Origin of the sequence: Streptosporangium sp. NPDC002544, assembly GCF_040295965.1 — a bacterium.
Lineage (GTDB): Bacteria > Actinomycetota > Actinomycetes > Streptosporangiales > Streptosporangiaceae > Streptosporangium.
The window spans coordinates 1-230,686 of the sequence record NZ_JBEOWJ010000011.1; the positions used below are offsets into that span (position 1 = coordinate 1).

Consider the following 230,686-nt stretch of genomic DNA (forward strand, 5'->3'; position numbering starts at 1 on the left):
GTACTGCACCGGGGACGGTGTGGGAGAGTAGGTCGCCGCCGGACAATCTTTCATGAGGGCCCTCACCTTTGGTGGGGGCCTTCGTGCTTTCCGGGGAGCTTCCGGGAAGGGGCTTGCGGGGTTTTTCTGGGGTTTTCAGTGGGCTTCCGGGTAAGGGGGGCCGGCCTCGACTCTTACCGGTTCGTAATGGTTTCCGGGGAGCCTCCGATCAAGGGGCTGTACCTGTACTCCCGCCGGTCGGTGGGCGTTCTTGGTGTTTCCACGCACTGGAATCCGAACCGTCGGCCAGTGTTTCTCGTGCTTTCCAAGGAGAGTCCCGAAAGGTGCTTCTGGGAGATGCGGAAATCATCCCAGGAGTAGGGGCTTGATGGAAAAGCCAGCCGCTCGTGTTCCGGTTAAGGCCTCCACGGGCCGCTGGAGTTCTTTCGCCATCGGGGAGAGCCTCAGCTGAGCGACCCTCTGCTCTGCCGAACCTGCGGTGGCAGGCGGGGACCGGACACTCCGCAGCGCTCTGAAATCCGGCAATGGACTGCGCCACGACGTTCGTGATCATTTACGGGTACCGGAGAAGGGCGTATGGAGTTTCGATGGCTTGCTAGGCTGGAGAGGCCGGGCCACCCCACCAGCGGGTGGCCTTCGTCGCGCCAGACCACGATAGGGCGGGGCAGCGATAGCGAACGGGGCGCACCCCGCGGCCGGAGACCGCCCGCACAGCGAACCGTCCCATCCGATCGAGGAGATGGGATGCGCTCGCAGAGTGAGCCAACGAATGGACCAGAAGTGAACAGTGACAACCGGCCTGAAGGCGCGGGTCGACGCGAAGAGGGCGAGAACCGCGGATCTGGCGGTCAGGGAGGTCACCGCGGCGATCGCGCAGGTGGCTACAGGGGACGTCCGGGAGACGGCCCCCGATATGGTGAGCGCCGAGAGTGGCGCCCGGGCGGTTCTTCCGGCTCTCGTGACCGCGGCGACAGGCCGTCCTACAACCGTGACGACCGTGGTTCCGGTCGTCCTCCTTTCAACCGAGACGACCGGCCGGGCGGTGGGCAGAGGTCTTCGGGACCGCGTGGTGACAACCAGCGTTCCTATGGTGATCGCGACCAGCCCCGAGGCGGTTCCTACGGAGCCCGTGACCGCGGGGACAGGCCGTCGTTCAACCGTGACGATCGTGGTGAGCGTAGGCCGTTCAACCGTGACGACCGTTCGGGTGGGGAGCGTCGTTCGTACGGTGACCGCGATCAGTCGCGTGGTCAGTATGGTTCGCGTCCCGATCGTGGTGAGCGCAGGCCGTTCGACCGAGATGATCGTCCGGGTGGTGGTTACCGGGGAGATCGTCCGTCGTTCAACCGTGACGATCGTGGTGAGCGCAGGCCGTTCAACCGCGATGACCGTTCGGGTGGTGGTTACCGGGGAGATCGTCCGTCGTTCAACCGTGACGATCGTGGTGAGCGCAGGCCGTTCAACCGCGATGACCGTTCGGGTGGGGAGCGTCCGTCGTTCAACCGCGATGATCGTGGTGAGCGTAGGCCGTTCAACCGTGACGATCGTTCGGGTGGGGAGCGTCCGTCGTTCAACCGTGATGATCGTCCGGGTGGGGAGCGTCGTTCGTACGGTGACCGTGACCAGGCTCGTAGCCGTTACGGTTCGCGTCCCGACAGCGGTGAGCGCAGGCCGTTCAACCGCGATGATCGTGGTGAGCGCAGGCCCTTCAACCGCGATGACCGTTCGGGTGGGGAGCGTCCGTCGTTCAACCGCGATGATCGTGGTGAGCGTAGGCCGTTCAACCGTGACGACCGCTCGGGTGGGGAGCGTCGTTCGTACGGTGACCGCGATCAGTCGCGTGGCCAGTATGGTTCGCGTCCCGATCGTGGTGAGCGCAGGCCGTTCGACCGAGATGATCGTCCGGGTGGTGGTTACCGGGGAGATCGTCCGTCGTTCAACCGTGACGATCGTGGTGAGCGCAGGCCGTTCAACCGCGATGACCGTCCGGGTGGGGAGCGTCCGTCGTTCAACCGCGATGATCGTCCGGGTGGGGAGCGTCGTTCGTACGGTGACCGTGACCAGGCTCGTAGCCGTTACGGTTCGCGTCCCGACAGCGGCGAGCGCAGGCCGTTCAACCGCGATGATCGTGGTGAGCGCAGGCCGTTCAACCGTGACGATCGTCCGGGTGGGGAGCGTCCGTCGTTCAACCGTGATGATCGTCCGGGTGGGGAGCGTCGTTCGTACGGTGACCGTGACCAGGCTCGTAGCCGTTACGGTTCGCGTCCCGACAGCGGTGAGCGCAGGCCGTTCAACCGCGATGACCGTGGTGAGCGCAGGCCCTTCAACCGTGACGACCGTCCCGCCGGCGGCTACCGGGGAGACCGCGATGGTGAGGGGTCACGCACCCGTTATGGCCGGGATGACCGGCCCGGTGGCCGTGACGAGGCTCCCAGCCGCCAGCGTGAGGAATTGCCCGAGCTTGCCCCGGACATCACCGCGGAGGAGCTCGACAAGGAGATTCGCGAGGAGCTCCGTTCCCTCCCGCTCGACCTCGCGGAGCTGATCTCTCGCCACCTCGTGGCAGCCGAGAGGGCTCTGGGCGAGGACGACGCGGAGCGGGCGTACGAGCACACCAAGGTCGCCCGCCGCTTCGCGGCCAGGATCGGAGTGATCCGCGAGGCGGTCGGCATCGCGGCCTACCATGCCGGCCACTTCTCCGAAGCACTCAGTGACCTGCGTGCGGCCCGCCGGATGACGGGTTCTGACTCGTTCCTGCCGATCATGGCGGACTGCGAGCGTGGCCTCGGCCGCCCCGAGCGCGCCCTCGACCTGGTCCGCTCCAAGGAGGCCGAGCGGCTCGACCGCGCCGGCAAGATCGAGCTCGCCATCGTGGAATCCGGCGCCCGGCGTGATCTCGGCCAGAACGATGCCGCGGTCATCACCCTCCAGCGCCTTCCCGAGTTGCGCGACACGCGTCCTCAGCCCTGGTCGGCCCGTCTCGCCTTCGCCTACGCCGACGCGTTGTTCGAGGCGGGTCACGAGGGGCCCGCCACCGAGTGGTTCGGCCGGGCGATGGCTTTCGACGAGGAGGGCGAGACCGATGCGGCCGAGCGTTACGCGGAGCTGACCGGGGCCGTCATCGAGGATCTCGAAGAGGACGACGAGTTCCAGGACGAGGAAGCCGTCGACGACGACCGCTTCCTGGACGACGCCGATGACGACGCCGATGACGAGATCGACGCCGACGACGTCATCGACGAGGTCGACATCGACGACGTGGCGACTCTGGACGCGGACATCGAGGACGAAGACGATCTCTACGAGGAGGCGTTCGGCACGGGAAAGCCCGTGATCGGTGACGCCCTGGACAACGGCGCTCCCGACGCGAACGGAACGGCGGGTATCGAGCGGAAGGTCCAGGAGAAGGAGGGAAAGGCCGACCTGGCTGTCGAGCCGGCCTTCATCGAACCTGACTTCGGCGATATTCTCCGCGATGCCCCCGATATCCACGACGATCGGGACGAGGCCGACGAGCAGGGCCAGAATCGCCGGAGCAAGCCCGAGGAGAAGTAGCTCCCCGGGGGACTTCGCCGTATTTCGGGTGAACGGGCGAACGGCCCGTTCACCCGAAATGGCGATTCCAGTGCGGCCCTGGGTCCGGGGGACGCCTCCTTACGGCTCTGTCCGGTCCAGCCAGTGCAGGATTCCAGCCACGTTGGACGGGGCGCCGCTCAGCAGTTCGAACTGCTCGGCGGTGGCCTCGTCCGCCTTCAGCGCCGCATAGCGGTCACGGGTCCGCTCCCTGACCATGGCCACCGCGTGGTCCAGGTCCATGGCCTGCGCGCGGGCCTGACGGGTCAGGTCGACCCAGACGCGCAACTCCTCGGCGGAGCGTCCCAGAATCTCTTCCACGTCCGTGACCGGCCCGTAGTGGCTGAAGAGCAGCCGTTGCGGGCCCAGCGCCTTGAACAGGGCGATCGAGTCCAGTGCGGTCCGCAGGTCGAAGTCCGGCGGGGGCGTGGCGGGGCGTAGGTCGCCCGTCTCCGGAAGGTAGACCCCGGCCGCGTCGCCGACGTAGAGGTCACCGGTGCCGGAGTCGATGAGCCCCACGTGATGTTTGGCGTGTCCCGGGGAGTAGTGGCTGCTCAGCGTGCGTCCGTTGCCGAGGTCGATGGTGCCTGTGTCGCCTAACGCGCGAATTCGTGAGGCTTCGGTGGGGGAGAGCTCGCCGAACAGGATGTCCAGCTTGTCGCCCCAGACCATTCGCGCGCTGGCCATCAGTTTGGCCGGGTCGGCGAGATGCCGGGCGCCTTTCTCGTGAACCACGACCTCCGCGTCCGGGTAGAAACCGGCAAGGTCCCCGACTCCGCCCGCGTGGTCCAGGTGGATGTGCGTGACAACGATCGTGGCGAGATCCGCCGGGCCGACGCCCAGCGAGGTCAGGGCGTCGCGTACCACGGGAGCCGAGGTGGAGGTACCCGTCTCCACCAGGCAGGGCCGATCTCCGAGAATCAGGTATCCGGCCGTGATACTGGAGTATCCGGCCATCCTCGTGTCGATCTCATAGACGTCTCCGCCGAGGGCGGTGATGTTGTCCACAGGTCACCTCATAACTGGAACCGGCGTCCCCAGAACGGTATTCGGCCATTCCGGTGCAGCTCACATCGTAGAGAGTCGTCCTCGGTCGCTCGCTTCCGTACGCGAAGAAAGATGTCGCGGGCAAGCGACCCGGTGCCGCTTGTGCGGGCCGCTGAGCTGTCGTCTCCGGGGTGACCGTGTGATCTCGGTCACTGTTCGGACCTCCGGGAGCCAGAGACCTCGGAGTCGCTCAAAGCCCCGGCTTCCTGGGGGGCCGGACCGCTCGTGGGCGGGCTCTGGGCCGAAGTGCTGAGCAGACGCAGGACCAGGCCTGTGCGGGGCTTGGGGCCGAAGGAGGTGGACTTGCGGGGCACCCGTTCTCCCCGGGCCGCGATCGCGAGCACGTCCTCGACCGCCAGCGGGCGCAGCAGCACCGCCGTCCCGCCGGAGGCCCGCGCGAGCTGTGTGGCGGCCTCCGGATCGTGGTGGACGACGCGCACCGAACGCTCGTCGTCCCGCATCCCCCACACCTTCGGCAGGAGGAACTCCGCGAGGATGGAGGTGTTCAGCGCCCGCCATCCGGCCGAGCGGTCGGTCGGCATGGCGTGCGCGAGCCGGTCGGGGTCGGGGTCGGTGAGCAGGTAGGTGGGGCCCCCGCCGGACAACAGGTAGGCCGGTCCGGTGCTCTCCTCCAGCGCGGCCAGCCCCTCGGCCAGGCCCGCGTGCTCCTGTACCTGCCAGGAGCCCCTGGCCTTGGCCAGCGCCTCCCCGAGCGGCAGCTCGGGAATGACCCGATGGATGGCCTTCAGATGCGGGGGGTAGGCGCCGGAGTCCACCAGGAGTGCGAGACCGAAATCCCAGGGCCCGGGCTCCGCGGGCCTTGAGGCGTGGTGTTCCCGCTGGAGTTCGAGGTAGGTGGCGTAGCGGTGGTGCCCGTCGGCGATCAGGGCCTGGCGAGGGCGGAGATCGGCGTTGATGGAGGCGAGCTCACCGGTGTCGGTGACGGCCCACAGCCGGTGTCTGACCCCGTCGCCGGTCACCGCCTCCGCCAGCGGAGGCCGGGATGTGGCGGTCCGGTCGACGAGGCGGGTGGCGGCGCCGCCCGCGCCGTCGTAGAGCAGGAAGATCGGCTCCAGGTTGGCCTCCGTGGTGCGCATCAGCGCCAGCCGGTTGGCGACCGGTCCGGGCATCACGTTCTCGTGCGGCAGGACGATGTGCTGGTCCGGCCCCGCCAGGCCCACGTCGCCGATGAGTCCGCGCTGCAGGATCCCGGGCCCGGACTGCTCGTAGACGTAGATCGCGGGTGTCTCGTCGGCGGCCAGCACTCCGGAGGAGAGCCACTCCTGAAGCCTCTCCCGCGCCTCGGCGTACCTGGGCTGGTCGATGCCGGGAAGGATCAAACGCACCACGTTGTTGGGGTGGGTGTCGAGCAACTCCCGTACGCCCGCCTCGTCGATGAGATCGTAAGGCGGTGAGGTGACCCCGGCCAGATCGTCGACCGTGAACCGTACGCCGCGGAACGGGCGTAGCACCAGCCCGCCGGGCACCGGCAGTTCAGGATTCGCCATAGAGGGCATGCTGCCATAAAGGCCTGAAACGGCCGGGCGCCGTCTCGAGGCTGCGGTGGTGCCCGGTCCCGTCAGGGAGTCGGCCAGATCTGTCGTCTGTCGATGAAGGAGGCCTCACACAATGGTCCAAGGACGTAGCGGTCCGTCTGATTCCCCCAACCCCGAGACGGGCGCTCCGGTCGGGGACGTCTACGAATGGTTTCAACGAGGGATGAGGTTGCTGGCCGAGGGGAGCCCGGCGGCGGCTGCCGCGCTGCTGGAGCGGGCGGCCTACGCGGAGCCGGAGTCCCGGAGCATCCGTGAGGCCCTCGCCCGGGCGCAGTTCAACTCCCGGCAGTACGCCGACGCGGTCGACAGCTTTCGCTGGATCATCGATGCGAATCCAGCCGAGGACTACGCGTATTTCGGTCTCGGGCTCGCCCTGTGGCGGACCGGGGACATGGAGGGAGCCCAGGAGCCGCTGGCCATCGCCGTCGCGATGCGGCCCGACCAGCGGCACTACGTCTCCGCTTTGAAAAGCGTGCGCGCCACGTTACGGGCCCGCCGGATGTGATCCATATGTGATCTGTGCGAGCAATGGAACGTGGGTGATGAAATAGGTCAGTGGACACGAATGCGCTGATCGACCTGTACGACACCCTCCTCCTTGATCTCGATGGGGTGGTGTATCTCGGGCGCGACGCCGTACCCGGGGCGCCCGAGGCGCTACGCCGGGCGGCGGAGCGTGGCGTGCGCCTCGCCTATGTCACCAACAACGCCTCACGCACCCCCGGCGCCATCGCCCAGCACCTGAGCGCGCTGGGCGCTCCGGCGACCCCCGACGACGTCGTCACCTCCGCCCAGGCCGCCGCACGGCTCGTGGCCGAGCGGGTCGAACCGGGTGCCGCGGTGCTGGTGGTCGGCGGGATGGGACTGCGCACCGCGTTGCGCGCCCATGGTCTGCGTCCGGTCAGCACCGCGCTGGACAGCCCGGTCGCGGTCGTCCAGGGCATAGCCCCCGACCTCTCCTACGGCCTGCTGGCCGAGGGGACACTCGCGGTGCGGGAGGGGGCGCTCTTCGTGGCCGCGAACGCCGACTCGACCATGCCGACCGGCAGAGGCGAGTTTCCCGGCAACGGCGCGATGGTCAGGGTCATCGCCACGGCGACCGGGGTGGAGCCGATCGTCGCGGGCAAGCCCGAGCCGCCCCTGCACCGGGAGTCGATGCTCCGTACCGGATCGCGGCGGCCCCTGGTGGTCGGCGACCGGCTCGACACCGACATCGAGGGGGCGACCAACGCCGGAGTCGACAGCCTGCTGGTTCTGACGGGGGTGGCGAGCGCGCTCGACGTACTGACCGCCGCCCCCCGGCACCGGCCGACCTATGTCGCCGGCGATCTGTCCGCACTGCACCGGCCCTATCCCGAGGTACGGCGGGCCGGGGACGGGTGGACCTGCGACGGGTGGACGGCCCGCTGGGAGGGGGGTGCCCTCACCCTTGAGGGTGGAGGTGAGCCGCTCGACGGCCTCCGCGCCGCCTCAGCCGCGACCTGGGAGGCCGCAGGGGAGGGCCGGGCGGACGAGGACGCGGTGAAGGCGGCACTCGACTCCGCGCTCTCGCCCGCCGGCTGAGAGGGCCACCTTCGTCCAGGCGGCCTCTCCCCTCAGGTGATCCCGCCCTCGGGCGGGATCCTCAGAGAAGCTTGCGCAGGCGGAGAAGGTCTCCGAAACTGGCGTCGACCCTGACCCGGCCGCCGAACACGGCCCGTCCCATGTCGAGTTCCCCGTTGACCAGGGCGACGAGATCATCGCTGCCGATGGTCAGCTTCACCTCGGCCTCCCTGCCGTCGTCCGAGGGCTGATCCTCGAAGGGGCCGAGGCCGCCGTGGTGGATGCGACCGTAAAAGGTCACGCCGAGATCCTTGATGTGGCAGCTGATACTGCGCTCGACCACGTGCTTGGCGCGGCTTGCCTGGTCAACCTCGTCGAACTGCTCGGCGAGTTTGCGCAGTGCCGCCCGGCACTCGTCGACGGTCGCCATCGCGTGGCGCTCCCTTCTCTTCCGGACCGGCCTGAATCCCTTTCAGGTACGGACGGTAGCGTTCCACATGGGTACGGCATGCAATCCGGCGCGGGGTGTGCCGGGAAAGAGGCATACACCGCGGCGTACGAAACCCCGAGGAGGGTGCGCTTGGGCGGCCGCCGACCTTAACGAGATGACAACGCGCGAGACCCTCGCGATAGTTCGCGCTTTACCCAGCTTTGAAGAATCCGCTCTCCTGGCCCACGCCGGGGCGGAGGGAGGCGGGAGGCGACGGAACCGAGGAGGCCCGCCGGGGCGACGGGGGACGCGGGTTCCGATACGGTCGGGGAATTCACGGGCACGGGGCCGGTGAGCGTCGCGTCCGTGCGGCGGCAAGGGGTGCCGAGACGGCCACGACGGCCGAGACGACCAGGAGAGGATTCGGAGGGGGCGTATGACGGACCTGCTTGAGGAGACGGGCGACGAGCGGGCGGACGCCGCGCTGGGCGGGCTCGCCCGGCTCGGCGCCCTGCCCGTCTCCGCGCACGCGGACGTCTTCGAGGAGGTGCTCACCGGACTGGAGCAGACGCTCGCCTCGGTGAACGACGTCCCGGACCGGCACCCGTGAGCCGGCGGGCACGCCTCGACAGCGAACTCGTCCGCAGGAGGCTGGCGCGGTCCAGGGAACAGGCGGCCCAGCTCATCGAGGCCGGCAGGGTCAGCGTCGGCGGCCGGGTGGCGGCCAAGGCGGCGACCCAGGTCGACACCGCCTCGGCCATCGTGGTGGTGGAGGCGGCCGAGGGCCCGGACTACGTCTCGCGAGGGGCGCACAAGCTCCTCGGCGCGCTGGAGGCATTCGGTCCCCTCGGCCTCACAGTCGCCGGGCGCCGCTGCCTGGACGCCGGTGCCTCCACCGGAGGCTTCACGGACGTGCTGCTGCGCGGCGGTGCGGCCCACGTGCTGGCCGTCGACGTCGGCTACGGCCAGCTCGCGTGGTCACTGCGGACCGACGACAGGGTCACGGTCATGGAGCGCGTCAACGTCAGGGACCTGACGCCGGACATGGTCGGCGAGGCGCCCACCCTGGTCGTCGGAGACCTCTCCTTCATCTCGCTGCGCCTGGTGCTGCCCGCCCTGGTGCGCTGCGCCGCCGAGCGGGCCGATTTCGCGATGCTGGTCAAGCCCCAGTTCGAGGTTGGCCGGGAGCGGGTCGGCGCGGGCGGCGTCGTCCGCGACCCCGCGCTCCGCGCGGAGGCCGTGCAGGACGTGGCCGAAGCCGCGCGGGCGCTCGGCCTGACCGTGCGAGGGGTCACCGCCAGCCCGCTGCCCGGCCCGTCGGGCAACGTCGAGTACGTCATCTGGCTGGGTAAGGGGGAGGGGGCTCCGCCGGTCGCCGACCTCGGCGCCGAGATCGAGCGAGCGGTGGCGGAGGGGCCCCGGTAGCGGGCGACCCGGGAGAGCGCGACCTGACATCCTGCCCGGAGCCGAAACTCGGGGCACCCACACTGGAAGAGCTGAGTTGGACTTCCTCCCCAGAGCCAGAGCTCGGGGTCTCCACGCTCGAGGAGATGAGATGACTGCCAAGCGCGTCGTGCTGGTCACCGCGCACACCGGCCGGCCGGCGGCCGTCGACAGCGCCCGGATGGTGATCCAGCGGTTCCTGGACGCCGGGTTGACCGTGCGCGTCCTCAGCGCCGAGGCCGACGAGATCGCCTGCGCCGGGGCCGACGTGGTGCCCGCCGGTTCGGCGGCGGTCGACGACGCCGAGATGATGATCGTGCTCGGCGGCGACGGGAGCCTCCTGCGGGCGGCCGAGTTCGCCCGCCCGGCCGGCGTGCCGCTGCTGGGGGTGAACCTCGGACACGTGGGCTTCCTGGCGGAGGCCGAGGTGGAGAACCTGGCGGTCGCGGTCGACAGCGTGGTGGAAGGTCGCTACGACGTCGAGGAGCGGATGACCATCGAGGTCACCGCCCGCCTCAACGGCAAGTTGCTGGCCGACAGCTGGGCGCTGAACGAGGCCACCGTCGAGAAGAGCGAGAGAATGCTCGAGGTGGTCGCCGAGATCGACGGGCGCCCGTTGTCGCGCTGGGGGTGTGACGGGGTGATCTGCGCCACGCCGACCGGTTCCACCGCGTACGCCTTTTCCGCGGGAGGGCCGGTCGTCTGGCCCGAGGTGGAGGCGCTGCTGCTGGTGCCGATCAGCGCCCATGCGTTGTTCTCCCGGCCCCTGGTGGTCTCGCCCCGCTCCAGGCTCGCGCTGGAGGTCCAGACGGAGACCGCGGGAGCGGTGCTGTGGTGCGACGGGCGCCGCAGGTTCGACCTGCCCGCCGGGGCGAGGGTGGAACTGCGGCGGGCCGAGCTACCGGTACGACTGGCTCGGCTGCACGGTCTGGAGGACACGGGCGCGCCGTTCACCGACAGGTTGGTCGCCAAGTTCGATCTCCCTGTACAGGGGTGGCGCGGACGGGTGAGGCCCTAGTACGGCAGGGCGGGTGACGTCTCAAGCGCGTAGGATCGTGCCCGCGCACCGCACTGATGTTCGGTGAATTCGATGTGACGGGAGGGACCAGTGCGACCTAGGGTCGAGGAGGTCCGCATCCAGGGGCTCGGCGTGATCGACGAGGCCGTCCTGGTGCTATCGCCGGGATTCACCGTGGTCACGGGCGAGACGGGTGCGGGCAAGACCATGGTGGTGACCGGTCTGGGGCTGCTGTTCGGCGGCCGGGCCGATCCCGCCCGGGTCCGTCCCGGCTCCGAGCGGGCCACCATCGAGGGCACACTGATCGTCGACCCGGCGGGACGGGTCGCGCAGCAGGTGCAGGACGTGGGCGGCGAGGTCGAGGACGGCGAGTTGATCATCTCTCGGACCGTCTCCGTCGAGGGGCGCAGCCGTGCCTGGCTGGGGGGGCGCACCGTCCCCGTCGGCACGCTCACCTACCTGGCCGAGGACCTGGTGGCCGTGCACGGCCAGATGGACCAGCAGCGGCTGCTGCAGCCCGGCCGCCAGCGCGCCGCTCTCGACCGCTACGCGGGCGAGGAACTGGTCAAGCCGCTGCGCGCCTACGAGCAGGCGTACAAGCGGCACAGGAAGATCGCGGAGCAGCTGGCCGAGCTGACCACCAGAGCCAGGGAGCGCGCCCAGGAGGCCGACCAGCTCAGGTTCGGGCTCGGTGAGATCGAGAGGGCCGACCCCAAGGCCGGCGAGGAGACCGAGCTGCGCGAGGAGGAGGAACGGCTCTCCCACGCGGACTCCCTCCGGAGTGCCGCCGAGACGGCGCACCGGGCGCTGCTCGGTGACCCGATGTCCGGTGAGCAGGCCATGCCGGACGCCATCGCGCTGGTCGGCGAGGCCCGCACGGCGGTCGAGGCGGTGCGCGACTTCGACCCGGCGCTCGCCGGGATCGCCGAAAGGCTCGCCGAGGCGGGCTACCTGATCTCCGACGTCGCCACCGAGCTGGCCGCGTACGCCGAGTCGATCGACGCGGATCCGGGTCGGCTCGCGGCGGTGCAGGAGCGGCGGGCCGCGCTCATCCATGTCATCCGCAGGTACGGCCAGGACACCGCAGAGGTGCTCGCCTGGGCCGCTCGGGCCGCCGCACGCGTCGCGGAGCTCGACGGTGACGACGACCGCATCGGTGAGCTCACCCGCGAGCACGAGGAGCTCACCGGGCGCCTCACCGAGCTGGCCGCCGACCTGACCCGGGTCAGGTCGGTGGCCGCGGAGCGCTTCGGGCAGGCCGTGACCGAGGAGCTCACCGCGCTGGCCATGCCGCACGCCAGGGTGGTGGTCACCATCGTCGCCGCCCCCGAGTTCGGCCCGCACGGTGTCGACGAGGTCGAGCTGCGGCTGTCGCCGCACCCCGCCTCGCCGCCCCTGCCGCTGAACAAGGGCGCCTCGGGCGGCGAGCTGAGCCGGGTGATGCTCGCCATCGAGGTGGTGTTCGCCGGCGCCGACCCGGTCCCGACGTTCGTCTTCGACGAGGTCGACGCAGGCGTGGGCGGCAAGGCCGCGGTGGAGATCGGCCGCAGGCTGGCGCGGCTGGCCAGGACCTCCCAGGTGATCGTCGTCACCCACCTTCCGCAGGTCGCGGCCTTCGCCGACCAGCATCTCGTCGTGGAGAAGGCCGATGACGGGAGCGTGGTGCGGAGCGGCGTGATCGCCCTCGACAAGGACGGCAGGGCGCGGGAGCTGTCCCGCATGCTCGCCGGGCTCGAGAACTCCGAGCTGGGCCGCGCGCACGCGGAGGAGCTCCTGTCGATCGCGGCCGCGGACAAGGCGTGACCGGACGCCTCCGGAAGGAGAGACGAGGGAGTAAGTAGCGGTTTGAAAGAGTAATCCGTATGTTCCGGGGGAGCAGGTGGCGGGGGTCACGGGTGACGTATCTGACACGCTGCCGACTGTTTGGCTCTCCTGGTCGTTCACTCTGGCAGGATGGTCGTGATGAAGGTGCCGATTGACGGGCTTCAAGACAGGCTCACCGGGTACCTCCGCCGCAGGAAGGTCACGGACCTTCCCGGGGTGACGGCAGTGGCGAGAATCGATCGGCGGACCAAGAGGCTGACCAAGCGCCTCAGGGCCGGGGAAATCGCGATTATCGATCACGTTGACGTTGACCGGGTTAGCGCGGAGGCGCTTGTCGCGTGCGGTGCGGCAGGCGTCGTCAACGTCGCCGCGGGCATCAGCGGCCGTTACCCCAACCTGGGCCCGCAGATCATCGTTGACGCCGGAGTGCCGTTCGTGGACAACGCCACCTCCGAGCTGTTCGAGCGGATCAAGGACGGGGACCTGGTCCGGCTGCACGAGGGCGTCGTCTACCTCGACGAGGAGGCGGTCGGCAAGGGCGACGTGCAGACCCCCGAGTCCGTCGAGGCCGCGATGACCGAGGCGCGGGCCGGGCTGACCGTGCAGATCGAGGCGTTCGCGGCCAACACCATGGAGTACGTCCGCCGCGAGCGTGATCTCCTCATCGACGGGATCGGCGTTCCCGACATCCGGACCGTCATGGAGGGCAGGCACGTCCTCATCGTGGTGCGCGGCTACCACTACAAGGAGGACATCGCCGCCCTCCGTCCCTACATCCGTGAATACCGCCCGGTCATGATCGGGGTGGACGGCGGGGCCGACGCGCTGCTGGAGGCCGGTTACCTGCCGGACATCATCGTCGGCGACTTCGACTCGGTCTCCACCAAGGCGCTCACCACCGGTGCCGAGCTGGTCGTGCACGCCTACCGCGACGGCAGGGCGCCGGGGCTGGAACGGGTCCAGCAGCTCGGTCGCAGCGCGGTGATCTTCCCGGCGATCGGCACCAGCGAGGACATCGCCATGCTGCTCGCCGACGACAAGGGCGCCGACCTCATCGTCGCCGTCGGCACCCACGCGACGCTGGTGGAGTTCCTCGACAAGGGGCGCTCCGGCATGGCCAGCACCTTTCTCACCCGCCTGCGGGTGGGCAGCAAGCTCGTCGACGCAAAGGGCGTCAGCCGGCTCTACCGCAGCCGGATCTCCACCCCGTCCCTGCTCCTGCTCGTCGCCACCACGCTGATCACCATGGGAGTGGCGATCGTCGTCTCTCCGGTGGGCAAGATCTGGCTGGACAGCGTCCGCGACGTCTGGAGCGGCTTCATCTTCTGGCTGGTCGGACTCTTCTCGTGATCGATTTCCGCTATCACCTCGTCTCCATCGTCGCGATCTTCCTCGCGCTGTCGGTGGGCATCGTGCTGGGCACCACCCTCCTCGAAGACCCCGTCATCAAGGCGAGCGAGGGCCTGGCCAACCAGCTCCGCGAGGGCAACAACGAGCTCCGCACCCAGGTGGAGGCCCTGCAGCGGCGGGAGGCGGGCAACGACGCCTTCGTGGCCGCCGACACCCCCCGGCTGGTCCAGGACGCGCTCGTGGGCAAGCGTGTCGTGGTCGTCGAGGCACCGGGCGCCACGGTGAGCGTGCGTGAGTCGGCGCAGCAGGTGATCGAGGAGGCCGGGGCGATCGTGACCGGCCGGATCACCCTCACCGAGAGGTACATCGATCCCACCCAGACGGGTTTCGTCGACAAGCTGGCCGTCGGGGCCAAGGCCGCCGAGACCGTCTTCCCCGTCGAGGGCACGGCATACGACAAGGCGGCCCAGGTGCTCGCCGACGCGATCGTGACCAGCGACCCCGTCCAGGCGGGCAAGGAGCATCCGGCCGGCGTGGGCATCCTCGACGCCTTCCAGCGCGCCGGCCTGCTCACCATCACCGACGACCCCGCCAAGCGCGCGGAACTGGCCCTGATGATCGCCCCTGCGGAGGCGTACACCGGAGAGACCGCCGCCGGGCGGGCGAGCGCGCTCGTGGCACTGGCGCTGGGCCTCGACGAGGTGGGCCAGGGCACGGTACTGGCCGGTACGCAGACCTCCGCCGCGGCCGGTGGGATCATCACCGCGCTCCGTGAGGAGACCTCCTTCACGGAGAAGGTCTCCAGTGTCGACACCGCGGATATGCCCTCGGGGCGGGTCGTGGTGGTCTACGCTCTCCGAGAGCAACTGGCCGGGCTCGCCGGCCAGTACGGCATAGGCTCCGGCGTCTCTGGTATCAAGCCCAGCGCGACGCCCACCCCCACGGCCGTCACGGCCACCTCCGGAGGATGACCCGATGGCTCGTCGTGCTTTTCTCGGTGCCCTCACCGGTGCGCTCCTCGGCGCGGTCGCCGCGCGTGCCGCGTACGCGGCCTTCACCCGCAGGCCTCCGGTCGGCGATGTGGAGACCTGGGCGCGCACGAACCACAGGGGCGAACCGATCACCCTGCTCGAGGGCCCGGCGTTCGTCGCCGGCGCCGGTGCCGCGGCGGCCGTGATCCCCGGCCTGACCGGCAGGGCCCGGGTGGCGGCGCTGCTGGCCGCGGTGGGGGCCGGCGGCCTCGGTGCCTACGACGACCTGTACGGCGCGACCTCCTCCAAGGGATTCAAGGGGCATCTGAGCGCCCTGGCCAAGGGGGAGGTCACCAGCGGGGCCGTGAAGATCCTCGGTATCGGCGCGACCGGCCTGGCCGCCGCGGCCGCCACCTCCCGTGCGCCCCTCGACGTCGCCGTCAACGGCGCGTTGATCGCCGGGAGCGCCAACCTGGCCAACCTCTTCGACCTGCGTCCCGGGCGTGCCGTCAAGGTGGGCCTGCTCGCCGGCGCACCCCTGCTCGCCGCGGCTCTGCTCAGGGACGACCCGGTCCCGGCCACCCTGGCCGCGCTTCCCATGGGCGCCGCCGCCGCGCTGCTGCCCGAGGACCTCGGCGAGCGGGCCATGCTCGGCGACGCGGGGGCCAACGCGCTGGGCGCGCTTGTCGGCCTGGCCGCCGCCGTCACCCTGGGCCGTCCGGGACGCCTGGCCGTGCTCGGCACAGTGGTCGCGCTGACCGCCGCCTCGGAGAAGGTCAGTTTCACCAAGGTGATCGCGGGCAACCCCGTCCTGCACCGCTTCGACATGCTGGGCCGTCGTCCCGTGGAGCAGGCACCCGCCACCCGATGAGCAGCAGGATCGCCCAGGGGGTCGCGGGAGCGGCACTTCTCATCGGGATCGTGACCGTCCTGGCCCGGCTCGTCGGGTTCGGCCGCTATCTCGTCCAGTCGCAGACCGTCGGCAACCTCTGCCTGAGCACCGCCTACAACACCGCCAACTACGTGCCCAACATCGTCTTCGAGCTGGTGGCGGGCGGCGCGCTGGCCGGGATGGTGGTGCCGGTGCTGGCCTCGGCGGCCTCCAGGGCCGACGACGACCCCGAGGCCAGGGCGGAGGCCGGCCAGATCACCTCGGCGCTGCTCACCTGGGTGATGCTCGTCATGGTGCCGCTGGCACTGCTCATCGTGGCGTTCGCCGGGCCGATCGTCGCGCTGCTGGTGGGCGGTCCGAGCGGCTGCGACCTGACGGAGGTCGTCGAGGTCGGCACCGGCATGCTCGTCGTCTTCGCCCCCCGGATGATCTTCTTCGGACTGGCCGTCGTCCTGTACGGCGTGCTCCAGGCACACCGGCGGTTCATGGGCCCGGCCCTGGCGCCGCTGGTCTCCAGCCTGCTCATCGTCGGCTCCATGCTGCTGTTCGAGGCGCTCAACGGGACGGCCGCCAGGGACCTGGCGGACCTGACCGCCGCGGGGCAGCTCTCGCTCTCCCTCGGCGCGACCGTCGCCGCCGCCGCGATGGTGCTCACCGTGGTCGTCCCGGTGGCCAGGCTCAAGCTCCGGCTGCGGCCCTCGCTGTCGTTCCCGCCCGGGGTCGCGGCCCGGGCGCGCCGGCTCGCCACCGCCGGTATCGCCGTGCTGATCGCGCAGCAGGTCGCGCTGCTCGTCGTCATCCTTCTGGCCAACGACCTGGGCGGCAAGGGCGCGATCGGTGTCTACACCTACGCCTGGGCGCTGTACCAGCTGCCGTACGCGGTGCTCGTGATGCCGATCGCCACCAGCTCCTTCCCGGTGCTGTCCACCCGCGCCGAAGAGGGGGACCTGCCCGGGTTCAACGCTTTGACCTCCTCCACCACGCGGATCGTGCTGCTGGTGACGGGGCTCGCGGCCGGAGTGATGGCGGCGGTCGCGCTGCCGGTGTCGCGGGTCTTCCTGGAGGAAACCCCGGGCGGGGAGCCCGCCGAGATGGCCAGGGCCGTCGCGCTGTTCGCGCCCGGCCTGGCCGGGTACGCGCTCATGCTGCACCTGGCCCGCATCCTGTACGCCTGCGGTCTGGGGCGGTCGGCGGCGGTCGCCTCGGTGGCCGGGTGGGCCGTCGCGCTGGCGGCCCAGGTCGTGCTCGCCCACGCCGCGGCGGGTCCGGCCGACGTGGTCGGGCAACTGGCACTGGGCAGCACGATCGGCATGACCGTCGGCGGGCTGCTGCTGGCCCTCGCGGTGCTTCGGGCCAGGGGGGCGGCCGCGTTGGAGGGAACGCCGCGCACCTTCCTGGCCGCCCTGGTCGGCGGCGTCGCGGCCTGGGTGGCGGGGTTGTCCCTGGTCGACGCCTTCGGAGCGGTGTCCAGGTGGGAGTCCGTGGCGGTCGGACTGGCCGCCGCGACGGCCGGGGTGGCCGCGTTCGCGGCCGTGGCGATGATGGTCGACAGGCGAGACGCCCGGGCGCTGCTGGCACGACTGCGCGGGGGACAGGTGAAGGAGGGGAGCGGTTTTGACGGTTGATCAGGGGACGCGCGTGGCGTTCGTGCTGGGAACGAGCGAGGGAGGGGTCGGCAGGCACGTCGCCATGCTGGCCGGAGGGCTGGTGCGCGGCGGCCACCGGGTGGTCGTGGCGGGCCCCCCGAGCACGGAGCGGGCCTTCGGGTTCGCCGCACTCGGCGCGCGCTTCGTGCCGGTGCCGATCTCCGACCGGCCCCGCCCACTCGACGATCTACGGGCGGTCATGGCGCTCAGGACGCTGCGCGGGGCGCATGCCGTGCACGCCCACGGGCTGAGAGCCGGGGCGCTGGCGGCGATCGCGCTGGCCGGAACCGGAACCGGCCTGGTGGTGACCCTGCACAACGCCGCGACCGCGGGCGGCGTGGTCGGCGCGGTCTACGGCCTCCTGGAACGGATCGTGGCCCGCCGCGCCGACCGGATCCTGGTCGTCTCCCCCGATCTGGGGGAGCGGATGGCCCACCTGGGGGCCAGGGGGGTCGAGGCCGCCGTGGTCCCGGCGCCCGCGCTGCCTCCTTCCGGGCGCGCGGCCGGGGACATCCGGCGGGAGCTCGGTACGGGAGAGCGGGTGATCTTCCTGACGGTCGCCAGGCTCGCCCAGCAGAAGGGCCTGGAGACCCTGCTCGATGTGGCGAAGGCCCTGCCGGAGGTTCGCCGGGACGCGGAGCACGCGTCGGGGCCGGTGTTCCTGGTGGCGGGGGAGGGGCCGCTGCGAGCGGAGTTGCAGGAGCGGATCGACCGGGAGAACCTGCCGGTACGGCTGCTCGGTGCCCGTACCGACGTGGGGGACCTGCTCGGGGTGGCCAGGGCACTGCTGGTGCCGAGCCGCTGGGAGGGGCAGCCGCTCACCGTGCAGGAGGCCCTGCGGGCGGGGACGGCGGTCATCGCCACCGCGGTGGGGGGCATCCCGGCGATGGTGGGTGAGGCGGGGCTGCTGGTGCCGTACGGGGACGTCGCGGCGATGCGCGACGCGGTCGCGAGGGTGCTCGCCGACGACGGTCTCGCGGAGGAGCTGGCCGCTGCCGCCGCCGGGCGAGGCCGTGGGATGCCGGGTGAGCCGGAGGCGCTGGAGGCGGTGCTCGCGGTCTACGCCGGGCTTTCTCCAAGAGGCTGAAAGGACCCGTTCGCGGTCCGCGCCAGATTCCCGGAGGGGGTTTGGGGCCTGGCGGCGGGCGAGGCCGGAAGCCCGATGGAACAGGCGGAGAGGTCGTGATGTTGGATTAGGCGCCACCATGCCGGAGACCTATACTGGCGTGTTTAGGGGGGGAGTATCCCTTCGCGGCAGTCTCGTCATCACGGTGTTGCCTCGCTCCACGAGGCCCCCGGGGCTGTCGGTCCGCGCTTCGACATATCTCAGTCGATGCCTCATGCGGGCGGGAGAGACCTCCGGCAGTCTGTCGTGCGCGCCGCCGGAGGTTTATCAGTTGTGATTGTTCCTGTCTGGGCATGGTTGGCCGTTATCGGCGGTTTGCTCATCGTTCTCGCCTTCGATCTGTGGATCGTCGACCGGGGCGAGCCGCGGGAGTTCTCCCTCAAGCAGGCCGGGTTCTGGGTCGGCTTCTACGTCACCCTCGCGGTGATTTTCGGTATCGTATTGTGGATCTTCGCGGGCCCCACCTCCGCGGGACAGTTCTTCGCCGGCTACATCACCGAGTACAGCCTGAGCGTCGACAACCTTTTCGTCTTCTACATCATCATGACCCGCTTCGCGGTGCCGAAGATCTATCAGCACAAGGTGCTGCTGATCGGCATCCTGATGGCGCTGGTCATGCGCAGCGTCTTCATCGCCCTCGGCGCCGCCGCCCTGTCCAGCTTCGGCTGGCTGTTCTACGTCTTCGGCCTGTTCCTGATCTACACCGCGGTCCAGCTCGTCCGCCAGTTCGGCCAGGAGGAGGACCTTCAGGAGAACGCGGTCCTGCGCTGGGCCCGGCGTGTGCTGCCGCACACCGACGACTACGTGGGTTCCAAGGTCGTCGTCAAGGTCAACGGCAGGCGCATGGTCACCCCGCTGCTGATCGTCATGATCGCCATCGGCACCACCGACCTGCTGTTCGCGCTCGACTCGATTCCGGCGATTTTCGGCCTGACCACCGACGCCTTCATCGTCTTCACCGCGAACGCGTTCGCGCTGATGGGGCTGCGCCAGCTCTACTTCCTGCTGGGAGGCCTGCTTCAGCGGCTGGTCTACCTCAGCTTCGGTCTCGCGTTCATCCTCGGTTTCATCGGGGTTAAGCTGATCCTTGAGGCGCTGCACTCCAGTGGCGTTTCCTGGGCTCCCGAAGTGCCGATCTGGGTGTCACTGTCGGTTATCGTCGTCACGATGGTCGTCACCACCGCGATCAGCCTGGCGAAGGTCCGGCGTGATGCTCGTGCAGGCAAGGAAAACACCACCCCGGCGAGTGTCGAGCAGGGCTAGCGAATCGGCGTGTGAGGCGCTTTGCTTGTCTCATTGCGCCTTATAAGGGCTAAGAGATGGGTAACATCCTGCCCCAGAGCGGGTAGACATACCGGTCTAATGCCGCAAGACATCACAAAAGGTTCCCTGTGTCCCACGATTCAGTAAGCCACCGGCCAGGTCCGCTGGGCCTGGCACGTGGCGTCTCCCCGTGGTTGCTCCCGACCGTGGCCGCCGCCACCGTGACCGCCCTGCTCAGCCGCCGTGACCGGCGCTGGGCGCTGGCGGCGGTTCCGCTGACCGCGCTCACCGGTGGGATGCTCTGGTTCTTCCGCGATCCGGATCGGACTCCGGGCACCGGGCGGATCCTGTCGCCCGCGGACGGTGTGGTGCAGAGCATCGATCCATGGCCGGACGGCCGGACCAGGGTGGCGATCTTCATGAGCCCACTCGACGTGCATGTCAACCGGGCGCCACTGGCCGGCACGGTCACCTCGGTGGAGCACGTTTCCGGGGGGTACCTGCCCGCGTTCAACAAGGACAGCGACACCAACGAGCGGGTCGTCTGGCACCTGGACACCGCGCTCGGCGACATCGAGTTCGTCCAGATCGCCGGCGCGGTCGCTCGCCGCATCGTGCCCTACGTGGCCGAGGGGGCGAAGGTCGCCAGAGCCGAGCGGATCGGCCTGATCAGGCTTGGCTCGCGGGTCGACGTCTACCTCCCCGAGGGGATCGCCCCGGCCGTCTCGGTGGGCCAACGGACCGTCGCGGGGGTGACCGGTCTTGACCACGGCTGACGCGAGCTGGCCGATGGACGAGACGGACGACGAGCCGCGAGGGCCCGTGGGCAAGGCGTTCCGCCTGTCGGCCGCCGACTCCCTCTCGCTTGGCAACGCCCTCTGCGGCTTCCTGGCGGTCTGTGTGCTCTCCTGGTCGGCCATCAACGCGCTGCAGGAGGGCAAGCCCTTCGCGGCCGACCCCCGGTTCTTCGGCACCGCCGTGGTGCTCCTGCTGATCGGTGCCACCTGTGACCTGTTCGACGGGCTGGTGGCCAGGAAGTTCCGCGCCTCGGCCATGGGCGCCGAGCTGGACAACCTCGCCGACGTGATCAGCTTCGGCTTCGCCCCCGCCTTCATGGTGGTCATCTGGGCGGGGTTCAATCAACAGATCCCGTTCCTGCTGGTGATGACCGCGGCGGCGTCCGTGCTGCTGGCCGGGGTCATCCGGCTGGCGCGTTTCGCCTGTGTGAAGACCAAGAGCGGCGACTTCATGGGCCTGCCCATCCCGATGGGCGCCATGACCGTGGTCTCGGTCGTACTGCTGTTCCCCCCGTCGACCTGGACGATCCTGCCCATCTTCGGTGTGGCGTATCTCATGGTGAGCCGGATCGAGTACCCCAAGCCCAAGGGCAACGTGGCCGCCGGGGTGCTCGCCTGGATGATGATCAATGTTGCCTGCCTGACCATCTGGGTCGCGGGCCTGGCCGGTGGCGACACGCTGATCAAGGTCGGGGCCGTCATGCAGATGACGATCGTGGCGGCCATCCCGCTGCGTGTCCTGATGTTCAAGCGGGAGAAGCGCAAGGAGCAGCGCAGGGCGTCCGCCGAAGTCGGCTGACCGCCGGAACCGCCCGCCGGGACCGGCGGTCCCCGCGGGCGGAGGATCCCCGGCGGCGCGGGCGGTGAGACCTCCGCGCCGCGAGCGTCACCAGCCCCGCTCGCGCCACTCGGGCAGGCAGGGGCGCTCGGCGCCGAGCGTGGTGTCCTTGCCGTGGCCCGGATAGACCCAGGTGTCGTCCGGCAGCCGGTCGAAGATCCGCTCTGACACGTCGGCGAAGAGCTGGGCGAACCGCTCGGGATCCTTGTTGGTGTTGCCGACGCCGCCGGGGAAGAGCGAGTCGCCGGTGAACAGGTGGCCGGGGTGGTACAGGGCGATCGAACCCGGGGTGTGCCCGCGCAGGTGGATCACCTCCAGGCCGACCTCGCCGACGGTGATCTCCTCGCCGTGCCCCACCTCCAGGTCCACCGGCACCGGCAGCCCCGGCGCGTCGAGCGGGTGGGCGATCACCGAGGCGCCGGTCGCCCGGGCGACCTCCTCCAGGGCCTGCCAGTGGTCGCCGTGCTGGTGGGTGGTGATGATCTTGCTGATCGGCCGGTCACCGATGAGCTCCAGCAGCCGGTCGGGCTCGGCGGCCGCGTCGATGAGCGCGCCGTCACCGGTCCGGGTGCAGCGGAGCAGGTAGGCGTTGTTGTCGAACGGGCCGACGGCCAGCTTGGCGATCGTCAGGCCGGGCAGCTCACGCAGGTCTGCGGGGCCGCCGACCTGCACATCACCGGTGTACGTCACGGGTTCTCCTCGGATGGTGTCACGGCGGGGCGGGGCACGGGCGGTGCCCGCCCCCACCCTCATCATCGCCGCCCGGCGGGTGGTGCGGGGCATAAGGGGGGTGTTCCCACTGTTGAAACCGGGGACGACCTGCCACATCCAAGAGAAGACCGTAGTCTGGAGAGGGCGGGGAACCCCTGAGCTCCGGACGCCGGCCCGGAAAATTGTCGGTCCCTCTCGCTAGTCTTCCCGCGACCGCTTCCAACCCTCTAAATCGACGTCGGGACTACCGTGGCTGACCGCCTCATCGTGCGTGGTGCACGTGAACACAACCTCAAGGACGTCTCGCTGGACCTCCCGCGAGACTCTCTGATCGTCTTCACCGGGCTGTCCGGCTCGGGAAAGTCCAGTCTGGCCTTCGACACGATCTTCGCCGAAGGCCAGCGCCGCTATGTCGAGTCACTGTCGGCCTACGCGCGGCAGTTCCTCGGGCAGATGGACAAGCCCGACGTCGACTTCATCGAGGGTCTCTCACCCGCGGTGTCGATCGACCAGAAGTCGACGAGCCGCAACCCGCGCTCCACGGTCGGCACGATCACCGAGGTCTACGACTACCTGCGCCTGCTCTGGGCGCGCATCGGCAAGCCGCACTGCCCCCAGTGCGGGCGGGCGATCGCCAGGCAGAGTCCCGAGCAGATCGTCGACCGGGTGATGGAGCTCCCCGAGGGCACCCGCTTCCAGGTGCTCGCCCCGGTGGTCCGCGGCCGCAAGGGCGAGTATGCCGAGCTTTTCAGCCAGTTGCAGGCCAAGGGCTTCGCCCGTGCCCGCGTCGACGGCACGGTGGTCCGGCTGGATGAGCCGCCGACGCTGAAGAAGCAGGAGAAGCACGACATCGAGGTGATCGTCGACCGCCTGGCGGTGAAGGAGGGCGCGAGCAGCCGCCTGACCGGCTCGGTGGAGACCGCCCTGCAGCTGTCGGGCGGGACGATCACCCTGGAGTTCGTCGACCTGCCCGAGGACGACCCGAACCGTGAGCGCTTCTACTCGGAGCACCTCTACTGCCCTTACGACGACCTGTCGTTCGAGGAGCTGGAGCCCCGCTCGTTCTCGTTCAACTCGCCCTTCGGCGCCTGTCCCGAGTGCACGGGCCTGGGCGTCCGCATGGAGGTCGACCCCGACCTGATCGTGCCCGACCCGGAGAAGCCGCTGGGCGAGGGCGCGATCTCCCCGTGGGCCGGGGGGCACACCAGCGACTACTTCGTCCGCCTCGTCGAGGCGCTCGGCCTGAACATGGGGTTCAGCCTCGACACCCCGTGGGAGCGACTGCCGAAGAAGGCGCAGAAGGCCCTGCTCTACGGTCACGACGAGCAGGTCCACGTCCGCTACAGCAACCGCTACGGCCGGGAGCGCTCCTACTACACCACCTTCGAGGGAGCCATCCCCTGGGTGCAGCGTCGCCACGGTGAGTCCGACAGCGACGGCATGCGCGAGAAGTACGAAGGCTATATGCGGGAGATCCCGTGCCCGGCCTGCGAGGGGGCCAGGCTCAAGCCGGTCTCGCTGGCCGTCACGGTCGACGGCCGCTCGATCGCCGAGGTCTCGGCGATGTCGATCGGCGACTGCGCGACGTTCCTGGCGGGACTGACGCTGTCGGACCGTGACATGCACATCGCCGAGCGGGTGGTCAAGGAGATCAACGCCCGGATGGGTTTCCTGCTCGACGTGGGCCTCGACTACCTGACCATGGACCGGGCCTCAGGTACCCTCGCGGGTGGTGAGGCACAGCGCATCCGGCTCGCCACCCAGATCGGCTCCGGCCTGGTCGGTGTGCTGTACGTGCTGGACGAGCCCTCCATCGGCCTGCACCAGCGCGACAACCAGCGGCTGCTGGAGACCCTGATCAGGCTGCGCGACATGGGCAACACGCTCATCGTGGTCGAGCACGACGAGGACACCATCGCCGCCGCCGACTGGGTGGTCGACATCGGCCCGGGGGCGGGCGAGCACGGCGGCCAGGTCGTCGTCTCCGGCACCGTGGCCGACCTGCTGGCCTCGGAGGAGTCGATGACCGGCGCCTACCTGTCCGGCCGCAAGACCATCGCCATCCCTCCCGTACGCCGCAAGCGCGACAGGAAGCGGCAGCTCACCGTGAAGGGCGCCCGCGAGCACAACCTCAAGGGCGTCGACGTGGAGTTCCCCCTCGGGCTGCTGACCGCGGTCACCGGGGTCTCGGGGTCCGGCAAGTCCACCCTGGTCAACGACATCCTCTACAACGCGCTGGCCAAGGAGCTGAACGGCGCGCGTACCGTCCCCGGCCGGCACGCGCGGGTCAACGGGATGGACCTGGTCGACAAGGTCGTGCATGTGGACCAGTCGCCGATCGGCCGCACGCCCCGTTCCAACCCGGCGACCTACACCGGCGTCTTCGACAAGGTCCGTGACCTGTTCGCGCAGACCACGGAGGCCAAGGTCCGCGGCTACCAGAAGGGGCGCTTCAGCTTCAACGTCAAGGGCGGCCGGTGCGAGGCGTGCTCGGGAGACGGCACCCTCAAGATCGAGATGAACTTCCTGCCGGACGTCTACGTGCCCTGTGAGGTCTGCCACGGGGCGCGCTACAACCGGGAGACCCTGGAGGTCCACTACAAGGGCAAGACGATCTCCGAGGTGCTCGACATGCCGATCGAGGAGGCCCTGGGCTTCTTCGACTCCATCCCGTCCATCAAGCGCTACCTGCAGACGCTTTACGACGTCGGCCTGGGGTACGTCAGGCTCGGCCAGCCCGCCACGACCCTGTCCGGCGGTGAGGCCCAACGCGTCAAGCTCGCCTCCGAACTGCAGCGCCGCTCCACCGGTCGGACGATCTATGTGCTCGACGAGCCCACCACCGGCCTGCACTTCGAGGACATCCGCAGGCTGCTGGGTGTGCTGGGCAAGCTCGTCGACGGCGGAAACACGGTCATCGTCATCGAGCACAACCTCGACGTGATCAAGACCGCCGACTGGCTGATCGACATGGGCCCCGAGGGCGGCTCCAGGGGAGGCAGCGTGCTCGCCGTCGGCACGCCCGAGGACGTCGCCCTGGTCGACGAGAGCCACACCGGCCGCTTCCTGCGCAAGATCCTCGGCACCTGAAGGCCGGATTCAGGGCCGGGCTCCCCCGTCAATACCCTTGACGCGGGAGCCCGGTTCTGACGGGGATGACGTTGCGAGAAGGGCCGCAATGAGCATGCAGGAAACCTTCGCCATGCCTGCGCGCAGGCAGGTGATCGCCGCCGCGGGGGCCGTGGCGTGCGGGGCGGCGCTGGCCGGGTGCGGCAGCGGGGAGCCCGCCGCCGCCATCGTGCCGCCGGGGATCAAGGGGAAGGTCATCGCGAGGACCGCCGACATCCCGGTGGGCGGCGGCAAGGTGATCACCAAGTGGAAGATCGTGATCACCCAGCCGACCTCTGGGGTGTTCAGGGCGTTCACGGCGAGCTGCCCGCACCGGGGGTGCGCGGTCGGGGGGATCGGGGACGGCGTCATCCGCTGCCCCTGCCACGGCAGCGAGTTCGCCGTCGACTCCGGCAAATGCCTCAAGGGCCCGGCGGAGGCGCCGCTGGTCCAGTACGCGCTGAAGGTCGAGGGTGACGGGATCATCGTGGTCTGACGGTTCGCGACGCCTTCTCCTCCAGGGGGCGGATTTGTCGAGCTCGTCGGGCTCATCGGGGCCGAAGTCCGCGATGAGGGTTTCCAGGGGGATTCTCCGGATGATCCAGAAAGAGCGCCAAGGAGGTAATTCTTCACAGTCTCCTGACACGGCGTACGGCATGCTGAACCGTCATCGGGGTGCCGGCCGTACCTGAAGATGACGATCCTGGAGGAGATACATGACTGAGACGACACGTCGTACGGTGATATTGGGTGCCGGAGGGGCCGGGGTGGCCGCGGTGCTGACCGCGTGCGGGAGCTCGGAAGAGCCCGCGGCGAGCGGCGGTGACGCCTCGTCGACCGCGTCCTCGCAGGCGCCGGAGGCCGGCGCGGGCGACTCAGTGGCGAACGCCCTGGCCAAGACCGCGGACATCCCCGAGGGGGGTGGCAAGGTCTTCAAGGACCAGAAGATCGTGATCACCCAGCCGGCCGCGGGCCAGTTCAAGGCGTTCAGCTCCGTCTGCACCCACCAGGGATGCGACGTGGACAAGGTCGTGGACGGCACCATCGACTGCCCGTGCCACGGCAGCAAGTTCAAGATCGCTGATGGTTCCGTGGCGGACGGCCCGGCCTCGAAGCCGCTGGAGGAGAAGGCGATCAAGGTGGACGGCGACTCCATCAGCCTCGCCTGAATCCGGTCATGGCTCCGCCGCCGGAAGGTTCGCCCCGGCGGAGAGGCCGCGCGTCACAGGTTCCTCGGGCGGGCTAGGACGTGCCGTGTGCGCGGGGGAGGGATCGGGGCTGCCCGGCCCGCGCACACGGCGGGCCCGACCGGCGGGCCGGGCGCGGGGATCCCCGGCTTTCGAGCTTCGCGACCTCTGCGTCCCGTGTCGGATGACGACATCGGACACCGACCGGCGGCGATGGGCCGCCAGGGTCTTTTGAGCCTGGCGGACGGCAGGTGGTGATCCGTCCGCGAGTCCGCGGGCGGAACCGTGCCGGGAAAAGCGTAAGGAAACCTGTCGGTCCGGGCCGATAGGCTTTCTGTGTGGCGAGATCTGTGGGTGGTCCGGCGAGCTTCCGGCCGAAGCCGGGGTCGATCCCCGAGTCCCCCGGCGTCTACCGGTTCAAGGACGCCGGAGGCCGGGTCGTCTACGTCGGCAAGGCCAAGAGCCTGCGCCAGCGGCTCAACTCCTACTTCGCCGACTTCGCGAGCCTGCATCCGCGCACCCAGACCATGCTCACGACCGCCGTGGACGTCGACTGGACCGTCGTCGGCACCGAGGTCGAGGCGCTCCAGCTCGAATACTCCTGGATCAAGGAGTACGACCCGCGGTTCAACGTCAAGTACCGCGACGACAAGTCCTATCCCTACCTCGCGGTCACCATGGGGGAGGAGTTTCCCCGGGTCCAGGTGCTGCGCGGGGCCAAGCGCAAGGGCATCCGCTACTTCGGCCCCTACTCCCACGCCTGGGCGATCAGGGAGACCGTCGACCTGCTGCTCCGGGTGTTCCCGATCAGGAGCTGCTCGACGGGGGTGTTCCGGCGGGCCGCGCAGGTCGGGCGCCCCTGCCTGCTGGGTTACATCGACAAGTGCTCCGCCCCCTGCGTCGGCCGGGTCACCGCCGAGGAGCACCGGAAGCTGGCCGACGACTTCTGCGAGTTCATGGCCGGCAACACCGGCCGGTTCGTCAAGCGGCTGGAGCGCGAGATGCGCGAGGCCGCCGCCGAGCAGGAGTACGAGCGGGCGGCCAGGCTGCGCGACGACATCGGAGCCCTGCAGCGGGCGATGGAGAAGCAGGCGGTGGTCCTCGGCGACAACACCGACTGCGACGTGATCGCCCTTGCGGAGGATCCGCTGGAGGCCGCCGTCCAGGTCTTCTACGTCCGTGACGGGCGCATCAGGGGCCAGCGCGGCTGGGTGGTGGACAAGGTCGAGGAGGCCACGCCCGGCGAGCTGGTCGAGCAGTTCCTCCTGCAGATGTACGGTGACGCGGCCGCCGAGGCGCTGCCCAGAGAGGTGCTGGTCCCGGTCCTGCCGCCCGATACGGAGGCGGTTTCCGAGCTGCTCGGCGAGCACCGCGGGGCCAGGGTGGAGATCAGGGTTCCGCAGCGGGGCGACAAGAGGTCGCTGATGGAGACCGTCGAGCGCAACGCCGTGGAGTCCCTGAAACAGCACAAGCTCAGGCGGGCCAGCGACCTGACCGCGCGGAGCAGGGCGCTGCAGGAGGTCGCCGACGCCCTCGGCCTGGACCAGGTGCCGCTCCGCATCGAGTGCTACGACGTCTCCCACATGCAGGGCACCGACGTGGTGGCCTCCATGGTGGTGTTCGAGGACGGCCTGGCCCGCAAGAGCGAGTACCGCAGGTTCTCGGTGCGCTCCACCGAGGGCGACGTCGCCTCCATCTACGAGGTGATCTCCCGACGCTTCAAGCGCTACCTGGAGGAGCGCTCGGCCACCGGGGATCTCGACGCCGACGCCATGGCAGAGCCCGGTGAGGGGCCCGGCGAGGGGCAGGGCGAGGGGCAGGGCGAGGGGTTGCGGACGCCGGGCATCGACCCGGAGACCGGCAAGCCGCGCAAGTTCGCCTACCCGCCCAACCTGGTCGTCGTCGACGGCGGTCCCGCGCAGGCCGCGGCGGCCCGCAGGGCGCTCGACGAACTGGGCGTCGACGACGTGGCGGTGTGCGGCCTGGCCAAACGGCTGGAGGAGGTCTGGCTGCCCGGTGAGGACCTGCCGGTGATCCTCGCCCGCTCCAGCGAGGCCCTTTACCTTCTTCAGCGGGTGCGCGACGAGGCTCACCGCTTCGCCATCACCTACCATCGATCCAAGCGGTCGAAGAGCGTCAAGGAAAGCGCTCTGGACGAGGTTCCCGGACTCGGCCCGGCCCGCAGGCAGGCGTTGATCAAGCATTTCGGATCGGTGAAACGGCTGCGGGAGGCGACCGCGGCGCAGATCTGCGAGGTTCCCGGGATCGGCCCCTCGACGGCCGAGACGATCGTGTCGGTCTTGAAGGGGCAGAACCCATGAGCGAAAGAGAGTCCGCGTTCGTCCTCGTCACCGGAATGTCGGGGGCGGGGCGGAGCACCGCCGCCAAGGCTCTGGAGGATCTGGGGTGGTTCGTCATCGACAACCTGCCGCCGGGGCTGCTGTTCGCCATGGCCGAGGAGGCGGGGCGGGTCAAGCTGGCCGCCGACAAGGTGGCCGCGGTGGTCGACGTGCGCAGCCTGGCCTTCACCAGCGACCTCAACAGTGCCATCGAGGAGCTGGAGGGGCGCGGCGTCGGCGTGCGGGTGGTGTTCCTTGAGGCCAGTGACGAGGAGCTGGTCCGCAGGTTCGAGAACGTCCGCCGCCCGCACCCGCTGCAGAGCGACGGCCGGCTGGTCGACGGGATCGCCCGCGAGCGCGGCATCCTGCGTGAGGTCCGGGCCAACGCCGACCTGGTGATCGACACCTCCAACCTCAACGTCCACGAGCTCAGGGGGAAGATCGTCGCCTTCTTCGGTGGCGAGGACCGTCCGGGCCTGCGGGTCAACGTCGTCTCCTTCGGCTACAAGTACGGCCTGCCGGTCGACGCGGACATGGTCGTCGACTGCCGGTTCCTGCCCAATCCCCACTGGGTTCCCGAACTTCGCCCCATGAACGGTCTGGACGCCCCCGTACGGGAGTACGTTCTCAACCAGGCGGGTGCGAAGGAACTTCTGGACGCCTACGACGAGGTGTTCGCCATCATCGCCTCCGGCTACACCCGCGAGGGCAAGAGCTACGCCACGCTCGCCGTCGGCTGCACCGGGGGCAAGCACCGCAGTGTCGCCATGGCCGAGCAGATCGGCGGCCGGCTGCGGGATCGGGGTGGCATGGAGGTGCAGGTAAGCCATCGGGATGTGGGCCGGGAGTGAATGAAGGTCTCAAGGTCGTCGCGCTGGGTGGAGGACACGGGCTGTACGCCTCGCTGTCGGCACTGCGGAGGGTCACCTCCCGGCTGACGGCGGTGGTCACCGTGGCCGACGACGGAGGCTCCAGCGGCCGTCTCCGCCGCGAGTTCGGCGTGCTGCCCCCGGGAGACCTGAGGATGGCGCTGGCCGCCCTGTGCGGTGACGACGAGTGGGGCCACACCTGGAGCGAGGTCGTCCAGCATCGCTTCCGCAGCGATGGTGACCTGAACGGCCACGCGATCGGCAACCTGCTGATCGTGGCGCTCTGGGAGCGCCTGGGCGACACGGTCGCCGGACTCGACTGGCTCGGGCGGCTGCTCGGCGCGCACGGGCGGGTGCTGCCGATGTCCTCGGTGCCACTCGACATCGCCGCCGAGGTGGAGCTGGACGGCCTGGTGAGCACGGTGCGCGGCCAGGTGGCCTGCGCGCTCACCCCGGGCCGGGTCCGGGCCATCTCGCTGGTCCCCGAGGACCCGCCGGCGTGCCCCGAGGCCGTCGAGGCGGTCCTCGACGCCGACTGGGTGGTGTTCGGCCCCGGCTCGTGGTTCACCAGCGTGCTGCCCCACCTGAAGGTGCCCGAGCTGGCCGAGGCGTTGCACACCACCCGCGCGCGGCGCCTGGTCGCGCTGAACCTCGCCCCCCAGGCGGGGGAGACCGACGGTTTCTCCCCCCAGAAACACCTGGAGGTGCTGCGCCAGCACGCGCCCTCCCTGGAGGTGGACGTGGTCGTCGCGGACACCGGCGTGGCCGACGACGGTGAGGAGCTGGAGAAGGCCGCGGCCGGTCTCGGCGGGAGGCTGGTCCTGGCCTCCGTGGCGGATGAGGACGGCTCGCCGCGACACGATGCACAACGTCTTGCCTCCGTCCTGGACGAGATTTTCCGTGCGAAGCGTTGATCCTGGTCAGCGGTGCCCAGGAGTGCGAGAAACTGCTGTGAGCCCGATTCATCTCGAGCCGCATGGGGTCTGTATGGGGGAGGACGAACGCGCATGGCGATGACAGGTGTGGTCAAGGACGAGCTGAGCAGGCTGACGGTCCTGAAGCCTTGCTGCCGTAAGGCCGAGGTGTCGACGCTGCTGCGGTTCGCGAGCGGGTTGCACCTGGTGAGCGGCCGGATCGTGATCGAGGCCGAGCTGGACACCAACGTCACCGCCCGGCGGCTCATCAAAGACATCGGTGAAGTTTTCGGGCACAAGGCGGAGGTGCTCGTGCTGGCCCCGGCAGGGTTGCGCAAGGGATCGCGCTACCTCGTGCGGGTCTACCGCGACGGGGAGGCGCTGGCCCGCCAGACCGGCCTGATCGACAACCACGGGCGCCCGGTCCGTGGCCTGCCCCGCCAGGTCGTCGCCGGGGCGGCCTGCGATGCCGAGGCGGCCTGGCGGGGGGCGTTCCTGGCGCACGGCTCGCTCACCGAGCCCGGGCGCTCGATGTCGCTGGAGGTCACCTGCCCGGGGCCCGAGGCGGCGCTCGCGCTGGTCGGGTCGGCGCGGCGGCTGAAGATCCATGCCAAGGCCCGCGAGGTGCGCGGCGTCGACCGGGTGGTGGTCCGTGACGGCGACGCCATCGGCGCGCTGCTGACCAGGCTGGGCGCCCACGACAGCGTGCTGGCCTGGGAGGAGCGGCGGATGCGCCGCGAGGTCCGGGCGACGGCCAACCGGCTGGCCAACTTCGACGACGCCAACCTGCGCCGCTCGGCCCGCGCCGCGGTCGCCGCCGGAGCCAGGGTCCAGCGGGCACTGGAGATCCTCGGGGAGGAGGCCCCGGAGCACCTGGTGATCGCCGGCCGCCTGCGGGTGGAGCACAAGCAGGCGTCCCTGGAGGAGCTCGGCCAGCTCGCCGACCCGCCCCTGACCAAGGACGCCATCGCCGGTCGCATCCGCCGCCTGCTGGCCATGGCCGACAAGCGCGCTCAGGACATCGGCATCCCCAACACCGAGGCCAATCTCACCGTCGACATGCTGGCCCCCTGACGCGCTCCCCGATCCGAAAGGGCGGCGCCGCGCTCCCGGTGACCGCACCGGGAGCGCGGCGGGCCCGGTGCGGCCGCGGCTCCGGTACGTGCCGTCAAGGCCCGCTCAGGGCTGCTTCCTGGGAGCGAAGTAGTCCACCTGGTCGGCCTCGTCCGGCTGCGGGACGGACGAGGCGGCGTGGGCTTCGCGGGCGGCCTTGACTCTTCTGCTCACGAAGCCGAAGCCCGCGTAGGCGGCGATCGCCCAGAACAGCAGTGACTTGGGATCGCGCCTGAGATCCTCGGGGAAGGTGTTGAGAACCTGGGTCAGCGCCGAGCCGTAGTCGTCGCCGGAGGCACGTACCCAGATGATCACGTATCCGGCGACCTGGCCGAGCGCGGCGCCGATCAGGGAGAAGAGGGCGGCCAGCGGCGGCAGCACCGGGCTCGTCGGCCTGACCGCCATCATGGCGAGGCCGACGAGGAGACCGACGCCGATGGCGGCGAAGCCGATCTCGTACCCGCTGAAGCCGATGAGCGCGCCGTAGGCCGCGGCGCCGACCACGGTGGCACCGAGACCGGTAAAAATACCTGGTAGAAGCCCGTTTGCCAGATGTGGATCGTTGTCCGTCATGACAGCTCCTCGTGAGGTCTAAGGGATTTCCGGTGACGGGTCGGGCACTCTACTTGAATGGGGCGATACCTGTTCATGGGTTAAGGGATAACGGACCTCCCCCCTCCAGTGGTCTACACCAATTTGGGTCCGATAAGGTTCGTGGTTGAGGTTTCAGCCCGCCCCAAGTCGCCGGTCCTCACGACTGGCGCACCGACGTACGAGGAGATCGGCATCGTGACCATCCGCGTAGGCGTCAATGGATTCGGCCGCATCGGCCGCAACTTCTGGCGCGCGGTCGCTGCCAGCGGCAAGGACATCGAGATCGTGGCGGTCAACGACCTGACCGACAACGCCACGCTCGCCCACCTGCTGAAGTACGACAGCATTCTTGGCCGCCTGCCGTACGAGGTGAAGAGCACCGCCGACGAGATCATCGTCGACGGCAAGACCATCAAGGCCTTCGCCGAGCGCGACCCCGCCAAGCTGCCCTGGGGTGACCTGGGTGTGGACGTCGTGGTGGAGTCGACCGGCTTCTTCACCGACGCGAACAAGGCCCGAGTGCACGCCGAGAACGGCGCCAAGAAGGTCATCATCTCGGCTCCGGCCAAGAACGAGGACGTCACCGTCGTGATGGGCGTCAACCACGACAAGTACGACCCGGCCAAGCACACGGTCATCTCCAACGCCTCCTGCACCACCAACTGCCTGGCGCCGATGGCCAAGGTCCTCAACGACACCTTCGGTATCGAGAAGGGTCTGATGACCACCATCCACGCCTACACGCAGGACCAGAACCTGCAGGACGCCCCGCACAGCGACCTGCGCCGCGCCCGCGCCGCCGCGATCAACATCGTGCCGACCTCGACCGGTGCGGCCAAGGCCATCGGCCTGGTGCTGCCCGAGCTCAAGGGCAAGCTCGACGGTTACGCGCTGCGGGTGCCGATCCCCACCGGCTCGGCCACCGACCTCACCGTCGAGGTCGGCCGCGAGACCACGGTCGAGGAGGTCAACGCCGCACTCAAGGCCGCGGCCGAGGGCGAGCTCAAGGGCTACCTCACCTACACCGAGGACCCGATCGTCTCCTCCGACATCGTCACCGACCCCTCGTCCTGCATCTTCGACTCCGCCCTCACCAAGGTGATCGGCAACCAGGTCAAGGTCGTCGGCTGGTACGACAACGAGTGGGGCTACTCCAACCGTCTCGCCGACCTCATCGAGCTGGTCGGCGCCGACCTCTGATGAAGGACATCTCCGAGTTCGACGTGGACGGTCGGCGCGTCCTGGTACGCGCCGACCTCAACGTCCCCCTGGAGGGGGACGTCATCACCGACGACGGCCGCATCCGCGCCTCGGTGCCGACGATCGAGGAACTCGCCCGCAGGGGCGCCCGCGTGATCGTCGTCGCGCACCTGGGGCGCCCCAAGGGCAAGCCGAACCCGGAATACTCCCTGGCCCCCGTCGCCAAGCGGCTGGGTGAGCTCCTGGGCACGGACGTCGCCTTCGCGACCGACGTGGTCGGGAAGTCGGCCCAGGAGGTCGTGGAGGCGCTTCAGGACGGCCAGGTGGCCCTGCTGGAGAACCTGCGCTTCGAGCCCGGCGAGGAGTCCAAGGACGACGCCGAGCGGGCCGAGTTCGCAGCCGGGCTGGCCGCTCTCGCCGACCTCTACGTGGGCGACGGCTTCGGCGCGGTGCACCGCAAGCACGCCAGCGTCTACGACGTGCCCGCCCTGCTGCCGCACGCCGCGGGCCGGCTGGTCCTGGCCGAGGTCGAGGTGCTCAAAAGGCTGACCGAGACCACCGAACGGCCGTACGTCGTGGTGCTGGGCGGCGCGAAGGTCTCCGACAAGCTCGGGGTCATCGGCAACCTGCTCACCAAGGTCGACAGGCTCCTCATCGGCGGCGGCATGGCCTACACCTTCCTGAAGGCACAGGGGTACGAGGTGGGCGGGTCGCTGCTCCAGGAGGACCAGCTCGACCAGGTGCGGGGCTTCCTGGACGAGGCGGCCAAGCGCGGCGTGCAGCTCGTCCTGCCGGTCGACGTGCTGGCGGCCACCGAGTTCGCCGAGGACGCCGAGTACGAGGTGGTCGACGCCACCGCGATCCCGGCCGACCGCCAGGGCCTCGACATCGGCCCGCGCACCCGCGAGCTGTTCGCGAGCAAGCTGGCCGACGCCGAGACCGTGTTCTGGAACGGCCCGATGGGCGTCTTCGAGTTCGAGGCGTTCTCCGGCGGAACCCGCGCGGTCGCCGAGTCGTTGATCGGCTCGAAGGCCTTCACGGTCGTCGGCGGGGGAGACTCGGCCGCCGCCGTGCGCAGACTCGGCCTGCCCGAGGACGGGTTCTCGCACATCTCCACCGGTGGCGGGGCCAGCCTGGAATACCTGGAGGGCAAGACCCTCCCCGGACTTGTGGCGCTGGAGAGGTAGAGGTCAAATGAGCACCGCTCGCAAGCCGCTCATAGCCGGCAACTGGAAGATGAACCTCAACCACCTTGAGGCCATCGCCCACACCCAGAAGCTCGCCTTCGCGCTGGGCGACAAGGACTTCGACCGGGCCGACGTGGCCGTGCTGCCGCCCTTCACCGATCTGCGCAGCGTGCAGACCCTGGTGGACGGCGACAAGTTGCGGATCCTCTACGGTGCCCAGGACCTGTCGCAGCACGACGGCGGCGCCTACACCGGTGAGATCTCCGGGGCCATGCTCGCCAAGCTCGGCTGCACCTTCGCCACGATCGGGCACTCCGAGCGCCGCCAGTACCACCACGAGGACGACGACGTCGTCAACGCCAAGGTGCAGGCGGCCTACCGGCACTCGCTCACCCCCATCCTGTGTGTGGGGGAGGGGCTGCCGGTGCGCCAGGCGGGCGGCCAGGTGGCCTACAGCCTCGCGCAGCTCGAAGGGGCGCTTCGCAAGGTCACCGCCGAGCAGGTCGCCTCAATCGTGCTCGCCTACGAGCCCGTTTGGGCGATCGGCACCGGCGAGGTGGCCACCCCCGACGACGCGCAGGAGGTCTGCGGGGCCCTCCGGGAGCGACTCGCCGAGCTGTACGACACCGATGTGGCCGCGGGTGTCCGTATCCTTTACGGTGGGTCGGTCAAGTCTGACAACATCGCGGGCATCATGGCACAGCCCGATGTCGACGGTGCCCTGGTCGGTGGCGCGAGCCTCGATGCCGGGGAATTCGTCAAAATTTGCCGTCTTGGCGAATTGTCGAGTTGACTGGTCCATTTGGGGGGTGCGATTTGACAGCACGTCATACCCTCTTAGAGCAGGTTTGAATCGTCACGCCTCTGGCGTACACAAGGGTCGTGCCCGGACGCGGGACACGCGCACATAGGGAACAGGTCAACGGTGACAATCGGAATCTCCATCGCCCTCATCCTGTCGAGCTTGCTGATGATGCTGCTCGTCCTGCTCCACAAGGGCAAGGGCGGTGGTCTCTCGGATCTGTTCGGTGGCGGTTTCTCGTCGTCGTTCGGAGGCTCCTCCGTGGTGGAGCGCAACCTTGACAGGCTCACCGTCATCACCGGTGTGGTCTGGTTCGTCTGCATCATCGCGCTGGGCCTGCTCCTGAGGCCCTGACCCGGCTTTGACAGGCGTGACAGTGGTTCAGTCCCCGCATCCCCAAGCGGCGGGGCCATCGAGCAAGGAGTTCATCCGTGGGTAGTGGCAACGCGATCCGTGGCAGCCGTGTCGGTGCCGGCCCGATGGGGGAGGCGGAGCGTGGCGAGGCGGCCCCCCGTGTGCGGGTCCCTTTCTGGTGCGCGAACATGCATGAGACGCGCCCCAGTTTCGCCAGCGACGCGGCCGTTCCCGAGTTCTGGGACTGCCCCCGGTGTGGTCTCCCCGCAGGTCAGGACGAGGCCAACCCGCCCGCGCCGCCGCGTAACGAGCCTTACAAGACGCACCTCGCGTATGTGAAGGAACGTCGCAGCGACAAGGACGGCGCACAGATCCTGGCCGAGGCCCTGGAGCGGCTGCGCTCCTCCTCGCGCCCGATCTACTAGCCGTACGAGATCCGCCAGTACGCACGTGAAAGACCCCCGTGGATGATCCCATGGGGGTCTTTCACGTCTCGCGGGCCCGAAGGCCATCGGCTGGGACTCCGCAGGCGGGCCGTACGTCTACTGAGACCCGCCTCCGCGCCGGTCATCCGTACCGGCGCGAAGGCACGCGGGTCAACCTGCGGACTCGAAGAACAGGGCGATCGCGACGGCTCCGGGGTCGGGTGCTCCCAGGGCGGCCTCGCCGACATAGCTGGCCCGGCCCCGGCGGGCGGTGATCGAGGAGGTGGAGTCGGCTCCGGCGCGGGCCGCCTCCGCCGCCGACCGCAGTGCCTCCACCGCGGGGACGTCGTTCCCCGCGGCCTCGGCCAGGGAGTCCGCCGCCGGGGCCATGGCGTCGACCATCGTCCTGTCGCCCACGGAGGCGGAGCCCAGCCTGCGGACCGTGGCCACCCCGTTCCTGGCGGCGTCGGCGAGCAGGGCCGTGGTGAAGGCCGGACTGCCCTGCCCGGCCAGCGCGAACTCGCGGAACCACATGCCGAACAGCGGCCCGCTGGTGCCGCCGGAGTGTTCGAGGAAGGCCGTCGAGAGGCTGGAGAACGGCGCCCCGGCGTCGGCGGGGGCGGGGGAGAGCTTCGCCTTGGCCCTGGTGAGCGCGGTGACCATGTTGGTGCCGAAGTCGCCGTCCCCGCTGCGGCGGTCCAGCTCGGTCAACTCCTGGACCCGGTCGTCGATCCGGATGATGAACCGCTCGATCCACGACAGTACGGCCTGGGGTTCGAGGTCGTTCATGGGTTTCTCCTTCGAGTACCGGGACGGGACGCGAGGCCGGTCGATTCGCTCTCACAGGGTGGCTGACCTGTGACGATGATCCATATGCGGAGAACCGGGCCGGGGCGGGCCGGTCAGCTGACCATCGTCGACCGCCGGAGCCGTGGGCGGGTCACCAGGTGAGGGCCGCGGTGCGCACCGGGTCGTCCCACAGGCCGACGAGCTCCTCGTCCGCGCGGATCAGGGTGACCGAGCAGCCCGCCATGTCCAGAGCGGTGACATAGGAGCCCACGAGCTGCCGGGCGATGGTGACACCTCGTGCGTCGAGGAGCCGGGTCACCTGCCGGTAGGCGGTCAGGAGCTCCAGCTGGTGGGTGGCGCCGAGGCCGTTGACGATCACGAAGACCGCGTCCCCCCTGCTCAGCCCGAGGTCGTCGGCGACCGGCTCGGTCAGCGCGGCCACCAGCTCGTCGGCGGGGGCGACGGGGATCTTCCGGACTCCCCGCTCGCCGTGGATGCCGACGCCGAACTCGACCTGGCCCGCTTCCAGGTCGAACGAGGGTACGGACTGGCCGGGGTGGGTGCAGGCCCGCAGGGCCAGGGACATGGTCCGGGCGTTGCCCGCGACGCGGCGGCCGAGCGCGGCCACCGTCGACAGGTCGGCGCCCCGCTCGGCGGCGGCGCCGCAGATCTTCTCGACGGCGACGACGGCGGCGGTGCCCCGCCGCCCCGGGCCGCCCTCGACGGAGGTGTCGGTGGCCAGGTCGTCGTCGACGAGCACGGTCTCGGTCCGGATGGCGCCGGATATCTCGGCGGCGATGGTGAAGTTCAGCACGTCACCGGTGTAGTTCTTGACCACGTGGACGACGCCCCGGCCGTCGTCGACCGCCTCGGTGGCCGCCTGGATCTGGATCGCGGTGGGGCTGGCGAAGACGGCTCCCGGCACCGCGGCGTCCAGCATCCCGTACCCCACGAAACCGGTGTGCAGGGGCTCGTGCCCGGAGCCGCCGCCGGACAGCACGCCCACCTTGTACGGCCGCCGGTCATCGGCCCTGATGACGAAGCTGGGGTCGCGGTTCCAGCGCAGCCGCCCCCGCCGGCTGAGCTCCAGCCCTTCGAGCGCCTCGGCGACGAGCTCCTGCGGGTCGTTGACCAGCTGATGTGCGGCCACCTGGCCCCTCCTTGCGTCGCGAACGCTGTTTTCCTACCCGGCTTCACCTCCTTGACGCGAAGGCTTCGTCGTCGGCATGACCCCATGGGTGATCCGGGATGTCCTGGGTAAGGGCTGGGAGATGCCCCCTTGCACAGGTATGGGCAGGTGGGGAGATCGATATTGCCCCGGAGGTGGTCTCATGAAGGAGCAGCCGGGAACGCATGACCATCCGAAGAGCGCGCTGAACCTGCGACTCGCTCTGGCGATCTTCGGGCTGGTGGTCTGTACGGCTCTGGCGGTCTTCGCGACACAGGCCGGGATCACCGCGCTCGCCGTGGCCCTGGCCGTGCTGGCGGCCATCGCCGTCGTGGACATCGTGGTGGTCGGGATTCGGATCGTACGGAGACGTCGGCGCGGTGAGCGGCACACTCTCTTCGAGTAGGTCATCCGTCCTGGCCGCGCTCGGCTGTGTCAGCGGGGTCCGTGAGTTGGGGACGGACTGAACGGCGGCCCAGGCGCAACAGCGGCGGGCAGGTCAGGCGGATGCCGGACCGGGTCGGCAGGGCGAAGGCGATGGCCTTGGCCGGTGCTTCGGTGGCGAAGGTCGTCGTGGCGTAGGCGCGGCAGTGCCCCGGGAGAGTTCGCGGACCAGGACCAGTCCGCGGCCGCTCTCGGCGAACAGGTCCAGGGCGGTCTGCGGCCGGGAATGGTCGAGGGCGGCGGGGATCCAGCCCAGGCCGGGGTCGCTGTCGACGACCTCGCACCAGATGGGGACGCCGGCCAGGTGGAAGACGCGGAGCGCGTACGGCGGGCGGGCGTGTTTTTCGCAGTTGTAGGGCGCCACCGACCGAGATCCGGCCTGGGTCGCCTGGTTCGAGCCAACGGAACCCGTCGCCGAGGCGGGCATCTGCTGGTCGCTCATCGGCGATCATCGGCGGTCCGCCGCCTGCGTGGAGGCCGTTCTCCGTGAGTACGGTGAGCGTCGCTTCCGGCTCGGCCCAGCTCAGCCGGGTCAGCGCCGCCGATGCCTGTCTGGGGTTGGGTGAGCTGGAACAGGCCATCGACTCGGCGCGGACGGCCATCCCGATGGCCAGATCACTGACCTCGCCTCGGTTGGTCGGGCGCATCCGGAAATTCTCCGACCGGCTGGAGCCGTACAGCGCGACCATCCAGGTCAGGGAGTTTCGTGCCTACCTGGACCGTGAGCTCGTCTCCTGACCCCCGCCGGGTCGAAGATGACGGAAGCCCGGTCGGGGCCGGGCTCATCTGGATACGGCACCGCTACCGCTGTCCCCGGCCAGGCTGGGCCGCTGTCGCGGTGAGGTCGTTTCCCTGGCGGGACTCGGATAGATGCCGCCGCTTTGGACTGTGCACCCCCGCCGCCCCTCGTGGAGGCGGTCAGAACGGGGGCGGCTTGAAGGCGGAGGTCCCGTACAGCATCGGCGGGGCGGTCCTTCGCCGCCGCACCGATGCCACATCCACCTATGGCCTGTTGGGGAAGTCCGGCCGGTTGGGCATGTCCGGCCTGCTGGGCATGTCTGTCCTGTGTGGCATGTCTCCTCGGTGGGACATGTCTCCCTTGTGTCCCATGCCGGGCATTCTCTTGGAGCCCACCGCCACCGCTCCCAGCCCGAGCAGGAAGATGATGACGCCGGTGACGACGTTGTTCCAGATGTTCGCCGTCGTCGCCGAGCCGGTGACCCAGGGAGAGATGATGGTCCAGATTCCGATGATCGGCACGACCCAGCTGATCCCGTACGTCCGGCCGTAGGCGGACGCGAGTCCCAGGGCCAGGGCGGCGACCACGAGGCCGGTGACGAGATTGCTGACGGTGAGCCTGGACAGGCCGTTGAAACCGACCACCCATGGAGAGATCGCCAGATACAGCCCGGCCAGGAGGCCCAGTCCGTCGATGACCTGCGCCACCGAACTGGAGCCCGCCCGTTCGTACCTCGCCCGCATCTCGATGAGATCGGGGTGTTGCTCCAGGCTTGCGGGTCTCATCATGACCCATGCCCCCTTCCGGTTTTCATGCGAAATTCGATTTCATGCGAAAGCGAATTTCTACCGGTATACCCGACATAAGCTCCAAACAGCCCAAAGAATGACAAATCTAACTAATGAAATCCTTTGGATAGGGGCGATCCAGTGGCCGCCCCCGTCCAGCGCACCCCGCCGCCACCGAGACACGGCGCCCCAGGACGTTCATCATGCGCTACAACCCGGTCACCGCCAGGCTGAGCGACTACCGCAGTCCGCCTACCGCCCAGAACGGGCACAGCGCGCTCATCCGCACGTCGTGCCCAACCCCTGGTCACCGCGTCGGGGATAGCAACTTGGTGGCTTGGTATCCAGGTGGCGGAGGTGGAGGTCAGGTACCAGAGGCGGCGATCACCTCGGAGACCAGGCGCGGCGAGGTGATCAGGCGGCTGTACTCGGGCTGGCGCAGTTCCCCGCCCATGAACGGGTGGGGGTTGCGGTGGACGGCGGGGCTGGGCGCGTCGACCAGGGCGGCGAAGTGGATCTCGGTGGCTCCCGTCGCCTCGACCACGCGGTGCACGTTGCGGGGTGTGATGCCGCCACCGGGCATGACGATCAGGCTGTCGCCTGCCCGCTCGACCAAGGACGCGATCAGTGGCGCGCCCTCCAGGGCGGTGACGTCCTGGCCGGAGGTGAGAACCCGGTCGACGCCCAGGGCGGCGAGGGTGTCCAGGGCGGCGAACGGGTCGGCGGTCATGTCGAAGGCCCGGTGGAAGGTGATCGAGAGGCCCTCGGCCGCATCGATGAGGCGCTTGGCCACCTCGACGTTCACCTCGCCTGACGGCGTCAGCACCCCGATCACCACGCCCTGCGCGCCCGCGTCCCTGACCGTGGCCACGTCGCGCTCCATGGCCGCGACCTCGTACTCGTCGTAGATGAAGTCGCCGCCCCGGGGGCGGATGATCACGTGGACCCGGATCGTCGAGACCGCCGCGAGGGTCGCCTCGACGGTGCCGAGGGTCGGGGTCAGGCCCCCTTCGAAGAGGGCCGAGCACAGCTCGACGCGGTGCGCCCCGGCCTGCTCGGCCGCGAGCGCGCCGGCGGTGCTGTCAATGCAGATTTCATAGGTAAGACTCATTTTTCCTCCAAAGCATGGATTTCACCGACTGGTAGGCCCCCGCCCAGTACCGGAACACTCGTGAAGCCGGCCGCCGGCGCGACGTCCCCGCCGGCCGCCCTGAGCGCGGCCAGCGCGATCGCGCTTGTGGCCCGCGGGCTCCCGTCGATGACCTTGACGGCCGCCGCGTGCCCGGTGGCGAGCGCGACGACGAGAACCCCCTCGGCCCCGCCCTTGGCCACCGCCCCCGGCAGCGCCCGCATCAGCGAGGTGTTCACGTGCCCGGTCCCGCCGACGTACTCGGGGTGCTCGCGCATCGCGTCGGCGACCGCCCGCGGCGCGGTCCCCGGCTCGGCGACGACCAGGGCCCGTACGGCCCGGGCCAGCCCGGTCAGCGACAGCCCGAACAGCGGGGCGCCGCACCCGTCGACGGCGACATGGGCCGCCCTCTCCCCAGACAGCTCCTCGGTCACGGCACGCACCCGCCGCTGCAAGGGATGGTCGGCGTCCAGATAGGAGGTGGTCTCCCAGCCGGAGGCGGCGGACGCGGCGAGCATCGCGGCGTGCTTGCCCGAGCAGTTCATCCGCTCGCGCGAGGCCGTCAGGCCCGCCCGGATCAGCATGTGCCGGGTGGCCTCGTCCTCCGGCCAGTCCACGGGGCAGCCGAGGGCCTCGAAGCCGAGCCCGGCCCCGGCGAGTATCTCGGCGACCAGTCGCACGTGGAAGTCCTGACCGGTGTGGCTGCCCGCGGCGATGGCCAGGCCGGGGCCGTGCAGGTCCGCCCCGGACAGCAGGCAGGCCAGTGCCTGGAACGGCTTGGCCGAGGAGCGCGGCAGCACCGGCGCGCCGACCGCTCCCCTGGCGACGGCCACGGTGCCGTCGGGCGCGAGGGCGACGGCGCTGCCGAAGTGCACGCTCTCCACGAATCCGGAGCGCACCACCTCCGCGAGCGGGACGAGTTCAGGCACGGGCGGGTCTCCTTCTGAGCCGACGGGCCCCCGGGGTGTCACGGGCGTCGAGGGTACGGGCGAGCTTGGACAGCGACGCGTTGACCACCAGGTAGATCAGCGCGACGACGATGTAGGTCTGAATGAGCAGGCCGTTGTAGGTCGCCAGGACCTTGCCGCTGTAGAGCAGTTCGGCGTAGCTGACCACGAAGCCCAGCGAGGTGTCCTTCAGCAGGCCGACCGACTGGCTGACGATCGAGGGCAGCACCCGCCGGGCCGCCTGCGGCAGCACGATCAGGCGCATGGTCTGGCCCTGGGTGAGCCCGACCGCGAGCCCGGCCTCGCCCTGGCCGCGCTCCACGGACAGCACCCCGGCGCGGAAGATCTCCGCGAACGCCGCGGCGTTCGAGACCGCCAGCGGCACCACGAGTTTCCAGAACAGCGGCAGGTCCAGCCCGTAGCGGGGCAGCGCGAACAGCACGACGTATACCAGCAGCAGCGCCGGGATGGTCCGCACGACCTCCACGTACGCCGCGGCGGGCACGCGTACCCACCTGCGCCGCGACAACCGCCCGAGGGCCAGCGCCAGCCCGGCGGCCATCGCCAGCGCGGCCGAGACGACGGCGGCGAGCGCGGTGGCCCACAGCCCGTTCAGCAGATAGCGCCACATCGGCCAGGTCGCGTACGGCGACCAGCGGTCGGCGTCGAGCTGGCCGTTGGCGGCGAACTGGCGCACCGCCAGCACCAGCAGGGCCAGCACCGCGACCGCCCCCACCACGGTCGCGATCCGTATCCTGCGGCGGGCGCGCGGCCCCGGCTGGTCGAAGAGCAGGTTGCTCACCGGACCACCGCCGGTTCGCCCGAGCCCGCGGCCTGAGCGGCGACCGGCTCGCCGGGGGCCCGGACACTCACCGCTCCGTCGGGAGACAGCACGCTCATCGGACCACCACCAGCCGTCGTTCGAGCCGCCCGGTGACGAACCCGGCGCAGGCGGCGATCAGCGCGTAGGCCAGGCCGGCCCCGACGAAGATCGGGATGGGCTGCGCCTCCGTGAGGTTCACCCGGTTGGCCGCGGCGGTCAGGTCGACCACGCCGACCGCGGCGGCGAGCGAGGTGTTCATCGTCAGCGCGATGAAGATGTTGCCGACCGGCTGGATCACCGTGCGCAGCGCCTGCGGCAGGACCACGTGGCGCAGGGACTGGCCGAAGGTCAGCCCGAGCGCGCGGGCCGCCTCGCCCTGCCCCGCGGAGACCGCGTTGACGCCGGAGCGCAGGGCCTCGGCGATGTAGGCGGCCTCGTAGAGCGCGATGACGATCATGGCCGTCACCAGCAGGTCGGCCTTGAGGCCGATCTCGGGCAGGCCGAAGACGGCGAGCACCAGCAGCACCAGCAGTGGCAGGTTCTGGAAGGTCTCCACGTAGGCCGTGCCGATCCCGCGCAGGACGCCGACCGGGCTGACCCGCATGGCGGTGATCATGAGCCCCACCACCGCGGCGCCGACGAAGGACGCCGCGGTCAGCTGGAGGGTCACGACCAGCCCCTGCCAGAACTCGGGCAGGTGATCCAGGAGGGCGGACATCAGGACCCCGGCACCGATCCGATCTGCGGCGGGGTGGGAGCCTCGCCCTGCACGACCGTGCCGAGAGACTGCTTCCAGGTCTTCTGCCAGAGGCCGTCGGCCTGGATCTTCTTCAGCCAGTCGTTGACGAACTTCTTGAACTGGTCGTCACCGTGCTTGAGGCCGATGCCGTACGGGTCGGTGGTGAACGGGCTGCCGACGACCTGGATCGAGGAGTCCTTCTGCGCGTTGGCGACCAGGAGCGTCTCATCCTGGACGTAGGCGTCGCCGCGTTCCTGCTTGAGGGCCTGCACGCACTCGGGGTCGCTGCCGAACGTCACGATCTTGGCCTGCGGGGCGAGCTTCTTGATCGCCGGGATGGCCGGGGTGTTGGCTCCGGCGATGACGGTCTTGCCGTTCAGGTCCTCGGGCTTGGTGATGCCCGTGGTGCCCTTCCTGACCGCGAGGCTCAGCCCGGAGGAGTAGTACGGTCCGGCGAAGGAGACCTGCTCGGCCCGCTCCGGGGTGATCGTGTAGGTCTGGAAGACGACGTCCACGGTGCCGTTGCCGAGCAGCGCCTCGCGAGTCTCCGAGGCGGAGTTGACGATCTTCACCTTGGGCTCGCCGATGATGTACTTGGCGAGAGCCTTGCCCATGTCCGCGTCGAACCCCTCGACCTCGCCGGTCGTCGGGTTCTGCTGCGACAGCAGCGGCGCGTCGAGCGACCCGCCGACGATCAGCTCGCCGCGCTGCTTGATCTTCTCCATCGTGGAGCCGGGCAGGATGTCCGCGGCGGCCGCGACCGGCGCCGAGGCGATCAGGTCGCCGCCCTTGGCCTCACCTGGTACGGCCGGGCTTCCCGAGTCCGTACCGGCACAGGCCGAGAGGCCGAGCATGGACACAGCGGCGACAGCGGCCAGCCGCTTCATGGACACCATCGGGCCCACCATCCTTTTTGATCGTTTTCGATCAGTGAGTGAGAACTTTGGCCAGGAAGTCCCTGGCCCTGTCTGTCTGAGGAGCCTCGAAGAAGGCGCCGGGCTCGCCCGTCTCGACGATCTGGCCGGCGTCCATGAAGACCACGCGGTCGGCGGCCCTGCGGGCGAAGCCCATCTCGTGGGTGACGACGACCATGGTCATGCCGTCGGCGGCGAGCTGGACCATCACGTCCAGTACCTCACCGACCATCTCCGGGTCGAGTGCGGAGGTGGGCTCGTCGAAGAGCATCACCTTGGGCCGCATGGCCAGCGCGCGGGCGATGGCGGCCCGCTGTTGCTGCCCACCGGACAGCCGCGCCGGCAGCTTTCCCGCCTGCTCGGCGATGCCGACGCGCGCCAGCAGATCCCGCGCCGACGCCTCGGCCTCGGCGCGGGAGTCGCCCCGGACCTTCATCGGCGCGAGCACGATGTTCTCCAGCACGGTCTTGTGCTGGAAGAGGTTGAACGACTGGAACACCATGCCGACGTCGGCCCGGAGCCTGGCCAGTTCCCGGCCCTCCACGGGGGCGGGTACGCCGTCGACGAGGATGTCTCCGGACCCGGCGGGCTCCAGCCGGTTGAGGCAGCGGCACAGCGTGGACTTGCCCGACCCGGAGGGGCCGACCACCACGACGACCTCGCCTCGCGCCACATCAAGGTCGATGTCGCGCAGCACGTGATGATCGCCGAACCACTTGTTCAACCCTTTGACCTGAATCATTGCCATCTTCCTTCGAAATCGAAGACAAAGCGGAAGGTAATAGATGATTCTTATGGAAGTCAACATGTTGCCGTAGTAAGTACAGACGTGGTATTCCTCTAGTCCATGTCAGGCAAAGAGCGGCTGCTGGTGCGGGGAGCGCAGGGCGACCTTCTGCGTCTTGTCGCCACCGGCCACGCCGAGTCGCGTGCCCAGCTGGCCCGCATCTCCGGCCTGGCGGCGTCGAGCGTCTCCCTGCGCGTCGAGGAGCTGATCGACACCGGGCTCCTCGTCGAGGAGGGCTCGGGCGCCTCCAGGGGCGGGCGGCGGCCCCGGCGGCTGCGGGTCAGCCCGACCGCCGGCCTGCTCGCGGTGGCCGACCTCGGGGCGCACCACGCCCGCTTCGGCCTGCTCGACCTCAGCGGCGCCCCCCTCGTCGTCGAGGAGCGCACCTGCGACATAGCACTCGGCCCCGAGGCGACCCTCGACTGGATGGCCGCCTCGTTCGACGAGCTGCTGCTGACCCACGGCCCGCCCGGCGCCCCCCTGCGAGGCGTCGGCACCGGCATACCCGGCCCCGTCGACCCCGCCAGCGGCCGGGTGGTGTCTCCCTCGCGCATGCCCGGCTGGCACAACTTCCCCGTCGCCGAGCATCTCGGCGCGCACTACGACCTGCCGGTGCTCGTGGAGAACGACGCCAACCTCCTGGCCGTCGGCGAGGCCCGCTCATGGCCCGGGTGCGACAACCTCATGGTGCTCAAGGCCGGCAGTGGCATAGGGTGCGGCGTGATCGTCGACGGCCGCCTGCACCGGGGCAGGGGTGCGGCCGGCGACATCAGCCACGTCCGGGTCAGGACCGACTCCTCCACCATGTGCTCGTGCGGCCACCCCGACTGCCTGGAGGCCTACGCGAGCGGCGCCGCGCTCATGGGCGCCCTGTCCGAGCTCGGCATCGCGACGCGACGCCCGGGCGACGTCGTCGCCCTGGTCGAGGACGGCGTGCCCGAGGCCACCGCCCTGGTCAGGAACGCGGGCCGCCTCATCGGCGAGGTGCTCACCGTCCTGGTCAACTTCCTCAATCCCGACGCCATCGTCGTCGGCGGCAGCCTCTCCACCGCCGAGCCGCTGATCTCCTCCATCCGCGCCGCCGTCTACGAGCGCTGCCTCCCGCTGGCCACCCGCGACCTGGAGATCGCCGTCACCCGTGGCGGTCCCGATGCCGCCCTCCTCGGCGCGGGTTCCCTCCTGCTGGACGCCGTCCTCGGTTGAGGGGCGGAACGGACGGCGCTCCCACTTTCAGCCAGGAGCTTCGGACCGGACGGGGAGACGGGTCATCGGCGGCCGATCCCGGCCAGCAGGTTCCTGACGAGGGCCTCGGCGAACTCGTCGGTGAGGGGCTGGTCGGGGATGAGGAGGCGGTGATAGCAGGCGCCCCAGAGCTGGTCGACGACCACCTCGGGGTCGACGTCCTCGCGTAGCTGCCCGCGCTGCTTGGCGCGCTCCAGTGCCTCGACGGCGAGTGCCCTGCGCGGTGCCGAGTAGCGCTCGCGAAGGAGCGCCGACAGCTCGGGGTCGGTCTGGGCGTGGCCGACGAGCTCCGGCATCACGCGCCCGGCCCGGGTGTCGCGCATCAGGTGGACGAAGGCCCGCAGTTGCGCGGTGAGGTCGGCGGCGATGTCGCCGGTGTCGGGGAAGGCCAGGGTGGGGCCGACGGCGTCGAAGTAGCCGTCGAGCGCCAGCGCCCCCTTGGAGGGCCACCACTTGTAGAGCGTCACCCTGCTCGCCCCCGCCAGCGCCGCGACCTTCTCGATGGTGAAGGCGGCCATCCCCTCGGTGAGCAGGAGTTCGCCGGCCGCACGCAGGATCTCACGTCGCACCTCGGCGGCCGGCCGGCGTCCGCGTCCGCGCCGGATGGGTTCGGGGGACTGCGTCACCGGCTACCTCCAGGAAATATATGGACATTATGTCTACAGTCATATATATACATAGTGTACACAAATTCCTGGGGGAGTGAACGATCATGAGCAGCACGGCAGCCCGCGTCGCCATCGTCACCGGAGGCTCACGCGGCATCGGACGCCAGGTCGTGGACCGGCTCGTCGCCGACGGATACGCCGTCGTGGTCAACTACGTGAGCAACGACGCCGAGGGGCAGGCCGCGGTCCAGGAGGTCGTCGGCAAGGGCGGCCAGGCACTCGCCGTCCGCGCCGACGTCGGCGACACCGAGGCGGTCGCCGCGCTCTTCGACGTCGCAGAACAGACCTTCGGCGGTGTCGACGTGGTGGTCCACGCCGCCGGGATCATGAACCCGCCCACCCCGCTCGCCGAGCTCGACCTGGACGTGCTGGACCGCATACTGCGCGTCAACGTACGCGGCACCTTCGCCGTCGCCCAGCAGGCCGCACGGCGGCTGCGCCGAGGGGGCGCCCTGATCACCTTCTCCACCTCGGTCATCGGGCTGGCCCTTCCCGGGTACGGCGCCTACGTCGCGTCCAAGGGGGCCGTCGAGGGCCTGACCCTCATCCTGGCCCGCGAACTACGTGGCAGGGACATCACCGTCAACACCGTCGCCCCCGGGCCCACCGCCACCGACCTCTTCCTGAAGGGCAAGGACGAGGAGACCGTCGCCAGGATGGCCGCCCAGCCGCCACTGGAGCGGCTGGGCCGGCCCGCCGACATCGCCGAGGCCGTGGCCTTCCTGGCGGGCCCCGCCCGCTGGGTCAACGGCCAGGTGCTCCGGGTCAACGGCGGAATCATCTGAACTCGGCATTCGGGCAGCATTCGGATAGAGGAAGGGGCGGCCGACGACGGCGCCGAGGTGGTCAACGCCGTCGGTGACCGGGTTCGCGCCGGGTTCTACCGCAGGATCGGCCTGGAGGACCTGCTCGGCCCCCGCTGGTGCGATGGCGGAATCCCCTCACCGGCCCGAGGTCCTCGCTGCGGAGCCCTGCTGCCGGGCCCGGTGAACGTGAGCCGGTGGGAGAGACGGGGCGGGGTGCCCGGAACAGGTCAGCGGATCTGCCGCCTGCCGTACAGCTTCACCGCGGTCACCACGCCGCCGGCGGCCACCGCGACCTGGAGGCCCAGCTCGATCCAGTCGATTCCCCGGGTGTCGGCCACCCCCAGCACCGTGGCGATGGCGGTGCCGATGAACGCGGCGACGATGCCGATCACGATGGTCAGCCAGATCGGGATGGACTGGCGTCCCGGGACCACCAGACGACCGAGTGCTCCGATCACGATGCCGACGATGAGGGCGGAGATGATGCCGGTCACTGCCATGTCGCACTCCCAAGGGGGGCCGCCGGCCGTATCGGCCGAAGACGATGAGTCGATCACCTCGTCCAACGATCCCGCTCCTCCCGTGGTTCCCCTGGCCCGTGACGCGGAGTGGAACTCCAAGGGTTCGGTCTCCGGATCCATCTACGTCACCGACACCTGGGGGGAACGGCCGGGGGTCAAGGTTCGGCCGCAGGGGCACAGGGCCGGCACCTACGGGGAGAACGGCAACGCGGTGGTTCGCCGATTCTCACCGACGAACATCGGGAATCAGCGAACGGCTGACAGCTCAAACCGGCGGCGGTCAGGTCAGGCGGGGGCCCACGCGGGTGGGCGGGGCCTCGTCACGGGGGCACGCAGGTGAGGTCGATGACATTCTCACGCCTGGCCCCCCGCTCGAAGGCCGCGGTATAGGCGCGTGTACCGAGTGCATGCCGTACCAGGTGGTCGGCCTCGGCGTGGGCGTCGTGAAACGGCCGCAGCCCGATGAGCGCCACCCCGGTCGTGCGCCGCAGCCGGTGCGCGGCGCCGAGCAGTTCGGCGGCGTGGTCGTGCCGGCCGGCGGCGGCGATGGTCCAGGCGAGCGTCTCAAGGCCCCACACGGGCCCCCAGCGGTCGTCGATGTCGTGCTGGCGGCGCAGCGAGTCGCGGAAAAGCGCGGCGGCCCGTACCAGGTCGCCGTGCCGCAACTCCGCGAGACCGAGGCCCCACAGCCCCCAGGAGTAGGCCCAGGCCCCGCCGTGCGCCTCGGCGTCGGCCAGGTAGGCGTCACCGGCGGCGACGGCGGTATCCCGGTCCCCGAGGAAGGCGCAGGCCATGGCCCAGAGCATCGTCGCCATGTGGGCGTCACCGGTCGCGCCGTCCGCCAGGAACCGGTCCCTCGCCTTCGCCAGCAGCGGGATGGACCGCGGATCGCCGTGGATGAGCAGCGCGTGGGCGCCCTCGACGTAGGTGACGGCGGCGGGGGCGTCACCATCGGGGAACCGCGAGGTCAGGCGGCGGCAGCGGGTCAGGAACTCCTCGGCGCCCCGCTTGTCGCCCTGGCAGAGGGCGATCCAGGCGGCCAGGGCCACCGCGCCGATCTGGAGCGGGTCCGGCGGGCGCGGAGAGAGCGCGAGCCCGCGCTCCAGCCAGTGGCGGCCCTCGCCGATGGTGCTGCTGAAGAACCAGAACCGGGTCCGGGTGAGGTTGGCGGTGATCTCCAGCCCGCTCCGGGCCTCGCCGGGCTCGGTGGCGCAGAAGTCCAGTGCCGTCCGGAGGTTCGGCAGTTCCTGCCGCAGCCGCGACAACCACTCGACCTCGCGGGGACCGCACCAGTCGGCCGCGGCCCGTGCGACGGTGCTCCGGTAGTGGTCACGGTGGCGTCGCCGCACCGCGGTCTCCTGACCGAGGTCGACCAGACGCTGCCTGCCGTACTGGCGGATGGTCTCCAGCAGGCTGTAACGCGTCCTGCCGCCCCGGGTGCTCACGACCAGGATCGACTTGTGCGCCAGGGCCGCCAGAACGTCGATGACGTCGTGGCGGTCGATGCCCGCACCGGAGCACACCGCCTCGGCCGCCTCCAGGCCGAACCCGCCGGAGAAGACCGACAGCCGTGCCCAGAGCAGCCGCTCGTGCTCGGTGCACAGGTCGTGGCTCCAGCCGACGACGCCTCCCAGAGTCCGGTGATGGCGGGGCGCGTTCCCGGCGTCGTTGTCGGCCAGCAGCCGGAACCGGTCGTCGAGCCGGTCGAGGATCTCCTCTGCCGAGAGCGTCCCCAGCCGGACCGCCGCCAGCTCGATGGCCAGCGGGACACCGTCCAGCCGCCCGCACAGCTGCGCGATGACACCGCGGTTGTGTCGCGTGATCCGGAAGTCCGGGGCCGAGGCCGCGGCGCGGTCGGCCAGCAGCGTCACCGCCTCGTAGCGGGTCAGCGGTGGCTCGACGTCCTCACTCACCGGCGTCATGGGGGGTACGGCGAGGGGTGGCACCGGCAGGACGTGCTCGCCCTGAACGCCGAGCCGCTGCCGGCTGGTGGCCAGCACCCGCAGACCGGGCACCGCGCGCAGGAGCACGGTCACCAACGTCGCCGCCGCCCTCACCATGTGCTCGCAGTTGTCCAGCACCAGCAACGTCCTGCTGTCACGCAGATGCTCGATCAGGATGTCCACGCAGGGGCGCGCGGACTGGTCGCGGATTCCGAGAGCCTGCGCCACCGTCCGGTCGAGCAGTTCGGGCTCGGCCAGCGGGGCGAGGTCGGCGACCCACACCCCGTCCGGGAAGGCGGGCGACACCTGTGCGGCCAGCCGCAGCGCCAGCCGGGTCTTGCCCACCCCGCCCACCCCGGTCAGCGTGACCAGGCGGCTGGTCTCCAGTAGCCGCCCGGCGTCGGTGAGCTGCCGTTCCCTGCCCACGAAGGTCGTCATCTCGCTGGGGAGATTGCCGGAGGGGCCCTTGGCGGTGAGTGCGGGATCGTTGTTGAGAATCCGCTGGTGCAGCTCCCGCAGTTCCGCGCCGGGATCGACGCCGAGTTCCTCGGCGAGGATCTCCCTGACGGAGTGGTGGCAGCGCAGGGCCTCGGCCTGGCGTCCCGACCGGTACAGCGCCAGCATCCGCTGTGCCCAGAACCGCTCCCGGAGCGGATGTGCGACGGTCAGCCTTCGCAGCTCGGGGAGCACCTCCTCGTGGCGGTCCAGCGCCAGGTCGGCCTCGATGCGGGACTGGAGCGCGTCCAGCCTGCGCTCGGCCAGCACGGGCGCGACATCCCGTCGCAGCGTCTCCGACGGGATGTCCTGTAGCGGTTCCCCGCGCCACGATCGCAGTGCCTCTCCCAGTAGCGCCGACGCCGCCACCATGGAGCCGGCCGCGGCCGCGGCCCTGGCGCGGCTGGTCAAGGTGTCGAAGCGGTGCAGGTCGAGCCGGTCACCGTCCACCCTGAGCAGGTAGCCGCGCGGGCAGGTCAGCAGGGGACCGTCATCCCCGGCGCACCCCAGCAGGTGCCGGCAGCGCAGCACGTAGTTCTGCAGGGTGTTCCTGGCACCGCCGGGCGGGGCCTCTCCCCACAGGTGGTCCATCAGCGTCTCGACAGGGACCGTCTTGTTGGCGTCGAGCAGCAGTGACACGAGCAACGTCCGCAGCTTGGCCGCCCGGATCGGCACGGGAACGCCGTCCCGCAGCACCTCGAACGGCCCCAGAACCCTGAACTCGAAACCTGATCCCGCCGTTTCCACTACCTAATGTAAGCACAATATTTCTCTCTGTGATCAGACGTGCGCGTCAAGTGCGCCCCGGATACGTGGCGAGCGCCTGGTGTGACGACAGGTCCTGAGGGGTGACCGTGAGGTGACCGGCGAGTGAGTGGCCCGCGGCACGGTGTGCGGTGACGGCGGGGCGTACCTGCCCGGCTGATCTTCACACCACAGGAAGGGCACTTCATGTTCAAACGTGTAACCGGGATCGTGGCGGCGGTGATCGCGGCGGCGGTGATGGTCACCGCCGCCCCCGCTCCCGCCGGCGCGGCCTCGTTCTCCCGGGAACTCGCGGCCACGGCGCAGGCCGCGGGCGTCTCGGAGGCGACCGTCTACTCCATGGCGATGTCGCTGGTGAACAGCGACCCGGAGGACGAGTACCGCTTCCCCGACGAGGAGTTCCAGGACGCCCCCCGCTCCTGGAGCGCGGTCGTGGCGTTCGTCAAGAGGTTCTGGCGTCAGATCGTCGACGCGGCCAAGGCCGCCGGTGAGTGGGCGTGGTGGAAGGCGGGCAAGTGCGCCACCGGCGCCGTGACCGAGGTCTGGAACAAGTTCGGCGGAGACCTGAGCGATCCGGAGGCGGTGCTGGCCGTGGCCGTCTACGGCTGCCTGAAGGGCCTGCGAGGCTGATCGCCCCGCTTGGCGGGCGGCATCCCCCGATCACCGGGAGGTGCCGCCCGCGTGGCTGTTCTTGCCCGACCTCACGGCTCCAGCAGCAGGCGGGCCGAGTGGCGGCCCAGGCCCAGCAGGGGTGGGCAGGTCAGGCGGATACCGGTACGGGTGGGCAGGGCGAAGGCGACGGCCTTGGCGGGGGCGTCGGTGGTGAAGGTCGTGGTGCGGTAGGCGCGGCAGTGGCCCCGCGACAGCTCGCGGACCAGCGCCAGGCCTCGGCCGTTCTCGGCGAACAGGTCCAGGGTGGTCTGCGGGCGGGAGTGGTCGAGGGTGGCCGGGATCCAGCCCAGGTCGGGGTCGCCGTCGACGATCTCGCACCAGGTGGGGACGGCGCCCAGGTTGAAGATCCGGACCTCGTACGGCGGGCGGGCGTGCCGCTCGCCGTTGGCGGCGAGTTCGGCCACCGCGATCTCGGCGTCGGTGATGTCGTCGTCGGGTACGCCTTCGGCCCGCAGCACCTCGCGTACGACGGCGCGGGCACGGCGCGAGGCGGAACCGGGGCGGAGAATCCTGACCAGCATCCGGACGTCGCCGTGGGCTCTTCCGAATTCGGTGGCCGCGCGCCGGCCGAGATCGGCCGGACCTTCGATGTGGACGCCCTCGAAGAGGTTCGGGGGATCGCATGGGGGTGGCCACATGTGCGTGCTCCATCGCGCTCGGTGACTGTGTCGAGTAGGAGATGTCATCGCGTGGGCGGGGCGGGAGGTCCCGTGCCGAGCGTCGTCTCTCGCCGTGAGGGCCGCAGGACGGAGGTGGCCGTCGCCGTCCGCCTTGTGGATCATCGTGTCGGCTGGTCGTTTCCTGGTCGTTTCCGCTGGCGGATGGGAATGGAGGACACGCGTGTTGACAATGAGTAATTGGAAAGTTGCCCAGAGTGGTAAGGGGTGAACATGGGTGGGGCGAGTCAGGGTGAGGGGCGTCCGGAGCTGGTGCGGGCCCGTAAGCGGATGGGGATGAGCCAGGATCAGATCTCGGAGGCGCTCTGGGTGTCGGCGACGACCTGGAGTCGCTGGGAGCGGGGCCGCCAGGAGATCCGGCCGGTGTATCGGGCGCGGATGGCCGAGGTGTTCGGGGTGGACCCGGCCGAGGTCGAACGGTGGATCGAGGGCACCACCCCGGTCGATACGGAAGCCTGGCTGCTGCCGGACTTCAGCGACCTGTCCCTGGCCGCTACCGTCGAGGCGGTCGGACGCCTGTGGAGGTGCGACGTGGACCCGGATCGCCGTCATGTGCTGGCCGCACTGCCGTTCGTACCCGCCGCACTGGGCGGCTGGCTGTCAGAGTGGAGCTACGGCACCCCGATCGCCTCGGCGGCATACCAGGGATCCGGCTTGGCCGTGGGGCTCTCCGATGTTCGGCGGATTGAGGAGACTCGGCAGGTGTTCAGCCAGATGGACCACCGGTTCGGGGCCGGGGTAGTCCGTCCGGCGGTGGTGGACTATCTGCACAGCACGGTAGAGCCGCTGCTGCGTGGCCGTTACGACGACCAGGTCGGGGCCGCGCTGATGACGGCCGCGGCGGGGATGACCCTTCAGGCGGGCTGGACCGCCTTTGATCTGGGGCGCCACGGGCAGGCCCAGCACTATTTCGGCCAGGCACTCAAGCTGGCCAAGGCCGGCAACGATTCACTGACAGGCGCCTGGGTGCTGACCACCATGACGATCCAGGCGATCTACCTGGAGCAGCCAGCCTGGGCGGTACGACTGGCCCGGGCCACCGTGGACACCGCCCGACAGGCCCAGGCCCCACCACGTGTCATGGCCCAGTTGCTGAGCAGGGAAGCCTGGGCGACAGCCCTCCAGGCGAAGATGAGCGAGACAGGCGACGGCCACGGTGTCAAACGGGTCGAGCAACTCCTCGCCGAGGTCGAGCGGCTCTACGCCCAGGGCACCACCGACCGCGATCCGTCCTGGACCGCCTGGTTCGAGCCGACGGAACCCGTCGCCGAGGCGGGTATCTGCTGGTCTCTCATCGGCGAACATCGACGGTCCGTCGACTGCGTGGAGGCGGTCCTGCGCGAGTACGGCGAACGCCGCTTCCGCTCGGCCCAGCTCAGCAGGGTCAGCGCCGCCGACGCCTACCTGGGGCTGGGCGAGGTGGAAGCAGCAGTCGACTCGGTGCGGACCGCCATCCCGATGGCCAGATCGCTGACCTCACCCCGGCTGGTCGGGCGCATCCGCAAGTTCTCCGACCGCCTGGAACCGTACGCCACGACCATCCAGGTCAGGGAGTTTCGCGCCTACCTGGGCCGCGAACTCATCTCCTGACCTGGTGCTGTCCGATCGCGGACGCGCGGTCTCCTCGTGATGGGCACCCGCCTTGCAGGTGTAAATATGCCTGGATCGCGGGAAATGTCGGCGCCTGTGGCTAAGGTCTTGATTCCTAAGTGAAGTCTCGCGTCACCGCTCGGGAAAGTTCTGCCGAGCCATAGGATTCGAGGTCGCGGACGTGCCGGTGGCGCGGGTCGTGAGACATACGCACAGGAGCGAGGGACAGCACATATGGAGCAGGTCGGCTTGGATATCGGTGAGGCCGACGAGGCCGTCTCATCCCCGGAGAGCGCGCTGGATTCGCTCGCCGAGGATGAGACCATCGACTTCATCACCGGTAAGCCGATCAAGCTGAAGGGCAGCGAGCCCGTCCGGCAGCGGATCGCTCGCGTGCTCTTCCACGAGTACGGCATCTCCGTCGACGACATGGCACGGGACTTCCCGATCCCGATCCAGATCGACGGCAAGCGCAAGACCACCAAGAAGGCGGACATCGCGGTCTTCGCGCACGGCGCCCCGAAGACGCTGGCCAACCTGCGCCGGGTCGTGGTCTGCAAGCCCGAGCCCAAGGCCGGCCGGACGGTCACGAAGATCCGCATGTTCAGCCAGGCCCAGGAAGACCTGGCCGAGCTGGAGACCCTGCTGGGCACCGAGTCCACCCCGCTGGCCCAGTACGGCATGTGGACCAACGGTCTCGACTTCTTCTTCCTCTACAAGGAGTCGACCCGGTTCGGCGCCAAGTTCGAGCCCCGGGCCGACTGGCCGCTCGCCGACGAGAGCGTGGGCAGCGGAAGCGTTGCCTCGGTCGCGCGGCTCCGGCGCGGCGAGGCCGGCATGCTCAAGACGGCGTTCCGACGGTGTCACAACTACATTCACGGCAACGAGGGCCTGCCCAAGGACGCCGCCTTCTGGCAGTTCCTCTACCTGCTCTTCACCAAGATGCACGACGAGCGTCTGAGCCGTAAGCACCGCAGACCCCCCGAGTTCTACGCGCTGCCCGGTGAGCCCTTCGACGAGGAGGGGCGCAAGGCCATCGAGGCCAGGGTGATGGCCCTGTTCCGCGAGGTGAAGAAGGAGTATCCGCTCTTCGGCGCCCGAGACGAGATCACCCTGTCGCCCCGGGCGCTCGCCTTCATCGTCGGCGAGCTCGCGCCCTACGACCTGACCGGCACGGACATGGACGTCAAGGGCATCGCCTACCAGGAGTTGGTCGGCACCAACCTGCGAGGTGACCGGGGGCAGTACTTCACGCCGAGGAGCGCGGTCGCGCTCATGGTGGAGATGCTCGACCCCAAGGAGGACGAGAGGGTGCTGGACCCGGCCTGCGGGACCGGCGGCTTCCTCCGCGAGACCCTGTGGCACCTGCTCAACAAGTGGCGCGAGGAGGAGGGCACCCCCGGACTTCCCGACACCGAGGAACAACTGGTCGACCACCAGGATCGGCTCGCCGCTTACGCGGAGAAACACCTGTTCGGGGCGGACTTCGATCCGTTCCTCGTCCGCGCCACGAGCATGAGCATCATGACCCTCACCGGGGGCGAGGGAAACATCTACAACATGGACTCCCTCGCCTTTCCCGGAGGCCACCTTCCCGGTCTCACGGAGGCAAGGGGGCGGATTCCCCGCGGCAGCATCGACGTGCTGATGGCGAATCCGCCGTTCGGAACCGATATCAAGATCGAAGACAAGGACGTCCTCAACCAGTACCGGGACGGGGTCGCCCAGTCGTGGTCACGGGACCGGGAGACCGGCCGCCTGGTGATGGGGGACAAGCCTGTGCTGTCGATGGCTCCGGAGCAGTTGTTCATCCAGCGCGCGGTCTGGTGGGTGAGAGAAGGGGGAAGGATCGGCATCGTGCTGCCCAACGGCATCCTCTCCAACCCCGGCCCCACCGACGAGGCCATCCGGCGCTGGATCCTGGAGAACTGCTGGGTGCTCGCCAGCGTGGAGTTGCCCGTCGAGACGTTCGTCGCGGAAGCCGACGTCAGCATTCTCACCACCCTGCTCTTCCTGAAGAAGAAGACCGATCAGGAGAAGATGGCCGCCACCATGGGGGCGGAGCAGGACTATCCGGTCTTCATGGCCATCGCGGAGAAGGTCGGCGTCGACCGGCGGAACAACCCGGTCTACAAGCGGCATCCGGACGGCGAGGCCATCCTGGAGGAGCAGGAGGAGGTCGAGCGCATCCGCATCAACGGGGAGAACGTCGTCCGTACGCTGGTCAGGAAGCGGAAGGCGATCGACAACGACCTCCCGGAGATCGCCAAGGCGTACAAGCGGTTCAGGGAGAGGCACCCGGAGCCGGGGGTGACCAAGTGATCACCCGGATGGAGGCGTACGGCTACCGCTGCTTCCCGGCGCTCGGCGTCGACCTCGACCGCTACCACGTGCTGGCCGGAACCAACGGCGCGGGAAAGACGACGCTGCTCGACATCCCGGTCCTCCTCGGTGACCTGCTCGGGCAGCAGCGGGCGGTCGCGGCCTTTCTGGAACGGAGGGGAGCCACCGCACCGGCCAGGGCAAACAGCCTGGTCGAGTTGCTGCACAAGGGCGAGGGCGACGCGATCGCGTTCGCGATCGAGGCGCGCCTACCCGACGATGTCGTGGAGGTGCTGGCCGACACCACCTTCGCCGAGCTCGCCCAGCGGGTTCCCACCCATCTCCGCTACGAGCTGCGCCTGAACGTCGGCCCGCGCGAGCTCGGCATCGCCGACGAATACCTCTTCCTCTACTCCGAGGAGGGCACGCGGCCCCGGCCCGGCGAGTTCGGGCAGGGGCGCACGGTGAGCGGCACCACCCTCAGCCATCCGGAGTGGCAGCCGGTCATCCTGCGGGAGGGGCGATCTCCGACCCGCTTCATCCACGAGACGACGACGCAGGAGAGCGACCTGCCGCCACTGCGGGTCCCGCAGGGGCAGCTCGCCCTGGGTACGGTCCCCGCCGACCCGACCCTGTTCCCGGCGGCGCTCTGGTTCGCCCAGCTGCTGCGCGAGGGTGTGGTCTTCTTCGACCCTGACTGGGAGTCGCTCCGCAGGCCGGCGCCTCCGGGCGACGCCCTTCGGCTGTTGCCCTCCGGCGTCAACACGCCGTGGCTGGCCCTCGACCTTCACGACAGAGATCCCGACCGGTTCGCCTCGTGGGTCGACCACGTCCGCACCGCGCTCCCGCAGGTCGCCGACATCGCGGTGATCGAACGCGAGGAGGATCACCACGCCTACTTCGCGGTCGAGTACACCGGTGGTTACCGCGTCACCTCCTCGGGTCTGTCCGAGGGAACCCTGCGAATCCTCGTACTGACACTTCTCCCCTACCTGGACGGCACGGTGCTCCCCACCCTCCTGGTCACCGAAGAGCCGGAGAACGGCATCCATCCCCGCGCGATCGAGACGGTCGTGCAGTCGCTCGGCTCGCTCCACGACTCACAGGTCTGGGTCTCCACCCACTCGCCGATCGTGCTCGCGCACACCGACCTCGCCGACGTGCTGGCCGCCCGCCTCGACGGCGACGGCGGGGTGGAGGTGATCTCCGGCGACCGGCATCCCCGGCTCCGCGACTGGCAGGGTTCGCTCGACATCGGGACCCTGTTCGCGGCGGGGGTGCTGTCATGACCAAGCGAGATGTGGTCTTCCTGGTCGCCGACGCGGGGATGGAGCAGATGCTCCGGGGGTTCCTCGGCCGCCCGGGAGTCCACCGGAGTGTGCGCTGCGGGCCGTTCGGATTCGACCCGCGTGAGGACCTGTTCGTCGCCCAGACCAAGGACCCGGGGGTGTACGGGACGGCCCGCGAGCTCTTACGGCCCTTCGAGTCACTCCACCGGCGCGCGGTCGTGATGCTGGACGCCGACTGGGACGGCAGCCCCGGCGCGCAGGCCATCCGCGACCACGTCGAAAAAAGCCTTGATGGTGTGTGGGAGCAGTCCGCCGTCGTGGTGATCGATCCGGAGTTGGAAGCCTGGGTCTGGCAGGACAACCCCAATGTCGCCGAAGCCCTCAAATGCGACACCGACTTCCGGACGATTCTCGCCGACAGCGGCCACTGGCCGTATGACCGCCTCAAGCCGCCCGACCCGAAGGCGGCTCTCAAATATCTGCAGCGCCGCCATCGGGCCGACGGGTCCAAGGCCGCCTTCCGCCGCCTCGCCGAGAAGATCTCGGTAAAGCACTGCCAAGACGCCGCTTTCAACCACCTGTGCGATCACCTGCGCGCCTGGTTCCCGGAGAACTCGTGAAGCTTGCCGACCTCGACAACCCCGTCCGCGCAAGCTGGCTGGCTGACCAGAGCTTCCGTCTTGATCCCGGTCCCTACATCTCGGACTCCTACGCGGCGCACATGTTCTTGAAGCGAGTGCCACAGGCCGATCCGCTGGGAGAGGTCACCGAGGGAATCTTCAACGCGGGAAGGTTCAAGAGGCAATGGACCACCGACCCCGAGCACGGTGTTCCGTTTCTTTCCAGCGCGGATATCTTTCAAGCCGACCTGTCCACGCTTTCGATGATCACCAAGAAGTGTTTCCGGGCCAATGCCAGGCTCGGGCTCGAACCTGGGTGGACCCTTATTACCTGTTCGGGAATGACGGCGGGACGAGTCACCTATGCGCGCCTCGATATGGATGGGTACGCGTGCAGCCAGGACGTGCTCCGGGTAGTTCCTGACTTGGACAAGATCCCCGCAGGATATCTCTATACGTTCCTCGCCAGCCCTTTCGGCATCCCGATGATCAAGGGGGGAATCTATGGTACGAGCGTCAAGCATATTGAACCCTCGCACATCATGGACCTCCCCGTTCCTCGGGTCGGTGCCGATGTCGAGCGGCGAATCGACTCCCTGATTCGCGAGGCGATGGTGCTTCGGGCGCGGTTCCAGACTGGAATCACCGATGCCACGCACGATCTCTTCAAGAGCGCTGGCCTCCCCGAGCTCATCGACTTCAACTGGCACGACCAGCCCCGGGACCTGGACTTCTCCGTCTCCGGCCTCACGCCCACATCGCTCCGCGCGCTCAACTTCTCCCCCCGTGCCCAACGCATCATAGACACTCTTCGCTCTGTCCCATACCGTACTCTCGGCGAGATTTGTTCAGGCGGACAGCTAAGTCGCGGAAACCGTTTCAAGCGTATTGATAGCGATCGTGAACATGGAGTGAAGCTTATCGGCCAGCGGCAAGGCTTCTGGCTTCGGCCTGAAGGTCGATGGATCGCGCTGAGTTCGGCTGATCTCCAGATGGTGCGAGCTGATGACGAAACAATTCTCGTGGCGGCGAGAGGCACCCTGGGCGACAGTGAAGTTTATTCGAGAGCTCTTTTTGTGACTGGAAGCTGGCTCAGTCATGGATATTCCGAAGATTTCCTTCGGGTGGTATCGGCGGACAGAGATTTCTCTGGAGCCTATCTTTTTGCCTTTCTGCGGTCGGAGGCGGCTTTCCGTGTTATTCGGTCAATGAGTACCGGCGGGAAGCAGCAGGACATCCATGAGGGGCTTCGTCGTCAGATTCCCATCCCCGAGTGCACCCCGGCGGATAGGGAGCGGATCGCCGAGACGGTGAGACAGGCATACCAGTGGCGGGACGAGGCCGATGTGAAAGAGGATCAGGCTCTTGCCCTGCTGGATAAGGCAGTGAGAGAGGCGGCGCGGTAGCGGATGGCTCAGATCGTCGGTGGCGGCCCCCCGGTCAACGACGCGGAGCGGATGACGATCGCGCACCTGCGTGATCACGCTCCTGACGACTGGCTCGTGTTGCACAACATCGAGATCCCGGTCCACGGCGGCAAGTACGAGGTGGACCTCGTCGTGGTGGCCGGCCACTCGGTGTGCCTGATCGATGTGAAGGGCACCCGGGGCCGGATCGAGGTGGCGGGCCGCAAGTGGTACCCGTCGCGGCGGGAACCGTACGGCTCGCCGGTGGCCAAGCTGCGGGGCCACGCCCGCGCGCTCAAGGGGCAGCTGGAACGTGCCCGGCCCGCGCTCTCCCGGATCTACGTGGACGCGCTGGTGGTGCTCACCGCCGACGACGCCAGGCTGATCGATCCCAGCGACCGGCAGGACGCGGACGCCAACGACGTCACGACCCTGCCCCAGCTGGTGCGGACGCTGAGCGACGTCTCCCGGGTGCGGACCGGCCTGACCCGCGACATCGGGCCGTACCGGCGAGACATCGTCGAGGCGCTTGAGGGGACCGTACGCAGGCCGACCGGACCGCAGCGGTTCGGCAACTGGGTGGTACGGGAGCGGCTCGGCGGCACCGACGAGGTGACCGAGTACCGGGCCGGCAACGCCACCGTCGTCTCCCCGGAGACCGTGCTGCTCCGCGTCTACCGGGCGGATCCGTTCCAGCCGGAGCATGTCCGGGCCGCGGAACGGGTCGCGATCGCCAACGCCTACGAGGTGCTGACGAAGATGCCCGCGAGTGAGCACATCGTCGGGTCGCGTGACTTCTTCGCCGGTGAGGACGAGAGCCAGTTCGTACTGGTGCTGAACGACGTGCACGGGCAGGCGCTGCATCTGCGGCTGAACGACCCCCGGCAGCCGCTCAGCGCGGACGCCAAGCTCCGGGTGATCCGCGACATGCTGCGCGGACTGGCGCACGCGCATCGGTTCCGGGTGCTCCACCGGGCGCTCTCCCCGGCCGCGGTGCTGGTGACCGGGGGAGGGAAGGCGCTGCTGACCGGGTTCGACTACGCCAGGCCGGAGGACCCGCGTACCCACACCGTGCTCCCGAGGCTCGCCGACGCGCTCGATCCGGCCTACGTGGCGCCCGAGTGCCAGTCGCGGGCCCAGGCGATGAGCCGCGCGTCGGATGTCTACGCGGCCGGGGTGATCGCCTTCCAGCTTCTCACCGGGGAGTTACCATTCGCCACGACGGCGGACCAGTTCGCGAAGGGCAGCGTGCTGCCCTCCCAGGTGATGACCTCCGCCGGGGTGCCGGAGCCGGTGGCCGAGCTGCTCAGGCGGCTCTGCGCGGCGGCGCCCTCCGCGCGCCCGTCCGCGGCCGAGGCCTTCGACCTGCTCCGGCGCGCGACGGGGGGTGGAGCGACAGGCGGTGGAGCGGCAGGGAGCGACGCTGCGGGGGCCGAGCCGGTGACGAGCGGCGGGGCGACGCCGGACTACAAGAACCTCCCCGACGGATACCAGCTCACCCGTACGCACACCATACGGCGCAAACTGGGGTCGGGCACCTTCGGGGTGGTCTACCAGGTCTACGACAACCTGGCCTCCACCGACCGAGTCGTCAAGCTGGTGCTCAAGGACCGTCACTCGCTGACCGAGCGGCTCAAGCAGGAGTATGACGTCCTGCGAGGGCTGTCGCATCCCAACGTGGTCAAGGTGGAGTACGCCGACTACCTCGGCAGCACCGACATCCCGTATCTCGTCTTCGAGTACGTCGACGGGCAGGACGTCCACGAGCTGATCAAGGGAAGGCCACTCGGCCCGGCCGACGCCGTCAAGCTCGCCATCGACGTCGCCGAGGGTCTCGTCTACCTGCACGCCAACGGGATCTACCACTGCGATATCAAGCCGAGAAACCTGCTGCGGACCGACGGCGGTTGCAAGATCATCGATTTCAACGTCTCGGTCACCGCCGATTCCAGCCTGTCCAGGGCCGGCGGCACCGGCCGGTACGCGCCCCCGGACACGGGCGGTGGATTGCCCACGGTGGCCGATCTCGCGGACCGCGATGTGTACGGCCTCGGGCTGACCCTGTATGAGCTGGTCACCGGCGAATGGCCGTTCGCGCACCCGCGCCGGCAATTCGGCGAGCAGCCGATCGTGCCCTCCACGCTGCCGGGTCTCGGTGATCTGTCCGATGCCCTGGTCGCGACCCTGACGAAGGCGATCGCCCCGCTCAGGGGCGATCGTTACGCCGATGCCACCGATTTCCTCGCCGCGCTGCGGACGGTCAGAAACGGCGTGCACAGGCCACGGCCGATGCCCGAACCAGAGCCGCTTCCCCGGGACCCACAGGGGGAAGCCAATTCGTTCGTGGCGCACCTGCGGACCCTCTACAGCCAGAGCACGAGTAGCAACGCGGGAACCCGGGGTCACGACCCGTTCAAGCTCTATGTGCCGACGGCGCTCGACGACCGCTTGATCCCGGACGTGCTCCGGGGCCGGTACGCCCTCGTGGTGATCACCGGGAACGCGGGAGACGGCAAGACCGCGTTCCTGGAGCATCTGGTCATCCGCGCGGAAAAGCACGGGGCCACACCGGGGGAGCCGAGGGAGAACGGGGCGGATGTCCGGCTGCCCAATGGAAGATGGCTGCGTACCAACCACGACGGCAGCCAGGACGAGGGCGACAGGGTCAACGACGACGTCCTGCTCGATTTCTTCGCGCCGTTCGCCGGGAGCGTTCCGGTCGCGGACCCCGGGGAGACGCGCCTCATCGCGATCAACGAGGGCCGCCTGGTCGACTTCCTCGCCACGCACGAGGAGCGGTTCGGCTGGCTGGCCGCGACCGTCCTCGCGGGCCTCGACGGCGCGGAGACGGCCGGCGACGTGGCCGTGGTCAACCTCAACAGGCGCAGTGTGGTCGCCGGAGACGACGAATCGATCTTCAACCGGGTGCTCGGCCGGATGACCCACGAACGCCTCTGGGAGGCCTGCGACTCCTGCGAGCTGGTGAAGGTCTGCTACGCCCCGCACAACGCGCGGACCTTCGCGCACTCCAGCGCGGGTCCCAAGGTGACCAGACGGCTGAGGGACCTGTACACGCTGGCGCACCTGCGAGGCCACCTGCACACGACGCTGCGGGATCTCCGTTCGGGGCTGGCGTTCATGCTCACCTCGGGCCGGAGCTGCGAGCAGATCCGCGAGCTCTACCGGGACGGCGACGCCGAGGCGATCCTGGACGGCTTCTACTTCAACAGCTGGGCGGGCGTTCCGGGGACCAGGGACAGGTTGCTCGCCTTCCTGCGGGAGGTGGACGTGGCCGCCGTACCCGATCCGGCCCTGGACCGTCAGATCGACTACGTCGGCCCCGACGCGGGACAGGCGGTGATGACCGTCGACCAGCGCGAGAACCACGACGTCCGGTTGCTGGGCGAGCTCTTCGAACGGCTGCCCCGCAGCGCCGCGCCGTCGGCCCGGCAGGTCACCGCGCATCTGGGGTATGTCGCCTCCGCGCGCCGGCGCTTCTACTTCGAGTGCGTCGACGACAGGCGCTCACGGCGGCTGCTGCCGTACCGGTCGGCCGAGCGGTTCCTGGGAGCGCTGAGTCACCCGGAACGGATCGCCGAGCACCTGCCTGAGATCGTCAACGCGATCAACAGGGGGGAGGGGCTGCCCGACCCCGGCCGGTTGGGGGATGTCCTCGCGTTGCAGATCCGGCAGGTCCCGGGTGGGAGCATTCGCAGCTACCACCTGTTCCCCCTGGAGAGACTGTCGTTGACGACCACGGCGCATCCGCCCTCCCCCTACCTTGAGGAGCAGCCGGACGCGCTGATCCTGAGCTACCACGAGGACGCGCGGCGCCCGCCACGGCTGCGTATCCGGCTTGACCTCTACGAGCTGCTGTTCCGCTTGTGGGAGGGCTATCTTCCCGGGGTGGCCGAGCAGCAGGGGCTCTATCTCGGATTGACGATCTTTAAGAACGAGCTGTCCGCGGCGCCGTACCAGGAGGTGCTGCTCACCACGGGAGGAAGAGACCTGTACCGGATCCGGCGTGCTCCCGGTGGTCGGCTTCTCATGCGGCCCCTGGCCGAGGGGAGTGAGTGATGACCCTGCACAAGGGGGACAGGGAGTTTCGCCATCCCGGCGTGACCCATGTCGACTACAAGCAGGTGGAGATGGACCGGGTGCTGACCGCGTTCCTGCCCCGGCTGTGGTGGCAGGGGTGGCCGAGCGTGCTGGCGAGGTCCGCCGATCTCTCCGTTGACGACTTCGTCGACACCGTGCACGAACATCCTCAGCTGTTCGACGGGTTCGAGCGGGACATCACCCACCGGTGGATGGAGACCCATCTGCTGGACCTCGTCAACCGTGGCAGGTCCAACCAGCTGGTCGCGGGTCTGCGCCCGCTGCACGGGTTCACCTACCGGTTCCGCAACTCCCGCCGTTCCCGGCCCTCCGGGGTGGACGAGCAGCTCTACGCGATGATCCAGCACGCTTCGGACGGTCGCGGGGGCCATGCCCTCCTCTACCTCAAGGACTTCTTCTTCGCCGGGGTCGACGCGAGCACCGAGACTCCCAGGCTCGGGGCGGAGATCGACGTGGAGACCCAGGCGCTCATCAACCTGTCCGAGGCCGTCCGGAAGGACATCACCGATCGGCCGGCCGGAGGCAGGGACCGAGGTGCGTACCTGTCCAGCCCGCCGCTGTATCCCGGCGCGTCCGACCTGCTGGTGGAGGACATCGTCCGGTTGCTCTTCCACAAGCATCTGATCCCCAGATCCGTGCTGGTCGACTACCTGAAGATTCTTTTCGCCTTCCACCTGGCCCTTTACCACCTGCAGATCATGAAACTGCTGCCTGCTCGGCTGAAAGGTGGGCAGCCGAGCCAGGGCGGAGGCTTCTTTCTCGACGTCGGTGGGATTCCCAGTACGCCCGCGGCACGGCTCGCCGAACGAGGCGCGGCCGTGTGGTACGGGCGCATCCCCGAATTCGTGCGCGCCACCTTCTGCGTGAAGAAGCTCGACGACTTCGCGCAGCACCTGGTCAGGCTCAACAAGCTGGGTAAGCCGCCGAACGGAATCTTCAAGGTCGAGGATCTGGTGACGCTGCTCGGTTCCGGCTACTCCGACGAACGTGCCCAGTTCGCCGGGGCCAGGCTGAGCCGGGTGCTGGAGAGCTCCCGATCCACCGGGGAGGAGCTTGACTCCACGATCGCCCAGATCCTGGAGCTGGACCTCGATCCGTTCAGCACGTACATCGACGTCATCACCGCCTTCCGGGTCCGTTTCCACCGCCAGTACATCACCGAGTGCCTGGACTCGCTCCTGCTCAAGAACCGTCCCGGGGCGATGATCGCTCAGCCACGCAGGGGAGAGCGACGCTTCGTCCTGGACAGCCGCCTACTGGAGGTGCTCCTGCAGATCGCGCTGCTCCAGCCGGGCGGATCCCAGGGGTTCCACACCGAGCCGCTGCGGGTGGACCAGTTCCTGGCGATTCTGCGAGAACGCTACGGGCTCCACATCGATCGCCTTCCCACGGGCGATGGCTTCGGCCAGGCCGGCATCACCGATCAGGCCGCGCTCCGGGAGAACACGCGGGCCTTCACCGCGCGGCTCCGGGAGATCGGGTTCTACTCTGACATGTCGGATGCCTACCTCACCCAGACCATCACCCCACGTTACGTCGTACCGGCCTGACAGGACCCCGATGAGCGCAGGACTACGCGAACTACTCGACCAGGACCTCGACGAAGCGCTGGAGCGGGTGCTCACCCCCAGGCTGTCCGCGCTGCTGGAGGCCCGCGAACCTGGGCACTGCGCCCGGGTCACCGACATCGGTGCCGCCCTCGCGGAGCGGCTCTGCCACAGGGTGCGCACCGCTGTTAGCAACGACGCCCAGGTCCATGTCCTGGGCGGCCCACCCGAGGTTTCCCCGGAGGTGGCGGTCAGCAGCACCAAGCTGATCGAGCTGCGCAACCCGGTCGGCGACCGGCAGCGACCGCCACTGCTGGTCTTCGTTCCCCCTGGAACCCGGGCCAGCGCCGAGGACTCCTTCGACGTGGCCACCTTCGAGGAACTCGTACTGGGTGACGTCTACGCCGGTCTGGCCGAGCGGCTGTTCGCCGAGCTTCCCGAGCGGCTACGCCGCGGTGTGGGCGATCTCTTCGACGTCCTGATCGAGGAAGAGTGGCCGTACGGCGACTCACTGGCCAGGGCCCGTTACCTTCTGACGGTCCAGCTCAACGAATTCGACCCGCTCGCCGCCGGGGCGGCCGTCTTCGAACTGGGACTGGTGCCCGACTTCGAACTCTTCACGGATGCCGCGCAGATCCGGACCCGCACGGTTCGTAACCTCCAGCAGATGCGCATCCTGTCTCGTACGGAGCGGCCGGAGCGGCAACGCGTCATCGAACTGAACCTGGCCGACCCCGCGTTCCGGGCACGTCTCGCCGCGTTCGTGGTCCAGACGGGCCTGGAGAGCACGAGAACCTGGACACGCCGGATCGTGGTCGACCGGGCCAACTGGAAACTCGCCTTCCAGCACTGGCCGCTGCGTGAGGAACGCCCCGTCGAGGCGGTTCACATCACGGTTGGCGACCTCGAACTTCCGCGTGCGGGAGAGCGGCCCGAGCACGCGAGCAACTCCGTCCTGGCCAACTTCACCGGACAGTTGTTTCTCTCCGCCGGTAGACAAGGACTGACACAGCTTCCCGTCACCTTCGAGGTCAGCCCCGACCCACGCCGGATCGCGGGCCTGACCAGGTTCACCGTTCAACTGGTGTCGGAGGAGGCGGGACCGACCGGCGTGGCGGCCTCCGTACGCGTCAGCACAACGGCGAAGACCGCCTACAAGGCGATCCTGAAAAAGCTGCGCGGGGCCGATCTGGAGCAGGGCTGGCATTACATCCGGGTTCTTCCACAGGACGAGGAGGGCATCCCGCTGCCGGTGGCATCTTCCCGCGACGGTGTGTACGGCCTCAACGAAAGTGACCGATTCCTCGTGGTCACCGACGATGAGATCGACGAGGCTCTGCCTCAGCAGCGGGTCACGAAGGAGATCAGCCTCACCCATGCCCTCCGGCGCCTGGAGTTCAAGGCGCGGGAAGAGGGCAGGGAGTGGCGGGACGTGGCGTGCCGTACGGTCGGCTGGAAGAGCGCGCACGGCGCCGGACGCCATGTCATCCAGGCCGCCTTTGGAGCCCACGCCCAGATCGAGATCCCGCTCGCACCCACGCTCTTCGATCTGGAACACCAGATCCTCGCCGACGCCGATCGTTTGGGGCGTCCGCGCCTCCCCGTTCACACCGACCAGCCGGGGGCGATCACCTGGGAGGATCCGGATTGGTCCAGCGGTGGAGGTGACGCGTTCGAGGAGTTCGCCCAGGCGCGCCGTGCGCTCTTCGAAGCGATCCGCGGTACGGACGCGATGGTCGTCGAGGGCTGTGATCTGACCGGTATCCGCGTTCTCGCACAGACCTACGCCGAAGCATACGGCGAACTGCTCGGCCATCACCTGCATCGCACCGGGCGGGCCGACGAGAGTCAGGTTCCGGGTCTGCTGCGTGAGCTCACGGCGATGCTGCAGATCGACTGCGTCGCCGTGGACTACACCGATCCGCGCGGTGCGAGAAGCGAACTGACCCTTGTCGCGCCGACGCATCCGCTCCGCCTGCTCTGGCTCGTCACCTGGGCCGAGCTGGGACACCGGTGGCTCGCCGACGCCGCCGAGAACGAGGCCGCGGTGGTCGCCGCCGCGGGACGCTCGCTGGCCGGGATGACCCCGCTAGGGTTTCCCCTCGTCGTTCCCCGATCCGGTGGCAGGCTCACCGTCGCCAGTGGCGACCTCAACCCCTACTGGGGTGTCTGCCTGCCCACCGACACGAAGGACCCCCAGGGCGTGCTCGCGGCCCTCACCTCCGCGCTCCACCTGCCGGAGCGCTGGGCGAGCGATACCTCGATCTCCGGAAAGCGGCTCGCGGACCGGGTCGAGCGATACCTGCGCCTGCATCCCTACGTCGCCACCTTGGTGATCAGCGTGGTCAACGCGGGCAGGGCAGAGCAGATCGCGGACATGCTCGTCGAAATTCAGCGCCGGAAAGGGCTGAAGGAGATCACTTATGATGTCCGGCTTTTCGCCGCGGACCCCGGGGCGCCCGGAAACGGAGACGCGCTGGCTCAACTGCTCCGGGGGGAGTGGAGTTCGATCGCGGACGCCGAACCGTTCCACACCCGCACAGCCTCGGGGATCACTCCCAAACTGTCGGTGGCGGTGCGGCCCCTGGGCGAGTTCCGCTCCGCGGCCGGCGAACATTCCGCGCACATCACCCTGCTCCTCGACGCCTTCAGCGGTGAGCGGTTCGACGCCGCTCCCGTCGGGAGTCACGGGCTGTCCCAGGTCCATGGACTCCAGCAGGACATGATCGTCACCTATGTCGAGGACGAGGACGTTGTCGCCTGGCACAAACAGCCCCGTCACGGCCGGGCTCATCCGATCAGGGGAGCGGAGGAGCTCTCCGATCTGCTCTCCTCCCTGCCGCAGGCCATCTCCGCCGCCGCCTCGGCCGTGACCACCGGGCAGGCGGGGACACGTCTCGCACCGAGGATCACTCTCAGCCTCGACGTGGAGGACGGAACCCTTCTGCACCAGGCTCACCGTTCCAGTGACTGGGTGATCACCGCCGACAGGACGCTGGGGGTGGAGTACTTCGACAGCCCCGGCAGTGAGCGACGTCCCGACTACATCATCGACTTCGACGCCGATGCCTCGGAGGGCCTGGGTCACCATATAGTGATCAGTTCTCGATCGGTCGACGAACTGCGCTCCCTGCTCTTCCCGGTGATCGCACAGCACGGCTTCGAGAGGATCGACTCCCGGCACACCGCCACTTTCTTCGATCAGTTGCGGCTGCTGTCCGGCCGGCTGGCGTTCAAACTCGCCTCTGCGGTCCCCACGGAGCGCACCGAGGTTCTCGGCCTGGCGCTGGCTCGCCTCTACCTTGACTACCAGGGTGTTCTCGCCGATCAGATTCTCGTTCCGCTGGACGCGCATCTGGAGCTGTACCGGGAGGCCCGTAAACGTGCCGACGAGGTCGGGGAGGCGGTGGGACTGCAGCGCACCGATCTGGCACTGTTCGGCCTGGACGCCCGGCGACGTACGATCACCTGCCGTCTGGTCGAGGTCAAGTGCTACAGCTCGCTGGGCGGCCTGTCCGCCTATGAAGAGCTCAAGAACCGCATGACGGTTCAGCTGGACCAGAGCGCGAAGGTCCTGGCCGATCACTTCGATCCGCACCGCACCCAGCCCGACCGCCCGGACCGAGTGGTACGGAATGCCGATCTGGCGGGGTTGCTGCGCTTCTATCTCGGTCGAGCCATCCGCTATCAGACCATGCGGGCAGACGCCGCAAACGAGGCCGAGTGGCTGCTGTCCCAGCTCGATCGCGGCTACCGGCTGGAGTTCACCCGTACCGGGCTCGTCTTCGATCTCGGCGGGCAGGGCGTGTCGAGTGAATCCGAGGGAGGCATCGAGTTTCATCGGATCGGCCGTGATCTCGCGGAGGAACTCATCGAGGCCATTCCGACAGACGCGGTCCTCGCCGCGAGTCCCACCTCCGAGTCCCTGGAGCAGCTCGATCTCACTCTTCCGAGGCTCGCGGACGCCGTCTTCCGGGCACCGGCTCGCACCCATGCGGTGCCCGAGGAAGAGGATGCCGATGAAGACACCGATGACGGGCATGAAGAACGGGGACAGCCGGAGGAGGAGGCACCTGTACCCCCGGTGGAGCCCGGTGTTCCCGATGCCGAGATCCCTGCGGGAAAGGTACAGGCCAGGCAGGTCGAACTCTCTCCTGCCGGGTCGGTCTTGGCTCCCGACATCTACCTGGGGTCGGCCAGACCATCGCCGCAGTACGGAATCCTCGGTGAGGCCACCGGCCGGCGGATCGCGCTCGACCTCAACGAAACACACACGATCAGCCTGTTCGGGGTTCAGGGCGGCGGCAAGAGCTACACGCTCGGCACGATCATCGAGGCAGCCTCGTTGTCGGCACCTCCTGTCAACGAGTTGCCGAATCCCCTGGCCACGATCGTCTTCCATTACAGCCCGACGCTGGATTACGCCCCGGAGTTCACCAGCATGGTGCTGCCGAACGATGAGGCCGCTCAGGTCGAAGTGCTCCGCCGGCGCTACGGGGTCGAACCGGCGGCGCTGACCGATGTGGTGATGCTCGTGCCCGAGGATCAGCTGGAGCAGCGACGAGCGGAGTACCCGAGCGTCCGGGTCCTTCCTTTGAAGTTCGGCTCCGGCGAACTACGTGCCGAGCACTGGCGTTTTCTCATGGGAGCGGTCGGCAACCAGTCCACTTACATCCGTCAGCTTCAGCGGATCATGAAGGCGAACCGCAGGGATCTGAGGCTTGACGCCATTCGTGAGGGCGTTGAGCAGTCCTCGCTCTCGGAGAATCTCAAGCAGCTCGCCCAGGAGCGGCTCAACCTGGCCGCCGAGTACATCGACGACAGCGCGCAGGTGAAGCAGCTCGTCCAGCCCGGACGAATGATCATTGTTGATCTGCGAGACGAGTTCATCGAGAAGGATGAGGCGCTTGGTCTTTTCGTGGTTCTCATGCAGTTGTTCGCCGAGGCGCAGAGCGAGGGAAAGCGGTTCAACAAGCTGGTCGTGTTCGATGAGGCCCACAAGTACATGGAGAGCCACAATCTGGTCGTGGGCCTGGTGGAGAGCGTCCGCGAGATGCGACACAAAGGCATGAACGTTTTGGTCGCCAGCCAGGATCCGCCCTCCGTTCCCATCCCATTGATCGAACTCTCCAACCATGTGATCTTGCACAAGTTCACATCGCCCGCCTGGCTCAAGCACCTTCAGAAGGCGAACGCCTCGCTGGCCGATCTCACTTCCACCAAAATGGCGAACCTGACCCCGGGGGAAGCGTATGTCTGGTCCAGTAAGGCAACAGACGCAGCATTCACCCGAAGCGCCGTCAAAGTGCGACTGCGTCCGCGAGTGACACGCCATGGGGGAGGAACCAAGACGGCGGTCGACTAGTCAGGTAGAGCGTAGGACGCCTCTATTTCGACTGCGATGGAAAACAGGTCGTCTACGGTGATCAGGCCGACTGCAACAAGCGCTTGGATATGCTCTGCCAGGGAGTCGCGCACTGTGTTGTGAATTATGACGTGGTTCACGTTGTCAGTGTGATTGACTTGGGCGAGGCTCGTATGCGACCGAGCTGTTTCCCGGCCGTAGTACGCGGCCAGCATGTCGTCGAACTCTTTGGCCTCAGGAGTCATACGCGTTTCGAGTCTCCTGAGCAAGGCGCGCACAGGCTCCAGTTGGTAGATGTTCGCCTTGCCGGCGGTAGGGGTTTTATACTGCTTCAGAATTTCCTTGATTGCATTAAGGCTGCCTTGGATCGAGCCGAGAACCACTGGTTGAAAATGATTTTCGACAGCCTTTTGAGCCACTTGAAGTGCGACAGCTTTCATCTGTGATTCATCCGCTATGGTGCGAAGGCGGACGTCGCCACCCACGCCTTCCTGGATGAAAACATTGAGGCGTTGCATGGCTCTCTATGATTCCTCTCACAGCCAGTTGACGGCGCGCAGGGTGGGAACCACTCGTGAGATCACATAGAGCGCCACTGGAGCCGCTTCCGCGCCAGAGCCGAACGTTCCACACAACTCGTTTCTGCTCCGCCCGGTCTCGCCGAGAAGCTCCTCCTTGGAGGCGATGCCCATGATGCCGAGACTGTGTGCCGCTTCGATCAGTTCGGAACCCACCGTGAGATGAAAATCGTCGAGTGTGAGCTTCTTTTGTAGTTTCGGCCAGCCTTGCTCGCTGGGCTGGACCAGATAGACGCTCATGAACGTTTTTTGTCGCTGCTCGATGCCGGCTCTTCGTTTGTTGAGCAGCGTTGACAGTGCTTCCGGCATCGGTGGCACGTTGGAAGGTCGTCCCAGCACGACATCGCTTTCGCCTGTGTTCCACTCCCGCAGCCAGACGGGGAGAGTGTGGTGGCCTTCAACCCTGAGATTCCAGGTCGTTTGACGACCGGAGGTCCTCTTACCTGAGCAACTCTCCCCCTGGACGGACTCGGTGGCCCCTTTGAAAATTGTCAGAAAACGACCGATTTGGGCCGATATGGGGCTTGCTACTTTCTGCACATATGGAAGGTTAATTAAGTAAGTTGACACTTTGTCGCTGGGTGACCAACCTGTGATCTTCCAGAGGGGTCGATCGCCAGCCGCCGAGGTGGAAACCCGATGGATTCAGCTCGGGAGTGTCACGGGAGGGAGCCGTTCGCGTCAGGAACAGCTTGTTCGGGGGTGGGGCGGCGGATGGGGGTGAAGAGCGCGGTCGTTGCGATCAACAGGCAGGCGGTGCCGGCCAGGAGGCAGATCACGGTGACGCCGTAGCCGCCCGCACCCCAGGTCAGGACGGCCGCGCCCACCGGGCCGAGGGAGAAGTGGATCGTCCAGAACGCTGAGGTGACGCGGCCGAGCAGATGGTCCGGGGTCACCTGCTGGCGCAGGGACATCGAGCAGATCCCGGCCACGCTGACGCCGCAGAGGTAGACGGCCATCAGGGCGGCGATCACCGGGACGCGGCCGGAGAGGCCGACGCCCGCCATGGCGAGCCCGCTGGTCGCGAGGGCGCCGATCCAGGTGACGCCAAAATCGAACCTGCGGCGGACGGCGGCACCGGCCACGCCCGTCAGCAGGCCCATCTGCGCGACCGACCCGGTCACTTGCAGCACCAGCAGCGGATGGCTGATCACGATGGCGTCGATCCCGCCGAGCTCGCCGACCTGCCTGATCAGCTGTTCAGGAATGGTATGGCGTCCCCTTGTGACAGTCCGTCCAGGAGGAGACGGCCGCTGAGGTGATCTCGGTGACTTTCACGTCAGGTAGCCGTGTTCGAAACGAGGGGGAGCGAGCGAGGCTTCATCGACCATCGGTCACCATTTCGCCTGAGTGTTCAGGAACGCTTGCCAGGAGGCGTCGGTGGTGCGGGGAGCCGGACCGGACCGCGGGGACCGCGGGATCCGCCGTACGGTCGCCTCGCTCACTCGGTGTCCGGGCCGGATGAGCTCACCGCGCACCCTGCGGTGTCCCAGGCGCGCCACCGGGTCCCGGATCTCGACGTGTGGTGTTCGAGCCGCCGAGATCTAGCTCGATATGTGTCGAAATTGTAGTGATCGAGACAGGGTGCCCATCCATAGACATTTCGTACTTCCTGCCCATAACATCAAGCCTTCTTGGGACAGCCTTTACTGTCCCTTGAACCTTGGTTGGGGCCTTTTCCCGCCCCGCACTGATTGTTCGGGAAGGTTTGTCGATGTCTATAACACGCCTGGTGACGGGTCTTGGGGCACCAACCGCCCCCCGTAGCCCGGGGACGGCACGCCGCGGCGCCGCGGCGCTGGGTCTCGCCGCCACCATGACCTTCGCCGGGGTCGCGGCGACCTCGGCCCCCGTCAGCGCGGCCGCCGACCCCTCCGTCGGACCGGTCTTCACGGACGGCATGGCCCAGCCGGTGTTCTCGACGAACCGCAACGACTGGATCCGCGAGGAGGTGTGGGTCGAGACCCCGATCGACAGCGACGGCGACGGACGCAACGACCGGGTGCACGCCGAGGTCACCCGGCTCCGGGAGACGGAGACGGCCGGCTTGAAGTCGCCCGTCGTGTACGAGGTCAGCCCCTACTACGCCGGCGGCAACCCGGTCACGAACCACAACGTCGATCACGAGCTCCACGAGGCACTCCGTCCGGGCAAGGGCTGGATGAACCGCGGTGGTTCGGTGAAGGATCCGGCGACCGACGAGCGGCTGGCCGCCGCCGGCGTGGCAGGCGTGGCCGACGGTGACGAGGCCGTCACGGGCACCGGCCCGCAGCCCGCCATCAGCACCAGTCACGAGTCCAACTGGCTGCCTCGCGGTTTCGCGGTGGTCCATGCCGAGTCGCTGGGCAGTGGTAAGTCCGACGGCTGTCCGACCACCGGTGGGCGCAACGAGACCATCGGCGCGAAAGCGGTCGTCGACTGGTTGAACGGGCGCGCGAAGGCCTACGACGCCACCGGCAGGGAGGTCAATGCCACGTGGACGACCGGCAAGGTCGGCATGATCGGCACGTCGTACAACGGCACCCTGCCCAACGCGGTCGCGAGCACCGGTGTCGAGGGTCTTGAGGCCATCGTGCCGATCTCGGCGATCTCGAGCTGGTACGACTACTACCGCGCGAACGGCGCCGTCGTCGCCCCGGGCGGCTACCAGGGTGAGGACGCCGACGTGCTCGCGGAGTACGTCTACACCCGCGCGAACAAGCAGATCTGCCGAAGCGTCATCGAGGAGCTCGCCAAGGCGCAGGACCGGGTCACCGGCGACTACAGCGCCTTCTGGGACGAGCGTAACTACATGAACGACGTCGACAAGGTCCGCGCCGCGACGCTGGTCGCGCACGGGCTCAACGACTGGAACGTCAAGACCAAGCACGCCGCGCAGTGGTACGAGGCGCTCAAGGCGCGCGGGGTGCCGCACAAGATCTATCTGCACCAGGGCGGGCATGGCGGTTCCCCGAGCGTCAACGTGCTCAACCGCTGGTTCACCCGCTACCTGTGGGACCAGCAGAACGGCGTGGAGAACGACCAGCGGGCACTGATCCAGCGCGAGGACAGGACGCTGGTGGAATACCCCGAGTGGCCCGAACCGGCCGCGGCCGCCACCGAGCTCAACCTGGCGCCCGGCACGGACGGCACCGCCGGTGTCCTCACCGGCGACAAGACCCGCCTGGGCCAGCCGGTGACCGAGACGATCGTCGACGACGCGTCGAAGCGGGCGCTGACCCTCGCCGACGCCGTGACGTCTCCCAACCGCCTGGCCTACAAGTCGGGGGCGCTGACCGGTGCGGTCCGGCTCAGCGGCACGCCGCAGGTATCACTGCGGATGTCCTTCGGCCAGCCGGCCGCGAACGTCACGGCGCTGCTCGTCGACTACGACCAGAACGGTAAGGCGAAGATCATCACCCGAGGCTGGGTGGATCCGCAGAACCGTAAGTCGATCTCGAAGACCGAACCGGTCAAGCCGGGCAGCCCGTACCGCCTCGACTTCGACATGCAGCCGCATGACTACGTGTTCGCGGCGGGACACCGCATCGGCATCGTGCTGCTGTCGAGCGACTACGAGTACACCATCCGGCCCACCCCCGGCGCGACGCTGCACCTCGACACGACGAAGAGCAAGGTCATGCTGCCGCTCGTCGGCGGGGCGGCCGCGTTCACCGCGGCGAACAGCTGACCCCGGGTCCCCGCCGGCTGAGCGGGCCGCCAGGCGGCGGCCCGCTCAGCCGGCGGGCGCCGGAAACCATGGATCAGCCGCCGAGGCGACCATACCGAACGACCTTTCACCGCCGGATGCTCGGGCCTCATGAGGTGGTGGGCGCGGAGTGCTCGGGGGCGGGGCGGCGGATGGGGGTGAAGAGCGCGGTCGTCGCGATCAGCAGGCAGGCGGTGCCGGCCAGGAGGCAGATCACGGTGACGCCGTAGCCGCCCGCACCCCAGGTCAGGACGGCCGCGCCCACCGGGCCGAGGGAGAAGTGGATCGTCCAGAACGCCGAGGTGACGCGGCCGAGCAGATGATCCGGGGTCACCTGCTGACGCAGGGACATCGAGCAGATCCCGGCCACGCTGACGCCGCAGAGGTAGACGGCCATCAGGGCGGCGATCACCGGGACACGGCCGGAGAGGCCGACGCCCGCCATGGCGAGCCCGCTGGTCGCGAGGGCGCCGATCCAGGTGACGCCGAAACCGAGCCTGCGGCGGACGGGCGCCACGAGCACGGCTCCGGCGATCGTGCCGGCCGCGGCGACCGCGAGGACCGTGCCGACGGTGCCGTCGGAGTGGCCCAGATCGTGCTTGAGGTGGTAGATCAGGACGTCGGTCATGCCGAGCGTGAAGAAGATGAAGAAGGAGAGCAGGATCGTCAGGGAGCGCAGCACCGGGTGCCGCCAGAGGAACCGGGCACCGGCCAGCAACTCCTGCCAGGGCCGCTGGCGCGGCGGCGCGGGCGCGCCGGCCTCGGGTCGCTTGAACCGGACGAAGTACAGGCCCGCCGCCGACAGCGCGAAGCTCGCCGCGTTGATGGCGATCGCCGCGGTCGGGCCGAACTGCCCGGAGACCACCCCGGCGAGCAGCGGGCCGCCGACACCGGCCGCCGCGGCGGTCGCGTAGAGCCGGCCGTTGGCCTCGGTGATGCGGTCGCCGTCGACCAGGTTGCGCACCGCGGTCACGTAGGTGACCTGGAAGACCATCCCGATCGCCTCGCTGAGCGGCAGCACCACGTACAGCAGCCAGACCTGGGGGCCGAACGCCCAGACGAGCGGGATGAGCCCGTACAGCACCAGGCGGGCGAGGTCGCAGCAGATCAGCAGGGTCCGCCGGTCGAGCCGGTCGGCCAGGATCCCGGCGAAGATCCCGGCACCGACCGACGCGGCACCGGCCACGCCCGTCAGCAGGCCCATCTGCGCGACAGACCCGGTCACGTTCAGCACCAGCAGCGGGATGGCGATGTAGGCGAACGAGTCCCCGGCGACGGAGAGCGTCTGGGAGACCCAGAAGACGTTGAAGTTCCGGTCCCGCCACAGCGGGCGCGCGTTCTCTGCTTCCTCTGATCCCGGCACCAGGGGACTATCCCTCACCTTGGCGATCTTTTCCAGTGGTTAATCGTCCAGAACAAAGGCCAGGTAGCGGTCGGCGGAGCGGCGGACGGCCTCGGCGCCGTCGGTGTGCACGATCCGCTTCCACCAGCCGCCGTAGACGCGGTCGAAGGCGTACGGCTCCAGGAGCGACAGGGCGCGGCGGATCGTGGCGGGGCGTTCGGGGATCAGGTTGGGGTAGCTGTACATGAAGCCGACCCAGCGGCGGTCGGCCACCACCTGGAGGATGTCGCCGGAGAACAGCGCGCCCCGGCCGTCCTCGGCGTCGCGCCAGTGCATGACCTGGCCGCCGTCGAAGTGCACGCCCGCGTTGACCAGCGTCACTCCTTCGAGGATCTCGTGGGTGTCGCCCTCCCAGAAGAGCACCGACTCGTCGGGGCGGGCCACCCAGGCGCGGTCGGCCGCGTGCAGGTGGATCGGCGCGTCGAAGGCGTGCGCCCATTCGACCATCGAGCCGTAGAAGTGCGGGTGGCTGATCGCGATGGCGTCGATCCCGCCGAGCTCGCCGACCTGCCTGATCAGCTCGTCGTCGAGGTGGGTGACCATGTCCCACAGCACGTTGCCGGCGGGGGTGCGGACCAGCAGGGCGCGTTGCCCGATGGCGGTGGCGGGGTCGGTGCCGATGCCGACGACCCCGGTTCCCTCCTCGGCGAGGTGCGCCCTGTGCCCGCTCTCGCGGAGCTCGTTGAGGGAGGTCCAGCGCTGGCCCTCCCAGCCGACGTACTGCCGCTCGTCCTCGCAGATCGGGCAGTCATCCCGCACTGCGGCGTACTGGACCCCGCAGGTGACGCAGATGGGCAGATCGTTCACTTCGGAACTCCTTCGACCGGGTCAGCGCCGGTAGACCTGCTCGCCGCCGACGAAGGTCATCGCGACCCTCGTCCGCCAGATCTCGGTCTGCGGCTCGGTGAACGGGTCGCGGTCCAGGACGGCCAGGTCGGCGCGGTTGCCGGGGACGATGGTGCCGGCGTCGTCGTCGTGGTTGATCCGGGCGGAGCCGGCAGTGTAGGCGGTCAGCGCGGTGGCCAGGTCCAGGCGCTGGCCGGGCAGGAACGGAGTCTGCGCCGTCGGGTAGTCCGCGTGCAGTGAGCCGCCGGGCTCGGTGCGGTTGACGGCCACGTGCATGCCCTGGAACGGGTCGGCGACCGAGACCGGCCAGTCGCTGCCCGCGCAGAAGCGGGTGCCCGAGCGCAGCAGGTCGGCGAAGGGGTACTGCCAGCCGGAGCGCTCCTCGCCCAGGAACGGCAGGGTCAGCTCGTCCATCTGGGCGTGGTGGGTGGCCCAGAGCGGCTGCAGGTTGGCGGTCACGCCGAGCTCGGCGAAGCGCGGCACGTCGGAGGGCTCGACGATCTGCAGGTGCGCGATGTGGTGCCGGTTGGCCGGGTCGGTCCCCTCGAAGCTGTCCAGCGCCTCGCGGACCGCCCGCTCGCCGATGGCGTGGAAGTGGACCTGGAAGCCGTGCCGGTCCAGTTCGGCGACGCACTCCTTCAGCAGCGCCGGCTCCACGTACGACAGGCCGGTGCCGCCGCAGCGGCAGTAGGGCTCGATCACCGCGGCGGTGAAGTTCTCGGTGATGCCGTCCTGCATGATCTTCACCGAGGTGGCGTGGAACCGCTCCAGGCCCGTGGCCGACTCGCGCCGCTCCAGCAGCTCGGGGATCTGCTCGGCGCCGCGCGTCCGGTCCCACCACAGCGCGCCCACGACGCGGGCCCGCAGCGCGCCGGAGGCCGCCGCCGAGACGTACGTGGACAGCTGGTCGTCGTAGCCCGCGTAGGAGCCGACGATGGCGTCCTGCCAGCCGGTGATGCCGAGGGAGAACAGGTGGTCCTGGGCCGCCAGCAGCGCCTCGTGCATGTCCCGGGCGCTGGGACGGGGGGTGAGCAAGCCGACCAGGTCCATCGCGCCCTCGTGCAGTACGCCGCTCGGCGTGCCGTCGGCGTCGCGCTCGATCCTGCCGTCGGCCGGGTCGGGGGTGTCGCGGGTGATCCCGGCCAGCTCCAGCGCCCGGCTGTTGACCCAGGCGGCGTGGTGGTCGCGCTGGATCAGATAGACCGGGCGGTCGACGACGTCGAGCTGGGAGCGGTGCGGGAGGCCGCCGGGAAAGGCCGACATGTCCCAGCCGCCGCCGTCGATCCACTCGTGGCCGGGGTGGGAGTCCGCGTAGGCGACGATCTTCTCCAGGTACTCCGGCAGGCCGTAGACCTCGGACAGGTCGCACCTGGCCCGCTCCAGGCCCGCCTGCACCGGGTGGATGTGCGCGTCGGTGAACCCGGGGGTCAGCAGGCGGCCGTCCAGGTCGACGACCTCGTGGCCGGGGGCGGCCAGCCGTACGACGTCGGACTCCGCGCCTACAGCGGCGATCCGGCCGTCACGGACCAGCACCGCCTCGGCGAAGGCGTCGGTGGCGAGGAAGACCCGGCCACCCCGGAAGAGCAGGTCGCTCACTGTTGCACCATCCTTCTGTCGGTGGCCCGGAGGCCGCTGACGCCCCCGGGATGCCGCTTGATCACCTACACTGCACGCTCGATCGGCCGAGGTCCAGGGTGAGTTTCTCCGGGCGCCCGCCGCCGTCCGGCGTCCGGGGCCGTCTTCCCCGGCGCTCAGCGTCCGGTGATGGAGTCGGCGACGCGGGCCAGCACCGAGGTGCGGCCGAGTCCCGCCTTCTCCCTGGCGTCGGCCCGCCGGTAGAGGTCGTACATGGTGTGCACGCCGATCCACCGCAGCGGTTCCACCTCCCAGCCCCGCACCTTGCGGTCCACCCAGGGCAGGGAGGCGAGCTCGGTGTCCTCGCGCAGGATCAGGTCGCGCAGGGTACGGCCGGCGAGGTTGGTCGTGGTCACCCCGTGGCCGGTGTAGCCGCCCGCCCAGCCGATGCCGGTGGCGTGGTCGACGTGCACGGTGGCGCACCAGTCGCGCGGCACGCCGAGCACCCCGGACCAGGCATGCGCCACCTTCGAGGCCCTGACCGCGGGGAACATCCCGGTCAGCAACTCCCAGAGCGCCTCGATCGTCCACTCGTGGGTGCGGCCCCGCTCGTCCAGCCGGGAGCCGTAGAGATAGGGCTTGCCGCGACCGCCGAACGCGATCCGGCCGTCGGCGGTGCGCTGGGCGTACATGTAGTAGTGCGCCATGTCGCCGAGCAGCTCGTGGCCCTCCCAGCCGATCTCGTCCCACAGCCCGCCCAGCGGCTCGGTGACGATCATCGAGCTGTTCATCGGCAGCCAGGCGCGGTGGTACTGCTTCAGCTCGGCGGTGAAGCCCTCGGTGGCGCGGATGACGTAGTCGGCGCGGACCGTGCCGTGCGGTGTGCGGGCCTCGCGCGGGGCGATCTCGGTGACCGGGGTGCGCTCGAAGATCTTCACCCCGAGGTCCCGCACGGTCTGGGCCAGGCCGCGGGCCAGCTTGGCGGGCTGGATCCTGGCGCAGTGCGGGCTCCAGATCGCGCTGACCGCGCCGGCCACCCGCAGGCGCTCCTCCCGCTCCGCCGGATCGAGCAGCCGCACGTCATCCTCGGTCCAGCCCCAGTGGCGCTCGTGGGCGAGCAACCGGTGCAGCCGCCGGTCCTGGGCGGCGTTGGTGGCGACCGTGGTGACGCCGCCCTTGACGATGTCCGCGTCGATGTTCTCGTCCTTGGCGATCGTGATGACCTCGTCGATCGCCTCGAACATCACTCGCTGCAGCCGCTTGGCCGCGTCCGCGCCGTGCGTCCTGGCGTAGCGCTCGGGGGTGCCCGCCAGCTCGCCGACCAGCCAGCCGCCGTTGCGCCCTGAGGCGCCGTAGCCGGCGAACTCCTTCTCCAGCACCACGACCCGCAGGGTGGGGCTGGCCTTCTTCAGGTAGTAGGCGGTCCACAGGCCGGTGTAGCCGGCGCCGACGATGGCCACGTCGGCGTCGAGGTCGCCGCCGAGGGGAGTGCCGGCCATGGGGATGCCGAGGGAGCGGTACCAGAAGGAGACGTCTCCGTTGACGAAATCCCCAGCCAGGGGAACACGCGTGCTCATGGCCTCATATCCTGCTATATCCGTCTATTGTGATGCGCCCGTCAACGGAAACCGTTGCAGAAAAGCAGTCCTGCCACGTAATGAGTGATCCGCTAGATGTAACGGCAGGCTCACTCATGTGTAGCAGTCCCGTAACAGGGTCAGGTAAGGCTATCCCTCGACAGAGGGAGCATTCTGATGGGGTTTCTGAGGATTCGTACTACCGTTGACGAGCGGCCGGGGCGTCTCGCCTCGCTGGCCGCCGCGCTCGCCGCCAAGGGCGGCAACATCCTGGGCCTGAGCGTCCAGACCGACGCGGACGGCACGGTCGACGAGTTCGTCACGGACATCCCCGCCGGTGCCGAGGCGGTGCGCGAGGCCCTGGAGGCGGCCGGTGGACGCGAGGTCCTGGTCGTCCCCGCCACCGCGCACGAGTTGACGGACGAGCCCACCCGCGTGCTCCTGCTCGCCTCCCGGCTGCGTACGACACCCTGGCGCCTGCCCGAGCTGCTCGGGGAGCTGCTGCGCGCCGACGACTCCCGCTGGGTCTACGGTGCCGAGATGAGCGATCTCCCGGACCCCACGCTGCTCACCGTGCCCGTGGCCCCGCGCCGCGCGATCAGGGTGCGCCGGGCCGAGCTGCCCTTCACCCTGACCGAGGCCGCCCGCGCGGCCTCCTTCGTGCGGCTGGCGCAGCCCCCCGTCGAGCAGTCCGGCACCGACCGCGACATCACGCTCTCCGACGGCGTCGAGGTCCAGGTCCGCCCGCTCACCCGGCTCTACCGTGAGGCCGTACGCGACCTGCACGACCGCTGCTCGCCCGAGGCCCGCAGGTTCCGCTACTTCACCGCGATGCCCCTGCTGCCGCCGAAGGTCTTCGACCGGCTCTGCGACCGCACGAAGGGTCACTCCATCGTCGCCGGGCACGACGGCCAGGTCGTCGGCCTCGCCAACCTGATGTTCACCCCCGACCCCGGCATCGCCGAGATGGCCTTCCTGATCGAGGACCGCTGGCAGGGCAGGGGGCTGGGCGCGTCCCTGGCCCAGATGCTCGTCGACCGGGCCCGGGACCTGGGCTTCGCCGAGGTCAGAGCCACCCTGCTCGCCGACAACGTGCGCATGCGCAGGCTCCTGGTCTCGCTTGGCGCGACCCTGAGTTACACCGAGGATCCCGGCGTGGTGGAAGCCAGGCTGGCCGTGGGAGTGATGGCGACGGCATCCCCGAGTTGACCCCATCATTCGGCCTCCCCGTTTCGGGATCGCTCAGGGCTCCCGAAACGGGGAGGGCCCACTCCATGCCCTCTCACGAGGGCGGGTGCGGGCGGTTCCCTCTCTGACCCCGCCTCGCGGGCGTGTGCCCTGCCCGGTTCTGCGGGAGGGTTCTCAAGGAGCCTGCTCCTTTGGTGGGCCGGGCTCGCGGGGCGCGTCAGTGGCGTCGATGGCGTCCAGCCTGCGCTCGATCCGGTCCAGGCTCTCCTGGATGCGCTCCAGTCTGGCCGAGAGTGACGCGCCCATCACCGGAAAGCCCTCCTCGGCGGTCACCACGCGGTCGGGGCCGCGCTGCCCGAGCAGCGTGATCACCTGGGCGCGTACGGCGTCCAGGCGCGCCCCCTGCCCGGCCAGTACCCGGGCGGCCACGCCCTCGCCCTCGCGGATCAGACCGAGCAGGATGTGCTCGGTGCCGATGTAGGTGTGGTGCAGGCCGAGTGCCTCCCGCAGCGACAGTTCGAGCACCTTCTTGGCGTGCGGGGTGAAGGGGATGTGACTGCCGGGGGTCTCGTCACCCCTGCCGATGATCTCCTCCACGTCGTTCCTGACCCGCTCGCCGTCGATGTCCAGGGCCCGCAGGGCGCGGCCGGCGACGCCGTCCTGCTCAAGGACCAGGCCAAGCAGGATGTGCTCGGTGCCGATGTGGTCGTGGCCGAGTCTCCGGGCCTCCTCCTGGGCCAGGACCACGACGCGGCGGGCACGGTCGGTGAAGCGCTCGAACACTGGGAGCCTCCGTGAGGGGTGTCGAGGTGCTTGCCCCCACTATGCGCCAGACGTCCGGTGAGCGGGAGGAGAAGCTCCGGTGAAATTCTCGCGCCGCCCGGTATTCGCCGCGATAATCGTACATTTTACTGTTAGATTCAGGGTAAATGACTTTTAAACCCGGGTGTGGCGTGCGTAGGGTCGCCCGCATGACGATCGACACGTTCATCGACGCCCTCCCCAAGGTCGAGCTCCACGTCCACCTGATCGGCTCCGCCTCGCCCGCCACCGTGCTGGAACTCGCCCGCCGCCACCCCGGCGGGGGCGTTCCCACGACCGAGGAGGAGCTGCTCGCCTTCTACAAATTCCGCGACTTCCCGCACTTCGCCGAGATCTACCAGGCGATCAACGCCCTGGTCCGGGAGCCCGAGGACGTGGCGACCCTGGTGCTCGGCCTGGCCGCGGACCTGGCCCGGCAGAACGGGCGCTACGTCGAGCTGACCGTCACCCCGTACGCGCACCACGTCATGGGCATGCCGATGCGGGAGGTCACCGAGGCACTCGACCTGGCCGCCCGGCGTGCCGGCGAGGAGCACGGCGTGCGGATGGCGTACGTCTTCGACATCCCCGGCGAGTACGGCGTCGAGGCGGCCCGGGTCACCCTGGACCACGCGCTCGGAGAACCTCCCCAGGCACTGGTAGGTTTCGGGCTGGCCGGGATCGAACAGGAGCGTCCGAAATATCGCGACGCCTTCCGGGACGCCTTCCGCGCCGCCACCGCCGCCGGGCTGCGCAGCCTGCCGCACGCGGGCGAGATGAGCGGCCCGGAGACCATCTGGGAGGTCCTCGACCACCTGGGTGCCGAGCGGATCGGCCATGGCATCGCCTGTGTGCAGGACCCCCGCCTGGTCACCCACCTGCGCGAGACACAGATCCCGCTGGAGGTCTGTCCCACCTCCAACGTCTGCACCGGCCAGGTCGCCCGCATCGAGGAGCACCCGCTGCCCCGCATGATCGAGGAGGGCCTGTTCGTCACCCTCAACAGCGACGACCCGCCCATGTTCGCCACCACTCTGAGCGGCGAGTACCGCGTCGCCGCCGAACACCTGGGCCTGGACCGCGCCACCCTCGCCACCCTGGCCCGCAACGCCGTCGAGGCCTCGTCCATGGACCCGGCGGGCAAGAAGGAGATCCTCGACGAGATCGACGCTCTCACCGCCCAGCCCTCCGGGACGGCACCCTGACCGCTCATGGCGGCCATCTCGAAGGTCGCGATCGTCAGGTCATGTCGATTCGCGACAGGCGCGCCGTCGCCGCGCGGCCTCGCGGAGCACGGGCGCCTCGTCCGGCTCGTCGAGCGAGGCGGCCAACTCGTCGAACTGCTCGGCGGGCATCGGCGTGACGTCGGACGGTTCGGCCACCATCCCCTCCATTCCGCGGTGTTCATGCGGCCCCGTCGCGGACCGAAAGCCACCGTAACGGTGATCAGTGAATCGCACACCGTGACCACGATGGTCGACGCGGGCCGGACCACGGCGAAAGCGAGGGGCCGGGCTCAGGGAGAGGAGATCCGGCTCAGTGAGGAGGGGATCTTGGAGGCGGCGGCTCGGTCCAGCAGGAAGAGGGTTCGCCGGCTGCCTCGGGCACCGGCCGCGGGGACCTGCATCGTTCCCGAGTCCGACAGGGCCAGCCGCACCGCTCTCGCCTTCTCCTCACCGGCGGCGATCACCCACACGTCGCGGGAGCCCTGGATGACCGGCATCGTCAGCGAGATGCGGGTGGGCGGCGGCTTGGGCGAGCCGTGCACCGCCACCACCGGGCGGGTGTCGTACAGAGCGGGCATGCCGGGAAAGAGCGAGGCCACATGACCGTCCGGGCCCATGCCGAGCATCATGAGGTCGAACGACGGCGCCGGGCCGTGGTCCTCGGGGCGCGAGGCCCGGCGGAGCTCCTCGGCGTAGGCGTCGGCCGACTCCTCGGCGGTCATGCCCGAGTCGGGGCCGCGCATCACGTGCACCCGCTCGGGGTCGAGGTCTATGTGGTCCAGCAGGGCCTTGCGGGCACCGGTCTCGTTGCGCTCGGCGTCACCGGACGGCAGGAAACGCTCGTCGCCCCACCAGATGTCCACCTTGCGCCAGTCGACGGCGTCCCTGGCCGGGGAGGCGGCGATCTCGGCGAGGGTGGCGAGGCCGACGGTGCCGCCGGTCAGGACCAGCTGGGCCGAGCCCTTGGCCGCCTGGGCGTCGATGGCTCGGATGATCACCCGGGCGGCGACGGCCTTGGCGAGCACGTCGGCGTCGCGATGGATGATCACAGTGGGAACGCTCACGGACTTCTCTTTCGAGGAAAGGCGCCCCGCGGCAGGCCGCGGGGCGCTCACGACTCATGACTTGCGGGTCCGGGCGAGCCGCTGGATCGCGGCCGCGTAGATCTCGTCGGGGTCCAGCCGCCGCAGCTCCTCGGCGAGCAGGTCCGACGTCGGGCGCCGGGCCAGCGCGACCCGGCGGTCCGGCTGGCCGGGACGCGAGAGCATGGCCAGGCGGCCGTCGCCCCGGGTGATGGTGATGTCGCCGTCGCCCGAGACCAGCTTGACGGCGGTCAGGCCGGGGCCGGGAGAGTCGGAGACCTTCACCGGCGCGCCGAGGCGCTCACCGAGCCAGGCCGCCAGCAGCAGGGCGCTGGCATGGCCGGCCACGGCCTCCACGGTGCCCCGCTTGACCTTGGCCACCGGCTGGTCGAACGCGGCGGCCAGCAGACTCCGCCACGTCGTCAGCCGGGTCCAGGCCAGGTCGGTGTCGCCGGGCACGTACCCGCGGGCCCGGCCGGCGATCGCCTTGACCGAGTCGGGTGCGGACCGCGCGTCGACGATGCGGCGCTGGGCCAGCATGCCGATCGGATCCGCGGCCGGGACCTCGGGGCAGTCGCTGGGCCACCAGGCGACCACCGGGGTGTCGGTGAGCAGCAGCGGGCTGACCACCGAGTCGGCGTGCCTGGTCAGCTCCCCGTACAGCCGGAGCAGTATCACCTCGCCCGGGGTCGACTCGCCGAACCGGATCTCGGCGTCGAGCCGGTTGGGCTCGTGCGGGTCGCGGGGAATGACGACCAGTATCCGGGAGGGATGCTCCCTGGCCGCCTCGGTCGCCGCCCGGACCGCGTCGTACTGGTCGCTCTCGCCGCAGACCACCACCAGGGTCAGCACCATGCCGACGGCCGGGGTGCCCATCTGGTGGCGCAGGTGGGTGAGCTGGGAGGAGATCTTCGAGGCGGTCGTGCCGCTGAGCATGAAGCTGGTCATCTAAAGCCGCCTCCAGACGCGCCCGTCACGGGCCATCATCTCGTCGGCCGAGGCCGGCCCCCAGGTGCCCGCGGGATACTCCTCCGGCGGGCCCTGGGTGCTCCAGAAGTCCTCGATCGGGTCGAGGATCTTCCAGGACAGCTCGACCTCGCGCTGGTGCGGGAAGAGCGGCGGGTCGCCGATCAGCACGTCGAGCAGCAGCCGCTCGTAGGCCTCGGGGGAGGACTCCATGAACGACTCGCCGTAGGCGAAGTCCATCGAGACGTCCCTGACCTCCATGGCGGTGCCCGGAACCTTGGAGCCGAACCGCACAGTGATGCCCTCGTCCGGCTGCACCCGGATGACCAGGGCGTTCTGCCCGAGTATCTCGGTGTCGTCCTTGCTGAACGGAAGGTGTGGCGCGCGCTGGAACACCACGGCCACCTCGGTGACCCGGCGGCTGAGCCTTTTGCCGGTGCGCAGGTAGAACGGCACCCCCGCCCAACGCCGGTTGGCGATCTCCAGCTTGATGGCGGCGTAGGTCTCGGTGATCGAGTCGGGCGGGATGCCCTCCTCCTGCGTGTAGCCGATGACCGGCTCGCCGCCCTGCCAGCCGGCCCCGTAACGGCCGCGCGCGGTGGTCAGCGACAGGTCCGACGGCAGCCGCACCGCCTTGAGGACCTTCTCCTTCTCCCTGCGCAGCGAGTCGGCCCCGAACGACGTCGGATCCTCCATGCCGACCAGGGCCAGCAGCTGCAGCAGGTGGTTCTGGATCACGTCGCGCGCCGCGCCGATGCCGTCGTAGTAGCCGGCCCGGCCGCCGATGCCGATGTCCTCGGCCATCGTGATCTGCACGTGGTCGACATAACCCCGGTTCCAGATCGGCTCGAACAGGTTGTTGGCGAACCGCAGCGCCAGGATGTTCTGGACGGTCTCCTTGCCCAGGTAGTGGTCTATGCGGAACACCGAGCTCTCCGGGAAGACCGCGCTGGTGATCGCGTTGAGCTCCTGGGCGCTCCGCAGGTCGTGCCCGAACGGCTTCTCGATCACCACCCGGCGCCAGGAGCCCTTGGGGCCGTCCGCCAGGTCGGTCCGCTTCAGCTGCTGGACCACGACGGGGAAGAACTTCGGCGGCACCGACAGGTAGAAGCCGTAGTTGCCGCCGGTGCCCCGGGTCTCGTCGATCTCCTTGAGCATCATCGCCAGCGCGTCGAAGGCGCCGTCGTCGGTGAACTCACCGCGGCAGAAGAAGATGCCCTCCGACAGCTGCTTCCAGACCTCCTCGCGGAACGGCGTGCGCGCGTGTTCCTTGACGGCGTCGTGGGTCAGCTGCGCGAAGTCCTGGTCCTCCCAGTCCCGGCGGGCGAAGCCGACCAGGGAGAAGCCCGGGGGCAGCAGCCCCCGGTTCGCCAGGTCGTAGATCGCCGGTAGCAGCTTCTTGCGTGCCAGGTCGCCGGTCACGCCGAACAGCACCAGCACGCACGGCCCCGCCACGCGCGGCAGGCGCTTGTCGCGCGGGTCGCGCAGCGGGTTGGACTCGATCAGGGCCTCGGTGATGCCGGCGGTCGAGGCGGCGGTGGCCGTGGTGACCGCCCCCTCGTGCGCGGTGCCCGTGGTGGTGAGCTCCTCGGCCCGAGGCCGGTCGGCCTGGGGCGGGGAGTTCTCCTTGCTCATTCGAACCTCCGGCGACCCATCAGACCTCCCGTGAGGCGGCGAGCAGGTGCGCGACACCGGCGGCACGGTCGGTCAGGTGCAGTCGCACGGCGGGGCGCCCCCGGCTGGCCAGGGCGCCCAGGTCGCCCAGCGCCTGGGCGAGCTGGAGGCGGCCCAGGGTGTAGGGCTTGCCGGGAACCTCCAGGTCGTTCTCGACGGCCCCGGTGATCTGCAGGAACACCCCGTTCTGCGGGCCGCCCTTGTGGTACTGGCCGGTGGAGTGCAGGAAGCGGGGTCCCCACCCGAAGGTGACCGGCCGCTCGGTGCGGACCGCGAGCATCCCGCGGAGCGTGGCCGGGTCGGCCGCGCTCCACACGTCCGTCATCTCCTCGAACGAGGCGCCCTCGGGGTACGGGGCGTCGAAGGCCGCCTCCCTGTCGAGGTAGGCCATCACCGCGAGGTAGCCGTCGGCGGGAATCGCCTCCAACAGCCCGGTGAGCACGTCGGACAGGCTCTTGGGGGCCTCCACGCCCGGCGGCAGCTCGCCGTAGACCTCCACCGGGCCGTCGACGAGGATCGGGGTGCCGACCGGCAGCTCGCTCTGGTCGAGCAGCTTGGCGGTGTTCTCCTTGGACTCGGCCACGTTCGGCTGGTTGAACGGGTCGATGCCCAGGACACGCCCGGCGACGGCCGTGGCGTACTCCCAGATGAGGAACTGCGCGCCCAGCGGGCCGGCGACGGTCACCACGCCGTCGGTGTCGATCCCGGCGAGCAGCTCGTCGTCGGCGTCGCCGGGGTCGGCGCCCACGACGGGCAGGATGCCCTTGCCGGACTTGCCGGTGGACTCGGCGACCAGCTGCTCGATCCAGTCGGGCAGGCCGTTGATCTCCGAAAGGCCGTCCTCGATCACGAGCTTGTCGCGCCCGGCGACCGCGGCGGCACCCAGGGCGGCGCCCAGGTCGAGGCCGGGGTTGCCCTCTGAGCGCGACAGCAGCGGCAGCACCTCGGCGGCGTCGTCGAGCAGCCGCTCGACGTCGGCGCCCGCCAGCGCGCTGGGCACCAGCCCGAACGCCGTCAGGGCGCTGTAGCGGCCGCCCACGTTCGGGTCGGCCAGGACCACCCGGTAGCCCGCCTCGCGGGCGCTGAGCTCCAGCGGCGAGCCCGGGTCGGTGATGACGACGATCCTTCTCGCCGGGTCGATCCCGGCGTCGCGGAAGGCCTTCTCGTAGATCCGCCGGTGGCTGTCGGTCTCGACGGTGCCGCCGCTCTTGCTGGCGACGACCAGGAGCGTGCTCTCCAGCCGGTCCTCCAGCGCGCGGTGCACCTGGCCGGGGTCGGTGGTGTCGAGGACGGTCAGCGGGACGTCGGCGGAGCCGGTGATGACCTCGGGAGCGAGGGAGGAGCCGCCCATGCCCGCCAGGACCACGTGGTCCAGGCCCTCGGCGCGGGCCCACTCCACCAGCTCGCCGATCTCACCGAGCAGTGGCCTGCTCGTCAGCGGGAGGTTGAGCCAGCCGAGGCGGACGGCCGCCTCGGGCTCGGCCTCCGGGCCCCACAGCGTGGGGTCGCCGGCGGCCAGGGACTGGGGGACCCCCTCGGAGACGAGCCGGCCGGCCGTCTCCGAGGCCTGCTCGGTGAGGTCGTCCTCGCCGAACGTTACGGACACTGACATGTGTTCCCTCATGCCTTCTTCAGCTCGGCGGCGACGGTCGCCAGCAGGTCGGTCCAGGAGGCCTCGAACTTGTCCACGCCGTCCTCCTCCAGGAACCTCACGACGTCGTCGTAGTCGATGCCGATCTCCTTGAGCGCGGCCATGGTGTTCCAGGCCTCCTCGTAGGAGGAGCGGACCGTGTCACCGGTGATCCTGCCATGGTCGGCGGCCGCCTCGAGGGTCTTCTCCGGCATCGTGTTGACGGTGCCGGAGGTGACCAGCCCGTCGACGTAGAGGGTGTCGGGGTACTCGGGGTTCTTGGTGCCGGTGGAGGCCCACAAGGGGCGCTGCGGCCGGGCTCCGGCCAGGGCCAGCGCCTGCCAGCGCGGGGAGGCGACGACCTCCTCGAAGGCGGCGAAGGCCAGCCGGGCGTTGGCGAGCGCGGCCTTGCCCTTCAGCGCCAGGGCCTCGGGGGTGCCGATCTTGTCCAGGCGCTTGTCGATCTCGCCGTCCAGCCGGCTGACGAAGAACGAGGCCACCGACTCGATGTTCGACAGGTCGAGGCCCTTGGCCTTGGCCTGCTCAAGGCCGCTCAGCCAGGCGTTCATCACGGCGCGGTAGCGTTCCAGGGAGAAGATCAGCGTGACGTTGACGCTGATGCCCTCGGAGATCGCCTGGGTGATCGCGGGCAGGCCCTCGACGGTGGCCGGGATCTTGATGAACAGGTTGGGCCGGTCGACCAGCCACCACAGCGCGCGCGCCTCGGCGACGGTCTTCTCCGTCTCCCTGGCCAGGCGCGGGTCGACCTCGATCGACACCCGGCCGTCCACGGTGCCGGTGGCGTCGTAGACGGGGCGCAGCACGTCGGCGGCCCAGCGGATGTCGTAGGTGGTGATGGAGCGCACCGCCTCCTCGACGTCGACGCCGCGGATCTTCAGATCGTGCAGCTGGGTGTCGTAGGCGTCGCCCTTGCTCAGCGCGGAGGCGAAGATCGTCGGGTTGGAGGTGACGCCGACCACCTGCCGGTCGCGGATCAGCGACTGGAGATTGCCGGTGCGCAGACGCTCGCGGCTGATGTCGTCCAGCCAGATGGAGACGCCCTGCTCGGAGAGTTTCCTCAGGATCTCACTCATGATCAGTTTCCTGTCGTCTCGCCCTTGTCGGCTCCGGTCTTGGCGAGGCTCGCCTTGGCTGCGGCGACCACGCGCTCGGCGGTCAGGCCGAACTGCTCATAGAGGGTCTTGTAGGGAGCCGAGGCACCGAAGTGCTCCAGGCTGACCACTTCCCCGTCATCTCCTACGAACTCCCGCCAGCCCAGTGAGATTCCCGCCTCCACCGCCACGCGCGCGCGGACCGAGGAGGGCAGCACCGTCTGCCGGTAGGCCGTGTCCTGGGCGTGGAACCACTCCACACACGGCATCGACACGACCCGGGTGGCGATGCCCTCCGCCTCCAGGATCCCGCGGGCCTCGACGGCCAGCTCGACCTCGGAGCCGGTGCCGATCAGGACCACCGCGGGCTGCCCGTTGGAGGCCTCCTGCAGGATGTAGCCGCCGCGGGCGACCTTCGTCGCGTCGCGGGTGCCCTCGTAGACCGGCAGGTTCTGGCGGGTCAGCGCCAGCGCGGCCGGGCGGTCGTTGTGCTCGAGCACGACCTGCCAGGCGGCGGCGGTCTCGTTGGCGTCGGCGGGGCGGACCACGTCGAGGCCGGGGATGGCGCGCAGCGCCCACAGGTGCTCGACGGGCTGGTGCGTCGGGCCGTCCTCGCCCAGGCCGATGGAGTCGTGCGTCCACACGTAGGTGACCGGCAGCTTCATCAGCGCCGCCAGCCGCACGGCCGGGCGCATGTAGTCGCTGAAGACCAGGAACGTGCCGCCGTAGGGGCGGGTGCCGTTGTGCAGCGCGATGCCGTTGAGGATCGCCCCCATGCCGTGCTCGCGGATGCCGAAGTGCAGCGTGCGGCCGTAGGGGTTGCCGGGGAAGTCCCTGGTCTGGAACTCCTCGGGGATGAAGGACGGCTCGCCCTTCATCGTGGTGTTGTTGGACTCGGCCAGGTCGGCCGAGCCGCCCCACAGCTCGGGCAGCACCGGCGCGAGGCTGTTGAGCACCTCGCCGGAGGCCTTGCGGGTGGCGATGGAGGAGCCGGCCTCGAAGATCGGCAGGGCCTCGCTCCAGCCGGCGGGGAGCTGCCGCACGGAGATGCGGTCGAACTCGGCGGCGCGCTCGGGGTTGGCCTCGCGCCAGCTCTGGTAGAGCTTGTCCCACTCGGACCGTGCGGCGCGGCCGCGCTCGACGACCCCGCGGGCGTGCTCGAGGACCTCGGCGGGGACGTCGAAGCTCTTGGTCTCGTCAAGGCCCAGGATCTTCTTGGTGGCGGCGACCTCGTCGGCGCCCAGCGCCGAGCCGTGGATCTTGCCGGTGTTCTTCTTGTTGGGGGCGGGCCAGCCGATGATCGTGCGCAGCCGGATGAACGACGGCCTGCCGGTCTCGGCGCGGGCGGCCTCCAGCGCCTGGTGCAGCGCCTCGACGTCCTCGACGTAGTCGCCGGTCCGCGTCCAGTCGACGGTCTGGGTGTGCCAGCCGTACGCCTCGTAGCGCTTGACGACGTCCTCGCTCAGCGCGATCTGGGTGTCGTCCTCGATCGAGATGTGGTTGCTGTCGAAGACGACGGTCAGGTTGCCCAGCCTCTGGTGGCCCGCGAGGGCGCTGACCTCGTGGCTGATGCCCTCCTCGATGTCCCCCTCGGAGGCGATGCACCAGATGTGGTGGTCGAACGGGCTCGCGCCCTGCGCCGCGTCCGGGTCGAACAGGCCGCGCTCGCGGCGGGCGGCCATGGCCATGCCGACCGCGTTGCCCAGGCCCTGGCCCAGCGGCCCCGTGGTGGTCTCGACGCCGACGGTGTGGCCGTGCTCGGGGTGGCCGGGGGTCAGGCTCTCCCACTGGCGCAGCGCCTTGAGGTCGTCCAGGCTCAGGCCGTAGCCCGACAGGTAGAGCTGGATGTAGAGGGTCAGACTGGTGTGACCGGCCGAAAGGACGAACCGGTCACGGCCCACCCAGGAGGGGTCTGCCGGATCATGCCGCATCACCTGCTGGAACAGCAGGTACGCGGCGGGCGCCAGGCTCATCGCGGTGCCCGGGTGGCCCGAGCCCGCCTTCTCTACCGCATCCATGGCCAGGGCCCGTACGACATCGACCGCGCGGCGGTCCAGGTCGCTCCATTCAAGGGCTGGCACGAGTTCGCTGCTCAACTGCTCGGTCTCCGGATCTAATAGTGTGATGGTGGCGCCGGTCTGGTATTTCCCGCCCACATGGGACCCTAACGGTTTCGGCCGCGCTACCGTGGCGTAGGTCGACCTGGTGCGGGTCCACGGGACTCATGGGAGGTTCCCCGGCGGTTGTCGTCTCGCGCCGCTTCCGCACCCCGTGCCGGGACCGGCCTCCCCTGCAACTACAGTGAGTCCTCAAGGCTGGCTGGTGCCCGCATTCACGGATCCGCTCTAATCAGAGGTTACGCGTTGACCCCGCACGTGCTGGAAGCGCCTTAGATGGTGCTCACCGACAAGCAATCGACGGTCCCGCCCGAGGCGGGCACGGCCGCAGGCGTCGTGCCTCGCTCCTTCGGCGACGTCGTGAAGGCCTACGTCGCCCTCACGAAGCCGCGGATCATCGAGCTGCTGCTGATCACGACGCTGCCGGTGATGTTCCTGGCGGCCAAGGGCCTGCCACCGCTGTGGATCGCCGTCAACACCCTGGTGTTCGGCACCCTGTCGGCGGGCAGCGCGAACGCCCTGAACTGCTACATCGACCGTGACATCGACGCGGCCATGCGCCGCACCCGGCGCCGCCCGCTCGCCCGCGACCTGGTGCCGCCGGCCAATGCGCTGATCTTCGGAGTCATTCTCGGGGTGCTGTCGACCCTTGGCCTCGGGTTGACCGTGAACTGGCTCGCCGCCGGCCTGTCGCTGGCCGCGAACCTGTTCTACGTGCTCGTCTACTCGATGATCCTCAAGCGGCGGACCCCGCAGAACGTGGTGTGGGGGGGTATCGCGGGCTGCATGCCGGTGCTGATCGGCTGGGCCGGCGTCACCGGCAGCCTCGACTGGGCCCCCGTGGTGCTCTTCGGCGTGGTGTTCTTCTGGACGCCTCCGCACACCTGGACCCTCGCCATGCGCTACAAGGAGGACTACGCCGCGGCGAAGGTCCCCATGCTCCCGGTGGTCGCCACCGAGCGCCGGGTGGTGCTGGAGAGCATCGTCTACACCTGGGCGACGGTGCTCTGCTCGCTGCTGCTGTGGCCGGTGGCCGGAACCACCCTGCTCTACCCCGCCGTCGCCGCCGTCCTCGGCGCCGCCTGCCTGTGGGAGGTTCACCGCCTCCTCGGCCGGGTCAACGCGGGCAAGACAGGGGTCGATCTGCGCCCGATGCGCTTCTTCCACTGGTCCAACGCCTACCTGGCGCTGCTGTTCCTCGCCGTCGCCATCGACTCGATGTTCGTCTGAGCCCTCTCACCGGTACGCTCTCCTGCCACCTGCCCGTTTCCGCGTCCCGTTCGAGGGGGAGACGTCTCCCGGGTGGGGAACACGTTTTCTTGGCCGGCCCGGGCCGGGCCTGGTCGTGGGGAGGGCAACTCATGGTCGTCGGAAAACCTCGGGAGCCGGATCACCGCTCCGGTCCCGGGACCGTTCCAGTGCTCGGCATGGTTTCCGTATCCGGGGCGTGGAGGGCCGGCCGCCAGGCGCCGATCGTAGACCTTCACGCTGGGATATCCCGGTTTAATTCGTGGGGTGGAAGCCAACGGTTACGGTTACCTCATGGCCAGCCGTGACCCCCGGTGGGTGCTCAGGGACCGCCCGTCGCTCGCGCTGATCACCGGACTCGTCCTGACGGGACTGTGCGGCCTGGTGTCGCTCTCCTTCGACGTGCTGAACGGCGACCCCGTCTATTTCTTCATCGCCCTGATCCTCGCGCTGGCGCCCGTTCCCGTGCTGCTGGCCGCGGTGCTGGCGCTCGACCGGATCGAGCCCGAGCCGCGAGGCAACCTGATCTTCGCGTTCGCCTGGGGAGCGGGCGTGGCGGTCCTGGTCGCCGGGGTCGTCAACTCCCTCGGCCTCGTCTACATCGAGAACGCCGCCGGGCTCGGCTACGACTACGCGCGCAACATCGCCGCCACGTTCGGCGCCCCGGTGGTCGAGGAGACGATGAAGGGCCTGGTGCTGCTGGGCCTGCTCAGGTTCAGGCGCGCGGAGCTCGACGGGCCCACCGACGGCATCATCTACGCCAGCATGGTCGGCCTCGGCTTCGCCATGAGCGAGAACGTCAGCTACTACGTGGCCGCGCTCGACGACATGGGCGCGCAGGGCCTGGCGGTGACCGTCGTGCTGCGCGGAGTCCTCTCACCGTTCGCCCACCCGCTGTTCACCTCCATGATCGGTGTCGCGGTGGCCTACGCGGCGCAGCGCCGGGGGTCTGGCCGGATCTTCGTCATCGCCGCCGGGTGGATCGGCGCGATGCTGCTGCACGGCATCTGGAACGGCTTCGCCTCCTACGTCGGCTTCGCCGGCCTGGCCATCGCCTACCTGCTGCTGATGATCGTGCTGTTCGTGCTGATCTGGATCATCTTCCGCGACCGCAAGCGGATCATCGGGCTCATCCAGACCTACCTGCCCGCCTACTGGGCGACGGGGCTGGTCTCCTCGTACGACATCGCGATGCTCTCCTCCCTGCCGGGGCGCCGCCACGCCAGGCAGTGGGCCAGGAACAACGGCGGCAGGGCGGGCCTGCGGGCGATGAGCGACTACCAGCTCGCGGCCACCGAGCTGGGCCTGCTCCACGAGCGGGCCAGGGGGCACGTGATCGACGAGCGTACGTTCAACGAGGAGCAGCGGGCGCTGCTGGAGTGCATGGCCGCCTCCCGCGCCCAGTTCCCCCCGCAGCCGCCACCACCGCCACCGCAGCCCCCCGGCGGCGGCAACGTCCCGCCGGGGTACGGGCCCGGCGCCCGGCCGCCGGGCGGCTCGCCGTATCCGTGGGGCGGTGCCCCCGGGACCTCGGGGCACCCCGACGCCGCTCAGTGGCGTCCGCCCCCCGGGCGCGGCGTTCACCCCGACTGAAGCGCGGCCTCCAGGGAGGTCTCGCGCGGCCCGGGGAAGACGGGAGCGGCGTCGAGGACCACGGCGTCGAGGAGGCCCTTCGCGGAGGCGGCGAACTCGCGGGCCGCGTAGGCGTAGGTGGAGGCCCACCGCTGGGAGGAGTCGTCGCCCACGCCGAAGGTCTCCAGGCCCGCCCTGCGGCACAGGGTGACGGCTCTGGGCAGGTGGAAGAGCTGGGTGACCACGGTGAGGCGGGTGGCGCCGAACACGGCGCGGGCACGCACGCACGAGTCCCAGGTGTCGAAACCGGCGTAGTCGAGGACGAGCGCCCTGGCCGGTATGCCACGGGCGAGCAGGTAGTCGCGCATCACGGTCGGCTCGTCGTACTCGATCCGCCCGTTGTCGCCCGACAGCAGGATCGCCCTGACCTTGCCGGCCCGGTACAGCTCGGCGGAGATGTCCAGCCGTCTGGCCAGCATCGGGGAAGGGGTGCCCCCGAAGGCGGCCGCCCCCAGCACCAGCGCCACCGGCGCCTCGGGAACCCCGGCGACCCAGCCGGGTGAGGAGTCCGCGATCACCCGGTGGCCGGAACTGGCCAGCCAGACCCAGGTCAGCGGTGCGACGGCCAGGACGCTCAGCAGCACCGCGCCCTGGTAGGAGAGCCGGAGGAACCTTCGCGACAGCGGCATCCGGCCATTGTCGCGGTCAGGTGACGGCCGAGTCGAACGCGCCCGGGGGTCAGGATCCTCCGGACCGGTTTCCACGCGGCCGTCGCGGGCCTTTCCCGGCGGGAGCGGGGCCGACGGTCAGGCCGGGACCCGGTCGAGCTGGTCCGCGCTCTCGGCGGCCGTCGCGCCCGCCGGGCCGCGCGAGCGCATCGTGAACACCACCCGCAGCGCGCAGACCCAGACCAGGGTCGAGCCGAGCACGTGGAGGTTGACCAGGGCCGCGGGCACGCCCAGGAAGTACTGGACGTATCCGATTCCGCCCTGCGCCACCTCCACGCCGAGCAGCGTCCAGGCGGCCCGCCGGGCGTTCCCGGGCGCGTCGGTGATGTGCAGCGCGAACGCCAGCGCGAAGGTGAGGCCGACCACCACATAGGCGACGTCGGCGTGGATCCTCGCCACGGTCTCGATGTCGAAGTCGAACCGGGAGGCCATCACGTCCCCGGAGTGCGGCCCGGTGCCGGTCACCACCACGCCCACGATGAGCAGGACGAACACCGCGGCGGTGAGCACGAAACCGAGTGTGCGGACGTGCTGGTTGACCAGGCGTCGCGGCGGGCCCGCGCCCTCGCCGGCCCGGACGTACAGCGCGTACGCCGCGGCGATCATGCCGACGGAGACCAGGAAGTGCACGCCCACGGTGACCGGGTTGAGCGCGGTGCGCACGACCAGGCCGCCCCAGAGTCCCTGCACGGCCACGCCGATCGGCTGCAGCCAGGCCAGCCTGACCAGATCGGGGCGGCGGGGCAGCAGCCGCAGGGCGGCGAGCAGGCAGGCCAGGCCGATGGCCAGCACCAGGAAGGTCAGCAGCCGGTTGCCGAACTCGATCGCCATGTTGATCGGTGAGATGTCGTCGTGGGCCACCGGGATGAAGCTGTCCGGCGTGCACCTGGGCCAGGTGGGGCAGCCCAGGCCGGAGCCGGTGACCCGCACCGCGGCACCCGTCACCGTGATCCCGACGTTGGCCGCCACCGACGCCAGCGCCCAGCGGCGCAGGGTGCGGAAGGTCGGCGGCCCCACGATCCAGGTCAGTTTCGCGGTCCGCAGACGGGTCTGGTCAAGGAGGTGCTTCACGGCTCACATGCTAGGCGGCGAGGAGGGCGGTCCCGCCGTGGCCCCCTGGCGCCGGGGCCGGTACGGAGGCTTTCGCCCCGGTCGTTTCACGCCTGCCGGCATCTCGGGCAGGGGCCGCTCACCTCGGACGGCGTGCCTCACGGGTCCACGGGTAGGGGTGGGCTGAGCCGGTGGCACGCCCGTGACGTCCGGTCCGGTGCATTGATCCATGGAAAGGTATGTGACATATTACTGGCGAGCCCGGGAGCGAGGTGAGTCATGCCGGACGTCGTGGTCGTCGGAGCCGGGGTCGTCGGCGCCGCCTGCGCCTACTACGCCGCCCGTGCGGGGCTGGACGTGGTGGTCGTCGACCGGGGGGCGGTGGCGGGCGGCACGACGGGCGCGGGCGAGGGCAACGTGCTGGTCTCCGACAAGGAGCCGGGCCCCGAACTCGACCTGGCGCTGCTCTCCAACCGGCTCTGGCGTGACCTGGCCGCCGACGGGCCCGACAGCGGGTTCGACGGTGGGTTCGAGTTCGAGGCCAAGGGCGGCCTGGTGGTCGCCGAGACGGACGAGGTGCTTGAGGCGCTCACCGGCCTGGCGGGCAGGCAGGGCGTCGAGTGCGTCACCGTCTCCGCCGGAGAGCTCGGCGACTACGAGCCCCACCTGGCGAAAGGGCTCGCCGGTGGCGTGTTCTACCCGCACGACGCCCAGGTGCAGCCGATGCTGGCGGCGGCCAGGCTCATCCGGCGGGGCGCGGAACGGTTCGGGCACGGCGCCCTGATGCTGCGCACCGGTGTCACGGTGACCGGCTTCCTCCGCGACGGCGACCGGGTCACCGGCGTCACCACCTCCTGCGGCGACATCCTCGCCGGAGCCGTCGTCAACGCCGCGGGCACCTGGGGCGGCGAGATCGCCGCGCTGGCCGGGGTGCGCGTACCCATCCTGCCCAGGCGCGGTTTCATCCTGGTCACCGAGCCACTCGCCGGGCCGCTCATCAGGCACAAGGTCTACACCGCCGACTACGTCACCGCGGTGGCCAGCGACTCGGAGGGGCTGGAGACGTCCGCCGTCGTGGAGAGCACCCCGTCGGGGCCGGTGCTCATCGGCGCCAGCCGCGAGCGGGTCGGCTTCGACCGCACGGTCTCCGTTCCGGTGCTCGAACGCCTCGCCCGCCAGGCCGTCGAGCTGTTCCCCGTCCTGGCGGCCTACCGGGTGATCCGGGCCTACTGCGGTTTCCGTCCCTACTGCCCCGACCACCTGCCGGTGATCGGAGAGGATCCCCGGCTCCCCGGGCTCTACCACGCCTGTGGCCACGAGGGCGCGGGTATCGGCCTGGCCCCGGCCACCGGCCACCTGATCGCCCGGCTCCTGGCAGGACTCCGCCCCGAGGTGGACCTCGCCCCCTTCCGTCCGGACCGTTTCCCGCTGGAGGCGTCATGACCCAGGGTGTCCGATGAGGGGGCCGTACCGCCTGGTGCGGGCGCGGCCGGAGCCGGAGTTCGAGATCAGCGTGGACGGCGCCCCCGTCGCGGTGATCCCAGGCCAGAGTGTCGGCGCCGCCATGCACGGCGCGGGCATCCGCTCGTGGCGCACCACCAGGTTCGGCGGGCGCCCGCGCGGGCTCTTCTGCGGCATCGGGGTCTGCTTCGACTGCCTGGTCACGGTGAACGGGGTCCCCTCCCTGCGTGCCTGCCTGACCGAGGCCCGCCCAGGAGACCTGGTCACCACCGGAGACGCTCCGGTGCGGGACGTTCCCGGCGCCGGAGGGGAGCGGTGAGCGGCCGATGACACAGATCCACGACCTGGCCGTCGTCGGCGCGGGTCCCGCCGGGGTCGCGGGCGCGCTCACCGCCGCCCTGGCCGGGCTGGACGTCGTGCTGGTCGACGGGGCCGGACGACCGGGCGGCCAGTACTTCCGGCGCCCCGCCGAGGGGTTCCACGCCGCCAGGCCCGGCGCGCTCCACCACGGCCTGGACAGGTTCACCCGCCAGTGGGAGACGCTCCGTGAGCGCGCCGAGGTACTGCTGAGCACGCGGGTCTGGGCCGTCGGGCGCGCGGACGGGGCGATCACCGTGCGCTGCCTGGAGGGAGACCGCGAGGAACGGCCCCGTACGGTGACCGCGCGCGGGCTGCTGGTCGCCACCGGCGCCCACGACAGGCCGCTGCCGTTCCCCGGCTGGGACCTGCCGGGCGTGCTCACCGCGGGCGGTGCGCAGGCACTGCTCAAGGGTGACCTGGTCCTCGCGGGCCGCAGGGTCGTGGTCGCGGGGACCGGCCCCTTCCTGCTCCCGGTCGCCGCGGGCCTGGCGGACGCGGGGGCCCGGGTGCTCGGCGTGCACGAGGCCAACCGCAGGTTCGGGCTCGCCAGGCATCCGCTGCTCGCCGCCGGCCGGGCGGCGGAGGCCCTCGGGTACGTGGCGCGCCTGGCCCGCCACCGGATTCCCTACCGTGGTCGTGAGGCGGTGATCGCCGCGCACGGTGAGACCGCGCTGACCCACGTCACCGTGGCGAGCCTGGACCCCGCCTGGCGGCCGCTCTCGACGAGAACCGTCGCCTGCGACACCCTCGCCTGCGGCTACGGTTTCGTCCCCCAGCTCGACCTGCCCCTCCAGCTGAACTGCGCCACCCGCCGCGACCCCGACGGCGGCCCGGTCGTCGCGGTGGACGCGGGGATGCGCACTAGCGTGCCCGGCGTCTACGCGGCGGGGGAGGCCACCGGTGTCGGCGGGGCCGCGCTCGCCGAGGTGGAGGGCCGGATCGCGGGCCGGGCCGCGGCCGCCGACCTGGGCCGCCCCACGCCGCCCGACCCCGCCCTGTCCCGGCGCAGGGACCGGCTCGCCGCCTTCGCGCGAGCCCTGCAGGGCGCCTACCCGCTACGGCCGGGCTGGCAGGACTGGCTCCGCGACGACACGCTGGTGTGCCGCTGCGAGGAGGTGCCCCTGTCGGCGGTACGCGAGGCCCAGGCCATGGGTGCCGTCGACGCGCGCTCGGTCAAGCTGCTGGCGCGCCCGGGGATGGGGTGGTGCCAGGGCCGGATGTGCGGCTACGCGGTCGCCTGCCTCGTCGGCGAGGATCCCGCGCCGCCCCGGCGCCCGATCGCCCAGCCCGTCAGGCTCGGCGACCTCGCCGCGCGGACCCCGGCCTCCCCGGACCGGCGGGGAAACCTCCCCGACCCGGACGGGCCGGAGCCCCCTGACTTCGTACCGGCTTGAACCCCCCTCGGAAGGATGAAGCATGGCGACCCGCGTGAAACCCTGGCACGGCGTGACGGTGGCCACCGCGCTGCCCCTGCGCGTGGACCTCTCGGTCGATCTGGACGGCTACGCCGAACACTGCCGGTGGCTGGTCGCCTCCGGCTGTGACGGCGTCGTGCCGAACGGGTCGCTGGGGGAGTACCAGACGCTGACCTCCCAGGAACGGGCCTCGGTGGTGGAGACCGCGGTCGCGGCCGTCGGCGGCGACCGCGTCATGCCGGGTGTCGCGGCCTACGGCGCCCTGGAGGCCCGCCGCTGGGCCGAGCAGGCCGGTGAGGCCGGGTGCCGCGCGGTGATGCTGCTCCCGCCGAACGCCTACCGTGCCGACGACAGGACGGTGCTGGAGCACTACCGCGAGGTGGCCAGGGCCGGTCTGCCGGTGGTGGCCTACAACAACCCCTTCGACACCCGGGTGGACCTCACCCCACGCCTGCTGGCCGCCCTGCACTCCGAGGGCCTGATCGCGGGCGTCAAGGAGTTCAGCGGCGACGTCCGCCGGATCTACGAGATCGCCGAGCTGGCCCCGGGGCTGGACGTGCTGGCCGGAGCCGACGACGTGCTGCTCGAACTGGTCACCGCCGGAGCGGTCGGCTGGGTGGCCGGCTTCCCCAACGCGCTGCCCGCCTCGACGGTCGCCCTCTACCGGGCGGCCGCCGCCGGGGACACGGCCACCGCGCTGCCGCTCTACCGAGCGCTGCACCCGCTGCTCCGCTGGGACTCCAAACCGGTGTTCGTGCAGGCCATCAAGCTCTCCATGGACCTGGCCGGACGCCACGGCGGCCCGTGCCGCCCGCCCAGGCTCGGGCTCCCCGGCGAGCAGGAGGCCGCGGTCCGCGCGGCCACCGAGAAGGCCCTGGCCGAGGGCCTGCGGTAGGCCGGTCCCGTTTTCCCTTTCTCGCGAGGAGAGTCGATGAGGACGAAGAGGGTCTTCCACGCGGTGGACTCCCACACCGAGGGCATGCCCACCCGGGTGATCACCGGGGGAGTGGGGGTCATCCCCGGTGTGACCATGGCCGAGCGGCGCGAGCACTTCCTGGCCGAGATGGACCACCTGCGGACCCTGCTCATGTACGAGCCCCGCGGCCACTCGGCGATGAGCGGGGCCATCCTGCAGCCGCCCACCCGGCCCGACGCCGACTACGGCGTGCTCTACATCGAGGTGTCGGGCTGCCTGCCCATGTGCGGGCACGGCACCATCGGCGTCGCCACGGTCCTCGTCGAGACCGGGATGGTGGAGGTCGCCGAGCCGGTCACCACCATCAGGCTGGACACCCCGGCCGGGCTGGTCGTCGCCGAGGTCAGGGTCGAGGACGGGGCCGCCACCGAGGTGACCATCACCAACGTGCCCTCCTTCAGCGTGGGGCTGGACCGCGTCGTCAAGGTGCCCGGCATCGGTGAGGTCGCCTACGACCTCGCCTACGGCGGCAACTACTACGCGATCCTGCCGATCGAGTCCGTGGGCCTGCCGTTCGAGCGCTCGCACGGCCGGCGGATCCTCGACGCGGGGCTGGCCGTCATGGGGGCGATCAACGAGCAGGACGAGCCGGTGCACCCGCTGGCCCCCGGTATCAGGGGCTGCCATCACGTGCAGTTCACGGCGCCGGGCTCCGACGCCAGGCACTCGCGGCACGCGATGGCGATCCATCCCGGCTGGTTCGACCGCTCGCCCTGCGGCACCGGCACCAGCGCCAGGATGGCCCAGCTGCACGCCAGGGGCGAGCTCCCGATGGACACCGATTTCGTGAACGAGTCGTTCATCGGCACCCGGTTCGTCGGGCGGCTCGTCGGGGAGACGGAGGTGGCGGGCCTGCCCGCGGTGGTCCCCGCCATCACCGGGCGGGCGTGGGTCACCGGCACCGCCCAGTACTTCCTCGACCCCCGCGACCCGTTCCCCGAGGGTTTCCTCCTCTGACCCGCTACCCCGCCGACCTGCTGACATCTGGATTGACCGGGCCTGACCCGCCGCTCTCCGGCCGGTCGGCCCCGGTCGGCCCCCGGCCGGCCCGCAGTCGGTCGCACCCGGTCTGACCAGCGGAGACGTCACCGTTCCCGGCTCCGGTGGCGGTCTGTGTCCCGGTGGGTCGCAGCTTGCGGAAGAAGCGGTGTCCTAACGCTAACGATCTTGTTTTGGGCCTTGACGCGTCCTTTGAAATGCACGTGCAATGTCACACATCGCCAGATGTGAGGAGCAGCACATGCGTGCCATCCCCCTGAAATCCTTCACGTCGCTGGCCGTTCTCGGCCTCCTGGTCACCGGGTGTGGCCAGGGACTGCTCGGTGGTGGTGACGGCGCCGGGCAGACCGCGGCCGGAAAGGACGAGCCGATCGTCCTCGGCATGCTGATCCCGCAGTCGGGCAGCGAGGCCGCCATCGGCCCCTACATGAGCAACGCGGCGCAGCTCGCGATCGACGAGATCAACGCCAAGGGCGGCGTGCTCGGCCGCAAGCTGGAACTGAAGACCGCCGACGACGGCTGTGACGCCCAGTCGGCCGCCGCCGGCGCCAACAAGCTGGTCACCGAGGGAATCGACGTCTCGGTGGGCGGCTACTGCTCCGGAGCGACGCTCCCCACCCTGCCGATCTTCGGCAAGGCCGGCATTCCCATGATCATTCCGGCTGCCAACTCCCAGGAGCTGGTCGACCAGAAGCTCAAGCACGTCTTCCTGATCAACGGCACCGGCTCCCAGCAGGCCGCGGCCGCGGAGAAGTGGATAACCAAGCAGGGGTCCAAGAGCGTCGCGCTGATGCACGACAACACCAGCTACTCCAAGGACATCGCGCTGCGCACCCAAGCCCTGCTGGAGGCCCCCGGCGGGGCCGAGGCCGCGATCACCGAGGCGGTCACCCCGAAGGAGAGCGACTACAGCGCCAACATCACCAACGTGCTGGCCAAGAAGCCCGACTTCGTCTACTGGACCGGTTACTTCCAGGAGGGCGGCCTGATCGCGCGCCAGCTCCGGCAGGCCGGGTACAAGGGGTCCATCATGGTCGGCGACGGCTCGGTCTCTCCCAAGCTGGTCGAGATCGCCGGAGCCGAGGCCGCCGAGGGCCTCTACGCCACGATGACCCAGACCCCCGACACCCTGGAGGGCGCCGAGGGCTGGATCGACGCCTACAAGAAGAAGTACGGAGCCGAGCCGGGCCCGTACTCCAACCAGGCCTACGACGCGGTGCGACTGGCCGCGGAGGCGGTCACCAAGGCGGGCGGCACCGACGGAACCAAGGTCATCGCGGCGCTTGAGGCGATCGACGGCTTCCCGATGTTCTCCGGGCCGCTGAAGTTCACCCCCGAACACACCCTGGCCAACGGAGGCTTCCAGATCCTCGTCGTCAAGAGCGACAAATTCGCCCTGCAGGACTCCCTGAAGTGACGCAACTCATCTGGAACGGGCTGTTCGTCGGCTCGTTCTACGCCCTGGTGGCCCTGGGTTACAGCATGGTCTACGGGATCATCAAGCTGCTCAACTTCGCCCACGGCGACCTGTACATGCTCGGCGCGTTCGCCGGCTTCGCCATCCTCGGCGCGGTCGGCGGCGTGTCCTCCGCCATGGCCCTGCCGCTGCTGCTCGCGGTGCTCCTGGCGACCATGGTCGTCACCGGCCTGGCCGGGGTGGCGCTGGAGCGGATCGCCTACCGGCCGCTACGCCGCGCCCCGCGGCTGTCCCTGCTGATCACCGCCGTCGGCGCCTCCTTCGCCCTGGAGTACGGGATGCGCGCGGTGGCCGGGGCCGACCCCCGGGTCTACCCGGTGCGGCTGGGCGGTACCTCGCTGGAGGTCCTCGGCGCCAGGATCACCCCGCAGCAACTCGTCCTGATCGGCGTGGCGGTGCTGCTGATGGCCGGGCTCAACCTGCTGGTCACCCGGACCCGCGAGGGCAGGGCGATGCGGGCCATCGCGCTGGATCCGCGTACCAGCGCGCTGATGGGCATCGACGTCAACGCGGTGATCTCCCGCGCCTTCTTCGTCGGCTCGGCCCTGGCGGGGGCCGCGGGCGTGATGGCGGGGGCCTACTACGGGAAGATCGACTTCATGATGGGCTTCCTGATCGGCCTCAAGGCCTTCACGGCGGCGGTCATCGGTGGCATCGGCAACATCCCCGGCACCATGCTCGGCGGCCTGCTCCTCGGGCTGCTGGAGTCGTTCGGCACGTTCTGGCTGGGCGGCGAGTGGCGGGACGTGTTCGCCTTCGGGGTGCTGATCCTGTTTTTGACGGTGCGGCCCACCGGCCTGCTCGGCGAGCGTGTGACGGAGCGGGTGTGAGCGCGACCAAGGTCCGCCGTCTCGGCACGGACTCACCGCCCAGCAGGGCCTCGAAGCTGCTGCAGAACCGCCGGGCCGGGCTCGCGGGGCTGCTGGTCGCGCTGCTGGCCCCCTTCGTCGACGCCACGCCGTACGCGCTGTCGGTCATGACCAGCGCGGCCATCGCGGTGATGCTCGCCGCCGGGCTGAACATCGTGGTCGGCTACTGCGGCCTGCTCGACCTGGGCTACGTCGCCTTCTTCGCGGTCGGCGCCTACACCAGCGGGGTGCTGGCCACCCGCCTGGAGTTGCCGCTGCTCGCCACGGTGCCCGCCGTGATCGTGGTCACGGTCGTCGCCGGGATCGTCATCGGCGCGCCGACGCTGCGGCTGCGCAGTGACTACCTCGCCATCGTGACGCTCGGCTTCGGTGAGATCATCCGGATCACCGCCAACAACCTGGACGTCACCGGCGGCCCCTCGGGCATCTACGGCATCCCGCACCTGGTCGAAGGCCCGGTGGCCTTCTACTACCTCACCGTGGTCGTCGTCTCGCTGGCCGTCCTCGGCGCGGCCAGGCTGGGCCGCTCCCGCCTGGGCCGGGCCTGGCGCTTCGTCCGGGAGGACGAGGACGCGGCCGAGGCGATGGGCGTGCACACCTACCGGGTCAAGCTCGCCGCCTACGTGGCGGGGGCGGTCTGGGGCGGCCTGGCCGGGGTGCTGTTCGCCGCGCACCTGTCGGCCATCTCGCCGGGCAGCTTCACCTTCCTGTCGTCGGCGCTGGTGCTGATGGCCGTGGTCCTCGGCGGCATGGGCTCGATGCCCGGCGTCGTCGTCGGGGCCGTCGTGATCAGCATCCTGCCGGAGATCCTGCGTGACCTCGCCGACTACCGGTTCTTCCTTTTCGGCGTCCTGCTCATCGCCTTCATGCTGCTGCGCCCGCAGGGGCTCTGGCCGGCCCGTTCCAAGGAGGTCCCTTGAGCCTGCTGAGTGTGGCCGACCTGCGCCTGTCCTTCGGCGGGCTGGTGGCCATCGACGGCCTGTCGTTCTCGGTGGGCGAGGCGGAGATCGTCTCGGTGATCGGGCCCAACGGGGCGGGCAAGACGTCGGCCTTCAACTGCGTCACCGGCTTCTACCGGCCCACCTCGGGCCGGATCACCCTGCGCGGAAGGGACCTGCCCGGACTGCGGCCCTCGGCCATCGCGGGCCTGGGCGTCGCGCGGACCTTCCAGAACCTGCGCCTGTTCGGCGAGTTGTCGGTCCTGGACAACGTGCGCGCCGGGTCGCACCTGTGGTTGCGCCAGAGCGTCCTGGACGCCCTGCTGCACACCCCGCGCTACCGGCGCTCCGAGCGCGAGTGCACCGAGCAGGCACACCACTGGCTGGACTTCGTCGGCCTGCGCGGCGACCGGTACGGGCAGGCCAGAGCCCTGCCCTACGGCGAGCAGCGCCGCACCGAGATCGCCCGCGCCCTGGCCCGCCGGCCCGACCTGCTGCTGCTCGACGAGCCCGCGGCCGGGCTCAACCACGGCGAGAAGGCCGAGATGCTCGACCTGATCCGGCGCATCCAGGCGCTCGGCGTGGCCATCGTGCTCATCGAACACGACATGGGGCTGGTCATGGAGGTCTCCGAGCGCGTGGTCGTGCTCAACTTCGGCAGGGAGATCGCCGACGGCCGCCCCGAGGACGTCCGGCGCGACCCGGCGGTCATCGAGGCATACCTCGGCGGCGATCCCGCCGCCCTGGAGGAGACCGTGCTGGGGGAGACCGCCTTGGGGGAGACCGTACTGGAGGAGGAGATCGCGGGGCAGGACGCCCGGGGGAAGGACAGTGCGGGGAAGGGCGGTTCGGGGAAAGAGGACTCGGCCGGGAGCGACGCACATGCTTGACATCGACGGGCTGGACGTCCACTACGGCGGCGTGCACGCCCTGCGCGGCCTGTCCCTCGGCGTCGCCGAGGGCGAGATCGTCGCCCTGCTGGGCAACAACGGCGCGGGCAAGACCACCACGCTGGCCGCGGTCTCGGGGCTGCTGCGCCCCAGCGGCGGCAGGGTGCTCTTCGACGGCCACGAGATCACCGGCCGGAAACCGCACAGGATCACCGCCCGCGGCCTGGTGCACGTCCCCGAGGGCCGCAGGATCTTCAGCACGCTCAGCGTCCACGAGAACCTCCAGCTGGGCGGCTACCTGGTCCGCGACCAGGCGGAGATCCGCAGGCGGATCGAGCACGTGTACGAGCTGCTGCCCCGCCTGGCCGAGCGGCGCGCCCAGCAGGGGGGCACGCTGTCGGGCGGTGAGCAGCAGATGCTCGCCATCGGCAGGGCACTGGTCACCGGACCCCGGCTGCTGCTGCTGGACGAGCCGTCCATGGGCCTGGCACCGCTGGTCGTCGCCTCGGTCATGAAACTCATCGCGGGCATCAACGCCGAGGGCACCTCGGTGCTGCTCGTCGAGCAGAACGCCGTCGCCGCCCTCGGGATCGCGCACCGTGGTTACGTGATCGAGAACGGCGAGTGCGTCCTCGACGGACCCGCCGCCGAGCTCCGCCGGGACCCCAGGGTGGCCGAGGCCTACCTCGGCGGGGGCTAGGAGCCGGTGCCGTGCCTTCCGGATGAGGGCACCGGGTGTTCGGGAGCACGCGTATGGCCTGGGAGGATGTGAAGGTGGCGGGCTCGGCCCACCAGGTGTGGACACGAGCGACACGAGAGGGTTGGGTATGGCTCCTAGCGCGGACGGCCGGCCCGACCTGCCGGCTGTGAGTGAGCGGCAGAGCCTGCGGGAGCAGGTGGCGCACGCGCTCAGGGCGGCACTGATCACCGGTGAGATGAGACCCGGCATGGTCTACTCCGCCCCGGCCCTCGCCGCCCAGTTCGGCGTCTCGGCGACCCCGGTGCGCGAGGCGATGCTCGACCTGGCCAAGGAGGGCCTGGTCGAGGCGGTGCGCAACAAGGGCTTCCGGGTCACCGAGCTGTCCGAGCGCGACCTGGACGAGCTGACCGAGCTCCGCAGGCTGATCGAGGTGCCCACGGTGTCGCAACTGGCCGGCAGACCGGCCGGCACCGGGGGCGCGCCGAACTTCGAGGCGCTCCGCCCGCAGGCCCAGGCGATCGTCGACGCGGCCGAGCGCGGCGACCTGCTCGGTTACGTCGACGCCGACATCCGCTTCCACCTGGACCTGCTCGCCCTGGCGGGCAACTCCCACCTCGTGGAGGTGGTCCGCGACCTGCGCAACCGGGCCCGCCTGTACGGCCTGTCCGCCCTGCACCAACGGGGTGGCCTGGTCGACTCCGCCCGCGAGCACCTCACACTGCTCGACCTGCTCTCGGCGGGAGACGTGAGCGGTACCGAGCGGCTGATGCGCGAGCACATCCGGCACGTACGCGGCATCTGGGCCAGCCGCCCCGAGTAGCGGCGCGGGTCAGCCCGAGCCGCGGGTGGCGCCGGCACTGGCGATGACCACGCAGCCGATGGCGGCCCACTCGCGTACCTGGAGCACCTCGCCCAGTACCAGCAGGCCGACCAGCGCGGCCGCCGCGGGCTCCAGGCTCATCAGGATGCCGAAGACCCGCTTGGGCATCCTGCGCAGCGCCTCCAGCTCTATCGAGTAGGGGATGACCGACGACAGCAGGCCCACCCCGACACCGATCAGCAGCAGTTCGGGCCGGAGCAGGTCGGCGCCGCCCGAGGTGATCCCGAAGGGGGCGGTCAGCACGCAGGAGATGATCATCGCCAGGGAGAGGCCGGTGGCCCCGGGGAAGCGCCGGCCGACCGAGGCCGCCAGCAGGATGTAGCCGGCCCAGCAGGCCCCCGCGACCAGGGCGAAGGCGATTCCGGCCCAGCTGATCCTGGAGGCCGAGGTGCCCCACGGGGCCAGCAGCACCACGCCGGAGGCGGCGAGCACGACCCAGAGCAGGTCGAGGCGGCGGCGCGAGGCCGCCACCGCGACACCGAGCGGCCCGAGGAACTCGATCGCCACCGCGATGCCCATGGGCAGCCGGGCCAGCGCCTCGTAGAACGACAGGTTCATCAGGCCAAGCGTCAGGCCGAAGGCCGCGCTCGCCGCGAGGTCCGCCCGGGTCAGTCCCTTCAGCCGGGGCCTGGCGATCATCCCCATGATCAGCGCACCCGTCGCGATCCGCAGGAACACCACCGCGCTCGGTGGCAGCTGGGCGAACAGGTCCTTGGCGAAACCCGCGCCCACCTGCACCGACAGGATGGCCAGCAGCACCAGCCCGGAGGGCGGGATGGCGTCGGAGGCGGCCCTCAGCAGCGCTCCCGGTCTGCGGGGCTCGGCGGGCCCGGGCAGGGCTTCGGCGGTCACGACACTCCTTGTGTCAGGCGCAAAATGGTTATTGGCACCTTACTTGCCGGGGGCTTCCGTTTTCAGCGACGTCCGCGATGCGAGACGGGCTCAGGAAAGAGGCCGGCCGTCATGGGACGGGCCCCATGAACCGGAGGGGGTCACCTCATTCCCAGCGGAAGGTTCGCGAGGTCAGGAAGAGCGACACCGCGGCCCACGCCGCGAGGACCGCCAGCGCGGTGAGAGGCGGTCCCGCCCCCTCGCTCAGGACCGCGCGGAGCCCTCCGCTCAGCGCGGAGATCGGCAGCGACTCCAGCACCGGCCGTACCGACTCGGGGAACCTGGTCAGCGGGAAGGCGACCCCGCCGCAGGCGAGCAGGACCAGGTAGACCAGGTTCGCCGCGGCGAGCGTGGCCTCGGCGCGCAGCGTGCCGGCCATCAGCAGGCCGAGCCCGCTGAACGCGGCGGTGCCCAGCACGACCAGCAGCAGCACCGCGAGCGGCGAGCCCGCCGGGCGCCAGCCCAGGGCGAGCGCCACCCCGCAGATGACCGTGACCTGGATGACCTCCACGGCGATCACCGCGAGCGTCTTGGCCAGCATCAGCCCGGTCCGCGACAGCGGGGTCGCGCCCAGCCGCTTCAGCACGCCGTAGCGGCGTTCGAAGCCCGTCGCGATGGCCTGCCCGGTGAAGGCGGTGGACATCACGGCCAGCGCGAGCACTCCGGGGGCCATGAAGTCGATGCGGGAACCGCCGCCCACGTCGATGATCGGGGCGACCGAGAGGCCGACGAGCAGCAGCACCGGGATGATCATCGTGAGCAGCAGCTGCTCGCCGTTGCGGAGCATGGCCTGGATCTCCGCGCCCGTCTGGGCCGCCACCATCCGGCGCAGCGGCGCGGCTCCGGGGGCCGGGGTGAGGTCCAGGGTGGTCAAGCGGCTCTCCTGTGGTCTGGCTCGGGCCGCGCCCGGATCCATGCGTGCTGAGGGGGTGGGTGCCGGGAGCGTCACCGGAGCTCGCGCCCGGTCAGCTCCAGGAAGACGTCTTCCAGGGTACGCCGCTCGATGCTGAGGTCGTCGGTGCTCACGCCCTCGGCGGCGCACCAGGTCGTCACGGTGGCCAGCAGGCCGGGCACGACCTGACCCTCGATGATGTAGTGCCCCGCCGGTGACTCCTTGGCCGAGCTGCCGACGGGCAGCGCGGCGAGCAACTCGTCCAGGCAGAGCCCGGGGCGGGCACGGAAGCGCAGTTGCCGCTCGGCACCGGTGAGGGAGGAGGGGGTGCCCTCGGCGACCACCCGGCCGCGGTCGATGATCACGATCTGGTCGGAGAGCTTCTCCGCCTCGTCCATGTGGTGGGTGGTGAGCACCACCGAGACCCCGCTCGCGCGCAGATCGCGTACCAGCTCCCAGCAGGCGTGCCTGGCCTGCGGGTCCAGGCCCGCGGTCGGCTCGTCGAGAAAGACCAGCTCGGGACGGCCGATGACCGCTCCGGCCAGCGACACGCGCTGCTGCTGGCCGCCGGAGAGCCTCCGGTACGGGGTGCGGGCGTGCTCGGTCAGCCCCAGCCGTTCCAGCAGCGCCGCGGGATCGAGCGGGTGGGCGTGGAAGCGGGCCATCAGCCGCAGCCACTGCCCACAGCGGGTCGCCGGGGGAACGCCGCCCGCCTGGAGCATCACCCCGACCCTGGCCCGCAGCTCCGGCCTGGACGGATCGAGTCCGAGCACCCTCACCCTGCCGCCGTCGGCCCGGCGGAATCCCTCGCAGATCTCCAGCGTGGAGGTCTTGCCGGCCCCGTTGGGGCCCAGCACGGCGGTGACCGCGCCTCGGGCGGCGTTGAAGGTCAGGCCGTCGATAGCGGTCGTTCCGCCGTATCTCTTGACCAGGTCGACGATCTCGACGGCTGGGGATTCCATGGCCACGAGTTTAGGGACCGCGGCCGCCGGTCATGTTCCCGGACCACGCGTCCGGGCCGTTCCACACCGGCCAGGAGTTCCGGCCCTGCGGCGCCGGGTGCCTCCAGGGGGCTTTCGCTGGTCAGTGCTTTGAGATTCTTTCTGGGAAATTTCCTAAATCCAGGAATTCGGATGACCTGTTGATGGTTGGGACGCTTCGGCCCCTGCGGGCCCATCGTGGCCTGCGATCAAAAGGGGAGTACGGATATGACCGCCGTCGTCGGCGAGTCGGACGTGGTGCCGGGCACGCGGCGCAGACTGTTGCTGATCATCCTGGGTGCGCTCTCCGCGATCGGCCCCCTGTCGATCGACATGTATCTGCCGGCCTTCCCGGCCATCGCCGCCGACCTGGGCACCGGGCAGGCACAGGTGCAGCTCACCCTCACCGCCTGCCTCATCGGGGTCTCCGTCGGGCAGGTCGTCGCCGGCCCGCTCAGCGACGTGCGCGGCCGGCGGGGGCCGCTGCTGCTCGGCATCCTCGCCTACGCCGTCGCCTCGCTGCTGTGCGCCTTCTCGCCCTCGGTGTACGGGCTGGTCGGGTTGCGCCTGCTCCAGGGCATCGCGGGCGGCGCCGCGCTGGTGATCGTCCGCGCGGTCGTCCGGGACCTGTACGAGGGGGCGGCCATCGCCCGCATCTTCGCCACCCTCATGCTGGTGACCGGCCTCGCGCCGATCCTGGCCCCGCTCGCGGGCGCGCAGCTGCTCAACCACACCTCCTGGCGGGGCGTCTTCGTCGCGCTGAGCGTCACCGGCCTGCTGCTGCTGGCCGCCGCGCTGTCCGGGGTGCGCGAGACGCTCCCCGCGGACCAGCGTGAGGGCGGGGGGCTGCGGCACACCCTCGTCACCTTCCGGCACCTGTTCGGCGATCGGTCCTTCATGGCCCCCGCCCTGGCCGGAGGGCTGGGCTTCGCGGGCATGTTCGCCTACATCTCCGGATCGCCCTTCGTGCTCCAGGAGGTCTACGAGACCTCGGCGCAGACCTTCTCCCTGGTGTTCGGGCTGAACGCCCTGGGGCTGACCGTCACCGCGCAGATCGGCGGGCGCCTCGCGGGGCGCCGGATCGCCCCGGCCCGGCTGATCCTGATCGGACTGTTCACGAGCGTGGCCGGAGCCGTGACGCTGCTCGCCACGGCGCTGTTCCACCTGCCCCTGCCGGTGCTGGTCGCCGCACTGTTCGTGATCATGTGTGGTGCGGGCTTCGTCCTGCCCGGCAGCGCCGCGCTCGCCCTGGCCGGCCAGCCCCCGCAGATCGCCGGGAGTGCCGCCGCGCTGACAGGTGTGCTGCAGTTCGCGCTCGGCGCGCTCGCCGCACCGCTGGTGGGCCTGGGAGGCGAGGGCTCCGCGCTGCCGATGGCCGCCGTGCTGGCCGGTTTCACCCTCGTCTCGCTCCTGGCCTTCACCGGGCTGCGAGGAGGCGCGCGGAATGTTTCCGCAGGTTAGGTAAGGCTTACCTGCGTGACAAATCGCATTTGAGGCGGCTGAACATTGGTTTGTAACTCGGGAAGCAATTACGGCACACTGATGTTGTGAAATACGTGACCGGGACGCAGGGCACCGAGGGAGCCGCCACCGTGCGGCCCTCCGCCGTGTCCGCCGAGCGCAGCACGCGAGCGCGTGTCGCCCGGCTCATCCTGGAGCACGGGCCCGTCACCGCCGCCGCTCTCGGCGAGCGGCTGGGCCTCACTCCCGCCGCGGTCCGCAGGCACCTGGACGCACTGCTGGCCGAGGGGATGGCCGAGGCGCGCACCGCCAGGCCACGGGGCCAGCGCGGGCGTGGCCGGCCTGCCAAGCTGTTCGCCATAACGGACGCCGGCCGGAGCGCCTTCGAGCACGCCTACGATGGTCTCGCCGGGAGCGCGCTGCGTTTCCTGGCAGAGCGCGTGGGCGAGGAGGCCGTCGCGGAGTTCGCCCGATCACAGGTGGCCGGCCTGGTCGCCCGCCTGCGGCCGGAGATGCGCGAGGTCCCCGCCGACCAGCGGGTGCGCGTCCTGGCCGAGGCGCTGTCGGCCGACGGCTACGCCGCCTCGGCGAGCAAGGCCAGCCTCGGCGGTGAACAGCTGTGTCAGCACCACTGCCCGGTGGCGCACGTGGCCGCGGAGTTCCCGCAGCTGTGCGAGGCCGAGACGGAGGCGTTCGCGCGCATCCTCGACACTCCCGTGCAGCGGCTCGCGACCATCGCCCACGGCGACGGCGTGTGCACCACGCACGTGAGTCCCCACCGGGACTTCGGGCCGGGCGCGAGGGAGCGCGCGGCGAACGCCCCGGCATCCACGCCGGTGCGATCACCAGCAACCCACGAAACGATCGACATATCGAGCAAGGAGACCGGAAGGTGACTGTCACCGACCGCCCGGAGCTGGAAGGCCTCGGGAATTACAAGTTCGGCTGGGCCGACTCGGACGCCGCGGGAGCGACGGCCCGGCGTGGCCTGTCCGAAGAGGTCGTCCGCAATATCTCCGCGCTGAAGAACGAGCCGGAGTGGATGCTGGACCTTCGCCTGAAGGGGCTGCGCCTGTTCGGTAAGAAGCCCATGCCGAACTGGGGCTCCGACCTCAGCGGGATCGACTTCGACAACATCAAGTACTTCGTGCGCTCGACCGAGAAGCAGGCCGCCTCATGGGAGGACCTGCCCGACGACATCAAGAGCACCTACGACAAGCTCGGCATCCCCGAGGCGGAGAAGCAGCGCCTGGTCGCCGGCGTCGCCGCCCAGTACGAGTCCGAGGTGGTCTACCACAAGATCCGTGAGGACCTTGAGGAGAAGGGTGTCATCTTCGTCGACACCGACACCGCCCTCAAGGAGCACGAGGAGATCTTCAAGGAGTACTTCGGGACCGTGATCCCCGTCGGCGACAACAAGTTCGCCGCGCTGAACACGGCGACCTGGAGCGGCGGCAGCTTCATCTACGTGCCGCCGAACGTCAACGTGGAGATCCCGCTCCAGGCCTACTTCCGGATCAACACCGAGAACATGGGCCAGTTCGAGCGGACCCTGATCATCGTGGACGAGAACTCCTACGTCCACTACGTCGAGGGCTGTACCGCGCCGATCTACTCCTCGGACTCGCTGCACAGCGCGGTCGTGGAGATCGTCGTGAAGAAGGGCGCGCGCTGCCGCTACACGACCATCCAGAACTGGTCGAACAACGTCTACAACCTGGTCACCAAGCGCGCCGTGGCGTACGAGGGCGCGACCATGGAGTGGATCGACGGCAACATCGGTTCCAAGGTCACCATGAAGTACCCGGCCGTCTACCTCATGGGCGAGCACGCCAAGGGCGAGACCCTCAGCGTCGCCTTCGCCGGTGAGGGCCAGCACCAGGACGCCGGTTCCAAGATGGTGCACCTCGCACCGAACACCAGCTCCTCGGTGATCTCCAAGTCCGTCGCCAGGGGCGGCGGCCGCACCTCCTACCGCGGTCTGGTCCAGATCGAGGAGGGCGCGTACGGCAGTGCCAGCACCGTCAAGTGCGACGCGCTGCTCGTCGACCAGATCAGCCGCTCCGACACCTACCCCTACGTGGACGTGCGCGAGGACGACGTCTCCATGGGGCACGAGGCCACCGTCTCCAAGGTCTCCGACGACCAGCTCTTCTACCTGATGAGCCGCGGCATGGGCGAGGACGAGGCCATGGCGATGATCGTCCGGGGCTTCGTCGAGCCGATCGCCCGCGAGCTCCCGATGGAGTACGCCCTGGAGCTGAACCGCCTGATCGAACTGCAGATGGAAGGAGCCGTCGGCTGATGGGTCTCGACACCGCCAAACCCCTGTCGACGCTCCACGAGAAGGCCTCGTACGACGTGGCGGACTTCGCGGTCCCGACCGGCCGGGAGGAGGAGTGGCGCTTCACCCCGCTCTCCCGGCTCAAGGGCCTGCACGAGGGCGTCGCGGCCTCCGCGAACGTGGTCGTGCACGTCGACGCCGCCCCCGAGGTCACCGTGGAGACCGTCGGCCGTGACGACGCGCGGCTCGGCCGGGCCTACGTGCCCGCCGACCGGGTCAGCGCCCAGGCCTACGCCTCCTTCGAGAAGGCCACCGTGATCACGGTGGCGCGCGAGGCCGTCGCCTCCACCCCGACGGTGGTCACCCTCACCGGGTCCGGCCGGGGCGCCGCCTACGGCCACACGGTCGTGAAGCTGGAGCCGATGGCCGAGGCCGTGGTCGTCCTCGACCATCAGGGCAGCGCGCTCTACGCCGACAACGTCGAGTTCGTCGTGGGCGAGGGCGCCACGCTCAAGGTCATCAGCCTGCAGGACTGGGCGGACGACGCCGTGCACGTCTCCCACCACCACGCCCTGCTCGCCAAGGACGCGACCTTCCGCAGCTTCGTGGTCACCCTCGGAGGCGACCTGGTCCGGCTCTCCCCCTCGGTCTCCTACTCCGGGCCCGGCGGCGACGCCGAGCTGAACGGCCTCTACTTCGTCGACGCCGGCCAGCACCTGGAGCACCGCCTGCTCGTCGACCACTCCCGGCCCGGCTGCCGGAGCAACGTCGACTACCGCGGAGCGCTGCAGGGCCAGGACGCCCACGCGGTCTGGATCGGCGACGTCATCATCCGGGTCGAGGCCGAGGGCACCGACACCTACGAGCTCAACCGCAACCTGCTGCTCACCGACGGCGCCCGCGCCGACTCGGTGCCCAACCTGGAGATCCTCACCGGAGAGGTCACCGGTGCCGGCCACGCCAGCACCTCCGGCCGCCTCGACGACGAGCACCTCTTCTACCTGCAGGCCCGCGGGATCCCCTACGAGGACGCGCGTCGCCTCGTGATCAGGGGCTTCTTCGCGCAGTTGGTGGAGAAGATCGAGGTCTCCGAGCTTCGCGAGCGGGTGCTCGCCCGGGTCGAGGCGGAGCTTGAGAAGTGACGTTCGAGAAGGTCTGCAAGCTCGCCGACATCCCCGACGAGGGCGTGATCGGCATTGAGGTGGGCGAGACCCCCGTCGCCCTGGTCCGCCGGGGCGACGAGGTCTACGCGCTGCACGACGTGTGCTCCCACGCGGAGGTGAAACTCAGCGAGGGTGAGGTCTACGACGGCACCCTGGAGTGCTGGCTGCACGGTTCGTGCTTCGACCTGCGGTCGGGCAAGCCCACCGGTCCGCCCGCCAGCAAGCCCGTCCCCGTCTACCGAGTCAAGATCGACGGCGATGACGTCCTCGTCTCGCTCTCGAAGGAGTCATAAAAGTGTCTGACACGAGCCGAGTTCCCTCGGGTTCCACCCTGGAGATCCGCGACCTGCATGTCAGCGTCGCCGACAAGGAGATCCTGCGCGGCGTCAACCTGACCGTGCGGGCCGGCGAGACCCACGCCATCATGGGCCCCAACGGCTCGGGCAAGTCCACGCTCGCGTACGCGATCGCCGGTCACCCCAAGTACACGGTCACCGGTGGCCAGGTCCTGCTCGACGGGGTCGACCTGCTGGAGCTGACCGTCGACGAGCGCGCCCGCGCCGGGCTGTTCCTCGCCATGCAGTACCCGGTCGAGGTCCCCGGTGTCAGCGTCTCCAACTTCCTGCGCACCGCGGTCACCTCCGTCCGCGGCGAGGCTCCCAAGCTCCGCCAGTTCGCCAAGGACCTCAAGTCCGGCATGGACGCCCTGTCCATCGACGCGGCCTTCGCCCAGCGCAACGTCAACGAGGGCTTCTCCGGCGGTGAGAAGAAGCGCCACGAGATCCTCCAGCTGGAGCTGCTCAAGCCGAAGATCGCGGTGCTCGACGAGACCGACTCCGGCCTCGACGTCGACGCGCTGCGCGTGGTCTCCGAGGGGATCAACCGCTTCCGCTCGAACGGCGAGACCGGTGTGCTGCTCATCACCCACTACACCCGCATCCTGCGTTATGTGAAGCCGGACTTCGTCCACGTCTTCTCCGCGGGGCGGATCGTGGAGCAGGGCGGCCCCGAACTCGCCGAGCGGCTTGAGAACGAGGGTTACGAGGCCTACACGAAGGCGTCGGCCTGATGGTGGACACCGGCCTTGACGTGGAGAGGATCAGGAAGGACTTCCCGGTCCTCTCCCGAGAGCTTCCCGGCGGCAGGCCGCTGATCTATCTCGACTCGGGCAACTCCGCGCAGAAGCCGACCCAGGTGGTCGAGGCGATGCGCGAGCACATGGCGATGCACTACGCCAACGTCGGCCGCGCCATGCACGCGCTGGGCGCCGAGTCCACCGAGGCGTACGAGAACGCCAGGGACAAGGTCGCCGCCTTCGTCGGCGCGCCCGACCGCGACGAGATCGTCTTCACCAAGAACGCCTCCGAGGCGCTCAACCTGGTGGCGTACGCCTTCGGCAACCCCATCGGTGAGGACCCGCGCTTCCGGCTCGGCCCCGGAGACGAGATCGTCATCTCCGAGATGGAGCACCACTCCAACATCGTGCCGTGGCAGATGCTCGCGCAGCGCACGGGTGCGACGCTGCGCTGGTTCTCCGTCACCGACTCCGGTCGCCTGGACCTGTCGAACCTCGACGAGCTCGTCACCGAGCGCACGAAGATCGTCTCGATCGTGCACCAGTCGAACGTGCTGGGCACGGTCAATCCGGTCGCCCCGGTGCTCGCCAGGGTCCGCGAGGTCGGCGCGCTGATGATGCTCGACGCCTCGCAGTCGGTGCCTCACCAGCAGGTGGACGTGGCCGCGCTGGGGGTCGACTTCCTGGCCTTCACCGGCCACAAGGTCGTCGGCCCCTCGGGGATCGGCGTGCTGTGGGCCCGTGGTGAGTTGCTTTCGGCCATGCCCCCGTTCCTGGGCGGCGGCGAGATGATCGAGGCGGTCTGGATGGACCGCTCGACCTACGCGCCCGCGCCGCACAAGTTCGAGGCGGGTACGCCGCCGATCGTCGAGGCGGTCGGCCTCGGCGCCGCGGTCGACTACCTGTCCGAGATCGGGATGGACGCCGTCGTCCGGCACGAGCACGAGCTCACCGCCTACGCGCTCGGTGCGCTGGGAGAGGTCCCGGGCCTGAAGGTGATCGGCCCGCTGGACCTCGCCGACCGCGGCGGCACCGTCTCGTTCACGCTGGAGGGGATTCACCCGCACGACGTCGGGCAGATCCTGGATGACAACTTCGGCGTGGCGGTGCGCGTGGGGCACCACTGCGCCCGTCCGCTCCATCTGCGATTCGGGATTCCCGCGACCACGAGGGCGTCCTTCTACCTGTACAACACAACGGCCGAGATCGATGCTCTGGTCCGCGGCCTCCACCACGTGCGGAAGGTGTTCGCCTAGTCATGCCCGAGCAGTCGAGCCGGCGGGCGAGCGAACGGCGGGCGCCACACGCCCACGGCACGGCGTCCGGCGACGCGCGAGCGTACGGCGCAGCGAACGAGAAGGTGAGCACGACCCTATGATCGCCGAGTCCATGTACCAGGAGCTGATCCTGGAGCACTACAAACACCCGCAGGGGAGGGGTCTTCGCGACCCGTACGACGCCGAGGTCCACCATGTGAACCCGACGTGCGGCGACGAGATCACCATGCGGGTGAAACTGGGCGACGGCGGCAAGGTCGAGGACGTCTCCTACGACGGGCAGGGCTGCTCCATCAGCCAGGCCGCGGCCTCGGTGCTGCACGAGCTGGCCACCGGCTCGACCGTCGACGACTCGCTCGGCGTCGTGGAGGAGTTCACCCGGCTCATGCAGGGCAGAGGAAAGATCGAGGCGGACGAGGACCTGCTGGGCGATGCCGTGGCCTTCGCCGGGGTCGCGAAGTTCCCCGCCCGGGTGAAGTGCGCGCTACTGGCCTGGATGGCCTACAAGGACGCGGTCGTGAGGAGCACGAAATGAGCAAGGCTGTTGAGACGCCGACCACGGCGTACGACGGGGACACCACCCATGACGAGGTCATGGAGGCCCTCAAGGACGTCGTGGACCCCGAACTCGGCATCAACGTCGTCGACCTGGGCCTGATCTACGGGCTCCACCTCGACCCCGCGGAGGGGGGCGAGGGGGACGCCATGCCGGTCGCCACCATCGACATGACGCTGACCAGTGCGGCCTGCCCGCTGACCGACGTCATCGAGGACCAGGCGCACTCGGCCCTGGAGGGCATGGTCTCCGACGTGAAGATCAACTGGGTCTGGCTCCCGCCGTGGGGCCCGGACAAGATCACCGATGAGGGGCGCGAGCAGCTCCGGATGCTCGGCTTCAACGTCTGAGACGCGGTCGCCGGTACGGCTCGCACCCCCCCGGGTTCGGGCCGTACCCAATTGTGTGAGAGGATCACGGAGGCCGGGAAGAAAAGCCCGGCCGGGAGTGTTGGCTCCAATCGACGGACAAGCGACCGGCTCACGCCGGACGCCCCGACCGAACTCGGCACTGCGAACGCCGGGTATGCTTGATCGTGGTTTGACTGCGTGCGGGTAAGCTAGACCCGCCCCGTGCGGTGCGCCTCGACTTGCACCGCACCACCGCCCCCATGCGGGTGTTGATCAAGCGCGGCCTCAGGCCGCGCGTTCCAGGCTCGTCCTTTCGCAGAAGTGACGTGCCCCGTTCTTCTATCGAAAGGCACGAGTCTTCGTGACCATGCTTGACGCTGTTCTGCCCGAAATTACCGAAATCACCGAAATCTCCCAGGCCCCCGCAGGCACGTCCGAGTTCACCCTTCTCGGTCTGCCGAAGCCGCTGGTGACCGGTCTCTCCCGTGCGGGCATCGACAGTCCCTTCCCCATCCAGCGGGCCACGATCCCCGACATCCTCGCCGGCCACGACGTCCTCGGCCGCGGCCAGACCGGCTCGGGCAAGACGCTCGCCTTCGGCCTGCCCATGATGACCCGCATCGCCGGGGCCAAGGCGCGTCCCGGCCACCCGCTGGCCGTCGTGCTGGTGCCGACCCGCGAGCTCGCCATGCAGGTGACCGACGCGCTGGAGCCCCTCGGCCGCGGCCTGTCGCTGCGGATGAAGACCGTCGTCGGCGGCATGTCCATGGGCCGCCAGATCGAGGCGCTGCGCCGCGGTGTCGAGGTCGTCGTGGCCACCCCCGGCCGCCTGACCGACCTCATGCAGCAGGGTGAGTGCATGCTGGACGAGGTCCAGGTGACGATCCTCGACGAGGCCGACCACATGTGCGACCTCGGCTTCTTCCCGGTCGTCAGCGCGATCCTGCAGCAGACCCCGGCCGACAGCCAGCGCCTGCTCTTCTCCGCGACCCTCGACGGTGACGTGGACAAGCTCGTCCGCCGCTTCCTCACCAACCCGGTGACCCACTCCATGGCCCCGGCCGCCTCCTCGGTCGACACCATGGAGCACCACCTGCTGGAGGTGCACCGCGACGACAAGTTCCCGGTGACCGCCGAGATCGCCAACCGTGAGGGCCGGACCATCATCTTCGTGCGCACCCAGCACGGCGTGGACCGGCTGTGCAAGCAGCTCGCCCAGGTCGGCATCAAGGCCGGCGGCCTGCACGGCGGCAAGCGCCAGAACCAGCGCACCCGCATCCTGGCCGAGTTCAAGGAAGGCACGATCAACGTCCTGGTCTGCACGGACGTCGCGGCCCGCGGCATCCACGTCGACAACATCAGCCTCGTGCTGCACGTCGACCCGCCCCAGGACCACAAGAGCTACCTGCACCGCGGCGGCCGCACCGCCCGCGCCGGGGAGAAGGGCACCGTCATGACGCTGGTGCTCCCCAACGAGCGCCGCTCCACCGACGCGATGACCCGCCGCGCGGGCATCAAGCCGTTCCGCGCCAGGGTCACCCCGGGCCACCCGCGCCTGGAGGAGGTCGCCGGTGCGCGTACCCCCAGCGGCGAGCCGATCCCGGTCTGGGAGCCCTCGGCTCCGGCCAGCAGGCAGCGCCAGGGGCGCGGCGGCTTCGGCGGCAACGGTGGCGGGCGTGGCCCGCGTCGTTTCCGCTCCGAGCGTCCCGCCCACGGTGAGGGCCAGCAGCCCCGCGAGCGTTCCTTCGGTGACGACTCCCGTGGCGGTGGCCAGTACCGTTCCGAGCGCCCGGCCGGCGGTGGTTACCGCTCCGAGCGTCCCGCGGGCGGTGGCTACCGCGCCGACCGCGGTGAGCGCCCGGCCGGCGGCGGCTTCCGCTCCGAGCGTTCCACGGGCGGTGGTTACCGTGGCGAGCGGCGCGAGCCGTTCCGCGCCGACCGTCCGGCCTCGGCCGGTGGTGGTTACCGCTCCGAGCGTCCCGCGGGCGAGCGCGAGCCCTTCCGCGGTGACCGTCAGGGCGGCGGTTTCCGCGGCGGCGAGTTCCGCGCTGACGGCCGCGGCTCCGCCCCGCGCGGCGGCAGCCGCTACGGCCGCTGATCATCTCGTGGCACCCTGAAGGGCCGGTACGGCATCCGCCGTGCCGGCCCTTCGTCTGGAACGGCCCGGCCCGCCGGGACCGCCGCCGCTCCGCGTTCCGGTCCGGTCCCGGTGGAAGGGCCGCCGTCACCGGACCCGCCCGGGCGGGGGAGCGGTGCTGCCCCTGGGGGTGAGGCGGGCGGCCTCGTCCTGGTAGGGGCCGGGGCTCTCGCCGGAGACGAGGGCGAGGAGATGGCGGGCGGCGTGGGCGCCGTAGGCGGAGATGTCGCGGCTCAGGGCGGTGAGCGGGGGGCGGACGACCCGGGAGAGGGATGAGTCGTCCCAGGCGACGATGGACAGGTCGCGGGGCACGTCCAGGCACAGGTCCTGGGCGGCGGACAGCCCGGCGACGGCCATGATGTCGTTGTCGTAGACGATCGCGGTGGGCCGGGAGGGCGAGCTCAGCAGGCGCCGGGTGGCGCGGGCGCCCTCCTCACCGGTGTAGTCGGTGTGCACGGTCACGTGCTCGGCGACGCCGTCGCAGGCCTCGGCGAAGGCGTGGTCGCGCAGCGCGGTGTGGGCCAGGCGCGGCAGCCCGGCGACCCTGGCGATCCTGCGGTGGCCGAGCGCGACGAGATACTCCACGGTCTCGTGGACGGCACCGCCGTCGTCGGACCAGATGGGCGGCAGCGACCCGGCCTCCGACGGATGGCCGATCACCACGGCCGGCAGGCCGAGTGACTCGAACTCGGGGACGCGGGGGTCACCCACGTGCAGGTCGACCAGGATGGCGCCGTCGACGCGGCCCTCACCCCACCAGCGGCGGTAGACCGCGACCTCCTGCCCGTGGTCGGAGACCACCTGCAACATGAGCGCGTACGAGCGGGCCGAGAGCTCGCCCTCGATGCCGCTGATGAGCTCCATGAAGAACGGTTCCACGCCGAGCGTGCGCGCCGGGCGGCAGATGGCCAGGCCGACGGTGTGGGACCGCGCGCCGTTCAGGGCGCGGGCCGCGCTGTTGGGGCGCCAGCCGATCTCCTCGGCGATCGCCAGGATCCTGGCCCGGGTGTTCTCCGACACGCCGGGCTGCCCGTTGAGCGCGTACGAGACGGCCCCCTTGGACACCCCGGCCCGTCTGGCGACGTCCGCGATCGTCGGTCGTTTCATGATCTCCTCCGCGATTTCAGCTGAACCGGTCCAGTCGCCTATTGACAGTGCCGACATGTGGACTTTACGGTCACGATACTTATCCGGCTCAGCAAACGCATGCGGTCGCGTTTAGTTATTTGGGAGCGCTCCCATGCTGGAGAGGAGAACATAGATGCGGATTCGACGAAGGTTCGCGATCCTCGGGGTGGCGGCCTGCATGGCCGCGGCCGGGTGCACGGGAGGCTCGACGACGCCGTCCGCTCCGAGCGAGGCGCCGCAGGGGTCGGGCGCCGCGGCCCCCTCGGCGGGGGCGGGGGCGGCGAACGCCGCGTTCCCCCGCAACGAGACCCTGTACACCAGCGGCACCCAGTGGGGCCCGCCGGCCAACTGGAATCCGCTGCGGACCTGGGACTCGGCCACCGGCACCAAGGGGCTCGTCTACGAGACGCTCTTCCTGTACGACCCCCAGACCGACAAGTTCACACCCTGGCTGGCCGAGAGCGGCACCTGGACGGACGACAAGACCTACGACCTCAAGCTCAGGCAGGGGGTCACCTGGGCCGACGGCAAGCCCTTCACCGCCGACGACGTGGTCTTCACCGTCGAGCTCGGCAAGATGAAGACCATCCCCTACGCCAACCTGTGGGACTGGCTGGAGAAGGTCGAGGCGGTCGACCCGGGCACCGTCAGGTTCACCTTCTCCAAGGCCAACTACCAGCAGTGGGCCAACTGGGTCTACAGCAACGCGATCGTCCCCAAGCACATCTGGGAAGGTCTCTCCGAGGACGAGGTGCTGAACGGCGTCAACGAGAAGCCGGTCGGCACCGGGCCGTACGCCTACCACAGCCACGACCAGGACCGCATGGCCTGGGTCAAGCGCGACGGCTGGTGGGCCACCGCGGCGCTGGGCAAGGAGGTCAGGCCCAAGTACGTCGTCGACATCGTCAACTCCAGCAATGAGGTGGCGATGGGCCTGCTGCTGCAGAAGGGCCTGGACCTCAGCAACAACTTCCTGCCCGGCGTGGCCAACCTGGTCCAGGGCGACTTCGGTATCAAGACCTACTATCCGGAGCCGCCGTACATGCTCTCGGCCAACACGGCCTTCCTGGTGCCCAACACCACGAAGAAGCCGCTGGACGACCCCGCCTTCCGCAAGGCGATCGCCAACTCCATCGACACCAAGAAGATCGTCGAGGGTGTCTACGGCAACCTGGTCAAGGCGGCCGGCCCCACCGGGCTGCTGCCCCAGTGGGACAAGTACGTCGACCAGGCCGTGGTGAGCGAGAAGGGCTTCTCCTTCGACACCAAGAAGGCGAAGAAGCTGCTGGCCGACGCCGGATACAAGGACGGCGACGGCGACGGGTTCGTGGAGAACAAGGACGGCTCCAAGGTCTCGCTGAAGATCATAGTTCCGGCCGGCTGGACCGACTGGATGGAGGCGAGCCGGGTCATCGCCGAGGGCGCCAAGGCGGCCGGGATCGACCTCACCCCCGAGTTCCCCGACTACAACGCGCTGGTCGACCAGCGCGCATCCGGCAAGTTCGACCTGCTGCTCAACAACGAGCGGCAGCTGTCCAACACCCCCTGGATGTACTACGACTACATGTTCCGGCTGCCGATCAACAAGCAGCAGAACACCGTCAACTTCGGCCGCTACGAGAACAAGAAGGTCTGGGACCTGGTCCAGGGTCTCGACGGCAAGAAGGCCGACGACGTCGAGGGCATGAAGCAGGTCGTCTCGGAGATCCAGAAGATCCAGCTCGACGATCTGCCGGTGATCCCGCTCTGGTACAACGGCCTGTGGGCGCAGACCAGCAACGCGGTCTGGACCAACTGGCCCTCCGCAGCCCCCGCGACGCCCAAGAGCCCGCCGACCATGTGGCGTAACTGGCTGGAGCTGGGCGGGGTGCTGACCCTGACCGAGCTGAAGCCCGCCGGCGGCTGATCCCCCGCGATTCTCGTCCCCTCCCCGCGCGCGGCGCGGGGAGGGACTCATCTCGCCGATTCGGGAGGATCGCGTGCGACGCTATTTCGGCCGGAAGCTGCTCGTGTACGGGCTCACCTTCCTCGTGGCCGTCACGATCAACTGGATGATCCCGCGCTTCATGCCGGGAGACCCGGTCCAGAGCATGCTGGCCAGGGCCAACGTGTCACAGCCCGCCGCCGTTGAGGCGATGCGCGCCCACTACACGAGCCTGTTCGGGCTCGACCTGCCGCTCTGGGAGCAGTACGGCAACTTCTGGGCCGCGCTGTTCCGGGGTGATCTGGGGACCAGCATCTGGCTGTTCCCCACCCCGGTGACCGACATCATCATCCGGGCGGTGCCGTACACGCTGGCACTGCTCATCCCGTCCATCCTGCTCAGCTGGTGGGCGGGCAACAGGTTCGGCGCCTTCGCCGCCAGGCGCAAGTGGCTGGACAACACCGCGCTGCCGATCGGGTACGTGCTCACCGCGACGCCCTACATGTGGCTGGCGATCCTGCTGGCCTGGGGGCTGGGCATCGTGGCGGGGATCTTCCCCGTCTCCGGCGGCTACAGCTTCGCCATGCGGCCCAACTGGTCGTGGGAGTTCGTCGGCAACCTGGCGCTGCACTGGTTCCTGCCGTTCGTCTCGCTCTTCCTCGTCGCGTTCGGGGGCTGGGCGATCGGCATGCGCAACATGATCATCTATGAGCTGGAGGCCGACTACTCCACCTACCTGTCCTCGCTGGGGGCCTCGCGGCGGCTCATCCGGCGCTACGCCTTCAGGAACGCGGTACTGCCGCAGATCACCGGCCTGGCCCTGCAACTCGGCGTGCTCGTGGCCGGAGCCCTGGTCACCGAGATCGTCTTCTCCTATCCGGGGCTCGGCCACCTGATCCTCAAGGCGATCCAGAACCAGGACTTCTTCCTGCTGCAGGGGACCTTCCTGTTCATCGTGGTGGGCGTGCTGGTCGCCAACTTCATCATCGACATCGTCTACGTCCTGGTCGACCCGCGTACCAGGACCGGGATAGGAGGGGAGGCGGCATGACCGGCATCTCCGCGAACCGGCCCGCGGCCGAAGGAGGCGGGGCGTCATGACGGCCGTGCCCACCAGGCGCAACGAGGGTCTGTACTTCGCGCTGCGCAACGGGAAGCTGCTGGCCGGACTGGTCGTGCTGGTCCCGCTGCTCGCCCTGGCCGCCGCCGCCCCGCTGATCGTGGGGGGCGACCCGAACGCCTACGTCGCCACCCCGGCCTCGCCGCCCTCGGCCGAGCACTGGTTCGGCACCACCATGTTCGGCCAGGACATCTTCGCCCAGTTCGTCTACGGCCTGCGCGTCACCTTCATCGTGGGGGTGCTCGGCGGCGGGCTGGCCGCGATCATCGGGATGGCGATCGGCTTCACCGCCGGATACCGGGGCGGCCTGGTCGACGAGGTGCTGAACATGCTCACCAACATCGTCCTGGTCCTGCCCGCGCTGGCGGTGCTGCTGATCGTCAACGCCTACCTCGGGGTCCGCAGCGTCGGCGTGCAGGCGCTCTTCATCGGACTCACCTCCTGGCCGTGGGCGGCCAGGGCCATCAGGGCCCAGACGTTCTCGCTGCGCTCGCGCGACTTCGTGGACCTGGCCAAGCTCAGCGGCGTGCGCACCTGGAAGATCATCGCCAGGGAGATCGCGCCCAACATGAGCTCGTACCTCTTCATGACCTTCATCCTGCTGTTCGGCGGGTCCATCCTGATCGCCGCCTCGCTGGACTTCATCGGGCTCGGCCCCAGCGAGGGTGTCTCGCTCGGCCTGATGCTCAACAACGCGGCCCGCTGGAGCGCCCTGCACCTGGGCATGTGGTGGTGGTTCATCCCGCCGGGAGCCGGGATCACCGCCATCGTCGGCGCCCTGTACGTGATGAACGTCGGCCTGGACGAGGTCTTCAACCCGAAACTGCGGGAGCTGTAGATGACTCTGCGTGTGGACGACCTCAGGGTCCACTACAGGACTCTGCGCGGCGAGGTGAAGGCGCTGGACGGCGTCAGCTTCGGCGTCGGCGACGGCGAGATCCTCGGCCTGGCCGGCGAGTCCGGCTGCGGCAAGACCACCCTCGGCAAGAGCCTGATCAGGATGGACGGCCGGATGCGGCTGGCCGGGGGCACCGTCTCGCTGGACGGCGAGGAACTGCCCATCGGCGACGACCGGCGGATGAACCCCTTCCGCTTCAAGCGGGTGTCGCTCATCCCGCAGTACTCCATGAGCGCGATGAACCCCACCCGCAGGATCGGCAGGATGATCACCGAGCTGCTCGCCTCCCGGGGCGAGAGCGTGGACACAGCCGAGCTGGAACGCCGGCTGGACCTGGTGGAGCTGCCCAGGGACATCCTGGGGCGCTACCCGATCGAGCTGTCCGGCGGGATGAAGCAACGGATGGTGATGGTCATCTCCACGCTGCTCGACCCCTCCCTGCTCATCGCCGACGAGATCACCTCCGCGCTGGACGTGTCGACCCAGAAGGCCGTGGCCAGGACCCTCGTGGAGTTTCGGGACCGGGGCTTCGTGCGCAGCATGATCTTCGTCACCCACGACATCTCGCTGACCTACCAGATCGCCGACACGATCATGGTCATGTACGCGGGGAAGGTGGCCGAGAAGGCCCCCGCGAGCGTGATCGTCAGCGAGCCGCGCCACCCGTACACCCGGATGCTGATCTCCTCGCTGCCCGAGGTCGGGGTCCGCCACGCGGAGCGCAGGCTCTCCGGCATCCCCGGGCGGCCGCCCTCGCTGCTCGATCCGCCGCAGGGCTGCCGGTTCAGGGACCGCTGCCCGCTGGCCTTCGACAGGTGCGCCGAGGACCCCCCGCCCATCGAGGTCGCCCCCGGCCACCACGTCGCTTGTTGGAAGGCGTAATGCTGAGTCTCGAAGGGGTCACCAAGACCTACCGGGTGGGTGCCTTCGGCACCGAGACCCTCACCGCCGTCGACGACGTGAGCCTCGACCTCGCGCCGGGGGAGGTGGTCTCCCTCATCGGCGAGAGCGGCAGCGGCAAGACGACCCTCGGCAAGACGGTCCTCGGGCTGCTCACCCCGACGCGGGGCAGGATCACCCTCGACGGAGCCCCCGCGCGGCCGGGAAAGGCGTACTACCGGCACGTGCAGGGCGTCTTCCAGGACCCGTTCAGCTGCTACAACCCGGTCTTCAAGGCCGACCGGGTAGTCAAGATGATCAAGGACGAGTACTTTCCCGGCGTCGCGGCCTCCGAGTGGGAGGGCAGGATCGAGAAGTCGCTCAAGGACGTCGGCCTCGACCCCGGGCAGGTCCTGGGCCGGTATCCGCACCAGCTCAGCGGTGGCCAGCTGCAGCGCCTGCTGATCGCCAGGGCGCTGCTGCTCGACCTCAGGTACCTCGTCGCCGACGAGATCACCAGCATGCTCGACGCCTCCACCAGGATCGACGTCCTCAACCTGCTCGCCGACCTGAAGTCGCGCGGCCTCGGGGTGCTGTTCGTCACCCACGACCTGTCGCTGGGCAACTACATCAGCGAGCGGGCCGTGGTCCTGTACCGGGGGCAGGTGGTGGAGTCCGGTCCCACCGCCGCGGTGTTCGGCAACCCCCTCCACCCGTACACGATCAAGCTGCTGTCGTCGGTGCCGAGGCTCACCGCCCGGTGGGACGGCGGCGATCCCGCCGTCCCCGCCGAGGACGTCTCAGCAGGACCCTCCACGCTGGTGGAGGAGGAACCGGGGCACCTCGTCCGGCGGGGCGGCACCACACTGACAAGGAGCGTGAGTTGACGACGGTTAGGGCAATGCACGAGGGCTGGACCCTGCGCCAGGTGGGTGGCGGGATCTCCCGCGTCCCCGCCACGGTGCCCGGCTGCGTGCACACCGATCTGCTGGCCGCCGGGCTCATCGAGGACCCGTACCTGGACGACAACGAGAACCGGCTGACCTGGATAGGCCGCTCCGACTGGGAGTATGAGACGGTCTTCACCTGGAGCGCCGATTCCCACGACCGCACCGACCTGGTCTGCGAGGGCCTGGACACCATCGCCACGGTCGAGCTCAACGGTGTGCGGGTCGCGGCCACGGCCAACCAGCACCGCTCCTACCGCTTCGCGGTGCGGGAGTTGCTGCGCGAGGGCGAGAACACGCTGCGGATCCGGTTCGCCTCCCCGCAGGCCTACGCCGAGGCGCGCCGGGCCGAGCTGGGCGATCGGCCCGGTGCCTACGCGGCGCCGTATCAGTTCATCCGCAAGATGGCCTGCAACTTCGGCTGGGACTGGGGGCCGGCCGTGGTCACCTCCGGCATCTGGCGGCCGATCGGGCTGCACTCCTGGAGCGGGGCCCGGCTCGCCTCGGTCCGGCCGCTGGTGCACGGGGACGGGCGCGTGGAGGTGCATGTCACGCTCGAGCGCGCCACGGACGCCCCGGTGACCGTGCGGGCCTCGGTCGCGGGTGTCGAGCGCGCGGTGCACCTGGCCGCAGGCGAGTGCGAGGCGGTCCTGGAGTTGCGGGTGCCGGAGCCGCGGCTGTGGTGGCCGCGCGGGTACGGCGCGCAGCACCGTTACGACCTGACCGTCGGCCTGGGGGAGGGGACCTGGAGGGGCCGGATCGGTTTTCGTGACGTCCGTCTGGACCGGACGGGCGAGGGGTTCACGATCGTGGTCAACGACGTGCCGGTCTTCGTGCGCGGCGTCAACTGGATCCCTGATGACTGCTTTTCGGCCAGGGTCACCCGCGAGCGGCTGGCCGAGCGCTTCGGCCAGGCAACCGGGGCGGGGGTCAACCTGCTGCGGGTCTGGGGCGGCGGCCTGTACGAAAGCGAGGACTTCTACGACCTGGCCGATGAGCTGGGCCTGCTCATCTGGCAGGACTTCCCGTTCGCCTGCGCGGCCTATCCGGAGGAGGAGCCGTTGGCGAGCGAGGTGGAGGCCGAGGCGCGCCAGAACATCACCCGGCTGTCCTGGCGCCCCTCGCTGGTGCTGTGGTGCGGCAACAACGAGAACATCGAGGGCCAGGCCGACTGGGGCTGGCGCGAGGAGCTGGGGGAGAAGAGCTGGGGGGCGGGCTTCTACTACGATCTGCTGCCCTCGCTGCTGGCCGAACTCGACCCCACCCGCCCCTACTGGCCGGGCAGCCCGTACTCCGGTGACCCCGACCTGCCGCCCAACGACCCCGCGCGCGGCACCGTGCACATCTGGGACGTGTGGAACCGCGAGGACTACACCCGCTACGGCGACTATCGCCCCCGCTTCGTGGCCGAGTTCGGCTTCCAGGGACCGCCCGCCCACGCCACGCTGCGCAGGGCGGTCAGCGACGATCCGCTCACTCCCACCTCGCCCGGCGTGCTGCACCATCAAAAGGCGCACGAGGGCAACGCCAAGCTGCTGCGCGGCCTGGGTGAGCACCTGCCCCGGCCCGAGACCTTCGACGACTGGCACTACCTGACCCAGCTCAACCAGGCCAGGGCGGTGGCTTTCGGCATCGAGCGCTTCCGGGCGCTGGCGCCGTACTGCGCGGGCACGATCGTCTGGCAGCTCAACGACTGCTGGCCGGTCACCTCCTGGTCGGCCGTCGACGGCGCCGGGCGGCGCAAGCCGCTGTGGTACGCGCTGCGCCGTGTCTACGCCGATCGCCTGCTCACCGTCTGCGACGGCGTGGTGGCCGTGGTCAACGACGGCCCGCAGCCGTGGGTGGGTGAGCTGGAGTTGTCGCGGCTCGGCCTGGGCGGGGAGGTGCTGGCCAAGGAGAGGGCCGCAATCGAGGTGGCGGCGCGTTCGGTGGCCAGGGTCGGGCTCCCGGACTCGGTGGCCGTCCCCGGGGACCCGTGTGCCGAGCTGCTCTCGGTACGGCTGGGCGAGCACCGGGTGCTCCGCTTCTTCGTCGAGGACCCGGAGGTCGCCTTCCCGGTGGCCGCCTACGACACCGAGGTCGTCCCCGCGGCCGGCGGTCTGGATGTCACCGTCACCGCCCGCACTCTCCTGCGCGAGCTGGCGCTGTTCCCCGATCGCCTCGATCCGGCGTCCTGGGTGGATGACATGCTGCTGACCCTGCTTCCCGGTGAGAGCGTCACCCTGCACGTGACGGGCTCGCCCGATCCGGCCGCTCTCGTCACCCGCCCGGTGCTCCGCTGCGTCAACGGCTGAACGCCCCCCCGGGCCGCCCCGATGGGCGGCCCGGTCACGGGACGGTTAAATGGAGTGGTGACCTCCGGAGATCACCCGGCGGCTCGCGTCCGGCGAGGGTGGACCCGCACACGCCGGGGTCGGCGAGCCCGTTAGGCTTGACGCGCACATCCGACGACGCCGAGAGAGATCATGAAGACCTTCGAAGAGCTGTACGCCGAGCTGTCCGACAAGGCGCGCACCCGGCCCGCGGGCTCGGGCACCGTGGCCGCGCTGGACGCCGGAGTCCATGCCATCGGCAAGAAGGTCGTGGAGGAGGCCGCCGAGAGCTGGATGGCGGCCGAGCACGAGTCGAAGGAGCGGGCGGCCGAGGAGATCTCCCAGCTCCTCTACCACGTGCAGGTCCTCATGATCGCCAGGGGGATCGGACTGGACGAGGTCTACAAGCATCTGTGAGCCGGTGCGCCCGGCTCCCGGTCTCGTAGGCAGATCCCGTCCACATGTAAGGAACCCAGCCATGCTCCGTCTCGCCGTACCCAACAAGGGCGCCCTCACCGAGGCCGCCCAGACGATACTCAAGGAAGCCGGATACCGCGCCCGCAAGGACAGCAAGGAACTCGTGGTCGTCGACCCGGAGAACTCCTGCGAGCTGTTCTTCCTGCGGCCCAAGGACATCGCCGTCTACGTCGGCGAGGGCACCCTGGACGCCGGGATCACCGGCCGCGACATGCTCCACGACTCCGGGGCGCAGGTCGAGGAGATCATCCCGCTCGGCTTCGGCCGCTCCACCTTCCGCTTCGCCGCGAATCCGGGGGACTTCGCCTCCGTCGCCGACCTCAAGGGCAAGCGCGTCGCCACCTCCTACGCGGGCCTGCTGGAGTCCTACCTGGCCGAACAGGGCGTCGACGCCCGGGTGATCAAGCTGGACGGCGCCGTCGAGACCGCCATCCGGCTGGGCGTGGCCGACGCCGTGGCCGACGTGGTGGAGACCGGCACCACGCTGCGCAACATCGGCCTGGAGGTGTTCGGTGAGCCGATCGCCCGCTCCGAGGGCGTGCTGATCAAGCGGACCGGCGCCGTGGAGGCCCAGGGCCTGCAGCAGCTCGTCCGCCGCCTGCAGGGCGTGCTGATGGCACGTGACTACGTGATGATGGACTACGACATCCGCGCCGAGCGGATCGAGGAGGCCATCGCCCTCACCCCCGGCATGGAGGGCCCCACGGTCTCTCCGCTGCACCGGGAGGGCTGGGTCGCGGTCCGGGCCATGGTCCCGCGCAAGGGGCACCAGCAGGTCATGGACCAGCTCTGGGAGATCGGCGCCAAGGCCATCCTGGTGACCGCCATCTTCGCCTGCCGGATCTGACCCGTCGTCCACGCCCCTCCGCGCCACCGGTCCGGCCCGCGGCTGTGTCCGCATATCTGACAAATGTCATCTCCAAACCCGGAGAAGCGGCACTGAGGATTCCCGCCGGGCGCTCCTAGCGTTGGGGCATGGACGCCATCGCCCTCACAGACGTGAGCAAGAGCTACGGCAACGTGCTCGCCGTCGACGGCCTGAACCTCGCCGTCGAGGCGGGCCGGACCGTCGCCCTGCTCGGCCCCAACGGGGCCGGCAAGTCAACCTCGATCAACATGATGCTCGGCCTGATCCGCCCGAGCGGGGGCCGCGTCGAGATCCTGGGAGGCTCCCCCGAGGCGGCCGTCGCCCGGGGCGAGATCGGGGCCATGCTGCAGAGCGGTGAGCTCATCGGTGAGCTCACGGTCAGGGAACTGGTCGACTTCGTCCGGCGGCTCTACCCGGAGCCACTCGGTCTCGACGAGATCCTGCGGGTGGCCGACCTCACGGAACTGGCGCGGCGGCGCGCCGACAAGCTGTCCGGCGGGCAGGCGCAGCGGGTCAGGTTCGCCCTGGCCATCGCGGGCGCGCCCAAACTGCTGGTGCTGGACGAGCCCACCGCGGCCATGGACGTGGAGTCGCGGCTGCGGTTCTGGAAGAGCATGCGCGACTACGCCGCCGAGGGCCGGACGGTCCTGTTCGCCACCCACTACCTGGAGGAGGCCGACGAGAACTCCGACCGGGTCATCGTGATCACCCGGGGCCGGGTCGTGGCCGACGGCACCGCCGCCCAGATCAAGTCGGGGATCGGCGACCATGTCGTCCGCTTCACCCTGGGCGGGCAGCCGGTCGCGGGGCTGGACGGCCTGCCGGGCGTCTCCGCCGCGGAGATCTCCCAGGGCGTCGCCACGCTGCACACCGCCGACCCCGACGCCACCGTGGCGGCCCTGTACCGGGGCACCTCGCTGGAGATCCGCGACCTCAGGATCATCGGCGCCGACCTCGAAGACGCCTTCCTCGCCCTCACCCGGGAGTCCTGATGCCGAACTACGTCAAAATCGAGGTCCTGAGGATGCTGCGCAACAAGCGCTACATCATCTTCGTGGTGGGCTTCCCCGTGGTGTTCTACCTGATCTTCTCCGGCATCTGGGGCGCCCAGACGGATTCCGGCGGGGTACGGGCCGCCGTCGCCCTCATGGTCTCCATGGCCGCGTACGGGGCGATCGCGGCCTGTCTGATGAGCACCGCCGTGCCATGGGCGCAGGAGCGGCAGTCCGGCTGGCTCCGCCAGCTCCAGGTCACCCCGCTGCCCGGCTGGGCGATCATCGTCACCAAGCTGATCGCCTCGCTGCTGCTGGTGCTGCCGTCCATGGTGCTGGTCTGCCTGGCCGCGGTCCTCACCCAGGGCGTCCGGCTGCCGGTGGGGGAGTGGCTCGCGCTGATCCCGGCCCTGTGGATCGGCGCCGTGCCGTTCGCCGCACTCGGCCTGCTCCTCGGTTCGCTGCTGCCCGCGGACGCCGCGCAGTCGGCCGCGATGATCAGCACATTCGGGCTGGCGATCCTGGGCGGGCTGTGGTTCCCTGTGGAGATCATGCCCGAGGCCATGAAAAGTGTCGTGCACGCGATGCCCTCCTTCTCCTACGCCGACATCGGCCAGCACCTCGTCGCCGACGGCGCGGTGCCGACGTCCGCCGTGGTGATCGTCGTGGCCTGGGCCGCGCTGCTCGGCACCGCCGCGGTGTTCGCCTACCGCAGGGCACTCGCGCGCGCATGATGCGCGTCTCCGCGCTCACCTTCGGCGGGACGGGCGAGCGCCCGTCCCGCCTCCGGCGTCTGTCGGGGATCTCCATCGGCCTGGTCTACCTGTGCTTCCCGGTCCTGGAGATCGTCACCGGCGAGGTGTCCGGGGACAGGGCCGTCTGGGGAGGCGCCGGCCTGGCCGCCTTCGTCGCCCTCTACATCGCCACGGTGCTGAGCCCGAGGAACTTCGGCGACCCGACCCACCTGACGTACTGGCTGCTGGGGATGACCACGCTCCTGGGGGTCGGCCTGGCGGTGGCCTTCGGCGGCGGCTGGCTGACCCTGCCGATCTACCTGGCCGTGATCTACGGCATGGCGCTGCGTCCCCGGTTCTCGGTGGCCGGCATCCTCGCGATGGGTCTCGCCGTCGCGCTGATCGGCCTGCTGAAGGAGCACGACCCCGGTACCACCCTGGTGCTCGTCTTCCAGGTCATCACGCTCGGCGTCCTGTTCATGGGGGTGCGCAACACCCGGATGCTGGTGGCGAGGCTCCGCCAGGCGCAGGAGGAGGTGGCGCGGCTGGCCGCGAGCGAGGAGCGGCTGCGCATCGCCAGGGACCTGCACGACCTGCTCGGCCACAGCCTGTCACTGATCGTGCTGAAGAGCGAGCTGGCCGGGCGGCTGGCGGAGAGCGGCTCGGAACGGACCGTGGCGGAGATCCGCGACATCGAGTCGGTGGCCAGGCAGGCGCTGGTCGAGGTGCGCGACGCCGTCACCGGCTACCGCCAGCGTGGCCTCTCCGGCGAGCTGGACGGTGCCCGCGCCGCTCTGGAGGCCGCCGGGACGAGGCTGACGATCCGGCTCGCGGGCACCCCGCTGCCGGACGCGCTGGACGAACTGCTGGGCTGGGCGGTGCGGGAGGGCGTCACCAACGTCATCCGGCACGCGCGGGCGACCCGGTGCGAGATCGAGGTGACCATGGACGAGGAGGTCGCGGCCCTGAAGATCGTGGACGACGGGCGCGGCGCGGCCTCGTACGGGCCGGGCAGCGGGCTGACCGGGCTCACCGAGCGGGTGCGGGCGGCCGGCGGCACGGTGTCCGCCGGGCCGCGGCCGACCGGCTTCGCGCTCAGGGTCACGGTGCCGCATGCCGAGACCCTTCGCCCGCCGACGACGAGAGGGGTTCGATGATCCGGGTGCTGCTGGTGGAGGACCAGGCGATGGTGCGGGGCGCCCTGGCCTCGCTCCTCGGCCTGGAGCCCGACATCGAGGTGGTGGGAGAGGCCGCCGACGCCGGGGAGGCGCTCGCCGTGGCCCTGCGGACCCGGCCGGATGTCGCGCTGCTCGACGTCGAGATGCCCGGCGACGACGGCATCACCGCCGCCTCGCGGATCCGCGAGGCGCTGCCCGGCTGCCGGATCATGATCCTGACCACCTTCGGCCGCCCCGGCTATCTGCGCAGGGCGATGGAGGTGGGCGCGATGGCCTTCCTGGTCAAGGACAGCCCGGCCAGGGAGCTGGCCGCCGCCGTCCGGCGGGTCCGCGGCGGCGAGCGCGTCATCGACCCGGGCCTGGCCGCCGCCGCGCTCAGTGCCGGCCCCAACCCGCTGTCGCCCCGCGAGCGTGACGTCCTGGTCGCCGCCTCGGGTGGTACCAGCATCGCCGACATCGCCGCGCGCCTGCACCTGTCGGAGGGTACGGTCCGCAACTACCTCTCCTCGGCCATCCGCAAGACGCACGCCCGCAACCGCATCGAGGCCGTCGAGCGCGCCCGCACCCAGGGCTGGCTCTGAGCCGGGTTCACGAGGAGAGCGCCGCGGCCTCCTCTGCCTCGATCTGCTCGTTCCACTCGCGCTTGGTGGAGCGCCAGGCCTCGTCGTCGCGGCCCAGGCGCCAGTAGCCCGAGATGGACAGCTGAGACAGCGGGATGCCGCGCTCGGCGCGCAGGTGGCGCCTGAGCTCGCGGACGAAGCCCGCCTCGCCGTGGACGAAGGCGTGCACGGCGTCGTCGGGGAAGTCCAGCTCGCGGACCGCTTGGACGAGCCGCGCACCGAACGGGCCACCCGTGCGGTGCAGCCAGACGATCTTCACGTCGCCCGGTGAGTCGAGTCGCTGCTCCTCCCCGGCGTCCTCGACCTCGATGAAGGCCCAGGCCCGCGCCCCGGCGGGGAGGCGTTCCAGGGAGGCGGCGATGGCCGGCAGCGCGCTCTCGTCCCCCGCGAACAGGTGCCAGCCGGCCTCCGGGTCGGGGGCGTAGGCCCCGCCCGGACCGAAGAAACAGATCTCCTCACCCGGCTGGACCCGGTCGGCCCACGGCCCGGCGAGGCCGCTGTCGCCGTGGTGGACGAAGTCGATCGTCAGCTCGCCCGCGTCGGCGTCCCAGCGGCGGACGGTGTAGGTGCGGGTGGTGGGCCACTGCTCGCGGGGCAGGTCGCGGCGGATCGCCTCCAGGTCGAACGGCTGCGGGTAGCTCACCCCCGCCGGGGCGAACAGCAGCTTCACGTAGTGGTCGGTGTACTCGTCCGCGCGGAAACCGGCGAGCCCAGGGCCGCCGAGCACCACCCGGATCATGTGCGGGGTGAGCCGCTCGACCCGCTGGACCCGGCCGCTCGTCACCTTGCGTGCGGCTTTCTCGTCTGCCATATGCCACTCCGGGGGAGTCAAAGTTAGGTGAACCTAACTCGTACCATACGTCACCGAAGCGTAGTGATGGGGTCCGCCACCCGGCCTGCCCGTTCCGGTGCGGCGATGACCCCGTGGCCCGCCGTTATGAATCTACATCGTAAAGGCGATGGCGCCGGCGCGAAGACCCTCCGGCCTCGGCTGTCCGTGCCTCAGTGCCGCATGGACGCGACCTGGCGGATCAGGTCGGAGACCCGCACGATGCCCATGCAGCGGCCGACCTCGTCGGTGACCACCAGGTCGTCGTAGACGCGCTCGGCGTCGCGGCCCGCGACCTGCATGGCCGCGATGGCGGTGGTCGTCCTGGGGACCGCGCGGGCGGGGTCGGCCAGCCGTCCGGCGGGCTTTTTGCCGTGCAGGGCGTGGCCGAACCGGCCGGAGATCGACAGCAGGAAACGGCTGCGGTCGAGGCTGCCCTTGGGGCGCTGGTACTCGTCGACGAGGACCACGCTGGTGATGGACGGCTCACTGCCGAAGGCATCGATCGCGGCTTCGGCGGTGGCCTCGTAGGGGAGGGTCACCGCGGGCAGCAGGAACTCCTGGACGCGTGGGCCGAGCGTGAAGCGGGACGGCTCCTGTTCGACGACCGGGAGTGGTACGCGCACCCGGCCGGACGGGCCGGGGGCCAGCAGCGGGCCCTGCGCGAGCCGGACCCCCCAGCCGCGGAGCGCGGAGAGCTGTGCCTCGTCGCGTACGCCGGGGGCCAGTACGTGCGCGCCCGCTTCCCGGGCGAGCCGGGCCAGACCCTCGCCGATGGCGGTGCGGCGCGGGTCGCGGGGTACCTGGGCGATCAGGTCCGGGGAGATCACCGCCAGGTACGGCGCCGCGTCGGCGAGAAGGTCCAGCGGGATGTGCCCGGTGCCCAGGTCGCCCACCGCGATGAGGTAGCCGATGGCGCGCAGGCCGTCCAGGCCGACGATCAGGGAGCGGCGTTCGAACTGGGCGAAGTCACCCCGCACGGTGAGGATCACCTCGCGGGGACGCCGCCCGGACGCGCGGAGGGCCTCGTGGAGCGGCGCGAGCGCGGCCGTGCCGCCGATCACCGCGGCCGTCGGCAGGGTCAGCACCAGCGGCAGCAGGGTCTCGCCGGCGGCGGCGTCGTGCACGGTCTGGATCGTGGTGGAGATGTTCCCCCGGCCCGCGCCTCCCGCCTGGAGCGCGATGACGCCTCCGGTGTCGAGGTCGACGACAGGCGTGAGGCCCGCGGGGGCCGCTGTGGGGTCCTGCGGGTTGACGTGCGCTCTGGTCGTCACGTTCAAAAGGATGGGGGCTCCTTTGGCGCCATAGAAGCAACGTGCAGGGATGTTCACTGATATTTCGCCATCCGTTGGATTTGTCCAGCGTGATCGTGTGTTCTGCGAGGTCAGCCGGTAGTGTCGCGTTTCATGACGTCGCGACCGGCCAAGGGGGGAGGCCGCTGGGTCTCGGTGGCGCCCGACCGCCTGAACCGCTGGATCGACGGTTTCGTCGACAGGCACGGGCCGCCGCGGGTGACGGCCTCGGCCTCCGCCGTACGCCTCGACGGCGCGGACGGCGCGGTCGCCGAGTGCCAGGTGCCGTTTCCGCCGCTCGTCCAGGCCGGGGGCGGTCCGCTGGCGCGTCTGGTCACCCACGTGCGCACCGAGCGCAGGGTCGGGGTGCTGCTGGTGCGGCTGGGGGGACACGCGGCGGGGATCTTCCAGGGAGAGGAACTGCTCTCCTCCAAGGTCGGCTCGCGGCCGGTGCACGGGCGCAGCGCGGCGGGCGGCTGGTCACAGCGGCGCTTCGCCCGGCGCAGGGAGAAGCAGGTGGATCAGGCGCACGAGGCGGCGGCCGAGGTGGCGCTGCGCGTCCTGGGGCCGCGGGTGGACGAGCTGGAGGCGGTCGTGCTCGGCGGAGACCGGCGCGCGGTCGACGCGCTGCGCTCGGACCGCAGGCTCGCCCCGGTCTTCGCGCTGGAGGCCGAGCCCTTCCTGACGGTTCCCGATCCGAGGCTGGTGGTCCTGCGGGACACCCCCGCCCAGTTCCGCGCGGTCCGCATCAGGGTGAGCGATCCCACCTAATCGAGGAGAGCCGGGCCCTTGCCGCGCCGTACACTGATCGGTATGCGCACTCCCGATTGACCGTCGTCCCGATGAAGGCGAGACGGCCGAGCCGAGAGCCGGGAGACACAGGGCGCGGCGGGTTCGGCCACAGTGAAGTGAGCCTGTGTATTTCCTGCTGGGAGTGTTCTCCAACCATGATCGTAGCTTCTGACATCGAACTGCGGGCCGGGGCCCGCCTGCTCATCGAGGGCGCGTCGTTCCGGGTGAACCCCGGCGACAAGATCGGGCTCGTCGGCCGCAACGGGGCCGGGAAGACCACGCTGACCCGGGTGCTCGCGGGAGAGGGGGCGGCGGCCTCGGGCACGGTCTCCATCAGCGGGGAGGTGGGTTACCTGCCGCAGGACCCGCGCACCGGTGACCTGCACGTGCTCGCCCGCGACCGTATCCTGTCGGCTCGCGGGCTCGACGAGGTGCTGCGTGAGCTGCGCGAGGCCGAGCTGGGCATGTCCTCGGCGGACGATCGCACCAGAGACCGCGCCGTGCGCGCCTACGGGCGCCTGGAGGACCGGCTGCACGTGCTGGGCGGGTACGCCGCCGAGTCGGAGGCCGCCTCCATCGCCTCCAGCCTGGGGCTGCCGGACCGGGTGCTCGGCCAGCCGCTGGAGACGCTCTCCGGCGGGCAGCGCAGGCGGGTGGAGCTGGCTCGAATTCTCTTCAGCGGGGCAGAGACTCTCCTTCTTGACGAGCCGACAAACCACCTAGATGCCGACTCAATCGGGTGGCTTCGTGATTTTTTACGATCTCACCAGGGCGGCTTGATCATTATTAGCCACGACGTGGGGCTTCTTGAAGCGACGGTAAACCGCGTCCTGCACCTCGACGCCAACCGTGCGGTGATCGACACCTACAACGTCGGCTGGAAGGCCTATCTGGCCCAGCGGGAGACCGACGAGAAGCGCAGGAAGCGCGAGCGCGCCAACGCCGAGAAGCAGGCCTCCGCCCTGATGTCGCAGGCCGACAAGATGCGTGCCAAGGCGACCAAGGCCAAGGCCGCGCAGGACATGCAGCGCCGTGCCGAGCGCCTGCTCTCCGGCCTGGAGGTGGAGCGGCGCGGCGACAAGGTCGCCAAGCTGCGCTTCCCCCAGCCGGCTCCGTGCGGGCGCACCCCGATCATGGCGGAGGGGCTGTCGAAGTCGTACGGCTCCCTGGAGGTCTTCACGGACGTCGACGCCGCCGTGGACAGGGGCAGCCGGGTCGTGATCCTGGGTCTGAACGGCGCGGGGAAGACCACCCTGCTGCGCATTCTGGGGGGTGTCGAGGAGCCCGACACCGGGGCGGTCAAGGCCGGCCACGGGCTCAAGCTGGGCTACTACGCGCAGGAGCACGAGACGATCGACCCCGGCCGTAGCGTGCTGGAGAACATGCGCTCGGCCGGGGGAGAGCTCCCCGACGTGGAGTTGCGCAAGGTTCTGGGCTCGTTCCTGTTCACCGGCGACGACGTGGACAAGCCCGCGGGGGTGCTGTCGGGCGGGGAGAAGACGCGGCTGGCGCTGGCCACGCTGGTGCTGTCGGCGGCCAATGTCCTCCTCCTCGACGAGCCCACGAACAACCTCGATCCGGCCAGTCGGGAACAGGTTCTTTCGGCGCTAAAGTCCTATTCTGGGGCGATTGTGCTCGTCACGCATGATGAGGGTGCTGTAGAGGCTCTACGACCCGATAGGGTGATCTTGCTACCTGACGGAGTTGAAGACGCATGGAGCGACGAATTTTCCGATCTTGTGGCACTTGCCTGATCTTAATTTGAGCGGGTACGGATCTTTTCCCGTGGAGTAGGTAGCCGATCTCGCTGAAATGACTGATCATGGCGTGTGTAACGCTGCGGAAGTCTGGCACTACAGGAGGTACTCGTGGCCGAGACTCTCAAGAAGGGCACCCGGGTTACCGGGGCCGACCGTGAAAAACTGGCCTCCGATCTCAAGAAGCGCTACAGCGCGGGTGAAAGCATCCGCGCTCTGGCCGCTTCGACCGGCAGGTCGTACGGGTTCATCCACCGCATCCTGAGCGAGTCCGGTGTGACTCTGCGCGGGCGCGGTGGCGCCACCCGAGGCAAGTCCAAGCGCTGACTCCGCCTCGGAACGCGCGACCGCAGCCGCTCGTCCCCCACACGCCGAAGCCGTTCCCGCCCGAGCCTATAGAACCTCATTCTGGAGGGTCGATAGGCTCGGGCGAGGCGGAAACGGAAGGTGGGAGAACGGGCGATGGTGGAAGTTGCGTTCGGGGGGAGTGCGGAGGAGATCTCTCTGAAGGAGGTCGGTCTGCGCTACGAGGTGGACGGCGAGATCGCGACGATCACGCTGGACCGTCCGGAGAAGCGGAACGCTCAGACGTTCGCTACCTGGTCGGCTCTGGCTCATATCGGTGACAACCTGCCGCAGCAGGTGAGGGTCGTCGTGATCAGAGGTGAGGGGCCGTCCTTCTCGGCGGGGATCGATCTGAGGATGTTCACCCCGGAGGGGGTGCCAGGGCAGGGGGCGTTCACGTCCCTGGCGACACTCGACGAGACGGCTTTCGTCGACCGGGTGGCGGCGGCCCAGCGGGGTTTTCTCTGGCTGAGACGTCCCGACATCGTCTCCGTGGCGGCCGTGCAGGGCCACGCGGTCGGTGCGGGGTTCCAGCTGGCGCTCGCCTGCGACCTGCGGGTCCTGGCGGACGACGCCAAACTGTGCATGAAGGAGCCGGCTCTCGGGCTGGTTCCCGACCTGACCGGCACCAAGCCGCTGGTCGATCTGGTGGGCCTGTCCCGGGCCATCGAGATCTGCCTGACCGCCCGCGTCGTGGGGGCGCAGGAGGCGGCCAGGATCGGCCTGGCCGAACTGGTCGTCGCACCGGGGGAGTTGACGGAGGCCGTGCGCGACCTGACCGCCGCGCTGCTGGCGACCAACCGCGACGCCGCGACGGCGACCAAGCGGCTGCTCCAGGGTGCTTCGGGGCGCACGCTGGAGGAGCAGGCCGCGGCCGAGGCGCGCGAACAGGAGGCGCGCATCAAGGCGATTTTCGGGTAGGTCATCGAACTGCCAAACGGTCCGTCATGTTCGGCGAGGAGACCGCCGGGCAGGTGAATCGCCTCCCCGCCACGGCTCCCGGCTGCGAAGCGGCCGGGGCCCTTCTCGGCGGGGGAGGCGAGAAGCCGCCCTTCTCCCGGGCGAGCCACCGGTGTTCGCCTCAAGCTGACGGGGGAATGACCGCGCCTCTTCCGGTGCTCGCATCGGGAGAGGAGGCCAGATGGCGATGATGGGTGGGGGCTTCGGTCCCCAGATGATGCGTTCGCTCCGGCGGGACAGCTCGGTGACCAAGGAGCGTCTGACGCCGGGCACGGTCCGGCGTATCGCCCGCTACGCCAGGCCCTTCTCGCGGCATATCGCCGCCTTCCTCGCGCTGGTCGTGGTCGGCTCGGTCATCGTGATCGCCAACCCGCTGCTGATGAAGGCGATCATCGACGACGGCATCGTCGCCAGGCGCCAGGGGGTGGTGATCGCCCTCGCGCTGGTCATCGCGGGCCTGGCGGTCGCGGACGCGGTGCTCACCCTGGCCCAGCGCTGGTTCTCCGCGCGGATCGGCGAGGGTCTCATCTACAACCTGCGCACCGAGGTCTTCGACCACGTCCAGCGCATGCCCGTGGCCTTCTTCACCCGCACCCAGACCGGCGCCCTGGTCTCCCGGCTCAACACCGACGTCATCGGAGCCCAGCGTGCCCTGACCAGCACGCTGTCGTCGGTCGTGGCCAACGTGGTCATGCTGGTGCTGGTTCTCGGCGCCATGCTGGTGCTCTCGTGGCAGATCACCCTCGTCGCCCTCGTGCTGCTGCCGATCTTCGTCTTCCCCGCCAAGTGGGTCGGCAGGAAGATGTCCGGGCTCACCCGTGAGCAGATGGAGCTCGACGCCGAGATGAGCTCCATGATGACCGAGCGGTTCAACGTCGCCGGCGCGATGGTCGCCAAGCTGTACGGCCGCCCGGCCGACGAGGCGGCCACCTTCGGCGGCAAGGCGGGGCGGGTGCGCGACGTCGGCGTCACCGTGGGCATGTACGGGACGGTCTTCCGGGTCGCGCTCGGCCTGGTGGCGGCGCTGGCCACCGCCCTGGTGTACGGCCTGGGCGGCCTGCTGGCCGTCTCCGGCGTCTTCGAGCTCGGCACCCTGGTGGCCCTCGCCGCCCTCCTGATGCGCCTGTACGGCCCGCTGACGAGCCTGTCGAACGTGCACGTGGACGTGATGACCGCGCTGGTCAGCTTCGACAGGGTCTTCGAGGTGCTCGACCTGCGGCCCATGGTCGCCGAGCGGCCCGATGCCAAGCCCCTTCCCGAGGGGCCGGTCTCCGTGGAGTTCGACGACGTCCGGTTCAGGTACCCCACGGCCTCGGAGGTGTCGCTGGCCTCGCTGGAGGCGGTGGCCCGTCCCGACACCGGGCCGGGCCACGAGGTGCTGCGCGGCGTCACCTTCACCGCCCGCCCCGGCCAGATGGTCGCCCTGGTCGGCCCCTCGGGAGCGGGGAAGACCACCATCACGGGCCTGGTCTCGCGCCTCTACGACGTCAGCGAGGGCGCGGTACGGATCAACGGCCTGGACGTGCGCGACGCCACCCTGGCCTCGCTGCGCGACACCGTGGGGGTCGTCATGCAGGACGCCCACCTGTTCCACGACACCATCGGGGCCAACCTCCGCTACGCCAGGCCCGAGGCGAGTGAGGAGGAGATCTGGGAGGCGCTGCGGGCCGCCCAGATCGCCGAGCTGGTGCTGAACCTGCCCGAGGGGCTGGAGACCGTGGTGGGCGACCGGGGGCACCGGCTGTCCGGCGGCGAGAAGCAGCGGCTGGCCCTGGCGAGGTTGCTGCTCAAGGCGCCCCGGGTGGTCGTCCTCGACGAGGCCACCGCGCATCTGGACTCCGAGTCCGAGGCCGCCGTCCAGCAGGCGCTGAAGGTCGCGCTGGCCGGGCGCACCTCGCTGGTCATCGCCCACCGGCTGTCCACGATCCGCGAGGCCGACCAGATCCTGGTGGTCCAGGACGGCCGCATCGTCGAGCGGGGCCGGCACGAGGAACTGCTGAGCAGGGGGGCGGTCTACGCCGAGCTCTACCGGACTCAGTTCAGTCAGGCGTCCTGACCGCGTCAGCGGTGCCGGCGGCACGCCTTCGAGTGGCTCTTCCAGCGCGGATGGTGTAGATCATGGGGGCGTGGAAGACCGGCTTAGACGTGATGACCTGACCGACGACGAGTGGACACGGCTGGCGCCGTTACTGCCCGCTCACGCCAGGCAGGGGAACCGGTGGGCCGATCACCGCACGATCATCGACGGAGTGTTCTTCCGGACCAGGACCGGCTGCCCCTGGCGGAAGCTGCCCGAGGCCTACGGCAAGTGGAAGACGGTCTACAACCGGCATCGCCGCTGGTGCCGGGACGGTACCTGGGAGGCGATCCTGGACGCGCTGCCGAGCGCTCCCGCCCGGCGGCCGGCCCCGCCCGGGGACATCCGTCCAGGTGCGATGTTCGAGGTCGCCAACTGGTGACCGGTTGACGGAGGGGAACGCGGGCCGGCGTCAGGATGAGGGGACGTAGCCCAGGCGGGTGAGCTCCTCGCGGGCGACCTTGGCCACCAGTTCGGCGTCCTGGCCGCGCAGGCGGGTGCGCCAGACGCCGACCTTCGGCATGTTCCGGGCCAGCAGGGCGATCTTGGGGACCCGCGTCTCCAGAAAGCGGGAGAGCTCGCCCATGGCCTCGGCCGGGGAGGAGACCAGGTCCTCGTAGCGCAGGGTCAGCAACTGCTCGCGGGGCAGCTCCTGGTGGAGCGAGGCCGCGAGCCGGACCGCGCTGCGCCAGCGCAGCGCGCACTTTCCCGCCGTGGGCATCGCCTTCCAGCGTTCGCGGTGCTCGCCGGAGCTGACGCCGAGGAAGGGGTTGGGGAACTCCGTCTCGTCGCTCAGCATGGCCGGCTTGAACCAGGTCAGGGAGGCGGGGTCGGCCAGCATGTCGGCGGCCACGTCCCGGCCGTCCCTGATCAACTGGACGAAACGGGCGTCCGGAAAGGCCTGCAACAGCACCGAGGCGCTGTAGAGCAGGTCGGGGCTGGCATCGCCGAAGCGGGCCACCGAACCCGAGGCCACGCAGGGGCCCGCTCCGGTCACGCCGCCCGCTTCCCGGCACGGGGCCGGGCACTCCTCGCAGACGCCGGGGACGATCTGCCAGGACTCGGCCATGGCGTCGCGGAGCACGCGGGTCGCGCCCATGCCCCGCCCCGCGATCGAGGGGCGCCGGGCGAAGGCGTAGACGACGTGCGCCACCGCCGCACGTCCCATGGTGACGTGGAACCCGGGGGAGCGTTTCAGGGCACGGGCCAGCAGGTCCGCGCCGGAGTGCGGGGCGGCGAGCACGAACACCGGGTGGCGGACCTTGATGCCGTTGACCACCAGGATGTGAGGCGGAGGTCGCATATGAAAGCCCAGTGTGGCACCGTTTGGGGAGTGAACGAACCGGCCGGCATACCGGTCCCGCCCTCGCCATGCCCGGGTGACACCGTGGCGGTGGTCGCCCCGTCGGGACCTCCCGATCTCGCAAGGCTGGCGCGTGGCGTCCGCGTCCTGGAGGGGCTCGGCCTGAAGGTCGTCATCGGGGCCCACGTCCTCGACAGGGACCGCTACCTGGCGGGCTCCGACGCCGATCGCGCCCGCGACCTGCAGGACGCCTGGTGCGACCCCGCGGTGAGCGCGGTGTTCTGCGCCCGCGGCGGCTACGGTGCCACCCGGCTCCTCGGCCTGCTGGACTGGGAGGCGATGCGGGCCGCCGACCCCAAGGCGCTCGTCGGCTCCAGCGACGTCACCGCGCTGCACAGCGCGTTCGCCGTGGAGCTGGGCGTCGCCTCCTGGTTCGGGCCGATGCCGGCCTGTGCCACGATCAGCGACCCGGAAGGGCCCGAGCCGCGCACCTTCGAGAACTTCACGGCCGCCCTCGCCGGGACGCCGCCGCCGATCACCGGTGACCGGGTGATCGTTCCCGGTGCGGTCACGGCACCGGTCACCGGCGGTAACCTCAGCCTGCTGGCCGCACTCTGCGGCACGCCGTACGCGCTGTCGGCCCGGGGGCGGATCGTCCTGCTCGAGGACGTCGACGAGGCGCCGTACCGGATCGACAGGATGCTCACCCAGCTGCTGCAGGCGGGGGCGCTCGATGGAGCGGCCGGGTTCGTCCTGGGCTCCTGGGTCGACTGCGGTGACCCCTACCCGGTGCTGGAGGAGCTGCTCGCGCCGCTCGGGGTACCCGTCATCGCGGGGCTGCCGGTAGGGCATGGAGCGCCACAATTTTCAGTATTGCTTGGGGCACTTGGTGCTATTGATGCAAAATCGTGCTCTCTGACCTACTCAACAGGGGGCGTCGACAAGGCACTCTAGGTGCGAACCTAGGAGGAAACCGGCAGAGGGGGCGCACGCGTGAGACTGTTCCGGCGGCACCGTGACCGGCGAACCGAGGCGCTACCGCGCCCGATCGAAGAGGTCGATCTCGACTCCTTGCTCGCCCTGGTCGCGGACAGTCTCGGTTATGCCTGCGCCTTCGACCCCGGTGGCGCCGTCCTGACGCTCACCGGCCCGCGCCGGGTCGTGGTGCGACTGGCGGGGCTGCGCGCCGAGGCGCTGAGGCGCTCCCGTGAGGACTGGCCGGTGCTCGTCTCCGAGCACCTGGCCCACGTCCTGGCCACGGCGGACGAGCCGCTCGACGCCTGCGACCTGGAGCAGGTGCGCCCGATGCTGCGGACCCGCATCCAGCTCGACGACGACCTCGACTCGGCCCGCGTGGTCGGCCGTCACCTCACCGCCGACCTGGTCGAGGTGCTCACCATCGGCTACGGCCCCGCCGGTCGCCCGGTCCGCCCCGAGGAGGTCGGCTGCTGGCCGATCACCGCCGCCCAGGCGCTCGATGTGGCCCTGGAGAACGCTCGCCAGGACGAGCGGCTCTCGGTCACGGAGGGCGACCTCGGCGGCGTGGCGGTCCGCAGGCTGACCGGACCCACCGCCGGCGCCGCCGCCCACCTGCGCAGGCTGGGCGACTACCTGCCCGTCCCCTCCGACGGGGTCCTCGTTGCGCTGCCCGACCCGGCGACGCTGATCGTCCATCCGGTCGAGGGCATCGGCGTGGTCCGCGCGATCGAGCGGCTCCGGCTGTTCGCCCAGCGGGAGTTCGATCTGCGTGACGAGGCGCTCAGCCCGCAGGTCTACTGGTGGCACGGTGGCCGCCTCTCCCTGATCAGGGCCGACCTGGTCAGCCAGGACGGACAGACCCGGCTGGTGGTCGCGCCCCCGCCGGACTTCGCGCGCGTCCTGGCGGCGATGGCCGCCCGCCCGGAGAGCCATCCCGACGGCGGGTTCGGCGCCGGCTGATCCGCCGGCCACCCGAAGCCGAGGTGGCGTGAGCACACCTCGGCACCGGGAGCCCCTCACCTTCCTCCGGTACGGGGACGATGTCGATCGCCGACCGTTCGCCATGGCGACCGCGGACGCGAGAGGATGTGTCCCGCCCCTCCACGCCCACCTCGGTGGCCGCCGCTCCCCTTCCCGGATCGGCCGGCGCCCCCGCCCGCGCCCTGGCCGTGGTCGCGAGATGGGGCATGATGAGGTCTGGATCTACGAGGAGTGGGACATGGCGCAGTGGTGCCTCGGTGTCGATCTGGGGACGAGTTTCTCCGCCGGGGTGATAGCGGCCGAAGGGCGCTTCGACGTCCTGGAGGTCGAGGGAGAGCGGCGCATCCCCTCCGCCGTCATGCTGGACGAGCGGGGGACGCTCGTGGCGGGCAGGATCGCCCAGCGGGGCATCGCGATCAGCCCCGAGCGGGTCGAGCGCAACCCCAAGCGCTACGTCGGCCGGGGCCGGATGCTGCTCGGCGGTGTCCCGGTGGACGTGGCCGACACCATGGCGGCGCTGCTGGAGCTGTTCGTCAGCGAGGGACGGCGGCGCTTCGACGGCGCCGATCCCGACTGCATCGCGCTGACCCACCCGGTGGCCTGGGACGCCGACCGTAAGGCGGTGCTGCTGGCGGCGGCCAGGAAGGTCGTCAGCGGCGTGCGGATCGTGCTCATCGACGAGCCCGTCGCCTCGGCCCGCTACTTCGCCTCCGCCGGGCGGGCGGACGGCGGGTCGCGGCTGGCCGTCTACGACCTCGGCGGCGGTACGTTCGACGCCGCGGTGCTCACCGTGGACGGCGGTGACTTCGCGGTCGTCGGTGAGCCGGGCGGCAGCGACGAGATCGGCGGCGAGGGGTTCGACGAACAGGTCTTCGCGTTCCTCGGAGCCCAGATCGAGCGGCTCGACGCCGACTGGTGGCAGCAGGTGACCACCAACCCCGAGCGCCGCTACGTCAGCTACGCCGCGGACCTGCTCAAGATGGCCAGGGAGGCCAAGGAGACGCTGTCGAAGTTCGACACCTCCTCGCACTACGTGGTCGGCATCAACGAGGACGTGCACATCACCAGGGCCGACCTGGAGGATCTCATCGGCGAGGAGATCGTCAGGACGGTCGACATCCTGGACGAGACGATCCGCGGCGCGGGGGTCGAGCCCGGCGAACTGGCCGCGGTGTTCATGACCGGCGGCCCCAGCCGGATGCCGCTGGTCCAGAAGGCCGTACGCGAGCGCTTCGGCGACCGGGTGCGGACCTACGACGACCCGAAGATCGTGGTCGCCTACGGCGCCGCGCAGCTGGCCTGGAAGCTCAAGGTCGAGCACCACGAGCCCGGTGCGGGCCGCACCCCCACCGGCGGCCACCGGGTGCCCGCCGGTGCGGCGGGTGTTTCCGGCACGGGACAGGCCCCCAGTGCCCCCAGTGCTCCCGGCGCTCCCGGCGTCGCCGGCACGGGGCAGCGGGCCTTCACCGGCCCGGTGGCGGCCGGACCGGCGGTGGGCCACCACACGCCCAGTGTGCCCGGTGCGCCGGTGGCCGTTCCGACCGGTGGACACCGGGCCTTCACCGGTCCCGAGGGCGGTGCCACCGGCGGCCACCGGGTGCTCACCGGTCCCGGCGACGACGCCACCGGAGGGCACCGGGGGCTCGGTGGCCGGCCCGCAGGCCGAGGGGGCGCGGCGGGCGGGGACGGCCCCAGCGTCCAGGGGATCGAGAAGGTGATGGACGGCGTGCTGGAGGCGCGCATCGAGGCGGGCCAGGTCTTCGTCCACCAGGCCTTCGAGCACGGCCACCTGCTGCGCAGACTCGACGGGATCGAGGGCCGCTACGACCGGGAGCTCGGCTTCGGCAGGCTCGTGGAGTGGGCCGCCTCCAGCGAGGGCGTCGTGGCGGTGGAGCAGGTCGGGCCCGCGCAGGTGCTGGTCCGCGCCCTCACCCGCGACCTCGCCATCCGCGCCACCCACCCGCTGCAGATGTGGGGCAACCCCACCGTGATCGCCCACGGCCGTACGGCGTGGGTCTTCTTCCACTCCCGCCAGGTCGTCGGTGTCGACACCTCGATGGGCCTGCCCTGGGGGGAGACCGGCCAACTGGCCATGATCGAGCTCGACCTGGGCGGCGGTTTCGCCTTCCAGGCGCCCCAGCCGCGCGAGCTGGGTCCCTACGCCCAGTGGTTCCTGAACGAGGACAACAGGCTGCGCCGGCTGCTCGACCAGGAGGCGCCCAGCGGCACCGAGCCGTCCTCCTCGGTGGGCGCGCCGGGCTGCACCGTGGTGCTCGGGCAGTTCAGCAGCAACAAGCCGATGTTCCAGAACCGGCACCAGGACTTTCGGCCATGGCAGGTGCTGTGCCTGGTCGACCCCGGCGGCGTGGTGCGCCCGACGGTGCGCGAGCCGGGGCGCGGCTGGCTGCACCAGGTGGTCCTGCACCGGGGCCGGTGGTTCACCTCCGGCTCGGCGGGGCTGGAGGCCGACACCGCGGACGGCAGGACCAGGCTGGTCATGCCGCGTCCCCGGGGCGGCGCGCTGCGCTGGTTCTCCGCGGGCAACGAGATCTACGCGGTCGGCACCGATCAGGTGAGCCCCGTCAGGGGCTGGTCGGTCGGGATCTTCGACCAGCGTTCCCAGACGCTGGAGTTCCTGATGGGCAAGCAGTCGGCGACCCTGGCCGGCCACCTCACCTCCCGCCACCGCTGGGAGCGGCCGAGGCTGGTCGCCGACGGTGACTCGATGTGGATGACCATGCAGGACGCGGGCCGCAGCAGGCTGCTGCACATCACCCCGGGCGGAGCGCGGGAGGTGCATCGCACGCCGGGGATGTTCGAGCCGGTCGTCCGGGTCGCCACGGGCCTGCTCTGCCTGCACCGCCCCGACGACGCCACCGGCGCCACCCGCGACCGGCCCGCGACCCTGGTGCACCTGCCGCTCTGACCCGTGCTCGTCCCCGTTCTCGTCCCCGGCCGAGGCCGGGGACGAGAACGGCCGTCGTTCCGGCCATGAGAGCGCCGGACTCGGGTGACCGGCGCTGCCGCAGGGGGGCGGCCGCCCGGTCAGGTTCCCGCGGGGACCGGCTGCTCGGTGCCCAGGGCGGCCACCGCGCCGGCCAGTTCCTTGCGGAGTTCGTGGCCGCGCGTGGTGAGGGTGCCGATCGCGGCGATCCGGTCCTGGCCCGACTTGCGGGCCTTGAGGCGATCGGCGGCCGAGCGGGCGGAGGCGGACTTCAGCTCGGCGCGTCTGGTCTCCAGCTCCCGGCGCCGCCGGGCCAGGGTGTCGTCGGCGGCCTGCTCGACGCTCACCCGCCAGGTGGCCACCATCCGCTCCAGGTCGAGTGTCATCTCCCTGGTGACCACGGCGAACTGGTCGCGCAGCGCCCCTCTGATCGCCGCCTGGCTGCGCTGCACCTTCTCCATCGAGCGCCGCCCCATGAAGATGGCCGCGCCGATGGCCGGGGCGACCAGGATGAAGCCCACCGGGCCGAGCAGGGCCGTGGCGAAGCCGCCCAGGGACAGCCCGATCGAGGCCGAGGGCAGCACGTCCCGGATGAGGTCCACGCTTTCCGGGGCCTCGGCGGCCATGTCGCCCTTGACCTGGACCTGCGACAGGTTGGGCATCGCCTGCCTGTCGGCGGTCAGCTCGACCGGGTCGAGGCCGAGATCGCGGGCGAAGGCGTCCAGCGTGGTCCTGGCCAGCTTCTCCACGTCGTAGACGATCTGCGACCAGGCGGCCTCCAGGGAACGCTGGACGCTCACCGGCAGCTCCGCCATGTACTGGTCGATCTGGGCCTGCTTCTTCAGCGTGGCGATCGTGTTCTCGTACGGCTGGCGGATCTCGGCCACCCGCGCGCCCACGATGCCCCCCACCTCGCGTCCGATGAAGGTGTTGGCCACCATGCCCGCCCTGCGCCGCGCGGACAGCTCGGCCAGGCCCGCCAGGTCGGCGTCCACCTCGGCGAGCCGGGCGGTGACGTCGCCGTCGTCGTCGGAGCCCGCGGCGACGTCGTCCTTGGCGCTGGTCGCCAGCGAGCCCAGCACCGACAGGGCGGCGGCGACCACCGTGGCGCCCCGCGCCGACTCCCTGCCCTCGGCGAAGGCGCGCAGGTGCCGCTCCAGCGCGTCCATGCCGCTGCGCGCCCGCAGCGTGTTCGCCCGTTCCTCGCGCCCCTCGCGCCTTTTGGCCTCGGCGGCCTCGGCGAGCTTGGCGCTCACCGGGATCCACGGTGCCTCCAGGAGCGGGGCCAGCGTCGCGGCCCTGGCGGGGTCGGCGGCGATCGCCTCGGTGACGAACGTCCTCAGGCGGGTCCTGTTCTCCTCCTGAAGGTTTCGCCAGTTGGTCGAATCCTCCACCTTGGTCAGCACGAACACGATCGCCTGGACCCGTTCGGCGGCCTCCGCGAGGAACTCCAGCTCGTGCCTGAGCACCGGCTGGTCCTGCGCGCTGAGCGCGAACAGCAGCGCGTCGGCCCGCTGGAGCATGGCCACGGTCACCTGCCGGTGCCCCACCGTCAGGCTGTCCACGCCGGGGGTGTCGAGCAGCCGCAACCCGTCGAGCAGGGGGTTGTCGAGGGTGATGTCCACGCTCACCACGTCGCGGCGCTTGCCCGCGTCACCGCGCATCGAGGCGTAGTCGGGGATCGACTCGATGGTGATCGGTGTCTGCAGCGGCCCCGAGTCGGTGCTGCGGTGGACGACGGCGGCCAGCCGGGGGCCGCGCCGCAGCGACAGAAAGCAGTTGGTGGCGACGTCGGCGTCGACCGGGAGCAGGTCGGGGTGGCCCACCAGCGTGTTGAGCAGCCGGCTCTTGCCGCGTTTCTGTGCCCCGGCGACCACGATGTCGGTGCACTCGTCCTTCCAGCGGCCCGCGCACGCGGCCAGCACCTCCGCGAGGTCCTGCCTGCCGCACTGCCCGGCCAGCGCGTGGACCTCGTTGGCGTAGCGCAGCAGCCTGGCCACGGGGCCGGTCGGGTCGGGGGTCGTCATGATCCTTTTCTCCTGTCGGGGATGGATGGGGATGGGCCGGTGCCGCCTTTCGGCGGTGTCCCGCCTCAGGAACCGTCCGCGTGGTGCGACCAGATGGTCTCGTACGCCTCGCAGAGGGTCTCGGCCGCCCGTCGCTGCCGCAGGGGGAGTGGCCGGTGGGTGAGGGTGCGGAACCGGGCGCTCAGGGCGGCGGCGTAACCGGCGATCTCGGCGCGCGGGGTCCCGGGTGGCGCCCCGAGCTGGGTGGCCAGCTCGGCCCCGGAGAGCAGCAGTTCCAGCGCCCGCCGGTCGTCGGCCGGGACCATGGGGGAGGCCCGCAGCGTCTCGATCGCGGCGGGGTCCACGCGGACCGGCGGGAGCTTCTCGCCGCCCCCGCCGCCGGAGGGTGCCTGCTCCTCCAACGCCGCCGAGACGAGGTCCTCCAGGACGGTCAGCACGTCCCTGGCCCGGTGTCCGCCGGCACGTCCCTCGCTCATCATGGCGAGCGTGCGCCAGCGCATCGACGCCGCGGTGGCGGCGGCGGCGATCTGCTCGGAGGAGGCCCCCGCGGGCAGGCCGAGCTGCTCGGCGGGCTCGTCGTGACGGGCCAGGCGCAGCAGCTCGGCGGTCATCTCCTCGTTCAGGACCAGCGTTCCGCGGCCGAGCGCCTCGGCGGCGGTGAAGATCCGCAGGCCGCCCAGGGAGGTCGCGATCGGCCGGTTCTCGTCGAGCTGGGCCGCCAGCGCGTCCAGGGTGGCGCGGTCGGCCCCCATCGCCGGCGTCCTGGCGAGTGCGCGGAGCCGGGTCAGCGCGTCGAGTGCCTTCAGCTGGTCGGCGCGGCGGGCGAAGTGGGCGATGCCCGCGGCCACGGAGCCGGTCGCGGCCCGCCCCGCGGAGGAGTAGCCGGAGCGTTCCAGCAGGTGGGAGGTGAGCGCCTCGGGGGAGACGGTGCCGGCCGCGCGCACCGCCTCGACCGCGCTGGTGATGCCGTAGCGGTGCAGCCGCTCCACCAGCCGGTGGCGCACCTCGGCCGGCACGGGTATCTCGGGCGCGGAGCGGAAGTCGTCCAGGTCCAGGAGGTAGTCCTCCAGGTCGTCCTCGTCGAGCCCGGCCAGCGTCTCCAGGGCCGCCACCTCCTCGCCGCCCAGCGGGAGGGCCCGCGCGGTCTCGGCCAGCAGGCCGATCACCGGGACCACGTCGAAGACGGAGGTGCGCAGGTCCTCGTACCCCTTGGCGGCCAGCCGCCTGGCGGTCGGCCACGGGTCGCCCTCGTCGCCGCGCCGGTCGACCTGGCCGAGCACGGCGAGGGTGTTGACGCAGCTCATTCCGCAGGCGTCGGTCAGCCCGCGAAACTCCGCGAGGGTGGTGTCGTCGAATTTCTGGACGTAGCGCAGCACGTAGATCATCGCTTGTGCGCGGTCGTCCTCCTCACCGGAGCCGAACAGCATGCTCCTGGCCGCCCGCTCGTTGGCGGCCGTCACCGTGTTCATGCCGGGGGTGTCGATGATGGTGACGGTGCGCAGCGACGGCAGGTTCAGGGAGACCCGCAGGCGCCGGATCCGGGCCACGTCGACGCCGAGCTCCGAGGGGAGCCGGTGGCCGGGCGACAGCCGGGAGTGGGCCACGCCGCCGTCAAGGAGCTCGATCGTGATGCGGCCGTCGTCCTCGCCGTACTCGTACTGGGTGACGACAAAGGTGCACTCACCGGCGTCCACCGGAGCGACGGGCAGTCCGAGCAGCGCGTTCACCAGCGTCGACTTGCCGCTGCTGACCGCGCCCGCCACGGCGACCCGCAGCGGCGCGTCGAGGCCGGCGCGCACCTGCGCCACCCGCTCGCGCAGCTCCGCGCCGGAAAGCCTGGCCGAGGTGGTGTCGCACAGGTGGCGCAGCAGATCCGCGGGTCCGGTGCTCACGCGTCACCGCCCTGGCCGTCCGGTGCGTTCTCGTGACCTGCCGCGCGGGCCGGGAGAGGCCGCGGGCCCGCCTGAAGGGCCGGGGTGAACCGGGTGCCCGTCGCGAGGTGCGGCACGCTGCTCTCGCGGGGCGCCGAGCCGCTCACCGCTCCGCCCCGGAGCCCGGTGAGGCATGGCGGTAGACGACGACCTGCGGTACGCGGATCACGTGCCCGCCGTCGGCGTACCCTCGCCTGACGGTCTCGGCGACGATGTCGTGCAGTTCGGGGCTGTCGGCCGGCGCGGTGCCGAACGCCTCGTGCAGGCGTGGGTCGAAGCGCTGCCCGTCCGCGACGATCTCCTGGACGCCGGCCCGGTTCAGCGCCTCCAGCAGCGTCCCGGCCAGCCGGGGGTGGCGTTCCGCGAGCTGGTCCCGGTAGCCCACGCAGGCCCCGACCAGGGCCGCACGGCCGGGGTGGCCCTCGGAGAAGAGCCTCTCCACCTGCTGGGTGAGCGCCGGGCTGATCCCGCTCCCGGAGACCTGGGCCAGTGCCTCGGACAGCGGGTCCTCCGACGGGCCGGTGGGGGGGCCGGCGGGTGGGTCGGCGGCGGGTCGGTCCGGCACCGAGCCCGCCTGGCCCGCGGGGAACGGAGGCGTCCCCTGCGGCTGCGTCCCCTGCCACGGTGTCTCGTACGAGGCCGCCTGCCAGGTGCCCGGCACGGGTGCCTGGGCGGGGCGGCGGTTGCGATGCCACAGATACAGGCCCGCGGCCGCCGCGGCCAGGGTGCCCGCCGCCACCGCGAGCACCAGGGGCAGCGGGAGGAACCCGATCGGCGTTCCCAGCGTGACGGATTCCGCCTCTCCGGGGCGCAGGGAGCCGACACCGTCGCCTCGCAGGGATGCCGCGGGCGTGCCGACGGTCTCCCCTCGGAGTCCTGCCACCGCGCCGCAGCCGGTCAGTGCCGGCCAGGCCAGCAACAGCAGGGGAAGGAACACACGTCGGTTCCTCATCGATCGCCTTTCTCGTCGGCGGCCCTTGTGACCCGGATCCGGGGCCCCCTCCCGGTGAGGTCACGCGGGCTCACGCCGGTTCTTTCCGTCAGGCGGTCGGGAAGGGACCCGAGTACTCGGTGTAGTCGGCGACCCCGTCGCCGTTCAGGTCGACCCGGGTCTCGTCGACGTAGCCGTCGCCGTCGTGGTCGAGGTAGACGACGTCGGTGACGCCGTCGCCGTCGGTGTCGTAGCGCTCCTCGTCGGCGATGCCGTCACCGTCGGTGTCGATCAGCTGGGCGTCGGTTCCCCCGTCGCCGTCGTAGTCGACCAGGTCCGTGGTGGTCACGTCGAAATCGCTCATTGGTTCGTTCCTTTCCGGTGGTGTTACAGCGGATGAGAGTCACGCTCGCACCGGATTGTTGCAGCCGAATCCCAGATTTCTTGATGATTTTTAAGAAATCTGTCGGCTTGGCCGCCCTATAGGGATTAAAGGGCATAAAACGGTCAGCCGGCTGCCGTCGCCTCAGCTGAGCGCGCGGGCGGTGTGGATCAGCGGCACGTGGCTGAAGGCCTGTGGGAAGTTGCCGACCATCCGGCCGTAGCGGGGGTCGTACTCCTCGGCGAGCAGGCCGACGTCGTTGCGGAGCGACAGCAGGTGCTCGAACAGCTCGACTGCCTCGTCCTTGCGGCCGATCATCGCCAGGACCTCGGCCAGCCAGAAGCTGCACGCCAGGAACGCCCCCTCGCCGCCGGGCAGGCCGTCCACCTCGTTGTCGGCCGAGACCGGGTAGCGCAGCACGAAGCCGTCGACCATCAGCTCGCGCTGGATCGCCTCCACCGTCCCGATCACACGCGGGTCCTCCGGCGGCAGGAAGCCGACGATCGGGATCAGCAGCAGGGCCGCGTCCAGCTCGTTCGAGCCGTAGGACTGGGTGAAGGTGCCGCGTACCGAATCGAAGCCCTTGTCGCAGACCTCGGCGTGGACGCGGTCGCGCAGCTCCTTCCAGCGCGCCAGCGGGCCGGGCTTGCCGAAGGTCTCCATGTGCTTGACGGCCCGGTCGAGTGCGACCCAGCACATGACCTTGGAGTGCACGAAGTGCCGGCGTGGGCCGCGGACCTCCCACAGCCCCTCGTCCGGCTCGTCCCAGTGCTCCTCGACATAGGAGATCAGCTCGAACTGGATGGTCCAGGCCCGATGGTCGGACTCCAGGCCCGAGACGCGAGACAGGTACAGGGAGTTCAGGACCTCGCCGTAGACGTCCAGCTGGAGCTGGTCGACCGCGCCGTTGCCGATCCTGACCGGCCGGGAGTCCTCGTAGCCGGGCAGCCAGTCGAGCTCAAGCTCGGTGAGCCGGCGCTCCCCGGCGACGCCGTACATGATCTGCAGGTCCTGGCCGCGGCCCGCGATGGCCCGCAGCAGCCAGGACCGCCACGCGCGGGCCTCCTCCAGGTAGCCGGAGCCGATGAGGGCGTCCAGGGTCATGGTGGCGTCGCGCAGCCAGCAGTAGCGGTAGTCCCAGTTGCGCACGCCGCCGAGGTCCTCGGGCAGTGAGGTGGTGGGGGCGGCGACGATGCCGCCGGTGGGGGCGTAGGTGAGCGCCTTGAGCGTGATGAGCGAGCGGACCACGGCCTCGCGCCACGGGCCCTGGTAGCCGCACCGCTCGACCCACTCGGCCCACAGCTCCTCGGTCGCGGTCAGCTGCTCGTACGGGTCGATCTCCTCGGGCCTGGGCTCGTGCGAGGGGTGCCAGGTGAAGATGAACGCCATGCTGTCGCCCTCGGAGACCTCGAACCTCGCCTTGTGGGCGTAGTCACCGCCCTGGAGCGGGACGGGGGAGTGCAGCCACGCGGAGTCGGGTCCGCCGACGGCCTGCAGCAGGCCGTCGCTGCGGCGCACCCAGGGCACGATCCGGCCGTAGTCGAAGCGGATGCGGATCTCGGTGGCCATCTCCACCGTCCCTGACACGCCCTCCACGATCCTCACCAGGTCGGGGTTGGTGTGCCGGGTGGGCATGTAGTCGGTCACCCGGACCGTGCCGCCGGGGGTGTCCCACTCGCTCTCCAGGATGAGGGTCTCGCCCCGGTAGCGGCGCCGGGTGGCGTGGGGCCGCCCGGCGTCCGCGGGGCCGATCCACCACTGGCCGTTCCCGGCGTTGCCGAGCAGTGCCGCGAAGCACGAGGGCGAGTCGAAGCGCGGCAGGCAGAGCCAGTCGATGGAGCCGTCCCTGCCGATCAGGGCCGCTGACTGCATGTCGCCGATGAGAGCGTAGTCCTCGATCCACATGCCTCGAAGCTAACGCTTCGGCGCGCTCCCCGGGGGGCTGGAGCGCAACCGCGCTCCCGGACGGGTCCGCGGCATGAAGAACTGGGTCAGCGGCCCGATGGCGAGGGCGAACACCAGCGTTCCCACTCCCACGGTCCCGCCGAGCAGCCAGCCCGCGGCCAGTACGGTGACCTCGATGACGGTGCGGGCCGAGCGGATGGACAGGCCCAGGCGGTTCAGGCCGGTCATCAGGCCGTCGCGCGGTCCGGGGCCGAGACCGGCGCCGATGTAGAGGCCGGTGGCCGCGGCGGTGGCGACGACGCCGAGCAGCAGGTACGCCCAGCGCGCGGCGAGCGCGTCCGGGGTCGGGGCCAGCCACATGACCGCGTCGGCGAACAGTCCGAGCAGGACGACGTTGCTGAGGGTGCCCAGCCCCGGCTTCTGCCGCAGCGGGATCCACAGCAGCATGACCAGGGCGCCCACGATGATGATCCAGGTGCCGACCGACAGGCCCAGGTGGATGGAGAGCCCCTGGTGGAACACGTCCCAGGGGCTGTTGCCCAGCTGGGACTCGATCTGCAGGCCGATGCCGACGCCGTAGAGGGCCAGGCCCGCGTACAGGCGGGTGAGCCGGTTGGGAAGGGAGCCGAGGGTGGGCAGGGAGGGTTCGCTCATGATGGCCCCAATCGTTCAGGCCGCCGCCTCCGGATAAAAGGGCCAATCATGAAAAGTGGCCTTATGGTGGTTGGTGTGGACCGGTATCTCAGTGGACCCCAGCTCGCCCGTCTCCTGGCGATCGCCCCCGGCGCCAGGCCGTACTACCGGGTGCTGGCCCAGAGCGTGCGGTCGCTGGTCCTTGACGGGCGGCTGCCGGTGCGGGTACGGATGCCCGCCGAGCGCCACCTCGCCGAGGCGCTGGGCGTCAGCCGCACCACCGTGACCGCGGCCTATGACCTCCTTCGCGAGCAGGGGTACCTGGAGAGCAGGCAGGGGGCGGGGAGCTGGACGGCGCTGCCCGACGCGGGCTCGCTGGGCGCGGACAACCCGTGGATCGCCGCCGAGGACGACGGGCTGCTGCCGATGCACACCGCGGCCCCGAGCGCGATCTCGACACTGCCCGAGGCGATCGCCGCCGTCACCGGCCAGTATCCCCGCTACACGCTCGGGACGGGCTACGACCCGCTCGGGATCGCCCCGCTGCGCCAGGCGATCGCCGCCCGCTACAGCGCGCGGGGGGTGGCCACCCGGCCGGAGCAGATCCTGGTGACCACCGGAGCCCAGCAGGCCATCCACCTGGTGACCACGATGCTGCTCTCGCGCGGGGACCCGGTGCTGCTGGAGTCGCCCACCTACCCGCACGCCATCGACCTGGCCAGGATGCGCGGTGCCAGGATCGTCGGAGTCGGCATCCCCGACGGGGGCTGGCGCCACCTGGACCTGCTGACCTGCGCGATGCGCCAGTCGGCCGCCCGCCTCGCGTACGTGATCCCCGACTTCCAGAACCCGACGGGGCACCTGATGGACGACGCGGCGCGAGCGGCCCTGGCCGGTGCGGCGCGGCGCTACGGCACGGTTCTGGTGGTCGACGAGAGCTGGTGTGAGCTGGCGCTCGACGAGGAGGCCCGGGCCACGCCGCTGGCCGCCTTCGACACCGACGGGAGGGTGATCACCATCGGCTCGGCGTCCAAGCTGTGGTGGGGCGGGCTGCGCATCGGCTGGGTCCGCACCACCGCCGCCACGGTCCGCCGTCTTGCCGTGCTCCGCGCCTCCATCGACATCGCCAGCCCGCTTTTCGAACAGCTGGTGGTGGCCAGGTTGTTCGAGGACATCGAGGGGGCCAGGGCCGAGCGCGCCCGTCTCCTCGGCGCCTCCAGGGACGCCCTGGCGGCCGAGCTGGCGGCGCGGATGCCCGACTGGAGCTTCGTTCCGCCCAGGGGCGGCGGCTCGCTCTGGGTGCGGCTGCCGGAACCTTCGGCCACCTCGCTGGCCGACGCGGCGGCCTGCCAGGGGGTCCGGCTGGCCCCCGGGCAGTGGTTCGGCGTGGACGGCACGCTGGAGGGGCGGCTGCGGCTGCCCTTCACCCAGCCGCCCCGGGTCCTCGTCGAGGCGGTGCGGCGCATCGCGGAGGCCAGGCTCAGGGGGGCGTACGGCACCCGGCCCGCCGAGCCGCTCACTCCCGCCCTCTGAGCCCGCCCCGGGAGGGCTTACCCGGAGGTGACGCCCCTGGCCAGCGGGGCCCGCAGTTTCAGCCGCATGGCCACGATGCGCAGCCCGAAGGCCAGCAGGGCGGCGGACAGCGTGGCCGGCCAGCCGTGCAGGTTCAGGGTGTAGAGCAGTGCCATGACCGCCGAGCCGAGCATGGCGGGCACCGCGTACAACTGGCGGTCGTACAGCAGGGTGGGGACCTGCCCGGCGAGGACGTCACGCAGGATGCCGCCGCCGACCGCGGTGATGATCCCGAGCAGGGCCGCGTGCAGGGGGGTGAGGCCGAAGTACATCGCCTTCTCGGTGCCGACCGCGCAGAACAGCCCGAGGCCCGCGGCGTCCAGCACGTTCACCGCGGGCATCACCCGCTCCACCTGCGGGTGCCAGAAGAACACGATCACCGTGGCCAGCACCGGCACGACCACGTAGCCGATGCTGGAGAAGGCGGCGGGCCGCACGTTCAGGATCAGGTCGCGGGCGATTCCGCCGCCCAGCGCGGTCATCTCGGCCAGCACGGCCATGCCCACCACGTCGAGCCGCCTGCGCACGCCCACCAGGGCGCCGGAGAGAGCGAAGACGAAGATCCCGACGAGATCGAGCACATTGTTCACCGACAAATCATCCCATGACCGGATATATGGGATTTACGTCAGGGGGGCGGGGCGGTGCTCGGCAGCCGGTGCTCGCGCATCATCGCATGGAGCCTGCCGGCGAACGCGAGCAGCACCAGCGACGCCACGACGGCGATCAGTGCGAGGGTCAGGAAGTACGCGGGTTCCGACATGTAGTTCTTCAGCCGCCCCGTCTGCCCGCCCACGGCATCGCCCACCGAGATGGAGATGAACCACAGTCCCAGCATCTGGCTCTTGAACGCCTCGGGGGCGAGCTTGGTGGTGACCGAGAGGCCGACCGGGCTCAGCGACAACTCACCGAATACCTGGACAAGATAGACCAGCACCAGCCACCAGACCGAGATCCTCCCGCTCTCGGCCAGCTTGGCGGCCAGGGCCATGATCATGAAGCTCAGGCCGTTGATGAACAGTCCCGCCGAGAACTTGTGCGGAGCGGTCACCCGGTTGCCCAGCCTGACCCAGAGCGCCGCGAAGACCGGCACGAAGATCATGATGAACAGCGGGTTGAACGACTGCGTGGTGGCAGGGGTGATCCGGATGCCGAACAGTGACAGGTCCGTCTTGTTCTGGGCGAAGAACAGCAGCACGGTCGGCGCCAGGTCGTAGATCATCCAGAAGATGGCGGCGGCGATGAACAGCCAGATGTAGGCCTTCATCCGGGAGTGCTCGTCATCGGTCAGGTTGTGGCTGCCCAGCAGGATGTAGCCGAAGTAGAACACCGGCACGGCCACGATGAACAACGTCATCACGAGTGCGAAGGTGTCGAGGTCGAAGGTGCCCGACGCCGTCCAGACGGCCAGGCCGCCGCAGGCCGCGAGTGCGGCGACGGCCGCCGCGAGGCCGAAGTGCCTGCGCTCGCGCGGGGTCAGCCGGTGTCCCGGCCGCTCGCCCACGTCCTTCAGGTGCCGCCTGCCCAGCACGTACTGGGCAAGGCCCAGGGCCATGCCGACCGCCGCCGCGCCGAAGCCCAGGTGCCAGCGGTTGCCCGAGGCGAGCCAGCCGACGACGAGGGGGGCGATGAAGGCGCCTATGTTGATGCTCATGTAGAAGATCGAGAACCCCGCGTCCCTGCGCGCGTCGTCGTCCTGGGGGTAGAGCTTGCCGACCATCGTGGAGATGTTCGGCTTCATCAGCCCGGTCCCGGCGATGATGAGGAGCAGTCCGAGCGCGACGAAGGCGCCGGTCTCGACGGGGATGGCCATGCTGATGTGGCCGCACATGATGATGGAGGCGCCCCACAGCACCGCCTTGCGGGCACCGAGCACCCGGTCGGAGATCCAGCCGCCGGGCAGGGCGACGAGATAGATGAGCGCGCCGTAGATGCCGACGACCGCCTGGGCGGTCTGCTGGCTCAGGCCCAGGCCGCCGATGGCGGGGGAGGCCGCCATGAAGGTGGCGAGGATGGCCCGCAGGCCGTACCAGCTGAAGCGCTCCCATATCTCGGTGCCGAACAGTGTCGCCAGGCCGCGCGGGTGCCCGAAGAAGGTCTTCTCGCGGGCACGTCTCCCCGATGGCATGCGCCCCCCAGAATGTCACGGCGTGATCAAGTAGCAACTCTACGTGCGCATCCTGTCGGGATGCCGAAGGCGGCCGTGCATTGTGATGTTTCTTCTCCCTTTCAGGGGCTTGTCCGGGAGGAACGGCGTGTGGTGCGATGCATGCCACTCGTGCAAGTAAGCACTTTCAGGAGGCTCTGTATGACCGGTGTCCTTGAGGAGCGGGCGGCCATCGAGAGGGAGATCGCGGGCCGGACGGTCTGCGATCAGCTGAGGGAGGCGGCCGAGAGTGACCCCGACGCCCCGGCGTACTCCGACCCGGTCGAGGGGGGCTGGTCCACCCTGACCTACTCCGAGGCCCGGCAGCGAGTTCTGGAGATCGCCGCCGGGTTCGCCGCCCTCGGGCTGGAGCCCGGCGAGGCGGTCGCGCTCATGATGGTGAACCGCAGTGAGCACGTGCTGGCTGACCTGGGCGCGGTGCACGCCGGCGCGGTGTCGTGCTCGGTCTACTCGACCTTCACCCCCGAGCAGGTGGCCTTCGTCGCCGGCGACGTCAAGGCGAAGATCGCGGTGCTCGGCGGACCGGCGGAGCTGGCCAGGTGGGAGCCGGTCCTTGACGACCTTCCCGAGTTGCGCAAGGTGATCGTGCTGGAGGGTGCCCCGGCCGGTGACCGGTTCGTCTCCTGGGACGACTTCCTGGCCCTCGGCCGCGACCGGCTCGCGGCCGACCCCGCCGTCGTCGACGCCCGCTGGCAGGCGGTGACCGCCGACGACGTTCTCACGGTCCTGTACACCTCGGGCACCACCGGCAACCCCAAGGGTGTGCCGCTGACCCACTCCAACGTGTTCTTCGAGGTCGTGGCCACCAACAGGATGGCCGACCTGCCCAGCAAGGGCACCCAGATCTCCTACCTCACCTACGCGCACATCGCCGAGCGGGTGCTCAGCCTCTACCTGCCGCTCTTCAAGCTCTCCCACACCCACTTCTGCACCGACCTCGCCCAGCTCGGCGCGACCCTCGGCCAGGTCAAGCCGGTGCTGTTCTTCGGCGTCCCGCGCGTGTGGGAGAAGATGATGGCCCGCCTGCAGGCACTGCTGGCCACCCAGCCCGAGGAGCAGCAGGAGGGCGTGCGCAACGCCATGGCCGCCGGGCTCGCCTACATCGAGGCCAACCAGTACGGGCGTACCCCCTCGCCCGAGGTCCTGGCCGCCTACGAGCAGGCCGACGCGGCGCTGCTGTCGATCATCCGGTCGATGATCGGCTTCGACAACGCGGGCTGGCTCGCCACCGCGGCCGCGCCCATGCCGCTGGAGGTCCAGCGCTTCTTCGCCGGCCTCGGCCTGCGGGTCCTGGACGTGTACGGGATGACCGAGACGACCGGTGCCTTCACCGCCAACGCCCCCAACAGCTTCAAGCTCGGCACCGTCGGCCAGGCGGGGCCCGGCGTCGAGGTCCGCATCGCCGAGGACGGCGAGATCATCACCCGCAGCCCGGCCAACACCCACGGTTATCTGGGACGGCCGGAGGCCACCGCCGAGCTGATCGACGCCGACGGCTGGCTGCACACCGGTGACGTGGGCTCCATCGACGCCGACGGCTTCGTCAGCATCCTCGACCGCAAGAAGGAGCTCATCATCACCGCGGGAGGCGAGAACATCTCCCCGGCCAACATCGAGAACTACCTCAAGGAGCACCCGCTCATCGGTCAGGCCCTCGCCTACGGCGACCGCAGGCCCTACCCGGTGGCGATCCTCACCCTCGACGGCGAGGTGGCCCCCGGCTGGGCGCAGGCCAACGGCATCACGTTCACCACCCTGGCGGACCTCGCCGATCACCCCGACGTCCTCAAGGCCGTCGAGGGCGCCATCGCCGTCGCCAACGAGAAACTGGCCCGGGTCCAGCAGGTCAAGCGCTGGAGCCTGCTGCCGGTGGAGTGGACCGCCGAGACCGCGGAGCTCACCCCGAGCCTGAAGCTCAAGCGTCGTATCATCCACGCCAAGTACGCCGAGATCATCGACGGCATGTACGAGGACTGACCGCCGCCCGCCGGCTCCGGATTCGGACTTCGGTCTCCGGCGCCGGCCGGGCGCCGCTTTGCCCAACGGGGCGTGTGTCCTCTACCTGCCTGTTACCGGCGGACTCCTAGCCTCCTGGTCATGACGTTGAGAGTCCTTCTCGCATCCCTGGCGGCCGGGGCCGTGGCCCTGCCGGTACCGGCAGGAGCTCCGGCGGCCGCAGCCGAGGACCTGACGATCCGCTCGGTGACCCTGCGTCCCGCGAATCCCGTGGTCGGGCCCGCCGACACGGTACGCATGGTGATAGAGGTGGTGGCCCGAGGCGTCATCGGCCCCGAGGGGGTGACGATCAAGGTCGAGCCGGGTGCGACCCCCGCTTCGAAGGGAACGTCTTTCCCTGTCACCGCGTCCCGCCCGGGCGGCGGTCCCGGCAGGGGCCCCGCCCTCGCGCCCGGTCCCGTACCCGGCCCGACCGTGTCCGCCCGCCTCGCCCCGGGCGCGGCGGGGATGACCGGGTTCCGTCCGTGGGAGGGGTGGGAGACCTGGCGGTTCGCGCCGGAGAAGAGCCTGAGCCGCTGGTATCCGGCCGGGCCCTGGACCGTCTCCGTGACCGCGAGGGGCGCGGACGGCGCCGAGGTCACCGGACATAAGGGCTTCCTGCTGAAGCGTCTGACCAGGTTCGGCGGAGTCCAGGTGGCCCCAGGAGGCTCGGGGGTGCGCGTGACGGGCGCGCTGAACCGGGTCGACCCTCAGGGGCACCTCGACTACGCCCCCTTCCCCGGCCAGCCCGTCGAGATCATGCACCGGGCCGGTAGGGACGCCGACTGGACGAAGGCGGCCGGTGCCACGACCGACTCCCACGGACGCTTCACCAGGATGGTGGAGGGGCGTACCGGCGGTGAGTGGCGGCTCAGGTTCGAGGGCACGACGCATTACGCCCCCAGGCTGGGGGTCGTCCACAAGGTCTCGCCACGCTGATGTGAGGTCACCTGCCGCCCCGGGACGCCGGAGGTGGTGGGAGCCGCCCCGACGGCCGCGCGTCCGTGATCTCCATCCGGGAACGGAGCGGCGCGGAGCCCGGTGGCCGGGTCAGGCCAGGGCATGCACCGCCGCGCCGAACAGGGCGGGCAGCCGCCGGGCGGCCGGGACGATCAGCCGCCCCGCCGCCCGGTAACGGCGGCTGCCCACCAGCGCCCCGGTGAGCAGCCGATGCCGTCGCGACAACCGCAGCCAGGCGGCCTCGTACGCCCCGGGGGCACCGGCCCGCAGGCAGTCGACCAGCAACCGCGCGGACGTCAGCGCGAGCGACACCCCCTCCCCGGTGAGCGCGTCGACGTAGCCGGCCGCGTCGCCGACCAGCAGCACTCGCCCCGCCACCCGGGCGCGGACCCGCTGGCGCAGTGGCCCCGCCCCGCGCACCGGGGTGGCTGCCGGTCCCTCCAGCCGCTCCAGGAGCGAGGGGAAGTCCGTCAGGTGCTCCGGATAGCCGCGCCGTCGAGAGCTCAGCACGGCGACGCCCACCAGGTTCTCGCCCACCGGCGTCACGTACGCCTCGCCGTCCGCCGCCCAGTGGACCTCGACGAAGTCCGTCCACGGCGCGACCGGGTAGTGCCGTCGAAGCCCGTACCTGCGCGGCCCGCGGCAGGGCAGTTCCAGTCCGAGCAGGGCGCGCAGCGGGGAGTGCAGGCCGTCCGCGGCCACCAGCCAGCGGGCTCGCAGTCCCGCCGCCTCGACGAGACGGCAGTCTTGTCGCACGCCGTCCACCTTGCCGGGAACGACCCGCACGCCCAGTTCCCGCGCCCGCAGGGACAGTGCGGTGTGCAGCGTGGTCCGCCGTACGCCCAGGCCGGAGCCGTCGCGGAACGCCGCCTCCGCCTCGTGACGGCCGTCCAGGTAGCGGATGCCGCGCAGCGGCCTGCCCTCGACCCGCACCCCCAGCGACCGCAGGGCCGCGACCCCGGTGGGCATCAGCCCCTCGCCGCACGCCTTGTCCACCGGTAGGGCCCTGGGCTCGACGACGACGGCCTCCATCCCGGCCAGGGCGGCGTGGATGGCGGTGGCCAGCCCGGCCGGCCCTCCGCCCGCGATCAGGACGTCGATCATGCCGGCGCCCGCCCGGTGGCGGGCGGTGCGCCGTCCGGTGTCGCCGTGGCGAGCGAGGCCAGAGCGTCCTCCTCACAGCGGATCCGCACCCTCATCAGCGCGGCGTTGAGCACCGTGAACGTCAGCGCGGTGACCCACGCGCCGTACACCAGCGGCAACGCCGCCCCCTCGACGGCCACCGCCACGTAGTTGGGGTGGCGGAGCAGGCGCAGCCGGTAGGGCCCCCGCTCCACCAGCGGCAGGCCCGGCACCACAATCACCTGGGTGTTCCACTGAGGGCCCAGCGAGACCACGCACCACCAGCGCAGACCCTGTGCGGCGACCACCAGGGCGAGCATCGGCCAGCCGAGCGCGGGCACGAAGGGCCGGCCGGCCAGACCCGCCTCCAGCAGGCATCCGGCCAGCAGAGCGGTGTGCAGGGCGACCATCCACGGGTAGTGGCCCCGCCCGTACGTCACCCCGCCGCGCGCCGTGCTCCATCGCGCGTTACGGCGGGCGACGATCAGTTCGGCGATCCGCTCAAGGCCGATGAGCAGCACAAGGAGCAGGTACCAGGACGACAGATGCCAGGACATCGGGCTCCTACCAGCGCAGCAGTACGAGTTCGGAGCAGAAGCCCGGCCCCATCGCCAGGAGCATCCCCGGAGTGCCGGGCGGCGGTGGCCGCAGGGCGAGCGTGTCCCGCAGGACGTGCAGGACCGAGGAGGAGGAGAGGTTTCCGATCGCGGCGAGCGAGCGCCAGGTGAGATCCAGCGCGTCCTCGGGAAGCCGCAGCGTCTCGGCCACCGCCTCCAGGACCTTGGGGCCGCCCGGGTGGCAGACCCACGCCGTCACCTCCTCGCTGCTCAGGTCGTGGTCGGCGAGGAAGTCGTGCACGTCGTCGGCCAGGTAGGTGCGCACCACCTCGGGGACACTCGCGTCGAGCAGCACGCGGAAGCCGGTGTCGCCGACGTGCCAGCCCATCACGTGCTCGGAGCCGGGATACAGGTGACTGCGCGAGGCCACCACCGCCGGAGCCGCCCGTCCGCAGGGCCGGTGGGAGGCCGGCTCGCCGGTGGAGGGGGAGGAGCCTGCGGGCCCCGCGGGCCAGGCGGTCGCGGGAGCGCCCGCCGCCGGAGAGGACCCCGCGGGTCCCGCGGGCCGCGTCGTCGCGGACGCGCCACTCACCGCACCGGCCCGGGAGGTCGCGGGCGAGCCGGTACGCCGGGGGCGCCACTCGTCACCGCAGGCCACCACGGCCGTCGCCCCGTCGCCGAACAGGGCGCTCGCCACCATGTTGGCGACGGAGGCGTCACCGCGCTGCAAGGTGAGGGAGCACAGCTCGACCGAGAGCAGCACCGCCAGCTGCTCGGGCCAGCCGTGCAGGTAGTCGTGGAGCCGGGCGATTCCGGCCGCCCCCGCGACGCAGCCCAGTCCGAAGATGGGGATCCGCTTGACGTCCGGGCGAAGCCCGAGCCGCCCGGCCACCCTGGCGTCCACCGAGGGGGCCGCGACGCCGGTCACCGAGGTGAAGAGGATCATGTCCACGTCCTCGGGGAGGACCCCGGCCTCCTCCAGCGCGCCGCCCAGCGCCTCGGTGCCCAGCTCCACGGCCGTCTCCACGAAGGCGTCGTTGGCCGCCCCGAAGCCGTCCAGCTTGGCGTACTGCTCGAGCGGTAACGCCAGGTGCCGTGACTCCACCCGCGCGGAGGTGTGCAGCCGGTCGAGCAGCCGGCGGTTGGCACCCTCGGGCAGGCACGCCCGTGCGAACGCCTCGGTGATCTCTGCCTGGGAGTGCCGGTTCGGTGGGAGCGCGCCGCGGACAGCGATGATTCGCGTCATAGGACAGACCCCCGGCTCGCGAACAGCGGACATTTGCCTTTTGCCCAGTTGGATCTGCGGCATGCGTCGCGACAGCCTCGCTGTCCGTTCCTCGGGACATCTCACCTCGCGACGCTGTCTGTTTCTCGGAGCGATGTCCGCTTTTTTGGGATGTTCGGTACCCGCTTTCCTGGGCGCCTCGGCCTACGATCGATCAGTGACGACGAGCCGGCCGATGTGCCCGGGGACAGGGCCGGTGCTCAGGGTTGCGCGGGGGCTGCTGCTGGCCTGCCACCCCGGGCCGAGCGCGGCGGTCACCGTCCTGGTGACCGCGCTGGCCGCGCTGAGCGGGCGCGACGCGGCCGGGTGCGTCCTGGTGGCCGCGGCGGTGCTGACCGGGCAACTCTCGATCGGCTGGTGCAACGACGCGGTGGACGCGGCGCGGGACGCCGCCGCGGGCCGCACCGGCAAGCCCGTCGCCGGTGGTACGGTGAACGTCCGCACGGTGTGGGTCGCCGCGATCGCGGCCCTGGTGCTCTGTGTGCCGCTCTCCCTGGCCTCGGGGCCGGCGGCAGGTGCGGTCCACCTCGTCGGCGTCACCGCGGCCTGGGCCTACGACCTCGGGCTCAAGGCGACCGCGCTCTCCTGGCTGCCGTACGTGGTGGGCTTCGGCTCGCTTCCCGGATTCGTCACCCTGGGCCTGCCGGGACATCCGTGGCCCGCCTGGTGGGCGGTCCTGGCCGCGGCGCTGCTCGGCTGCGGGGCGCACCTGGCCAACGTGCTCCCCGACATCCCCGCGGACCTCGCCGGTGGGGTCCTGGGCTGGCCGCAGCGGCTCGGTGTCGCCCGCGTCCGCGTCCTGATCCCGCTGCCGCTGCTGGCCGCGACCGCCCTGCTCGTCTTCGGCCCCACGGGGCCGCCGGGCGCGGGGGGCTGGGCGGCGCTGGCGGTGGCCGGAGCCTTCACCGCCTGCGGGGTGGCGCTGGGCCGAACCTCGCCGCGCGTTCCCTTCGCCGTGGCGGTCGCCGTCGCCGCGGTCGCCGTCCTGCTGCTCCTCGCGCGCGGCACCGCCATCACCGCGGCCTGACCCCGCAGGCCGGGCGCCTCTCAGCCGGAGGTCGCGGAGGCCGGCTCGTTCCACGGGATCCGGTAGTCGTACATCCAGGCCAGCGCGTTCCTCCTGTCCACCTGCCGCATGATCATCGGTAGTGCGAGATCGCGGAAGAAGGCGCCGACGGCTCCCTGTGCCTTGCCGCTCCCGTTGCGTCTGCCGTGCTCCACGATCCGCTCCACCCGCTTGCGCCGCACCGCCTCGAAGGTGGCGAACGCGTCGCGGGTGCCGGGGACGTCCCGCAGGCACTTGGCCAGCACCACGGCGTCCTCGATCGCCATGGACGCCCCCTGGCCGGAGGAAGGCGAGGTCGCGTGCGCGGCGTCGCCCAGGATCACCATGCGCTCGTTGAACCACTTCGGCACGGTCGGGAAGTCGTAGGTGTTCCAGCCGGCCATGATGTGATCGGTCGCGCCGATGATGTCGAGCATCGGCCCGGTGTCGCCGCTGAACAGTTCCGTCAGCCTGGTGCGCCACTGCGCCGGGGTGATCGCCGCGAGTTCCTCCGGAGTCGGCTCCCTGGGACTCGGCGGGTTGGCGAACCACCACACATCTCCGTCCGGATGGATCAGGTAGCCGAAAAAGCATCTCCTGCCGAAGATGAAGTGGCTCGTTCCCGGCTCGCCGGGCACCTTGACGCCGTGCGCGAAACCGCCGGTGTTGAGCAGACCGACGTGCCGGGCGCGAGGCGCCCCGGCGTCGATGATCGTGCGGGTACGCGAGCGGAGCCCGTCGGCGCCGATCAGCAGCTCGCCTTCGGCCGCGCTGCCGTCGGCGAAGACCGCGCGCACCCCGCCCGCGGTGATCGAGGCGTCGGTGAGGCGCCTGCCGTAGTGGATCCGCACGCCGCGCCGTACGGCCTCGTCGCGCAGCACCCGATAGAGGTCGGCGCGCTTCAGCGTCCGGCTGGGCTGCCAGACGGAGGCGAGTGGCCTGCCGCGCCCGTTGAACATCAGCATCCGCGAGGAGTCCATGCCCAGGTCGCTGACGAGATCGTGCAGGTCGAGGGGGCGTAGCGCCTCCAGCCCGTTGACCGCGAGCGTGAGGAAGGCGCCCACGCCATCGGAACCTTGGTCGTACGCCTCGAAGACCTCGCTGTCGATGCCGGCGCGCCGCAGGGCCATCGCTGTCACCGGGCCGGCGATGCCCCCGCCGGCTATCAGGGCTTTTTTAGTCATAAGATGACTATACATAGAATAACTACTCTGTGGTAGGCCGTTACGATGTGCACCATGTCTACGAGGCGATCCCCCCTGGCCATGGCGCTGCTCTCGCTGGTCTGTGAGGCGCCGATGCACGCGTACCAGATGCAGCGGATGATCAAGGAGCGGCACAAGGACGACGTCGTCAACGTCGCGCAGCGCAACAGCGTCTACCAGACCATCGACAGGCTGCTCCGCGACGGGCTCATCGCGGTCCGTGAGACCTCGCGCGAGGAGAACCGGCCCGAGCGGACCGTCTACGAGCCCACCGACGCGGGCCGTGACACGCTGCGGCAGTGGATGCGGACGATGCTCTCCGCGCGGGCCCGCGAGTTCCCGGAGTTCCCCGCCGCACTCGCCTTCATGCCCGTGCTGCCGCCCGATGAGGTCCGTGCGGCGCTCGACGAGCGCCTGATCTCCCTGGAGGCGCGACTGTCGGAGTTGGGCCGCGACCTGACCGAGGGGGCGAAGTTCCTCCCGCGCCTCTTCCTGGTGGAGACCGAGTACCAGCGGGCCGTGCTCAAGGCCGAACTCGACTATGTCCGAGGTCTCGCCGACGACCTGCGCGCGGGCCTGATCGACTGGGACTTCCGCCTCTAGCGCCGGGTCCGGTGAACGCCGAGGGGCGCCCGCGCGATGCGGGAGGAGTTCGCGGGGACGGTGCCACGACCGCCAGGAAGGTTCCGAGATCCGGTCCCTCGTCCGGGCCGGCCGACCCAGGACGGTGCGCAGCCCCTGAACGCGCTCGCGGCCAGGGGCTGCGCGACTTCCGGCCAAGCCGCCGTTCTATGAGTTCGAAAGCACCTCGTGAAGTTTCGCGGCAAACGCCACGGGCTGGGCGCCGAAGCCGCCGTGGTCGCCGGGAAACACCACGTGCCCGGTTCCCAGCCGTTCGGCCACGGCGAGGGCGCCCCGGTACGGGGGCTCGCCTTCCGACGCCTCGCCCACCGCCGCCACCACCCGCACCGAGGACGCCAGGAGCGCGGCGACGTCGGGGACGTAGGTGGCGAACGGCGGCACCTCGTAGCCGATGAAGAACTCCATGTTCCTCGCCAGGCGCGCCATCATCTCCAGCATCTCCGGCTCGGGTTCCCCCTGCGGCCCCTGCCCGCCCCCCGGAACGCGCTGCTGCTCGTCGGCGGCCGCGTCGTCCCGCGCCGGCTCGCTGCTCATCTCGAATCCGGCGGTGAGGACCTGCCCTGCGGCCTCGGCACCCTCCTTGGCGAAGGTGTTCCGCACGTTCCGGATGACATCGCGCCAGTGGTCGCGGTCGGGCAGCATCTCGAAGAGCGGGGGCTCGTGGGCGACCAGGGCGCGCACCTGCCCGGGGTGGCGGGCGGCCAGCTCCAGGCCGATCATCGCGCCGGAGCTGTTGCCGAACACGTAGGCGGGCTCGTCCGCCGTGACGCCCACCGCCGCCAGCACCCGGTGCGCGTCGTCGCCGTGCACCTCGATGCTCTGCTGCTCCGGCGGCCCGTCCAGGGGGCTGCGCGAGTTGCCGCGCCGGTCATAGCTCACCACCGTGTACCGGTCGGCGAGCTGCCCGGCCAGGGCCGCGTATCCGGCGGCGTCGTAGACCCCGCCGCAGATCAGCAGCAGGACGGGGCCCGTGCCGCGGATCTCGTAGTGCAGGGTCGCGCCCGGCACCTTCAGGGCATCCGTCTTCATGGCTTCCACGTTCGGATCTCCTTGAGAATCGTGGTCGGTGTGCACAGTGCAGTCGGCGCCGCGGGTGCGTTCTCGACATGCCGCCGGAAAGGCTTCGGAAGAGATCTCACCTTGCCACCTCGGCCGGGGACTTCTCGTCGGCGACCACACCTGCCGTGGGTGCAGGGGGTCGCGGTGATGCCGGACGTGCATCACGGGTCCCGGCTGGACTCTCCCACTGTGGGAGGCCTCATGCTACTCCCAGTGGTTGATCATGAAGGGGACGGTGTGACCGTTCGCCGCGTCAGCATGAGGAGAGCGACGCATGACCATCGTGAAGGACATCGAGGCCCGTGGCATGCACCACTGCGAGACGACGGCGCTGGGGGTGCTGTTGCGGCATGAGGGACTTGATCTGTCCGAGCCCATGTTGTTCGGGCTGGGCTCGGGCCTGTCCTTCATCTACTGGGACAGCAAGGGCATGGCGTTCCCCTTTCTCGGAGGCCGCGTCAAGCCTTTCGACCTCACCAGGAACCTGGCCGCCAGGCTGAGGCTGACGTTAACGGCCGAGGAGACCACCTCACCGCGCAAGGCGTGGGAGAACGTGGCCGCCCCCATCGACGCCGGTCGGCCGGTCGGCCTCCAGCTCGACTGCTACCACCTGGACTATTTCCGCTCCAAGGTGCACTTCGGCGGTCATGTCGTCGCCATGTACGGCTACGACGAGCACGACGTCCACCTTGTGGACACCGACCAGCAGGGAGGAGCGGTGCGCACCAGCCGGGCCGGCCTCGCCATGGCGCGGGCCGAACGCGGCCCGATGACCGCCAGGAACCGATCCTTCACCATCACCCTGCCGGCTCACCCGCCTTCCTGGCAGGACCAGATCATCCCCGCCATCAAAGACTGCGCCGACGCCTTCCTCGCCGCTCCCATCGCGAACCTGGGCCACCGCGGCATCGAGAAGGCCGGCAAACAGGTGCCCAGATGGCTGCTACGCGCCGGCGAGCCGCAGCGGGACCTGCCGCAGGCCGCCCTCCTCATGGAGAAGGGCGGCACCGGCGGTGCCCTGTTTCGCGCCCTCTATCGCGACTTCCTCGACGAGTGCACCCGGCTGATCGACAACAACAACCTCCGCGCCGGTCACAGGCTGTACGCCGATGCCGCCGTCCTGTGGACGGACGTGTCCACCTTGATCGCGAAGGCCGGAGAGAGCGGCGACGCGGGGTACCTCGAGCAGGCCGGCGTCATCCTCCACGATCTTTCGCGTATCGAGATGGACGCCATGCGGGTGCTGCGTCAGTTGTAGCTCAACGGGAAAGCCGGCTGTACGGGGCAGCGCCCCGCCACCTGTGATTGGCGACGGGGCGCAGAAGGTGCAGGTTCAGCCCTTGTAATTGAACACCTGACGCAGCGTGTGCTGGATCGCGACCAGGTCCTTCTGGTCTGCCATCACCTGGTCGATCGACTTGTACGCCTGCGGGTGCTCGTCCACCAGAGCGGCGGCGCGGTTCGCGTTCCAGGTGCGGCCGCGCATCGCCTCGGTCAGGGACGCGGCCGTCAGCTCACGCTTCGCCCGGGTGCGCGACATCCTGCGGCCGGCTCCATGGGAGCAGGAGTTGTACGACATCGGGTTACCGAGCCCGCGCACGATGTACGAGCGCGTCCCCATCGAGCCTGGGATCACGCCCTCGTCGCCGGTGTCGGCCTTGATGGCTCCCTTACGGGTGATCCACAGGTCCTTGCCGTCGTGCGTCTCCTGTTGCGTGAAGTTGTGATGGCAATTGATCGTCCGGAGCCGCTGCCCCTTACCGACGACCTGGAACAGGGCGTTGCTCAGCACCTTGTCCATCCGGGCACGCGAGGCCATGGCGTAGTGCTGCGACCACAGCATGTCCTCGATGTAGGCGGTGAACTCCGGCGTGTTCTGCACCAGGTAGGCCAGGTCCGGGTCCTCCAGGCCGATCGCCTGCTTCTTCATCGCCTTCTTGGCGTCGACGATGTGCTTGGTCGCGAGCAGGTTGCCGATGCCGCGCGAGCCCGAGTGCAGCACCGTCCAGACCCGGTCACGCTCGTCGAGGCAGACCTCGACGAAGTGGTTGCCGGATCCGAGGGTGCCGAACTGCAGGGACACCTTCTTCTCCTGATGAGAAGTCAGGTCGGTGTGCGGACGGCCGAGGTCGCTCAGCGCGCGGTCCATGGACGGGTCGTCGTGGCCCTTGCCGACGCCGGCGGGGATCCGCTTCTCCACCAGCGGCATCAGGGCCTCAAGGGTGTCCGGGAGGTCGGCGGCGGTGAGCGTCGTCTCGGTCGCGACCATGCCACAGCCGATGTCGACGCCGACGGCGGCCGGGATGATGGCCCCTTCGGTGGGGATCACCGATCCGACCGTCGCGCCGATACCGATGTGCGCGTCGGGCATGAGAGCGACGTGTCCGGAGACGATCGGCAGGCGGGCGGCGCGTGCGGCCTGCGTGATCGTACCCTCGTCGATCTCGCTGGCCCACGACACCAGGTTCGGTGCGGGCTGGTTCGGCATTGTGATCTCCTTCGTTGCGAGATCCAGTTTGCCCATGTCCAACGTGATATCCCATTGGTTTTCGGGCGGATGCGCCGGAAGAAGGCGAAGAAGACCTTCACCCTGGAGGACTTCAAGGCGCAGACCGCCGGCGTCGAGTGCCACAAGGACACCGGGGTGATCGACGAGATCCCCGGCGCGTACAAGGACATCCAGCCGGTCATGGCCGCGCGGACCGACCTGGTCGAGGTGATCGCGCACCTGCGGCGGCTGGTCTGCGTCAAGGGCTGAGCGATCGGTCTGCGACCAGGGCGTGCGGGGCCGTTCCGAGGGACGTGAGGACGCGGGGATCTCAGGGACCGGATCATCCAGGCAGATCTGGTGATCTCCCAAGGAATCAACCATCTCGTGATGATGTTGAAGTGGTTGAAGCTCGTTTAGGGTCAAGTGGGGGGCCGGCCATAGGCTGGCCCCCTGCTTAATAGATGACCGACTGGGAGGTGGCGCCCCGTGTTGCAGGATTTGTTCGGTCGTGTGGCGACCGATCTGCGGGTGTCCCTCACGGACCGCTGTAACCTGCGCTGTTCCTACTGCATGCCGCCCGAGGGCCTGGAATGGTTGCCCAAACCCGAACTGCTGACCGTCGACGAGATCGTCCGGTTGGTCACCATCGGGGTGGAGCGGCTGGGCATCACCGAGGTCCGCTACACCGGGGGCGAGCCCCTGCTCCGCCGCGAACTGGTCGACATCGTGACCCGCACCACCGCGCTCGGCCCCACCCCGCAGGTCTCGCTGACCACCAACGGGATCGGGCTGAGCCGGATGGCCGCCGCCCTGGCCGCCGCCGGCCTGCACCGGGTCAACGTCTCCCTCGACACCCTCGACCGCGAGACCTTCAAGAAGCTCGCCCACCGTGACCGGCTGGCCGACGTTCTTGAGGGCCTGGAGGCGGCCCACGCCTCCGGCCTGCGTCCCGTCAAGGTCAACACCGTGCTGATGCGCGGGATCAACGACCACGAGGCCGTACCGCTGCTGCGCTACTGCCTGGAACGGGGGTATGAGCTGCGGTTCATCGAGCAGATGCCGCTGGACGCCCAGCACGGCTGGCGCCGGGAGAACATGATCACGGCCGACGAGATCCTCGCCCGGCTCCAGGACGCCTTCGACCTGACCGACGCCGACCCGGTGGAACGCGGTAGCGCTCCTGCGGAACTGTTCCTCGTCGAGGGCGGCCCGGCCAAGGTCGGCGTCATCGGCTCGGTCACCCGCCCGTTCTGCGGTGCGTGCGATCGGGTGCGGCTCACCGCCGACGGCCAGATCCGCAACTGCCTGTTCGCCACCGACGAGTCCGACCTGAGGAGCGCGATGCGCTCGGGGGCGAGCGACGACGAGATCGTCGAGCGCTGGCGGTCCGCGGTCCGGATCAAGAAGGCCGGTCACGGCATCGACGACCCGGCCTTCCTGCAGCCGTCCCGCCCGATGTCCGCCATCGGCGGATGACCGCCCGCCACGACGCCTGCGTCCTGGCGGGCGGTCTCGCGAGACGGCTCGGCGGCCGGGACAAGCCCGCCCTGCACGTCTCGGGCCGCCCGCTGGTCGAGTCGGTGGCCGCCGCTGTGCCCGGCGCCGGCAGGCTGGTCATTGTCGGGCCGCCCCGCCCCGGGCTGCCAGGCGCGATCTTCCGCCGTGAGGATCCACCCGGAGGCGGCCCCGTTCCGGCGCTGCGGGCGGGGCTGGCCGAGGTGACCGCGCCGTGGGTGGTGCTGCTCGCCGCCGACCTTCCGTTCCTGACCGCCGAGCACGTGTCCGCGCTACTGGACGCGGCAGGCGCGGGGACGGTGGCGTACGCGGAGGGGGCACGGGCGGGAGCGGTGCTCGTCGACGACGGTGGCCGCGAGCAGTGGCTCGCCGGGGTCTGGCATACGACGAGTCTGACGCGGGCGCTCGCCCGCTACGAGGGACGGTCGCTGCACGGGCTGCTGGCCCCGCTCGACCCGGTCACGCTTCATCTCGCCGGGCGGCCGTGGTTCGATTGCGACACCATGGACGATCTACAGCGGGCGCGGGCCCAGGCGGGCGCTACCGCTGAGAAGGAGTGAGAGTTGAACGTGCTGACGGAGTGGACCGCGCTGGTCTGCCGGGAGTTGGGCATCGATCCCGCGACAGTCGATCGTGACGAGGTGCTCGACCTGACAAAGGAGGTCGCGCACGGGGTGGCCCGGCCGGCCGCGCCGCTGACGGCCTATCTGCTCGGCGTGGCGCTGGGGGCGGGCACGGCGCCGCCGGATGTCGTGGAAAGGCTGACCGCACTGGCGCGTAACTGGGAGCAGACAACCGATACACAGGGTGAGAAATAACATCAGAGAAAAGGCGAGAACAAGTAAAAGCCATAAGAAAAGGGCGACGCCGGGTGGTTACGGGGGCAAACCACCCGGCGTCGCTTCATCGGCGTTCCGACGGGGGCCCGGAACGCCGGCACCAGTGCCCCGACGGGGGACCAGGGCACTTGGCTAAAGCGTACACCTACAACCCTTAGAGTGCGTCAAGACTTAGTCACGACCCGATCTCGCGTCGGTGGCGTGGAATCTCGCTCTGTCCGGAATCTTCCACGTCAGGGGCTCCCGTCACCCCACGTGGCGGCGCGTTGGCCCCGATCACGGCAATGTATGGTAAAAAGATCGCACCGGCGAAGAGCAGTAGTCGGACGGGTAGCGGAGCGGGCACGGTGAAGGCGAGGATCAGGCAGATCAGCCGGATCCCCATCTTGATGAAGTAGCTCTTCTCGCGCTTGCCGATGTCGGCACTCAGGGAGGGCTGGGCATCCGTCACCTGATGAACCACCGGGCGCTTGTGCCATCCCTTCACGATTCCCAATCTAGGCCTCATATCGGCTGGTGGCGAACGGTCATGTAATCATCGCTTTCCGGGAAGAAGCATGAGATGACAGATCGAACGTACCGGGTGACCGAGATAGTCGGCACTTCGGGGGAGAGCATCGAGGCGGCCGTGCGCAACGGGGTCCGCCGCGCCTCCCGGACCCTGCGTCACCTCGACTGGTTCGAGGTGACCGAGATCAGAGGGCACATCGAGGAGGGGGAGGTCGGGCACTTCCAGGTCGGGATGAAGGTCGGATTCCGGCTGGAGGACGACTGAGCCCGCCCGTGGCGGGCCCCCGGTGGAGGCCCCCTCCTCGCCGCGGCACGGTCTGCCAGGCAGGGCCTAGCTGGCCTGGCTGACCGTCGACATGTTGAAATCGGGCACCCGGATCGCCGGCATGATCGCGCGGTTGAAGTAGTCGCTCCACTCGCGCGGCAGGGTCTGCTCGGAGGCGCCGACCTCGGTGAGGCGGCGGAGCAGGTCCACCGGGCTCTCGTTGAAGCGGAAGTTGTTCACCTCGCCCACGACCTCGCCGTTCTCCACCAGGTAGACGCCGTCGCGGGTCAGGCCGGTCAGCAGCAGCGTCTGCGGGTCGACCTCGCGGATGTACCACAGGCAGGTGAGCAGCAGGCCGCGCTCGGTGGAGGCGATCATCTCCTCCAGCGACCGGCCGCCCCCGGGGCCTCGCATGATCAGGTTGTCGATGGCCGGGGTCACCGGCAGGCCGGTCAGTTCGGCGGAGTGCCGGGTCTGCAGCAGGTTGGCCAGTCTGCCGTCGGAGATCCAGTCGGTGGCCGCCAGCGGCAGCCCGTTGTCGAACACCGAGCTCTCCCGGCTGGAGGCGTGCGCCACCAGGAACGGCGGGCACTCGATGCCCGGCTCGGCGGGGTCACCGTACAGGCGGATCGGCGACTCGGAGAGGACCTCGCCGACGCGGGTGCCGCCGCCGGGTCTGGAGAAGACGGTGCGTCCCTCCAGGGCGTCGCGGGCCCCGGCCGTCCAGTACAGGTAGATCATCAGATCGGCCACGGCCGTCGGCGGCAGCAGCGTCTCGTACCGGCCCGCGGGCAGGTCGACACGGTTCTTCGCCCACTCGAGCCGCCGGGCCAGGGTGGCGTCCAGAGCCGCCACGTCGACGTCGGAGAAGTCGCGGGTGGACACGCCCGTCCATGCCGAGCGCTTCATGTCCAAGGACTTGGCGTTGAGCTCCAGGCGGCCGGTGGGCTGGGTGTGCCGCAGCCTGGTGCCCGTGGAGGTGCCCACGAAGGTCGTCGTGACCGTGTGCTCGGCGAACCCGTACAGCCTGCGCCCGCTCGCCTCGGCCGCGGTGAAGGCCTCGCCCAGGGCGGGGGCGAAGGCGCCGAACACCCCTATCGAGGTCGGCTCGGCCGGGTCGTCCCAGCCGTCGGCGCGGGTGCCCTCCAGCAGCGGCCGGGCGTCCTCGGACGGCTGGGCGTCCTCCGCGGCGTGGTCGGCGGCCGCCACGACGTCGTCGAGCTGGTCGGGGCGGACCGCCGCCCGTGACACCACGCCCACCCCCCGCCCCACGATCGAGATCACGGTGAGCTGCGCGGAGCGGGACACACCGTTGGTGGTGAGGGTGTTGCCCGCGAAACGCAGGTTGGCGCTCGACCCCTCGTCCACGATCACAACGACCTCGTCGGCCGTGGAGAGCTCAAGAGCCTTCTCGATCATCTCCTGGGGGCTCATCCCGCTCCTCTCCTGCCGGCTCGCCCGGCCGCCGCCTTCGTCCGCCCGCTCGCCGTACGCGCTCAACTGCCACTCTCCTGGGCGGTGTTGAGGACGCGCACGCCGCGGAAGAGCGCCGACGGGCAGCCGTGGCTGACCGGGGCGACCTGGCCAGGTTGCCCCTTGCCGCAGTTGAACGCCCCGCCGAGCACGTACGTCTGCGGCCCGCCGACCGCCGCCATCGACCGCCAGAAGTCGGTGGTCGTGGCCTGGTAGGCGACGTCGCGCAACTGCCCGGCGAGCCTGCCGTTCTTGATCAGATAAAACCGCTGGCCGGTGAACTGGAAATTGTAACGCTGCATGTCGATGGACCAGCTCTTGTCGCCCACCACGTAGATGCCCCGGTCGACGCCGGAGATCAGCTCCTCGGTGGTGGGACCGTCGGGCGCCGGTCGCAGCGACACGTTCGCCATGCGCTGGATCGGGGTGTTGCCGGGGGAGTCGGCGAAGGCGCAGCCGTTGGAAGCGCCCAGGCCCTTCAGCAGCGCCATCCGCCGGTCGAGCTGGTAGCCGACCAGTACGCCGCCGGAGACGATGTCGAACTCCCTGGTCGCCACGCCCTCGTCGTCGTAGCCGATCGTGGCCAGGCCGTGCTCGACGGTGCGGTCGCCGACCACGTTCATCACCTGCGAGCCGTACACCAGCTTGCCGAGCTGGTCGAAGGTGGCGAAGCTCGTCCCGGCGTACGCCGCCTCGTAGCCGAGGGCGCGGTCGAGTTCGGTGGCGTGCCCGACCGACTCGTGGATCGTCAGCCACAGGTTCGACGGGTCGATCACCAGGTCGTAGGGGCCGGCCTCGACGGAGGGGGCCTTGAGCTTCTCTTCGAGGAGTTCGGGAACGCGCGCCAGCTCGCCGGGGAAGTCCCAGCCGGTGCCGGTGAGGTACTCGTGCCCCCGGCCCGCGGGCGGGGCGAGCGTCCGCATCGAGTCGAAGCGGCCGTCCAGCACCCTCATCGCCTCCAGCTGGGGGTGGACGCGCACCCGCTGCTGCGTGGTGGAGGTCCCCGCCGTGTCGGCGTAGAACTTCTGCTCCTTGACCTGCATCAGCGACGCCTGGACGTGGTCCACCCTGGGATCTGTCAGCAGGCCGCGCGACCAGTCGGCGAGCAATTCCGCCTTGTCGCGCATCGGCACCTCGAATGGGTCGAGTTCGTAGGAGGAGACCCAGGTGACGTCGGAGTGAACCGGCTCGGGCGCCAGCTCGACGGGCTCGCGGTTGATCGCCGCCGAGACGAGCGCCACCTCCACCGCCTGTTCGGCGACGCGGACGGCCGCCTCGGGGGTGAGCTCGATGCCTCCGGCGAAGCCCCAGGTGCCGTTCTTGACGACCCGCACGGCATAGCCGAGGGTGTCGGCGTCGATGGAGCCCTCAAGTGCGGCGTCGGACAGGCGTACGGTCTCTCCGCGGATGCGTTCCAGCCGGAAGTCGGCGTGCTCGGCGCCCAGGTCCCGGGCGCGTTGCAGGGCCGCGTCCGCCAGCCGCCGCAGCGGCAGGGCGAGAAAGTCGGAGTCGATCTGGCGCATGTCAACGATCCTAACCCCGTGATCTTGTCCTTCCCGGACAAGAGGGTTACCCCCAAGTAGCCGATACCGTCTGAGCATGGCTCGATCTGTTCTCGTAACCGGCGGCAATCGCGGCATCGGCCTCGCGATCGCCCGCGAACTCGCCCAGGCCGGCGACGCCGTCGCCGTGACCTACCGTTCCGGACAGCCCCCCGAGGGGCTGTTCGGCGTGCGCTGCGACGTGACCAGCACGGCCGACGTGGACGCCGCGTTCGCGAAGGTCGAGGCCGAGTACGGCCCGGTCGAGGTGCTCGTCGCCAACGCGGGCATCGCCAAGGACACGCTGCTGCCGATGATGAAGGAGGAGACCTTCACCGATGTCATCGACGCCAACCTGACCGGCGCCTACCGGGTCGCCAAGCGCGCCACCCGCGGCATGCTGCGGCTCAAGCGCGGGCGGATCGTGCTGATCTCCTCGGTGGTGGCCATGCTCGGCTCCGCGGGGCAGAGCAACTACGCCGCCTCCAAGGCCGGGATGATCGGTTTCGCCCGGTCGGCGGCCAGGGAGCTGGGCTCGCGCAACATCACGGTCAACGTGGTCGCCCCCGGTTTCGTGGAGACCGACATGACGGCCGAGCTCGACGAGTCGTACCAAGAGCAGATCAGGAAGAACATCCCCCTGGGCCGCTATGCCAGCCCTGAGGAGATCGCACGCGTGGTCAGATTCCTGGCCGGCGAGGACGCCGCCTACATCACGGGGGCTGTCATCCCCGTTGACGGCGGCCTTGGAATGGGGCACTGACGTGGGAATTCTCGAAGGCAAGCGGCTTCTCGTCACCGGGGTGCTCACCGACTCCTCCATCGCCTTCTCGGTGGCCAAACTGGCCCAGCAGGAGGGTGCCCAGATCGTGCTCACCGGTTTCGGCCGGCTCAGCCTGGTCGAGCGCATCGCCAAGCGCCTGCCGGAGCCGCCGCCGGTGCTGGAACTCGACGTCACCAGCACCGAGCACCTCGACTCCCTGGCCGACCGGGTCGGCGAACACCTCGGTGGCCTGGACGGCGTGGTGCACGCCATCGGGTTCGCCCCCCAGACCGCCCTGGGCGGCAACTTCCTGAACACCTCGTGGGAGGACGTGGCGACCGCCGTCCAGGTCTCCACCTACTCGTTCAAGTCGCTCGCGGTGGCCGCGCTCCCGCTCATGAAGGAGGGCGGCGCGATCGTCGGCCTCGACTTCGACGCCACCAAGGCCTGGCCGGTGTACGACTGGATGGGGGTGGCCAAGGCCGGCCTGGAGTCCTGCTCCCGCTACCTGGCCCGCGATCTGGGCAAGCACGGCATCCGGGTCAACCTTGTCGCGGCGGGTCCGCTCCGGACCATGGCCGCCAAGAGCATCCCCGGCTTCGGCGAGTTCGAGGACAGCTGGCCCGCCAAGGCCCCGATCGGCTGGGACATCAACGACCCGATTCCGGCGGCCAAGGCGTGTGTCGCCCTGCTGTCGGACTGGTTCCCCGCCACGACCGGTGAGATCGTCCATGTCGACGGCGGCGTGCACGCCATCGGAGCCTAGATCCTGTCCCGCGGGTCAGGTGGCGCCCGTGACCGAGGTGGGCAAAAGATCCAGAGAGCAGGGGGCTAGGCCCTGTCCTGCGGATCTTTTGCCTACCGCGGTCGGTCAGGCGGCGCCTCGCCGCGTTGTCGTCGGTCACCGCAGCACGCTGCGGCTCCCTCCTCCGCCCTGCGAGACACCACCTGACCGATCCTCGCCACGGCAAGATCCGCAGGACAGGACCTAGGCCACCCGGTGATGGCCCGGTGGCACCGGCTCGAAGGGGATCGACTCCTTGACCTTCCGCCTGCTGTACAGCAGGCGGACCGCGAGGATGGCCAGAATGAGCACCGCGGTGGTGAGCACGGTGCCCGCCGTGTCGGATGACCGGCTGGGCGTCACCGGCCGTTCGTTTGACATCTGCCGCTGCAACTCCTGCATCAGCGGGGCCGGCCAGAGCAGTTCCACCCGGGGTGCCTCGGCGTCGACCACGGGTGACGGCTCGGAGGTCACCGGTGCGTCCACGTCGATCGCGGGCGTGTCGGCCTCCGGATACGGCGACCGTGAGGGCTGTCGCGTCCAGCCGGTCGGCACCGGAACCGGTTTCTTCCGCGCGGGCCGGTGGCCGTGGTCGCGCGAGGGGCTCGGCGACGGCTTGGGCCGGGCCGCCTCCTGAGAGAGGGGACTCTCCGACGGGTCCGGGCATTTGGGGGAGGCCGCCGTGGGCCGGCAGGTGCCGGTGGGATCCTCAGGGCGCGAGGGGGTCTCCTCGCCCGCTGCGGGTCGGGTTTCGGCGGCCGAGGTGGCCGGTGCCGGTGTCTCCTCCCCGACGGGGGACGTCTTCTCGGCGGTGGGCGTCCGAGCCGTGGTGCCGGCGGTGTCGTCACCGGCGGGCGAGGACGAGAGCGGGGCCAGCACGGGTGCGAGCGGGGAGGCGTCGCCCGTGATGCCGCTCACCACCTTGTCCACGGTCCGGCAGATCCCGCCCGTCACGGTGCCCAGCAGCCCTCCGTGATCGCAGTCGTCCACCTGCGTGACGGTGTCCGCCCGGGCGGTGTCCACCGACGAGACCGCCGGGATCCCGCTGCCCAGCACCAGCGCCAGTGCGCCTGCCGACATCGCGGTTCGCACTCGTCTCCCTTCCCCCGGGTCGGATATCGGCCGTGATGTGCTGCCGACATCCGGGTGCCCCCGCTACCTGTTCGACAGTCTTGTGGGGGGGCCCGGTTTTTTCACGGAAAGTTGCTATTCGGTATCGACTAGTGATACGCGAGGCGAATTCTCGTTCGGTTTCCGTCCCGGGCGTCTCAGTCGGCCGACACGTCGTCGAGTGCTTCCCTTATCTCCACGGGCAATGCCAGGTCCTCGGCCTGGAGCACCCCGGACAGCTGCGCGTGGGTGCGGGCGCCGACGATGGCGGAGGCCACCCCCGGCTGGTCGCGTACCCACGACAGGGCCACCGACAGCGGCGAGACGCCAAGCCCTTCGGCGGCGGTCGTCACCGACTCCACGACCCGGCGGCACCGCTCGTCGAGGTAGGGCGTGACGAAATCGGCGAAGTGCGGGGTGGCGGCCCGGGAGTCGGCGGGGATGCCCGTGCGGTACTTGCCGGTGAGGACCCCGCGCCCGAGCGGCGACCAGGCGAGCACCCCGGCGCCGACATGCTCGGCGGCGGGGATCAGTTCGCGCTCGGCCTCTCTGGCCAGGAGCGAGTACTCGACCTGGGCCGCGACGATCGGCACCCGTCCTGGAACCGCCCGCTGCCCCACGGCGGCGGTCGCCAGCTGCCAGCCCGCGTAGTCGCACACCCCGGCGTACGCGGCCCGCCCGGAGGACACGATCGCGTCCACGGCGGCCAGGGTCTCCTCCAGCGGGACGTCGGGATCAAAGGCGTGCAGCTGCCACAGGTCGACCTCGTTGACGCCCAGGCGGGTCAGGGAGGCGTCGATCGCGGCGACCAGGTGCTTCCTTGAGGCGTCGCGGGGTCTGCGCCCGGCGGGGGTGAGCACGGCCTTGGTGGACAGCACCAGCTCCGAACGCGGCACCGAGTCGCGCAGCAGCCGCCCGAGCAGCCGTTCGGCGTCGCCGCCCGTGTAGACGTCGGCGGTGTCGATGAGCGTGCCGCCGGCCTCGGCGAACATGCGGAGCTGCGCCGCGGCCTCCTCGGCGCCGGTGTCACGCCCCCACGTCATCGTCCCCAGTCCCAGGCGGGACACCGACAAGCCGCTCCGGCCCACATAGCGCTGCTCCATGATCCGGCCAGATTACCGCTCGGCCACTTAAAAGTAGTGGAGTGAGGGCTGCAAGACTTGCCCGCGTGACGACCTTGTTGCTGGCCAGACACGGCCTTACCCACCTCACCGGTCCGGTCCTCGCGGGATGGACCCCGGACGTTCACCTCAGCGACGCGGGACAGGCCCAGGCGAAGGCCCTCGCCGCCCGGCTGACCTCGCTGGAGCTCGACGCGATCGTCTCCAGCCCGCTGGAACGCTGTCAGGAGACCGCGCAGGCGGTCGCCGAGGGGCGACAGGGGGCGGAGGTGCTGACCGATGAGCGCTTCGGCGAGTGCCGTTACGGTGACTGGACGGGCCGCCCGATCGCCGAACTCGTCAAGGACCCCCTCTGGCCGGTGGTGCAGGCCCATCCGAGCGCGGTGACGTTCCCCGGGGGAGAATCTCTGCCGGCCGTCCAGTACCGCGCCGTGGCGGCGGTCAGGGAATGGAACGAGCGTCTCGGCCCGAAGGCGGTCTACCTCGTCTGTAGCCACGGAGACGTGATCAAGGCCATCGTGGCCGACGCCATGGGGCTGCATCTGGACCAGTTCCAACGGATAACCGCTGATCCGGCCTCGCTCACCGTCATTCGCTACACCCCCTTGCGCCCCTTCGTGCTCAGGCTCAACGACACGGGTGGGGATATGGCTGGATTGCGCCTCGCGGAGGGTTCGGAAGGCGAGGACGGGGGAGAAAATCCCACCGGGAGTGATGCCGCAGTCGGCGGCGGATCCGGGACCACGTAAGGTCGGGCTATGCCGGTCTTCGACTACGATCCACCCGAGAGATTCGTGGCCGGTGCCGTGGGGCAACCGGGTTCACGAACCTTCTTCCTGCAGGCGCGGGGACAGGGCAGGCTGACCACCGTGGCGCTGGAGAAGTTCCAGGTGGCCGCGCTGGCCGACCGCCTCGACCAACTGCTCGACGAGGTGTTGCGGCGCGGCGAGGCCGGTGTCCCGGTGCCCGCCGTCGCTCCGGCCGCGCTGGCCGACAACGCCCCTCTCGACGTGCCGATCAGTGAGGACTTCCGCGTCGGCACCATGGCCCTGGCCTGGGACCCCGAGGCCGACCAGGTGGTCATCGAGGCCCAGGAGGCCGGGGTCGAGGAGGAGTTCGAGCCGTCCTCGTCCGCCGATCTCACGGTGCTGCGCGTGCACATCAGCCCAAGCGCCGCCAGGGCCTTCACCAAGCGGGCCATGGCACTCGTCGCCGCCGGGCGTCCGCCCTGCCCGCTCTGCGCCCAGCCTCTCGATGCCGAAGGGCATATTTGTGTGCGGCTCAACGGTTACCGGGGTAGTAGCGCTTCATCTGGTGGAGGAGGCGAATGAGCGCTGAGAGCGAGCCGACGCTGAGCACGGCGCCGGCCGCGGGGCTGGACGACGAGACCGCGATGCGTCTGCTCCGTGACGGACGGCTGGATGTGGCGGGTCGCCTGGTCGAGGCGACCAACATGACGCTTTACTGCTCGGTCCGGCTCGGCGGGCTCGCGGCGGCCTGTGTGTACAAGCCGGTACGGGGGGAGCGCCCGCTCTGGGACTTCCCCGACGGGACCCTGGCCGCCCGCGAGGTCGCCGCCTACGAGGTCTCCGCGGCGATCGGCTGGCGGATCGTGCCACCCACCGTCTACCGGGACGGCCCGTTCGGCCCGGGAATGTGCCAGCTCTGGATCGACACCGACCCCGAGATCGACCTGATGGTGCTGATCCGCAGTCGCCAGCCCTCGCTGCGGCGGATGGCCGTCTTCGACGCCGTCGTCAACAACGCCGACCGCAAGGGTGGCCACCTGCTGCCGCTCGCCGACGGCCATGTCTACGGGGTCGATCACGGGGTCTCCTTCTCCGCCGAGGACAAGCTCCGCACCGTGCTCTGGCAGTGGCGCGGCAAGCCCCTGTCCCGCGAGGCCATGAACGTCCTGACCCGCCTCGAACGCGACCTGGAGCAGGGGCGGCTCGGCCGCCGCCTCCGAGAACTCCTCACCCTCCCCGAGGTCGAGGCGACCTGGTCGCGGGTCCGCAGGCTTCTCGACGCCGGCCTGCACCCCCTCCCCTCCAAGGAGTGGCCGGCGATCCCGTGGCCGCCGATCTGAGCCCCCGGCTGGCAGGTGCCGTGACCTCGGACTCCTTGCCGGTGAAGGACCCCGCTCCGCGCCCGCTCGCGGCGGAGGCGTAGCCTCCGGGCATGTGCACGGTTGTCGTCAGCATCGATCCGAGCGCCGAGATCCCCCTGATCGTGGTCGGGGTGCGTGATGAGTTCACCGGCCGTCCCTGGGTTCCGCCGGCGGGACACTGGCACAAGGACCGGCCCGGCCTGATCGGCGGTCGAGACCTTCAGGGCGGCGGTACCTGGCTGGCCGTCGACCCCCGGGCCAGGAGGGTCGGGGCCCTTCTCAACGGGCACGGCGTGCTCGCCCCGGAGGAGACGCGCCGCTCACGCGGTGACCTCCCGCTCCTGGCGGCCGCCGGAGGCCGGCCGGTGGAGAGCGACCTTGACCGCTATGACCCCTTCCACCTGCTGCGCGCCGATCCCACCGGGGCCTGCCTGTGGCACTGGGATGGGGCCGTGCTGGAGCGAGACGTCCTTCCTCCGGGAACCCACATGATCGTCAACAGCGGCTGGGAACGCGGTGAGGAGAACGAGCGCGTCGCGTTCTTCCGCCCCCTGTTCGCAAAGGCCGGCCGTCCCACGAAACTCGACGGCCCCTGGGAGGAGTGGCGGGAACTCGCCACCGGGGCGGGGATTCCCCCTGAGGACCTCCGGTCCATGATCATTCATCATGAGCTGCCCGACGGGCGGATCTTCGGCTCTCTCTCCGTCACCCTGCTCGCCCTGGCGCCGGGCGGCGTCCGCTACGACTTCACCGCCGCCCCCCGTGATCCGGGCGCCTTCCGTGAAGTCCGCACGGAATGATCTGGGCACCTCGCGGAGTTGAGACGAATGCCTCTGTATCCGCCACCCCGAGCTGATCGGGGTGGTCTGTCTGCTCGATAGGCTCACTTTATGAGATCGTGGTCTGCGCCGAAGGTTCCTCGGCTTCCCGGTGCCGGTGTCCCGCTGCGGCTTTTCGACACCGCTGTGCGAGATGTCGTCCCGACAAAGCCGGGTCCCACGGCACGGATGTACGTCTGCGGCATCACGCCCTACGACGCCACCCATCTGGGCCACGCCAACACCTACCTCGCCTTCGACCTGGTCAACCGGGCCTGGCGAGATGCCGGGCACGAGGTGCACTTCACCCAGAACGCCACGGATGTTGACGACCCCCTGCTGGAACGCGCGGAGCAGACCGGCATCGACTGGCGTGACCTCGCCGAGCGCGAGATCGAGCTGTTCCGGTCGGACATGGAGGCGCTGCGCATCCTCCCGCCGCGCGACTACATCGCCGTGACCGAGGTGATCGACCAGGTCGCGGCCCTGATCGAGTTGTTGCGTGACAAGGGCGCCACCTACGACCTGGAGGGTGACGTCTACTTCGACGTGGCCGCGGCCCCCAAGTTCGGTGCCGTCTCCGGTTACCCGGAGGAGCAGATGCTCGCCCTGTTCGGCGAGCGCGGAGGGGACCCGGACCGCCCGGGCAAGAAGCACCCGCTCGACTGGCTGCTCTGGCGTGCGGAGCGCCCGGGGGAGCCGTCCTGGCCCTCGCCGTTCGGTCAGGGAAGGCCCGGCTGGCACATCGAGTGCACCGCGATCGCTCTGGCGAACCTGTCCAGTGGTTTCGACGTCGCCGGTGGGGGCTCCGACCTGATCTTCCCGCACCACGAGTGCGGCGCCCACGAGGGCCACGTGGCGTGTGGCGAGTGGCCTTTCGCCAAGGCCTACGTGCACGCGGGCATGGTCGCCCTGGACGGCGAGAAGATGTCCAAGTCGAAGGGCAACCTGGTCTTCGTCTCCCACCTGCGCGGGGAGACCGATCCGATGGCCATCCGGCTGGCCCTGCTGGCGCATCACTACCGCTCCGACTGGGAGTGGACCTCCGACCAGCTTGCCTTGGCGGAGGTGCGGCTGGCGCGCTGGCGCTCGGCGGCGGGCCTGCAGACCGGTCCCGACGCCGGTGTCGTGCTCGACAGGGTCCGTGCCCGGATGGCCGACGACCTGGATGCCCCCGGCGCCCTCGCGGTCATCGACGACTGGGCCGAGCGTGCCCTGTCGGAGGGCGGCAGCGACCCGGGCGCGCCGCTCCTTGTCGGGCGGATCGCGGACGTGCTGCTCGGAGTCGCGCTCTGAAGGCGGGGTGTCCGGCCCTCTCTGGCGCTGCCCGGGGCTCTCGGCCGCGTTGAGAGCCGCCCTGCCCGCTCTGAGGCCAGTGCTCTTCGGGTGACCGCCTGGAGAGCACTCCCCGGCGGTGGAGCAGGGGCCGGAAAATGACTGAGCCCGCACCGCTTGCGCGGTGCGGGCTCAGCCCGAAGCCTTTGAGGTCAAACCAGGTCAGATGAGCTCGACCTTGTCGGCCTGCGGGCCCTTCTGGCCCTGCGTGGTGACGAAGCTGACACGCTGGTTCTCCTCCAGGCTGCGGTAGCCGCTGGAGTTGATAGCCGAGTAGTGCACGAAGACATCGGCGGTGCCGTCATCCGGTGCGATGAATCCGAAGCCCTTTTCGGCGTTGAACCACTTAACGGTGCCCTCAGACAAAACTACTTCTCCTCATTGGGAGCCTCACCGAACCACCAGGTCGGCGGCACGGGGCTGCGTTGCGGACCCTACCATGCACCCGCGGAAACCATCCGGAGAAACTGTAACGTCCGCTGTCGGCGGACTTCTCATAAGCACTTGAGATGATAAGGCTAAGCTGAGAACTACGACTGCAACTGCAACACTCTATCGGACAGTTGTGAGGCGTGCAAGTCAAGAGATCGAGGCGAGGAAGCGTTCCCGCTCCTCCTCGGGGAGGCGGTCGATGAAGAGGGTGCCGTCGAGGTGATCGGCCTCGTGCTGGAGAACGCGGGCCAGCATGCCCAGGGCCCGGACGGTGACGGGTTTGCCGAACATGTCACGACCGCGGGCCGTGACCATGTAGGAGCGTTCCAGTGGCCACCAGTGGCCGGGGGCGGACAGGCACGCCTCGTCGGCCACGATCCTTCGCTCGGACAGTTCCAGGCGCGGGTTGACCAGGTGGCCGGACTTGCCGTCCAACTCGTAGACGACGACCCTGAGCGGGACGCCGATCTGCGGGGCGGCGAGTCCCGCGCGGCCCGTGCCGGCACGCATCGTGGCCTGGAGCGACTTCACCAGGACGCGCAACGCGCGGTCGAAGGTGGTCACAGGCTCGGCCACCGTGCGCAGCACGGGATCGTCGAACAGTCGGATCGGCTGGACGGCCACGCGCACTCCCCGAGGCGGATGAATCGGCACCGGTGACGGTTCCCGTTGTCGCACCGGCTCAACCATTGCCGTTACTTGTGAGTGTGCTTCGGTGGGCGCGCTCCGACCGGCCCACGCCTTACCGCATCTCCGGGCGGCGTGACCGTGAGCGCGATCACACTCCAGGAGCCGGCCGCGCCGCTGCCCTGGGGGCCCGGGATCGTGACAGAGCGTGTTCGTGACCGAACGGTCGCCGGCTTCCCGCACCTTCCGGGTTTCCGGAGTGTTGCGAGTGTGCGGCGTGTGCATTGCGTATTTCCAGGGTTAGTTACGTGTAACCGGTGCACCATCACAGACAGTGAATGTGCGTAACGCCGCCCTCCTAGTTTCGGGGATCGAAGCCCCCCGAAACCACAGGAGGACAGACGATGAGGCCCTGGATCAGCGACTGGCGGCCCGACGATCCGGATTTCTGGCAGGAGCACGGCCGGAAGGTGGCCAGGCGGAACCTGGTCTTCTCCATCTTCGCCGAGCACCTCGGGTTCACGCTGTGGACCGTCTGGAGCATCGTGGCCGTGCAACTCGGCTCCTACGACTTCTCCACCGACCAGCTCTTCTGGATCGTCGCCCTGCCCAACCTGGTCGGCTCGGCGCTGCGCATCCCGTACACCTTCGCCCCGGCCAGGTTCGGCGGCCGGAACTTCACGGTGGTCAGCGCTCTGCTCCTGCTCGTGCCCGCGGTGCTGCTGGCCGTCGCGGTCGGCGACCCCGGCACCCCCTACTGGGTGTTCCTCGCCATCGCGGCCACGGCGGGGCTGGGCGGCGGCAACTTCGCCTCCAGCATGGCCAACATCACCCACTTCTATCCCCGGGACAGGCAGGGGGCCGCGCTCGGGCTCAACGCGGCCGGCGGCAACATCGGGGTCAGTTCCGTCCAACTTCTCATGCCGTTGGTGATCGGGGCGTTCGGGCTGGCCGCCGCGGGGCTGTTCTGGATTCCCTTCATCCTGGCCGCCGCGGTGGGCGCCTACTTCTTCATGGACAACCTGACCTCGGCCAAGGCCAGTCCCGCGGACCAGTTGAAGGTCGTCGGCCGGGTCCAGACCTGGATCATGTCAGTCCTGTACATCGGTACGTTCGGCTCCTTCATCGGCTACTCCACCGCGTTCCCGCTGCTCATCAAGAGCCAGTTTCCCGAGCAGGCCTCGCTGGTCTGGCTGGCCTTCCTCGGCCCGCTGCTCGGCTCCCTGGTCCGCCCGATGGGCGGCTGGCTGTCGGACCGGCTCGGCGGGGCGCGGGTGACGTTCGTCAACTTCGCCGCGATGGCGGGCGCGGCGGTGCTGGTCTGGCAGGGGCTGTCCCAGCGCGGCTTCGCGCTGTTCTTCTGTGCCTACATGCTCCTGGTCGCCACCACCGGTATCGGCAACGGCTCCACCTACCGGATGATTCCGGCGATCTTCCGGGCCAAGGCGGTCGCGGGCGTCACCCCGGGCACGGCCGCTCACGACGCCGCCGTGGCCGTCGGGAAGCGGGACGCCTCCGCGGCCATCGGAATCATCTCCGTGATCGGTGCCTTCGGCGGGTTCTTCATCAACCGCGGATTCGGCAGCTCCATCGCCGCGACCGGCGGGGCGGGGGCCGCACTGGCCTCCTTCGCCTCCTTCTACCTGGTGTGCGCGGTCATCACCTGGGCCTGTTACCTGCGTGCCGCAGGCAGTGCGCCGAGCCTGGCGGCGGCCCGGGTGTGAGCGCCGGCCAGGCCCGGCACCCGCCGTGCTCACATCCGGCACCGGCCGGGCCGACGGATAACTCACATCCACCTCATTGCGAATGTGAACACGGTTAGTGGCTTGTAGCACATCGGTAACAGGGGAGACCTCACGGTGAAACCGCCTGAAAGCACCATCGGACCCATGCCGGTCTCACTTCCCCCCCAGACACCTGTGAAGGGTGGGACGGCGACGCACTGCCCCTACTGCGCTCTGCAGTGCGGCATGAACGTCGCGGTGGACGAGACCGTCACGATCACTCCGCGTCACGACGTCCCGGCCAATGCGGGAGGACTGTGCCAGAAGGGCTGGACCGCCGGTGAGCTTCTCACCGGCGAGCGGCTGACCACCCCGCTGTTGCACGGCGAGGAGGTCGGCTGGGACGAGGCGCTCGGCTTTGTCGCCGACCGGATACGTGCCGTCCAGGCCGAACACGGCCCCGACGGCGTGGCCGTGTTCGGCGGCGGCGGCCTCACCAACGAGAAGGCGTACCTGCTCGGCAAGTTCGCCCGGGTGGTGTTGCGGACCAGCCAGATCGACTACAACGGCCGGTTCTGCATGTCCTCGGCCGCCGCGGCCACCAACCGAGCCTTCGGGATGGACCGTGGTCTGCCCTTCCCGATCACCGACCTCGCCCGCGCCGACGCGGTCCTGATCGCGGGCGGAAACGTGGCCGAGACCATGCCGCCGTTCGTCCGTCACCTCACCGCGATGCGCGCGGCGGGCGGCCGGCTGATCGTCATCGACCCGCGGGTCACCGCGACCGCCCGGCAGGCCGACCTGCACCTGCAGCCGACCCCCGGCACCGACCTGGCTCTGGCCCTGGGCCTGCTGCACATCGTGGTCGCCGAAGGTGATGTCGACGAGGCATACGTGGCCGCCAGGACGAGCGGGTTCGACGCGGTCCGCACCTCGGTCGCGGCCTGGTGGCCCGAGCGAGTGGAACGGATCACCGGTGTGCCGGTCGCCCGGATGCGCGCCGCGGTCGCGATCCTCGCGGGCGCGAGCCGGGCGGCGATCCTCACCGGGCGCGGCGCCGAGCAGCACGCCAAGGGCACCGACACCGTCAGCGCGTTCGTCAACCTCGCGCTCGCCCTCGGGCTGCCGGGGCGCGAGGGGTCGGGTTACGGCTGTGTCACCGGGCAGGGCAACGGGCAGGGAGGCCGCGAGCACGGGCAGAAGGCCGACCAGCTCCCCGGCTACCGCAGGATCGATGATCCGGCGGCCCGCGCCCACGTCGCCGCCGTGTGGGGCGTCGACCCCGATGACCTGCCGGGACCCGGCCGCTCCGCCTACGAACTGCTGGACGCGCTCGGCACCGGCGGCGGCCCCCGGGCGCTGCTGCTGTTCGGCTCCAACCCGCTGGTCTCCGCGCCGCGTGCCGGGCACGTCGCCGAGCGGCTCGGCTCACTGGACCTGCTCGTGGTCTCGGACCTGGTCCTGTCGGAGACCGCCGCGATGGCCGACGTCGTGCTGCCCACCACCCAGTGGGCCGAGGAGAGCGGCACCATGACGAATCTGGAAGGCCGGGTGCTGCTCCGCCGCCAGGCGGCCGCCCCGCCGTCAGGGGTGCGGAGCGACCTTGAGATTCTCCGGGGGCTCGCCACGAGACTGCGCGGGACAGCCGGAGCCGAGGGTTTCCCCGCCGATCCGCGCGAGGTCTTCGATGAGCTCCGCCGGGCCTCGGCAGGTGGGATCGCCGACTACGCCGGCATCACCTATGAGCGGATCGCCGCCGAGACCGGGGTGTTCTGGCCCTGCCCGGCCGAGGATCACCCGGGTACTCCCCGGCCTTTCCTGGACGGCTTCGCCACGCCCGACGGGCGCGCCCGGTTCGTGCCGGTCGAGCACCGTCCGCCCGAGGAGGACGTCGACCCGGAGTATCCGCTCCATCTCACGACGGGACGGGTGCTCGCGCACTACCAGAGCGGTGCGCAGACCCGGCGGATCGCCACACTGAACATGGCGGCACCCGAGGCGTTCGTGGAACTCCACCCCGACCTCGCCGAGCACCTGGACGTGGCCCCGGGGGAGATGCTGCGGGTGGTCAGCCGGCGCGGCGCGACCGAGGCGCCGGCCAGGGTCAATCCGGCGATCCGGCAGGACACCGTGTTCATGCCGTTCCACTGGCCGGGCGTCAACCTGCTCACCAACCCCGCGCTGGACCCGGTGTCGAGGATGCCGGAGTTCAAAGTCTGCGCGGTCAGAGTGGAGCGTGCCGGATGACCCGGATCGTGGTCGTGGGCAACGGGATGGCGGGCGCCCGTCTGGTGAGCGAGATCCGTGCCCGTGACCGGCACGTCGGGCTGACCGTGTTCGGGGCCGAGGAGTCGCAGCCCTACAACCGCGTGCTGCTGTCGAACGTCGTGGCCGGGACGATGCCGCCCGACCAGGTGCGATTACTCGACCCGGCCTGGTACGCCGATCATTCGGTGACGGCGCTGCCCGGGGTCGAGGTGACCGCCGTGGACCGGGAGAACCGGGCCGTGCTCACCGCCACGGGCAGGCGCGAGCCGTACGACGTCCTCGTGCTGGCGACAGGCAGCGAGGCGGTCGTGCCGCCGGTACCGGGTGCGGCGGGCAGGGCCGTCACGTTCCGCACGATGGACGACTGCCGGAGGATCCTGCGGGCCGCCGGCGCGGCGCGGCACGCCGTGGTGATCGGAGGTGGTCTGCTCGGAGTCGAGGCGGCGCGTGGCCTGGCCGGGCGCGGCCTGCCGGTGACGCTGCTGCATCTGGCCGGGCACCTGATGGACCGTCAGCTGGACGCCGAGGCCGGGCTGGTGCTCGGCCAGACCCTGGGCACGCTGGGGGTGAGGACCAGGACCGGCGTCGTGGTCGAGGAGATCCTCGACGACGGTGTGCGGCTCGCGGGAGACGAGACGGTCGAGGCCGATCTGGTGGTGCTCGCCTGCGGGGTCCGCCCGGTGACCGGGCTGGCTCGCGAGGCCGGGCTGGAGGTGGCGCGCGGGATCGTCGTCGACGACGAGATGCGCACCGACGACCCGTCGATCTTCGCGATCGGCGAGTGCGCCGAGCACCGGGGCAGGGTCTACGGGCTGGTCGCGCCCGCCTGGGAGCAGGCCGCGGTGGTCGCCGACATCGTCACGGGAGCCGACAAGGCCGCCCGATACCGGGGATCGCGGCTGGTGACCCGGTTGAAGGCCAGGAGCGTGGAACTGGCCGCGATGGGCGAGACGCACCTGACCGAGGACGACGCAGAGGTCGTGCGGTTCAGCCACCGGGCGGCGGGCACCTACCGCAAGCTCGTCATCCGCGACGGCCGCCTGGTCGGCGTGATCCTCCTCGGTGAGACGTCGGCGGTGGGCAACCTCACCCAGTTGTTCGACCGGGGCGGGCCGCTGCCGGGAGACCGGGCCGGTCTGCTCTTCCCCGGTCTGCAGGGCAACGCGGTAGCCGAGAGCCCGGTCAGGATGCCGGACGCGGCGAAGGTCTGCCAGTGCAACGACGTGACCAAGGGGCAGATCAGGGCCTGCTGGGAGTCGGGCGCCAGGGACGTCGCGGCCGTGGCCGCCGCCACCCGCGCCACCACCGGCTGCGGCGGCTGCCGCGACGCGGTCGAGGGCATCGTCGGCTGGCTCTGCGAGCAGGAAGGAGTCTCGGCGTGACCGGCGCTGGAGGCGGGGGAACGGCCGGGCGCCGGACGGACACGGAGCCGCCCCGCCCGGTGAGCGGGACGATCCATCGGGGACGGGCAGACGAAGCGGACGGAAGGGCGAGCGCGATCATGTCACGACTTGTCGTGGTGGGAAACGGACCGACATCGCACCGGCTGGTCGAGGCCCTGGTCGCCAAGGGGTTCACGGGCCGGATCACGGTGCTGGGGGAGGAGCCCAGACCGGCCTACGACCGGGTGGCGCTGACCTCCTACCTGGCGGGCAGAAGCGTTGAGGATCTCACCTACCCGGTGCCGGAGGGGGTCGTGCCGCGCCTGTCGTCCAGGGTCGTCGACATCGACAGGCGGACGAAGGAGGTCATCACCGCGGACGGCCATCGCGAGCCGTACGACGTGCTGGTGCTGGCCACCGGGTCCAGCCCGTTCGTGCCGCCGGTGCCGGGCAGGGAACTGGACGGCTGCTTCACCTACCGCACGATCGACGATCTCGACGCGATCAGGGAGGCCGCCTCGGCCGCCACGAGCGGCGTCGTGGTCGGCGGCGGGCTGCTGGGGCTGGAGGCCGCCGACGCCCTGCGTGGCCTGGGCCTGTCGACGCACGTGGTGGAGATGGGCGGCTGGCTCATGCCCCGCCAGGTCGACGAGGGCGGCGGCGCGGTGCTGCGCGGTCACGTGGAGGGGCTCGGCCTGAGGGTGCACACCGAGGCGGGTGTGCAGGAGATCGTCGCGGGCCCGGACGGGCGGGTGGCGGGCCTGGTCAAGCCGGACGGGGAGACCGTCGAGGCGCAGATCGTGGTCTTCTCCGCCGGGGTCAGGCCCCGTGACGAGCTGGCCAGGCAGGCCGGCCTGGAGGTTGGCGGGCGCGGTGGGATCGTCGTGGACGATCGGATGCGCACCGCCGACCCGGCGATCTACGCGATCGGCGAGTGCGCGTCGCACGAGGGCGTGGTCTACGGGCTGGTCGGCCCCTGCTTCACGATGGCCGAGGTCGCCGCCGACCGCATCCTCGGCGGCGGGGCGGTCTTCACCCGTGCGGATCTCTCCACCAAGCTCAAACTGCTCGGTGTGGAGGTCGCCCAGTTCGGCGCCATGGACGGCGCGCTGGACGTGACCTTCATGGATCCGGTGGGCGGGGTCTACCAGAAGCTGTTCGTCAGCGACGACGCGCGCACCCTGCTCGGCGGGATCTGCGTCGGCGACGCCACCCCGTACAACACCCTGAAGCCCTTCGTCGGCCGCGATCTGCCGGGATCGCCGAGCGAGCTGCTGTTCAGCGGTGGCCCGGCGAGCGTGGAGCTTCCCGACGACGCGCAGGTCTGCTCCTGCAACAACGTCACCAAGGGCCAGGTGCGCGCCGCCGTCGCCGAGCACGGCCTCACCGACGTCGCCGGGATCAAGGGCTGCACCCGCGCGGGCACCACCTGCGGCAGCTGCGTCCCGATGCTCAACCAGATTCTCGTCAAATCGGGCGTCGAACTCTCCAAGGCTCTGTGCGAGCACTTCGCGTACAGCAGGGCGGAGCTGTTCGACATCGTCCGGGTGCGCGCCATCACGACGTTCTCCCAGCTGATCGCCGAGCACGGCACCGGGCGCGGTTGTGACGTGTGCAAGCCGGTGGTCGCCTCGATCCTCGCCTCGCTCGGCGGCGGCCACATCCTCGACGGAGAGCAGGCCGCCCTGCAGGACACCAACGATCACTTCCTGGCCAACATCCAGCGCAACGGCACCTACTCGGTGGTGCCGCGCGTCCCCGGTGGGGAGATCACCCCGGACGGGCTCATCGTGATCGGCGAGGTGGCCCGCGACTTCGGCCTGTACACCAAGATCACTGGCGGGCAGCGGATCGACCTGCTCGGGGCCCGCGTGGAGCAACTTCCGCTGATCTGGAAGCGCCTGGTGGACGCGGGCTTCGAGTCCGGGCACGCGTACGGCAAGGCGCTGCGCACCGTGAAGTCCTGCGTGGGCTCGGCCTGGTGCCGGTACGGCGTGCAGGACGCCGTCGGCCTGGCCATCGCGCTGGAGCTGCGCTACCGGGGGCTGCGCTCGCCGCACAAGCTGAAGTCGGCGGTCTCCGGCTGCGCCCGCGAGTGCGCCGAGGCCAGGGGCAAGGACTTCGGCGTCATCGCCACCGAGCGAGGCTGGAACCTCTACGTGGGCGGCAACGGCGGCTTCAGCCCGCGCCACGCCGACCTGTTCGCCTCCGATCTGGGCACCGAGGAACTGGTCCGCGTCATCGACCGGTTCCTGATGTTCTACATCCGTACCGCCGACCGCCTGCAGCGCACCTCCGCCTGGCTGGAGGCACAGGGGCCGGCCTACGTCAGGGAGGTCGTCCTGGAGGACTCCCTCGGGATCTGCGCCGACCTGGAGGCGCAGATGGAGCGGCATGTGGCCGGCTACGCCGACGAGTGGCGCGCCACGATCGAGGACCCGGAGAGGCTACGGCGGTTCGTCTCCTTCATCAACGCCCCCGGCACACCGGACCCCTCGATCGCCTTCGAACCCCAGCGTGACCAGGTGAGACCGGTCCTCATCCCACTGGAGGTGGTCCGTTCCTGACCAGCCGCCCCCATGTCCCACATCCCCCGCCGGCGCGCTGGGAGGCCCGCTCCGGCCCGCCACCGCCGACATCCCGAGGAGAGGCACTCACCGATGACCGCCCTGAGCGAAGAGCTGGAGCAGGCCGGCTGGACGCCGGTCTGCTCCTACCCGGACCTGCTGCCCGAGCGTGGCGTGTGCGCGCTCGTCGGCGGTCGTCAGATCGCGCTGTTCCGTGCCTTCGACGGCACCCTGTTCGCGATCGGCAACCGTGACCCGTTCAGCGGTGCCCACGTCCTGTCCCGCGGGATCATGGGCACCAGGGCCGGCGAGCCGGTGGTGGTCTCCCCCATGCACAAGCAGGCTTTCTCCCTTGCGACGGGGGTGTGCCTGGACGATCCCGCGACGGCCGTGCCGACCTACCCGGTCCGCCTCACCGGCGAAACGGTGGAGGTGGGCACGGGGTGAGCCCGCAGGCGGCCGGATACCTGAAGAAGATCAAGCGAGGAGTGGTGAACGACAGATGAGCATCGCCGTTCTGGACAGCCCCGTCGACTCTCCCGAGACCGCGCCCGACGCGCTGGCCGGGTTCACGATCGGGGTCACCGCCACCCGGCGGCGTGAGGAGTTCTGCGCGCTGCTGGAACGCAGGGGCGCCAGGGTGGTGCGCGCCCCCGCGATCCGCCTGGTACCCCTGGCCGAGGACGCCGACCTGCTGGCCGCGACGCGGGCCGGCCTGTCCGCCCCGATCGACGACGTGGTGGTCACCACCGGCGTCGGCTTCCGGGGATGGATGGCCGCCGCCGAGGGCTGGGGGCTGGCGGGCGACCTCGCCGAGCACCTGACCTCCGCACGGCTGCTGACCCGCGGGCCCAAGGCCCGCGGCGCGGTCAGGGCCGCCGGGCTGAACGACCACTGGACCCCGTCCACGGAGTCGTGCGAGGAGGTCAAACAGCACCTCCTGGCCCAGGACCTGCGCGGCCGCCGCATCGCCGTGCAGCTGCACGGGGAGCCGCTGACCGGCTTCGTGGCCGCACTGCGCGAAGCCGGCGCGGAGGTCATCGAGGTGCCGGTCTACCGGTGGCTGCCCTACCGGGACGTGTCGCCGCTGCGCCGCCTGGTCAGCCAGGCGATCTCCGGCGGGGTGGACGCGGTGGCCTTCACCAGTGCCCCGGCCGTGCTGGCCATGCTCAACTCGGCCCGCGCGGACGGCCTGGAGGACGCACTGGTCGCGGCCTTCGCGGGGCCGGTCGTCGCCGCCTGCGTGGGCCCGGTCACCGCCGGGCCCCTGGAGGCACGCGGGGTGCCCACCGTGCAGCCCGAGCGCTCCCGCCTGGGCACGCTGGCCCGTACCCTCGCCAGGCACCTGCCCGAGCACAGCGTCACCCGCCTGGTCGCGGGCGGCCACCGGCTGGAGATCCGCGGTCACGCCGTCGCGGTGGACGGCGAGCTGAAGCCGCTGCCGCCGGCGCCGATGGCGGTGCTCAAGCGCCTGGCCGACAAACCCGGGCACGTGGTGGCCCGCTCCGACCTGCGGACGGTGCTCCCCGGCGGCCCGTCGCGGGACTCGGCCGAGCACGCGGTCGAGATGGCCATCACCCGCCTGCGCCGGGCGCTCGGCCCCTCGGGAATCGTCGAGACGGTCGTCAAACGCGGTTACCGCCTGGCCTGCGACCGGGGCGAAGGCCTGTGACGACGCTGGTCCTCGCCGGGCACGGGACGCGCAGCGCGAGGGGGGAGGAGACCCTGGCCGGTCTGCGTGACCTGGTACGCGAGGGCCGCCGGGGAACGCGCGTCGAGCAGGCGTTCCTGGAGATCAGCTCACCCCCGCTGGCCGACGTGCTCGCCCGCGTGCCCGGCCCTGTCGTGGTGGTCCCGCTGCTGCTGGCGGGCGGCTACCACGTCCACATCGACCTGCCCGCGGTGGTGGCCGCGGCCAGGCCGGACGCCACGGTGACGGCCCCGCTGGGGCCGCATCCGCTGCTCGCGGCCGTGCTCGCCAGACGACTGGCCGCCGCGGGGCTGAGGGCGGCGGACTCGGTGATCCTGGGAGCCGCGGGGTCGTCCGACCCCGCGGCGCTGGCCGACGTGCGGGCGGCGGCCCGGCTGCTTTCGGTCCGGCTCTCCCGCCCCGTCACCGCGGCCTTCGCCGCCACGGGCACCCCCTCGATCGCCGAGGCCCTGGAGCGGCTGCGCTCAGGACCCGCGCCGCGGATCGCGCTCGCCTCCTACCTCCTGGCCCCGGGCTTCTTCCAGGACCGTCTGGAGGCGTCCGGCGCCGACCTGGTCGCCGCCCCCCTGGGGGTGGACGCCGACCTGGCCGCGCTGGTGTGGGCCCGGTTCGACCAGGCGTGCCCGGCACCGGTGACCTTGGACTCGGGCCGGAGGCGCCTGGCCTCCGCGCGCCCGGTCCTGGCGGAGAGGAACGGCCGGTGGTGACCGCCGGCCGCGGGCTCAGCCGTCGGAGTCGCGGTCGCGCCGGCGCAGGTAGCGCTCGAACTCGGCGGCGATGGCGTCACCACTGGCCTCGGGCAGCTCGGCGGCGTCCTTGCGCTCCTCCAGCTCCTTGACGTACTCGGCGACCTCGCTGTCCTGAGAGGCCAGCTCGTCGACGCCGTGCTCCCAGGCCCGGGACTCCTCGGCCAGCTCGCCCAGCGGCATCGGGATGTCGAGCAGGTCCTCCATCCGGCTGAGCAGTGCCATGGTGGCCTTCGGGTTGGGGGGCTGGGCCACGTAGTGCGGCACCGAGGCCCACAGCGACACGGCGTGCAGCCCGGCCGCGCCCAGGGACTGCTGGAGCACGCCGACGATGCCGGTCGGTCCCTCGTAGCGGCTCAGCTCCAGGTTGATCGCCCTGGCCAGCCCCTCGTCGGTCGCCGATCCCACGATCGGCACCGGACGGGTGTGCGGCGAGTCGTTGAGCAGCGCGCCGAGCAGAACCGCCAGCTCGACCCCCAGCTCCCGGCAGATCAGGACGATCTCCTCGCAGAAAGCGCGCCAGCGCATGTTGGGCTCGATGCCGCGGAGCAGCACCACGTCGCGGTCGACGCCCGGCGGCCTGGCCACCGACAGCTTCGTGGTCGGCCAGGTGATGGAGCGCGTCAGCCCCTCGCCCATCTCGACGATCGGGCGGGTCACCTGGAAGTCGTAGTACTCCTCGGGGTCCAGGGAGATCAGCGGGGTCGCCTTCCACTCGCCCTCGAGGTGCGCGATCACTCCGCTCGAGGCCTCGCCCGCGTCGTTCCACCCCTCGAACGCGGCGATCATCACCGGGTCGACGAGCTCGGGCAGACCTTCGATCTCGATCACGCGCCCCCTCCTTCGCACCGCACCGTCCTATCCGGCTAAGCCTATGCCGTGAGGGGGCCTTCACGTCACCTTCCGGATGTGGTGTGGACGATCAGGACGTCGCAGCCCGCGCGCTGGGACACGCCGGACGGCACCGAGCCGAGCAGACGCCCCGCCAGGCTGTTGAGCCCCCGGTTGCCGACGACCACGAGATCGGCCCCGCGCCTGCCGGCGAGCGACACCAGCACGTCCACCGCGTCACCCTCCTCAGCGGCCAGTTCGATCGTCCGGGCGCCCGCGGCGACCGCGTGCTCCCGGGCGGCGCGCAGGGCGTCGTCCGCCGGGGTGGAGCCGGTCACCTTGTAGGAGAGGTCGCCGAGGACGTCGGCGGCGGCGTTGCGGTCGCGCTCGCGCATGGGGGAGTAGGCGCAGGCCAGGATCAGGTCGGCGCCGGTGGCGGCGGCGAGGGAGGCGGCCGAGGAGACCGCGCCGAAGGAGGAGGTGGAGCCGTCGGTGCCGACAAGGACGGTGCGGTAGGTCGCCATCGGTGCCTCACAGGGGTGGCCGTGTTAATTGGACAGGAAGTTCAATTGCTGTCGGCAACAATAACGGCCATGCGGATCCCAGTACTCTTGTCTCATGACAAGCACCCCGTCTTTCCGTGAAGTCCTGGCCGAGCGCGTGATGGTCGCCGACGGGGCCATGGGGACGATGCTTCAGGCCCACGACGTCACCCTGGACGACTTCCAGGGCCACGAGGGCTGCAACGAGGTGCTCAATGTCACCCGCCCCGACATCGTCCGCGCCGTGCACGAGGCCTACTTCGAGGTGGGGGTCGACTGCGTCGAGACCAACACCTTCGGGGCCAACCTTTCGGCTCTCGGTGAATACGACATCTCCGAACGGGTCTTCGAGTACTCGGAGGCCGGTGCCCGCGTCGCCCGGCAGGCGGCCGACGCCTGGTCCACCCCCGAGCGGCCGCGCTTCGTGCTCGGCTCCATCGGCCCCGGCACCAAGCTCCCGACTCTCGGGCACAAGCCGTACGCCGTGCTGCGCGACGCCTACTACGACAACGCCGCGGGGCTGGTCGGCGGTGGCGCCGACGCCCTGATCATCGAGACCTCCCAGGATCTGCTCCAGGTCAAGGCGGCGGTGATCGGCGCACGCCGGGCCATCGCCGACGCCGGCCGGGACGTGCCGATCATCGCCCAGGTGACCATCGAGACCAACGGCGCGATGCTGCTGGGCTCGGAGATCGGCGCGGCACTGACCGCGATCGAGCCGCTCGGCGTCGACGTGATCGGCCTGAACTGCGCGACCGGTCCCGCCGAGATGAGCGAGCACCTCCGCTACCTGGCCCGCCACGCCCGGGTCCGCCTCTCGTGCATGCCCAACGCCGGACTGCCCGTGCTGACCTCCGATGGCGCCTACTACCCGCTGAGCCCCGAGGAACTGGCCTCGGCGCACGAGAACTTCACCCGCGACTACGGCCTCTCCCTCGTCGGCGGCTGCTGCGGTACCACGCCCGAGCACCTGCGCCGGGTCGTCGAGAGGGTACGCGGGCAGGAGACGGCCCCGCGCCGGCCCCGCCCCGAGGCCGGTGCCTCCTCTCTCTACCAGAGCGTCCCCTTCCGCCAGGACATCTCGTACATGGCCATCGGCGAGCGCACCAACGCCGTCGGTTCCAAGGCATTCCGGGAGGCGATGCTCGCCCAGGACTGGGAGGAGTGCGTGGAGATCGCGCGGGCGCAGGCCCGCGACGGCGCGCACATGCTCGACCTCTGCGTCGACTACGTGGGGCGCGACGGCGTGGCCGACATGAAGGAGCTGGCCTTCCGCTTCGCCACCGCCTCCACGCTGCCGATCGTCCTCGACTCCACCGAGCCCGCCGTGCTGGAGGCCGGGCTGCAGATGCTCGGCGGGCGCGCGGTCGTCAACTCGGTCAACTACGAGGAGGGCGACGGCGTCGAGTCGCGCTTCCACAGGAACATGACGCTGGTACGCGAGTACGGCGCGGCCGTGGTGGCCCTGACCATCGACGAGGAGGGCCAGGCGCGCACCGCCGACTGGAAGGTCCGGATCGCGCTGCGCCTCATCGAGGACCTGACCACGAAGTGGGGCATGAACGTCGAGGACATCCTCGTCGACGTGCTCACCTTCCCCATCGCCACCGGCCAGGAGGAGACCAGGCGCGACGCGCTGGAGTCGATCGAGGCGATCAAGGAAATCAAGCGGCACCACCCCGGGGTGCAGACGGTACTGGGCCTGTCGAACGTGTCGTTCGGTCTCAACCCCGCTGCCCGCATCGTGCTCAACTCGGTCTTCCTCAACGAGTGCGTCAACGCCGGCCTCGACGCGGCGATCGTGCACGCCTCCAAGATCCTGCCGATGGCGCGCATCCCCGAGGAGCAGCGCCAGGTCGCCCTGGACATGGTCTACGACCGGCGCAGGGAGGGTTACGACCCGCTGCAGCGGTTCATGGAGCTGTTCGACGGCGTCGACGCCGCGGCTCTCAAGGCGAGCAAGGCCGAGGAACTCGCCGCGCTGCCGCTGTGGGAGCGGCTCAAGCGCCGCATCGTCGACGGCGAGCGCAAGGGCCTGGAGGCCGACCTCGACGAGGCCCTCGCCCAGCGCCCCGCCCTGGAGATCGTCAACGACGTGCTGCTCGACGGCATGAAGACCGTCGGCGAGCTGTTCGGCTCCGGCCAGATGCAGCTGCCGTTCGTGCTCCAGTCGGCCGAGGTGATGAAGACCTCGGTCGCCTACCTGGAGCCGCACATGGACCGGGTCGAGGGCGAGACCAAGGGCCGCATCGTGCTCGCCACGGTCAAGGGCGACGTGCACGACATCGGCAAGAACCTGGTCGACATCATCCTCTCCAACAACGGCTACGAGGTCGTCAATCTCGGCATCAAGCAGCCGGTGTCGGTCATCCTGGAGGCCGCGGAGGAGAAGAAGGCCGATGTCATCGGCATGTCCGGGCTGCTGGTGAAGTCCACGGTGGTCATGAAGGAGAACCTGGAGGAGATGAACTCCAGGGGCATCTCCGACAGGTTCCCCGTGCTGCTCGGCGGGGCCGCGCTGACCCGTGCCTACGTCGAGCAGGACCTCGCGGAACTCTTCCAGGGCGAGGTCCGCTACGCCCGCGACGCCTTCGAGGGACTGCGCCTGATGGACGCCTTCATGGCGGTCAAGCGCGGCGAGAAGGGCGCGAGCCTGCCGCCGCTGCGCGAGCGCCGGGTCAAGACCGGAGCCACGCTGGTCAGGACGCCGGTGGAGGAGCTGCCGGCCCGCTCCGACGTGGCCGTCGACAACGTGGTGCCGGCGGCGCCCTTCCTCGGCGAGCGCGTCATCAAGGGCGTACCGCTCGCGGAGTACGCCGCGTTCCTTGACGAGCGGGCGACGTTCATGGGCCAGTGGGGCCTCAAGGCCGCCCGCGGTGGTGACGGGCCCTCTTACGAGGAACTGGTCGAGACCGAGGGCAGGCCGCGCCTGCGGATGTGGCTGGAGCGGATGCAGACCGAGGGCCTGCTGGAGGCGGCGGTCGTCTACGGCTACTTCCCGTGCGTCAGCGACGGCGACTCGCTGATCATCCTGGACGAGGGGGGCAACGAGCGCACCCGGTTCACCTTCCCGCGCCAGCGCCGCGACCGGCACCTGTGCCTGTCCGACTTCTTCCGCTCCAAGGACTCCGGTGAGGTCGACGTCGTCGCCTTCCAGGTCGCGACGATGGGCAACCGGGTCTCCGAGGCGGCGGCCGAGCTGTTCGCCAAGGACGCCTACCGCGACTACCTGGAGCTGCACGGTCTGTCGGTGCAGCTGACCGAGGCCCTGGCCGAGTACTGGCACGCGCGGGTGCGCACCGAACTGGGCATCGGCGGTGACGAGTCCCTGGAGGACATGCTCAAGGTCAACGTCACGGGCTGCCGCTACTCCTTCGGCTACCCGGCCTGCCCCAACCTGGAGGATCAGGTCCAGCTGATGGGGTTGCTCGACCCGTCCAGAATCGGTGTCGAGCTGTCCGAGGAGTTCCAGCTCCACCCCGAACAGTCGACGTCCGCGCTGATCGTCCATCACCCTGAGGCCAACTACTTCAACGTGTGACCGTCTGCCGGAAGGGCTACAAGGGTATGGAAGCGGTTCTCTTCGACATGGATGGGCTTCTCGTCGACAGCGAGAAGATCTGGTTCCAGGTCGAGACCGAGGTGATGGAGCGGCTCGGCGGCGAGTGGGGGGCCACCCACCAGGAGAACATGGTGGGCGGCTCGATGTCGGCGGCCGTGGCGTACATGCTCCGGGTCTCCGGCGGGAGCGCCGCTCCCGAGGAGGTGGAGAGCTGGATGGTGGAAGGCATGATCTCCAGGCTCGCCGGTGGTGTGGAGATGATGCCGGGCGCCGCCGAACTGCTGGCGGGGGTGCACGGGGAGGGCCTGGCCGCCGCCCTGGTCACCTCCTCGGCACGGCTGATCGCCGAGGCGTGCCTGCGGAGCATCGGCAGGCATCACTTCGACCACGTGGTCACCGGTGACGATGTCGCGAGGAGCAAGCCCGATCCCGAGCCCTACCTGACGGCGGCCCGTCTGCTGGGCGTGGATCCGGCCCGCTGCGTCGCGCTGGAGGATTCCCCGAATGGGGTGACATCGGCTACCGCGGCGGGCTGCCGGGTGGTGGCGGTGCCGAGCGTGCTGCCGATTCCCGGTGCGCCGGGCCGTCTTGTCGTCGAGTCGCTGCATGAGGTCGATGTGGAGGTCCTGCGCTCACTGTCCGCCGGTGCCCGCTGAGCGGCCCCGTCGTCCGGCGGATGGCATGAGGACGGCCGGTGCGCTCCTTTCGGGAGAGCGCCTGTTGGGGATCCTCCCTGATCTTTCATGCGATCCTGGCCGCACCCCCTAGGGGATGATCCCTCCTTGAGAAGGAGGGCCCGTCCCGATCCGACGTGCCAGGATGGATGTCGGATAGGTCAACATGAGGGGCGGTCCGCTGTGTCGTTCAATCAGATCGCGTGGTTGCCGCTCTGCGCCGGGGTCACCGGTGTGGGGCTGGTACTGAGTTTCCTGCTGATGCGGCGCCGTGGCGTCGCGGCGGGGTTACGCGCCGCGGCCTGGTCACTGCTACCCGTCGCCGCCTTTCTGACCGGCGCGCTTCCCACCCTGTGGCAGATCGGCACGGCGATCATCGGTTTCCTCACAGGTCTGGTGTTCAACCCCGTGGTGTGGTCCGGGGTGGCGGTGACCGGACTCGCCGTGGTGCTCTTCCTGGTCTCCGGGTTCCTGCGTGGCCGCCGCCTCAGGGCCGCGGCGTCCTCTGCGTCCTCAGCGCCCCCGGTGTCCTCCGCGCCCTCTGCGCCCGCCGTGGCAGCGGCGGGCCCCGGCGGACGGGGCGGGGCCGCGACGGCCGCCACGCAGCCGTTGCCCAAGCACAAGGCCGCGCCCGCGCCCGCCTCCGGGCCCGCCGCGAAGCCGGCCGCCGACGACGACTTCTCCGATATCGAGGACATCCTCAAGCGTCGCGGGATCGGGTGACGCTGAGTAATCGGCTCATTCCCATGTCACGAATCCAAGACAGAAGCGGAACGGCTTCCGGACATTAGCTCCAAGATCAGAACGAATGAATTTCACGTGAATCACAGTTAAGCCACATAGCGCCCCAGAGGACTGGTCAGCGCAGTTCAGCCCATAGATTCTGCGCACGGGGCCACGAACTACTGGCCCGTAGACTTACGGCGCGCTACCCGACCCGGGAAACGCGTCGACGGACAACGTCGTCTGGGATCCAGGGGGCCAACTGTATGACCGCACCGCTCGATGCCCCCGGTAAGACCACCGAGGTCTCACCGGAGGCAGTGCTCGCGGGAGCGGGCGTGAAGGCCGTCCAAGGCCGCTCGCTCGGGCAGATCGCATGGATGCATCTGAAACGCGACAAGGTCGCGCTCGTCGGTGCCGGCGTGGTCGTTCTGCTGATCGTCATTGCGATCTTCGCTCCGCTGATCGTGGGCCTGCTCGGCCACCCGCCGAACGAGTTCCACCAGGAGATGATCGACACCTCCACCATGACGCCCAAGGGCGGCACGGGCATCAGCGGGGAGTTCCTGTTCGGGGTGGAACCGGTCAACGGTCGTGACCTTTTCAGCAGGGTTATCTACGGAGCGCGGATCTCGCTGCTGATCGCGGTCCTCGCCACCCTGCTCTCGGTGGTCATCGGCACCGTCATGGGCGTGATGGCCGGTTACTTCGGTGGCTGGGCCGACACCCTGATCAGCCGCACGATGGACGTCTTCCTGGCCTTCCCCCTCCTTGTCTTCGCGATGGCCCTGGTCGGTGTCCTCGGCCAGTTCGAGCAGAGCCTCGGGGTGAAGGGCGACACGCTGCGCATCGGCCTGATGATCTTCGTGATCGGTTTCTTCAACTGGCCGTACATCGGCAGGATCATCCGAGGCCAGACACTGTCACTGCGGGAACGCGAATTCGTCGACGCCGCCCGTAGCCTGGGCGCCCGCGGACCGTACATCCTGTTCCGTGAGATCCTGCCGAATCTGATCGCGCCGATTCTTATCTACGCGACGTTGCTCATTCCGACGAATGTCATGTTCGAGGCGGCGCTCTCGTTCCTGGGAGTCGGTATCCAGGCGCCCACGGCGACCTGGGGAGGCATGATCTCGCAGGCGGTGAAGTTCTACAACGTGCCGCATTTCATGTTCTTCCCCGGTATGGCGATTTTCATCACGGTGCTGGCCTTCAACCTCTTCGGCGACGGGCTGCGCGATGCCCTCGACCCGAAATCGTCCCGCTGACCCTCAACCTCCCGTTCTCCTGGAATTAACAAGGGGTGCAAGTAAATGAACAAGAGATCCGCACTGGCCTTCGCGGCCGCGGGTGCCGCTCTCTCCCTGGGGCTCTCCGCCTGTGGCGGCGGCGGCAGCGAGACGAAGCCGGCCGATGGTTCGTCGGCCGCGCCGGCGGCCGCGGACGCGTTCAACGCCGGACTCGAGGCGGTGTTCAACCCTTCTGACAAGAAGGGGGGCGTCCTGAAGATGGCGATCTCCGAGGACTGGGACTCGATTGACCCCGGTGACACCTACTACGCGCTCTCCTGGAACCTTGTCCGGATCTACGGTCGTTCGCTGGTGACCTACACCCCGGCTCCCGGTGCCGAGGGCCGCAAGCTCTCCCCCGACCTGGCCGAGAGCCTGGGCGAGTCGAGTGACGGCGGCAAGACCTGGACCTACAAGCTCCGCGCCGGTCTGAAGTTCGAGGACGGCACGCCGATCACGTCCAAGGACGTCAAGTACGCGGTCCTGCGCTCCATGGACAAGGAGACGCTGGTCAACGGCCCGACGTACTTCAACGACTGGCTGGACCTGCCGAAGGACTTCAAGAGCGTCTACAAGACCCCGGACGTCAACACCGACTCCGCGATCGAGACGCCGGACGACCAGACGATCGTCTTCCACCTGAAGAAGGCCTACGGCGGCTTCGACAACTTCGCGGCCCTGCCCGGCACGATCCCGGTTCCCAAGGACAAGGACACCGGTGTCAAGTACCGCGAGCACCCGGTCGCCTCCGGTCCCTACAAGTTCGACAAGGTCGAGGCCGGCAAGCAGTACACCCTGGTCCGCAACGAGAACTGGGACCCGGCGACCGACCCGATCCGCAAGGCGCTGCCGGACAGCTACGAGATCTCCCTCGGCGTCAACGCCGACGACCTGGACAACCGGGTCCTCTCCGGCGACCTGCACATCGACCTCGCCGGCTCGGGCGTCCAGCCCGCCGCGCTCGGTCGCGTGCTGAGCGACCCGGCGCTGAAGGCCCGGGCGGACAACCCCACCGGCGCCCGCACCTGGTACACCTCGATCGTCTCCGACGTGGCCCCGCTGGACAACGTGGAGTGCCGCAAGGCGATCATCTACGGCGCCGACCGGGTGGGTCTGCAGAACGCCTACGGCGGCGAGTTCGCCGGCGGTGACATCGCGACCGGCCTGATGCCGCCGTCGATCGGCGGCTGGAAGAAGCTGGACCTCTACCCGACCGGCACCGGCGACGTGGAGAAGGCCAAGGCCGCGCTCGCCGCCTGTGGCAAGCCTGACGGCTTCGAGACCATCATGGCCTACCGCGCCGACCGTCCCAAGGAGAAGGCGACCGCCGAGTCGCTCCAGCAGGCGCTGGCCAAGGTCGGCATCAAGCTGGAGCTCAAGGGCTACCCCACCGGTGACTACTTCGCGCTCTACGCCGGCAAGCCGGACTTCGTGAAGAAGAACGGCATCGGCCTGGCCACCAACGGCTGGGGCGCCGACTGGAACGACGGCTTCGGCTTCATGTCGCAGATCGTCGACAGCCGTACCATCCGTGAGTCGGGTGGTAACTACAACATCAGCATCAAGGACAAGGAAATCGACGCGAAGATCGACCAGATCTTCACGGAGACCGATGTCGCCAAGCGTGACGCGCTCTGGGGCGAGATCGACCAGAGGGTCATGGAGCAGGCCTACGTGCTGCCCTCGGTCTGGTCCAAGGGTGTCCTCGTCCGCCCCCTGGGTGCGACGAACGTCTTCGTCACCGGCGCGTTCGACATGTACGACTACCTGAACCTGGGCGTCCAGTAACCGTCGGAAATCCTGTTCAGTTAGTCGAGGCTTGAAGGGGCCGGCCCACAAGGCCGGCCCCTGGAGCCGGGGGGACTGTGGTCACTTACATCATCCGGCGCCTGATCGGCGCGGTGCTCATGCTCGTCATCGTGAGCATGGTCACGTTCTCGATCTTCTTCGTGGTTCCCCGTATCGCGGGCGCCACGGCTGAGGACTTCGCCAGCCGTTACATGGGCAGATCCGCCGACGCGGAGATGATCGCGGTCACGGCGGAAAAACTCGGGTTCAACGATCCGATTCCCGTGCAGTACGGCCGCTGGATCTCAGGTGTCTTCGTCGGCTCGGAGTTCGACACCGGCGCCGCCATCGAGGAGTGCCCCGCTCCCTGTTTCGGTTACTCCTTCATCAAGAGGCAGCCGGTCTGGCCCGACCTGGTGGATCGCATCCCGGTGACCCTCTCGCTCGCCCTGGGCGCGTCGGTCATCTGGTTGCTCTGCGGCGTCGCGACAGGCGTGCTGTCCGCGCTGCGAAAAGGCACGGTCTTCGACCGGGCGGCGATGAGCATCGCGCTCGCCGGGGTCTCCCTGCCGGTCTTCTTCACCGGCATCGTCTCCCTCGTCGTCTTCAGCTACGGGTTAGGTATCACCGCGCCGGGCGGCAGCTTCACGCCGTTCCTGGAGAATCCAGCGGAATGGGCCTACAACCTCCTCCTGCCATGGATCACCCTCGCATTCCTCTACGCCGCGTCCTATGCGCGTCTGACCAGGGCGGGAATGCTGGAGACCATGAGCGAGGACTACATCCGCACGGCCAGGGCCAAGGGCATGCAGGAGTCCAGGGTGGTCGTCAAGCACGGCCTGCGCGCCGCGCTGACCCCCATCCTGACGATCTTCGGTCTGGACCTCGGCCTGCTGCTCGGCGGCGCGGTGCTCACCGAGAGCACGTTCTCGCTGAAGGGCATCGGTGACTACGCCGTCCAGGCCATCGTGACGAACGACCTTCCGAAGATCATGGGTGTCACCATGGTCGCGGCGCTCTTCGTCGTGCTGGCCAGTCTGATCGTCGACCTGCTGTACGCGGTGGTCGACCCGAGGGTGAGGCTGGGATGAGCGCTCCGTCGAGCTTTCTCGAACTGAGGGACCTGCGGATCCACTTTCCGACGGACGACGGCCTGGTCAAGTCCGTCGACGGGCTCTCCTTCCAGCTGGAGCGCGGCAAGACGCTCGGCATCGTGGGCGAGTCCGGATCCGGCAAGAGCGTCACCTCGCTGGGCATCCTCGGCCTGCACAAGGGCGGCCGGGCGAAGATCTCCGGTGAGATCTGGCTGGACGGCGAGGAACTCGTCACCGCCTCCGCCGACCACGTCCGGACGTTGCGCGGCAAGAAGATGGCGATGATCTTCCAGGATCCGCTCTCGGCGATGCACCCCTTCTACACGGTGGGCGCGCAGATCGTGGAGGCCTACCGGATCCACCACCAGGTCAGCAAGAAGGTCGCGCGCAAGCACGCCATCGACATGCTGGGCCGGGTGGGCATCCCGCAGCCGGAAAAGCGCGTCGACAGCTATCCGCACGAGTTCTCCGGCGGCATGCGCCAGCGCGCGATGATCGCCATGGCGCTCTCCTGCGACCCGGAACTGCTGATCGCGGACGAGCCGACCACGGCTCTCGACGTGACGGTCCAGGCACAGATCCTGGACCTGATGCGCGACCTGCAGCGTGACTTCAATGCCGCGCTGATCGTCATCACCCACGACCTGGGTGTCGTCGCGGAGCTGTCGGACGACATCCTGGTGATGTACGGCGGGAAGGGCATCGAGTACGGCACGGCGGAGGACATCTTCGAGCGGCCCGAACATCCCTACACGTGGGGCCTGCTGGGATCGATGCCACGTCTGGACCGGGAGCGGACCGAGCGGCTGATGCCGATCAAGGGCACTCCCCCCTCGCTGATCAACGTGCCCACCGGGTGCGCCTTCCACCCGCGCTGCGCCTATGCCGACCGCACCGGAGGGAAGTCGAACACCGAGGTGCCCGAGCTGCTCGAGAGCGACGGTGGCCATCTGGTCCGGTGCCACCTGCCCTACGAGGTCAGGCGGGACATCTGGGAGAACGAGATCAAAGTGAACCTGGAGTCCTCGTGAGCGAGCGAGACGCGCGTTCGACGAACGGAAAGTCTGTGACCGAGCCAATTCTGTCAGTGCAAGGGCTGGAGAAGCACTTCCCAGTCACCAAGGGCCTGCTCAAACGCCAGGTCGGTGCGGTCAAAGCGGTCGACGGGATCAGCTTCGACGTCCTCAAGGGGGAGACCCTCGGCCTGGTGGGCGAGTCCGGCTGTGGCAAGACCACGACGGGTCGCATGATCACCAGGCTCATCGAGCCGACCGGCGGGAAGGTCGTCTTCGAGGGCCACGACATCACTCACATGTCGCAGTCCAAGATCAGGCCACTCCGGCGCGACATGCAGATCATCTTCCAGGACCCCTACTCCTCGCTCAACCCCCGCCACACGGTCGGCGCCATCGTCGGTGCGCCGTTCCGTATCCAGGGGATCAAGACCGAACAGGGGATCAAGAAGGAAGTCCAGGACATCCTCGCCCTGGTCGGTCTCAACCCCGAGCACTACAACCGTTACCCGCACGAGTTCTCCGGTGGCCAGCGCCAGCGCATCGGCATCGCCCGCACGCTCGCGCTCAAGCCCAAGCTCATCGTCGCCGACGAGCCGGTGTCCGCGCTGGACGTGTCGATCCAGGCCCAGGTCGTCAATCTTCTGGAAGACCTGCAGAACGAGCTCGACCTGACCTACGTGGTCATCGCGCACGACCTGTCGGTGGTCCGGCACATCAGCGACCGGGTCGCGGTCATGTATCTCGGCAAGATCGTCGAGCTGGCGGACCGTAAGAGCCTGTACGAGTCGCCCATGCACCCCTACACCACCGCGCTGATGTCCGCGGTCCCCATCCCGGACGTCAAGCGGCGTGAGGGGCGCGAGCGCATCCGCCTCCAGGGCGACGTGCCCAGCCCGCTCAACCCCCCGCCGGCCTGTCGCTTCCACACCCGGTGCTGGAAGGCCCAGGAGATCTGCAAGACCGTGGAACCGCCGCTGGCAGAGCTGGCGGCGGGCCACCAGGTGGCCTGTCACTTCCCGGAGAACGCCCCCAAGGAGCAGCCGCCCCTGCAGGCCGTCTCGGACTGACCGATCCCGGCCCAGGCCCGCGCACTCGCCGTGGTGACGGCCGGTGCGCGGGCGCGCCCGTTCGCGCCGGGTGCCGGGTCAGGGAGGCGAGCCGGGGGTGATCAGACCGGTCTCGTAGGCGAGGACGACGGCCTGGACGCGGTCGCGCAGGCTCAGCTTGGTGAGCACGTTGCCGACGTGGGTCTTGACCGTCGTCTCGCTCACCACCAGCTCGGCGGCGATCTCCGCGTTGGACATGCCCTTGGCGATCAGCTTGAGCACCTCCAGCTCACGCTCGGTCAGCCGCTCCAGGCGAGTGGGGGTGGACTGCCGGTGGGTCGGCAGGTGTGCGCCGAACTTGTCCAGCAGCCGCCTGGTGATGCTCGGCGCGACGATGGCGTCGCCGGCCGCCACCACCCGGATGGCCTGGACCAGTTCCTCCGGCGGGACGTCCTTCAGCAGGAAGCCGCTGGCTCCGGCGCGCAGCGCCTCCACGATGTACTCGTCCAGGTCGAAGGTCGTCAGCACCAGCACCCGGGGCACGTGCGCACCTCCGGCGGCCTCCCGTACGATCCGGCGGGTCGCCTCGATGCCGTCCACGCCCGGCATCCGGATGTCCATCAACACCACGTCGGGCAGCAGTGCCCGCGACTGGTCCTGCGCGGCCTTGCCGTCCCCCGCCTCACCGACCACGGTGAGGTCGGGTTCGGCCTCGAGGATCAGGCGGAAACCAGTGCGCAGGAGTGGCTGGTCGTCCACCAGCAGCACTCTGATCGTCATCATGTGTCCTTGAGGGGGAACCGGGCATCAACCTCGAATCCGCCCTCGGGACGTGGGCCGATCCTCAGAAGTCCACCATAGAGGGCAACGCGTTCGCGGATGCCCACCAGTCCGTGACCGGTCGCCCCCGCGCTCGTTTCGCCCGCTTTCTGGCCGAGGCCGTCGTCGGTGACCCGCACGGCCAGCTCGCCTGACTCGTGCCGCACCGTCACCCAGGCTCGTGCCTGCGGCCCCGCGTGCCGCAGGCTGTTGGTCAGGGCCTCCTGCACCAGCCTGTACGCGGCCAGGTCGACCCCGGGCGGCAGCGCCTCCGCGGCCCCGCGCTCGTCCTCGATCCACAGCTGTGTCCGCAGCCCCGCCTCGCGCATCTGGTCGACCAGGGCGGGAATCTCACGCATCCCCGGCTGCGGATTGCGCTCGGCGGGCGCCGCGTCGGTTCTGAGCACGCCCACGAGGCTGCGCATCTCCGACATCGCGGTCCGGCCAAGCTCCTCGATCGCCGACAGGGCCTCCCGGGCACCTTCGGGGTTTCCGGCCAGCACCCGGCGTGCCGCGGCGGCCTGGACGGTCATCACGCTCACGTGATGGGCCACCACGTCGTGCAGCTCACGGGCGATGCGGGAGCGCTCCTCGGCCCTGGCCGCCCGGGTGTCGGCCTCCCGGATGTGCTCCATGCGCCGTGCCCGGTCGTGCAGCTCCGCCTGGTAGGCCCGGCGCAGCCGCACGTTCCGGCCGGCGATCCACAGGGAGACGGTGAAGACGACCATCAGCAGGTGGGTGCTCCACTCGCCAAGCCCGCCACCGGCCGCCGCAGACAGGAAGTGGCCGGCCAGGGCCAGCGCGGGAGCGCACAGGCTGACCGCCAGGCCGCGCCGGACGGCGATCGTGTAGACCAGCACCAGGGCGGCGAGCCAGAGCAGGGAGGGGTTCCGTCCCGCCGCGGCCAGCGTGATCTCGATCAGGCAGACCAGGCAGAGCAGCAGGAAAGGCCAGTGGCGGCGCAGCGCCACCGACAGGCAGCCGGTCACGATCAGGCCGAGGCTCATCGCGTCCGGCTCCCCGAGACCGGCCGGATCGCCGAAAACCTGGGCGACGTGGGCGAAGGGAACCGAGGCGGCCGCCAGCGCCCCCCCGAGGAGCAGATCAGGGATCAGCGGATGCCCGCGGAACCAGGCCCGCAGGCTACCGATGGTGTTGCGCACACAACCAACTTAGGTGCCCTTCCTGCCCAGCCACCCTGCCACAGGCGGATATCACCCTCATCCCCACGTAGGACAGTGTTCAATTGCGACGCTGGCGCGTCGCGGTGAGGCCGCTCTTGTCCGGCTCCTTCCCTCGTCGAACGGGGCCGTTCGTTCCTCACGCCCCCGCTCTCCTCAGTCCAGTCCCCGGCGCGGCCTCACGGAAGTTCCCAAAGGTCAGATCACGGGCACATCCCAGGGATGCTTCCTGGGGCGGGTCAACGGCGCCTCTTGTGACGTTAGGCGGGTCCAAGCGGCCGAACCGCGACGCGCAGTGTCGCGATCGACACAGCCGCTACAGCTCGTCGGTGGCGGCCCTTGAGGTCTTGGCAGGACGGCGGTTGCTGCGGACGGTGTCGCCTGGCTGGCGCTCGGGCACCGGCGGGGGAGTGCCGCCGAACTCCGGGCACAGGTCCTTGTAGCTGCACCAGCCGCACAGTCTGCTGGGCCTGGCCCGCCACTCACCCGTCTCCAGCGCCCGCTCGATGGCCTGCCACAGGGCCTGGACCTTCCTCTCGGTGGCCAGCAGGTCGGCCTCGTCGGGTGCGTAGCGCAGGACCTCGCCGCCACCTCCCAGATACATCAGCTGGAGCAGGCGGGGCACCGAGCCGCGCAGCCGCCACAGCACCAGCGCGTAGAATTTCATCTGGAACAGCGCCTTGGCCTCGAAGGCGGGCCCCGGGGCGCTGCCGGTCTTGTAGTCGACGACGCGGACCTCGCCGCTGGGCGCCACGTCCAGCCTGTCGATGTAGCCTCGCAGCATCAGGCCGCTGCCGAGCACCGCCTCCACGTAGAGCTCCCGCTCGGCGGGCTCCAGGCAGGTGGGGTCCTCAAGGGTGAAGTAACTTTCCAGCATGACGCGGGCCTGGGCCAGCCACTCGGCACGGTCGTCGTCACCGGTGAACATGCCGGCATACGAAGGATCCTCCTGCTGCAGCCGGTGCCACTGCGGCTCCAACAGGTCCTGGGCCGCGGCGACCGTGCGATCGGGGGCGGGCAGGTCGTACAGCCGTTCCAGCACGGAGTGGACCATCGTGCCGCGCACGGCGGCCGGCGACGGAGGCTCGGGGAGCCTGTCGATCACCCGGAAACGGTAGAGCAGCGGGCACGTCATGAAGTCACCCGCCCGCGACGGCGACAGGGCTCCGATGATCGTGGGCTCGGTCAGCGACATGACCGCACTGTAGGTCACAGTGACGACAGTTTGCGCCCGAGGTGCCCTCGTGGCGTCTGCCGGGGGTCCGGTGGCGCGTACCATCGAGGCTTGAGGGCGGATTGAACACAGGTTGAACGAGGAGTGGTGAGCCAGCGGTGAGCAGCGACAGCCCACGCCGGGACAGTTCAGGGCTGCGGATGGGCCGGCCGTTCGGCATTCCGGTCTACGTCTCGCCGACCTGGCTCATCGTGGCGGCGTTCATCACCTACTCGTTCCAGGGCGTGGTGGCCTACTGGCTGCCCGAACTGAGCATCCCGATCACGTACGTCGTCGCGTTCGTCTTCGCGGTGCTGCTGTACGTCTCGGTGCTCCTGCACGAGCTGGCGCACTGCGTGGTCGCCAGGATGTACGGCCTGCCGGTCCGGCGCATCACGCTCTACCTGCTCGGCGGCGTCTCGGAGATCGAACGCGAGCCGGAGACGCCCGGCCGGGAGTTCATGGTGGCCTTCGCGGGCCCCCTGCTCTCGCTCGGCCTGGCCGGGCTCGGTTTCGCCGCCTCCCGGGTCATCGACCCCGGAACGATCCCCGGCGTCCTGGTCTTCCAGCTCTGGTTCGCCAACCTGATCGTCGGTGTCTTCAACATGCTGCCGGGGTTGCCGCTCGACGGGGGGCGCATGCTCCGCGCGGGCGTCTGGAAGATCACCCGCAAGCCCGGTACGGGCACGATCGCCGCGGCCTGGGCGGGCCGGGGGCTGGCCGTGGCCCTGGTCGCGATCCCCATCGGGCTGGCGCTGGCGACCAGGTCGGCGCCGGACATGACGTTCGCCTGGTCGGTGCTGCTGGCCGCCTTCATCTGGTTCGGTGCCACCCAGGCGCTGCGCGGTGCCCGGGTGCGCGCCCGCATCCCCAAGGTCAACGCCCGTGCCCTGGCCAGGAGGGCCATCGCGGTCACCGGTGACGTGCCGCTGGCCGAGGCCCTGCGCCGGGCGGCGGAGGCGCAGGCGGGGGCGATGGTGGTCGTCGACCATGAGGGCCACCCCACGGGCATCGTCAACGAGGTCGCGGTGGAGGCCACTCCGGAGAGCCGCCGTCCCTGGGTGACGACGGGTTCGCTCTCGCGCAGCCTCGAACCGTCACTGGTGCTGGCCGCCGACCTGGAGGGGGAGCCGTTGATCGACGCCATGCGTGAATCCCCGGCGGGTGAGTATCTCCTGGTGGAGCGTGGTGGCGAGATCTTCGGTGTGCTCGCGACGTCTGACGTGAATCGAGTGTTCAGCGGAGTTTAAGCGAACTACATGTCACTTGCAGGCGTCTCACTGAATACTCGCCGAAGACAGGACGATCAGAGAAAATCATCCCTGTTTGTCCTACTCGTTTTCGGCTCGTACCAGGACTAGGGTTTTGGCTAGTGAACTGGCTGGCCATGTAGCTTAAGGGACGTCAATTGGCACCCCCCCACACGCCGGCTCCGGCCGGCGATCTGACGCCGGATCTCCTCGGCGCGCCCGAATGGACCGACCAGATGGTCGCCGCCGCGGGCATACCCATGTACGACATCCCGTTCCTCACGGTCGGTGGCGGCATGGGCTCCTTCGTGACGCTCGACTATCTGAGGATCTACGGCGTCCCCACCTCGCAGATGCGGGTGGTCTCCAATATCGATCACCCATGGCAGACCTACGAGTTCCTCACCAGGTGCTCGCAGATCCCCCGTGGGGAGCGGATCCGCTCCGACTCCTCCTCTCGCCCGGACAACCTGTGGGGGTTCCCCTCCTACGCCCTGGAAGAGGCGTGGAAGGAGAAGAAACCGTCGTACCTGTGGCAGATCCTCACCGAACCGCTCCTGAACGACTACTGGACCCCGCGCGCGGGCACGGTCTTCGAGAACCTGGAGCGCGAGGCCAAACGCATCAACTACTGGGACATGCTGGTCAAGGGACAGGTGCGGATGGTCCGCCGCCGGGCCGGCGGCGGCTACTTCACGGTGGTCACCCCGCCGGACGGCGCGGCGGCGACCAAGCGCATCATCTTCCGCTCGCGCTTCGTGCACATCGCGATCGGCTACCCGGGCCTGAAGTTCCTGCCCGACCTGCAGGAGTTCCGGACCAAGCACGGTGACTACCAGCACGTCGTCAACGCCTACGAGCCGCATGAGCAGGTCTACGAGTTCCTGAAGACCAGGCCGGGCACCGTGGTCATTCGCGGCGGTGGCATCGTCGCCTCCCGGGTGCTCCAGCGGCTGTTCGACGACCGGGAGCGGTACGGCCTGCAGACCCAGATCATCCACATCTTCCGCACGTTCGTCAGCGGCTCCCACGGCCCGCACATCTGGTCACGCCGCAAGGGCGGGGACGGCTGGGCCTACCAGGGCTTCAACTACCCCAAGTCGGTGTGGGGCGGCCAGCTCAAGGCGCAGATGCGCAAGCTCGAGGGCAGCGACCGGGCGAAGAAGTACAAGCAGATGGGCGGCACCAACACCCCCTACCGGCGACGCTGGCAGGAGCAGATGCGCGCGGGGCGCAGGGGCGGCTACTACCACCCCGTGCAGGGCACCGTCGACCGTGTGGAGCACAGCCAGGACGGGCGGCTGGTCAGCTACGTGCGCAGCAGCGACGGCATCGTCCGCGAGCCGGTCTCCGACTACATCATCGACTGCACCGGCCTGGAGGCCGACATCGCCGAGCACCGGATCTTCGCGGACCTGCTCCAGCACGGTGGGGCGTTCCGCAATCCGGTGGGCAGGCTCGAGGTGGAGCGCCACTTCGAGGTGAAGGGGACGGCCAATGGCGACGGTGCCCTCTACGCCTCGGGGTCGGCCACGCTCGGAGGCTACTTCCCGGGGGTCGACACCTTCCTCGGCCTGCAGATCGCGGCTCAGGAGATAGCCGACGATCTGGCAAGACGGGGGTTCGTCAAAAAGATGGGACCGCTGCGCTCGACCTCGCAGTGGTTCAAATGGGCCTTCAACTCGTCGGTGTAAGGAGTAGTCCCCCGTGGTTCCGACTCTGTGGGGCCGTATTCAGACGCGCCTCTTCATGCTCGCCACCGTTGGCGCGATCATCACCCTGCTGATCGTGCCGGTGCTTCCCGGCTCCTCCGGGCCGCTCTCCGAGCGCTACGTCAACGGGTTCCTGGTCCTCGCGGCGGTAGCTGTGCTGGGGATCGTCTGGGAGCTGATATATCACTTCCTGATGCAGTTCAGATGGGAGAAGGACTGGCCGACCCTCTTCGGTCTGCTGACGCTCGTGCCCGAAGGCCTTGTGCTGTACTTTTTGCTACGGTCCGGTGCAGTCGATGTTATCGATCCGGTTCCGCCGGCCGCCTTCTGGACGCACTTCACGGTCGTCTGGGTATGCATCTGGCTGGTGACGAACGGCCCCATGCGGGTGCCGTTCATCCGGTGGCGTTTCCGGGGAGGGAGAGTTCTGTGACCGACCAGGGCTTCGGGGTGGTGCGTCCGCTTCCGGGCAACGGGCTGGTGGCCCATGTGGGCGGCCTGCTGCTGGTGTGCGACGCGGCCGAGGCCGTCGTTGAGGATCTGCTGGGGGCGCTGCGGGAGACCGCGGCCTCGGGCGGCGACGGCCGGTCGCTGGCCCGCCGGGTCGCCCAGATCCTCGCCGTCGTGATAGGCGAGCCGGTGGCCTGTGCCGTCGCCGGTCCGGTCAGCGGGGGAGTGGCCGTCCTGGTCAGCGGCCCGGCGTTCGCGGCGGTGACCGGCGCGGCCGGTGAGATCCAGCTCGCCGGACGTGACGCGCTCACCTGGTCCGACCGTTTGGTTCCCGGCCCGGTGACCCGGGTGGAGCTGAGCCTGCCCGACGCCGGGGCCGCGCACCCGCTGTCCCGGCTGGACGCCGGAGTGATCGTCGCGGGCGGCGTCTGGTGCGACCTGACGGAGGCGGGGGCAGCCCCGCAGGCCATGCCGCGGATGGAGCCCGCCGCGTCACAGGCCCACCAGGCGCCCCGGATGGAGCCCGTGGCCCCCGCGCCCACCCCGATGCCCGCGCCACCCGAGCGGCCGACCTCCCCCGAGTGGTCGGCCCTCCCGGAGGGCGCCCCGCCGGCGCCCTACCCCCTGGGCCCGGCCGAGCCCTATCCGATGGGCCCGGCGGATCCCTATCCGCCGGTCACCGCCCCGCCGCCGATGGAGCCGCAGCCACAGGCGTGGCACTCCGAGCCGATCCCCGCGGCCTCTCCGCAGGGGCCGATGCCCTCCACCGGACCGGCCCCCGCGATGGTCCACCATGAAGAGGTCCGTCACGAGAACATCGACACGGCCAGGGCCAGCGGGATGGGCGGGGATCCCGTCGACGTCCGCGACCAGCCGTTCGAGTACGAGTTGCTGACGCCTGGCGGTTCACAGTCCGGGGCCGAGTCTCCGGCGCCCGCGCCGAACTCCGGGGCCGAACCCGAGGCGCGGCCGCTGGTCTACGGGGTCGACTGCAAGAACGACCACTTCAATGACCCTCGCGTGCCCTACTGCGCGGTCTGCGGTATCGCGCTGGTCCAGCGCACCCTCGTTCCCTACAAGGGGCCGCGCCCGCCGCTGGGGGTCCTGCTCCTGGACGACGGCCTCACGCTGCGGCTCGACACCGACTATCTGGTGGGCCGCGACCCCGAGCGGGCACCGGAGGTGGCCGACGGCTCCGTGCGCCCGGCCAAGGTCACCAGCCCCGACGGCTCGGTCTCCCGCCGGCATCTGCGGGTGGCGCTGGACGGCTGGGACGTCAACCTGGTCGATCTGGGATCTGTCAACGGCACCCAGATCCAGCCGCCCGGTGACCCCAACTTCTACGACATCCCGCCGAACGAGCCGGTTACGATCATGCCCGGCACCACCGTGCGGATCGGTGTCTCGCGCACCATGCGCTACGAGTCACACCGCAACCGCTGAGAACGCCTTTCGCCGTCCTGGCGGTTTCCGGGCGGTACGGCCATGGCCGTACCGCCCGGTGTGTTCTCGGGGTCCTTTCGCCGTGCCGCTCGCGTGCCAGGTCGGTGTGCGATCAGAGCTGCGGGGCCGGGGCGCGCAGAGCGGAGACGGCCTCGGCCCAGTCGACCGGGTCGGGGTCCTGCTCGGCGCGGACCAGCAGGTGTGCGCCCTCCGGGGCGGTCCCGGTGTCGGCGGCCACGACCAGCGCGCCCTCGGGGATCGCACCCGCGCCGGCCGCGACTCCGAGCTTGGACAGCCGCTGGGCCAGGGCTGAGGCCCGGTTCCCGCCGGTGACGATCAGTGGCCGGTTCCACAGCATCGCGAGGGTGAGCGCCACGTGCGCGGCCGCGTCGTCACCGGAGCCGTAACGTACCGCGACCGGCCCCGGCTCGGAGCCGGGCTCGGCCTGTTCCGGCACGGGCAAGGACGCGACGGTCACCACGCGGCAGACCGCGCCGTCACGCACGGCGGCATAGCCGGGGACACCGGCGGGCAGCACCAGCAGGTCGGCTTGGGCACCGGAGGCCAGCTCCGGCAGCTCGCCTGCCACATCCGCGCTGAACCGGCTCACCACCCTGGTCTCCGAGCCGCGCTCGCGGGCGCTGCCGGCCAGCGCCTCCAGGTCGTGGAGGGTCTCGGCCAGCTCGGCCAGCTCCGAGGAGAGGCCGCTGCCGACCTCCAGGCGGCCCGCCGGATAGGGGCGCAGGTGGCCCAGGACCACCTCGGACGGTGACCTGGACAGGGCAAGGGTGGTGGTCAGGCCGACCAACGGGGCCTGCTCGGCGGGCGGATCGGGCACGATCACCAGCACCCGGTGGGCGGCGGTCGCGCCGAGGGCGGCACGTTCGGCCTCGGCGATGTCGCGGGCCACCCGCCTGTCGGGGTAGATCCTGCGCACCAGCGGGCCGGTCATCGCGGTCGTGACGAGGGCCATGACCACCATCAGCGAGTAGAGCTCGTCGTCGAGCACGCCCTTCTGCAGGCCGACGGTGAGGATGACGATCTCGGTGAGCCCTCGCGTGTTGAGCAGGGAGGCCAGTGCCCAGGACTGCCGCTTGGGCAGCCGCTGGGTCCGCGCGGCGGCGTAGGAGCCGAGCAGCTTGCCGCCGATCGCGACGACCAGGATCGCGGAGAGCGTGCCGAGGCTGGACAGGTCGAGTTCGCGCAGGTTGACGTTGAGCCCCGCCACCACGAAGAACATCGGCAACAGCAGCAGTACGGCGAGCTGTTCCAGCCGCTCCAGGATCTCGTGGTTGAGCCGTTCCGCCCCCTCGCGGGGCATCACCGCGCCGAACACGAACGCGCCGAAGATGAAGTGGACGTGCATCCACTCGGTGGCCCAGGCCGATCCGATCAGACCGAGGAGCACCAGGGAGAGCAGGCCGGGCGTCAGCCGCCCGGCCTTCTCGTAGGCGGGCACCAGCCGGGCCAGCAGGGGCTTGACGACCAGGAACATCACCAGCGCGTACGGCAGGGCGAGCAGGACCTTCCACTGCCCCTCGGACTCTCCGGCCCCCGCGATGCCCACCACCACCGCCAGGACGGTCCAGGCGAGCACGTCGATGACGGCCGCCGAGGCCAGGGCGAGGCCGCCGAGCGTGATCCGCTGCATTCCCCGGTCGGTGAGGACCCGCGCCAGCACCGGGAAGGCGGTGGCGGCCATCGCCGCGCCCATGAACAGCACGAACGGCAGGGTCTTGTCGCCTCCCACGTGCTCACCCGCGATGGCCAGCGCGAGCACGCAGCCCAGGACGAACGGCACCACGGTCGAGCCGAGCGCCACGGTCACCGCGATCCGTCCCTTGCCCCTGACCAGCTTCTGGTCCAGTTCCAGGCCGACGACGAACATGAACAGCACCAGGCCGACGTTGGCCAGGGCCTGCAACGGGGGCCGCATCTCGGAGCCGAACAGCTCGTCACCGATCAGGGGGCCCAGCAGGGTGGGGCCCAGCAGGATGCCGGCCACGATCTCGCCGATGACCGGAGGTTGGCCGAGCCATCTGGCCAGCGCTCCGAAAAGCCGCGCGGCCGCAAGGACGATGACAAGGTCAAGCAGGAGCAGATCCATGTGCAGCAATTGCGAGCACGCTTTCCGTATGCAAAGAAAAGCCCCGAGAATGGCGAAGGCGACGTTACCGTGTGTGGGGTGTCGTCGCGAACGTTGCGCAGGCATGGAGGGAGACCGTTGTGGAAGGCATCGCCGACTATGAGTTCATCCGGTCACTGGGAGCCGGTAATCACGGTGAGTTCTACTTGGCGAAAAGGCCCGAGCGGTTACCCATCGAGGCGGATCTGGTCGCGGTGAAGGTGGTGGGGGGCACGGGGAACGACGCCTTCCGCCGCGCCACGAGAGAGTTGAAGGCGTTCGCCGCGGTGCGCTCCCCGTATCTGGTGCGGCTCTACGACGCCGGCCAGCAGGGCGGGGTGTTCTATTACTCGATGGAGTACCTGCCGGACGGCTCGCTGGCGCATCCCGCGGAGCGGCCGTCGCGCGAGCGGGTGCTGCGCTCGATCGCCTGCGTCTCCCACGCGGCGCAGGCACTACACGAGGAGGGTATCGTCCATCGCGACATCCGCCCCGGCAACGTGCTGCTCGCCGACGACGGGGGCAAGCTCTCCGACCTGGGCCTGTCACAGGTGCTGACGCCGGGCGTGACGGTGACCGGGATGGGGGACATCGGTTCGGTGGAGTTCACCGATCCCACGCTGCTGCAGGGGGAGACGCCCACCCCCGCGGGCGACGTGTGGTCGCTGGGCGCGACGCTGCACTGGGCGGTGAGCGGCGCCGGGCTCTACGGGAAACTGCCCACCCACGACCCGCTGCTGACCCTGCGGAAGGTGTACAGCACGCCGCCGTCGATCGATCCGGGGCTGGAGCCCGAGCTGTCGGATCTCGTCCAGGCATGCCTTGGCGACGTGGCCAAGCGGCCCACCGCGCGGGGGGTGGCCGACCGGCTCTACGCCCTGCTGGTCTGAGCTTCCGCCCGCGCGCCCCGGGACCGTGGCCTCGGCTCCCTGAGCGTGCGCGCCGGGAGCCGAGGCCACGGGGTGGCCGGGCGCTACCCGCCGGTGGGGCGCAGGCGGTCCAGTTCGGCGTTGAGCACCCGCTCCAGACGTGCGGTGCCGAGCCTGCCCGGGTAGAGCAGGCGGTGCACGCTCAGCCCGTCGACCAGGGCGAGTAGCCGCTCGGTCACGTCGTCGAGGTCTTCGGTGGTGGAGATCTCCCCACCGGCGGCCGCGGCGCCGAGCAGGCTGCGCACCAGGTAGCGCAGCTCCTCGGCCTCGGCGCGCTGCGCCTCCAGCATCGCCGGGCTGGTCATGCTGCGACTCCAGAAGCCGACCTCCAGCCCGCTCTCCCGCGTGCGCTCCTCGTCCAGTGGCAGGTTGTCGAGGAGGAGCTCGCGCAGCGCCGCCAGCCCGGTGAGGCCGGCCAGCTTGCCGCGCAGGCGCTCCACGATGCGCCGGTGCGAGGAGCGCAGCGCCGACAGCATGATGTCGTCCTTGTCGGCGAAGTAGTGGGTCAGCACGCCGTTGGAGTAGCCGGCCTCCTTGGCGATCGCCCTGGTCGTGGCGGCCTCGATGCCCTCGCGCAGGATGATGCGGCGAGCGGCCTCGATGACCTCCTCGCGGCGCTCCCCATGATCGACGATCTTTGGCAACTCGGTTCCCTCCCGAACGGAATCCGTTGACATTGTAGTCGGTCGCCCGTCTATTATCCGCTGAAGACATGAGGAGGACTCACTATGACCGTCGTAGCCCTCGGGGTGCACATCGTGGACGTGCTCGCCAGGCCGGTGGAGTCGATTCCCGCCGGGCAGGACACCCACCTGCTGGAGCAGATCCGCGTCACCGCCGCGGGTGCCGCGGCCGCGACCGCCGTAGACCTGGCCGCGCTCGGTGTCCCGGTGGCCTCGGTGGGGGCGGTCGGCGACGACGAGCTCGGAGATCTGCTCGTCATGATGATGGGGCGGCGCGGCGTCGACGTGACCGGAGTGGTCCGCAGGCGGGGAGAGCAGACCGCCGCCTCGATCCTGCCCATCCGTCCGGACGGCGGGCGCCCGTCCTTCCACGTTCCCGGAGCCAACCTGGGCCTGGCCGTCGCCGACGTCGGCCGCGAGCGGATCCTCGGTGCGCGCGTTGTGCACCTGGGGGGCATGGACGTGACCTGGGGCCTGTACGACCCCGCTTTCTTCGCGCTGCTCGACGAGGCGCGCGCGGCGGGCACGATCATCACAATGGACCTTCTGTCCAATATGCCGGACCTCATGCAGGGGGTCCGGAGCTTTCTCCCGCACGTCGACTACCTCCTGCCCAACGAGGAGCAGGCGCTGCTGATGAGCGGTGCGGGCAGTGCGGAGGAGGCCGCGCTGGCCCTGCTGGGGGAGGGGCCCTCGGCGGTCCTGGTCACGCTCGGCGCGGACGGAAGCCTGATCGCCGAGGCGGAGGGCGTCACCCGCGTTCCCGCCCTCGACGTCGAAGTGGTCGACACCACGGGGTGTGGTGACGCCTACTGCGCCGGGTTCATCGCCGGCCTGGTCGACGGCCGTGACGTGGCCGGCTCGGCACGGCTCGGCACCGCGCTGGCCGCCCGCGTCGCGGGAGGCCTGGGTTCGGACGCCGGCCTGGACGGGGCGCGCGCACTACGCGAGGAGAAGTGATCCCACCGCTCGCGGCCGGACACGGCACCGAACCGCCCGAACCGATCCAGATCTGAAAGGACGACGCATGTCCATCGACGCCAGCCTCAGGGAGCGGGCCGCCAAGGTCGTCCCCGGCGGCATGTACGGCCACCTCAACGCGGCCCTGCACGGCCCCGCCTACCCGCAGTTCTTCGTCGGCGGCGAGGGGTGCCGCCAGCGGGACGCCGACGGGCGCGAGTACGTCGACCTCATGTGCTCCTGGGGTCCCGTCGTGCTCGGCCACCGCCACCCCGCGGTCGAGGCCGCCGTCACGGCCCAGCTCGCCGCGGGCGACTGCCTCAACGGCCCCGGCCCCGTCTACGTGGAGCTCGCCGAGCTTCTGGTGGACACCGTCCCGCAGGCCGACTGGGTGATGTTCTCCAAGAACGGCACCGACGCCACCACCCAGGCGCTGATGGTGGCCCGCGCCGCCACCGGCAGGACCAAGGTCCTCATGGCGCACGGCGCCTACCACGGGGCCGACCCGTGGTGCACGCCCAGTACGGCGGGGACCACCCCCAGCGAGCGCGCGGACCTGGTCGAGTTCACCTACAACGACCTCGCCAGCGTCGAGGCCGCCGCGGCGCAGGCGGAGGGCGACGTCGCCGCGATCATCGTGACGCCGTTCAAGCACGACTCGTTCGAGGACCAGGAACTCGTCGCCGCGGAGTTCGCCCGGGGGGTGCGGGCGCTGGCCGACCGGATCGGCGCCGCGCTGGTGATCGACGATGTGCGCGGTGGCTGGCGGATCGACCTGGGCGGCTCCTGGGAGCCGCTGGGCGTGCGCCCCGACCTGTACGCCTTCAGCAAGGCCATGGCCAACGGTCACCCGATCGCCGCCGTCACCGGTGTGGACGCCCTGCGAGGGCCCGCCCAGACGCTCTACTCCACGGGTTCCTTCTGGTTCAACGCCGCTCCGATGGCCGCGGCCAAGGCCACCATCGAGACGCTGCGCGACATCGACGGCATCGCCCTGATGGAACGCGCGGGCACCCGCCTGCGCGAGGGCCTCGCCGCCCAGGCCGCCTCCCATGGCTTCACGGTCAACCAGACCGGCCCGGTGCAGATCCCATGGCTCTCCTTCGAGGGCGATGTGACCCTGGACAAGGGCATGTTCTGGGCCGCGGCCTGCCTGCAGGAGGGGGTCTACCTCCATCCGTGGCACAACTGGTTCCTGTCGGCGGCCCACACCGACGCCGACATCGACCGGGTGCTGCAGGGCACCGACGCCGCCTACGCCAGGCTCAGGGCCCACTTCGGCACCGACTGAACGCGGCCCCTAGCGTGGGGCGTCCCGCAGCCGGTACCACTGCAGGTCGTCCAGGCGGGTGCCGTCGGGGCCGGGCAGCAGACCGCGCAGCAGGGCCTCGCGGGTGAAGCCCGCGCGCTCCAGCACGCGCTGCGAGGCGACGTTGGTGGGGGAGGTGCCCGCGATGATCCGGCTCAGGGAGGTGTGCTCGAAGGCCCAGTCGACCAGCAGGTTCACCGCCCTGGTGGTGAAGCCCCGGCCGCGGAACGCCGGCAGCAGGCTGTAGCCCGTCATGGCCTGCCCCAGCGGCGGGGCCAGGTTGGAGAGCTGGATCTCCCCGGCGAACGCGCCCGTCGCGGCGTCCGTGATCACCGCCTCGACCCCTCCGCCGGCCAGTCGGGTCGCGCCCGCCGTGCGGCACCGCTCCTCGACCTGCTCGGCGCTGCGGGGCTCGGGCGGGACGCTGTACCTCACGACGTCGGGCAGGTTGTGCAGCGCCAGGTAGTCGGCGGCGTCGGCGGGGGTGAGCGGCCTGAGCCGTACTATCCCGTCGGTCAGTGAGCCGCCGGGGAAGTCCGGCAGGAACGGCGTCACGCGCTCGCCGGAGTCGCCGCGCAGGCGTGCGAAGGAGACCAGGTCACGGCGGGTGCCGTCACGCTGCTGTTCGGCCCCGCGCCGAACGCCCTCGTGCCGGAAACCGGCGGCCAGGGCGACCCGCTGGCTGGCCAGGTTCTCCACGTCGGCGAGGAGTTCGACGCGCTCCACCCCGTGGCCGAAGCCCCATCCGGCCAGCGCGGCGGTGGCGGCCGTGGCCACCCCCCGGCCCCGCGCCCACGGTGCGACCAGGTAGCCGATCTCGTTGGTGCTCCGCAGGCGGGAGGGCTTGAGGCCGATGTTGCCCAGCCACTCGCCCGTCTTCGCGTCCGCGATGGCGAAGGCGGCTCCCCCGCTCTTCCAATCCTGCTCGGCCATCTCCAGGTACTGGAGGGCGTCGTCCCGGGTGTAGGGCACGGGTATCAGGGGGAGGAACCGGACGATCTCCGGGTCCGCGCAGGCGCGGACGATCGCTTCGGTGTCGGTGGGGGCGAGCGGTCTCAGGACGACGGAGCCCGCCGGAATCACATCTTGGGGAAACACACGACAACAGCTACCAGTTCCCCCGTAGTGGAGCGAACCATTTTGCGGATCGTCGTTGTCCGTCTGCTCCGGACGGCCGTGTCCGTTTCCCCCTGCCCGACCGCCGCTCCCGGCCAGAGGCGGGATCGGCCGCGGTCGCGCGCCGTTAACCTTGCGGTCATGGGTTTTCGCAGGCATGGGCCGTTTCAGGCCGGGGATCAGGTTCAGCTCACCGACCCCAAGAACAAGCGTCATACGGTGACGCTGAAGGAAGACGGCGTGTTCCACACGCACAAGGGCGGGATCCCGCACAGTGAGCTGATCGGCCGGCCCGAGGGCTCGGTGGTGCGTTCGTCCGGGGGCACCCAGTATCTGGCGTTCAGGCACCTGCTCCAGGACTACACGCTCTCCATGCCGCGCGGCGCGGCGGTCATCTACCCCAAGGACTCGGCGCAGATCGTGGCCATGGCCGACATCTTCCCGGGCGCCAGGGTGGTGGAGGCGGGGGTCGGCTCCGGCGCGCTCACCTGCTTCCTGCTGCGCGCGGTGGGCTCCGAGGGCACCGTCACCTCCTACGAACGGCGCCAGGACTTCGCCGAGATCGCCACCAAGAACGTGGAGAAGTTCTACGGCGGTCCGATGTCGCAGTGGCGCCTGGTGGTCGGCGACTTCGTCGCGGACCTCGACGAGAGTGACGTCGACCGGATCATCCTCGACATGCTCGCCCCGTGGGAATGTGTGGACGCCGCGGCCAAGGCCCTCACCCCTGGCGGTGTGATCTGCTGTTATGTCGCGACCACAACCCAGCTGTCGCGTACGGTCGAAACTCTCCGGGAGCACGGGAGTTTCACCGAGCCCCATGCGTGGGAGACCCTGGTTCGTGACTGGCATGTCGAGGGGCTGGCTGTGCGGCCCGACCACAGAATGGTCGGCCACACCGGCTTCCTGGTCACGGCCCGTCGCATGGCCGACGGGGTGACGCCACCACCTCGACGTAGACGTCCGGCGAAGGGTGCACAGGGTGAGGAGTCCACGTCTTCCGCCACATGATGACGATTCGGCTACGACGGTTCGTGGGGGAGTGACACGGGAGCGGACCTTCGTGTTCTTATGCTTCTAGCACTAAAAGCACCAAAAGGGATTAATCATCGCGCACTTAATGTAGTCATACGAACACTGCTCAGCCAGGTAAGGGACAGCCCTTAGATGGGTAGGGTTTCGAGTAGTCGGTCTCGACTGGGAAGGAGGTGACGCCGTGGCAGCTCGCGACGACGCTGAGGCTCGAGCCGCGCAGCGCGAACGGGAGGTCGCTGACCTCACAACACAGGTCTCCTTCCTGCAGGAGGAGATCACCGTGTTGCGTCGGAAGCTGACGGAGTCTCCCCGGCAGGCCAGGATCCTTGAAGAGCGTCTCCATGACTTGCAGGCGAACCTCGCGGCCGTAACCGGCCAGAACGAGCGTCTGGTGGCCACCCTCAAGGAGGCCAGAGACCAGATCGTCGCCCTGAAGGAAGAGGTAGACCGGTTGGCGCAGCCGCCATCCGGGTTCGGCGTGTTCCTCGAAACCAGAGAAGACGGCACGGTGGAGGTTTTCACCGGTGGTCGCAAACTCAGGGTGAACGTCAGTCCGGCGGTGGACGTCGACTCGCTGAAGCGCGGCCAGGAGGTCATGCTCAACGAGGCGCTCAACGTGGTCGAGGCCCTCGGCTTCGAGGAGCTTGGCGAGATCGTGATGCTAAAGGAGCTTCTCGAGGACGGCCAGCGCGCGCTGGTGATCTCGCATGCCGACGAGGAGCGGGTGGTGAAGCTCGCCGAGTCGCTGGTGGGCCAGCCGATCCGGGCAGGCGACTCCCTGCTGCTCGAACCCCGTTCGGGCTATGTCTACGAGCGCATCCCCAAGTCCGAGGTCGAGGAGCTCGTCCTGGAGGAGGTGCCCGACATCTCCTACGAGGAGATCGGCGGGCTGATGCGGCAGATCGAGCAGATCCGGGACGCCATCGAGCTCCCGTACCTGCACGCCGACCTTTTCCGCGAGCACAAGCTCCGCCCGCCCAAGGGCGTCCTGCTCTACGGACCGCCCGGCTGCGGCAAGACGCTCATCGCCAAGGCGGTCGCCAACTCCCTGGCCAAGCAGGTCGCGGAGAAGACCGGTCAGTCCGGCAAGAGCTTCTTCCTCAACATCAAGGGTCCCGAGCTTCTCAACAAGTACGTCGGCGAGACCGAGCGGCACATCCGCCTGGTCTTCCAGCGGGCTCGTGAGAAGGCCTCCGAGGGCACCCCGGTGATCGTGTTCTTCGACGAGATGGACTCGATCTTCCGGACCCGGGGCTCGGGCGTCTCCTCCGACGTCGAGAACACCATCGTTCCCCAGCTCCTGTCGGAGATCGACGGCGTCGAGGGCCTGGAGAACGTCATCGTGATCGGCGCCTCCAACCGCGAGGACATGATCGACCCGGCGATCCTGCGGCCCGGCCGCCTGGACGTCAAGATCAAGATCGAGCGGCCGGACGCCGAGGCGGCCAGGGACATCTTCTCGAAGTACCTCATCGCGGAGCTCCCACTCCACTCCGAGGACCTCGCCGAGCACGGTGGCAGCCGCCAGGAGACCATCTTCGGGATGATCCAGCGGGTCGTCGAGCGGATGTACACCGAGAGCGAGGAGAACCGCTTCCTTGAGGTGACCTACGCCAACGGGGACAAGGAGGTCCTGTACTTCAAGGACTTCAACTCCGGCGCGATGATCCAGAACATCGTCGACCGCGGCAAGAAGATGGCGATCAAGCAGTTCCTGGAGACCGGGCAGAAGGGTCTGCGGATCCAGCATCTGCTGGCGGCCTGCGTGGACGAGTTCTCCGAGAACGAGGACCTGCCCAACACCACCAACCCCGACGACTGGGCCCGCATCTCCGGCAAGAAGGGCGAGCGGATCGTCTACATCCGTACCCTCGTGACGGGCAAGCAGGGCACCGAGGCCGGGCGTTCCATCGACACGGTGGCCAACACCGGTCAGTACCTGTAAAAGCGGCACGCGTGCCGATCGACGGCGCGGCCTCCCTCGGGGGCCGCGCCGTCGGTGTCTCGCCAGGTTTTGTCTACTTTTGCGGCGTTTGGTGGCATTGGGGGGCTTTGTTGCTTTTTTGACCTGCCGTCACTCGTATTCGGCTGCGCGGACCCGGCACCACCCGTATCTCCAGTCATATCCATCCCGAAAGTGACCGGAAATCAACAGCCGTCACAGGGAACCCGAATGATCGAAGCGTCGTCCAAGTGGCGTGCGTGAACATTCCGGCCCGGCCGTCAGGTGACCGGCACGGGGTCTCGCGAGGCGCTTCGGGGAAGCGGCCGCCTCGCCGAACTCGACCTCCTGCGCTTCGCCGCCGCCATGGCGGTGCTCGCCTTCCACTACTTCATCGCCTTCGCCTCGGTGTGGGGCGACCGTCCCGCCAAGTTGTTCCCGGCGATCTCCACGATCTCCGGACTCGGCATCCTCGGTGTCGAGCTGTTCTTCATGATCAGCGGCTTCGTGATCCTGATGAGCATCTGGGGCCGGGGTCTGGGGGC

Annotated in this window: 201 protein-coding genes and 2 pseudogenes (1 of these 203 cut by a window edge); 131 read left to right on the forward strand and 72 right to left on the reverse strand. The window is 70.0% G+C overall.

Annotated features, from left to right (window positions below; genetic code table 11):
• The first annotated feature begins 787 nt into the window (after positions 1-787).
• Together ABT061_RS18335 and ABT061_RS18340 are read left to right on the forward strand one after the other, a co-directional pair.
• The gene (locus ABT061_RS18335) at positions 788-2,545 is read left to right on the forward strand and encodes a hypothetical protein (protein ID WP_350918702.1); all 1,758 of its coding nucleotides are present in this window, start codon (positions 788-790) and stop codon (positions 2,543-2,545) included.
• Complete coding sequence (locus ABT061_RS18340) at positions 2,452-3,555, forward strand: hypothetical protein (protein ID WP_350918705.1); 1,104 nt, start codon at positions 2,452-2,454, stop codon at positions 3,553-3,555. Before ABT061_RS18335 ends, ABT061_RS18340 begins: the two co-directional genes overlap by 94 nt.
• 99 nt (positions 3,556-3,654) lie before the next feature.
• Here the strand turns inward: ABT061_RS18340 and ABT061_RS18345 are convergent, their stop codons facing one another.
• On the reverse strand, positions 3,655-4,581 hold the full coding sequence (locus tag ABT061_RS18345; RefSeq protein ID WP_350918708.1) for an MBL fold metallo-hydrolase: 927 nt from the start codon (positions 4,579-4,581) through the stop codon (positions 3,655-3,657).
• 188 nt (positions 4,582-4,769) lie between these two features.
• On the reverse strand, positions 4,770-6,128 hold the full coding sequence (locus ABT061_RS18350) for a DUF1015 family protein (RefSeq protein ID WP_350918711.1): 1,359 nt from the start codon (positions 6,126-6,128) through the stop codon (positions 4,770-4,772).
• A 121-nt stretch (positions 6,129-6,249) separates the two neighbouring features.
• On the opposite strand from ABT061_RS18350, the gene ABT061_RS18355 reads away from it, so the two are divergent.
• Positions 6,250-6,681, forward strand: coding sequence for a tetratricopeptide repeat protein (locus ABT061_RS18355; protein ID WP_343968972.1), 432 nt, complete (start codon positions 6,250-6,252; stop codon positions 6,679-6,681).
• 50 nt (positions 6,682-6,731) lie between these two features.
• The gene (locus tag ABT061_RS18360; protein ID WP_350918714.1) at positions 6,732-7,739 is read left to right on the forward strand and encodes an HAD-IIA family hydrolase; all 1,008 of its coding nucleotides are present in this window, start codon (positions 6,732-6,734) and stop codon (positions 7,737-7,739) included.
• Between the two features lie 61 nt (positions 7,740-7,800).
• On the opposite strand, the gene ABT061_RS18365 is transcribed toward ABT061_RS18360, so the two are convergent.
• On the reverse strand, positions 7,801-8,148 hold the full coding sequence (locus tag ABT061_RS18365; RefSeq protein WP_350918717.1) for an SCP2 sterol-binding domain-containing protein: 348 nt from the start codon (positions 8,146-8,148) through the stop codon (positions 7,801-7,803).
• Positions 8,149-8,584: 436 nt separating this feature from the next.
• Here ABT061_RS18365 and ABT061_RS18370 point away from each other — a divergent pair, with 436 nt between their 5' ends.
• The 12 genes from ABT061_RS18370 (at position 8,585) to pssA (ending at position 21,277) form a co-directional block, all read left to right on the forward strand.
• Complete coding sequence (locus ABT061_RS18370) at positions 8,585-8,758, forward strand: hypothetical protein (RefSeq protein WP_350918720.1); 174 nt, start codon at positions 8,585-8,587, stop codon at positions 8,756-8,758.
• The gene (locus tag ABT061_RS18375) at positions 8,755-9,573 is read left to right on the forward strand and encodes a TlyA family RNA methyltransferase (protein ID WP_350918723.1); all 819 of its coding nucleotides are present in this window, start codon (positions 8,755-8,757) and stop codon (positions 9,571-9,573) included. Before ABT061_RS18370 ends, ABT061_RS18375 begins: the two co-directional genes overlap by 4 nt.
• Before the next feature lie 130 nt (positions 9,574-9,703).
• Positions 9,704-10,609: an NAD kinase gene (locus tag ABT061_RS18380; protein ID WP_343968981.1), complete on the forward strand. Its 906-nt coding sequence runs from the start codon at positions 9,704-9,706 to the stop codon at positions 10,607-10,609.
• 90 nt (positions 10,610-10,699) lie between these two features.
• Positions 10,700-12,412, forward strand: a complete 1,713-nt coding sequence (recN, locus tag ABT061_RS18385; protein ID WP_350918726.1) for a DNA repair protein RecN — start codon at positions 10,700-10,702, stop codon at positions 12,410-12,412.
• Between the two features lie 159 nt (positions 12,413-12,571).
• Positions 12,572-13,783, forward strand: coding sequence for a putative cytokinetic ring protein SteA (gene steA, locus ABT061_RS18390; protein WP_350918729.1), 1,212 nt, complete (start codon positions 12,572-12,574; stop codon positions 13,781-13,783).
• A complete protein-coding gene (locus tag ABT061_RS18395; protein WP_350918731.1) occupies positions 13,780-14,754 on the forward strand; it encodes a copper transporter in 975 nt (324 codons plus the stop codon). The genes steA and ABT061_RS18395 overlap by 4 nt, the downstream gene beginning before the upstream one ends.
• 4 nt (positions 14,755-14,758) lie before the next feature.
• Entirely contained in the window at positions 14,759-15,625 is an 867-nt protein-coding gene (locus ABT061_RS18400; RefSeq protein WP_350918734.1) for a hypothetical protein, read from the forward strand.
• Positions 15,622-17,271 carry a murein biosynthesis integral membrane protein MurJ gene (gene murJ / locus ABT061_RS18405; protein WP_350918737.1) on the forward strand — a complete coding sequence of 550 codons (1,650 nt, stop codon included), beginning with the start codon at positions 15,622-15,624 and terminating at the stop codon, positions 17,269-17,271. Before ABT061_RS18400 ends, murJ begins: the two co-directional genes overlap by 4 nt.
• Entirely contained in the window at positions 17,261-18,379 is a 1,119-nt protein-coding gene (locus tag ABT061_RS18410; RefSeq protein ID WP_350918740.1) for a glycosyltransferase family 4 protein, read from the forward strand. The genes murJ and ABT061_RS18410 overlap by 11 nt, the downstream gene beginning before the upstream one ends.
• 312 nt (positions 18,380-18,691) lie before the next feature.
• On the forward strand, positions 18,692-19,681 hold the full coding sequence (locus ABT061_RS18415) for a TerC family protein (protein WP_350918743.1): 990 nt from the start codon (positions 18,692-18,694) through the stop codon (positions 19,679-19,681).
• Between the two features lie 128 nt (positions 19,682-19,809).
• Positions 19,810-20,457 (forward strand): phosphatidylserine decarboxylase, encoded by a 648-nt coding sequence (locus ABT061_RS18420; RefSeq protein WP_350918746.1) that lies wholly within the window; start codon positions 19,810-19,812, stop codon positions 20,455-20,457.
• Positions 20,444-21,277: a CDP-diacylglycerol--serine O-phosphatidyltransferase gene (pssA, locus tag ABT061_RS18425; protein ID WP_350918749.1), complete on the forward strand. Its 834-nt coding sequence runs from the start codon at positions 20,444-20,446 to the stop codon at positions 21,275-21,277. Before ABT061_RS18420 ends, pssA begins: the two co-directional genes overlap by 14 nt.
• 87 nt (positions 21,278-21,364) lie before the next feature.
• Here the strand turns inward: pssA and ABT061_RS18430 are convergent, their stop codons facing one another.
• A complete protein-coding gene (locus ABT061_RS18430; protein WP_350918752.1) occupies positions 21,365-22,006 on the reverse strand; it encodes an MBL fold metallo-hydrolase in 642 nt (213 codons plus the stop codon).
• Positions 22,007-22,276: 270 nt separating this feature from the next.
• Between ABT061_RS18430 and uvrA the strand changes: the two genes are divergently transcribed.
• The 7 genes from uvrA (at position 22,277) to whiA (ending at position 31,518) form a co-directional block, all read left to right on the forward strand.
• Positions 22,277-25,117, forward strand: a complete 2,841-nt coding sequence (uvrA, locus tag ABT061_RS18435) for an excinuclease ABC subunit UvrA (protein ID WP_350918755.1) — start codon at positions 22,277-22,279, stop codon at positions 25,115-25,117.
• 88 nt (positions 25,118-25,205) lie between these two features.
• Positions 25,206-25,631, forward strand: a complete 426-nt coding sequence (locus tag ABT061_RS18440; protein WP_350918758.1) for a Rieske (2Fe-2S) protein — start codon at positions 25,206-25,208, stop codon at positions 25,629-25,631.
• A gap of 220 nt (positions 25,632-25,851) precedes the next feature.
• On the forward strand, positions 25,852-26,304 hold the full coding sequence (locus tag ABT061_RS18445) for a Rieske (2Fe-2S) protein (RefSeq protein ID WP_350918761.1): 453 nt from the start codon (positions 25,852-25,854) through the stop codon (positions 26,302-26,304).
• Between the two features lie 368 nt (positions 26,305-26,672).
• Entirely contained in the window at positions 26,673-28,643 is a 1,971-nt protein-coding gene (uvrC, locus tag ABT061_RS18450) for an excinuclease ABC subunit UvrC (RefSeq protein ID WP_350919425.1), read from the forward strand.
• A complete protein-coding gene (rapZ, locus tag ABT061_RS18455) occupies positions 28,640-29,512 on the forward strand; it encodes an RNase adapter RapZ (protein ID WP_350918764.1) in 873 nt (290 codons plus the stop codon). The genes uvrC and rapZ overlap by 4 nt, the downstream gene beginning before the upstream one ends.
• Positions 29,509-30,444: a gluconeogenesis factor YvcK family protein gene (locus ABT061_RS18460; protein ID WP_350918767.1), complete on the forward strand. Its 936-nt coding sequence runs from the start codon at positions 29,509-29,511 to the stop codon at positions 30,442-30,444. Before rapZ ends, ABT061_RS18460 begins: the two co-directional genes overlap by 4 nt.
• 93 nt (positions 30,445-30,537) lie before the next feature.
• Positions 30,538-31,518 (forward strand): DNA-binding protein WhiA, encoded by a 981-nt coding sequence (gene whiA / locus ABT061_RS18465; RefSeq protein ID WP_030905033.1) that lies wholly within the window; start codon positions 30,538-30,540, stop codon positions 31,516-31,518.
• A 105-nt stretch (positions 31,519-31,623) separates the two neighbouring features.
• On the opposite strand, the gene ABT061_RS18470 is transcribed toward whiA, so the two are convergent.
• Positions 31,624-32,130, reverse strand: a complete 507-nt coding sequence (locus ABT061_RS18470) for a hypothetical protein (RefSeq protein WP_350918771.1) — start codon at positions 32,128-32,130, stop codon at positions 31,624-31,626.
• Positions 32,131-32,346: 216 nt separating this feature from the next.
• On the opposite strand from ABT061_RS18470, the gene gap reads away from it, so the two are divergent.
• From gap to ABT061_RS18495, 5 genes are all read left to right on the forward strand, one after another.
• Positions 32,347-33,351 carry a type I glyceraldehyde-3-phosphate dehydrogenase gene (gap, locus tag ABT061_RS18475; protein ID WP_350918774.1) on the forward strand — a complete coding sequence of 335 codons (1,005 nt, stop codon included), beginning with the start codon at positions 32,347-32,349 and terminating at the stop codon, positions 33,349-33,351.
• Entirely contained in the window at positions 33,351-34,538 is a 1,188-nt protein-coding gene (locus ABT061_RS18480; RefSeq protein WP_350918777.1) for a phosphoglycerate kinase, read from the forward strand. The genes gap and ABT061_RS18480 overlap by 1 nt, the downstream gene beginning before the upstream one ends.
• Before the next feature lie 7 nt (positions 34,539-34,545).
• Entirely contained in the window at positions 34,546-35,331 is a 786-nt protein-coding gene (gene tpiA / locus ABT061_RS18485) for a triose-phosphate isomerase (RefSeq protein ID WP_350918780.1), read from the forward strand.
• 132 nt (positions 35,332-35,463) lie between these two features.
• Positions 35,464-35,694 carry a preprotein translocase subunit SecG gene (gene secG / locus ABT061_RS18490; RefSeq protein WP_030905020.1) on the forward strand — a complete coding sequence of 77 codons (231 nt, stop codon included), beginning with the start codon at positions 35,464-35,466 and terminating at the stop codon, positions 35,692-35,694.
• Positions 35,695-35,771: 77 nt separating this feature from the next.
• Positions 35,772-36,119, forward strand: coding sequence for an RNA polymerase-binding protein RbpA (locus ABT061_RS18495; RefSeq protein ID WP_012892502.1), 348 nt, complete (start codon positions 35,772-35,774; stop codon positions 36,117-36,119).
• Between the two features lie 171 nt (positions 36,120-36,290).
• Here ABT061_RS18495 and dhaL read toward each other — a convergent pair whose 3' ends face one another.
• Together dhaL and ABT061_RS18505 are read right to left on the reverse strand one after the other, a co-directional pair.
• Positions 36,291-36,908 (reverse strand): dihydroxyacetone kinase subunit DhaL, encoded by a 618-nt coding sequence (gene dhaL, locus ABT061_RS18500; protein WP_350918785.1) that lies wholly within the window; start codon positions 36,906-36,908, stop codon positions 36,291-36,293.
• A 151-nt stretch (positions 36,909-37,059) separates the two neighbouring features.
• On the reverse strand, positions 37,060-38,058 hold the full coding sequence (locus ABT061_RS18505; RefSeq protein ID WP_350918788.1) for a dihydroxyacetone kinase subunit DhaK: 999 nt from the start codon (positions 38,056-38,058) through the stop codon (positions 37,060-37,062).
• Positions 38,059-38,239: 181 nt separating this feature from the next.
• Between ABT061_RS18505 and ABT061_RS18510 the strand changes: the two genes are divergently transcribed.
• Entirely contained in the window at positions 38,240-38,482 is a 243-nt protein-coding gene (locus ABT061_RS18510) for a DUF6343 family protein (RefSeq protein WP_350918791.1), read from the forward strand.
• A 93-nt stretch (positions 38,483-38,575) separates the two neighbouring features.
• On the opposite strand, the gene ABT061_RS18515 is transcribed toward ABT061_RS18510, so the two are convergent.
• The gene (locus tag ABT061_RS18515) at positions 38,576-38,962 is read right to left on the reverse strand and encodes an ATP-binding protein (RefSeq protein ID WP_350918794.1); all 387 of its coding nucleotides are present in this window, start codon (positions 38,960-38,962) and stop codon (positions 38,576-38,578) included.
• 44 nt (positions 38,963-39,006) lie between these two features.
• On the opposite strand from ABT061_RS18515, the gene ABT061_RS18520 reads away from it, so the two are divergent.
• Complete coding sequence (locus ABT061_RS18520; RefSeq protein ID WP_350918797.1) at positions 39,007-39,258, forward strand: hypothetical protein; 252 nt, start codon at positions 39,007-39,009, stop codon at positions 39,256-39,258.
• A 264-nt stretch (positions 39,259-39,522) separates the two neighbouring features.
• On the opposite strand, the gene ABT061_RS18525 is transcribed toward ABT061_RS18520, so the two are convergent.
• The 7 genes from ABT061_RS18525 to ABT061_RS18555 all read right to left on the reverse strand — a co-directional run bounded on the left by ABT061_RS18525 (position 39,523) and on the right by ABT061_RS18555 (position 45,341).
• Positions 39,523-40,047: an SPW repeat protein gene (locus ABT061_RS18525; RefSeq protein ID WP_350918800.1), complete on the reverse strand. Its 525-nt coding sequence runs from the start codon at positions 40,045-40,047 to the stop codon at positions 39,523-39,525.
• Between the two features lie 364 nt (positions 40,048-40,411).
• Complete coding sequence (locus tag ABT061_RS18530; protein ID WP_350918803.1) at positions 40,412-41,158, reverse strand: copper homeostasis protein CutC; 747 nt, start codon at positions 41,156-41,158, stop codon at positions 40,412-40,414.
• Positions 41,155-42,105, reverse strand: coding sequence for an asparaginase (locus ABT061_RS18535; RefSeq protein WP_350918806.1), 951 nt, complete (start codon positions 42,103-42,105; stop codon positions 41,155-41,157). Before ABT061_RS18535 ends, ABT061_RS18530 begins: the two co-directional genes overlap by 4 nt.
• On the reverse strand, positions 42,098-42,925 hold the full coding sequence (locus ABT061_RS18540; protein ID WP_350918809.1) for an amino acid ABC transporter permease: 828 nt from the start codon (positions 42,923-42,925) through the stop codon (positions 42,098-42,100). Before ABT061_RS18540 ends, ABT061_RS18535 begins: the two co-directional genes overlap by 8 nt.
• Positions 42,926-43,019: 94 nt before the next feature.
• Positions 43,020-43,664: an amino acid ABC transporter permease gene (locus tag ABT061_RS18545; RefSeq protein ID WP_350918812.1), complete on the reverse strand. Its 645-nt coding sequence runs from the start codon at positions 43,662-43,664 to the stop codon at positions 43,020-43,022.
• Positions 43,664-44,581: a glutamate ABC transporter substrate-binding protein gene (locus tag ABT061_RS18550; RefSeq protein WP_350918815.1), complete on the reverse strand. Its 918-nt coding sequence runs from the start codon at positions 44,579-44,581 to the stop codon at positions 43,664-43,666. The genes ABT061_RS18545 and ABT061_RS18550 overlap by 1 nt, the downstream gene beginning before the upstream one ends.
• A 31-nt stretch (positions 44,582-44,612) precedes the next feature.
• The gene (locus ABT061_RS18555) at positions 44,613-45,341 is read right to left on the reverse strand and encodes an amino acid ABC transporter ATP-binding protein (RefSeq protein ID WP_350918818.1); all 729 of its coding nucleotides are present in this window, start codon (positions 45,339-45,341) and stop codon (positions 44,613-44,615) included.
• Between the two features lie 105 nt (positions 45,342-45,446).
• Here ABT061_RS18555 and ABT061_RS18560 point away from each other — a divergent pair, with 105 nt between their 5' ends.
• Positions 45,447-46,589 carry an ROK family protein gene (locus ABT061_RS18560; protein WP_350918820.1) on the forward strand — a complete coding sequence of 381 codons (1,143 nt, stop codon included), beginning with the start codon at positions 45,447-45,449 and terminating at the stop codon, positions 46,587-46,589.
• Positions 46,590-46,651: 62 nt separating this feature from the next.
• Here ABT061_RS18560 and ABT061_RS18565 read toward each other — a convergent pair whose 3' ends face one another.
• Positions 46,652-47,254 (reverse strand): TetR/AcrR family transcriptional regulator, encoded by a 603-nt coding sequence (locus ABT061_RS18565; protein WP_350918823.1) that lies wholly within the window; start codon positions 47,252-47,254, stop codon positions 46,652-46,654.
• An 86-nt stretch (positions 47,255-47,340) separates the two neighbouring features.
• Between ABT061_RS18565 and ABT061_RS18570 the strand changes: the two genes are divergently transcribed.
• Positions 47,341-48,081: an SDR family oxidoreductase gene (locus ABT061_RS18570; protein WP_350918826.1), complete on the forward strand. Its 741-nt coding sequence runs from the start codon at positions 47,341-47,343 to the stop codon at positions 48,079-48,081.
• A gap of 248 nt (positions 48,082-48,329) precedes the next feature.
• Here ABT061_RS18570 and ABT061_RS18575 read toward each other — a convergent pair whose 3' ends face one another.
• Complete coding sequence (locus ABT061_RS18575; RefSeq protein ID WP_350918829.1) at positions 48,330-48,602, reverse strand: GlsB/YeaQ/YmgE family stress response membrane protein; 273 nt, start codon at positions 48,600-48,602, stop codon at positions 48,330-48,332.
• A 341-nt stretch (positions 48,603-48,943) separates the two neighbouring features.
• Positions 48,944-51,808, reverse strand: a complete 2,865-nt coding sequence (locus ABT061_RS18580) for an AfsR/SARP family transcriptional regulator (RefSeq protein WP_350918832.1) — start codon at positions 51,806-51,808, stop codon at positions 48,944-48,946.
• 204 nt (positions 51,809-52,012) lie between these two features.
• Between ABT061_RS18580 and ABT061_RS18585 the strand changes: the two genes are divergently transcribed.
• Positions 52,013-52,456 carry a hypothetical protein gene (locus tag ABT061_RS18585; protein ID WP_350918835.1) on the forward strand — a complete coding sequence of 148 codons (444 nt, stop codon included), beginning with the start codon at positions 52,013-52,015 and terminating at the stop codon, positions 52,454-52,456.
• A 71-nt stretch (positions 52,457-52,527) separates the two neighbouring features.
• Here the strand turns inward: ABT061_RS18585 and ABT061_RS18590 are convergent, their stop codons facing one another.
• Positions 52,528-53,136 (reverse strand): ATP-binding protein, encoded by a 609-nt coding sequence (locus ABT061_RS18590; RefSeq protein ID WP_350918838.1) that lies wholly within the window; start codon positions 53,134-53,136, stop codon positions 52,528-52,530.
• Positions 53,137-53,388: 252 nt separating this feature from the next.
• Here ABT061_RS18590 and ABT061_RS18595 point away from each other — a divergent pair, with 252 nt between their 5' ends.
• The 8 genes from ABT061_RS18595 (at position 53,389) to mads8 (ending at position 71,433) form a co-directional block, all read left to right on the forward strand.
• Positions 53,389-54,765: a helix-turn-helix domain-containing protein gene (locus ABT061_RS18595; RefSeq protein WP_350918841.1), complete on the forward strand. Its 1,377-nt coding sequence runs from the start codon at positions 53,389-53,391 to the stop codon at positions 54,763-54,765.
• A 249-nt stretch (positions 54,766-55,014) separates the two neighbouring features.
• Positions 55,015-57,087 carry a methylation-associated defense system DNA methyltransferase MAD2 gene (mads2, locus tag ABT061_RS18600; RefSeq protein WP_350918844.1) on the forward strand — a complete coding sequence of 691 codons (2,073 nt, stop codon included), beginning with the start codon at positions 55,015-55,017 and terminating at the stop codon, positions 57,085-57,087.
• On the forward strand, positions 57,084-58,376 hold the full coding sequence (gene mads3 / locus ABT061_RS18605; RefSeq protein WP_350918847.1) for a methylation-associated defense system AAA family ATPase MAD3: 1,293 nt from the start codon (positions 57,084-57,086) through the stop codon (positions 58,374-58,376). Before mads2 ends, mads3 begins: the two co-directional genes overlap by 4 nt.
• Positions 58,373-58,996 carry a methylation-associated defense system protein MAD4 gene (mads4, locus tag ABT061_RS18610; RefSeq protein WP_350918850.1) on the forward strand — a complete coding sequence of 208 codons (624 nt, stop codon included), beginning with the start codon at positions 58,373-58,375 and terminating at the stop codon, positions 58,994-58,996. Before mads3 ends, mads4 begins: the two co-directional genes overlap by 4 nt.
• Positions 58,993-60,402 carry a methylation-associated defense system restriction endonuclease subunit S MAD5 gene (gene mads5, locus ABT061_RS18615; protein WP_350918853.1) on the forward strand — a complete coding sequence of 470 codons (1,410 nt, stop codon included), beginning with the start codon at positions 58,993-58,995 and terminating at the stop codon, positions 60,400-60,402. The genes mads4 and mads5 overlap by 4 nt, the downstream gene beginning before the upstream one ends.
• 3 nt (positions 60,403-60,405) lie before the next feature.
• Positions 60,406-64,479, forward strand: a complete 4,074-nt coding sequence (gene mads6, locus ABT061_RS18620) for a methylation-associated defense system protein kinase MAD6 (RefSeq protein ID WP_350918856.1) — start codon at positions 60,406-60,408, stop codon at positions 64,477-64,479.
• The gene (gene mads7, locus ABT061_RS18625) at positions 64,479-66,071 is read left to right on the forward strand and encodes a methylation-associated defense system protein MAD7 (RefSeq protein WP_350918859.1); all 1,593 of its coding nucleotides are present in this window, start codon (positions 64,479-64,481) and stop codon (positions 66,069-66,071) included. The genes mads6 and mads7 overlap by 1 nt, the downstream gene beginning before the upstream one ends.
• 10 nt (positions 66,072-66,081) lie before the next feature.
• The gene (gene mads8 / locus ABT061_RS18630; RefSeq protein ID WP_350918862.1) at positions 66,082-71,433 is read left to right on the forward strand and encodes a methylation-associated defense system ATP-binding protein MAD8; all 5,352 of its coding nucleotides are present in this window, start codon (positions 66,082-66,084) and stop codon (positions 71,431-71,433) included.
• On the opposite strand, the gene ABT061_RS18635 is transcribed toward mads8, so the two are convergent.
• The 3 genes from ABT061_RS18635 to ABT061_RS18645 all read right to left on the reverse strand — a co-directional run bounded on the left by ABT061_RS18635 (position 71,430) and on the right by ABT061_RS18645 (position 73,165).
• The gene (locus ABT061_RS18635) at positions 71,430-71,951 is read right to left on the reverse strand and encodes a hypothetical protein (RefSeq protein ID WP_350918865.1); all 522 of its coding nucleotides are present in this window, start codon (positions 71,949-71,951) and stop codon (positions 71,430-71,432) included. The two genes, mads8 and ABT061_RS18635, sit on opposite strands and share 4 nt — an antisense overlap.
• 18 nt (positions 71,952-71,969) lie before the next feature.
• Positions 71,970-72,551, reverse strand: a complete 582-nt coding sequence (locus tag ABT061_RS18640; protein WP_350918868.1) for a hypothetical protein — start codon at positions 72,549-72,551, stop codon at positions 71,970-71,972.
• 119 nt (positions 72,552-72,670) lie between these two features.
• Complete coding sequence (locus ABT061_RS18645; protein ID WP_350918871.1) at positions 72,671-73,165, reverse strand: MFS transporter; 495 nt, start codon at positions 73,163-73,165, stop codon at positions 72,671-72,673.
• Between the two features lie 560 nt (positions 73,166-73,725).
• Between ABT061_RS18645 and ABT061_RS18650 the strand changes: the two genes are divergently transcribed.
• A complete protein-coding gene (locus ABT061_RS18650; RefSeq protein ID WP_350918874.1) occupies positions 73,726-75,681 on the forward strand; it encodes a Xaa-Pro dipeptidyl-peptidase in 1,956 nt (651 codons plus the stop codon).
• Positions 75,682-75,808: 127 nt separating this feature from the next.
• Here the strand turns inward: ABT061_RS18650 and ABT061_RS18655 are convergent, their stop codons facing one another.
• The 4 genes from ABT061_RS18655 to ABT061_RS18670 form a co-directional block, all read right to left on the reverse strand.
• On the reverse strand, positions 75,809-77,062 hold the full coding sequence (locus ABT061_RS18655) for an MFS transporter (protein WP_350918877.1): 1,254 nt from the start codon (positions 77,060-77,062) through the stop codon (positions 75,809-75,811).
• A 39-nt stretch (positions 77,063-77,101) separates the two neighbouring features.
• Positions 77,102-77,908 (reverse strand): MBL fold metallo-hydrolase, encoded by an 807-nt coding sequence (locus ABT061_RS18660; protein WP_350918880.1) that lies wholly within the window; start codon positions 77,906-77,908, stop codon positions 77,102-77,104.
• Between the two features lie 21 nt (positions 77,909-77,929).
• Positions 77,930-79,543 (reverse strand): amidohydrolase, encoded by a 1,614-nt coding sequence (locus ABT061_RS18665; RefSeq protein WP_350918883.1) that lies wholly within the window; start codon positions 79,541-79,543, stop codon positions 77,930-77,932.
• Between the two features lie 155 nt (positions 79,544-79,698).
• On the reverse strand, positions 79,699-81,099 hold the full coding sequence (locus ABT061_RS18670) for an NAD(P)/FAD-dependent oxidoreductase (RefSeq protein WP_350918886.1): 1,401 nt from the start codon (positions 81,097-81,099) through the stop codon (positions 79,699-79,701).
• Between the two features lie 177 nt (positions 81,100-81,276).
• Here ABT061_RS18670 and ABT061_RS18675 point away from each other — a divergent pair, with 177 nt between their 5' ends.
• The gene (locus ABT061_RS18675) at positions 81,277-82,308 is read left to right on the forward strand and encodes a GNAT family N-acetyltransferase (RefSeq protein ID WP_350918889.1); all 1,032 of its coding nucleotides are present in this window, start codon (positions 81,277-81,279) and stop codon (positions 82,306-82,308) included.
• Between the two features lie 306 nt (positions 82,309-82,614).
• Here the strand turns inward: ABT061_RS18675 and ABT061_RS18680 are convergent.
• Positions 82,615-83,070: pseudogene (locus ABT061_RS18680) on the reverse strand (Clp protease N-terminal domain-containing protein); the annotation flags it as partial.
• 188 nt (positions 83,071-83,258) lie between these two features.
• Here ABT061_RS18680 and add point away from each other — a divergent pair.
• Positions 83,259-84,293, forward strand: a complete 1,035-nt coding sequence (add, locus tag ABT061_RS18685) for an adenosine deaminase (protein WP_350918892.1) — start codon at positions 83,259-83,261, stop codon at positions 84,291-84,293.
• A gap of 39 nt (positions 84,294-84,332) precedes the next feature.
• Here the strand turns inward: add and ABT061_RS18690 are convergent, their stop codons facing one another.
• The 7 genes from ABT061_RS18690 to tkt all read right to left on the reverse strand — a co-directional run bounded on the left by ABT061_RS18690 (position 84,333) and on the right by tkt (position 92,859).
• Entirely contained in the window at positions 84,333-84,482 is a 150-nt protein-coding gene (locus tag ABT061_RS18690) for a hypothetical protein (protein WP_350918895.1), read from the reverse strand.
• A 122-nt stretch (positions 84,483-84,604) separates the two neighbouring features.
• On the reverse strand, positions 84,605-85,378 hold the full coding sequence (pgl, locus tag ABT061_RS18695; protein WP_350918898.1) for a 6-phosphogluconolactonase: 774 nt from the start codon (positions 85,376-85,378) through the stop codon (positions 84,605-84,607).
• 54 nt (positions 85,379-85,432) lie between these two features.
• A complete protein-coding gene (locus ABT061_RS18700) occupies positions 85,433-86,344 on the reverse strand; it encodes a glucose-6-phosphate dehydrogenase assembly protein OpcA (protein ID WP_350918901.1) in 912 nt (303 codons plus the stop codon).
• Positions 86,345-87,997 (reverse strand): glucose-6-phosphate dehydrogenase, encoded by a 1,653-nt coding sequence (gene zwf / locus ABT061_RS18705; RefSeq protein WP_350918904.1) that lies wholly within the window; start codon positions 87,995-87,997, stop codon positions 86,345-86,347.
• 19 nt (positions 87,998-88,016) lie between these two features.
• Positions 88,017-89,648 carry a phosphoglucose isomerase-related protein gene (locus tag ABT061_RS18710; protein WP_350918907.1) on the reverse strand — a complete coding sequence of 544 codons (1,632 nt, stop codon included), beginning with the start codon at positions 89,646-89,648 and terminating at the stop codon, positions 88,017-88,019.
• Positions 89,649-89,656: 8 nt separating this feature from the next.
• Complete coding sequence (tal, locus tag ABT061_RS18715) at positions 89,657-90,760, reverse strand: transaldolase (RefSeq protein WP_350918910.1); 1,104 nt, start codon at positions 90,758-90,760, stop codon at positions 89,657-89,659.
• Between the two features lie 2 nt (positions 90,761-90,762).
• Positions 90,763-92,859, reverse strand: a complete 2,097-nt coding sequence (tkt, locus tag ABT061_RS18720; RefSeq protein WP_350918913.1) for a transketolase — start codon at positions 92,857-92,859, stop codon at positions 90,763-90,765.
• A gap of 312 nt (positions 92,860-93,171) precedes the next feature.
• Between tkt and ABT061_RS18725 the strand changes: the two genes are divergently transcribed.
• Entirely contained in the window at positions 93,172-94,125 is a 954-nt protein-coding gene (locus tag ABT061_RS18725) for a heme o synthase (protein WP_350918916.1), read from the forward strand.
• Positions 94,126-94,437: 312 nt separating this feature from the next.
• A complete protein-coding gene (locus tag ABT061_RS18730; protein WP_350918919.1) occupies positions 94,438-95,736 on the forward strand; it encodes a PrsW family intramembrane metalloprotease in 1,299 nt (432 codons plus the stop codon).
• On the opposite strand, the gene ABT061_RS18735 is transcribed toward ABT061_RS18730, so the two are convergent.
• Complete coding sequence (locus ABT061_RS18735) at positions 95,724-96,404, reverse strand: SanA/YdcF family protein (RefSeq protein WP_350918922.1); 681 nt, start codon at positions 96,402-96,404, stop codon at positions 95,724-95,726. The two genes, ABT061_RS18730 and ABT061_RS18735, sit on opposite strands and share 13 nt — an antisense overlap.
• 117 nt (positions 96,405-96,521) lie before the next feature.
• Positions 96,522-97,514 (reverse strand): COX15/CtaA family protein, encoded by a 993-nt coding sequence (locus ABT061_RS18740; RefSeq protein ID WP_350918925.1) that lies wholly within the window; start codon positions 97,512-97,514, stop codon positions 96,522-96,524.
• 258 nt (positions 97,515-97,772) lie between these two features.
• Here ABT061_RS18740 and ABT061_RS18745 point away from each other — a divergent pair, with 258 nt between their 5' ends.
• The 11 genes from ABT061_RS18745 (at position 97,773) to ABT061_RS18795 (ending at position 108,398) form a co-directional block, all read left to right on the forward strand.
• Positions 97,773-98,936 (forward strand): NAD(P)/FAD-dependent oxidoreductase, encoded by a 1,164-nt coding sequence (locus ABT061_RS18745; RefSeq protein WP_350918928.1) that lies wholly within the window; start codon positions 97,773-97,775, stop codon positions 98,934-98,936.
• Positions 98,937-98,949: 13 nt separating this feature from the next.
• Positions 98,950-99,273 carry a (2Fe-2S)-binding protein gene (locus tag ABT061_RS18750; RefSeq protein WP_350918931.1) on the forward strand — a complete coding sequence of 108 codons (324 nt, stop codon included), beginning with the start codon at positions 98,950-98,952 and terminating at the stop codon, positions 99,271-99,273.
• A gap of 7 nt (positions 99,274-99,280) precedes the next feature.
• On the forward strand, positions 99,281-100,708 hold the full coding sequence (locus tag ABT061_RS18755; RefSeq protein ID WP_350918934.1) for an FAD-dependent oxidoreductase: 1,428 nt from the start codon (positions 99,281-99,283) through the stop codon (positions 100,706-100,708).
• Between the two features lie 22 nt (positions 100,709-100,730).
• Positions 100,731-101,624: a dihydrodipicolinate synthase family protein gene (locus ABT061_RS18760; protein ID WP_350918937.1), complete on the forward strand. Its 894-nt coding sequence runs from the start codon at positions 100,731-100,733 to the stop codon at positions 101,622-101,624.
• A gap of 36 nt (positions 101,625-101,660) precedes the next feature.
• Positions 101,661-102,662 (forward strand): proline racemase family protein, encoded by a 1,002-nt coding sequence (locus ABT061_RS18765; protein ID WP_350918940.1) that lies wholly within the window; start codon positions 101,661-101,663, stop codon positions 102,660-102,662.
• Between the two features lie 283 nt (positions 102,663-102,945).
• Positions 102,946-104,121, forward strand: a complete 1,176-nt coding sequence (locus ABT061_RS18770; protein ID WP_350918943.1) for a branched-chain amino acid ABC transporter substrate-binding protein — start codon at positions 102,946-102,948, stop codon at positions 104,119-104,121.
• Positions 104,118-105,011 (forward strand): branched-chain amino acid ABC transporter permease, encoded by an 894-nt coding sequence (locus ABT061_RS18775; RefSeq protein WP_350918946.1) that lies wholly within the window; start codon positions 104,118-104,120, stop codon positions 105,009-105,011. The genes ABT061_RS18770 and ABT061_RS18775 overlap by 4 nt, the downstream gene beginning before the upstream one ends.
• Positions 105,008-105,970, forward strand: coding sequence for a branched-chain amino acid ABC transporter permease (locus tag ABT061_RS18780; RefSeq protein WP_350918949.1), 963 nt, complete (start codon positions 105,008-105,010; stop codon positions 105,968-105,970). Before ABT061_RS18775 ends, ABT061_RS18780 begins: the two co-directional genes overlap by 4 nt.
• Positions 105,967-106,878: an ABC transporter ATP-binding protein gene (locus ABT061_RS18785; protein WP_350918952.1), complete on the forward strand. Its 912-nt coding sequence runs from the start codon at positions 105,967-105,969 to the stop codon at positions 106,876-106,878. Before ABT061_RS18780 ends, ABT061_RS18785 begins: the two co-directional genes overlap by 4 nt.
• Positions 106,871-107,578, forward strand: coding sequence for an ABC transporter ATP-binding protein (locus tag ABT061_RS18790; RefSeq protein ID WP_350918955.1), 708 nt, complete (start codon positions 106,871-106,873; stop codon positions 107,576-107,578). The genes ABT061_RS18785 and ABT061_RS18790 overlap by 8 nt, the downstream gene beginning before the upstream one ends.
• A gap of 127 nt (positions 107,579-107,705) precedes the next feature.
• Positions 107,706-108,398, forward strand: coding sequence for a GntR family transcriptional regulator (locus tag ABT061_RS18795; RefSeq protein WP_350918958.1), 693 nt, complete (start codon positions 107,706-107,708; stop codon positions 108,396-108,398).
• Positions 108,399-108,407: 9 nt separating this feature from the next.
• Here the strand turns inward: ABT061_RS18795 and ABT061_RS18800 are convergent, their stop codons facing one another.
• The 3 genes from ABT061_RS18800 to ABT061_RS18810 all read right to left on the reverse strand — a co-directional run bounded on the left by ABT061_RS18800 (position 108,408) and on the right by ABT061_RS18810 (position 111,203).
• The gene (locus ABT061_RS18800; protein WP_350918961.1) at positions 108,408-109,310 is read right to left on the reverse strand and encodes an EamA family transporter; all 903 of its coding nucleotides are present in this window, start codon (positions 109,308-109,310) and stop codon (positions 108,408-108,410) included.
• Between the two features lie 145 nt (positions 109,311-109,455).
• On the reverse strand, positions 109,456-110,265 hold the full coding sequence (locus ABT061_RS18805; protein ID WP_350918964.1) for an ABC transporter permease: 810 nt from the start codon (positions 110,263-110,265) through the stop codon (positions 109,456-109,458).
• A gap of 29 nt (positions 110,266-110,294) precedes the next feature.
• Positions 110,295-111,203, reverse strand: a complete 909-nt coding sequence (locus tag ABT061_RS18810) for an ABC transporter ATP-binding protein (protein WP_350918967.1) — start codon at positions 111,201-111,203, stop codon at positions 110,295-110,297.
• A gap of 246 nt (positions 111,204-111,449) precedes the next feature.
• Between ABT061_RS18810 and ABT061_RS18815 the strand changes: the two genes are divergently transcribed.
• From ABT061_RS18815 to ABT061_RS18860, 10 genes are all read left to right on the forward strand, one after another.
• Complete coding sequence (locus ABT061_RS18815; protein ID WP_350918970.1) at positions 111,450-112,682, forward strand: multidrug effflux MFS transporter; 1,233 nt, start codon at positions 111,450-111,452, stop codon at positions 112,680-112,682.
• Between the two features lie 86 nt (positions 112,683-112,768).
• Entirely contained in the window at positions 112,769-113,578 is an 810-nt protein-coding gene (locus ABT061_RS18820; RefSeq protein WP_502991455.1) for a helix-turn-helix transcriptional regulator, read from the forward strand.
• Entirely contained in the window at positions 113,575-114,987 is a 1,413-nt protein-coding gene (sufB, locus tag ABT061_RS18825; protein ID WP_343981594.1) for a Fe-S cluster assembly protein SufB, read from the forward strand. The genes ABT061_RS18820 and sufB overlap by 4 nt, the downstream gene beginning before the upstream one ends.
• Entirely contained in the window at positions 114,987-116,108 is a 1,122-nt protein-coding gene (gene sufD / locus ABT061_RS18830; protein ID WP_350918973.1) for a Fe-S cluster assembly protein SufD, read from the forward strand. Before sufB ends, sufD begins: the two co-directional genes overlap by 1 nt.
• Entirely contained in the window at positions 116,105-116,422 is a 318-nt protein-coding gene (locus ABT061_RS18835; RefSeq protein WP_350918976.1) for a Rieske (2Fe-2S) protein, read from the forward strand. Before sufD ends, ABT061_RS18835 begins: the two co-directional genes overlap by 4 nt.
• A gap of 2 nt (positions 116,423-116,424) precedes the next feature.
• Positions 116,425-117,198: a Fe-S cluster assembly ATPase SufC gene (gene sufC / locus ABT061_RS18840; protein ID WP_386271258.1), complete on the forward strand. Its 774-nt coding sequence runs from the start codon at positions 116,425-116,427 to the stop codon at positions 117,196-117,198.
• Complete coding sequence (locus ABT061_RS18845) at positions 117,198-118,460, forward strand: cysteine desulfurase (protein ID WP_350918979.1); 1,263 nt, start codon at positions 117,198-117,200, stop codon at positions 118,458-118,460. The genes sufC and ABT061_RS18845 overlap by 1 nt, the downstream gene beginning before the upstream one ends.
• A gap of 118 nt (positions 118,461-118,578) precedes the next feature.
• The gene (gene sufU, locus ABT061_RS18850; protein WP_350918982.1) at positions 118,579-119,016 is read left to right on the forward strand and encodes a Fe-S cluster assembly sulfur transfer protein SufU; all 438 of its coding nucleotides are present in this window, start codon (positions 118,579-118,581) and stop codon (positions 119,014-119,016) included.
• Complete coding sequence (locus ABT061_RS18855) at positions 119,013-119,387, forward strand: metal-sulfur cluster assembly factor (RefSeq protein ID WP_350918985.1); 375 nt, start codon at positions 119,013-119,015, stop codon at positions 119,385-119,387. Before sufU ends, ABT061_RS18855 begins: the two co-directional genes overlap by 4 nt.
• Before the next feature lie 367 nt (positions 119,388-119,754).
• The gene (locus ABT061_RS18860) at positions 119,755-121,485 is read left to right on the forward strand and encodes a DEAD/DEAH box helicase (protein WP_350918988.1); all 1,731 of its coding nucleotides are present in this window, start codon (positions 119,755-119,757) and stop codon (positions 121,483-121,485) included.
• A 126-nt stretch (positions 121,486-121,611) separates the two neighbouring features.
• Here ABT061_RS18860 and ABT061_RS18865 read toward each other — a convergent pair whose 3' ends face one another.
• Complete coding sequence (locus ABT061_RS18865; RefSeq protein WP_350918991.1) at positions 121,612-122,631, reverse strand: LacI family DNA-binding transcriptional regulator; 1,020 nt, start codon at positions 122,629-122,631, stop codon at positions 121,612-121,614.
• A gap of 154 nt (positions 122,632-122,785) precedes the next feature.
• On the opposite strand from ABT061_RS18865, the gene ABT061_RS18870 reads away from it, so the two are divergent.
• The 12 genes from ABT061_RS18870 to ABT061_RS18925 all read left to right on the forward strand — a co-directional run bounded on the left by ABT061_RS18870 (position 122,786) and on the right by ABT061_RS18925 (position 135,562).
• Complete coding sequence (locus tag ABT061_RS18870) at positions 122,786-124,558, forward strand: ABC transporter substrate-binding protein (protein WP_350918994.1); 1,773 nt, start codon at positions 122,786-122,788, stop codon at positions 124,556-124,558.
• Positions 124,559-124,631: 73 nt separating this feature from the next.
• Positions 124,632-125,627, forward strand: coding sequence for an ABC transporter permease (locus tag ABT061_RS18875; protein ID WP_350918996.1), 996 nt, complete (start codon positions 124,632-124,634; stop codon positions 125,625-125,627).
• Between the two features lie 46 nt (positions 125,628-125,673).
• Positions 125,674-126,534, forward strand: a complete 861-nt coding sequence (locus ABT061_RS18880; RefSeq protein WP_350918999.1) for an ABC transporter permease — start codon at positions 125,674-125,676, stop codon at positions 126,532-126,534.
• A complete protein-coding gene (locus ABT061_RS18885) occupies positions 126,535-127,476 on the forward strand; it encodes an ABC transporter ATP-binding protein (protein ID WP_350919002.1) in 942 nt (313 codons plus the stop codon).
• Positions 127,476-128,360: an ATP-binding cassette domain-containing protein gene (locus tag ABT061_RS18890; RefSeq protein WP_350919005.1), complete on the forward strand. Its 885-nt coding sequence runs from the start codon at positions 127,476-127,478 to the stop codon at positions 128,358-128,360. The genes ABT061_RS18885 and ABT061_RS18890 overlap by 1 nt, the downstream gene beginning before the upstream one ends.
• A 14-nt stretch (positions 128,361-128,374) precedes the next feature.
• Positions 128,375-130,714, forward strand: coding sequence for a glycoside hydrolase family 2 protein (locus ABT061_RS18895; RefSeq protein WP_502991457.1), 2,340 nt, complete (start codon positions 128,375-128,377; stop codon positions 130,712-130,714).
• Positions 130,715-130,885: 171 nt separating this feature from the next.
• Positions 130,886-131,149, forward strand: coding sequence for a phosphoribosyl-ATP diphosphatase (locus tag ABT061_RS18900; protein ID WP_030904803.1), 264 nt, complete (start codon positions 130,886-130,888; stop codon positions 131,147-131,149).
• A gap of 61 nt (positions 131,150-131,210) precedes the next feature.
• Positions 131,211-132,056 carry an ATP phosphoribosyltransferase gene (gene hisG, locus ABT061_RS18905; protein ID WP_350919012.1) on the forward strand — a complete coding sequence of 282 codons (846 nt, stop codon included), beginning with the start codon at positions 131,211-131,213 and terminating at the stop codon, positions 132,054-132,056.
• 128 nt (positions 132,057-132,184) lie between these two features.
• The gene (locus ABT061_RS18910) at positions 132,185-133,069 is read left to right on the forward strand and encodes an ABC transporter ATP-binding protein (protein WP_350919015.1); all 885 of its coding nucleotides are present in this window, start codon (positions 132,185-132,187) and stop codon (positions 133,067-133,069) included.
• On the forward strand, positions 133,069-133,803 hold the full coding sequence (locus ABT061_RS18915; RefSeq protein ID WP_350919018.1) for an ABC transporter permease: 735 nt from the start codon (positions 133,069-133,071) through the stop codon (positions 133,801-133,803). Before ABT061_RS18910 ends, ABT061_RS18915 begins: the two co-directional genes overlap by 1 nt.
• Complete coding sequence (locus tag ABT061_RS18920; RefSeq protein ID WP_350919021.1) at positions 133,800-134,960, forward strand: sensor histidine kinase; 1,161 nt, start codon at positions 133,800-133,802, stop codon at positions 134,958-134,960. The genes ABT061_RS18915 and ABT061_RS18920 overlap by 4 nt, the downstream gene beginning before the upstream one ends.
• Positions 134,957-135,562: a response regulator transcription factor gene (locus ABT061_RS18925; protein WP_350919024.1), complete on the forward strand. Its 606-nt coding sequence runs from the start codon at positions 134,957-134,959 to the stop codon at positions 135,560-135,562. Before ABT061_RS18920 ends, ABT061_RS18925 begins: the two co-directional genes overlap by 4 nt.
• Positions 135,563-135,569: 7 nt before the next feature.
• On the opposite strand, the gene ABT061_RS18930 is transcribed toward ABT061_RS18925, so the two are convergent.
• Positions 135,570-136,412: a siderophore-interacting protein gene (locus ABT061_RS18930; protein WP_350919027.1), complete on the reverse strand. Its 843-nt coding sequence runs from the start codon at positions 136,410-136,412 to the stop codon at positions 135,570-135,572.
• 191 nt (positions 136,413-136,603) lie between these two features.
• A complete protein-coding gene (locus tag ABT061_RS18935; protein ID WP_350919030.1) occupies positions 136,604-137,704 on the reverse strand; it encodes an EAL domain-containing protein in 1,101 nt (366 codons plus the stop codon).
• A 132-nt stretch (positions 137,705-137,836) separates the two neighbouring features.
• Between ABT061_RS18935 and ABT061_RS18940 the strand changes: the two genes are divergently transcribed.
• The 6 genes from ABT061_RS18940 to ABT061_RS18965 all read left to right on the forward strand — a co-directional run bounded on the left by ABT061_RS18940 (position 137,837) and on the right by ABT061_RS18965 (position 144,035).
• Positions 137,837-138,493, forward strand: coding sequence for an acVLRF1 family peptidyl-tRNA hydrolase (locus ABT061_RS18940; protein ID WP_350919033.1), 657 nt, complete (start codon positions 137,837-137,839; stop codon positions 138,491-138,493).
• A 176-nt stretch (positions 138,494-138,669) separates the two neighbouring features.
• Positions 138,670-140,268: an ABC-F family ATP-binding cassette domain-containing protein gene (locus ABT061_RS18945; protein WP_350919036.1), complete on the forward strand. Its 1,599-nt coding sequence runs from the start codon at positions 138,670-138,672 to the stop codon at positions 140,266-140,268.
• 114 nt (positions 140,269-140,382) lie between these two features.
• The gene (locus ABT061_RS18950; protein WP_030904785.1) at positions 140,383-140,598 is read left to right on the forward strand and encodes a helix-turn-helix domain-containing protein; all 216 of its coding nucleotides are present in this window, start codon (positions 140,383-140,385) and stop codon (positions 140,596-140,598) included.
• A gap of 135 nt (positions 140,599-140,733) precedes the next feature.
• On the forward strand, positions 140,734-141,537 hold the full coding sequence (locus tag ABT061_RS18955) for an enoyl-CoA hydratase/isomerase family protein (RefSeq protein WP_350919041.1): 804 nt from the start codon (positions 140,734-140,736) through the stop codon (positions 141,535-141,537).
• A 220-nt stretch (positions 141,538-141,757) separates the two neighbouring features.
• A complete protein-coding gene (locus tag ABT061_RS18960) occupies positions 141,758-143,632 on the forward strand; it encodes an ABC transporter ATP-binding protein (protein WP_350919044.1) in 1,875 nt (624 codons plus the stop codon).
• 70 nt (positions 143,633-143,702) lie between these two features.
• Positions 143,703-144,035 (forward strand): transposase, encoded by a 333-nt coding sequence (locus ABT061_RS18965; protein ID WP_350919046.1) that lies wholly within the window; start codon positions 143,703-143,705, stop codon positions 144,033-144,035.
• Between the two features lie 30 nt (positions 144,036-144,065).
• Here the strand turns inward: ABT061_RS18965 and ABT061_RS18970 are convergent, their stop codons facing one another.
• Positions 144,066-144,956 (reverse strand): sulfotransferase family protein, encoded by an 891-nt coding sequence (locus ABT061_RS18970; protein WP_350919049.1) that lies wholly within the window; start codon positions 144,954-144,956, stop codon positions 144,066-144,068.
• A 30-nt stretch (positions 144,957-144,986) separates the two neighbouring features.
• Here ABT061_RS18970 and ABT061_RS18975 point away from each other — a divergent pair, with 30 nt between their 5' ends.
• From ABT061_RS18975 to ABT061_RS18985, 3 genes are all read left to right on the forward strand, one after another.
• The gene (locus ABT061_RS18975) at positions 144,987-145,910 is read left to right on the forward strand and encodes a S66 peptidase family protein (protein WP_350919052.1); all 924 of its coding nucleotides are present in this window, start codon (positions 144,987-144,989) and stop codon (positions 145,908-145,910) included.
• A gap of 39 nt (positions 145,911-145,949) precedes the next feature.
• Positions 145,950-146,894: a hypothetical protein gene (locus tag ABT061_RS18980; RefSeq protein ID WP_350919055.1), complete on the forward strand. Its 945-nt coding sequence runs from the start codon at positions 145,950-145,952 to the stop codon at positions 146,892-146,894.
• 220 nt (positions 146,895-147,114) lie between these two features.
• Entirely contained in the window at positions 147,115-149,841 is a 2,727-nt protein-coding gene (locus tag ABT061_RS18985) for an Hsp70 family protein (RefSeq protein WP_350919058.1), read from the forward strand.
• A 119-nt stretch (positions 149,842-149,960) separates the two neighbouring features.
• On the opposite strand, the gene ABT061_RS18990 is transcribed toward ABT061_RS18985, so the two are convergent.
• The 6 genes from ABT061_RS18990 to yczE all read right to left on the reverse strand — a co-directional run bounded on the left by ABT061_RS18990 (position 149,961) and on the right by yczE (position 157,689).
• Positions 149,961-151,886 (reverse strand): dynamin family protein, encoded by a 1,926-nt coding sequence (locus tag ABT061_RS18990; protein ID WP_350919061.1) that lies wholly within the window; start codon positions 151,884-151,886, stop codon positions 149,961-149,963.
• A gap of 65 nt (positions 151,887-151,951) precedes the next feature.
• Positions 151,952-153,778, reverse strand: coding sequence for a dynamin family protein (locus tag ABT061_RS18995; RefSeq protein WP_350919064.1), 1,827 nt, complete (start codon positions 153,776-153,778; stop codon positions 151,952-151,954).
• A gap of 142 nt (positions 153,779-153,920) precedes the next feature.
• A complete protein-coding gene (locus ABT061_RS19000; protein ID WP_350919067.1) occupies positions 153,921-154,754 on the reverse strand; it encodes a nucleotide exchange factor GrpE in 834 nt (277 codons plus the stop codon).
• Positions 154,755-154,857: 103 nt separating this feature from the next.
• Entirely contained in the window at positions 154,858-155,112 is a 255-nt protein-coding gene (locus tag ABT061_RS19005) for a hypothetical protein (protein ID WP_350919070.1), read from the reverse strand.
• Between the two features lie 162 nt (positions 155,113-155,274).
• Positions 155,275-157,035: a glycoside hydrolase family 15 protein gene (locus ABT061_RS19010; RefSeq protein ID WP_350919073.1), complete on the reverse strand. Its 1,761-nt coding sequence runs from the start codon at positions 157,033-157,035 to the stop codon at positions 155,275-155,277.
• A 9-nt stretch (positions 157,036-157,044) separates the two neighbouring features.
• Positions 157,045-157,689: a membrane protein YczE gene (yczE, locus tag ABT061_RS19015; RefSeq protein ID WP_350919075.1), complete on the reverse strand. Its 645-nt coding sequence runs from the start codon at positions 157,687-157,689 to the stop codon at positions 157,045-157,047.
• 48 nt (positions 157,690-157,737) lie between these two features.
• Between yczE and yczR the strand changes: the two genes are divergently transcribed.
• The gene (gene yczR, locus ABT061_RS19020; RefSeq protein WP_350919077.1) at positions 157,738-159,201 is read left to right on the forward strand and encodes a MocR-like transcription factor YczR; all 1,464 of its coding nucleotides are present in this window, start codon (positions 157,738-157,740) and stop codon (positions 159,199-159,201) included.
• A 17-nt stretch (positions 159,202-159,218) separates the two neighbouring features.
• On the opposite strand, the gene ABT061_RS19025 is transcribed toward yczR, so the two are convergent.
• On the reverse strand, positions 159,219-159,830 hold the full coding sequence (locus ABT061_RS19025; RefSeq protein WP_350919080.1) for a trimeric intracellular cation channel family protein: 612 nt from the start codon (positions 159,828-159,830) through the stop codon (positions 159,219-159,221).
• A gap of 38 nt (positions 159,831-159,868) precedes the next feature.
• Entirely contained in the window at positions 159,869-161,368 is a 1,500-nt protein-coding gene (locus ABT061_RS19030; protein ID WP_350919083.1) for a peptide MFS transporter, read from the reverse strand.
• A gap of 180 nt (positions 161,369-161,548) precedes the next feature.
• Here ABT061_RS19030 and ABT061_RS19035 point away from each other — a divergent pair, with 180 nt between their 5' ends.
• Positions 161,549-163,384 carry an AMP-dependent synthetase/ligase gene (locus tag ABT061_RS19035; protein ID WP_350919085.1) on the forward strand — a complete coding sequence of 612 codons (1,836 nt, stop codon included), beginning with the start codon at positions 161,549-161,551 and terminating at the stop codon, positions 163,382-163,384.
• A gap of 120 nt (positions 163,385-163,504) precedes the next feature.
• Positions 163,505-164,341 (forward strand): hypothetical protein, encoded by an 837-nt coding sequence (locus ABT061_RS19040; RefSeq protein ID WP_350919088.1) that lies wholly within the window; start codon positions 163,505-163,507, stop codon positions 164,339-164,341.
• Between the two features lie 111 nt (positions 164,342-164,452).
• Here the strand turns inward: ABT061_RS19040 and ABT061_RS19045 are convergent, their stop codons facing one another.
• Genes ABT061_RS19045 through ABT061_RS19055 form a run of 3 tightly spaced genes read right to left on the reverse strand, consistent with a single transcriptional unit; the run spans position 164,453 to position 167,287 of the window.
• A complete protein-coding gene (locus ABT061_RS19045; RefSeq protein WP_350919091.1) occupies positions 164,453-165,466 on the reverse strand; it encodes an NAD(P)/FAD-dependent oxidoreductase in 1,014 nt (337 codons plus the stop codon).
• Positions 165,463-166,041 (reverse strand): isoprenylcysteine carboxyl methyltransferase family protein, encoded by a 579-nt coding sequence (locus ABT061_RS19050; protein ID WP_350919094.1) that lies wholly within the window; start codon positions 166,039-166,041, stop codon positions 165,463-165,465. The genes ABT061_RS19045 and ABT061_RS19050 overlap by 4 nt, the downstream gene beginning before the upstream one ends.
• 7 nt (positions 166,042-166,048) lie before the next feature.
• Positions 166,049-167,287: a type III polyketide synthase gene (locus ABT061_RS19055; RefSeq protein ID WP_350919097.1), complete on the reverse strand. Its 1,239-nt coding sequence runs from the start codon at positions 167,285-167,287 to the stop codon at positions 166,049-166,051.
• A 235-nt stretch (positions 167,288-167,522) separates the two neighbouring features.
• Here ABT061_RS19055 and ABT061_RS19060 point away from each other — a divergent pair, with 235 nt between their 5' ends.
• Positions 167,523-168,353, forward strand: coding sequence for a UbiA family prenyltransferase (locus ABT061_RS19060; protein WP_350919100.1), 831 nt, complete (start codon positions 167,523-167,525; stop codon positions 168,351-168,353).
• 20 nt (positions 168,354-168,373) lie between these two features.
• Here ABT061_RS19060 and ABT061_RS19065 read toward each other — a convergent pair whose 3' ends face one another.
• The gene (locus ABT061_RS19065; protein ID WP_350919103.1) at positions 168,374-169,555 is read right to left on the reverse strand and encodes an FAD-dependent oxidoreductase; all 1,182 of its coding nucleotides are present in this window, start codon (positions 169,553-169,555) and stop codon (positions 168,374-168,376) included.
• Between the two features lie 54 nt (positions 169,556-169,609).
• Between ABT061_RS19065 and ABT061_RS19070 the strand changes: the two genes are divergently transcribed.
• Complete coding sequence (locus ABT061_RS19070) at positions 169,610-170,179, forward strand: PadR family transcriptional regulator (protein ID WP_350919106.1); 570 nt, start codon at positions 169,610-169,612, stop codon at positions 170,177-170,179.
• A gap of 186 nt (positions 170,180-170,365) precedes the next feature.
• Here the strand turns inward: ABT061_RS19070 and ABT061_RS19075 are convergent, their stop codons facing one another.
• Entirely contained in the window at positions 170,366-171,247 is an 882-nt protein-coding gene (locus ABT061_RS19075; protein ID WP_350919431.1) for an alpha/beta fold hydrolase, read from the reverse strand.
• A gap of 304 nt (positions 171,248-171,551) precedes the next feature.
• Here ABT061_RS19075 and ABT061_RS19080 point away from each other — a divergent pair, with 304 nt between their 5' ends.
• The gene (locus ABT061_RS19080; RefSeq protein WP_350919109.1) at positions 171,552-172,535 is read left to right on the forward strand and encodes a BtrH N-terminal domain-containing protein; all 984 of its coding nucleotides are present in this window, start codon (positions 171,552-171,554) and stop codon (positions 172,533-172,535) included.
• Between the two features lie 75 nt (positions 172,536-172,610).
• On the opposite strand, the gene ABT061_RS19085 is transcribed toward ABT061_RS19080, so the two are convergent.
• Complete coding sequence (locus tag ABT061_RS19085; protein ID WP_350919112.1) at positions 172,611-173,765, reverse strand: RtcB family protein; 1,155 nt, start codon at positions 173,763-173,765, stop codon at positions 172,611-172,613.
• Positions 173,766-173,831: 66 nt separating this feature from the next.
• On the opposite strand from ABT061_RS19085, the pseudogene ABT061_RS19090 reads away from it, so the two are divergent.
• The 4 genes and pseudogenes from ABT061_RS19090 to ABT061_RS19105 all read left to right on the forward strand — a co-directional run.
• Positions 173,832-174,035, forward strand: a pseudogene (locus ABT061_RS19090) (RtcB family protein); the annotation flags it as partial.
• Between the two features lie 219 nt (positions 174,036-174,254).
• Positions 174,255-175,244, forward strand: a complete 990-nt coding sequence (gene moaA / locus ABT061_RS19095; protein WP_350919115.1) for a GTP 3',8-cyclase MoaA — start codon at positions 174,255-174,257, stop codon at positions 175,242-175,244.
• Positions 175,241-175,843, forward strand: coding sequence for a molybdenum cofactor guanylyltransferase (mobA, locus tag ABT061_RS19100; RefSeq protein ID WP_350919117.1), 603 nt, complete (start codon positions 175,241-175,243; stop codon positions 175,841-175,843). The genes moaA and mobA overlap by 4 nt, the downstream gene beginning before the upstream one ends.
• Positions 175,844-175,852: 9 nt before the next feature.
• Entirely contained in the window at positions 175,853-176,101 is a 249-nt protein-coding gene (locus tag ABT061_RS19105; RefSeq protein WP_350919434.1) for a DUF6457 domain-containing protein, read from the forward strand.
• 196 nt (positions 176,102-176,297) lie between these two features.
• Here ABT061_RS19105 and ABT061_RS19110 read toward each other — a convergent pair whose 3' ends face one another.
• A complete protein-coding gene (locus tag ABT061_RS19110; RefSeq protein ID WP_350919120.1) occupies positions 176,298-176,609 on the reverse strand; it encodes a DUF3099 domain-containing protein in 312 nt (103 codons plus the stop codon).
• A 75-nt stretch (positions 176,610-176,684) separates the two neighbouring features.
• On the opposite strand from ABT061_RS19110, the gene ABT061_RS19115 reads away from it, so the two are divergent.
• On the forward strand, positions 176,685-176,897 hold the full coding sequence (locus tag ABT061_RS19115; protein WP_030904659.1) for a dodecin: 213 nt from the start codon (positions 176,685-176,687) through the stop codon (positions 176,895-176,897).
• 66 nt (positions 176,898-176,963) lie between these two features.
• On the opposite strand, the gene ABT061_RS19120 is transcribed toward ABT061_RS19115, so the two are convergent.
• Both ABT061_RS19120 and ABT061_RS19125 read right to left on the reverse strand, forming a co-directional pair.
• Complete coding sequence (locus ABT061_RS19120; RefSeq protein ID WP_350919437.1) at positions 176,964-178,331, reverse strand: metallopeptidase TldD-related protein; 1,368 nt, start codon at positions 178,329-178,331, stop codon at positions 176,964-176,966.
• A 62-nt stretch (positions 178,332-178,393) separates the two neighbouring features.
• Positions 178,394-179,893 carry a TldD/PmbA family protein gene (locus tag ABT061_RS19125; protein ID WP_350919123.1) on the reverse strand — a complete coding sequence of 500 codons (1,500 nt, stop codon included), beginning with the start codon at positions 179,891-179,893 and terminating at the stop codon, positions 178,394-178,396.
• A 76-nt stretch (positions 179,894-179,969) separates the two neighbouring features.
• On the opposite strand from ABT061_RS19125, the gene ABT061_RS19130 reads away from it, so the two are divergent.
• Both ABT061_RS19130 and fabI read left to right on the forward strand, forming a co-directional pair.
• A complete protein-coding gene (locus ABT061_RS19130; protein ID WP_350919126.1) occupies positions 179,970-180,674 on the forward strand; it encodes a beta-ketoacyl-ACP reductase in 705 nt (234 codons plus the stop codon).
• 1 nt (position 180,675) lies between these two features.
• Positions 180,676-181,440, forward strand: a complete 765-nt coding sequence (gene fabI / locus ABT061_RS19135; protein ID WP_343961094.1) for an enoyl-ACP reductase FabI — start codon at positions 180,676-180,678, stop codon at positions 181,438-181,440.
• Positions 181,441-181,662: 222 nt separating this feature from the next.
• Here fabI and ABT061_RS19140 read toward each other — a convergent pair whose 3' ends face one another.
• Complete coding sequence (locus tag ABT061_RS19140) at positions 181,663-182,550, reverse strand: hypothetical protein (RefSeq protein WP_350919129.1); 888 nt, start codon at positions 182,548-182,550, stop codon at positions 181,663-181,665.
• 176 nt (positions 182,551-182,726) lie between these two features.
• Positions 182,727-183,671 (reverse strand): aldo/keto reductase, encoded by a 945-nt coding sequence (locus ABT061_RS19145; protein WP_350919132.1) that lies wholly within the window; start codon positions 183,669-183,671, stop codon positions 182,727-182,729.
• A gap of 65 nt (positions 183,672-183,736) precedes the next feature.
• Between ABT061_RS19145 and ABT061_RS19150 the strand changes: the two genes are divergently transcribed.
• From ABT061_RS19150 to mshC, 5 genes are all read left to right on the forward strand, one after another.
• Complete coding sequence (locus ABT061_RS19150) at positions 183,737-184,438, forward strand: histidine phosphatase family protein (protein ID WP_350919135.1); 702 nt, start codon at positions 183,737-183,739, stop codon at positions 184,436-184,438.
• A gap of 9 nt (positions 184,439-184,447) precedes the next feature.
• Entirely contained in the window at positions 184,448-185,020 is a 573-nt protein-coding gene (locus tag ABT061_RS19155) for a DUF3090 domain-containing protein (protein WP_350919137.1), read from the forward strand.
• Positions 185,017-185,778 (forward strand): SCO1664 family protein, encoded by a 762-nt coding sequence (locus ABT061_RS19160; RefSeq protein ID WP_350919139.1) that lies wholly within the window; start codon positions 185,017-185,019, stop codon positions 185,776-185,778. Before ABT061_RS19155 ends, ABT061_RS19160 begins: the two co-directional genes overlap by 4 nt.
• A gap of 92 nt (positions 185,779-185,870) precedes the next feature.
• Positions 185,871-186,599, forward strand: coding sequence for an NRDE family protein (locus tag ABT061_RS19165; RefSeq protein WP_350919142.1), 729 nt, complete (start codon positions 185,871-185,873; stop codon positions 186,597-186,599).
• Positions 186,600-186,689: 90 nt separating this feature from the next.
• On the forward strand, positions 186,690-187,913 hold the full coding sequence (mshC, locus tag ABT061_RS19170) for a cysteine--1-D-myo-inosityl 2-amino-2-deoxy-alpha-D-glucopyranoside ligase (protein ID WP_350919145.1): 1,224 nt from the start codon (positions 186,690-186,692) through the stop codon (positions 187,911-187,913).
• 201 nt (positions 187,914-188,114) lie between these two features.
• Here the strand turns inward: mshC and ABT061_RS19175 are convergent, their stop codons facing one another.
• Positions 188,115-188,318, reverse strand: a complete 204-nt coding sequence (locus ABT061_RS19175; RefSeq protein WP_030904638.1) for a cold-shock protein — start codon at positions 188,316-188,318, stop codon at positions 188,115-188,117.
• Between the two features lie 213 nt (positions 188,319-188,531).
• The gene (gene def / locus ABT061_RS19180; protein WP_343961111.1) at positions 188,532-189,008 is read right to left on the reverse strand and encodes a peptide deformylase; all 477 of its coding nucleotides are present in this window, start codon (positions 189,006-189,008) and stop codon (positions 188,532-188,534) included.
• A 407-nt stretch (positions 189,009-189,415) separates the two neighbouring features.
• Between def and ABT061_RS19185 the strand changes: the two genes are divergently transcribed.
• The 7 genes from ABT061_RS19185 (at position 189,416) to ABT061_RS19215 (ending at position 199,370) form a co-directional block, all read left to right on the forward strand.
• Positions 189,416-190,735, forward strand: coding sequence for an MFS transporter (locus tag ABT061_RS19185; protein WP_350919149.1), 1,320 nt, complete (start codon positions 189,416-189,418; stop codon positions 190,733-190,735).
• A gap of 165 nt (positions 190,736-190,900) precedes the next feature.
• Positions 190,901-192,982 (forward strand): molybdopterin oxidoreductase family protein, encoded by a 2,082-nt coding sequence (locus ABT061_RS19190; protein ID WP_350919152.1) that lies wholly within the window; start codon positions 190,901-190,903, stop codon positions 192,980-192,982.
• Positions 192,979-194,385 (forward strand): FAD-dependent oxidoreductase, encoded by a 1,407-nt coding sequence (locus tag ABT061_RS19195; RefSeq protein ID WP_350919155.1) that lies wholly within the window; start codon positions 192,979-192,981, stop codon positions 194,383-194,385. The genes ABT061_RS19190 and ABT061_RS19195 overlap by 4 nt, the downstream gene beginning before the upstream one ends.
• Positions 194,386-194,504: 119 nt before the next feature.
• Positions 194,505-196,952 (forward strand): nitrite reductase large subunit NirB, encoded by a 2,448-nt coding sequence (nirB, locus tag ABT061_RS19200; RefSeq protein ID WP_350919158.1) that lies wholly within the window; start codon positions 194,505-194,507, stop codon positions 196,950-196,952.
• A 93-nt stretch (positions 196,953-197,045) separates the two neighbouring features.
• Complete coding sequence (nirD, locus tag ABT061_RS19205) at positions 197,046-197,399, forward strand: nitrite reductase small subunit NirD (protein WP_350919161.1); 354 nt, start codon at positions 197,046-197,048, stop codon at positions 197,397-197,399.
• A gap of 55 nt (positions 197,400-197,454) precedes the next feature.
• Complete coding sequence (locus ABT061_RS19210; protein WP_350919164.1) at positions 197,455-198,624, forward strand: uroporphyrinogen-III synthase; 1,170 nt, start codon at positions 197,455-197,457, stop codon at positions 198,622-198,624.
• Positions 198,621-199,370 (forward strand): sirohydrochlorin chelatase, encoded by a 750-nt coding sequence (locus ABT061_RS19215; protein WP_350919167.1) that lies wholly within the window; start codon positions 198,621-198,623, stop codon positions 199,368-199,370. Before ABT061_RS19210 ends, ABT061_RS19215 begins: the two co-directional genes overlap by 4 nt.
• A 15-nt stretch (positions 199,371-199,385) precedes the next feature.
• Here ABT061_RS19215 and ABT061_RS19220 read toward each other — a convergent pair whose 3' ends face one another.
• Together ABT061_RS19220 and ABT061_RS19225 are read right to left on the reverse strand one after the other, a co-directional pair.
• Positions 199,386-200,240, reverse strand: coding sequence for a PAC2 family protein (locus ABT061_RS19220; protein WP_350919170.1), 855 nt, complete (start codon positions 200,238-200,240; stop codon positions 199,386-199,388).
• 65 nt (positions 200,241-200,305) lie between these two features.
• Positions 200,306-200,764, reverse strand: a complete 459-nt coding sequence (locus ABT061_RS19225; RefSeq protein WP_350919173.1) for a universal stress protein — start codon at positions 200,762-200,764, stop codon at positions 200,306-200,308.
• Positions 200,765-200,858: 94 nt separating this feature from the next.
• Here ABT061_RS19225 and metH point away from each other — a divergent pair, with 94 nt between their 5' ends.
• The 8 genes from metH (at position 200,859) to ABT061_RS19265 (ending at position 211,995) form a co-directional block, all read left to right on the forward strand.
• Positions 200,859-204,323, forward strand: coding sequence for a methionine synthase (gene metH / locus ABT061_RS19230; protein WP_350919175.1), 3,465 nt, complete (start codon positions 200,859-200,861; stop codon positions 204,321-204,323).
• A gap of 26 nt (positions 204,324-204,349) precedes the next feature.
• A complete protein-coding gene (locus ABT061_RS19235; RefSeq protein WP_350919178.1) occupies positions 204,350-205,000 on the forward strand; it encodes an HAD family hydrolase in 651 nt (216 codons plus the stop codon).
• A gap of 201 nt (positions 205,001-205,201) precedes the next feature.
• Complete coding sequence (locus ABT061_RS19240; protein ID WP_350919181.1) at positions 205,202-205,741, forward strand: cellulose synthase; 540 nt, start codon at positions 205,202-205,204, stop codon at positions 205,739-205,741.
• Positions 205,742-206,007: 266 nt separating this feature from the next.
• Positions 206,008-207,009 (forward strand): ABC transporter permease, encoded by a 1,002-nt coding sequence (locus ABT061_RS19245; protein WP_350919184.1) that lies wholly within the window; start codon positions 206,008-206,010, stop codon positions 207,007-207,009.
• Between the two features lie 45 nt (positions 207,010-207,054).
• A complete protein-coding gene (locus tag ABT061_RS19250) occupies positions 207,055-208,818 on the forward strand; it encodes an ABC transporter substrate-binding protein (RefSeq protein WP_350919186.1) in 1,764 nt (587 codons plus the stop codon).
• A 77-nt stretch (positions 208,819-208,895) separates the two neighbouring features.
• The gene (locus tag ABT061_RS19255) at positions 208,896-209,909 is read left to right on the forward strand and encodes an ABC transporter permease (protein WP_350919189.1); all 1,014 of its coding nucleotides are present in this window, start codon (positions 208,896-208,898) and stop codon (positions 209,907-209,909) included.
• Positions 209,906-210,943, forward strand: a complete 1,038-nt coding sequence (locus tag ABT061_RS19260; protein ID WP_350919192.1) for an ABC transporter ATP-binding protein — start codon at positions 209,906-209,908, stop codon at positions 210,941-210,943. The genes ABT061_RS19255 and ABT061_RS19260 overlap by 4 nt, the downstream gene beginning before the upstream one ends.
• A 35-nt stretch (positions 210,944-210,978) precedes the next feature.
• Complete coding sequence (locus ABT061_RS19265) at positions 210,979-211,995, forward strand: ABC transporter ATP-binding protein (protein ID WP_350919195.1); 1,017 nt, start codon at positions 210,979-210,981, stop codon at positions 211,993-211,995.
• 78 nt (positions 211,996-212,073) lie between these two features.
• On the opposite strand, the gene ABT061_RS19270 is transcribed toward ABT061_RS19265, so the two are convergent.
• The 3 genes from ABT061_RS19270 to ABT061_RS19280 form a co-directional block, all read right to left on the reverse strand.
• Positions 212,074-212,754 carry a response regulator gene (locus ABT061_RS19270; protein WP_350919440.1) on the reverse strand — a complete coding sequence of 227 codons (681 nt, stop codon included), beginning with the start codon at positions 212,752-212,754 and terminating at the stop codon, positions 212,074-212,076.
• The gene (locus ABT061_RS19275; RefSeq protein WP_350919198.1) at positions 212,754-213,956 is read right to left on the reverse strand and encodes a sensor histidine kinase; all 1,203 of its coding nucleotides are present in this window, start codon (positions 213,954-213,956) and stop codon (positions 212,754-212,756) included. Before ABT061_RS19275 ends, ABT061_RS19270 begins: the two co-directional genes overlap by 1 nt.
• A 334-nt stretch (positions 213,957-214,290) precedes the next feature.
• Complete coding sequence (locus ABT061_RS19280; RefSeq protein ID WP_350919201.1) at positions 214,291-215,169, reverse strand: RecB family exonuclease; 879 nt, start codon at positions 215,167-215,169, stop codon at positions 214,291-214,293.
• A 179-nt stretch (positions 215,170-215,348) separates the two neighbouring features.
• On the opposite strand from ABT061_RS19280, the gene ABT061_RS19285 reads away from it, so the two are divergent.
• From ABT061_RS19285 to ABT061_RS19300, 4 genes are all read left to right on the forward strand, one after another.
• Positions 215,349-216,437, forward strand: a complete 1,089-nt coding sequence (locus ABT061_RS19285) for a site-2 protease family protein (protein WP_350919443.1) — start codon at positions 215,349-215,351, stop codon at positions 216,435-216,437.
• A gap of 158 nt (positions 216,438-216,595) precedes the next feature.
• Positions 216,596-218,131 (forward strand): hypothetical protein, encoded by a 1,536-nt coding sequence (locus tag ABT061_RS19290; RefSeq protein ID WP_350919204.1) that lies wholly within the window; start codon positions 216,596-216,598, stop codon positions 218,129-218,131.
• 13 nt (positions 218,132-218,144) lie between these two features.
• Entirely contained in the window at positions 218,145-218,582 is a 438-nt protein-coding gene (locus ABT061_RS19295) for a hypothetical protein (protein WP_350919207.1), read from the forward strand.
• Complete coding sequence (locus ABT061_RS19300; RefSeq protein ID WP_350919210.1) at positions 218,579-220,042, forward strand: FHA domain-containing protein; 1,464 nt, start codon at positions 218,579-218,581, stop codon at positions 220,040-220,042. Before ABT061_RS19295 ends, ABT061_RS19300 begins: the two co-directional genes overlap by 4 nt.
• A 112-nt stretch (positions 220,043-220,154) precedes the next feature.
• On the opposite strand, the gene ABT061_RS19305 is transcribed toward ABT061_RS19300, so the two are convergent.
• A complete protein-coding gene (locus ABT061_RS19305; protein WP_350919213.1) occupies positions 220,155-222,149 on the reverse strand; it encodes a cation:proton antiporter in 1,995 nt (664 codons plus the stop codon).
• Between the two features lie 119 nt (positions 222,150-222,268).
• Here ABT061_RS19305 and ABT061_RS19310 point away from each other — a divergent pair, with 119 nt between their 5' ends.
• Positions 222,269-223,057, forward strand: a complete 789-nt coding sequence (locus ABT061_RS19310; RefSeq protein WP_350919216.1) for a serine/threonine-protein kinase — start codon at positions 222,269-222,271, stop codon at positions 223,055-223,057.
• Positions 223,058-223,140: 83 nt separating this feature from the next.
• Here ABT061_RS19310 and ABT061_RS19315 read toward each other — a convergent pair whose 3' ends face one another.
• Positions 223,141-223,740: a TetR/AcrR family transcriptional regulator gene (locus ABT061_RS19315; protein ID WP_350919219.1), complete on the reverse strand. Its 600-nt coding sequence runs from the start codon at positions 223,738-223,740 to the stop codon at positions 223,141-223,143.
• A gap of 84 nt (positions 223,741-223,824) precedes the next feature.
• Here ABT061_RS19315 and ABT061_RS19320 point away from each other — a divergent pair, with 84 nt between their 5' ends.
• Both ABT061_RS19320 and ABT061_RS19325 read left to right on the forward strand, forming a co-directional pair.
• The gene (locus ABT061_RS19320) at positions 223,825-224,739 is read left to right on the forward strand and encodes a carbohydrate kinase family protein (RefSeq protein WP_350919222.1); all 915 of its coding nucleotides are present in this window, start codon (positions 223,825-223,827) and stop codon (positions 224,737-224,739) included.
• Between the two features lie 67 nt (positions 224,740-224,806).
• The gene (locus ABT061_RS19325; protein ID WP_350919225.1) at positions 224,807-226,030 is read left to right on the forward strand and encodes an aminotransferase class III-fold pyridoxal phosphate-dependent enzyme; all 1,224 of its coding nucleotides are present in this window, start codon (positions 224,807-224,809) and stop codon (positions 226,028-226,030) included.
• Positions 226,031-226,039: 9 nt separating this feature from the next.
• Here ABT061_RS19325 and ABT061_RS19330 read toward each other — a convergent pair whose 3' ends face one another.
• Complete coding sequence (locus ABT061_RS19330; RefSeq protein WP_350919228.1) at positions 226,040-227,146, reverse strand: GNAT family N-acetyltransferase; 1,107 nt, start codon at positions 227,144-227,146, stop codon at positions 226,040-226,042.
• A gap of 159 nt (positions 227,147-227,305) precedes the next feature.
• On the opposite strand from ABT061_RS19330, the gene ABT061_RS19335 reads away from it, so the two are divergent.
• The 3 genes from ABT061_RS19335 to ABT061_RS19345 form a co-directional block, all read left to right on the forward strand.
• The gene (locus ABT061_RS19335; RefSeq protein ID WP_350919231.1) at positions 227,306-228,175 is read left to right on the forward strand and encodes a tRNA (adenine-N1)-methyltransferase; all 870 of its coding nucleotides are present in this window, start codon (positions 227,306-227,308) and stop codon (positions 228,173-228,175) included.
• Between the two features lie 205 nt (positions 228,176-228,380).
• Complete coding sequence (gene arc / locus ABT061_RS19340) at positions 228,381-230,144, forward strand: proteasome ATPase (protein ID WP_350919233.1); 1,764 nt, start codon at positions 228,381-228,383, stop codon at positions 230,142-230,144.
• Between the two features lie 282 nt (positions 230,145-230,426).
• Positions 230,427-230,686 carry the start of an acyltransferase family protein gene (locus ABT061_RS19345; RefSeq protein ID WP_350919236.1) on the forward strand. The gene runs 898 nt beyond the window's last position, so only the first 260 of its 1,158 coding nucleotides appear in the window; the start codon lies at positions 230,427-230,429; its stop codon lies beyond the right edge, outside the window.

What these genes read in the sequence shown, in the direction of transcription:
- ABT061_RS18560 (WP_350918820.1), top strand. Translation starts at nt 45,447, where the DNA reads ATGTCAGGCAAAGAGCGGCTGCTGGTGCGGGGAGCGCAGGGCGACCTT.
- ABT061_RS19185 (WP_350919149.1), top strand. Translation starts at nt 189,416, where the DNA reads ATGAGGCCCTGGATCAGCGACTGGCGGCCCGACGATCCGGATTTCTGG.
- ABT061_RS19155 (WP_350919137.1), top strand. Translation starts at nt 184,448, where the DNA reads ATGCCGGTCTTCGACTACGATCCACCCGAGAGATTCGTGGCCGGTGCC.
- ABT061_RS18745 (WP_350918928.1), top strand. Translation starts at nt 97,773, where the DNA reads ATGCCGGACGTCGTGGTCGTCGGAGCCGGGGTCGTCGGCGCCGCCTGC.
- ABT061_RS18365 (WP_350918717.1), bottom strand. Translation starts at nt 8,148, where the DNA reads ATGGCGACCGTCGACGAGTGCCGGGCGGCACTGCGCAAACTCGCCGAG.
- ABT061_RS18795 (WP_350918958.1), top strand. Translation starts at nt 107,706, where the DNA reads ATGGCTCCTAGCGCGGACGGCCGGCCCGACCTGCCGGCTGTGAGTGAG.
- ABT061_RS19035 (WP_350919085.1), top strand. Translation starts at nt 161,549, where the DNA reads ATGACCGGTGTCCTTGAGGAGCGGGCGGCCATCGAGAGGGAGATCGCG.
- ABT061_RS19210 (WP_350919164.1), top strand. Translation starts at nt 197,455, where the DNA reads ATGAGCATCGCCGTTCTGGACAGCCCCGTCGACTCTCCCGAGACCGCG.
- tal (WP_350918910.1), bottom strand. Translation starts at nt 90,760, where the DNA reads ATGAGTGAGATCCTGAGGAAACTCTCCGAGCAGGGCGTCTCCATCTGG.
- ABT061_RS18380 (WP_343968981.1), top strand. Translation starts at nt 9,704, where the DNA reads ATGACTGCCAAGCGCGTCGTGCTGGTCACCGCGCACACCGGCCGGCCG.
- add (WP_350918892.1), top strand. Translation starts at nt 83,259, where the DNA reads ATGACGATCGACACGTTCATCGACGCCCTCCCCAAGGTCGAGCTCCAC.
- ABT061_RS19325 (WP_350919225.1), top strand. Translation starts at nt 224,807, where the DNA reads ATGTCCATCGACGCCAGCCTCAGGGAGCGGGCCGCCAAGGTCGTCCCC.
- ABT061_RS18515 (WP_350918794.1), bottom strand. Translation starts at nt 38,962, where the DNA reads ATGAGCGACCAGCAGATGCCCGCCTCGGCGACGGGTTCCGTTGGCTCG.
- ABT061_RS19040 (WP_350919088.1), top strand. Translation starts at nt 163,505, where the DNA reads ATGACGTTGAGAGTCCTTCTCGCATCCCTGGCGGCCGGGGCCGTGGCC.
- ABT061_RS18480 (WP_350918777.1), top strand. Translation starts at nt 33,351, where the DNA reads ATGAAGGACATCTCCGAGTTCGACGTGGACGGTCGGCGCGTCCTGGTA.
- ABT061_RS18955 (WP_350919041.1), top strand. Translation starts at nt 140,734, where the DNA reads ATGGTGGAAGTTGCGTTCGGGGGGAGTGCGGAGGAGATCTCTCTGAAG.
- ABT061_RS19145 (WP_350919132.1), bottom strand. Translation starts at nt 183,671, where the DNA reads ATGGAGCAGCGCTATGTGGGCCGGAGCGGCTTGTCGGTGTCCCGCCTG.
- ABT061_RS18440 (WP_350918758.1), top strand. Translation starts at nt 25,206, where the DNA reads ATGAGCATGCAGGAAACCTTCGCCATGCCTGCGCGCAGGCAGGTGATC.
- ABT061_RS19130 (WP_350919126.1), top strand. Translation starts at nt 179,970, where the DNA reads ATGGCTCGATCTGTTCTCGTAACCGGCGGCAATCGCGGCATCGGCCTC.
- dhaL (WP_350918785.1), bottom strand. Translation starts at nt 36,908, where the DNA reads ATGAACGACCTCGAACCCCAGGCCGTACTGTCGTGGATCGAGCGGTTC.
- ABT061_RS19305 (WP_350919213.1), bottom strand. Translation starts at nt 222,149, where the DNA reads ATGGATCTGCTCCTGCTTGACCTTGTCATCGTCCTTGCGGCCGCGCGG.
- yczE (WP_350919075.1), bottom strand. Translation starts at nt 157,689, where the DNA reads ATGAGCGAACCCTCCCTGCCCACCCTCGGCTCCCTTCCCAACCGGCTC.
- ABT061_RS19195 (WP_350919155.1), top strand. Translation starts at nt 192,979, where the DNA reads ATGACCCGGATCGTGGTCGTGGGCAACGGGATGGCGGGCGCCCGTCTG.
- rapZ (WP_350918764.1), top strand. Translation starts at nt 28,640, where the DNA reads ATGAGCGAAAGAGAGTCCGCGTTCGTCCTCGTCACCGGAATGTCGGGG.
- ABT061_RS18750 (WP_350918931.1), top strand. Translation starts at nt 98,950, where the DNA reads ATGAGGGGGCCGTACCGCCTGGTGCGGGCGCGGCCGGAGCCGGAGTTC.
- ABT061_RS19045 (WP_350919091.1), bottom strand. Translation starts at nt 165,466, where the DNA reads ATGATCGACGTCCTGATCGCGGGCGGAGGGCCGGCCGGGCTGGCCACC.
- ABT061_RS18760 (WP_350918937.1), top strand. Translation starts at nt 100,731, where the DNA reads ATGGCGACCCGCGTGAAACCCTGGCACGGCGTGACGGTGGCCACCGCG.
- mads6 (WP_350918856.1), top strand. Translation starts at nt 60,406, where the DNA reads ATGGCTCAGATCGTCGGTGGCGGCCCCCCGGTCAACGACGCGGAGCGG.
- ABT061_RS18670 (WP_350918886.1), bottom strand. Translation starts at nt 81,099, where the DNA reads ATGAGCACGCGTGTTCCCCTGGCTGGGGATTTCGTCAACGGAGACGTC.
- ABT061_RS18930 (WP_350919027.1), bottom strand. Translation starts at nt 136,412, where the DNA reads ATGGCAGACGAGAAAGCCGCACGCAAGGTGACGAGCGGCCGGGTCCAG.
- ABT061_RS18735 (WP_350918922.1), bottom strand. Translation starts at nt 96,404, where the DNA reads ATGCCGCTGTCGCGAAGGTTCCTCCGGCTCTCCTACCAGGGCGCGGTG.
- ABT061_RS18725 (WP_350918916.1), top strand. Translation starts at nt 93,172, where the DNA reads ATGGTGCTCACCGACAAGCAATCGACGGTCCCGCCCGAGGCGGGCACG.
- ABT061_RS18575 (WP_350918829.1), bottom strand. Translation starts at nt 48,602, where the DNA reads ATGGCAGTGACCGGCATCATCTCCGCCCTCATCGTCGGCATCGTGATC.
- ABT061_RS18990 (WP_350919061.1), bottom strand. Translation starts at nt 151,886, where the DNA reads ATGACGACCCCCGACCCGACCGGCCCCGTGGCCAGGCTGCTGCGCTAC.
- ABT061_RS19225 (WP_350919173.1), bottom strand. Translation starts at nt 200,764, where the DNA reads ATGGCGACCTACCGCACCGTCCTTGTCGGCACCGACGGCTCCACCTCC.
- mads4 (WP_350918850.1), top strand. Translation starts at nt 58,373, where the DNA reads ATGACCAAGCGAGATGTGGTCTTCCTGGTCGCCGACGCGGGGATGGAG.
- ABT061_RS19075 (WP_350919431.1), bottom strand. Translation starts at nt 171,247, where the DNA reads ATGAAGACGGATGCCCTGAAGGTGCCGGGCGCGACCCTGCACTACGAG.
- ABT061_RS19005 (WP_350919070.1), bottom strand. Translation starts at nt 155,112, where the DNA reads ATGAGCGATTTCGACGTGACCACCACGGACCTGGTCGACTACGACGGC.
- ABT061_RS19270 (WP_350919440.1), bottom strand. Translation starts at nt 212,754, where the DNA reads ATGACGATCAGAGTGCTGCTGGTGGACGACCAGCCACTCCTGCGCACT.
- mobA (WP_350919117.1), top strand. Translation starts at nt 175,241, where the DNA reads ATGACCGCCCGCCACGACGCCTGCGTCCTGGCGGGCGGTCTCGCGAGA.
- ABT061_RS18815 (WP_350918970.1), top strand. Translation starts at nt 111,450, where the DNA reads ATGACCGCCGTCGTCGGCGAGTCGGACGTGGTGCCGGGCACGCGGCGC.
- ABT061_RS19080 (WP_350919109.1), top strand. Translation starts at nt 171,552, where the DNA reads ATGACCATCGTGAAGGACATCGAGGCCCGTGGCATGCACCACTGCGAG.
- ABT061_RS19320 (WP_350919222.1), top strand. Translation starts at nt 223,825, where the DNA reads ATGACCGTCGTAGCCCTCGGGGTGCACATCGTGGACGTGCTCGCCAGG.
- ABT061_RS19250 (WP_350919186.1), top strand. Translation starts at nt 207,055, where the DNA reads ATGAACAAGAGATCCGCACTGGCCTTCGCGGCCGCGGGTGCCGCTCTC.
- nirD (WP_350919161.1), top strand. Translation starts at nt 197,046, where the DNA reads ATGACCGCCCTGAGCGAAGAGCTGGAGCAGGCCGGCTGGACGCCGGTC.
- ABT061_RS18940 (WP_350919033.1), top strand. Translation starts at nt 137,837, where the DNA reads ATGACGTCGCGACCGGCCAAGGGGGGAGGCCGCTGGGTCTCGGTGGCG.
- mads8 (WP_350918862.1), top strand. Translation starts at nt 66,082, where the DNA reads ATGAGCGCAGGACTACGCGAACTACTCGACCAGGACCTCGACGAAGCG.
- ABT061_RS19335 (WP_350919231.1), top strand. Translation starts at nt 227,306, where the DNA reads ATGGGTTTTCGCAGGCATGGGCCGTTTCAGGCCGGGGATCAGGTTCAG.
- ABT061_RS19285 (WP_350919443.1), top strand. Translation starts at nt 215,349, where the DNA reads ATGGGCCGGCCGTTCGGCATTCCGGTCTACGTCTCGCCGACCTGGCTC.
- ABT061_RS19055 (WP_350919097.1), bottom strand. Translation starts at nt 167,287, where the DNA reads ATGACGCGAATCATCGCTGTCCGCGGCGCGCTCCCACCGAACCGGCAC.
- ABT061_RS18925 (WP_350919024.1), top strand. Translation starts at nt 134,957, where the DNA reads ATGATCCGGGTGCTGCTGGTGGAGGACCAGGCGATGGTGCGGGGCGCC.
- ABT061_RS18870 (WP_350918994.1), top strand. Translation starts at nt 122,786, where the DNA reads ATGCGGATTCGACGAAGGTTCGCGATCCTCGGGGTGGCGGCCTGCATG.
- ABT061_RS18355 (WP_343968972.1), top strand. Translation starts at nt 6,250, where the DNA reads ATGGTCCAAGGACGTAGCGGTCCGTCTGATTCCCCCAACCCCGAGACG.
- tpiA (WP_350918780.1), top strand. Translation starts at nt 34,546, where the DNA reads ATGAGCACCGCTCGCAAGCCGCTCATAGCCGGCAACTGGAAGATGAAC.
- ABT061_RS19065 (WP_350919103.1), bottom strand. Translation starts at nt 169,555, where the DNA reads ATGACTAAAAAAGCCCTGATAGCCGGCGGGGGCATCGCCGGCCCGGTG.
- ABT061_RS18805 (WP_350918964.1), bottom strand. Translation starts at nt 110,265, where the DNA reads ATGGATCCGGGCGCGGCCCGAGCCAGACCACAGGAGAGCCGCTTGACC.
- ABT061_RS18970 (WP_350919049.1), bottom strand. Translation starts at nt 144,956, where the DNA reads ATGCGACCTCCGCCTCACATCCTGGTGGTCAACGGCATCAAGGTCCGC.
- ABT061_RS19280 (WP_350919201.1), bottom strand. Translation starts at nt 215,169, where the DNA reads ATGTCGCTGACCGAGCCCACGATCATCGGAGCCCTGTCGCCGTCGCGG.
- ABT061_RS19085 (WP_350919112.1), bottom strand. Translation starts at nt 173,765, where the DNA reads ATGCCGAACCAGCCCGCACCGAACCTGGTGTCGTGGGCCAGCGAGATC.
- ABT061_RS18845 (WP_350918979.1), top strand. Translation starts at nt 117,198, where the DNA reads ATGGTGGACACCGGCCTTGACGTGGAGAGGATCAGGAAGGACTTCCCG.
- sufU (WP_350918982.1), top strand. Translation starts at nt 118,579, where the DNA reads ATGATCGCCGAGTCCATGTACCAGGAGCTGATCCTGGAGCACTACAAA.
- ABT061_RS18370 (WP_350918720.1), top strand. Translation starts at nt 8,585, where the DNA reads ATGACGGACCTGCTTGAGGAGACGGGCGACGAGCGGGCGGACGCCGCG.
- ABT061_RS19190 (WP_350919152.1), top strand. Translation starts at nt 190,901, where the DNA reads ATGCCGGTCTCACTTCCCCCCCAGACACCTGTGAAGGGTGGGACGGCG.
- ABT061_RS19120 (WP_350919437.1), bottom strand. Translation starts at nt 178,331, where the DNA reads ATGAGCCCCCAGGAGATGATCGAGAAGGCTCTTGAGCTCTCCACGGCC.
- ABT061_RS19050 (WP_350919094.1), bottom strand. Translation starts at nt 166,041, where the DNA reads ATGTCCTGGCATCTGTCGTCCTGGTACCTGCTCCTTGTGCTGCTCATC.
- ABT061_RS18545 (WP_350918812.1), bottom strand. Translation starts at nt 43,664, where the DNA reads ATGTCCGCCCTCCTGGATCACCTGCCCGAGTTCTGGCAGGGGCTGGTC.
- ABT061_RS18525 (WP_350918800.1), bottom strand. Translation starts at nt 40,047, where the DNA reads ATGATGAGACCCGCAAGCCTGGAGCAACACCCCGATCTCATCGAGATG.
- ABT061_RS18880 (WP_350918999.1), top strand. Translation starts at nt 125,674, where the DNA reads ATGACGGCCGTGCCCACCAGGCGCAACGAGGGTCTGTACTTCGCGCTG.
- ABT061_RS18530 (WP_350918803.1), bottom strand. Translation starts at nt 41,158, where the DNA reads ATGAGTCTTACCTATGAAATCTGCATTGACAGCACCGCCGGCGCGCTC.
- mads7 (WP_350918859.1), top strand. Translation starts at nt 64,479, where the DNA reads ATGACCCTGCACAAGGGGGACAGGGAGTTTCGCCATCCCGGCGTGACC.
- ABT061_RS18650 (WP_350918874.1), top strand. Translation starts at nt 73,726, where the DNA reads ATGTCTATAACACGCCTGGTGACGGGTCTTGGGGCACCAACCGCCCCC.
- ABT061_RS19070 (WP_350919106.1), top strand. Translation starts at nt 169,610, where the DNA reads ATGTCTACGAGGCGATCCCCCCTGGCCATGGCGCTGCTCTCGCTGGTC.
- ABT061_RS19245 (WP_350919184.1), top strand. Translation starts at nt 206,008, where the DNA reads ATGACCGCACCGCTCGATGCCCCCGGTAAGACCACCGAGGTCTCACCG.
- ABT061_RS18510 (WP_350918791.1), top strand. Translation starts at nt 38,240, where the DNA reads ATGAAGGAGCAGCCGGGAACGCATGACCATCCGAAGAGCGCGCTGAAC.
- ABT061_RS18635 (WP_350918865.1), bottom strand. Translation starts at nt 71,951, where the DNA reads ATGCAACGCCTCAATGTTTTCATCCAGGAAGGCGTGGGTGGCGACGTC.
- ABT061_RS18865 (WP_350918991.1), bottom strand. Translation starts at nt 122,631, where the DNA reads ATGAAACGACCGACGATCGCGGACGTCGCCAGACGGGCCGGGGTGTCC.
- ABT061_RS18960 (WP_350919044.1), top strand. Translation starts at nt 141,758, where the DNA reads ATGGCGATGATGGGTGGGGGCTTCGGTCCCCAGATGATGCGTTCGCTC.
- sufD (WP_350918973.1), top strand. Translation starts at nt 114,987, where the DNA reads ATGGGTCTCGACACCGCCAAACCCCTGTCGACGCTCCACGAGAAGGCC.
- ABT061_RS18860 (WP_350918988.1), top strand. Translation starts at nt 119,755, where the DNA reads ATGCTTGACGCTGTTCTGCCCGAAATTACCGAAATCACCGAAATCTCC.
- ABT061_RS19125 (WP_350919123.1), bottom strand. Translation starts at nt 179,893, where the DNA reads ATGCGCCAGATCGACTCCGACTTTCTCGCCCTGCCGCTGCGGCGGCTG.
- mshC (WP_350919145.1), top strand. Translation starts at nt 186,690, where the DNA reads ATGAGATCGTGGTCTGCGCCGAAGGTTCCTCGGCTTCCCGGTGCCGGT.
- ABT061_RS18855 (WP_350918985.1), top strand. Translation starts at nt 119,013, where the DNA reads ATGAGCAAGGCTGTTGAGACGCCGACCACGGCGTACGACGGGGACACC.
- ABT061_RS19160 (WP_350919139.1), top strand. Translation starts at nt 185,017, where the DNA reads ATGAGCGCTGAGAGCGAGCCGACGCTGAGCACGGCGCCGGCCGCGGGG.
- ABT061_RS18730 (WP_350918919.1), top strand. Translation starts at nt 94,438, where the DNA reads ATGGCCAGCCGTGACCCCCGGTGGGTGCTCAGGGACCGCCCGTCGCTC.
- ABT061_RS18400 (WP_350918734.1), top strand. Translation starts at nt 14,759, where the DNA reads ATGGCTCGTCGTGCTTTTCTCGGTGCCCTCACCGGTGCGCTCCTCGGC.
- ABT061_RS19260 (WP_350919192.1), top strand. Translation starts at nt 209,906, where the DNA reads ATGAGCGCTCCGTCGAGCTTTCTCGAACTGAGGGACCTGCGGATCCAC.
- ABT061_RS18570 (WP_350918826.1), top strand. Translation starts at nt 47,341, where the DNA reads ATGAGCAGCACGGCAGCCCGCGTCGCCATCGTCACCGGAGGCTCACGC.
- ABT061_RS18945 (WP_350919036.1), top strand. Translation starts at nt 138,670, where the DNA reads ATGATCGTAGCTTCTGACATCGAACTGCGGGCCGGGGCCCGCCTGCTC.
- ABT061_RS19235 (WP_350919178.1), top strand. Translation starts at nt 204,350, where the DNA reads ATGGAAGCGGTTCTCTTCGACATGGATGGGCTTCTCGTCGACAGCGAG.
- ABT061_RS18790 (WP_350918955.1), top strand. Translation starts at nt 106,871, where the DNA reads ATGCTTGACATCGACGGGCTGGACGTCCACTACGGCGGCGTGCACGCC.
- ABT061_RS18675 (WP_350918889.1), top strand. Translation starts at nt 81,277, where the DNA reads ATGGGGTTTCTGAGGATTCGTACTACCGTTGACGAGCGGCCGGGGCGT.
- ABT061_RS18350 (WP_350918711.1), bottom strand. Translation starts at nt 6,128, where the DNA reads ATGGCGAATCCTGAACTGCCGGTGCCCGGCGGGCTGGTGCTACGCCCG.
- whiA (WP_030905033.1), top strand. Translation starts at nt 30,538, where the DNA reads ATGGCGATGACAGGTGTGGTCAAGGACGAGCTGAGCAGGCTGACGGTC.
- ABT061_RS18885 (WP_350919002.1), top strand. Translation starts at nt 126,535, where the DNA reads ATGACTCTGCGTGTGGACGACCTCAGGGTCCACTACAGGACTCTGCGC.
- ABT061_RS18595 (WP_350918841.1), top strand. Translation starts at nt 53,389, where the DNA reads ATGGGTGGGGCGAGTCAGGGTGAGGGGCGTCCGGAGCTGGTGCGGGCC.
- ABT061_RS19115 (WP_030904659.1), top strand. Translation starts at nt 176,685, where the DNA reads ATGACAGATCGAACGTACCGGGTGACCGAGATAGTCGGCACTTCGGGG.
- ABT061_RS18920 (WP_350919021.1), top strand. Translation starts at nt 133,800, where the DNA reads ATGATGCGCGTCTCCGCGCTCACCTTCGGCGGGACGGGCGAGCGCCCG.
- ABT061_RS18810 (WP_350918967.1), bottom strand. Translation starts at nt 111,203, where the DNA reads ATGGAATCCCCAGCCGTCGAGATCGTCGACCTGGTCAAGAGATACGGC.
- ABT061_RS18690 (WP_350918895.1), bottom strand. Translation starts at nt 84,482, where the DNA reads ATGGAGGGGATGGTGGCCGAACCGTCCGACGTCACGCCGATGCCCGCC.
- ABT061_RS19030 (WP_350919083.1), bottom strand. Translation starts at nt 161,368, where the DNA reads ATGCCATCGGGGAGACGTGCCCGCGAGAAGACCTTCTTCGGGCACCCG.
- ABT061_RS18900 (WP_030904803.1), top strand. Translation starts at nt 130,886, where the DNA reads ATGAAGACCTTCGAAGAGCTGTACGCCGAGCTGTCCGACAAGGCGCGC.
- ABT061_RS18445 (WP_350918761.1), top strand. Translation starts at nt 25,852, where the DNA reads ATGACTGAGACGACACGTCGTACGGTGATATTGGGTGCCGGAGGGGCC.
- ABT061_RS18550 (WP_350918815.1), bottom strand. Translation starts at nt 44,581, where the DNA reads ATGGTGTCCATGAAGCGGCTGGCCGCTGTCGCCGCTGTGTCCATGCTC.
- ABT061_RS18890 (WP_350919005.1), top strand. Translation starts at nt 127,476, where the DNA reads ATGCTGAGTCTCGAAGGGGTCACCAAGACCTACCGGGTGGGTGCCTTC.
- ABT061_RS18700 (WP_350918901.1), bottom strand. Translation starts at nt 86,344, where the DNA reads ATGACCAGCTTCATGCTCAGCGGCACGACCGCCTCGAAGATCTCCTCC.
- ABT061_RS18915 (WP_350919018.1), top strand. Translation starts at nt 133,069, where the DNA reads ATGCCGAACTACGTCAAAATCGAGGTCCTGAGGATGCTGCGCAACAAG.
- zwf (WP_350918904.1), bottom strand. Translation starts at nt 87,997, where the DNA reads ATGAGCAAGGAGAACTCCCCGCCCCAGGCCGACCGGCCTCGGGCCGAG.
- ABT061_RS18910 (WP_350919015.1), top strand. Translation starts at nt 132,185, where the DNA reads ATGGACGCCATCGCCCTCACAGACGTGAGCAAGAGCTACGGCAACGTG.
- ABT061_RS19165 (WP_350919142.1), top strand. Translation starts at nt 185,871, where the DNA reads ATGTGCACGGTTGTCGTCAGCATCGATCCGAGCGCCGAGATCCCCCTG.
- yczR (WP_350919077.1), top strand. Translation starts at nt 157,738, where the DNA reads ATGAAAAGTGGCCTTATGGTGGTTGGTGTGGACCGGTATCTCAGTGGA.
- ABT061_RS18710 (WP_350918907.1), bottom strand. Translation starts at nt 89,648, where the DNA reads ATGTCAGTGTCCGTAACGTTCGGCGAGGACGACCTCACCGAGCAGGCC.
- steA (WP_350918729.1), top strand. Translation starts at nt 12,572, where the DNA reads ATGAAGGTGCCGATTGACGGGCTTCAAGACAGGCTCACCGGGTACCTC.
- ABT061_RS18555 (WP_350918818.1), bottom strand. Translation starts at nt 45,341, where the DNA reads ATGATTCAGGTCAAAGGGTTGAACAAGTGGTTCGGCGATCATCACGTG.
- ABT061_RS18895 (WP_502991457.1), top strand. Translation starts at nt 128,375, where the DNA reads ATGCACGAGGGCTGGACCCTGCGCCAGGTGGGTGGCGGGATCTCCCGC.
- hisG (WP_350919012.1), top strand. Translation starts at nt 131,211, where the DNA reads ATGCTCCGTCTCGCCGTACCCAACAAGGGCGCCCTCACCGAGGCCGCC.
- ABT061_RS18755 (WP_350918934.1), top strand. Translation starts at nt 99,281, where the DNA reads ATGACACAGATCCACGACCTGGCCGTCGTCGGCGCGGGTCCCGCCGGG.
- ABT061_RS18985 (WP_350919058.1), top strand. Translation starts at nt 147,115, where the DNA reads ATGGGGCATGATGAGGTCTGGATCTACGAGGAGTGGGACATGGCGCAG.
- murJ (WP_350918737.1), top strand. Translation starts at nt 15,622, where the DNA reads ATGAGCAGCAGGATCGCCCAGGGGGTCGCGGGAGCGGCACTTCTCATC.
- ABT061_RS18585 (WP_350918835.1), top strand. Translation starts at nt 52,013, where the DNA reads ATGTTCAAACGTGTAACCGGGATCGTGGCGGCGGTGATCGCGGCGGCG.
- ABT061_RS18590 (WP_350918838.1), bottom strand. Translation starts at nt 53,136, where the DNA reads ATGTGGCCACCCCCATGCGATCCCCCGAACCTCTTCGAGGGCGTCCAC.
- metH (WP_350919175.1), top strand. Translation starts at nt 200,859, where the DNA reads ATGACAAGCACCCCGTCTTTCCGTGAAGTCCTGGCCGAGCGCGTGATG.
- ABT061_RS18470 (WP_350918771.1), bottom strand. Translation starts at nt 32,130, where the DNA reads ATGACGGACAACGATCCACATCTGGCAAACGGGCTTCTACCAGGTATT.
- ABT061_RS18765 (WP_350918940.1), top strand. Translation starts at nt 101,661, where the DNA reads ATGAGGACGAAGAGGGTCTTCCACGCGGTGGACTCCCACACCGAGGGC.
- ABT061_RS18770 (WP_350918943.1), top strand. Translation starts at nt 102,946, where the DNA reads ATGCGTGCCATCCCCCTGAAATCCTTCACGTCGCTGGCCGTTCTCGGC.
- nirB (WP_350919158.1), top strand. Translation starts at nt 194,505, where the DNA reads ATGTCACGACTTGTCGTGGTGGGAAACGGACCGACATCGCACCGGCTG.
- ABT061_RS19010 (WP_350919073.1), bottom strand. Translation starts at nt 157,035, where the DNA reads ATGTGGATCGAGGACTACGCTCTCATCGGCGACATGCAGTCAGCGGCC.